At 63.8% G+C, this 230,686-nt stretch carries 212 protein-coding genes, 7 tRNA genes, 1 other RNA gene and 1 pseudogene (2 of these 221 only partly in view); 91 read left to right on the top strand and 130 right to left on the bottom strand.

All coding sequences use genetic code 11. The features are described from left to right. Positions 1-55, top strand: the 3' portion of a protein-coding gene (locus tag WDU96_RS06300; RefSeq protein WP_337337615.1) for an alpha/beta fold hydrolase. Its footprint begins 710 nt before the window's first position; the window shows 55 of its 765 coding nt (coding positions 711-765); its start codon lies beyond the left edge, outside the window; its stop codon occupies positions 53-55. A 62-nt stretch (positions 56-117) separates the two neighbouring features. Continuing rightward, on the top strand, positions 118-1,305 hold the full coding sequence (locus tag WDU96_RS06295; protein ID WP_337337614.1) for an acyl-CoA dehydrogenase family protein: 1,188 nt from the start codon (positions 118-120) through the stop codon (positions 1,303-1,305). A 7-nt stretch (positions 1,306-1,312) separates the two neighbouring features. On the opposite strand, the gene WDU96_RS06290 is transcribed toward WDU96_RS06295, so the two are convergent. Then, positions 1,313-1,615 carry a hypothetical protein gene (locus WDU96_RS06290; RefSeq protein ID WP_337337613.1) on the bottom strand — a complete coding sequence of 101 codons (303 nt, stop codon included), beginning with the start codon at positions 1,613-1,615 and terminating at the stop codon, positions 1,313-1,315. 52 nt (positions 1,616-1,667) lie between these two features. Between WDU96_RS06290 and WDU96_RS06285 the strand changes: the two genes are divergently transcribed. Genes WDU96_RS06285 through WDU96_RS06270 form a run of 4 tightly spaced genes read left to right on the top strand, consistent with a single transcriptional unit; the run spans position 1,668 to position 4,736 of the window. Next, positions 1,668-2,939, top strand: a complete 1,272-nt coding sequence (locus WDU96_RS06285; RefSeq protein WP_337337612.1) for a DUF445 domain-containing protein — start codon at positions 1,668-1,670, stop codon at positions 2,937-2,939. A gap of 53 nt (positions 2,940-2,992) precedes the next feature. Continuing rightward, positions 2,993-3,334, top strand: a complete 342-nt coding sequence (locus tag WDU96_RS06280) for a gamma-glutamylcyclotransferase family protein (RefSeq protein WP_337337611.1) — start codon at positions 2,993-2,995, stop codon at positions 3,332-3,334. A gap of 44 nt (positions 3,335-3,378) precedes the next feature. Then, on the top strand, positions 3,379-4,269 hold the full coding sequence (locus WDU96_RS06275; protein WP_337337610.1) for an agmatinase family protein: 891 nt from the start codon (positions 3,379-3,381) through the stop codon (positions 4,267-4,269). Continuing rightward, the gene (locus WDU96_RS06270) at positions 4,266-4,736 is read left to right on the top strand and encodes a SixA phosphatase family protein (protein WP_337337609.1); all 471 of its coding nucleotides are present in this window, start codon (positions 4,266-4,268) and stop codon (positions 4,734-4,736) included. The genes WDU96_RS06275 and WDU96_RS06270 overlap by 4 nt, the downstream gene beginning before the upstream one ends. Positions 4,737-4,896: 160 nt before the next feature. Here the strand turns inward: WDU96_RS06270 and hutI are convergent, their stop codons facing one another. From hutI to hutH, 3 genes are read right to left on the bottom strand one after another with little or no spacing between them, the layout of a single operon-like run. Then, a complete protein-coding gene (gene hutI / locus WDU96_RS06265; RefSeq protein ID WP_337337608.1) occupies positions 4,897-6,060 on the bottom strand; it encodes an imidazolonepropionase in 1,164 nt (387 codons plus the stop codon). Further along, positions 6,060-7,712 (bottom strand): urocanate hydratase, encoded by a 1,653-nt coding sequence (hutU, locus tag WDU96_RS06260; protein ID WP_337337607.1) that lies wholly within the window; start codon positions 7,710-7,712, stop codon positions 6,060-6,062. Before hutU ends, hutI begins: the two co-directional genes overlap by 1 nt. Next, positions 7,709-9,274: a histidine ammonia-lyase gene (gene hutH / locus WDU96_RS06255; RefSeq protein WP_337337606.1), complete on the bottom strand. Its 1,566-nt coding sequence runs from the start codon at positions 9,272-9,274 to the stop codon at positions 7,709-7,711. The genes hutU and hutH overlap by 4 nt, the downstream gene beginning before the upstream one ends. 61 nt (positions 9,275-9,335) lie before the next feature. Here hutH and WDU96_RS06250 point away from each other — a divergent pair, with 61 nt between their 5' ends. Beyond that, positions 9,336-10,100, top strand: coding sequence for an IclR family transcriptional regulator (locus tag WDU96_RS06250; protein WP_337337605.1), 765 nt, complete (start codon positions 9,336-9,338; stop codon positions 10,098-10,100). A gap of 3 nt (positions 10,101-10,103) precedes the next feature. Here WDU96_RS06250 and WDU96_RS06245 read toward each other — a convergent pair whose 3' ends face one another. Beyond that, positions 10,104-10,580 (bottom strand): YbaK/EbsC family protein, encoded by a 477-nt coding sequence (locus tag WDU96_RS06245; protein WP_337337604.1) that lies wholly within the window; start codon positions 10,578-10,580, stop codon positions 10,104-10,106. A 104-nt stretch (positions 10,581-10,684) separates the two neighbouring features. Between WDU96_RS06245 and WDU96_RS06240 the strand changes: the two genes are divergently transcribed. Further along, positions 10,685-12,577: a heavy metal translocating P-type ATPase gene (locus WDU96_RS06240; RefSeq protein WP_420063940.1), complete on the top strand. Its 1,893-nt coding sequence runs from the start codon at positions 10,685-10,687 to the stop codon at positions 12,575-12,577. Between the two features lie 18 nt (positions 12,578-12,595). Here WDU96_RS06240 and WDU96_RS06235 read toward each other — a convergent pair whose 3' ends face one another. From WDU96_RS06235 to WDU96_RS06220, 4 genes are all read right to left on the bottom strand, one after another. Then, positions 12,596-13,750, bottom strand: a complete 1,155-nt coding sequence (locus WDU96_RS06235; protein ID WP_337337603.1) for a bifunctional glycosyltransferase family 2/GtrA family protein — start codon at positions 13,748-13,750, stop codon at positions 12,596-12,598. 18 nt (positions 13,751-13,768) lie between these two features. Next, positions 13,769-14,767 carry a phosphodiester glycosidase family protein gene (locus WDU96_RS06230; RefSeq protein WP_337337602.1) on the bottom strand — a complete coding sequence of 333 codons (999 nt, stop codon included), beginning with the start codon at positions 14,765-14,767 and terminating at the stop codon, positions 13,769-13,771. A gap of 71 nt (positions 14,768-14,838) precedes the next feature. Next, positions 14,839-15,732, bottom strand: coding sequence for an LLM class flavin-dependent oxidoreductase (locus WDU96_RS06225; RefSeq protein WP_337337601.1), 894 nt, complete (start codon positions 15,730-15,732; stop codon positions 14,839-14,841). A 134-nt stretch (positions 15,733-15,866) separates the two neighbouring features. Further along, complete coding sequence (locus tag WDU96_RS06220) at positions 15,867-17,117, bottom strand: glutamyl-tRNA reductase (RefSeq protein ID WP_337337600.1); 1,251 nt, start codon at positions 17,115-17,117, stop codon at positions 15,867-15,869. Positions 17,118-17,129: 12 nt separating this feature from the next. On the opposite strand from WDU96_RS06220, the gene hemE reads away from it, so the two are divergent. The 6 genes from hemE to hemL are packed head-to-tail and all read left to right on the top strand — an operon-like array spanning position 17,130 to position 23,315. Further along, positions 17,130-18,188 carry a uroporphyrinogen decarboxylase gene (hemE, locus tag WDU96_RS06215; RefSeq protein WP_337337599.1) on the top strand — a complete coding sequence of 353 codons (1,059 nt, stop codon included), beginning with the start codon at positions 17,130-17,132 and terminating at the stop codon, positions 18,186-18,188. Further along, positions 18,181-19,410: a protoporphyrinogen/coproporphyrinogen oxidase gene (locus WDU96_RS06210; RefSeq protein ID WP_337337598.1), complete on the top strand. Its 1,230-nt coding sequence runs from the start codon at positions 18,181-18,183 to the stop codon at positions 19,408-19,410. Before hemE ends, WDU96_RS06210 begins: the two co-directional genes overlap by 8 nt. Positions 19,411-19,442: 32 nt before the next feature. After that, positions 19,443-20,132 carry a hydrogen peroxide-dependent heme synthase gene (gene hemQ / locus WDU96_RS06205; protein WP_337337597.1) on the top strand — a complete coding sequence of 230 codons (690 nt, stop codon included), beginning with the start codon at positions 19,443-19,445 and terminating at the stop codon, positions 20,130-20,132. Beyond that, positions 20,129-21,046, top strand: a complete 918-nt coding sequence (hemC, locus tag WDU96_RS06200) for a hydroxymethylbilane synthase (protein ID WP_337337596.1) — start codon at positions 20,129-20,131, stop codon at positions 21,044-21,046. The genes hemQ and hemC overlap by 4 nt, the downstream gene beginning before the upstream one ends. After that, complete coding sequence (gene hemB / locus WDU96_RS06195) at positions 21,043-22,008, top strand: porphobilinogen synthase (protein WP_337337595.1); 966 nt, start codon at positions 21,043-21,045, stop codon at positions 22,006-22,008. Before hemC ends, hemB begins: the two co-directional genes overlap by 4 nt. Then, positions 22,005-23,315: a glutamate-1-semialdehyde 2,1-aminomutase gene (gene hemL, locus WDU96_RS06190; RefSeq protein WP_337337594.1), complete on the top strand. Its 1,311-nt coding sequence runs from the start codon at positions 22,005-22,007 to the stop codon at positions 23,313-23,315. The genes hemB and hemL overlap by 4 nt, the downstream gene beginning before the upstream one ends. Before the next feature lie 58 nt (positions 23,316-23,373). On the opposite strand, the gene WDU96_RS06185 is transcribed toward hemL, so the two are convergent. From WDU96_RS06185 to galU, 4 genes are all read right to left on the bottom strand, one after another. Further along, a tRNA-Ala gene (locus WDU96_RS06185) sits at positions 23,374-23,449 on the bottom strand. A gap of 53 nt (positions 23,450-23,502) precedes the next feature. After that, positions 23,503-24,399 carry a large exoprotein gene (locus WDU96_RS06180; RefSeq protein WP_337337593.1) on the bottom strand — a complete coding sequence of 299 codons (897 nt, stop codon included), beginning with the start codon at positions 24,397-24,399 and terminating at the stop codon, positions 23,503-23,505. Positions 24,400-24,455: 56 nt separating this feature from the next. Then, complete coding sequence (locus WDU96_RS06175) at positions 24,456-25,085, bottom strand: GNAT family N-acetyltransferase (RefSeq protein WP_337337592.1); 630 nt, start codon at positions 25,083-25,085, stop codon at positions 24,456-24,458. A gap of 24 nt (positions 25,086-25,109) precedes the next feature. Then, the gene (gene galU, locus WDU96_RS06170; RefSeq protein ID WP_337337591.1) at positions 25,110-25,997 is read right to left on the bottom strand and encodes a UTP--glucose-1-phosphate uridylyltransferase GalU; all 888 of its coding nucleotides are present in this window, start codon (positions 25,995-25,997) and stop codon (positions 25,110-25,112) included. A gap of 97 nt (positions 25,998-26,094) precedes the next feature. On the opposite strand from galU, the gene WDU96_RS06165 reads away from it, so the two are divergent. The 3 genes from WDU96_RS06165 to mscL are packed head-to-tail and all read left to right on the top strand — an operon-like array spanning position 26,095 to position 27,468. Then, positions 26,095-26,691, top strand: a complete 597-nt coding sequence (locus WDU96_RS06165) for a 5-formyltetrahydrofolate cyclo-ligase (protein WP_337337590.1) — start codon at positions 26,095-26,097, stop codon at positions 26,689-26,691. A 16-nt stretch (positions 26,692-26,707) separates the two neighbouring features. Further along, positions 26,708-27,007, top strand: a complete 300-nt coding sequence (locus WDU96_RS06160; RefSeq protein ID WP_337337589.1) for an FmdB family zinc ribbon protein — start codon at positions 26,708-26,710, stop codon at positions 27,005-27,007. Positions 27,008-27,045: 38 nt separating this feature from the next. Then, positions 27,046-27,468, top strand: coding sequence for a large conductance mechanosensitive channel protein MscL (gene mscL / locus WDU96_RS06155; protein WP_337337588.1), 423 nt, complete (start codon positions 27,046-27,048; stop codon positions 27,466-27,468). 1 nt (position 27,469) lies between these two features. Here the strand turns inward: mscL and WDU96_RS06150 are convergent, their stop codons facing one another. Together WDU96_RS06150 and WDU96_RS06145 are read right to left on the bottom strand one after the other, a co-directional pair. Then, positions 27,470-27,670 carry a hypothetical protein gene (locus WDU96_RS06150; RefSeq protein WP_337337587.1) on the bottom strand — a complete coding sequence of 67 codons (201 nt, stop codon included), beginning with the start codon at positions 27,668-27,670 and terminating at the stop codon, positions 27,470-27,472. Next, a complete protein-coding gene (locus WDU96_RS06145) occupies positions 27,657-31,358 on the bottom strand; it encodes an AAA family ATPase (protein ID WP_337337586.1) in 3,702 nt (1,233 codons plus the stop codon). Before WDU96_RS06145 ends, WDU96_RS06150 begins: the two co-directional genes overlap by 14 nt. A gap of 191 nt (positions 31,359-31,549) precedes the next feature. Here WDU96_RS06145 and WDU96_RS06140 point away from each other — a divergent pair, with 191 nt between their 5' ends. The 8 genes from WDU96_RS06140 (at position 31,550) to WDU96_RS06105 (ending at position 35,378) form a co-directional block, all read left to right on the top strand. Then, the gene (locus WDU96_RS06140) at positions 31,550-32,083 is read left to right on the top strand and encodes a methylated-DNA--[protein]-cysteine S-methyltransferase (protein ID WP_337337585.1); all 534 of its coding nucleotides are present in this window, start codon (positions 31,550-31,552) and stop codon (positions 32,081-32,083) included. Between the two features lie 405 nt (positions 32,084-32,488). Further along, on the top strand, positions 32,489-33,298 hold the full coding sequence (locus WDU96_RS06135) for a LuxR C-terminal-related transcriptional regulator (RefSeq protein ID WP_337337584.1): 810 nt from the start codon (positions 32,489-32,491) through the stop codon (positions 33,296-33,298). Between the two features lie 191 nt (positions 33,299-33,489). Next, positions 33,490-33,768 (top strand): Fe-S cluster assembly protein HesB, encoded by a 279-nt coding sequence (locus WDU96_RS06130; RefSeq protein ID WP_337337583.1) that lies wholly within the window; start codon positions 33,490-33,492, stop codon positions 33,766-33,768. 150 nt (positions 33,769-33,918) lie between these two features. Continuing rightward, positions 33,919-34,242 carry a DUF7882 family protein gene (locus WDU96_RS06125; RefSeq protein WP_337337582.1) on the top strand — a complete coding sequence of 108 codons (324 nt, stop codon included), beginning with the start codon at positions 33,919-33,921 and terminating at the stop codon, positions 34,240-34,242. Beyond that, on the top strand, positions 34,239-34,505 hold the full coding sequence (locus WDU96_RS06120) for a hypothetical protein (RefSeq protein ID WP_337337581.1): 267 nt from the start codon (positions 34,239-34,241) through the stop codon (positions 34,503-34,505). The genes WDU96_RS06125 and WDU96_RS06120 overlap by 4 nt, the downstream gene beginning before the upstream one ends. 62 nt (positions 34,506-34,567) lie before the next feature. Continuing rightward, positions 34,568-34,861, top strand: a complete 294-nt coding sequence (locus WDU96_RS06115) for a hypothetical protein (protein ID WP_337337580.1) — start codon at positions 34,568-34,570, stop codon at positions 34,859-34,861. After that, entirely contained in the window at positions 34,858-35,022 is a 165-nt protein-coding gene (locus WDU96_RS06110) for a hypothetical protein (RefSeq protein ID WP_337337579.1), read from the top strand. The genes WDU96_RS06115 and WDU96_RS06110 overlap by 4 nt, the downstream gene beginning before the upstream one ends. 26 nt (positions 35,023-35,048) lie before the next feature. Next, the gene (locus tag WDU96_RS06105; RefSeq protein WP_337337578.1) at positions 35,049-35,378 is read left to right on the top strand and encodes a helix-turn-helix transcriptional regulator; all 330 of its coding nucleotides are present in this window, start codon (positions 35,049-35,051) and stop codon (positions 35,376-35,378) included. A 6-nt stretch (positions 35,379-35,384) separates the two neighbouring features. Here WDU96_RS06105 and budA read toward each other — a convergent pair whose 3' ends face one another. From budA to WDU96_RS06085, 4 genes are all read right to left on the bottom strand, one after another. Beyond that, the gene (budA, locus tag WDU96_RS06100; protein ID WP_337337577.1) at positions 35,385-36,101 is read right to left on the bottom strand and encodes an acetolactate decarboxylase; all 717 of its coding nucleotides are present in this window, start codon (positions 36,099-36,101) and stop codon (positions 35,385-35,387) included. Between the two features lie 47 nt (positions 36,102-36,148). Beyond that, a complete protein-coding gene (locus tag WDU96_RS06095; RefSeq protein ID WP_337337576.1) occupies positions 36,149-37,621 on the bottom strand; it encodes a DUF1254 domain-containing protein in 1,473 nt (490 codons plus the stop codon). Between the two features lie 71 nt (positions 37,622-37,692). Then, positions 37,693-37,935, bottom strand: a complete 243-nt coding sequence (locus tag WDU96_RS06090; RefSeq protein WP_337337575.1) for a toxin-antitoxin system YwqK family antitoxin — start codon at positions 37,933-37,935, stop codon at positions 37,693-37,695. Between the two features lie 83 nt (positions 37,936-38,018). Further along, positions 38,019-40,130: a glucose PTS transporter subunit IIA gene (locus WDU96_RS06085; protein WP_337337574.1), complete on the bottom strand. Its 2,112-nt coding sequence runs from the start codon at positions 40,128-40,130 to the stop codon at positions 38,019-38,021. A 284-nt stretch (positions 40,131-40,414) separates the two neighbouring features. Here WDU96_RS06085 and WDU96_RS06080 point away from each other — a divergent pair, with 284 nt between their 5' ends. Continuing rightward, on the top strand, positions 40,415-40,651 hold the full coding sequence (locus tag WDU96_RS06080) for a hypothetical protein (RefSeq protein WP_337337573.1): 237 nt from the start codon (positions 40,415-40,417) through the stop codon (positions 40,649-40,651). Positions 40,652-40,783: 132 nt separating this feature from the next. Here the strand turns inward: WDU96_RS06080 and WDU96_RS06075 are convergent, their stop codons facing one another. Both WDU96_RS06075 and WDU96_RS06070 read right to left on the bottom strand, forming a co-directional pair. After that, entirely contained in the window at positions 40,784-42,025 is a 1,242-nt protein-coding gene (locus WDU96_RS06075; RefSeq protein ID WP_337337572.1) for an ice-binding family protein, read from the bottom strand. A gap of 183 nt (positions 42,026-42,208) precedes the next feature. After that, positions 42,209-43,612, bottom strand: coding sequence for an HNH endonuclease signature motif containing protein (locus WDU96_RS06070; RefSeq protein WP_337337571.1), 1,404 nt, complete (start codon positions 43,610-43,612; stop codon positions 42,209-42,211). 436 nt (positions 43,613-44,048) lie between these two features. On the opposite strand from WDU96_RS06070, the gene WDU96_RS06065 reads away from it, so the two are divergent. The 4 genes from WDU96_RS06065 to WDU96_RS06050 are packed head-to-tail and all read left to right on the top strand — an operon-like array spanning position 44,049 to position 46,699. After that, entirely contained in the window at positions 44,049-44,528 is a 480-nt protein-coding gene (locus tag WDU96_RS06065) for a pyridoxal-dependent decarboxylase (protein WP_337337570.1), read from the top strand. 23 nt (positions 44,529-44,551) lie between these two features. After that, entirely contained in the window at positions 44,552-45,346 is a 795-nt protein-coding gene (locus tag WDU96_RS06060; RefSeq protein ID WP_337337569.1) for a pyridoxal phosphate-dependent decarboxylase family protein, read from the top strand. Further along, positions 45,346-46,461, top strand: a complete 1,116-nt coding sequence (locus tag WDU96_RS06055; RefSeq protein ID WP_337337568.1) for a hypothetical protein — start codon at positions 45,346-45,348, stop codon at positions 46,459-46,461. The genes WDU96_RS06060 and WDU96_RS06055 overlap by 1 nt, the downstream gene beginning before the upstream one ends. A gap of 46 nt (positions 46,462-46,507) precedes the next feature. Continuing rightward, the gene (locus WDU96_RS06050; RefSeq protein WP_337337567.1) at positions 46,508-46,699 is read left to right on the top strand and encodes a hypothetical protein; all 192 of its coding nucleotides are present in this window, start codon (positions 46,508-46,510) and stop codon (positions 46,697-46,699) included. Positions 46,700-47,243: 544 nt separating this feature from the next. On the opposite strand, the gene WDU96_RS06045 is transcribed toward WDU96_RS06050, so the two are convergent. From WDU96_RS06045 to WDU96_RS06010, 8 genes are all read right to left on the bottom strand, one after another. Continuing rightward, positions 47,244-48,470 (bottom strand): hypothetical protein, encoded by a 1,227-nt coding sequence (locus WDU96_RS06045; RefSeq protein ID WP_337337566.1) that lies wholly within the window; start codon positions 48,468-48,470, stop codon positions 47,244-47,246. Between the two features lie 847 nt (positions 48,471-49,317). Beyond that, entirely contained in the window at positions 49,318-50,829 is a 1,512-nt protein-coding gene (locus WDU96_RS06040; protein ID WP_337337565.1) for a hypothetical protein, read from the bottom strand. Further along, positions 50,829-51,335, bottom strand: coding sequence for a hypothetical protein (locus WDU96_RS06035; protein WP_337337564.1), 507 nt, complete (start codon positions 51,333-51,335; stop codon positions 50,829-50,831). Before WDU96_RS06035 ends, WDU96_RS06040 begins: the two co-directional genes overlap by 1 nt. Then, positions 51,299-51,433, bottom strand: a complete 135-nt coding sequence (locus WDU96_RS06030; protein ID WP_337337563.1) for a hypothetical protein — start codon at positions 51,431-51,433, stop codon at positions 51,299-51,301. Before WDU96_RS06030 ends, WDU96_RS06035 begins: the two co-directional genes overlap by 37 nt. Before the next feature lie 90 nt (positions 51,434-51,523). Beyond that, entirely contained in the window at positions 51,524-52,519 is a 996-nt protein-coding gene (locus WDU96_RS06025; protein WP_337337562.1) for a toll/interleukin-1 receptor domain-containing protein, read from the bottom strand. Between the two features lie 162 nt (positions 52,520-52,681). Further along, positions 52,682-53,062 (bottom strand): hypothetical protein, encoded by a 381-nt coding sequence (locus WDU96_RS06020; protein ID WP_337337561.1) that lies wholly within the window; start codon positions 53,060-53,062, stop codon positions 52,682-52,684. Between the two features lie 1,222 nt (positions 53,063-54,284). Beyond that, entirely contained in the window at positions 54,285-54,854 is a 570-nt protein-coding gene (locus WDU96_RS06015; protein WP_337337560.1) for a hypothetical protein, read from the bottom strand. Between the two features lie 239 nt (positions 54,855-55,093). Further along, positions 55,094-55,996 (bottom strand): AAA family ATPase, encoded by a 903-nt coding sequence (locus WDU96_RS06010; protein WP_337337666.1) that lies wholly within the window; start codon positions 55,994-55,996, stop codon positions 55,094-55,096. Positions 55,997-56,160: 164 nt separating this feature from the next. Between WDU96_RS06010 and WDU96_RS06005 the strand changes: the two genes are divergently transcribed. Together WDU96_RS06005 and WDU96_RS06000 are read left to right on the top strand one after the other, a co-directional pair. Then, positions 56,161-56,805, top strand: a complete 645-nt coding sequence (locus WDU96_RS06005) for a ScoMcrA-related endonuclease (protein WP_337337559.1) — start codon at positions 56,161-56,163, stop codon at positions 56,803-56,805. Between the two features lie 85 nt (positions 56,806-56,890). Next, entirely contained in the window at positions 56,891-58,033 is a 1,143-nt protein-coding gene (locus WDU96_RS06000) for a hypothetical protein (RefSeq protein WP_337337558.1), read from the top strand. Between the two features lie 1,992 nt (positions 58,034-60,025). Here WDU96_RS06000 and WDU96_RS05995 read toward each other — a convergent pair. Both WDU96_RS05995 and WDU96_RS05990 read right to left on the bottom strand, forming a co-directional pair. Continuing rightward, a complete protein-coding gene (locus tag WDU96_RS05995) occupies positions 60,026-60,619 on the bottom strand; it encodes an HNH endonuclease signature motif containing protein (protein WP_337337557.1) in 594 nt (197 codons plus the stop codon). 89 nt (positions 60,620-60,708) lie between these two features. Further along, entirely contained in the window at positions 60,709-61,026 is a 318-nt protein-coding gene (locus WDU96_RS05990) for a hypothetical protein (RefSeq protein ID WP_337337556.1), read from the bottom strand. Positions 61,027-61,130: 104 nt separating this feature from the next. Here WDU96_RS05990 and WDU96_RS05985 point away from each other — a divergent pair. Then, a pseudogene (locus tag WDU96_RS05985) lies at positions 61,131-62,105 on the top strand (IS110 family RNA-guided transposase); the annotation flags it as partial. Positions 62,106-62,189: 84 nt separating this feature from the next. Here the strand turns inward: WDU96_RS05985 and WDU96_RS05980 are convergent. From WDU96_RS05980 to WDU96_RS05960, 5 genes are all read right to left on the bottom strand, one after another. Beyond that, positions 62,190-65,231: a Z1 domain-containing protein gene (locus tag WDU96_RS05980; protein ID WP_337337555.1), complete on the bottom strand. Its 3,042-nt coding sequence runs from the start codon at positions 65,229-65,231 to the stop codon at positions 62,190-62,192. After that, entirely contained in the window at positions 65,228-66,097 is an 870-nt protein-coding gene (locus tag WDU96_RS05975; RefSeq protein ID WP_337337665.1) for a PD-(D/E)XK motif protein, read from the bottom strand. The genes WDU96_RS05980 and WDU96_RS05975 overlap by 4 nt, the downstream gene beginning before the upstream one ends. A gap of 94 nt (positions 66,098-66,191) precedes the next feature. Then, on the bottom strand, positions 66,192-67,721 hold the full coding sequence (locus WDU96_RS05970; protein ID WP_337337554.1) for an ATP-binding protein: 1,530 nt from the start codon (positions 67,719-67,721) through the stop codon (positions 66,192-66,194). Further along, a complete protein-coding gene (locus tag WDU96_RS05965; RefSeq protein WP_337337553.1) occupies positions 67,721-71,104 on the bottom strand; it encodes a Swt1 family HEPN domain-containing protein in 3,384 nt (1,127 codons plus the stop codon). Before WDU96_RS05965 ends, WDU96_RS05970 begins: the two co-directional genes overlap by 1 nt. Continuing rightward, on the bottom strand, positions 71,101-73,923 hold the full coding sequence (locus WDU96_RS05960) for a DUF1156 domain-containing protein (protein WP_337337552.1): 2,823 nt from the start codon (positions 73,921-73,923) through the stop codon (positions 71,101-71,103). The genes WDU96_RS05965 and WDU96_RS05960 overlap by 4 nt, the downstream gene beginning before the upstream one ends. 153 nt (positions 73,924-74,076) lie before the next feature. Here WDU96_RS05960 and WDU96_RS05955 point away from each other — a divergent pair, with 153 nt between their 5' ends. The 3 genes from WDU96_RS05955 (at position 74,077) to WDU96_RS05945 (ending at position 78,235) form a co-directional block, all read left to right on the top strand. After that, positions 74,077-76,686 carry a sigma-70 family RNA polymerase sigma factor gene (locus tag WDU96_RS05955; RefSeq protein WP_337337551.1) on the top strand — a complete coding sequence of 870 codons (2,610 nt, stop codon included), beginning with the start codon at positions 74,077-74,079 and terminating at the stop codon, positions 76,684-76,686. A gap of 72 nt (positions 76,687-76,758) precedes the next feature. Further along, entirely contained in the window at positions 76,759-77,850 is a 1,092-nt protein-coding gene (locus WDU96_RS05950; protein WP_337337550.1) for a DNA cytosine methyltransferase, read from the top strand. Between the two features lie 64 nt (positions 77,851-77,914). After that, a complete protein-coding gene (locus WDU96_RS05945; RefSeq protein WP_337337549.1) occupies positions 77,915-78,235 on the top strand; it encodes a hypothetical protein in 321 nt (106 codons plus the stop codon). A gap of 148 nt (positions 78,236-78,383) precedes the next feature. Here the strand turns inward: WDU96_RS05945 and WDU96_RS05940 are convergent. The 3 genes from WDU96_RS05940 to WDU96_RS05930 all read right to left on the bottom strand — a co-directional run bounded on the left by WDU96_RS05940 (position 78,384) and on the right by WDU96_RS05930 (position 79,569). Further along, positions 78,384-78,455: transfer RNA gene (locus WDU96_RS05940), tRNA-Arg, on the bottom strand. Positions 78,456-78,511: 56 nt separating this feature from the next. Further along, positions 78,512-78,883 (bottom strand): VOC family protein, encoded by a 372-nt coding sequence (locus WDU96_RS05935; protein WP_337337548.1) that lies wholly within the window; start codon positions 78,881-78,883, stop codon positions 78,512-78,514. A 128-nt stretch (positions 78,884-79,011) separates the two neighbouring features. Further along, positions 79,012-79,569, bottom strand: coding sequence for a hypothetical protein (locus WDU96_RS05930; RefSeq protein ID WP_337337547.1), 558 nt, complete (start codon positions 79,567-79,569; stop codon positions 79,012-79,014). Between the two features lie 341 nt (positions 79,570-79,910). Between WDU96_RS05930 and WDU96_RS05925 the strand changes: the two genes are divergently transcribed. Then, positions 79,911-80,192 (top strand): HesB/IscA family protein, encoded by a 282-nt coding sequence (locus WDU96_RS05925; protein WP_337337546.1) that lies wholly within the window; start codon positions 79,911-79,913, stop codon positions 80,190-80,192. Positions 80,193-80,259: 67 nt separating this feature from the next. On the opposite strand, the gene WDU96_RS05920 is transcribed toward WDU96_RS05925, so the two are convergent. The 4 genes from WDU96_RS05920 to WDU96_RS05905 all read right to left on the bottom strand — a co-directional run bounded on the left by WDU96_RS05920 (position 80,260) and on the right by WDU96_RS05905 (position 86,680). Next, positions 80,260-83,667, bottom strand: a complete 3,408-nt coding sequence (locus WDU96_RS05920; protein ID WP_337337545.1) for an error-prone DNA polymerase — start codon at positions 83,665-83,667, stop codon at positions 80,260-80,262. 21 nt (positions 83,668-83,688) lie between these two features. Then, positions 83,689-85,332: a DNA polymerase Y family protein gene (locus WDU96_RS05915; RefSeq protein ID WP_337337544.1), complete on the bottom strand. Its 1,644-nt coding sequence runs from the start codon at positions 85,330-85,332 to the stop codon at positions 83,689-83,691. After that, positions 85,283-86,008, bottom strand: coding sequence for a hypothetical protein (locus tag WDU96_RS05910; RefSeq protein WP_337337543.1), 726 nt, complete (start codon positions 86,006-86,008; stop codon positions 85,283-85,285). The genes WDU96_RS05915 and WDU96_RS05910 overlap by 50 nt, the downstream gene beginning before the upstream one ends. Positions 86,009-86,110: 102 nt before the next feature. Beyond that, complete coding sequence (locus tag WDU96_RS05905; RefSeq protein WP_337337542.1) at positions 86,111-86,680, bottom strand: cysteine hydrolase family protein; 570 nt, start codon at positions 86,678-86,680, stop codon at positions 86,111-86,113. A gap of 60 nt (positions 86,681-86,740) precedes the next feature. Here WDU96_RS05905 and WDU96_RS05900 point away from each other — a divergent pair, with 60 nt between their 5' ends. Beyond that, on the top strand, positions 86,741-87,070 hold the full coding sequence (locus tag WDU96_RS05900; protein WP_337337541.1) for a hypothetical protein: 330 nt from the start codon (positions 86,741-86,743) through the stop codon (positions 87,068-87,070). A gap of 7 nt (positions 87,071-87,077) precedes the next feature. Here WDU96_RS05900 and WDU96_RS05895 read toward each other — a convergent pair whose 3' ends face one another. The 3 genes from WDU96_RS05895 to WDU96_RS05885 form a co-directional block, all read right to left on the bottom strand. Then, entirely contained in the window at positions 87,078-87,575 is a 498-nt protein-coding gene (locus WDU96_RS05895) for an HNH endonuclease (protein ID WP_337337540.1), read from the bottom strand. Between the two features lie 335 nt (positions 87,576-87,910). Further along, positions 87,911-88,825, bottom strand: coding sequence for a M23 family metallopeptidase (locus tag WDU96_RS05890; RefSeq protein WP_337337539.1), 915 nt, complete (start codon positions 88,823-88,825; stop codon positions 87,911-87,913). 216 nt (positions 88,826-89,041) lie between these two features. Beyond that, complete coding sequence (locus tag WDU96_RS05885) at positions 89,042-89,737, bottom strand: iron-dependent transcriptional repressor DtxR (RefSeq protein WP_337337538.1); 696 nt, start codon at positions 89,735-89,737, stop codon at positions 89,042-89,044. Between the two features lie 135 nt (positions 89,738-89,872). Between WDU96_RS05885 and serC the strand changes: the two genes are divergently transcribed. Further along, the gene (gene serC, locus WDU96_RS05880; RefSeq protein WP_337337537.1) at positions 89,873-90,985 is read left to right on the top strand and encodes a phosphoserine transaminase; all 1,113 of its coding nucleotides are present in this window, start codon (positions 89,873-89,875) and stop codon (positions 90,983-90,985) included. Positions 90,986-91,006: 21 nt separating this feature from the next. On the opposite strand, the gene WDU96_RS05875 is transcribed toward serC, so the two are convergent. After that, positions 91,007-91,864 carry a DUF3027 domain-containing protein gene (locus WDU96_RS05875; protein ID WP_337337536.1) on the bottom strand — a complete coding sequence of 286 codons (858 nt, stop codon included), beginning with the start codon at positions 91,862-91,864 and terminating at the stop codon, positions 91,007-91,009. Beyond that, on the bottom strand, positions 91,848-92,231 hold the full coding sequence (locus WDU96_RS05870) for a cold-shock protein (RefSeq protein ID WP_337337535.1): 384 nt from the start codon (positions 92,229-92,231) through the stop codon (positions 91,848-91,850). The genes WDU96_RS05875 and WDU96_RS05870 overlap by 17 nt, the downstream gene beginning before the upstream one ends. A 110-nt stretch (positions 92,232-92,341) precedes the next feature. On the opposite strand from WDU96_RS05870, the gene WDU96_RS05865 reads away from it, so the two are divergent. From WDU96_RS05865 to WDU96_RS05840, 6 genes are all read left to right on the top strand, one after another. Continuing rightward, positions 92,342-92,608 (top strand): multidrug ABC transporter ATPase, encoded by a 267-nt coding sequence (locus WDU96_RS05865; protein ID WP_337337534.1) that lies wholly within the window; start codon positions 92,342-92,344, stop codon positions 92,606-92,608. Next, a complete protein-coding gene (locus WDU96_RS05860; protein ID WP_337337533.1) occupies positions 92,609-94,333 on the top strand; it encodes a helicase-associated domain-containing protein in 1,725 nt (574 codons plus the stop codon). A 61-nt stretch (positions 94,334-94,394) separates the two neighbouring features. Continuing rightward, positions 94,395-96,038: a DNA repair helicase XPB gene (locus tag WDU96_RS05855; RefSeq protein ID WP_337337532.1), complete on the top strand. Its 1,644-nt coding sequence runs from the start codon at positions 94,395-94,397 to the stop codon at positions 96,036-96,038. A gap of 75 nt (positions 96,039-96,113) precedes the next feature. Then, the gene (locus tag WDU96_RS05850) at positions 96,114-96,806 is read left to right on the top strand and encodes a response regulator transcription factor (RefSeq protein WP_337337531.1); all 693 of its coding nucleotides are present in this window, start codon (positions 96,114-96,116) and stop codon (positions 96,804-96,806) included. 29 nt (positions 96,807-96,835) lie between these two features. Beyond that, positions 96,836-98,620 carry a sensor histidine kinase gene (locus tag WDU96_RS05845; RefSeq protein ID WP_337337530.1) on the top strand — a complete coding sequence of 595 codons (1,785 nt, stop codon included), beginning with the start codon at positions 96,836-96,838 and terminating at the stop codon, positions 98,618-98,620. Positions 98,621-98,759: 139 nt separating this feature from the next. Continuing rightward, entirely contained in the window at positions 98,760-99,047 is a 288-nt protein-coding gene (locus WDU96_RS05840) for a WXG100 family type VII secretion target (RefSeq protein WP_337337529.1), read from the top strand. 91 nt (positions 99,048-99,138) lie between these two features. Here WDU96_RS05840 and groL read toward each other — a convergent pair whose 3' ends face one another. From groL to WDU96_RS05815, 5 genes are all read right to left on the bottom strand, one after another. Beyond that, positions 99,139-100,758: a chaperonin GroEL gene (gene groL / locus WDU96_RS05835; RefSeq protein WP_337337528.1), complete on the bottom strand. Its 1,620-nt coding sequence runs from the start codon at positions 100,756-100,758 to the stop codon at positions 99,139-99,141. Between the two features lie 173 nt (positions 100,759-100,931). After that, the gene (locus WDU96_RS05830; protein ID WP_337337527.1) at positions 100,932-101,132 is read right to left on the bottom strand and encodes a cold-shock protein; all 201 of its coding nucleotides are present in this window, start codon (positions 101,130-101,132) and stop codon (positions 100,932-100,934) included. Positions 101,133-101,295: 163 nt separating this feature from the next. Next, complete coding sequence (locus tag WDU96_RS05825; protein WP_337337526.1) at positions 101,296-101,871, bottom strand: LytR C-terminal domain-containing protein; 576 nt, start codon at positions 101,869-101,871, stop codon at positions 101,296-101,298. 9 nt (positions 101,872-101,880) lie between these two features. After that, positions 101,881-102,111, bottom strand: coding sequence for a DUF3263 domain-containing protein (locus tag WDU96_RS05820; protein ID WP_337337525.1), 231 nt, complete (start codon positions 102,109-102,111; stop codon positions 101,881-101,883). A 9-nt stretch (positions 102,112-102,120) separates the two neighbouring features. Beyond that, the gene (locus tag WDU96_RS05815; RefSeq protein ID WP_337337524.1) at positions 102,121-103,113 is read right to left on the bottom strand and encodes a DUF2332 domain-containing protein; all 993 of its coding nucleotides are present in this window, start codon (positions 103,111-103,113) and stop codon (positions 102,121-102,123) included. Between the two features lie 87 nt (positions 103,114-103,200). Between WDU96_RS05815 and msrB the strand changes: the two genes are divergently transcribed. Both msrB and WDU96_RS05805 read left to right on the top strand, forming a co-directional pair. Next, positions 103,201-103,605 (top strand): peptide-methionine (R)-S-oxide reductase MsrB, encoded by a 405-nt coding sequence (msrB, locus tag WDU96_RS05810; protein ID WP_337337523.1) that lies wholly within the window; start codon positions 103,201-103,203, stop codon positions 103,603-103,605. Then, complete coding sequence (locus WDU96_RS05805) at positions 103,605-104,198, top strand: nitroreductase family protein (RefSeq protein WP_337337522.1); 594 nt, start codon at positions 103,605-103,607, stop codon at positions 104,196-104,198. Before msrB ends, WDU96_RS05805 begins: the two co-directional genes overlap by 1 nt. 4 nt (positions 104,199-104,202) lie before the next feature. Here the strand turns inward: WDU96_RS05805 and WDU96_RS05800 are convergent, their stop codons facing one another. The 3 genes from WDU96_RS05800 to WDU96_RS05790 form a co-directional block, all read right to left on the bottom strand. Further along, positions 104,203-105,153, bottom strand: coding sequence for a DMT family transporter (locus WDU96_RS05800; protein ID WP_337337521.1), 951 nt, complete (start codon positions 105,151-105,153; stop codon positions 104,203-104,205). Between the two features lie 2 nt (positions 105,154-105,155). After that, a tRNA-Thr gene (locus tag WDU96_RS05795) sits at positions 105,156-105,228 on the bottom strand. Between the two features lie 41 nt (positions 105,229-105,269). Then, a complete protein-coding gene (locus tag WDU96_RS05790; RefSeq protein WP_337337520.1) occupies positions 105,270-106,232 on the bottom strand; it encodes a DsbA family protein in 963 nt (320 codons plus the stop codon). Positions 106,233-106,471: 239 nt separating this feature from the next. Between WDU96_RS05790 and WDU96_RS05785 the strand changes: the two genes are divergently transcribed. Both WDU96_RS05785 and WDU96_RS05780 read left to right on the top strand, forming a co-directional pair. After that, positions 106,472-107,575, top strand: coding sequence for an ABC transporter ATP-binding protein (locus WDU96_RS05785; RefSeq protein ID WP_337337519.1), 1,104 nt, complete (start codon positions 106,472-106,474; stop codon positions 107,573-107,575). A gap of 68 nt (positions 107,576-107,643) precedes the next feature. After that, positions 107,644-108,951 (top strand): DUF4032 domain-containing protein, encoded by a 1,308-nt coding sequence (locus WDU96_RS05780; protein ID WP_337337518.1) that lies wholly within the window; start codon positions 107,644-107,646, stop codon positions 108,949-108,951. A gap of 29 nt (positions 108,952-108,980) precedes the next feature. On the opposite strand, the gene WDU96_RS05775 is transcribed toward WDU96_RS05780, so the two are convergent. From WDU96_RS05775 to cysS, 3 genes are read right to left on the bottom strand one after another with little or no spacing between them, the layout of a single operon-like run. Beyond that, a complete protein-coding gene (locus WDU96_RS05775; protein ID WP_337337517.1) occupies positions 108,981-109,622 on the bottom strand; it encodes an NAD(P)-dependent oxidoreductase in 642 nt (213 codons plus the stop codon). A gap of 8 nt (positions 109,623-109,630) precedes the next feature. After that, complete coding sequence (rlmB, locus tag WDU96_RS05770; protein ID WP_337337516.1) at positions 109,631-110,620, bottom strand: 23S rRNA (guanosine(2251)-2'-O)-methyltransferase RlmB; 990 nt, start codon at positions 110,618-110,620, stop codon at positions 109,631-109,633. Beyond that, a complete protein-coding gene (gene cysS, locus WDU96_RS05765) occupies positions 110,613-112,010 on the bottom strand; it encodes a cysteine--tRNA ligase (protein ID WP_337337515.1) in 1,398 nt (465 codons plus the stop codon). Before cysS ends, rlmB begins: the two co-directional genes overlap by 8 nt. A gap of 63 nt (positions 112,011-112,073) precedes the next feature. On the opposite strand from cysS, the gene WDU96_RS05760 reads away from it, so the two are divergent. Then, positions 112,074-113,003 carry a DMT family transporter gene (locus WDU96_RS05760; RefSeq protein WP_420063933.1) on the top strand — a complete coding sequence of 310 codons (930 nt, stop codon included), beginning with the start codon at positions 112,074-112,076 and terminating at the stop codon, positions 113,001-113,003. A gap of 129 nt (positions 113,004-113,132) precedes the next feature. Here WDU96_RS05760 and ispD read toward each other — a convergent pair whose 3' ends face one another. Then, positions 113,133-114,338 carry a 2-C-methyl-D-erythritol 4-phosphate cytidylyltransferase gene (ispD, locus tag WDU96_RS05755; protein ID WP_337337513.1) on the bottom strand — a complete coding sequence of 402 codons (1,206 nt, stop codon included), beginning with the start codon at positions 114,336-114,338 and terminating at the stop codon, positions 113,133-113,135. A 9-nt stretch (positions 114,339-114,347) separates the two neighbouring features. After that, on the bottom strand, positions 114,348-114,830 hold the full coding sequence (locus WDU96_RS05750; RefSeq protein ID WP_337337512.1) for a CarD family transcriptional regulator: 483 nt from the start codon (positions 114,828-114,830) through the stop codon (positions 114,348-114,350). A 171-nt stretch (positions 114,831-115,001) separates the two neighbouring features. Here WDU96_RS05750 and WDU96_RS05745 point away from each other — a divergent pair, with 171 nt between their 5' ends. After that, positions 115,002-115,472, top strand: a complete 471-nt coding sequence (locus tag WDU96_RS05745) for a DNA modification methylase (RefSeq protein WP_337337511.1) — start codon at positions 115,002-115,004, stop codon at positions 115,470-115,472. 60 nt (positions 115,473-115,532) lie between these two features. Here WDU96_RS05745 and WDU96_RS05740 read toward each other — a convergent pair whose 3' ends face one another. Both WDU96_RS05740 and WDU96_RS05735 read right to left on the bottom strand, forming a co-directional pair. Then, positions 115,533-116,216 carry a response regulator transcription factor gene (locus WDU96_RS05740; protein ID WP_337337510.1) on the bottom strand — a complete coding sequence of 228 codons (684 nt, stop codon included), beginning with the start codon at positions 116,214-116,216 and terminating at the stop codon, positions 115,533-115,535. Beyond that, positions 116,213-117,439, bottom strand: coding sequence for a sensor histidine kinase (locus WDU96_RS05735; protein WP_337337509.1), 1,227 nt, complete (start codon positions 117,437-117,439; stop codon positions 116,213-116,215). The genes WDU96_RS05740 and WDU96_RS05735 overlap by 4 nt, the downstream gene beginning before the upstream one ends. A gap of 166 nt (positions 117,440-117,605) precedes the next feature. Between WDU96_RS05735 and phoU the strand changes: the two genes are divergently transcribed. Further along, positions 117,606-118,373 carry a phosphate signaling complex protein PhoU gene (gene phoU, locus WDU96_RS05730; protein WP_337337508.1) on the top strand — a complete coding sequence of 256 codons (768 nt, stop codon included), beginning with the start codon at positions 117,606-117,608 and terminating at the stop codon, positions 118,371-118,373. A 65-nt stretch (positions 118,374-118,438) separates the two neighbouring features. Here the strand turns inward: phoU and WDU96_RS05725 are convergent, their stop codons facing one another. From WDU96_RS05725 to WDU96_RS05705, 5 genes are all read right to left on the bottom strand, one after another. Further along, positions 118,439-119,185, bottom strand: coding sequence for a phosphoglyceromutase (locus WDU96_RS05725; RefSeq protein ID WP_337337507.1), 747 nt, complete (start codon positions 119,183-119,185; stop codon positions 118,439-118,441). Between the two features lie 81 nt (positions 119,186-119,266). Beyond that, a complete protein-coding gene (locus tag WDU96_RS05720; protein WP_337337506.1) occupies positions 119,267-120,364 on the bottom strand; it encodes an FUSC family protein in 1,098 nt (365 codons plus the stop codon). A gap of 36 nt (positions 120,365-120,400) precedes the next feature. Then, entirely contained in the window at positions 120,401-121,507 is a 1,107-nt protein-coding gene (gene ygfZ / locus WDU96_RS05715; protein ID WP_337337505.1) for a CAF17-like 4Fe-4S cluster assembly/insertion protein YgfZ, read from the bottom strand. Beyond that, positions 121,507-122,109 (bottom strand): heme-binding beta-barrel domain-containing protein, encoded by a 603-nt coding sequence (locus WDU96_RS05710; RefSeq protein ID WP_337337504.1) that lies wholly within the window; start codon positions 122,107-122,109, stop codon positions 121,507-121,509. The genes ygfZ and WDU96_RS05710 overlap by 1 nt, the downstream gene beginning before the upstream one ends. A gap of 127 nt (positions 122,110-122,236) precedes the next feature. Next, positions 122,237-122,527 (bottom strand): hypothetical protein, encoded by a 291-nt coding sequence (locus tag WDU96_RS05705; protein WP_337337503.1) that lies wholly within the window; start codon positions 122,525-122,527, stop codon positions 122,237-122,239. A 124-nt stretch (positions 122,528-122,651) separates the two neighbouring features. Here WDU96_RS05705 and WDU96_RS05700 point away from each other — a divergent pair, with 124 nt between their 5' ends. The 4 genes from WDU96_RS05700 to WDU96_RS05685 all read left to right on the top strand — a co-directional run bounded on the left by WDU96_RS05700 (position 122,652) and on the right by WDU96_RS05685 (position 127,094). Further along, entirely contained in the window at positions 122,652-123,350 is a 699-nt protein-coding gene (locus tag WDU96_RS05700; RefSeq protein ID WP_337337502.1) for a response regulator transcription factor, read from the top strand. A 65-nt stretch (positions 123,351-123,415) separates the two neighbouring features. Beyond that, complete coding sequence (locus tag WDU96_RS05695; RefSeq protein ID WP_337337501.1) at positions 123,416-125,584, top strand: RNA degradosome polyphosphate kinase; 2,169 nt, start codon at positions 123,416-123,418, stop codon at positions 125,582-125,584. Beyond that, complete coding sequence (locus WDU96_RS05690) at positions 125,581-126,519, top strand: NUDIX hydrolase (protein WP_337337500.1); 939 nt, start codon at positions 125,581-125,583, stop codon at positions 126,517-126,519. The genes WDU96_RS05695 and WDU96_RS05690 overlap by 4 nt, the downstream gene beginning before the upstream one ends. A gap of 5 nt (positions 126,520-126,524) precedes the next feature. Continuing rightward, the gene (locus tag WDU96_RS05685; RefSeq protein WP_337337499.1) at positions 126,525-127,094 is read left to right on the top strand and encodes a 4'-phosphopantetheinyl transferase family protein; all 570 of its coding nucleotides are present in this window, start codon (positions 126,525-126,527) and stop codon (positions 127,092-127,094) included. Here the strand turns inward: WDU96_RS05685 and WDU96_RS05680 are convergent. From WDU96_RS05680 to WDU96_RS05670, 3 genes are read right to left on the bottom strand one after another with little or no spacing between them, the layout of a single operon-like run. Next, entirely contained in the window at positions 127,048-128,352 is a 1,305-nt protein-coding gene (locus WDU96_RS05680; protein ID WP_337337498.1) for a M1 family metallopeptidase, read from the bottom strand. The two genes, WDU96_RS05685 and WDU96_RS05680, sit on opposite strands and share 47 nt — an antisense overlap. Then, on the bottom strand, positions 128,349-132,260 hold the full coding sequence (locus tag WDU96_RS05675) for a Pls/PosA family non-ribosomal peptide synthetase (protein WP_337337664.1): 3,912 nt from the start codon (positions 132,258-132,260) through the stop codon (positions 128,349-128,351). The genes WDU96_RS05680 and WDU96_RS05675 overlap by 4 nt, the downstream gene beginning before the upstream one ends. A 31-nt stretch (positions 132,261-132,291) precedes the next feature. Beyond that, positions 132,292-132,951: a hypothetical protein gene (locus WDU96_RS05670; RefSeq protein WP_337337497.1), complete on the bottom strand. Its 660-nt coding sequence runs from the start codon at positions 132,949-132,951 to the stop codon at positions 132,292-132,294. A 243-nt stretch (positions 132,952-133,194) separates the two neighbouring features. Here WDU96_RS05670 and WDU96_RS05665 point away from each other — a divergent pair, with 243 nt between their 5' ends. From WDU96_RS05665 to WDU96_RS05645, 5 genes are all read left to right on the top strand, one after another. Next, positions 133,195-134,295 carry a phosphate ABC transporter substrate-binding protein PstS gene (locus tag WDU96_RS05665; RefSeq protein ID WP_337337496.1) on the top strand — a complete coding sequence of 367 codons (1,101 nt, stop codon included), beginning with the start codon at positions 133,195-133,197 and terminating at the stop codon, positions 134,293-134,295. A gap of 134 nt (positions 134,296-134,429) precedes the next feature. After that, positions 134,430-135,392, top strand: coding sequence for a phosphate ABC transporter permease subunit PstC (pstC, locus tag WDU96_RS05660; protein WP_337337495.1), 963 nt, complete (start codon positions 134,430-134,432; stop codon positions 135,390-135,392). After that, complete coding sequence (gene pstA / locus WDU96_RS05655) at positions 135,392-136,480, top strand: phosphate ABC transporter permease PstA (protein ID WP_337337494.1); 1,089 nt, start codon at positions 135,392-135,394, stop codon at positions 136,478-136,480. The genes pstC and pstA overlap by 1 nt, the downstream gene beginning before the upstream one ends. A 33-nt stretch (positions 136,481-136,513) precedes the next feature. Beyond that, entirely contained in the window at positions 136,514-137,293 is a 780-nt protein-coding gene (gene pstB / locus WDU96_RS05650; RefSeq protein WP_337337493.1) for a phosphate ABC transporter ATP-binding protein PstB, read from the top strand. A 921-nt stretch (positions 137,294-138,214) separates the two neighbouring features. Next, a complete protein-coding gene (locus WDU96_RS05645) occupies positions 138,215-138,739 on the top strand; it encodes an endonuclease domain-containing protein (RefSeq protein ID WP_337337492.1) in 525 nt (174 codons plus the stop codon). A 712-nt stretch (positions 138,740-139,451) separates the two neighbouring features. On the opposite strand, the gene WDU96_RS05640 is transcribed toward WDU96_RS05645, so the two are convergent. The 4 genes from WDU96_RS05640 to sigK form a co-directional block, all read right to left on the bottom strand. Next, on the bottom strand, positions 139,452-140,339 hold the full coding sequence (locus tag WDU96_RS05640) for an aminodeoxychorismate lyase (RefSeq protein WP_337337491.1): 888 nt from the start codon (positions 140,337-140,339) through the stop codon (positions 139,452-139,454). A 195-nt stretch (positions 140,340-140,534) separates the two neighbouring features. After that, the gene (locus WDU96_RS05635; protein ID WP_337337490.1) at positions 140,535-141,173 is read right to left on the bottom strand and encodes a DNA-directed RNA polymerase subunit beta; all 639 of its coding nucleotides are present in this window, start codon (positions 141,171-141,173) and stop codon (positions 140,535-140,537) included. A 48-nt stretch (positions 141,174-141,221) separates the two neighbouring features. After that, positions 141,222-142,061: an anti-sigma factor gene (locus WDU96_RS05630; RefSeq protein ID WP_337337489.1), complete on the bottom strand. Its 840-nt coding sequence runs from the start codon at positions 142,059-142,061 to the stop codon at positions 141,222-141,224. Then, positions 142,058-142,660: an ECF RNA polymerase sigma factor SigK gene (gene sigK / locus WDU96_RS05625; RefSeq protein WP_337337663.1), complete on the bottom strand. Its 603-nt coding sequence runs from the start codon at positions 142,658-142,660 to the stop codon at positions 142,058-142,060. Before sigK ends, WDU96_RS05630 begins: the two co-directional genes overlap by 4 nt. 175 nt (positions 142,661-142,835) lie before the next feature. Between sigK and WDU96_RS05620 the strand changes: the two genes are divergently transcribed. From WDU96_RS05620 to WDU96_RS05610, 3 genes are all read left to right on the top strand, one after another. Further along, on the top strand, positions 142,836-143,501 hold the full coding sequence (locus WDU96_RS05620) for a fasciclin domain-containing protein (protein WP_337337488.1): 666 nt from the start codon (positions 142,836-142,838) through the stop codon (positions 143,499-143,501). Between the two features lie 113 nt (positions 143,502-143,614). Then, positions 143,615-143,690 (top strand) — tRNA-Lys (locus WDU96_RS05615). Between the two features lie 378 nt (positions 143,691-144,068). Next, complete coding sequence (locus WDU96_RS05610) at positions 144,069-145,430, top strand: esterase/lipase family protein (protein WP_337337487.1); 1,362 nt, start codon at positions 144,069-144,071, stop codon at positions 145,428-145,430. Between the two features lie 104 nt (positions 145,431-145,534). Here the strand turns inward: WDU96_RS05610 and WDU96_RS05605 are convergent, their stop codons facing one another. Both WDU96_RS05605 and WDU96_RS05600 read right to left on the bottom strand, forming a co-directional pair. Next, the gene (locus tag WDU96_RS05605) at positions 145,535-146,116 is read right to left on the bottom strand and encodes an isochorismatase family protein (RefSeq protein ID WP_337337486.1); all 582 of its coding nucleotides are present in this window, start codon (positions 146,114-146,116) and stop codon (positions 145,535-145,537) included. Beyond that, on the bottom strand, positions 146,113-148,407 hold the full coding sequence (locus WDU96_RS05600) for an MMPL family transporter (RefSeq protein ID WP_337337485.1): 2,295 nt from the start codon (positions 148,405-148,407) through the stop codon (positions 146,113-146,115). Before WDU96_RS05600 ends, WDU96_RS05605 begins: the two co-directional genes overlap by 4 nt. A 57-nt stretch (positions 148,408-148,464) precedes the next feature. Here WDU96_RS05600 and WDU96_RS05595 point away from each other — a divergent pair, with 57 nt between their 5' ends. Next, positions 148,465-149,418 (top strand): EamA/RhaT family transporter, encoded by a 954-nt coding sequence (locus WDU96_RS05595; RefSeq protein ID WP_337337484.1) that lies wholly within the window; start codon positions 148,465-148,467, stop codon positions 149,416-149,418. A gap of 14 nt (positions 149,419-149,432) precedes the next feature. Here WDU96_RS05595 and WDU96_RS05590 read toward each other — a convergent pair whose 3' ends face one another. The 11 genes from WDU96_RS05590 to WDU96_RS05540 form a co-directional block, all read right to left on the bottom strand. After that, positions 149,433-149,831 carry a hypothetical protein gene (locus tag WDU96_RS05590; protein WP_337337483.1) on the bottom strand — a complete coding sequence of 133 codons (399 nt, stop codon included), beginning with the start codon at positions 149,829-149,831 and terminating at the stop codon, positions 149,433-149,435. A gap of 62 nt (positions 149,832-149,893) precedes the next feature. Next, positions 149,894-149,966 (bottom strand) — tRNA-Thr (locus WDU96_RS05585). 73 nt (positions 149,967-150,039) lie between these two features. Next, entirely contained in the window at positions 150,040-151,590 is a 1,551-nt protein-coding gene (locus tag WDU96_RS05580) for an alpha/beta hydrolase (protein ID WP_337337662.1), read from the bottom strand. 5 nt (positions 151,591-151,595) lie between these two features. Beyond that, a complete protein-coding gene (locus tag WDU96_RS05575; protein WP_337337482.1) occupies positions 151,596-152,765 on the bottom strand; it encodes a DNA polymerase III subunit delta' in 1,170 nt (389 codons plus the stop codon). A gap of 10 nt (positions 152,766-152,775) precedes the next feature. Continuing rightward, complete coding sequence (gene tmk, locus WDU96_RS05570; protein ID WP_337337481.1) at positions 152,776-153,429, bottom strand: dTMP kinase; 654 nt, start codon at positions 153,427-153,429, stop codon at positions 152,776-152,778. Then, positions 153,426-156,338 (bottom strand): type I DNA topoisomerase, encoded by a 2,913-nt coding sequence (gene topA / locus WDU96_RS05565; protein ID WP_337337480.1) that lies wholly within the window; start codon positions 156,336-156,338, stop codon positions 153,426-153,428. The genes tmk and topA overlap by 4 nt, the downstream gene beginning before the upstream one ends. Positions 156,339-156,405: 67 nt before the next feature. Next, positions 156,406-156,723 carry an Rv3654c family TadE-like protein gene (locus WDU96_RS05560; protein ID WP_337337479.1) on the bottom strand — a complete coding sequence of 106 codons (318 nt, stop codon included), beginning with the start codon at positions 156,721-156,723 and terminating at the stop codon, positions 156,406-156,408. Continuing rightward, entirely contained in the window at positions 156,723-157,064 is a 342-nt protein-coding gene (locus WDU96_RS05555) for a TadE family type IV pilus minor pilin (RefSeq protein ID WP_337337478.1), read from the bottom strand. Before WDU96_RS05555 ends, WDU96_RS05560 begins: the two co-directional genes overlap by 1 nt. Continuing rightward, positions 157,061-157,267, bottom strand: a complete 207-nt coding sequence (locus tag WDU96_RS05550) for a DUF4244 domain-containing protein (RefSeq protein WP_337337477.1) — start codon at positions 157,265-157,267, stop codon at positions 157,061-157,063. Before WDU96_RS05550 ends, WDU96_RS05555 begins: the two co-directional genes overlap by 4 nt. A 37-nt stretch (positions 157,268-157,304) precedes the next feature. Continuing rightward, positions 157,305-158,198: a type II secretion system F family protein gene (locus tag WDU96_RS05545; RefSeq protein ID WP_337337476.1), complete on the bottom strand. Its 894-nt coding sequence runs from the start codon at positions 158,196-158,198 to the stop codon at positions 157,305-157,307. Beyond that, the gene (locus WDU96_RS05540; RefSeq protein ID WP_337337475.1) at positions 158,183-159,214 is read right to left on the bottom strand and encodes a TadA family conjugal transfer-associated ATPase; all 1,032 of its coding nucleotides are present in this window, start codon (positions 159,212-159,214) and stop codon (positions 158,183-158,185) included. Before WDU96_RS05540 ends, WDU96_RS05545 begins: the two co-directional genes overlap by 16 nt. 420 nt (positions 159,215-159,634) lie before the next feature. On the opposite strand from WDU96_RS05540, the gene acs reads away from it, so the two are divergent. Continuing rightward, positions 159,635-161,602 (top strand): acetate--CoA ligase, encoded by a 1,968-nt coding sequence (gene acs / locus WDU96_RS05535; protein ID WP_337337474.1) that lies wholly within the window; start codon positions 159,635-159,637, stop codon positions 161,600-161,602. Between the two features lie 67 nt (positions 161,603-161,669). On the opposite strand, the gene WDU96_RS05530 is transcribed toward acs, so the two are convergent. After that, positions 161,670-162,137 (bottom strand): RidA family protein, encoded by a 468-nt coding sequence (locus WDU96_RS05530; RefSeq protein WP_337337473.1) that lies wholly within the window; start codon positions 162,135-162,137, stop codon positions 161,670-161,672. Positions 162,138-162,142: 5 nt separating this feature from the next. Continuing rightward, positions 162,143-162,358 (bottom strand): Sp36 family protein, encoded by a 216-nt coding sequence (locus WDU96_RS05525; RefSeq protein ID WP_337337472.1) that lies wholly within the window; start codon positions 162,356-162,358, stop codon positions 162,143-162,145. 110 nt (positions 162,359-162,468) lie between these two features. Here WDU96_RS05525 and WDU96_RS05520 point away from each other — a divergent pair, with 110 nt between their 5' ends. The 4 genes from WDU96_RS05520 to WDU96_RS05505 all read left to right on the top strand — a co-directional run bounded on the left by WDU96_RS05520 (position 162,469) and on the right by WDU96_RS05505 (position 167,087). Next, the gene (locus tag WDU96_RS05520) at positions 162,469-165,183 is read left to right on the top strand and encodes a transglycosylase domain-containing protein (protein WP_337337471.1); all 2,715 of its coding nucleotides are present in this window, start codon (positions 162,469-162,471) and stop codon (positions 165,181-165,183) included. A 3-nt stretch (positions 165,184-165,186) separates the two neighbouring features. Beyond that, the gene (locus WDU96_RS05515) at positions 165,187-166,152 is read left to right on the top strand and encodes a metallophosphoesterase (RefSeq protein WP_337337470.1); all 966 of its coding nucleotides are present in this window, start codon (positions 165,187-165,189) and stop codon (positions 166,150-166,152) included. Between the two features lie 24 nt (positions 166,153-166,176). After that, a tRNA-Pro gene (locus WDU96_RS05510) sits at positions 166,177-166,250 on the top strand. A 63-nt stretch (positions 166,251-166,313) separates the two neighbouring features. Beyond that, positions 166,314-167,087 (top strand): HAD-IIB family hydrolase, encoded by a 774-nt coding sequence (locus WDU96_RS05505; RefSeq protein ID WP_337337469.1) that lies wholly within the window; start codon positions 166,314-166,316, stop codon positions 167,085-167,087. 64 nt (positions 167,088-167,151) lie between these two features. Here WDU96_RS05505 and WDU96_RS05500 read toward each other — a convergent pair whose 3' ends face one another. From WDU96_RS05500 to WDU96_RS05470, 7 genes are all read right to left on the bottom strand, one after another. Then, a complete protein-coding gene (locus WDU96_RS05500; RefSeq protein ID WP_337337468.1) occupies positions 167,152-168,435 on the bottom strand; it encodes an alpha-hydroxy acid oxidase in 1,284 nt (427 codons plus the stop codon). Between the two features lie 23 nt (positions 168,436-168,458). Beyond that, a complete protein-coding gene (locus tag WDU96_RS05495) occupies positions 168,459-169,169 on the bottom strand; it encodes a FadR/GntR family transcriptional regulator (RefSeq protein WP_337337467.1) in 711 nt (236 codons plus the stop codon). Between the two features lie 58 nt (positions 169,170-169,227). After that, positions 169,228-170,247, bottom strand: coding sequence for a UDP-glucose 4-epimerase GalE (galE, locus tag WDU96_RS05490; RefSeq protein WP_337337466.1), 1,020 nt, complete (start codon positions 170,245-170,247; stop codon positions 169,228-169,230). A gap of 13 nt (positions 170,248-170,260) precedes the next feature. After that, positions 170,261-170,914, bottom strand: a complete 654-nt coding sequence (locus tag WDU96_RS05485; protein ID WP_337337465.1) for a thymidine kinase — start codon at positions 170,912-170,914, stop codon at positions 170,261-170,263. A 60-nt stretch (positions 170,915-170,974) separates the two neighbouring features. Continuing rightward, positions 170,975-172,483, bottom strand: a complete 1,509-nt coding sequence (locus WDU96_RS05480; RefSeq protein ID WP_337337464.1) for a malate:quinone oxidoreductase — start codon at positions 172,481-172,483, stop codon at positions 170,975-170,977. 91 nt (positions 172,484-172,574) lie between these two features. After that, the gene (locus WDU96_RS05475) at positions 172,575-173,651 is read right to left on the bottom strand and encodes an aspartate-semialdehyde dehydrogenase (protein ID WP_337337463.1); all 1,077 of its coding nucleotides are present in this window, start codon (positions 173,649-173,651) and stop codon (positions 172,575-172,577) included. Positions 173,652-173,690: 39 nt separating this feature from the next. Next, entirely contained in the window at positions 173,691-174,977 is a 1,287-nt protein-coding gene (locus tag WDU96_RS05470; RefSeq protein WP_337337462.1) for an aspartate kinase, read from the bottom strand. A gap of 191 nt (positions 174,978-175,168) precedes the next feature. On the opposite strand from WDU96_RS05470, the gene WDU96_RS05465 reads away from it, so the two are divergent. Continuing rightward, positions 175,169-176,566 carry a threonine/serine exporter family protein gene (locus tag WDU96_RS05465; RefSeq protein WP_337337461.1) on the top strand — a complete coding sequence of 466 codons (1,398 nt, stop codon included), beginning with the start codon at positions 175,169-175,171 and terminating at the stop codon, positions 176,564-176,566. 7 nt (positions 176,567-176,573) lie between these two features. Here the strand turns inward: WDU96_RS05465 and recR are convergent, their stop codons facing one another. From recR to ffs, 7 genes are all read right to left on the bottom strand, one after another. Beyond that, positions 176,574-177,167, bottom strand: coding sequence for a recombination mediator RecR (gene recR, locus WDU96_RS05460; protein ID WP_337337460.1), 594 nt, complete (start codon positions 177,165-177,167; stop codon positions 176,574-176,576). A 3-nt stretch (positions 177,168-177,170) separates the two neighbouring features. Beyond that, positions 177,171-179,417, bottom strand: coding sequence for a DNA polymerase III subunit gamma and tau (locus WDU96_RS05455; protein ID WP_337337459.1), 2,247 nt, complete (start codon positions 179,415-179,417; stop codon positions 177,171-177,173). 66 nt (positions 179,418-179,483) lie between these two features. Then, positions 179,484-182,027 (bottom strand): glycoside hydrolase family 65 protein, encoded by a 2,544-nt coding sequence (locus tag WDU96_RS05450; RefSeq protein ID WP_337337458.1) that lies wholly within the window; start codon positions 182,025-182,027, stop codon positions 179,484-179,486. Continuing rightward, entirely contained in the window at positions 182,024-182,785 is a 762-nt protein-coding gene (locus WDU96_RS05445; protein WP_337337457.1) for an HAD family hydrolase, read from the bottom strand. The genes WDU96_RS05450 and WDU96_RS05445 overlap by 4 nt, the downstream gene beginning before the upstream one ends. Positions 182,786-182,873: 88 nt before the next feature. Beyond that, positions 182,874-184,103 carry an acetate/propionate family kinase gene (locus WDU96_RS05440; RefSeq protein WP_337337456.1) on the bottom strand — a complete coding sequence of 410 codons (1,230 nt, stop codon included), beginning with the start codon at positions 184,101-184,103 and terminating at the stop codon, positions 182,874-182,876. Beyond that, on the bottom strand, positions 184,100-186,238 hold the full coding sequence (gene pta, locus WDU96_RS05435) for a phosphate acetyltransferase (protein ID WP_337337455.1): 2,139 nt from the start codon (positions 186,236-186,238) through the stop codon (positions 184,100-184,102). Before pta ends, WDU96_RS05440 begins: the two co-directional genes overlap by 4 nt. Before the next feature lie 54 nt (positions 186,239-186,292). Continuing rightward, positions 186,293-186,389: signal recognition particle sRNA small type (gene ffs / locus WDU96_RS05430), an RNA gene on the bottom strand. 187 nt (positions 186,390-186,576) lie between these two features. Here ffs and WDU96_RS05425 point away from each other — a divergent pair. The 4 genes from WDU96_RS05425 (at position 186,577) to WDU96_RS05410 (ending at position 191,251) form a co-directional block, all read left to right on the top strand. Then, entirely contained in the window at positions 186,577-187,563 is a 987-nt protein-coding gene (locus tag WDU96_RS05425) for an AAA family ATPase (RefSeq protein ID WP_420063939.1), read from the top strand. A gap of 7 nt (positions 187,564-187,570) precedes the next feature. After that, positions 187,571-188,818, top strand: a complete 1,248-nt coding sequence (locus WDU96_RS05420) for a DUF58 domain-containing protein (protein WP_337337454.1) — start codon at positions 187,571-187,573, stop codon at positions 188,816-188,818. Next, positions 188,805-191,111: a transglutaminase TgpA family protein gene (locus tag WDU96_RS05415; protein ID WP_337337453.1), complete on the top strand. Its 2,307-nt coding sequence runs from the start codon at positions 188,805-188,807 to the stop codon at positions 191,109-191,111. Before WDU96_RS05420 ends, WDU96_RS05415 begins: the two co-directional genes overlap by 14 nt. Before the next feature lie 52 nt (positions 191,112-191,163). Then, positions 191,164-191,251, top strand: a tRNA-Ser gene (locus tag WDU96_RS05410). A 135-nt stretch (positions 191,252-191,386) separates the two neighbouring features. Here the strand turns inward: WDU96_RS05410 and WDU96_RS05405 are convergent. After that, entirely contained in the window at positions 191,387-192,880 is a 1,494-nt protein-coding gene (locus tag WDU96_RS05405) for an MFS transporter (protein WP_337337452.1), read from the bottom strand. Between the two features lie 99 nt (positions 192,881-192,979). Beyond that, positions 192,980-193,492, bottom strand: coding sequence for a GNAT family N-acetyltransferase (locus tag WDU96_RS05400; protein ID WP_337337451.1), 513 nt, complete (start codon positions 193,490-193,492; stop codon positions 192,980-192,982). A 103-nt stretch (positions 193,493-193,595) separates the two neighbouring features. Between WDU96_RS05400 and WDU96_RS05395 the strand changes: the two genes are divergently transcribed. Further along, positions 193,596-194,618, top strand: a complete 1,023-nt coding sequence (locus WDU96_RS05395; RefSeq protein ID WP_337337450.1) for an LLM class flavin-dependent oxidoreductase — start codon at positions 193,596-193,598, stop codon at positions 194,616-194,618. Positions 194,619-194,719: 101 nt separating this feature from the next. Here the strand turns inward: WDU96_RS05395 and WDU96_RS05390 are convergent, their stop codons facing one another. The 6 genes from WDU96_RS05390 to WDU96_RS05365 all read right to left on the bottom strand — a co-directional run bounded on the left by WDU96_RS05390 (position 194,720) and on the right by WDU96_RS05365 (position 199,161). Then, complete coding sequence (locus WDU96_RS05390) at positions 194,720-195,259, bottom strand: bifunctional nuclease family protein (RefSeq protein WP_337337449.1); 540 nt, start codon at positions 195,257-195,259, stop codon at positions 194,720-194,722. Between the two features lie 39 nt (positions 195,260-195,298). After that, a complete protein-coding gene (gene deoC / locus WDU96_RS05385; RefSeq protein WP_337337448.1) occupies positions 195,299-195,964 on the bottom strand; it encodes a deoxyribose-phosphate aldolase in 666 nt (221 codons plus the stop codon). A 154-nt stretch (positions 195,965-196,118) separates the two neighbouring features. Then, positions 196,119-196,319 carry a putative acetyltransferase gene (locus WDU96_RS05380; protein WP_337337447.1) on the bottom strand — a complete coding sequence of 67 codons (201 nt, stop codon included), beginning with the start codon at positions 196,317-196,319 and terminating at the stop codon, positions 196,119-196,121. A 7-nt stretch (positions 196,320-196,326) separates the two neighbouring features. Then, a complete protein-coding gene (locus WDU96_RS05375) occupies positions 196,327-197,799 on the bottom strand; it encodes an SDR family NAD(P)-dependent oxidoreductase (protein WP_337337660.1) in 1,473 nt (490 codons plus the stop codon). Between the two features lie 98 nt (positions 197,800-197,897). Further along, positions 197,898-198,608, bottom strand: a complete 711-nt coding sequence (locus WDU96_RS05370; protein ID WP_420063932.1) for an NUDIX hydrolase — start codon at positions 198,606-198,608, stop codon at positions 197,898-197,900. Positions 198,609-198,645: 37 nt separating this feature from the next. Beyond that, on the bottom strand, positions 198,646-199,161 hold the full coding sequence (locus tag WDU96_RS05365; RefSeq protein WP_337337446.1) for a pyridoxamine 5'-phosphate oxidase family protein: 516 nt from the start codon (positions 199,159-199,161) through the stop codon (positions 198,646-198,648). Positions 199,162-199,724: 563 nt separating this feature from the next. Between WDU96_RS05365 and WDU96_RS05360 the strand changes: the two genes are divergently transcribed. Further along, positions 199,725-199,928: a cold-shock protein gene (locus WDU96_RS05360; RefSeq protein ID WP_337337445.1), complete on the top strand. Its 204-nt coding sequence runs from the start codon at positions 199,725-199,727 to the stop codon at positions 199,926-199,928. A gap of 116 nt (positions 199,929-200,044) precedes the next feature. Here the strand turns inward: WDU96_RS05360 and WDU96_RS05355 are convergent, their stop codons facing one another. Both WDU96_RS05355 and WDU96_RS05350 read right to left on the bottom strand, forming a co-directional pair. Continuing rightward, positions 200,045-200,689, bottom strand: coding sequence for an SDR family oxidoreductase (locus WDU96_RS05355; RefSeq protein WP_337337444.1), 645 nt, complete (start codon positions 200,687-200,689; stop codon positions 200,045-200,047). 65 nt (positions 200,690-200,754) lie between these two features. Then, on the bottom strand, positions 200,755-201,318 hold the full coding sequence (locus tag WDU96_RS05350) for an NYN domain-containing protein (RefSeq protein WP_337337443.1): 564 nt from the start codon (positions 201,316-201,318) through the stop codon (positions 200,755-200,757). Between the two features lie 135 nt (positions 201,319-201,453). Between WDU96_RS05350 and WDU96_RS05345 the strand changes: the two genes are divergently transcribed. Next, positions 201,454-201,795, top strand: a complete 342-nt coding sequence (locus WDU96_RS05345) for an HNH endonuclease (RefSeq protein WP_337337442.1) — start codon at positions 201,454-201,456, stop codon at positions 201,793-201,795. A gap of 9 nt (positions 201,796-201,804) precedes the next feature. Here WDU96_RS05345 and WDU96_RS05340 read toward each other — a convergent pair whose 3' ends face one another. Then, entirely contained in the window at positions 201,805-203,226 is a 1,422-nt protein-coding gene (locus WDU96_RS05340) for an amidase (RefSeq protein WP_420063931.1), read from the bottom strand. An 80-nt stretch (positions 203,227-203,306) separates the two neighbouring features. Here WDU96_RS05340 and WDU96_RS05335 point away from each other — a divergent pair, with 80 nt between their 5' ends. After that, complete coding sequence (locus tag WDU96_RS05335; RefSeq protein WP_337337440.1) at positions 203,307-203,666, top strand: hypothetical protein; 360 nt, start codon at positions 203,307-203,309, stop codon at positions 203,664-203,666. A 37-nt stretch (positions 203,667-203,703) separates the two neighbouring features. On the opposite strand, the gene fdhD is transcribed toward WDU96_RS05335, so the two are convergent. Together fdhD and moaA are read right to left on the bottom strand one after the other, a co-directional pair. Next, on the bottom strand, positions 203,704-204,561 hold the full coding sequence (fdhD, locus tag WDU96_RS05330) for a formate dehydrogenase accessory sulfurtransferase FdhD (protein ID WP_337337439.1): 858 nt from the start codon (positions 204,559-204,561) through the stop codon (positions 203,704-203,706). Between the two features lie 3 nt (positions 204,562-204,564). Further along, on the bottom strand, positions 204,565-205,653 hold the full coding sequence (gene moaA, locus WDU96_RS05325) for a GTP 3',8-cyclase MoaA (protein WP_420063930.1): 1,089 nt from the start codon (positions 205,651-205,653) through the stop codon (positions 204,565-204,567). Between the two features lie 201 nt (positions 205,654-205,854). On the opposite strand from moaA, the gene WDU96_RS05320 reads away from it, so the two are divergent. Genes WDU96_RS05320 through cydC form a run of 4 tightly spaced genes read left to right on the top strand, consistent with a single transcriptional unit; the run spans position 205,855 to position 211,785 of the window. Continuing rightward, positions 205,855-207,300, top strand: a complete 1,446-nt coding sequence (locus tag WDU96_RS05320) for a cytochrome ubiquinol oxidase subunit I (RefSeq protein WP_337337438.1) — start codon at positions 205,855-205,857, stop codon at positions 207,298-207,300. Positions 207,301-207,309: 9 nt separating this feature from the next. Next, the gene (gene cydB, locus WDU96_RS05315; RefSeq protein ID WP_337337437.1) at positions 207,310-208,341 is read left to right on the top strand and encodes a cytochrome d ubiquinol oxidase subunit II; all 1,032 of its coding nucleotides are present in this window, start codon (positions 207,310-207,312) and stop codon (positions 208,339-208,341) included. Positions 208,342-208,384: 43 nt separating this feature from the next. Next, positions 208,385-210,091: a thiol reductant ABC exporter subunit CydD gene (cydD, locus tag WDU96_RS05310; RefSeq protein WP_337337436.1), complete on the top strand. Its 1,707-nt coding sequence runs from the start codon at positions 208,385-208,387 to the stop codon at positions 210,089-210,091. Next, the gene (gene cydC, locus WDU96_RS05305) at positions 210,088-211,785 is read left to right on the top strand and encodes a thiol reductant ABC exporter subunit CydC (protein ID WP_337337435.1); all 1,698 of its coding nucleotides are present in this window, start codon (positions 210,088-210,090) and stop codon (positions 211,783-211,785) included. The genes cydD and cydC overlap by 4 nt, the downstream gene beginning before the upstream one ends. On the opposite strand, the gene WDU96_RS05300 is transcribed toward cydC, so the two are convergent. Genes WDU96_RS05300 through WDU96_RS05280 form a run of 5 tightly spaced genes read right to left on the bottom strand, consistent with a single transcriptional unit; the run spans position 211,782 to position 215,463 of the window. Beyond that, positions 211,782-212,381, bottom strand: a complete 600-nt coding sequence (locus WDU96_RS05300) for a GNAT family N-acetyltransferase (protein ID WP_337337434.1) — start codon at positions 212,379-212,381, stop codon at positions 211,782-211,784. The genes cydC and WDU96_RS05300 overlap by 4 nt on opposite strands. Further along, the gene (locus WDU96_RS05295; RefSeq protein ID WP_337337433.1) at positions 212,350-213,489 is read right to left on the bottom strand and encodes a sulfate/molybdate ABC transporter ATP-binding protein; all 1,140 of its coding nucleotides are present in this window, start codon (positions 213,487-213,489) and stop codon (positions 212,350-212,352) included. The genes WDU96_RS05300 and WDU96_RS05295 overlap by 32 nt, the downstream gene beginning before the upstream one ends. Then, a complete protein-coding gene (locus WDU96_RS05290) occupies positions 213,486-214,283 on the bottom strand; it encodes an ABC transporter permease (RefSeq protein ID WP_337337432.1) in 798 nt (265 codons plus the stop codon). Before WDU96_RS05290 ends, WDU96_RS05295 begins: the two co-directional genes overlap by 4 nt. Further along, positions 214,280-215,068, bottom strand: a complete 789-nt coding sequence (gene modA, locus WDU96_RS05285) for a molybdate ABC transporter substrate-binding protein (protein WP_337337431.1) — start codon at positions 215,066-215,068, stop codon at positions 214,280-214,282. The genes WDU96_RS05290 and modA overlap by 4 nt, the downstream gene beginning before the upstream one ends. 2 nt (positions 215,069-215,070) lie before the next feature. Further along, complete coding sequence (locus WDU96_RS05280) at positions 215,071-215,463, bottom strand: TOBE domain-containing protein (RefSeq protein ID WP_337337430.1); 393 nt, start codon at positions 215,461-215,463, stop codon at positions 215,071-215,073. A gap of 99 nt (positions 215,464-215,562) precedes the next feature. Between WDU96_RS05280 and WDU96_RS05275 the strand changes: the two genes are divergently transcribed. Genes WDU96_RS05275 through WDU96_RS05250 form a run of 6 tightly spaced genes read left to right on the top strand, consistent with a single transcriptional unit; the run spans position 215,563 to position 219,517 of the window. Continuing rightward, entirely contained in the window at positions 215,563-216,666 is a 1,104-nt protein-coding gene (locus WDU96_RS05275; RefSeq protein ID WP_337337429.1) for a ThiF family adenylyltransferase, read from the top strand. After that, on the top strand, positions 216,663-217,907 hold the full coding sequence (locus WDU96_RS05270; protein ID WP_337337428.1) for a molybdopterin molybdotransferase MoeA: 1,245 nt from the start codon (positions 216,663-216,665) through the stop codon (positions 217,905-217,907). Before WDU96_RS05275 ends, WDU96_RS05270 begins: the two co-directional genes overlap by 4 nt. Further along, positions 217,904-218,377, top strand: a complete 474-nt coding sequence (gene moaC, locus WDU96_RS05265) for a cyclic pyranopterin monophosphate synthase MoaC (protein WP_337337427.1) — start codon at positions 217,904-217,906, stop codon at positions 218,375-218,377. Before WDU96_RS05270 ends, moaC begins: the two co-directional genes overlap by 4 nt. Beyond that, positions 218,374-219,006 carry a molybdenum cofactor guanylyltransferase gene (mobA, locus tag WDU96_RS05260; RefSeq protein WP_337337426.1) on the top strand — a complete coding sequence of 211 codons (633 nt, stop codon included), beginning with the start codon at positions 218,374-218,376 and terminating at the stop codon, positions 219,004-219,006. Before moaC ends, mobA begins: the two co-directional genes overlap by 4 nt. After that, on the top strand, positions 219,003-219,284 hold the full coding sequence (locus WDU96_RS05255) for a DUF6457 domain-containing protein (RefSeq protein WP_337337425.1): 282 nt from the start codon (positions 219,003-219,005) through the stop codon (positions 219,282-219,284). Before mobA ends, WDU96_RS05255 begins: the two co-directional genes overlap by 4 nt. Further along, on the top strand, positions 219,284-219,517 hold the full coding sequence (locus tag WDU96_RS05250) for a MoaD/ThiS family protein (protein ID WP_337337424.1): 234 nt from the start codon (positions 219,284-219,286) through the stop codon (positions 219,515-219,517). The genes WDU96_RS05255 and WDU96_RS05250 overlap by 1 nt, the downstream gene beginning before the upstream one ends. A gap of 15 nt (positions 219,518-219,532) precedes the next feature. Here WDU96_RS05250 and WDU96_RS05245 read toward each other — a convergent pair whose 3' ends face one another. The 7 genes from WDU96_RS05245 to WDU96_RS05215 form a co-directional block, all read right to left on the bottom strand. After that, positions 219,533-219,961, bottom strand: a complete 429-nt coding sequence (locus WDU96_RS05245) for a molybdenum cofactor biosynthesis protein MoaE (RefSeq protein ID WP_337337657.1) — start codon at positions 219,959-219,961, stop codon at positions 219,533-219,535. Further along, positions 219,958-220,434: a MogA/MoaB family molybdenum cofactor biosynthesis protein gene (locus WDU96_RS05240; protein WP_337337423.1), complete on the bottom strand. Its 477-nt coding sequence runs from the start codon at positions 220,432-220,434 to the stop codon at positions 219,958-219,960. The genes WDU96_RS05245 and WDU96_RS05240 overlap by 4 nt, the downstream gene beginning before the upstream one ends. 35 nt (positions 220,435-220,469) lie before the next feature. Further along, a complete protein-coding gene (locus WDU96_RS05235; RefSeq protein ID WP_337337422.1) occupies positions 220,470-222,014 on the bottom strand; it encodes an SDR family oxidoreductase in 1,545 nt (514 codons plus the stop codon). 97 nt (positions 222,015-222,111) lie between these two features. After that, positions 222,112-224,442, bottom strand: coding sequence for an FdhF/YdeP family oxidoreductase (locus tag WDU96_RS05230; protein WP_337337421.1), 2,331 nt, complete (start codon positions 224,440-224,442; stop codon positions 222,112-222,114). A gap of 18 nt (positions 224,443-224,460) precedes the next feature. Beyond that, positions 224,461-226,362, bottom strand: coding sequence for a helicase HerA-like domain-containing protein (locus WDU96_RS05225; RefSeq protein WP_337337420.1), 1,902 nt, complete (start codon positions 226,360-226,362; stop codon positions 224,461-224,463). A 9-nt stretch (positions 226,363-226,371) separates the two neighbouring features. Beyond that, positions 226,372-227,061: a phosphatase PAP2 family protein gene (locus tag WDU96_RS05220; protein WP_337337419.1), complete on the bottom strand. Its 690-nt coding sequence runs from the start codon at positions 227,059-227,061 to the stop codon at positions 226,372-226,374. Between the two features lie 27 nt (positions 227,062-227,088). Next, on the bottom strand, positions 227,089-228,435 hold the full coding sequence (locus WDU96_RS05215; protein WP_420063938.1) for a multidrug effflux MFS transporter: 1,347 nt from the start codon (positions 228,433-228,435) through the stop codon (positions 227,089-227,091). Positions 228,436-228,615: 180 nt separating this feature from the next. Between WDU96_RS05215 and WDU96_RS05210 the strand changes: the two genes are divergently transcribed. Continuing rightward, on the top strand, positions 228,616-229,335 hold the full coding sequence (locus WDU96_RS05210) for a DUF3105 domain-containing protein (protein ID WP_337337418.1): 720 nt from the start codon (positions 228,616-228,618) through the stop codon (positions 229,333-229,335). 10 nt (positions 229,336-229,345) lie between these two features. Next, positions 229,346-230,026, top strand: coding sequence for a DUF305 domain-containing protein (locus tag WDU96_RS05205; protein WP_337337417.1), 681 nt, complete (start codon positions 229,346-229,348; stop codon positions 230,024-230,026). Positions 230,027-230,083: 57 nt separating this feature from the next. Here WDU96_RS05205 and WDU96_RS05200 read toward each other — a convergent pair whose 3' ends face one another. Then, positions 230,084-230,686 carry the 3' portion of a carbohydrate ABC transporter permease gene (locus tag WDU96_RS05200; protein WP_337337416.1) on the bottom strand. The gene runs 372 nt beyond the window's last position, so the window shows 603 of its 975 coding nt (coding positions 373-975); its start codon lies off the right edge, out of view; its stop codon occupies positions 230,084-230,086.

Below are 230,686 nucleotides of genomic sequence, written 5' to 3'. Positions count from 1 at the left end.
CGACAACCCGGAAGCCACAATCGCGGCCCTGCACCTGGCACTTGGCGAGCGCTGACACGCGCGACGGCGTCTGCGTTCGCGCAAGTTTCCGCGCCGCCCGAGCCCCGGGAGGGCACAATGAGAAGGGTGAGCTCCGAATCTTTCGATCTGTCCGTATACCTGCCAGATGAGCTGCTCGAGCGCATGCGTCAACGGGCGGTCATCCACGATCGCGAGAACACCTTTCCCGAAGATGACCTCGCTGAGCTCAAAGCCGCCGGGTATCTTTCCCTGCTCTGCCCCACCGCACTCGGTGGCGCCGGGCTGAGCCTTGCCCAGGTCTCGCGACTTCAGCAACGACTCGCGGGCGCCGCGCCGGCGACCGCGCTCGCAATCAATATGCACCTGGTGTGGACGGGCGTGGCGAAAGTGCTGGCAGATCGCGGCATCAACACCCTGCAGTTCGTGCACGAAGGCGCCGTGGCCGGCGAGGTGTTCGGCTTCGGAATCAGCGAGGCAGGAAACGATCTGGTTCTGTTCGGCAGCAATACCGACGCCGCCCCGCACGCAGACGGTTCGTATTCTTTCTCGGGCACCAAGATCTTCACCTCGCTGTCTCCGGTGTGGACGCAGCTAGGCGTGCATGGGCTCGATACCTCTTCGCCCGACGGGCCACAGATGGTCTACGCGTTCCTCCCCCGCGCTGAAGAAGCCGCAGGACGCTTGGTTGTGCGCGACGATTGGAACACCCTCGGCATGCGCGGCACGCAGTCGCGCACCACAGAGCTTCACGGCGCCGTTGCGCCCGCCGATCGGGTGGTGCGCCGAATCGCCCCCGGACCCAACCCCGACGCGATCGTGTTCGGGATCTTCAGCGTGTTCGAGCTGTTCTTGGCATCGGTCTACACCGGCATCGCCCGGCGGGCGATCGATGTCGCCGTGACCACCGCGGGGCAGCGTCAATCGAAAAAGACCGGCAAGTCATACAGCCAAGACCCCGACATTCGGTGGCGCATCGCCGAAATGGCGCTCACCTACGACGCATTGCCACCGCAGATCGACGCTCTCTGCAATGACGTCGACGCGGCGGCAGATCATGGCCCGAAGTGGTTCTCGATGCTGAGCGGGGTGAAGCACCGCGCGGTCACCGCGGCGAAGGCAATCGTCGACGATGCGGTGCTCGTGGCCGGCGGCTCATCGTATTTTGCAACAGCGGAGCTGAGCCGCCTTTATCGAGATGTGCTCGCTGGGCTCTTTCACCCGTCAGATCCTGAGTCTGCACATTCGACAGTGGCCGCCGCGTGGCTCGGCCCGCTGGAACAGTAGCCCCGAATCACTTCTTAGCGAGTGCGTCCCAGTCGATTTCGATGCATTGCGGATCAGACACAGACACCCGCGCGGGCAGAACCGCCCCCACTTTGGGCCAGAAGTGTCGCGAGGTGACTACCTCGGTTGTGACGCGAGTCGCGGGAACACCCTCGGCCGAGGCAACCACGTCTAACTCGCAGGCTTGGTAGCGCGCGCGCCCGACCGGCTCTGACACCGAGACGACCAGCACGCTGCCCTTCACTGCGTCGGCCAGCGGATCGCGCACCAGCTTCTCGAGTTGGTGCGCCATCTCGTCGAACTCATCCATCTTTCGAGCCTAGCCCGGCGAACGCGACCGCTGCGCGTGCGAAGATGACGCAATGGCACGGACACCAACAGAACTCTTGAGCCCTGCCGACCAGCAGCGTCGGCGCTCCCTTTCGCGCATGAAGGCTGTCGCGCTGGGTGCACTGCTGTTCATGGCGCTCGTGTTCGTGTTCTCGTTCGCGTTCGAGCAAGATGTGCCAGCGCTGGCCTACGTTCGAGCGGCAGCCGAGGGCGGAATGGTGGGCGCACTCGCCGACTGGTTCGCGGTCACGGCACTGTTTCGGCATCCGCTCGGCATCCCGATTCCTCACACCGCGATCATCCCCAATCGAAAAGATGAGATCGGCCAGACGCTCGGCGACTTCGTCGAAACAGAGTTTCTGCGCGGCGATGTGGTGCGAGAGAAGCTCGAAAAAAGTGCGATCGCGGCCCGACTGGGCGAATGGCTCGCCGTTCCCGATCATGCCGGGCGCATCGCCGCCGAGGGGTCTGTGATGGCCTCCAGTGTGTTGCAGGCCCTGAGCGACGACGATGTGCAGGGCATCATCGAAGACCTCGCGCGCGAGCACCTCATCGATCCGGAATGGGGACCGCCGCTGGGCGATTGGCTGAGCAGAATTGTCACGGCAGATGCCCACCGAAGCGCCGTCGATCTTGGCTTCGACACCATCGCGACGTGGCTGGAGGCCAACCACACCTCGTTTACGGGCCTGTTCTCGCGTCGCCTTCCGGGCTGGGTGCCCTCACTTGCCCACCGATTCGTCGACGATGCCGTCTACAACGAGGCGATCAAATTCGTCGCGGCCGTGCAAGCTGATCCGCACCACCCGGCTCGGGTTGCCATCGATGGCTATCTCGCGCGACTCGCCGACAATCTGCAGCACGACCCGGCGACGATCGGTCGGCTCGAAGATGCCAAGGTTTCAGTCTTCGACAGCCCGCGCGTGCGCCAGCTTGCTGGCGAAGCCTGGAACACCGCTAAGACGGGCCTGCTCGCCTCGCTGGCAGACCCCAAGAGCGCCCTTCGTCAGCGTGCGGCAGCGGCGCTGAGCGAGATCGGCGAACGATTGACGACAGATGCTGCGCTGCAGCGTCGGGTCGATGTGTGGGTGATCGACGCGGCTGTCTTTTTGGTGGATCGCTATCGCCATGACATCGCCTCGATCATCACCGACACCGTGGAGCGGTGGGACGCAGAAGAGACCACCGAGAAGATCGAGCTGATGGTTGGGCGCGACCTGCAATACATCCGCCTGAACGGCACGATCGTGGGCGCGCTTGCGGGACTCGCCATCTACACGATCGCTCACGCCTTTTTCCGCTGACACATAAGAAAATCACCCGTGCACTCGGTGTGAATGGCGAGTAGCCTGGGCGCGTGGCCGCCGACCATCTTCTCTTCAGCTACGGGACGCTCTCGCATCCCGAGATTCAGCTTGACACTTTCGGCCGTCTGCTCAGGGGTGAGCCTGACGCCCTACCGGGCTACACGATGGACTACGCGCGAATCGACGACCATCGACTTGTCGACCTTTCAGGTCACTCGATTCACGCGGTGGTGCGGCCGACGGGCAACACTCTCGACAAGGTCGTCGGCAAAGCACTGCGACTCACCGAAGACGAGGTGGATGCCTGCGACGAATACGAAGTCGCGCTGTTTCGCCGCATTCAGGTGCGGCTGGCGAGCGGTCGCGAGGCGTGGGCCTACGTCGCGTCGTGACAGCAGAGCACAGCACCACACACCGGAACGGCAGCGTCGACAGCGTGACTCTTTCGCACGATGAACTCTGGCCGCGGGCGGGTAAGTGGGATCGCTTCGATGACGCCCCCGGCCCGTGGGACGCCGCGCTGTTGGGCGCTCCCGCGTTTCGAACGTCGCTTTCGCCGACGGGTGCACACGCCACGCCGGCGGCGGTGCGTGACGCACTGCGGCGCTACAGTGCGACTCTCATGGGCAACCGGCCGGTTGATCTGAACGACGTGCTGCGGATCACCGATGCCGGTGATGTGAGCTCGCCCGACGGTCCCGACGGCGAAGCTTCGCTTCGCGACCGGGTGCGAGAGCTTCGACGCAGCGCGGAACTGATCATCGCGCTCGGCGGCGACAACTCGATCACCTACGCGGTGGCCCAGGGCGCACAGGCGCAAGGGCTGATCACCCTTGATGCTCACTTCGATCTGCGCGACGGCGTGTCGAACGGTTCCCCCGTGCGGCGGCTCGTCGAAGACGGCCTCGACCCGCACCGCATCGCGCAGATCGGCATTGCCGACTTCGCCAACTCTGCCGCCTACGCGCGCCGCGCGGCCGACCTCGGCATCACAGTCATCACCCTCGACGAAGTGCGTCGAGAAGGCATCGACGCTGCGGTGGCGAAGGCGCTGGAGGTCGCAGGCGGCCGTGGCAGCATCCATCTCGATATCGACGTGGATGTGTGCGACCGCTCTGTTGCGCCGGGGTGCCCAGCATCGGTGCCCGGCGGGCTTGCCGCGTGGGAACTGCGCACGGCTGTGCGCGCGATCGCAAGCGATGCGCGCGTCGTCAGCGCCGACATCGTCGAAGTGGATGCGACGGCAGACACCCCAGACGCGCGCACGGTGCGGCTCGCCGCGCTATGTGTGCTCGAATTGCTCGCAGGAAAGGCAGCTCAAAAATGATCCAGCTCGCGCTCGTACGCCATGCCAAATCGGACTGGGGCAGCCCAGAACTCGATGACCACGACCGTCCGCTCAACGATCGTGGCCGCACTGATGCTCCTCGCATGGCGTCAAATTTCGCGCGGGAGCGCTTCACGCCCGATGTGATCCTGTCGAGCACGGCACTTCGAGCGCGGACGACTGCCGGTTTCTTCGCCGAGGAGCTGGGCATGAGCGTTGAGCTGCAAGAGCAGCTCTACGGCGCACCTGCCGCGCTGCTGCTCTCGGCCGCTGCAGACAGCGGCCACCGCTCCGTGATGGTCGTCGCACATGATCCGGGAATGAGCGAGCTCGCCGGCCAGCTGTCGGGAGAGCGCATTCAAGCCATGCCCACCTGCGCGGTCGCCACGTTCGCGTGGAATGAAGACGACTGGAGCGCGGTCGACGCCCTCGAGCCCGCGCATTGGTCGTTCAACACGCCGCGATAGCACTCGCGCAACACTCAGCGCTAACGCTCGCGCTGCACCCCGCCATAACGCTCGCGCTGCACCGCCGCGCCGCCGCACCCTGCCGGCGCACCGCACCGCACCCTGCCGCCGCACCCTGCCGCCGCACCCTGCCGGCGCACCGCACCGCACCGCACCGCGGCTAGAGCGCGATGCCACCTCGCCACACTCGCGACACCAGCGGTACGCCAGGGCGATAAGCCAGGTGCACTCGGGTGGGCGCGGCCAGAAGGACGATGTCTGCCCGCGCGCCCGGCGAGAGGTGCCCCACGTCGTCGCGCCGCAGTGCTCGGGCACCGCCCGCGGTCGCGGCCCATACCGCTTCCGCCGGCGTCATGCCCATCTCGCGCACGGCGAGCGCGATCATGAGCGGCATCGAACTTGTGAAACTCGAACCCGGGTTGCAGTCGCTCGCCAGGGCCACTGTGACGCCCGCGTCGATCAGTCGTCGCGCATCGGGGTAAGGCTGTCGCGTGGAGAATTCCACACCGGGAAGCAAGGTGGCCACCGTGTCGCTGCCGGCGAGAGCGGCGACATCGGCGTCAGAGAGATAGGTGCAGTGATCGACGGATGCTGCCGCGACCGATACCGCCAGTGAGACGCCGTCGCCGTGCCCCAGCTGATTGCCATGAACGCGCGCAAGCAGACCTTCGGCGATGCCTGCCTCGAGGATGCGCCGAGACTCATCGAGACTGAACGCGCCGCGCTCGCAGAACACATCAACCCAGCGCGAATGCGGGGCACACGCGCGCAACATCTCGCCGGTGACCAGATCAACATACTGTTCGCGTCGGTCGGCGTACTCCGCTGGCACGACGTGTGCGCCGAGAAATGTCACCTCGGGTGTGACCTCGGCGGCGATTCGTGCCATGCGCTCTTCGTCGGCAACCGTGAGGCCGTAGCCGGTCTTGATCTCGAACGTCGTCGTGCCCTGTGCATGCAATTCCGCCACCAGGGTCGCCAGCCGGGCGCGCAGTTCGTCATCGCTGGCCGCTCGCGTAGCCCCGACCGTGCGACGGATTCCGCCCGCGGCATACGGCGTGCCGGTCATGCGTGCTTCAAACTCGTCGGCGCGATCGCCGCCGAACACGAGGTGGGTGTGGCTGTCGACGAATCCGGGGATGACCGCACGCCCGGCAGCATCCACCACGTCTTCAGCTTCGGGAGCTTCAGCGGCAGCACCGATCCACGCGATGTCAGCGTCGTCGATGAGCACGGCAGCGTCGCTCAGGGTGCCACAGGCATCACTCGGCGTCGCGACGTTGGTTGTCAGCTCACCGATATTGGTGATCAGCGTGGTGGTCATCAGAGCATCGGCACGTTCAGCCCGCGTTCGCGCGCGACTTCGCACGCACGCTCGTAGCCGGCGTCAACGTGCCGCATGACTCCGGTGCCGGGGTCGTTCGTCAGCACCCGCTCGATCTTCTCGGCGGCGAGCGCTGTACCATCAGCGACCGTGACCTGCCCCGCGTGAATCGAGCGGCCGATGCCGACTCCCCCGCCGTGGTGAATTGACACCCAACTCGCACCGCTGGAGGTGTTGAGCAACGCGTTGAGCAACGGCCAGTCGGCGATGGCGTCTGAGCCGTCGGCCATCGCCTCGGTCTCGCGGTAGGGGCTCGCCACGGATCCAGCATCCAGGTGATCACGACCGATCACAATAGGCCCAGTCAGTTCGCCCGAAGCGACCATCTCGTTGAACTTCAGCCCCGCGAGGTGACGCTCTTTGTAGCCGAGCCAGCAGATGCGTGCGGGCAGACCTTCGAAGTGAACGGTGTCGGCTGCTTTTTCAAGCCACCGCACGAGTCCCGCGTTGTCGGGGAACAGCGCTTTGACCGCTTCGTCGGTCTTGCGGATGTCTTCGGGGTCGCCTGACAGGGCTACCCAGCGGAAGGGCCCCCGCCCCTCAGCGAACTGCGGCCGAATGTAGGCGGGCACGAAGCCAGGAAATGCGAACGCACGGTCGAAGCCGCCCAGCTGCGCTTCGGCACGAATCGAGTTGCCGTAGTCGAATACCTCGGCGCCCGCGTCTTGAAACCCCACCATCGCCGCGACGTGAGCGGCCATCGACTCACGAGCGTGACGAGTGAACCCCTCGGGGTCACGCTCGGCCTCGGCGTGCCACTGTTCGCGACTGATGCCCGCAGGCAGGTACGCGAGTGGGTCGTGAGCACTGGTCTGGTCGGTGACGACGTCGATCGGCACGCGACGACTCAGCAACTCGGGGAAGACCTCGGCAGCGTTGCCGACGACTCCGACAGAGAGCGCCTCGCCGGCATCTTTGGCGGCGAGGACGAGGGTGACCGCCTCATCGAGGTCGGCGGTGTAGCGGTCAAGGTAACCGTGGTCGACGCGTCGCTTCAGTCGTGACTCGTCGACGTCGACGATCAGCACCGCGCCGCCGTTGAGCGTGACGGCGAGTGGCTGCGCGCCGCCCATGCCGCCACAGCCCGCGGTGAGGGTGAGCGTCGAGGTGAGGTCTTCGCGTCCGAGCGCGCGAGCGACGGCGGCAAAGGTCTCGTAGGTTCCCTGCAGAATGCCTTGCGTGCCGATGTAGATCCACGACCCGGCGGTCATCTGGCCATACATCGTGAGGCCAAGCTCTTCGAGCTTGCGAAATTCGGGCCAGGTTGCCCAATCGCCCACGAGGTTCGAGTTGGCGATGAGCACTCGCGGGGCCCACTCGTGCGTGCGAAAGACCCCCACGGGCTTGCCCGACTGCACGAGCAGCGTCTCGTCGGGCTCCAACTCATCGAGGGTGCGCACGATCGCGTCGTACGCCTGCCAGCTTCGGGCTGCCTTGCCAGTGCCGCCGTAGACGACGAGCTCTTCTGGGTGCTCGGCGACCTCGGGATCGAGGTTGTTCATCAGCATGCGCTTGGCCGCCTCGGCGCCCCAGCTCTTGGCGGTGCGCTCCGAGCCACGGGCGGCGCGGATCGTGCGGGAGTCGGTGTTCATCGGTTCTCCTTGGAGTGAGCGGAAAGCGCGCCGTAGGCGACATCAGCGACAGCGCCCGAGAGAACAAGCCCGGCAACGGCTTCCATCTCTGGACTCAGAAAGCGGTCGGGGCCTGGGCCCGCGGCGACGGTGCGCACGAGATCACGCACGGCGCCGGTCGCCGGGCTGGGCTGCAGTGGCGAGCGCAGGTCGATCGCTCGCGCTGCGGTGAGCACCTCGACCGCGAGCACGCGTGACAGCCCGTCGATGCCACGGCGAAGCTTGCGCGCGGCGGCCCATCCCATCGATACGTGGTCTTCTTGCATCGCTGATGACGGGATCGAGTCCACCGAGGCGGGAGCCGCGAGGCGCTTGAGCTCCGAGACGATTCCGGCCGCGGCATATTGCGCGATCATGAGGCCCGAGTCGACTCCGACCTCGTGCGCGAGAAACGGCGGCAGACCGTGGCTGCGGGTGGGATCGAGCGCGCGATCGGTGCGCCGCTCTGAGATCGAGGCAACATCGGCCACCGCAATCGCAAGAAAGTCGAGCACGTATGCGACCGGCGCGCCGTGGAAGTTTCCGTTCGACTCAACGCGGCCGTCCGCGGTGATCACGGGGTTGTCAACCGCCGAGGCGAGTTCACGCGACGCAACCATCTCAGCGTGATCGGCGGTGTCGCGGGCGGCACCGTGCACCTGCGGCGAACACCGCAGCGAGTAGGCGTCTTGCACCCTGGTGCACGTGCCAGGGTCGCGGTGCGACGCCACAATGCCCGAGTCTGCCAGCAGGTCTCGCAGGTGAGAAGCCGACACCGATTGGCCGTACTGCGGGCGAAGCGCCTGCAGGTCTGCCGCGAACACCGCGTCGGTGCCCAGCTGGCTCTCGACAGACATCGCGGCAGCGACATCAGCTGTATCGAGCAGCACGCGCAGGTCGTGCAGGGCGAGCAGCAGCATCCCGAGCATTCCATCGGTGCCGTTGATCAGCGCGAGTCCCTCTTTTTCGCGGAGCACCAGCGGGGCGATTCCCGCCGCGGCAAGGGCAATGGATGCTGATACTTGCGCGCCGCTCGCGTCGCGCACCGGCCCCTCACCGAGTGCGGCAAGAGCGACATGTGACAGCGGCGCGAGGTCGCCCGAGCAGCCAAGCGAACCGTACTCGCGCACGATCGGTGTGACGCCAGCGTTGAGCATGGCGGCGTAGGTCTCAACGACCACGGGGCGCACTCCGGTGTGGCCGGTAGCGAGAGTTTGCAGGCGGAGCAGCTGGAGTGCCCGCACGACCTCTCGCTCTACCTCCTCACCGGTGCCAGCGGCATGCGAGCGAATCAGACTGGCCTGCAGCTGATGCCGGCGCTCGGGCGCGATGAAGGTGGTAGCCAGTGCGCCGAAGCCCGTAGAGATGCCGTAATGCGGCGCGGGGTCATCGGCCAGTTGCTCGACGAGCGTGCGACTGCTCGACACCCGAGCCATTGCGGCAGCGTCAAGGTCGACCTTCGCACCGTGGCGGGCCACCGCGACCACATCTTCGGCGCGCAGCGGCGACGCGCCTACAAGAACGAGATCGGTGTTGGCGGTCATAGCTCGATTCCACACCGGCGGGGTCGTGTTTTTCGGTGCCTCGTGGCATTCTGTGTCTGGGATGCCAGACAACACCGCTCACGTGCAAGTACCCGCCGCAGACCAGACGCTGCGGATACTCGGCATGCTCGCGAGGCAACGCGGTCCGGTCGCTGCCAGCATGATCGCCACGCAGCTCGAGATTGCGCGCTCCAGCGTCTATCACCTGCTCGCCACGCTAGAGGAGCACGGGTTCGTGGTTCATATTGCCTCCGAGCGGCGATGGGGTCTCGGCACGGCAGCGTTCGAGCTCGCCGGTGGCTACACACGCCAACAGCCACTGGCTCGGCTCGGCAGAACGCTCGTCGCTGCCCTCGCTGACCGCACGGGCGAGAGCGCTCACCTCGCGGTGATGACGGGACGGGATGTGCTCTACATCGTCGAAGAACGCGCCCCCCGAAGGCCAGCGCTCATCACCGATGTCGGAGTGCGCCTGCCCGCCCATCTGACGGCCACCGGTCGTGCCATGCTGGCAGCGTTGCCGCGCGAGCAAGTGCGGGCACTGTATCCCGACACCGCATCGTTCGCCGATCGCACCGGGCGGGGGCCGCGAACACCCCGCGAGCTTCGGGAACTGCTGCGCGCAACGCGTCGACAGGGCTACGCCACCGAAGACGGCGAAGTCACCCTCGGGCTACGTTCAATGGGGGTCGCTGTGTCCGACCACACCGCGTGGCCGATCGCGGCGATCGCCGTCACCTACCCAGACGACACCACGAAAGACACCACCGAGCTGGCGAGCATCATCGGCGCCTCGGCCGACGAGCTGAGTCGGCGCATTCGGTGAGGCTCAGGCGACGGTGGCGACGGTTCCACCGGTGAGAGCGACAAGCTCGTCGAACGTCAGGGGAAACAGTGTGTGCGGCGTGCCACCTGCCGCCCAGATCTGCGCGTGGTGAGCGAGATCTTCATCGACGATCGTCGTCAGCTGCGTGGGATGCCCGGTCGGCGCGACGCCGCCGATTGCTTGCCCCGTGGCATCCCTCACCTGCGCGGCGCTTGCCCGCTCGATCGACGTGCGCCCCAGCCTCTCAGCGAGCGCGACGGTGTCGACGCGGTGCGCACCGCTGGTCATCACCAGCAACGGCTCGCCGTCTGAGAAGAAGACGAGGCTGTTGGCGATGGCGCCCACGTCGATGTTGAGTGCTGCCGCCGCGGCTGCGGCCGTCGCCGCGGCGTCGGGAAGCATCACAATCTGACCGGTGATACCCGCGTCGGTGAGTCGATCGGCCACGATTTTGCTGCGTGCGGGAAGCTCGGCGGTCATGGCATCCAGCCTATTGGCGCTGGTGAACGAGGGTGACTCAGCACAGCCTCTCCTTGCTGGCGTGCACTGCCGCAGTGCGCGAAGCTGAGGGGGTGCGACAGCTCATGCGCGCTCTCACCCGCTATCCCGTCATCACGATGACGGCCATCGTCGCGGTCGTCGTGCTCGCTCTCGGCATCGCCGGACTGGCAGAGACGAGTCGCTGGTTCGCCACGATCTACGTTTCGCTGATCATCGTATGGACGCTCGTGGGCATGGTTCGCGACGTGCTGCGCGGCCACTTCGGCCTCGACGTGTTGGCCGTGATCGCGATGATCGCCACATTGGCCGTCGGCGAATACGTGGCATCGCTGATCATCGTGCTGATGCTGTCGGGCGGTGAAGCGCTCGAAGACTACGCCGCGCGCCGTGCGAAGAAAGAGCTGACCTCGCTGCTTGATCGGGCACCTCAGATCGCGCATATCGTCGACAGTGGAGGCGCCGTTGGTTCCGATGCAATCACCGATGTCGCCGCTGACGACGTGCAGGTGGGCGATGTGCTGCTGGTGCGGCCGTCAGAAGTGGTGCCAGCCGACGCCGTGCTGGTGACCGATTCAGCATCTTTCGACGAATCATCTTTGACCGGTGAAAGCATGCCGGTGACGCACATCGCCGGAGAAGAAGTGCTCTCGGGAGCCCTCAATGGATCGCAGGCTGTGCGTGTTCGCGCCATCCGCCGCAGCGCAGATAGCCAGTATCAGCAGATCGTCGCGCTCGTGCAGGAAGCGCAAGAATCTCGTGCCCCGGTCGTGCGTCTTGCCGACCGCTTCGCTATACCGTTCACCGCGGTGTCTCTGATCATCGCGGGCGCCGCATGGGCGATCTCGGGCGACGCGTCACGCTTCGCGGAGGTCTTGGTTCTCGCCACTCCGTGCCCCTTGCTCATCGCTGCCCCGGTTGCCTTCTTGGGAGGACTCTCTCGGGCTGCCAAAGCCGGCATCATCATCAAAAGCGGCGCGGTGATCGAACAGCTCGCGGGAGTGCGCTCGGCCGCGTTCGACAAAACCGGCACGTTGACCCAGGGGCGGCCGGCACTCGTCGCGGTGCACACGACCGACGAGTTCGACGACGATCATGTGCTGCAACTGGCTGCGTCTGCCGAGCAGTACTCGAGTCACGTGCTCGCAGAAGGCATCCGCAACGCCGCGAGCGCACGAGGACTCGCGCTGTCGACAGCTGCGAGCGCCAACGAGGTCGCGACGAACGGGGTGTCTGCGCTGATTGGCTCACGCACCGTGGTCGTCGGCAAACTGGCGTACATCACATCACTGGCGCCCGACACGCACACGGTTGATCTTGCCCCCGGCCAGGCGGCAGCCTATGTCGCAGTCGATGGCCGCTTCGCCGGTGCGCTCGTTCTTGCCGACGACCCGAGGCCCGAATCGCGCGCGGTGATCAGCTGGCTGCGTGGGCACGGGATCGAACGCGTCGCGATGCTCACCGGCGACGCTCGATCGACCGCCGATGCGGTGGCGCGTGAAGTCGGCATCACCGAGGTGCGCGCCGACCTGCTGCCAGGCGAGAAGGTGCGGTTGGCAACTCAGATGCAACCGCGGCCAGTGCTGATGGTGGGCGACGGGGTGAACGACGCTCCCGTGCTCGCCGCCGCAGATGTCGGCATTGCGATGGGTGCGAAGGGAGCGACCGCTGCGGGGGATGCAGCAGACGCGGTGATCCTCAAAGACTCGCTGGTGAAAGTCGCCGATGCCGTCGCGATCGGATCGCACACGCTGCGCGTTGCGTTCACTGCAATCTGGATTGGCATCGCCATCAGCATCGCGCTCATGCTCGTCGCGACGACCGGTGTCATTCCCGCTGTCGTCGGCGCCCTGGTGCAAGAGCTCGTCGATCTGGCCACCATTCTCTATGCGCTGCGCGCGCTCAGCGGTCCGACCAGCGGGCTGGACGAGCCTGCCCACAGCGATAGAGCACCCACTGCGTTGACGGCACGTCGCTAAGGCCCGCTGCTCTCGGTGTCAGCGCACATTCTGCAATGACGGCGCAGCGAGTTGTTCGGGAACTGTCGATGGTTGAGCGGTCTGTCGGTCCTGGCTCGTGGGTCGGGCATCCGATGGGCGCACGCTCATTTTGCCGCCGAAGACGAAACGGCGCTGCACGTGATAGCTGGTGATGAACAGCACCGTCTCGGTCATGATCTTCGCCGCGATCAGACTCATGCCCAGGTCGGTGAGTGCGCTCATCCACACGATGTTCGACGCGAGCAACGCGATCGCCAGAATCGCGTAGCGCACCGCGTGTCTTCCCGCCTGACGGCGCCCGCGCTGCGCGAAGACGAAGCGGCGGTTCACCCAGAAGTTCGCGCTCGCACTGAGCACTCGCGCCCCGACGATCGATACCGCGAGCCAGCTGCCAAGCCACGGCGACAGCACTGCGGCAAAGATCAGCAGCGCGACGGTATCAAGCGCGAATGCGATCAGCGACGAGCCAGCAAACAACAGCATCGGCAGAGTGACGCGCAGCGAATCGGCAATCGGCCGAAAATGGCTCGACTCGTTCTGCTCGAGGTACACCGTCTCGATGGCGATCTCGCGGGCGCGGTAGCCCGCCCCGCGGAGGCGCAGCAGCATCTCGGTCTCATATTCGAACCGGTCGCCGGGCACTTCGAGAAGCCACGGCAGCATGTCGCTGGGCAAGCCGCGAAGGCCGGTCTGCGTGTCGGATGCTGACCAGCCCGCCGCCACCCGGAACAGTCCGCGCGATACGTCGTTGCCCACGCGGCTGCGCAGCGGCACGTCGCCGACAAAGTCACGGCAGCCGAGCAGCAGGACGCTCTTGCCTGCGGCTCGGTCGGCACGCAGCTCGTCTGCGACGCGCAGGATGTCGGCAACCGTGTGCTGGCCGTCAGCGTCGGCGGTGATCACATCGTGGCCGGGCCACTGTTCGAGCACATCTCGAATGCCCGTCTTCATGGCCGCGCCCTTGCCCCGATTGTGCGAGTACTGCACCACGTGAGCACCGGCGCGGCGCACTTCGTCGAACACTGCGGCGAACGCCGCGCCGCTGCCGTCATCGACGACGAGCACGTCGAGCGTGACGTCGCTTTCGCGCAATCGCCGGGTGAGTGGCGCGAGGTGAGCACCGGGCTCGAACGCGGGAATGAGAACGATCATTGTCGTGCCGTCACTTTCTCAGTACGCGACATAGAGAATGTCGCTGGTCGCTCGTTCGCCGTCGTTTGAGGGCTGATTGATCACTTCGGAGTTGAAGTACATGGTTGAAGACCCGCCACCGTCGAGGTTGTAGGCGGTTTCTGCGCCGAGTTCAGTCATGATCTCGGCGAGCTCTGTGAGGGTTGCGCCGCGGCTGTAACCGGGGTCGCGTCCGTCGACGACGACGAACACATAGTGGTTGTCGTCAATCACGCCCACGGCAGTGCGCGGCTGCTCTCCCTGAATCGAGTGGTTACCGACATTGGTGTCGATCTCAACGTTCTCGATGCCGTCCACGACCTCGCCGTCTTCGACGATTGCGGGCCCGAACGACAGTGTGTTCCAGACGCCCGCGTCGAGCAGCTCCTGCGCGGTCGTAGTCGTTTCGTCATACACCTCGACGCGTCCGTCGGTATAGAACGCCAACCCGTCACGCGCGCCCTCATCACGGTATGCAACGCCGTTGCGCACCACGATTCCGGTGTCACGAAAGCCGTAGTAGTCGCCGTTGATCGCCAGCACGGCGTCGTGGTCAGCGGCGATCTCGCTGGTGGTTTCGATGATGTTCTCACCGAACTGGTCTTTAGCGAAGGCGGAGCGCAGCTGTGTGGCATCAGATACGACCACGTCGGCGACGTAGTAGGTCAGAGTGTCATCGCCCGAACCGGTCACGACCGTCGAGACCGTGATCTCAGAGTCGCCGTCGGTGTATGAGGTGTCGGTGAGCACCGCGGTTTCGCTGTCGCTGAGATCGGCGATCGCTTCGGTGTCTACCGTCGAGTTCTCGGCTTCGTATTCCGAGACATCTGCGATCTCAACGTGTTCGATGAGAAAACGATCGGCTGCCCATGCGACGGTGCCGCCCACGCTGAGCACAACGACCAGGCCGCCAGCGATGAGTGCGTTGCGCAACCGCGTGCGTCGCGGCGCGCGGCGCGGGCGCCGTGTGCTGTGAACGGCATCGGTTGAAGTATCCATGCTTCATGGATACGCATCGGCCCTATGCCGCTTCTCGCAGCAGCTTGTGGATTCTCAGTGAGCGCTGCAGTTCAGCGCATTGCGGGCAGTCGAGATGCCACCTCATCGAGCACTGCTCGATCGCCCGCGTAGAGACCGTGCGCACGGGGCCAATGCGCGACGACGTCGGTGAACCCGCGCTCAGCGGCTCGACCCACGGCATCTTCGAAGGCGGCGACGCTCGAGAGGCTGTAGCGGGGGTCGGAATCGAGCAGCAGCGTGCGCTGAATGCTCTGCGGGTCTCTATCCGCAGCGAGACACGCGTCGTCAAGGCGACGCGACAGGTCGCCCACGTGTGTCCACCACGCGTCATCGTCTTCGATCGTGCCCGCGGTCGTGACCCAGCCGTCACCGGCGCGCGCGGCGAACGCCAGCGCCCTCGGTCCTTCTGCGGCGAGGTGCAGGGGCATGCGGGGCAGCTGTGCGGGCGCGCCCACCATGCGCGCATCGACCGCGGAGTACCAGGTGCCCTCGCGCGAGATGCCCGAAGCCGGTGATTCGCTCTGCTCAAATCGCAGCAACTGGTCGAGCAGTTCGGTGAACTCGATGAAACGCGCGAGCCGATCGCGCGGCGTCAACTCCGCGCCGCCCAACACCCGAGCGTCAAATCCCGTGCCTCCCGAGCCCAGGCCGAGCAGAACGCGTCCACCGGCGATCTGGTCGACGGTGGCAATGTCTTTGGCAAACGGCACCGGATGCCGATAGTTCGGCGATGCGACGAATGTGCCCAGCTTGATGCGCTCGGTCACCATGGCTGCCGCCGTCAACGTGGGAATAGTCGCGTGCCAGCGCTCGCTGGCAAGCCCGCGCCATGAGAGGTGGTCGTACGTCCAGGCGTGGTCGAAGCCGTATTCTTCAGCACTGCGCCACAGCGCCGCCGCGGCTGGCCAGTCCTCCTGCGGGAGGATGCAGATTCCGAATCGCATTCTCGGAGTCTAGAGCCCCCTTCGAGCACGCAACATCGCCACCTAGCCACGAGTGGCCGGCTGAGCCAAGCAACCGACTGAGCCAAACGACCGGCTGAGCCAAGTGGCGGGCGACTCGCTCGGGGCGTTCGGGGTCAGCCCGCGTGATGCCAGACGGCGTCGTCGACGTCAGGCTCTTCGACGGTGCGCCCGTGGAGCACCTGAAGCGCCATGCGCACCTCTTCGAGGCGTCCTTCGACGGCGAGTTCGCGAATGCGCACCGATGGCGAGTGCAGCAGCACCCCGGCGAAGTGACGCAGCGCTGATTCGACCTCTTCGCTTGCGCCACGTTTGCGAGCGCGAGCGATTTCGGTGTCTAACACGCCCAGAACCTCTTGGCGCAGCGCCGTGATGGCGGGCCCCGCCAGTCGGTCAGCGGTGAACTCGTTGGCGGCATCTCCGACGATGGCGCGGGCGTCGTCGTGAGCGCGGAACTGCTCGAGCGGGGCGTGCAGGCGAATGGTCTCAAGGTCGAGCAGGTCAACACCGTCGACCTGACCGACTTCGGGGTCGACGTTGCGAGGCAGACCGAGGTCGATGACCAGCACGCGCCTGCCGGGCACGAACGCGTTTGCGTGCACCACGGCGTCTGTCGTGCACGTGATCACGATGTCGGCGAGCGCCGCCGCCTCGGCGAAGTCTTCACGCGGGGCGAGCGCATAGCGTGCGGCGAAGGCAGACGCTCGTCCGCTCGGCGAGAACACACCGATGTTGATCGCACCGCGTGCGCGCACGGCGTCGACCGTCACCGCCGCGTATTTTCCGGTGCCGACGACCAGCACGTTCGCCTGCGACCAGTCCGCGACTCGCGTCGAGGCCATTTCGAGCGCAAGACGCACCAACGAGCGGTGCTTGCCGCGCAAGCCGATGCGGTTTCTCACCCCGCGGCTGGTGTGCGTGGCTTTCTGGAACAGGCTTTCGAGTTCGCCGCTCGTGGTGCCCTCTTCGCGCGCGGCGTCGAGCGCGCGGCGCACCTGGCCAGAGATCTCGTCTTCGCCGACGACGATGGATTCGAGCCCGCTGGTCACGGCGAACAGGTGTGCGACGGCATCTGAGCCGTGGTGAACCTCAAGCGAGGCACGAAGGTGGTCAACCGGAATGTCGCTAGCGGTCGCCATCGCGTCAACAACCGACTCGACCGCGACGACGTCGGCGCCGGTGAGAGGTTCTTCAATGTCGAGGTACGCCTCGAACCGGTTGCACGTGGCGAGCACGACCGCGCCCGCGACAAAAAGCTCGTCGTCGACGAGCGCGCGAGTAGCTTGGGGCGCCCCGATTGAGAGACGTTCCAAAATGTCTAGGCTCGCGTTGCGATGATTCGCGGTAAGACAAAGGAGCACAAGCATAATGTTAACCCCGTGTCTCTTCATTCTTCCCATCCCGCCGTAGTTCGTCGCAATACTCCCCCGCCGTTGATTCGAGCGTTCCGGGGTGAACGCCCCGAGGTGACTCCGGTGTGGTTCATGCGCCAAGCTGGCCGATCTCTTCCGGAGTATCGGGAGCTGCGTGTCGGCACCGACATGCTCGATGCCTGTCTGACGCCCGAGCTTGCGAGCGAGATCACCCTGCAGCCGGTGCGCCGTCACGGGGTAGACGCCGGCATCTTCTTCAGCGACATCGTCATTCCGGTGCGCTTGGCCGGCGTGGGAGTGCAGATCGTTCCTGGCCGCGGACCCGTACTCGAGCACGCTGTTCGCAGCGCAGCCGACGTTGCGAATCTTCCTCCGCTTGATCCCGCCGCTCTGGATCCGATTCGCGAGGCGGTAGCACTCACGGTGGCCCAGCTGGGTGACACTCCGCTGATCGGCTTCGCTGGCGCGCCGTACACTCTCGCGTCGTACCTCGTCGAGGGCGGCCCCTCGAAAGAACAGCTCATCACGCGCTCGATGATGCACTCCGATCCCGACTCCTGGGCGGCGCTGCTGACCTGGTGTGCTGAGATCACGGGGGCTTTCCTGGCCGCTCAGATTGAAGCGGGCGCTTCGGCGGGGCAGCTCTTCGACTCGTGGGCAGGTTCGCTGAGCGTCGCAGACTACACCGAGCGCGTCGCCCCGTATTCGTCACTCGCACTCGAACCGGTGCGCGCCCTCGACGTGCCTCTCGTGCACTTCGGCGTCGGCACCGGCCCATTGCTGCCCGCGATGCACGCCGTCGGCGTCGACGTGATGGGAGTCGACTGGCGCGTTCCTCTCGACGACGCCTCGCGGCGCCTGGGCGGCGAGGTGCCGCTGCAGGGAAACATCGATCCGGCCCTGCTCACCGCACCATGGTCGGTGCTTGAGCCTCACGTGCGCGATGTGCTCGATCGCGGCCGCGCCGCCCCCGCACATGTCGTGAACCTCGGCCACGGCGTGCCGCCCGACACCGACCCGACCGTACTGACGCGCATTGTGGAGTTCGTTCACTCGTATGAGTGAGTTCTCGGTCGTCGGCGGTGGCATTGCGGGTCTGGTCACCGCCCGCCGACTGGCAGCGTCGGGCGCGAGCGTCACGCTGTTCGAAGCATCGGCTCGACTCGGCGGCACCGTGGCCGCGCACAACGTGGGCGGCATTCGGCTCGACGCAGGCGCGGAGAGCTTTGCGGTGCGAGGGGGCGCGGTCAGCGCACTCGCTCACGAGCTCGGACTCGCCGACGACATCGTGTCGCCCCGCCCGGGCCCGGCATGGCTGCAACGCGCGAATGACACCGCCGTTCCGCTTCCCGCGACGAGCCTGCTGGGCGTTCCCGGCGACGTGCTCGCCGCCGATGTGGTCTCGATCATCGGGATGGATGCTGCCACCCGCGCCGCCGCGCTCGATGGCACGCCTACACCCGCGGTTGCCACTGATATGACGCTCGGTCGGCTCGTCCGCGAGCGGATGGGCGATGATGTGCTGGCGGGTCTGGTGGCACCGGTCGTGAGGGGCGTGCACTCGATCCACCCCGATGACCTCCCCATCGATCGCGCACACCCACGACTGCGCGCAGCGCTCGCCGAGACCAATTCACTGGCCGCGGCAGTCACTCAGCTGCGCGCCGCCGCCCCGCCCGGGTCAGCGGTCGCGGGAATCCGCGGTGGCATCACTCGTCTGGTCTCGTCGCTCACCGACGACCTCACCGCGCGCGGCGTGCAGATCATGCTCAACCATCCGGTGACCGACATCTCGGCGCTGCCCGGCAGAGTGATCGTCGCTGCGCCGGGCTTCTCGGCCGCCGGCGTTGCAACGACAGGTGCGGCGGGTCGAGAGATCACGCTGATCACACTCGTCGTCGATCAGCCCGAACTCGATGCCGCACCGCGGGGCAGCGGCCTGCTCGTCGCCGACGGTGCTGCCGTATCAGCGAGAGCACTCACGCACGCGACAGCGAAATGGGAGTGGTTGCGCGAAGCTGCGGCCGGGCGCCACGTGCTGCGGCTCTCGTTCGACACTCCGCCCGTCGACGGAGCCGACACCGCGCGCCGAGATGCGGAGTCGCTGCTGGGCATTGCGCTTCCCGAGATCATCGACTCTGCGGTTGTCACCTGGACCCGCCCCGCACCGGCGTCAGCACTCGCTGGCACGCCCGTGGTGGGCGAAACCGTCGCGGGTTCTGGGCTTGCCGGAATCATCGCGCATGCGGAGCGCACTGCGACCGAGATCATTCCCGCCCGCGGTTAGCCAGATGCTCAAATAGCGGCGAGGATAGATGCATGAGCTACGCGTCTGACTCGGCTGTCGCCCCCGCAGCCACCGAAACCATCGGCTACACCCTCTGGGCAGTGTTTGCCCGAGATGGTGCGCAAGCAGCACTCGAGAATCACCTCGCTGCGGCCGTCGCCGAGGTCGAAGCAATGGGCATCACCGTGCGCGGCTGGTACGACGTGTCTGGCCTTCGTGCCGACGCCGACCTGATGGTGTGGCTGCACGGCGCAGAGCCCGAGGTCTTGCAGTCCGCGCTTCGCATTCTGCGACGGGCAGAGCCCCTCTCGTCACTGCTTCCGGTGTGGAACGCCATGGGCGTGCACCGTGATGCCGAATTCACCGCCAGCCATCTGCCCGCGTTCATGCGCGGCAAAGACCCCGAGGCGTGGGTCACCGTGTACCCGTTCGTGCGCTCGTACGACTGGTACATCCTGCCCGACGACGAGCGCCGGGCCATGCTCGCCGACCACGGTCGCAAAGGCTCGGAGTACCGCCAGGTGCTCGCCAACACGGTGGCATCCTTTGCGCTCGGCGACTACGAGTGGATTCTCGCCCTCGAGGCACCCGAACTCGTCGATCTGGTTGACCTGATGCGCCACCTGCGCCAGACCGAAGCGCGACGCCACGTGCGCGAAGAGGTGCCGTTCTTCACGGGCCGTCGCATCAGCATCCCTGAGATCAATGAGGTGCTCTCTTGAGTACCGCCCCATTGCGCATCGGCACTCGCGGCAGCGCGCTCGCGCTGACGCAGACCGGCATGGTCGCCGACGACCTCAGCACCGCAACCGGTGTGAAAACCGAACTGGTGACCATCACTACCGCGGGCGACCGATCGAAAGAGCCGCTGTCTCGCGCGGGCGGTGTCGGGCTGTTCACCGGCGCCTTGCGCGATGCTCTGCTTGCAGGCGAGTGCGACCTGATCGTGCACTCGCTGAAAGATCTGCCTACCGCCCCGCACGATCAGTTGACGATCGCCGCGATCACCTCGCGCGTTGATCCCCGCGATGCACTGTGCGCGCGCGACGGTCTCACGCTCGACACGCTGCCCCAGGGTGCGCGCGTCGGCACCGGCTCACCACGCCGGATGGCGCAGCTCAGAGCAAGGCGCCCCGACCTCGAAGTGATCGACATTCGCGGAAACGTCGATACCCGCCTCGGACGCGTCACCGAAGGCGATCTCGACGCCGTCGTGCTCGCCGCGGCGGGGCTGGAGCGTCTCGGTCGCAAAGACCTCATCACCGAATACCTCGATGCCGACGCGTGGCCGACCGCTCCCGGTCAGGGTGCGCTGGCAGTTGAGGTGCGAAACGGCGAAGAGCACCTCGTGACGGCTCTTGACCACGCCGAGACGCGCGCTGCTGTCGAAGCCGAGCGACACGTGCTCGCGGCCCTCGAAGCTGGCTGCTCGGCGCCCGTGGGTGCGCGCGCCGTCGTCGACGCGGGATTGCTGCTGCTCTCGGTCAGTGTGTACAGCCTCGACGGCACCACCGTGCTCACCTCATCGCACGGCGCCGTGTGGCCCGATGAATCAGCATCCATTGATGTTGCCGATGGCGTCGCCCGCGAACTTCTTGCCGCGGGCGCAGCCGAGCTGACGGGAGCATCGTCATGATCGAACGTCCTCGCCGTCTGCGCTCCAGCCCCGCGATGCGGCGGCTGGTGAGCGAAACCCGTTTGCACCCGGCAGACCTCGTGCTGCCGATGTTCGTGCGCGAGGGTGTCAGCGAGCCCGTCGCGATCTCGTCGATGCCCGGGGTCGTGCAGCACACCACCGAGTCGCTGCGCCCGGCAATCGCCGAAGCCGCCGCCGCTGGCGTGGGCGGAATCATGCTGTTCGGTGTTCCCGAGCACAAGGATGCCACCGGCTCTGGCGCGACCGATCCGAACGGCATTTTGAACGTCGCCACGAGAATTGCGGTCGCCGAAGCCGGTGATGCGCTTGTCGTGCAGACCGATCTTTGCCTCGACGAGTTCACCGATCACGGTCACTGCGGTGTGCTCGATGCGAGTGGCTATGTCGACAACGATGCCACCAATCAGCGCTACCGCGAGATGGCAGTCGCGCAGGCTGAGGCCGGTTCGCAGCTGCTCGGTCTGAGCGGAATGATGGACGGCCAAGTCGCTGAGGTTCGCGATGAATTGGATGCTGCGGGCTACGCGAATCTCGCCCTGCTCGGCTACGCCGCCAAATACGCCTCGGCCTTCTATGGCCCCTTCCGTGAGGCCGTGCAGTCGTCGCTTGAGGGCGACCGCCGCAGTTACCAGCTTGACCCCGCGAATCGCCGCGAGGGTCTGCGTGAGATCGATCTCGACGTGGCCGAAGGTGCTGACATCGTGATGGTCAAGCCCGCGATGAGCTATCTCGACGTGTTAGCCGACGCGGCAGCATCCAGCCCGGTGCCGGTGTGGGCCTATCAGGTCTCTGGCGAGTACGCGATGATCGAGGCCGCCGCTGCGAACGGCTGGATTGATCGCCGCCGCGCGATTGAAGAGTCGGTGGTGAGCATCCGCCGCGCGGGTGCCGACGCAGTGTTGACCTATTGGGCAGTTGAACTGGCGGGATGGATCCGATGAGCACCAACGCGACAGAATTCGATCGCGCTCGCGCGGCGATGCCGGGCGGGGTGAACTCCCCCGTACGAGCGTTCGGCTCGGTGGGAACAACGCCGCGTTTCTTCGTCTCGGCTTCGGGGCCTCGCGTCACCGATGTTGAAGGTCGCGACTATGTCGACCTGGTGGGCTCGTGGGGTCCGGCGATTCTCGGGCACGCGCACCCGGCTGTGGTGGAGGCAGTTCAAGATGCTGCGACCCGTGGCCTCGGTTTCGGGGCATCGACACCCGGTGAGACCGAGCTCGCTGAGATCGTCGAGGCGCGCATTGCACGTGACTGCATGCGCCCGATCGAAAAGCTTCGCCTGGTGTCGACCGGCACCGAGGCGACGATGACCGCGATTCGTCTGGCGCGCGGCGCCACAGGACGCGACCTGATCGTCAAGTTCGCCGGCCACTACCACGGTCACTCCGACGGCCTGCTGGCCGAGGCAGGGTCGGGAGTGGCAACACTCGCGATGCCAGGCTCTGCGGGCGTACCCGCACCTATCGCCGCTCAGACACTCGTCGTGCCTTACAACGACCTTGACGCGCTGCGTGAGGTGTTCGCGGCCCGCGGCGACGACATCGCCGCGATCATCGTCGAGGCAGCGCCGGCGAACATGGGCATTGTGCCGCCCGCGCTCGGTTTCAACGCGGCGATCGCCGACCTCGCGCACGAGAACGGGTCGCTGCTCATTCTCGACGAGGTGCTCACGGGCTTCCGTGTCGGCCCTGCCGGCTGGTACGGCATTGATCCGGTGTCATTCACCCCAGACCTCATCACCTTCGGCAAGGTGATCGGCGGCGGGCTGCCCCTGGCAGCTCTGGGTGGGTCGGCCGCGATCATGGATCTGCTCGCTCCGCTCGGCCCGGTGTACCAAGCGGGCACGCTCAGCGGCAATCCGCTCGCCGTGGCGGCGGGACTTGCGACGTTGCATCACCTCGACGCGGCCGCGTACGAACGAATCGACGCGGCATCTCACGCGATCGCCGATGCGGCAGCATCCGCCCTCGCGGCCGAAGGCGTCGCCCACGTCGTGCAGCGCTCAGGCAACCTGTTCTCGGTTCAGTTCACCGACACCGCACCAACTGACTATGAGACGGTGAAGGCACAAGACGCGTTCCGCTACCCGCCGTTCTTCCGCGCAATGCTGGAACAGGGCGTTTCGCTGCCGCCGTCGGTCTTCGAGGCGTGGTTCGTCTCAGCCGCTCACGACGACACCGCGATAAGCCAGATCATCGATGCGCTTCCGGCCGCCGCACGCGCCGCCGCCAGCGCCACAGCCTGACCAGCGCAGAGCGCCACTGAAACGAATAGCGCCTCCACGATGGGAGGCGCTATTCGTTTGGTGGACCTGAGGGGACTCGAACCCCTGACCCCCTCGATGCGAACGAGGTGCGCTACCAGCTGCGCCACAGGCCCTGAACCTCAAGAAGATTATCACGCTCGCGTGAGGCCCCGAGTCCGTTCAGACGCTATTGACCGGCCGCGCGCTTCGTCAGCAGATTACGCACGTGAGCCTCGATCTCGGCGTCATCGACGTAGCCCATGCGCGAGTACTCGCTCGGCGCCTGAGGTGGCTGAGCGGCGTGAGCGGCACGGGCGACGGCAATCGACGGCGGGCGCTGAGCCTCAGCTCGCTGACGAAGATCTTCTTCAAGCGCGGCCTGCTTCAACGCGGTGCGCGCAGCCGCGGCATCGAGCAACGATGCCGCCTGCGAACCCGCTGAAGCGGTCAGCGGCTTGGGCATGGTGCGCGGTGCCCACTGGCGCTGCGGAGCGGTCTCGAGCGCTACATCTTGCAATGCGACGGCGGGGCGGGCGGCAGCATCCATCGTTCGCGTCACTTGGCGAGCGCCCACGCGAGACATGCGTTGCAGCAAGAGCGCTGCCGTGCCCGCAATTGCGATACCCGCCCACAGCAGCAATTGCGACCCGGTCATGACGACCTGAACCGCTCCCCAGACGGCAACGCCGGTCGCCGCGAGGCTGATCGATGTCAAAGCGAGGCGAAACCGTCGACGCGCACGCGCTTGTCGTGCGCGGGGAGTTTGCGATGCGGCAATACGCTGAAGTCGAGCCTCTTCAAGATCGATCCTGGCTTGCTCCAGCGCCGATTGCTCGCGCTGCGCCGATGCCCGCTTGGCCAATCGCTGCTGAGCCGCCGCGGTGCGCGTGTTGAGTTCGAGGCGCACTTCTTCGGGAGTTTCGCTGGTCTCGGCGAGAATGCGCAGCGCCTGGTTCAGCCGAACAGCATTGCGCTCGGCCGCGTCGTACTGACGGCGACCGTACCAAGACGGCACCAGGTAAACGAGCCACAAGAGCACGGCGACGAGAACGATCACTCCGCCGCCTAATACCTGCCCGTCCATGATCTAAACCGTAAGCGACTGCACGGCGTAGTCGCGGCAACCTGGCGCGTGTCGTTTTAAGGCTGGACCAGGTCGGAGGGCGGAATGGATGCCACGTTGTGCGGCACCTCACCAGAAACCCATCGATTGAGCACGCCCTTCGGCACATCTTCGCGCACCAGCGCAAAACAGTAGTGGTCGCGCCAGTCACCGTTGATATGAATGAAGCGCCGCCGCAGCCCCTCGTAGCGGAAGCCGAGCTTGGCGACCACGCGCAGACTGGCCACGTTTTCCGGACGGATGCAGATCTCCATGCGGTGCAAGCGCATCTCGTTGAAGCAGATGTCGGTCGCCATCGCGACAGCGGCTGGCGTGATGCCCCTACCCGCGAATCGCTCGCTCACCCAATAGCCGATCGTGGCTGAGCTGAGCGAACCGCGAGCGATGCCCCAGACGTTCAACTGCCCCGCGATCTCGCCGTCATACTCCATGACGAAGGGAATGCCGGAACCGTCGCGATACTGCTGCAGCAGGCGCTTGACGCCAAGACGCATGTCGAACGACACTGCCCCGTCGGGATTGGTTGCCTCCCACGGGCGCAGCCACTGCCGGTTCGACAGCAACTCCTGCTGCAGCACACGGGCATCGCGTGAGCGGACCAGTCGAAGTGAGACCGGTCCGTGAGCGCGGGGTGCTGTCAGATCCACAACGACCCCTTCGACAGCGCGGCGCTAGAGCGTGGCCGCGAACTCCTTGAACCAGGGTCGCAGCTCGGGTCCGAGATCTTCACGATCTGACGCTAGCTGCACGATGGCTTTGATGTAGTCAACTCTATCGCCGGTGTCATAGCGACGACCGCCGAACACGACTCCGTACACTCCGGGGCCGTCGGGGTCTGCTGCCATCTCTTCGAGAGCATCGGTGAGCTGAATCTCGCCGCCCTTGCCCGGTTCGGTGTGCTCGAGAATGTCGAAGATCGATGCCGGCAATACGTAACGGCCGATGATCGCGAGGTTCGAGGGCGCATCTTCTTTTGCGGGCTTCTCGACGAGACCCTTGACCTTGACGAAGCCTTCGGTGTCGGTCGCGTCAACGTCGGCGGCACCGTAGAGGTGAATCGCGTCGGGGTCGACCTCCATCAGCGCGACGATGGCTGCACCGGTGCGCGCCTGCTGCTCGAGCATGGTGGTGAGAAGCACGTCACGCTCATCGATGAGGTCGTCGCCCAGAAGCACCGCGAACGGCGCGTCGCCAACGTGCGCCTTGGCACGCAGCACCGCATGGCCGAGCCCCTTGGGCTCACCCTGGCGGACGAAGTGAATGTCAGCCAGATCGCTCGAGTGCTGAACCTTCTGCAGCTTGGCGTGGTCGCCCTTCTTCTCAAGGGTGCGCTCAAGCTCGGGAACCGAGTCGAAGTGGTTGGAGAGGTTGTTCTTGTTGCGACCGATGATGATGAGAATGTCATCGATGCCGGCCTGCGTTGCCTCTTCCACCACGTATTGAATGGCGGGCTTGTCAACAACGGGAAGCATTTCTTTGGGCATCGCCTTGGTGGCGGGCAAGAAACGAGTTCCGAGGCCAGCTGCCGGAATAACGGCCTTGAAGCGCGGTGAAGTCATGAAGAACACTCTAACGATTTCAGAAGACATTCATGTTTCTTCTGCAACACTTCGGCACCTGATCGGCCGCTTCGCTGCAGCGTTTAGACTCGAGGGCATGTCTGATGCCATCGCCGATGCTAAGCGCGCACTGCGCGCCGAGCTGCGCGAGCGGCGCAATCTGCTTTCCGAAGCCGCACTAGAAACCGCCGGATCGGGAGTGCGCGAACAGCTGGATGCTCTTGTCGAGCAGCTCGATGTGCGCTCGATGTCGTGTTACCTGTCGATTCAGACCGAACCCGACACGCGCGAGTTCGTTGTCGAGGCGGTGCGCCGCGGCATCCGTGTGCTGTTGCCCGTCACGCGCGCCGACGGCTTGCTCGACTGGGCTGTCGCCACCGACGAGGGTGAGGTCGCTGAGGGGCTGTTCGGTCTTTCTGAACCGACCGGCGAGCTGCTCGGGCCGATTGCGGTGAACGACGTCGACCTGCTGGTGATTCCCGCGGCCGCGGTCGACGCATCGGGTATGCGCCTGGGCTGGGGCCGTGGCTACTTCGACAAGACGCTCGGCTCGATGGAGGGATGCCCTCCGGTGTATGCCGTCGTATTCGACACGGAAGTGCTCGACGAAGTGCCTCAAGACCTCCACGATCAGCCGGTGACCGGAGTCGTGACACCGACCCGCACCCTTACCCTCGCGCCCACAGCGCGCTAACCGCCCGAAAGAAGCCATGCCTACATACGCCTACGCCTGCAAAGAATGCGGCCACAAGTTCGACGCGGTGCAGTCTTTTGCCGACGCCACGCTTACCGAGTGCCCTGAGTGCGGCGGCGCACTGCGCAAGCAGTACGGTTCGATCGGTGTGACCTTCAACGGCTCCGGCTTTTACCGCACCGACTCGCGCGCGGGCACGAAGAGTGCAACCGATGCTGCTGCCAAGCCCGCGGCCACGCCGGCGAAGTCTGACTCGAAGCCCAGCACCGCAACGCCCAGCACCACTGCGTCTGCACCGGCAAGCGCCGCGAAGTGACACTCGACACAGCCGATTAAAGAAGCGAGACTTCACGCATGATCAAAGGATTCAAAGAGTTCATCACTCGCGGAAACGTGATTGACCTCGCCGTTGCCGTCGTTATCGGCGCAGCATTCACCGCGGTGGTCAACGCGATCGTCGCGAGTATTGTGACTCCGCTCATCGAGATCTTCTGGCAGCCCGACGAAGAAGGTGTTGCGGGCATCCAGGTGCCCGACCTGTACGGCGGAGAGGTCACCTTTCCCGTCGGCGACCTCATCAACGCCGCGATCAGCTTTCTCGCCGTCGCCGTCGTGGTCTATTTCGTCTTCGTGATGCCGATGAACAAGTTCAAAGAGCGTGCCGCTGCCAAGGCCGGGGTTGCTGAAGAAGAGGCGGCTGACGTTCCGACCGAGCAAGAGCTGCTCATTCAGATTCGCGATCTGCTCGCGAAGGATGACACATCAGCTAAGCCCTGATTCAGTAGTGCGGCGGAACGTCGCGGCGCAACTGATCGTCGTTGGCCCCCGACGGGCCGCTGGATGCTGCCCGGTCACCGGGCGCGTCGCTTGCGCTCTCGTCGGCGGGCACCGGCTCTGACGTGGTGCCAGGCGCGGGGCTCAGCTTCGCGCGACGAGAGCCCGGCACGCGGGTGATGTGCTGCCGGTCACTCGAAGGCATCGAAGGGCTGGGTGTCATTGTCTGCCCGTGCCGTTTCTGGTGCGACGCCGAGCAGCGCAGCGATGCGCGACGCCACGCTCGCCGGGTCGGTGTACAGGTCAAAGGAGTGCACGCGCACGTAGTGCCAGCCGAGGCGGCGCAGAATCTGCGGGCGCAGGCGCAGCGATTCACGCAGCGACTCCCCCACCGTCTCGGGGTCGCTCTCGACAACCACGGCTTTGCCTGCATGCTGGGCGACGAGCGGCAGCAGCCCGCGGTAGTCGACGTCAACCGCGAGGCCGAGACGACGAAGTTCTCGCGCGAGCGCCAGCGTGAGCGGGTCGGCGAGGTCTTCAAGGCGGGCGTGCCGCGATCGCGCAGCGATATTGCCGAGAATCGACATGAGCGTCGCTGCGCCGTGCTCGAGGCGTCCGTCATCGAACGCAGAAGGCCTGATCGACGAGACGATCACCATCGAGCGGCGGGCGCGCGTCATGCCCACAGTGAGCAGACGTTCGCCGTCGGGTGTCGACAGGTCGCCGAAGTCGCTCAGCACTCGACCGTGTTTGGTCAGCCCGAAGCCGAGCGAGAAGATGACACGGTCGCGGCTCTCTGCGACAGACTCTTCGAGGGTGAGAACGGCAAGCGGTTCGGCGGTCTCGCGCGATACGAAGTTGGCGACGTCGCTGCGCCCGGCGAATGCCTTTTCGACGGCGGCCCGCACCCGCTCGGCGTGGCGCCTGCTGGCGGTGACGACCATCAGCGACTCGTTGCCGCGGTTGATCGCGTGCTCGACCACAAGCGTGACGACTCGCGCTACTTCGGCGTTGGGGCTTTCGACTGCACCGCTGACGGGGTCGGGGGCACCCGTGCCGCCCTCGACGTAGTCGACGGTGAGGCTGCCACGGCCGAGGTATGACCCCGCCCACGGGTACGAGACCAGCTCGCCACCATAGAAGGCATCGTTGACCAATTCGGCCAGGTCTTCGCCGCCCGCGCGGTAGCTGCGCGTCAGCGTCTCAACCGGAAGCAGCTCAGCGAGCCGTTCGAACACGCTCACCGAGTCGAACGGGGTTGCCGGTTCGAGGTCGTCTTGAGCGGCTCCCGCGGCAACGCGGAACGGCGTGGGCTTCTGCGTGACGGGGTCACCGAAGACGACGATCTGCCCGGCACGCTTGAGCGCGGGGGTCGCTTCGGCCAGACACAGCGAGGTGGCATCAGCGATGAGCACGACGTCGAACTTCTCGGTGGCCGGCAGCGCAGGCACTTCGTAGGGCGAGGCCAGCCAAACCGGTGCAAGCGTGCGCAAGAGTGTGGGCGCCACGTCGTGAAGAACCGACGGTGTGGCGTTGCCCGCCTTCAGCGCGGATTTCAACGCGGATGCTTCGTGTGCCTGATCGACAATGCCGATGCGCCACTGGGTAGCGAGTTGGCTGGCGAGCATGTGGCCCGATGCTGCCGCGTGCGCTTCGTCAACGAGGCGGAAGTCGCGTTCGAGTCTGTCGACGACTGCGGTGTTGGCGCCGAGCAGAGCACGGTCGGTTCGCAGCAGGTGCTCCAGAGCGGACTGCCACCACGCGAACTCGAGCTCATCGGCAACGCGATCTTCGGGAACGTGCCGCACCGACAGTTCTTGCAGCAGCGGGCCAAGACCTAGCGCGGCAAGATCACTGCGCAGGGTGGCGCGCTCGACGAGGTTGTCGAAAACGTCTGATTCGGCGGCGAGCGCGGCGAGCGTTCGCACCAGTTCGGCGACCGGCAGTGCCGCCAAACGGTCTGAGCCGCTGCGGCCAACGATCGCGTCGAGCTCAGCCAGATCGGCGCCTACGCGCTGCCAGGCAACCTGGGTGTCGGCCAGACCGATGGGCACCTCGGGCACCACACCAGCATCCACATAGCGCTGCCATTCATTGCGCTGATGCTGAATGCGCACGAGCGCTTCGTGCATGTCGGGCACGTGCACTCCGGGGCGAATGTACTCGCGTGACAGGCGACGAAGGCGGCGACGATTCGTGCTGCTCATCGTGGGAGCATCGCGTCGCGGTCCGTGGGCCTGAATCAGTTCACCGAGAGGGCGCTCGAATACCGTGAGGCTGAACCGATCGAGCGAGTCACGAATGCCCTGCAGCAACGTCAGGTAGGCACCCATGTCTGCAACCGTGTCGAACGGCCGCATGTGGGTGCGGGCGATCAGGGCGTAGCCGCGTTCAAGCAGCGAGGGCACTTCACTGCGGTGCAGCTTTCCTGCCAGCGCGTGCGCGGCCCGTGCTTGCTCGGTGGTTTCGAACGTGACGCCGTACCAGGGCGAGTCGTTGGGTCCGAAGCGGAACTCACCCAGTCGAGCGGTCGCCGCCAACGTCTCTGCCGCAGCAGCGCGAGCGTTTGCGAGCCTTTCCAGCGTGTCGATCTCGAAGCGAGCGGGAGTCGACGGCGCAGTCGGGCGCTGGGCGAGCTGAGCGAGCGCCCGCAGAATGTCGAGAACAGACACGCCGAGGCTCGGATGCTGCGCCGTCACCGAGCCGCGATAGTCACGCAGCACTCCGCGCAGCCGCACGAGCGCGTCATCGATGTCGGCAACCTTTGGCGCCTGCGCCTTCTCGTTGCGACCGATCGCTCGGATCAGATCGCGCTGCAGATGCGCGGGCGAGACCGCCAGCCCGGGCAGACCGATGCCAGAAAGCCGGTGCCTGACTCCCTCGAGGGTAGAGCGTCGCGCGCTGACGACCAGCACGCGCTTGCCGTCGCGCACCAAGGCGCCCACGGCGTTGATGACCGTCTGCGTGCCGCCGGTGCCCGGCAGCGTGTGCACAGCCATCGACTGGCCGGCGATGATGCGACCCAGAACGCGCTCTTGCTCTGAATCGGCGTCAAGCAGCAGGGTGTCGGCTGCGGGCGGTCGTTCATCGAGCGGAGCGACGTCGGGCACGTCGCGCACCGTCGTGAGCATCTCGCGGTCGTCAGGGTGACCGGCGAGCGCGTTGAGAATCGGGTGGTCGAGGTCGCCCGCATCACGTGACATCGCTGCGGCGACGTCGACGAAGCACGAGACGAGCAGGCGCGGCGCTACGACGAAGCTGTGGATCGAGCGGGTAAGCGCTCGAATGTGGTCGATGACCGGCTGCGGCTTGAAGACTCCGTCGTCATACGCGAGCGCGGCGAGCGCGCCGCCATCGACGTCGATGCCGAAGTGCACGCGCATGGCGCGCACGAGTTCGGGGTTGACGAAGAACTTTCCCTGCAGGGTGAGCTCGAAGTCTGACAAGTGGCGCCGAATGGCGAGCGGGCGCAGCAGCACCGGCGCCGTGCACTTCATGCCGCCGATGTTCCACGAAGCGAGCCCCACACCCAGCCGCACAGATTCCAGGCCGCGGGTGGTGCGCAGCTCGACGTTCTTCGCCGTGATGCGCTCCGCGGCGAGGCGTGCGTTGCGCAGAGCTACTTCGTCGCGGAACAGCCCAGAAAGCAGTGTGGATCGCCCGGTGATGAACTGCGGAAGGCTGCCGGGGTGAGCCTTGGTGATCTCAATTGCGGAATCTTGCGTGTCAGAGAAGTGCAGCAGGGTCGAACGCCCACCGAGCTCGGCGGACTCATTGCGCAACCGGTCACGCTCAGACGCCGCGATATGCACAACGGTGGCGTCGGGGTCGGCAACGCCGAGGTCGCTTGGGGTCACCAAATGCCCGAGACCCGCGCTTTTTGCGCCGGTCACGACGCTCTCTTCTGCTCGCCACACACGAGCCAGACTAGGCGCGCCGCGCCGAACCTACTTGCAGTGAGGGCGAGTTTCGCGGTATTGGTGCCCCACGGGCATCCAATCCTCCCCAACGTCACTATTCGCCGCGTCGCCACCATTGCTGCCGCGGATCAGCCAGACAGCGCGGCACCCAGCAAGATGAACACATGACATCGCCCGAAACGCCCCGCTACCGCGTTCACCCCTCCCCCATCGGCGACATCATGATCGTGGAGCGCGAGGGCAGCCTCATGACCGTTCATCCCTTCGACGGCCCCGTCTACGCAGAGGTGGCGCGGCTGTCGATGTGGCTGCGGGCGGCGGTAGAGCAGCAGCATCCCGAGCGTGAGAATGATGTGATCAGCGAGACGATCACCCAACTCGAGCAGTACTTTGCTGGCGAGCGCGAGGCGTTTGAGCTGCCGCTTGATTGGAGCACGGTGCGGGGCTTCACCCGAGATGCCCTTGAGGCGGTGTGTGAGATTCCCTATGGCGAAACGGCTGGCTATGGCGAGGTGGCGATCGCCGCGGGCAGCCCTCGGGCCGCTCGAGCGGTGGGCACTGCGTGCGCACACACGCCGTTTTCGATAGTGGTTCCGGTGCATCGGGTGGTGCGCGCCGACGGTTCGCTGGGCGAGTACGGCGGCCACCCTGAAATCAAGAAGCACCTGATAGATCTCGAGCGGCGCACGAGCGAGTAGGCCGCTGGCGGGCCGCTGGAGACTGCAGCGGTGCGGGTGGTGTGCTTCACCCGCACCGTCGCCCCCGCCGTGGTGCGGTGGGCGACACACCCGCACCCACACCCGTTCCCGTGCATCCGCTCACCGTCGCGCCGGTATCTCGCTCCCTGCACCCGCTCACCGTCGCGCCCCGCACCCGCGCACCCGCGCACCCACGCACCCACGCACCCACGCACCGCTCACCGTCGCGCCACGCACCCACGCACCCACGCACCCCGCACCGCACCCGTGCTCGGTCTCCCGTTGACCCCGATGGTATGGTCGACGCTACGAAACCGGCACCGTTGCCGTCACCCCGAGAGCAGGTGGATCACGCTGTCTTCGATCGATACCACCCCTCATCTCGTCGCCCGCGCGGTAAGTGAGTTGGCACGCCGCACTCGCTTTCCGGTGGCGTTCGGCGGTCTCGAAACGGCGGGCGCTATTCACGTCACTGCGGTGCACGGGGCGCGCACCAACAGCCTCGAAGGTCTTGTGGTTCGCGCTGAACGCGGCTTGGGGGGCAAAGCGTTCGCTGAGCACCGTCCCCGCCTTGCTATGGACTACCGCTCCGCACGTTCGATCACCCACGACTACGACACGAACGTGCTCGGCGAAGGCATCGGCACGCTCTTCGCCGTGCCTGTGATGGTGCAGGGACGTGCGCGCGGAGTGCTGTACTGCGGGTCGTGGGGGCAGTCATCGGTCGGAGACATCGTCGCCACGCCCGCGCTCGACGTCGCTCACGAGCTGGCAACCGAGTTGCGCATCGGCGACGAAGTGCAACGCCGCCTCGGCGGCGTTCCTACCGCCAGCGCGGCTCACTCCCCCGGCGTCGAGATGTCGGCGTCAGTGCGAGAAGAGCTGCGGCACAGCTACGCCGAGCTGCGACGCATCGGCGCTTCGGTGGCCGACAGTGGTGTGCGCGCGCAACTCGCTCAGCTCGAGTCCCGCCTGGCTGCGCTCTCTGCGGAGGGCCCGATCGCCTCAACGGCCTCGACGGTACGACTGTCGCCGCGCGAAATCGATGTGCTCTCGTGCGTTGCAGTGGGTGCCACCAATGCTGAAATCGGCACCAGCTTGGGGCTGAAAGAGGCCACGGTGAAGTCGTACTTGCAGACAGCAATGTCGAAGTTGGATGCCACAACGCGCCACGCGGCGGTGGCGAACGCACGCATCGCGGGCATTCTGCCCTGAGGCTCTCGGGCGAACTTGAACCGCAGAACCTCAGAACCCCAGAACCTCAGAACCTCAGAACCTCAGAACCTCAGAACCTCAGAACCTCAGTATCGCGTGTGAGAACGCGCATATAACCACCGCAGGGTTGCATCCTTCGGCTTTTCTCGGAATCGTGGCGGGTCCGCAGTCCGCAACAGAAGGAGAAAGCCATGCTCACCCTTACCCCGACGGCGGCCGAGGCCGTAAAGAACATCGTGTCGCGTGTTCCCCAGATCGATGATGGCGGCGTTCGCATTCGTGACACGGGCGGCGAATCCGGTTTTGAACTGAGCGTCACGCCTACGCCTGAAACCGAAGACACCGTCGTCGTCACCGACGGCGCCCGCGTTTTTCTCGACTCGAAGGCCGCTGTTGCCTTGGATGATCGAGTGCTCGATGCTGAACTTGCCGGCGACGGTTCGGTGCGTTTCGCGCTCTCTGCCGCGTAGCACCCGCAGTTCTTCAGAAGGAGGGGTCCCGTTCGCGGGGCCCCTCTTTCGCGCCCGTTCGCGGGGCCCTTTTTCGCGCGCCGATAACCCCGCACGCTATCTCTGTCAAGTGGGTGTGATGCGTCTACGAGGACTGCGACGCTGGAACGCATGGGCAAGTTCATCTATGAAGGAAACCTGAAAGTCGACTTCGACGACCGCACGCTGGCGCACCTGCAGATGGTGATCGGCACCAAGCTGCGCAGAGGCGAGGCGTTTCACTTCACATGGAAAGACGACACCAGTCTCGGAAACGGCCGAACCTCGGTATGGATGCATGCGCAATCTTCTCTGGTCTACAAGTACTACGGCAGTCGGCGCCCGACACTGAACGCGCGGTGGGTTGACGCTCTCGCGTTCACCGCCAACTCGCCGACGGGCCTTTACCTCCTGCCTGAACCCAACGGCGATGAGACGACGGGGGCGGAATCATGAAAAGGATCGACATCGTCTATGGCGGCGAACGTTTCAGCATCGGCAACCGAGATATCGAGACGCTGAAGCAAGAGATCCGCTCGGGTCTGGCGACGGGTCATCACTGGCTGGTCGTAAACGACGGCGAAGGTGAGTTCCACAGTGCTTACCTCTCGATCAGCCCGGGTGTGCCCCTCGCGTTGATTCCCGTTCCCGACCACGAGCCAGAGGGCGAAACAGAAGCGTGGAATGGCCTGGGCACCGTGTCGGAAACTGACGTGTAACTTGCCGTTTGACTGCTGTCAACCCCCATACGGATATGTGACATGACCTGCACTATGTCCGTATGAAAACTCACTCGGTGCACCAACTTCGACTCGAACCGCTGGGTGAGGGCAGTTGGCGGCTCTGCGATCACTCACTTTCACCGAATGATCCAGGATGCTTGATCGCATACGTCGAGCAATTGCGCGAAGGGCCGTACGAAATCACCTGGGTGGCGTTCTCCCGGCACCGCGAGACCTATGACTCGGTCAACGATGTGCTGCGTGCGGCGAATGCGCTACTGAATGCATCGGGCAGCAGCGGGCCGAACAAGCCCGCACCGATCCCGCACCTGCCACCGCTCGTGGCGCGATGAGGCGCTCTGCGGGGAGTCTTGCTCCCGATGAACCTGACAGGCCCATCCGCGTCTCCATCGACGAAGAGTTCTGGGATGAAGCCGACGACTTCGAAGAAGCGCTGCTGCGCCAGATGATTCGAGCGGGCTATATCAATCGTCAGACACCAGGCGGCGGCTGACGCATGCGCTCGGGTAGCATCCGATCATGACCGCCGAGCATCCTGACCTCATGACCGTCGCCGACGTGGCTGTTCGATTCGGCGTCTCAGAGTCGACCGTGCGCGTCTGGCTCACCCACCGCGACGCTGGCGCCACGGGCGGAGTGCCGTCGGTGTTGCCCGCTCCCCTGGCGCGCGGTGTGGTGTGGATGGCCTCGGAGATCGAGGCGATCGCCCCCGTCGTCGAGGCGCGAAGCCGCAAGGGCGGGCGGCCACGCACCAAAGTTCAGCCCAAGAACGCATCGTCCGAAGACACCGGGCCCGACAACACCCGGCCCGAAGACACCGCACCCGAAGACACCGCGCGCACGGCGTGATCGGCGTCAGCCGGGGCTCTCGGTGACCCGCGTCTGCTCGTCAAGGTCGTCAGGGCTCAGCTGAGCGTTCTTGAAAGCATCCGTGAGCGGCAGACGCAGCTCGAGATCGGTGCCGCGACAGATCTCGACGGTGCCGTTCTCGATGGTGAAATCGATCACGTGCCCACCGTGCGTGTGCGCATCGTCGACGTAGTGCACGTGCCCGCCGGGCACGCTGATGCCGCGCTCATACAGCGGAGTGCGAAAACCGGCCACCGTGCCGGTGGTGTCGGCGAACGTCAGGGCGGGAACATCACGCACGGCTTCGCGCATTCCGACGTAGGGCTTGGTCTGCTTGACCACCGTGCGGGTTTGCACCATGGCGAATCGCCCGCGCACGCGCACGGCGAACAGGTAGTTCGCGGTTCCCACCGCCGACTCGATCATCGCAACGACTTCGTCCCTGGTCATCGTGTGATCGATCGACAGGGTGACCTCGGGCGCGAACCGGGTGATCACTGCGAACGGGGTGAGCTCGGCAGCATCCACTTCACCCACGGTGCCATCGGCCCGAAGTCGATAGCAGATGCCGTCGAGCACAAGCATTTCGCCATCGAGACCGTTGAAGGTGCCGAGCCCGAAATCGCCGTGTTCGAGCAGCTCGCCCACGGTGAGATCGCCGTCGTAGACGCCGTCGAGCAATGCGCTCAACAGACTCGCTTGAAAAACCTTGTGCCTGAGCATTGGTCACCCGTCGTTTCGTGTGACCAACACTCTAGGCAATCAGCGCATCAGATCTGTTCGATGTCGTTCGGAATCCAGCTCTTGTCGAACCATGATTCGAGCGGGCCGTAGAGACGAAGAATGCCGTACCAGCTCTTCGAAGGAATCGTCTGAATCCAGTTTCCGCCGTGCTCGCTGGGCTGCTCAGGGCCGAAGTACAGGTCGATCGAGCCGTCTTCGTTGTAGACGAGCTCATCGCGGTCTTTCTCGCTGCTGCGGCTGGGCAGCGCCTGGCCTGTCTGCAGTTCTGAACGCGTCTGCGGGTCGTAGGCGATGACCGACCAGAAGTCCTGTGCGGGAATGCCGGCGGGCAGGGTGAGTCGGTATGTCTTGTCTCCCTGCAGATAGTTGCCCGCGGAGTCGTGCTCCGACAGCGCGTACTGTGAGCCGACGCCGACCATCTCGAGGGCCATCGCGGGCGTGTTGAGCGTGGCCTGGTAGAAGAACAGCGTGCGGGCGTCCATGTTGCGCCCGCCGCGGCCGTCTTTGTCGAGCCAGCGGTAGTCGCCGCCGACGAAGCCGGTCTTCCACTTGCGATCTTCGTAGTAGTAGGCACGCGGGTCGCGGGTCTTGAAACAGATCGCACGGGCGGTCGCGTTTCCGACCGCGGCGGCCTCGCTGAGCAGACCGAGCATGCGCTCATCGGGTGCGAAGGGATGGTCTTTGTGGATGCCGATGGCGGCGAGCAGGCCGCGGGTTTCGGGGTCGATCAGTTCGATCGGCTCGCGCGTGATGACGTCAGCGACTTCTTCGTAGAACGAGCGATCGTTGGCGTGGATGGTGTTGAACGCCTTGCCCGAGATCGATAGGAACTGCATCTCGGGGCGCGCACCCTCCGCGTTGAGCGGGTAGATCTTGACGCCATCTTCGAACATCGCCTTCGCCGCGTCGGTCTTGCCGTCGACGAGAAAGCCGCGCAGTGCCAGCAGGTTGGTGTAGCTCCGCGAGTGCGACACGTGGTAGCCGTCGGGAATCTCGCCCTCGTAGCCGGGAGGAACGATCAGGTAGTTTCCGCCAGCGCCGCGGTCAGGACCGGGCTTGCCCATGTCGGTCACGAACCGGAACCATGCGTCGTTGACCGTGCCAGGGCCGCAGCCCGGCGGGATCTCGACGACGGTGGGGCCGTCACGGTGCAGGTCGAGCATCGCGAGCGCATACACCGTGTCGGTGTTGCCCGTCAGAAAGAGCGGGGTGGAATCGAGCAGCTGATCGGCGATACCGACCTTGTTCGCAGCGTCGAGCCCGAAATCAGTGAGGCCTGCCCGAAGCCCCTCGAGGGATGCTGCCGGAATGCTCTGCAAGAACACTTCGACGGCGCGCGCGAAGTCGAGCTGATCGAAGACCTTTGCGGCGGTCTCTTCACTGGGAAAACCGTCGGTGAACTCGAGAGTGCCGATGCGGGTTTCGACGCGGTCGGGCGTCATGATCTTGCTCGGGATCGGGGTGTTGTAGCCGGCAGGAACGTCTGCTGAGGTGCTCATGGTTTCACCGTAGCGGCGACGACGCTTCAGCTCCTCACATTGTTGGGGTGAAAGTGCTCTCGCGTGCGATCTCAGCCGGTGCGCTGCGTGACTTTGTAGACCTCGCCCTGCTGGTCGTAGGTCGTCCACTCTCCGACCGGCTCGCCGGCCTCGAAGTGGCCTGATCGCTTGATCGTGCCATCGAGGCGGTACCACTCCCAATAGCCGGCGGGCTGGCCGTTCTCTGTCTTGCCCTTCGACCAGCGCGTCACACCGTTGGCGTGGTATTTGATCGTGTAGCCGTCGATGATCTCGGTCTTCTTCGAATCGCTCACATGGTCATTCTCGCCGACAGGCGGGGCGGCAAGACTACGGGCGGCTGCGGCACGTGCCAGCATCCGCCCGCATCTCTTGCGTGTTACTTGGGATCAACGGTGATCAGCGACGCTTCGGGCTCGACGGTGCCTTCGGTGACCGGGGTGACCTCGCCGAAGTCGTCGGCGTTGAGCACGATGACGGGGGTGACCATCGAGTAGCCGGCCTTCTCGATGACCGATCGATCGAAGGTCACCAGCGGGGTGCCCAGTTCGATGCGGTCGCCGTTCTTCACCTTGACGTCGAACCCTTCGCCATTGAGGTTGACGGTGTCGATGCCCACGTGAATGAGCACTTCGAGCCCACCGTCAAGCACGAGGCCGAACGCGTGACCGGTGGGCTGGGCGGCAGCCACGGTTCCTGCTCCGGGCGAGTAGACGGTGTCGCCGGATGGCTCAATCGCAGCGCCCGGGCCCATCACGCCACCGGCGAAGACGGGGTCAGGAACCTCGGTGAGCGGCACGACACGACCCGCCAGCGGGGCGGCGATGTCGAGGGCCACGCGCTCAGCCACCGCGGTTGCCGTCGCGGTTGCCGGAGCGACTGTGGCTGCGGCGGCGGCTGGTGCAGCATCCGACGCGTCGATCACTCGGGGCTCAGCCGCCTCAACCGATGCGGGCGATACCTTCTCGGCCGCGGCTTCTGCCTCGGCAGCGTCGCGTGCTGCTTCGAACTCGGCCTGCTGCTCGGGGGTGCGGAAATTCGAGCCGATCACCAGGAACATCGATGTGAAGAACGCACCGAAGATCGCGATCGCGTAGAGGCCGATCGGGTTGAACGCTGGGATCGTGAGCAGCGAGGTGAACACGAATGCCTGCGTGGTGATGCCGTTTTCGAGGCCGAGCACGAGGCTGCCGACACCGATGATCAAACCGCCCACGAAGCATCCGACAAGAAGGCGTGGATAGATGCGCTTGAATCGCAGATGGATTCCGTACAGCGACGGTTCGGAGATTCCGCCGAGCAAACCGGCTGCGAGGGCGCCGGTGGAGGTCTGCCTCATCTGGTGGTCGCGGTGACGAATGGCGAGCACCAGCACGCCGGCGGTGGCCCCGAAGCAGGCGAAGTTCCATGCGCCCATGGGCCCCTGGATGAAGTCGTAGCCGAGGGTCTGGATGTTGAGCAGCATGACCGCGTTGATCGGCCAGTGCAGACCGAGCGGCACCATGAACGGGTACGCGAGCGGAATGACGATCGCGAAGATGAACGGCGAGAAGCTGTTGATCGCGGCGAGCAGGTTGGCGAGCGCGGCACCGGCGTAGACGCCGATCGGGCCGATGATGAACGCGGTCATCGGGATCATGACCAACATCGCCAGGAACGGCACGAAGATGAGCTGCAGGTTGGGGGTGATGATCTTGCGCAGGCCCTTGTAAACGAGGCCGAGCACCGCAGCCATGAGCAACGGTGGGAACACCTGCGAGCTGTAGTCGAAGACGGTCAGCGGAAATCCGAAGATGGGGACGATCGTCACGTCGACGCCGAATACGACTGTCGGCTCGACGCCTTCGCCGAGGGCGAGAAAGCCGGGAAGCATCAGCACGGCCATGATGGCGAAGCCGACCCAGGGGTCTGCGCCGATCTTCTTCGAGGCGTTGTAGGCCACCATCAGGGGCAAGAAGATGAACACACACTGCCACATGAGGTTGATGAAGGCCCACGACGGGTCGAGGGTCACGCCGGGGGCGTTCCAGTCGGGAATGACGTCGAGCGTGGCCATAAGGGCCATGAAGGTGATGAAGAACGAGGCGCCGAGCAGCGCGCCGAGCACCGGGCGGAACGAGTCTGAGAGAAACTCGAAGAACGAGTCGATCCAGGCGACTTTGCCTCGCACGCCCTTCGAGCGTTCGCGTTCTTTGATCGATGCGATGTCGTCTTCGCCGCCGCCGGATGGTGCTGCTCCCCCGTCGATGTCGGGCAGCGCTTTGATGTCGTTGTAGACGGACTGCACGGCGCCACCGATGACGACTTGAAAACGGTTGCCCGCCTGCGGCACCGCCCCCATCACCCCGGGAACCGCTTCGATCGCGTTCTGGTCGACTTTTCCTGCATCGACGAGCTGAAATCTGAGCCGTGTCGCGCAGTGGGTGAGGCTCTCGATATTGCTCGAGCCGCCGACGCCTTTGACGATGTCGGCTGCGGTGTTGTCTGCCATGTCGATCTCCTCCGATGGATCAGGTTCCCACCTGCGCGGTGACTGAAATGCAGAGCAATACCGCATCGATCGTGATCGTATCGCTCTGGCCGACGGAACTCTACGAAATGTTCGGCGAACAGGGATGTTCTCGCCCGAGGTGTGCGCCTAGGCCGGTTTGGCCGCGCGGTCAAGCCTGTTGTTGAACGATCAGAACAAGTGGATGCTGGTGTCTACCCACAAGCAGAGCTAGCCCCCAAGCAGATTTCGCGCCACGCAGATCCGCCCCAAGCAGAGGAGAACGCATGTCTACCGAGTCCAGCGACAACAAGACCGCCGCCGACGAAATGCCGGCCGACGAAGACCTGCAAGAGCCCAGCACTGCGAAGGAGCCCGGCGAGGAGCCCAAGGCTGACACTCCCAGCCAGCCCGAGCCCAGCCACCAGGCAGTCGGGATCGGGGTTGTGGGTGCGCCGCTCGTGGATCCCGAGGAGCCCGCCGACGACGTAAATCCCGAGGAACCAGTCGACGACGAGGGCTGACCCCGGCGTTGCCGTCGCGACTCACGTGGTGACGGGGTCTAAATCCGAAGAGCCAGCCGTCGCGGGCTGATCCCGGCGTTGCCGCTACCGCTCACGTGGTGACGGGCGCCCGGCCAGCCTCGCGGTGCAGATCTACTGGGCGGTCTTGCGTCGCGTCGCGGAGATCGTCATCGCAGCGCCAAGAAGAAGCAATGCGCCGGCAGCGAGCAGGCTGGGCTTCGGATCGAGGCCAGACTCGGCAAGCAAAGCCGCCGACGTGGAGGCCGCACTTGACGTAACCGCAGTCGACTCAGCCGCAGTTGACTCGGTGGCGGTCTCGTCGGTTGTACCGTTGCCTTCCGATGCGGTGCCCTCGTCTGAGCCATCGTCAGTAGGGGTCGGCGTTGCAGCGGCCGAGATCGCGACCGAGTATTCCGCGATGGCGTCTGGGGTGGCCCCGTTGCTGGCGGTGATCGTGAACACGAAGGTTCCCGGGGTCGTGGGGGTTCCCGAGATGACGCCGGTGGCCGAGTCCAGAGTGGTGCCGGTCGGAAGGGTTCCGCTGGAGCTGTAGGTCGGTGCAGGGGTGCCCGTGGCAGTGACCGTGTGCGAGTACGGTGTGCCGGTTTCGCCCGCGGCGGGTGCGCTAGAGGTGATCGCGGGGCTCGCGGTCTCGACCGGAGTGGTGGTGTCGCAGGTTTCGTCGACGCTGATCAGGTTGTCGTCGAGAGTGACAGCACCGGTGAGCGCGAGTAGGCGTCCGTCGATGGTTGCGCCGGTGTTGGCGGTGATCGAGGTGTAGGCAAGTACGGTGCCGACGAATGTGGCGCTAGTGCCGATTGTTGCTGAGCTGCCCACCTGCCAGAACACATTGCAGACGCTCGCTCCGCCGGTGACGGTGATCTCTGAATTGGATGCTGCGAGCAAGGTTGATGCCGCTTGAAAGATCCAGACCGATTCGGCGGTGCCTTCAAGAACGAGGGATCCGTTCAGGGAGATAGCGCCGCCGGAGTAGACGCCCGGTTCGAGTGATTTGCCGCTGAGTTCGTCAAGGCCAAGCGGTGTGGGGGTCTGACTTGCTGCGTTGTTGTATGCGACGAGGGCGTCGGATTGGGCCTGCGTTGCCACAGCGGTGGTTGCTTCGGTATCACCGTTGATGATGCCTGGCGGAAAGCCGGTGATCGACGTGCCTGGGCTCACGCCGAGGTTGCCGTTGATGACTGAGTCACCGGTATTGGTGACAGTTGAGGCGCCAAGAACACCGAATGGTGAGGCGGTGCCGAGGTCGAGCTCTGTGGCTTCGGCGTAAGCGGCAGTGCTCGGGACGAGAGCCACTGCGAATACTGCGGTAATAATGGCGGCGGAGAAACGGACTTTTGAGGATGCCTTGAACAAGGTCGATCCCTTCCTAATAGGAGGGGCATCCAAGGTCAACGTTTTTCAACAGCGTATGCGCCTAGGGCATGTCTATCACCGATTGGTCGTGACCGGCCCTTTTGTAACCTGATCGACGCACAAACTTGTCCGCACGCTGGTGTTCGGAAGGATTTTCGTCCGAGTGGAGCCTGGTAATCACCGTCAGAAAGGTGCGGGGTCGAATTCGGCATCGGTGGCGAAGTGCACGCCGCTGGAGGAATGGTCGGGATAGGTACGGCCAGTGGGACTGGTCCATTCCATGACTCCGCCCGGCTTTTGCACGACAGTCCACGGGGTGTGGTGTTTCAAGGTGTGGTGACGCCGGCACAAATGCGCAAGGTTCGAGACAGCGGTTTTTCCGCCGTGCGCCCAGTCGATGGTGTGGTCGATATCGCTGCGCGCGGTGGATTGTCGACATCCGGGGAATCGACAGTGTTGGTCACGAACCGCCAGGAGTCTGCGCATTTTCTTCGTTGGTTGGTATCGGTCAACGGCGAGAACCGCGGCGGAGATCGGATGGGTGAGTATTCGGTCCCATCCGGGTGCGTGTCTCGCGAGTTCGCGCGCGGTGTCTGGGTCGATTGGCCCGTGACCGGCAAGTGCGATCGAGTCGAACGGGTCATCGACGGGTGAATCCAACAGGGTGAGCACCGGAACCGTGACTTGCACGGTGGCTCGAATGCTGGCGAGCCCCGTGTCGCGGGTGCCGATGTGTGCAACAGGGTCGGAGGCGAGGAGCAGATCGGCCAGGAGGTCGGCGCGAATCGCGTCGAGGCTGCGACGAGCGTTGAGGAGCTCAGCCACGTGGGCGGTTGCGCGTTGCGCTTCGTCAGTAGCTGCGCGTTGCGCATCTTCCGCAGGGCCTTCGCGCTTCGCAGCGCGCGCCGCTTCACGTGCGTCGTTTATCGCCTGCGCGTCGGCATCCGACACCTCGCGTGCCATCTGGGTGAGACGATCATGGATGCCGTGGATGATGACCGCGGGGGCAGTCACGTGCAACTCGGCCATGCCGTCGTCAAGATCACGCACCTGCACGGCCCGAGAAGTCGCGGCCGCAACATGTCGTTCGCGGATCGTCTCGTTCAGAAACCACTGCGCACGCCGCTTCGCGACCGGTCGCAGTCGGGTCACGGTCTCGGCTTCGGCGTAGGGCAGAATGCTCGACTCGTACTCCGCGATCAGCTCGGGTTCGGTGATGCGGTCGCCTGCTTCAACGATCGCCTTCGCGTGGGCCAGCGAGATGCGCCCCGCGGCGAGCGCGCTGGTCGTCTCGGGAAACACCTCGACCATGCGCGCTGATTCACCGAGTTGCCGTTGCACGGTGCGGTCAGATACGCGTAATGCGGCAGCCAGTTCTGCCGCCACACTGCGGTGCGCGAAGTCTGCGTCAGATTGGGAGGCTTCAGCATCCGCCCACTCTTTTGCAATCGCCGCCGCCTCTGCGAGCGCACGAGCCTCACGTGCCTGCAACCCCGCAATCTGGCGTCGAATATCGACCACGTCACGCACCACCGAAGCAAGGCGCTCGGACGCTATCTCAGCGGGAGCAGTAGCGGTGCGGGACATACCTCAATGATGACAGGGGCCTCGGACATTTGTTCGAATGTCGGCAAGGCGAGTGTGGAGAAGGGTGGATGCTGCGCCCCAGCGCGCAGCGCTGACGCGTGCCAATGGCCAACCATTGCCAGACAATCACCACCCGTGATGGAGCGGCCTACCCATACTTCCACCGCACCGGGGCGACCTCATCGAGGAGGCAACGGCCGCAGGCTGTTGTCACGCCAGAGGGTACGGCTCCAGGGCATCTTTGGAGTCCTGCAACCGCTCGAGCCCCACCCCACCTGTGGCCGCTGTGGCCCCTGTGGCGGACGCGTTGCGCGTCGACGCGAGTGTCAGCGACCACGGCACATACCCCTCTCCCCAAACCGTGCGCGCTGTGCAAACACGGCCCCAACGGGCCTTTCCGCATGAGGTTCGGGTTCGGGCGTCCGAAACTGAGGTCATGAGCGATTTCCACTATCAGAGCGCTCTTGCCGCCGCGCACACCCACGCGTTGGAGTGGCTTGGCTCACTGCATACTCGACCGCTGCCTCCGCGCCTCGACGAGACGGCGATTGCGGCGTCGCTCGGCGAGATTCCGGGCGAGCCGGAAGACGTCTCGACGACGATCGACCTGCTCGCGGAGCGGATGGAGCCCGGGCTGACAGGAATGGGTTCGGGGCGGTTCTTCGGCTTCATCATCGGTGGGGTGCATCCCGCCGCGCTGGCTGCGGACTGGCTGGTCTCGGCATGGGATCAGAATGCGGCCATGGGCGCCGTCACCCCGGCCACGGCCGCCGCTGAGCGGACCGCCGGCCGATGGCTCCTCGACCTGCTCGGCCTGCCGGCTGGCTCTTCCGGAGGATTCGCGAGCGGCGCGACGATGGCGAACTTCGTCGGGTTCCCCGCCGCACGTGGCGAACTGCTGGGGCGGCTCGGATGAGACATGGACAGAGGGTTTGCTGGGTGATCGCGGGCGAAGAGGTGCATCTGTCGCCCGGAGCCGCACTGCGCTACGCGGGACTGCCGCAGCCCGAGCTCGTCGCGGCCGATGCTCAGAGCCGCATGATCCCGGCCGCCCTAGAAGCGGCGCTCGCCGCTGACCCGACGCGGCCGACGCTCGTGCTGCTGCAGGCTGGCGACATCCATTCCGGCGACAGCGACCCGTTTGCCGAGCTCATCCCGATCGCGCACCGCTACGGCGCGTGGGTGCACGTTGATGGAGCAATCGGACTCTGGCAGGCGGCGTCACCCTCACTACGGCATCTCGTAGCCGGGGTAGAACTTGCCGACTCGTGGACGACCGACGCCCACAAGACACTCAACGCGCCCTACGACTGCGGCCTGATCATCGTGCGGGACGAGCGGGCGCACCGCGCAGCGATGGCCATGCACGGGCCGCACATCGACGACTTCAACGACGGTCTCGGCCAGCCTTTCGACTTCGTGCCCGAGATGTCACGCCGCGCGCGAGGCGTGCCCGTCTGGGCTGTGCTGCGCTCCCTCGGCCGGCGAGGAGTTGCTGAGCTCGTTGACCAGATGGCCCTCCGCGCACGCGAGCTCGCCGTGCGCATCGCGGCGCTGCCGGGCGCGGTGACTTGCACGAGGATCGCTATCCGGGCGTCGCTTGCCAGATGCCCGTCTACGTGCGGTGCCGATCTGCCGGCGCAAGGGACGAGAGACGTGCTTGGCTCCGCAGCGCGCGCTGTCATGCCGGGCGTAGGCGCGCATGTCGCCCCCATGGCTTACGCTCGCGATTGATGCGTATTATTACGACTGCACCGAAGCCCGACCTATGGCGAGTGGCTTCTGAGCTCACGATCACCCCGACCGGGGACGACCTCGGCTCGCGTGCTGCGCGGCGGCTCGTGCGCCTTCGACGGCGGCGAAACTGGTGGTGGTTCGGAGGCGCGACGGTTGTCGCCTCCGCGGCGGGCGTTTTTGCCGCACTCCTCCAGCACCCCGTCGCGAGTTCAGCCCTCACCGTTCTAGCCGCACTCGGCGGCGCGATTGCCGCCGCTGCCGGGACTGCGCAGTTGCGCGCGGGAACCTACAGGCGGTTGACATCCCGAATGAGGCGAGGCGCCACCCCCGCGTGGTGGGTGTTTACTTCGCTTGCGTGGGCGGTGGTCCTGTCAGCGGGCGTGGCCGCAATCATCACCGTGACATCTGAGGCGTCATTTTCCTCGGTTGAATCCCTCGTGTCGACCAAACTGACGGCTTTCATGCTCGGCTTCGTGGGTATGTTGCTCAGCGCCGCGAGCTCGGCATCCGTGCCGCCATTGCTGTCTGCCTCTCCCAAACCGCGACCGTATCAAGCGCACTGGAGCCAGCTGACCTGGACCGCGTCACTACTCGCGGCGACGCTCAGCGCGATGTCGCTCGCTCTGTATCGCGGCCAAGACAGCTGGGTCTTTGAAGTGACGGTCACGATCGGATTCGCCTTCATCGCGGCCGTTCTCGCCTGGCATGCACGGGCGCTCCACAACCTCCGGTCTCAACGAGAACGACTGCTCGATGGCTTGGCTGCGGCCTACGAGCTCATGACGGACAGCGGCAATACGGACGCAGCCACAACCCGCGCGCTGCTCGCACTCCGCGCACTCACCGTTCCGGACCCGTTTCGCTCGCAGTCTCCGGCTGCCCCGCCTGCGGCAACCGGCTGGGAGATTGCGGAGGTTGTCAGCATCTTGTTGCATGCCTATGGATACGGCGACATGCCGGGATCGGTCACCAACAGAGCTCTACTAGCCGGCGAGCTCGGGCAGCCGTTTCGCGACGTGCTGGGCGCGGAGAACACAGAACTGCGAGTTGCAGGGTGTGATTTCATATCTCGGACGATCGAGTGGGCATCGCGGAACACTGCCACCGGCTAGCGCCGCTTGCCATGAACAGCCCGGTCAGGATCCTCAACCGGGCCCGGTGGGACGCGGGCCCGCTGGGGTGCTGTCTGCGCTGCAGAAGGCGATCGGTCCAGCTCCGGCCGCCGAGGCGATCGCTGGTCTAGGGGCCAGCGACGATGAGCTGGTGAGCAGAGCAGGCGTGCTTTTCTTCGCGGTGAGGTCAGTGGCCACGCTCGCGCGAGGCAGCCGTGAGCGCTCCGAATATGCGTGAGCTCTGGTGGCGGGCGAGCGACTGGCAAACTTCCGCGATATCGAACCCGGTGATGAAGGCCGCTCTGTGCGCGAGGAATCTATACTCCTCCCAGCCCGTCGCGGGCTATGCGTGGCTCGGAGTTGAGCCAAGGCGAGCTGCAATCAGTCGGTTTCGCGAGTTTTGGCGCGCTGAAGACGTTTATGCGTCTCAATTCGCTTAAGGAGGACGATGGCGCTCGCTGCCGCCGCTCTTGGGTCGACGGTAGTTGCTGCGCGCCATTGCCCGTCGGTGAGGAGGGGGCGGCTAAGGAGCCGCAGGTCGAGTGCGGCCCGAATTTCTCCAGGCTCGAGGTCGGCTATCCGCACACCATCAGGGAGACCGGGCACATACGATTCTTGAGTCCCCCGAACCATCCAGGTCGTTTTCCCGCGCCACTTCAACTTCGAGGGGGATTTACGCACCCTCTTGTCAGCACGAGATTGCGTGCCAGTGGAGGGGCTCACGCCCTTGACAACTGGGGTAGGCAAAGCGCGTGCCTCCAGATCTGTGCCACTCATGGCCGTCACTCTACTCCCGCTGGGCTGATAGCGCGCTTAGGCCCTGCGTTTCTCACATATCGGATATGGATCAGGCTGCGCAATATCCATGAGGTCCCGGCGCTTCCCAGTACGACCGTCATGAGACCCGTGACAACTATCCAGGCGACCGAGAGGCCTGCGGGCGTTAGAGCGCCCGCGAATACCGAAAGGGCGAGCGCGCACAGGGTCAAGAAGACCACCGCGGCATTGGTCACCCGAGCGACCAGCACCCCACCCCAAACCGCATCGTTGCGTCGCGCGGACATCGCCACCAGAGCAATGGGGAAGGTGAGCAAGATCTGAAGGAGTCCTTCACTAGCTCCCGTATTCGCGGGCGAGAGGCGCAGACACTGGTCGGCGGCGCTCCCTACCAAGCTGTCACAGGCCGCGAGTGCCGCGCTCACCTGAGCTGCAGCGATGATCCCAGTAACGACGAGTGTGGCCAGCGCGGCCGCGGTCGCAACCGCCATAGAGCCAGGTGTGCGCTCATAGTAGCCAGCCTCAAGTTTGGCATCGCGAGCGCCAGACGCGCCTCTCAGATAGAGGTGTGCATGCCGCTGCCCGCGGAGAATCGCGGAATCGGACTCGACAGCGTCGATCGCGGCGGGCTCAATTCGACGCCCGAGAACGTCGAGAAGCCGAAGCCGCGCCGCGTAGTACCCTGGAGGGCCAGCGATCTGCAGATGATAGCTCGCGGCGCGGGACGCGTTTGTGAGGTCGTGTGTGATCACACTCGCCGGCACTCCCGCAAATCGACGTATGGCATCGAGCAAGCGGAGACCGAGCGTGACGAGGCTCGCGGCATTAGTTATTTTCCCACCGCTGGTGTCTCCGCTCTCGGACAACGCGCCATCCGTCTCCAACGCAACAGACCCCGAACCGAAGAGCTCCGGGACTACGCGCCTCTCGACAGTCAGCCGGACGGACTTGGACTTACCACTTGAATGTCGTTCCAGTCGAACGCAGATCGGATAGTTCCACACGAGTTCGCCGATCAGACTGCAGAGTTCAAACATTCGCTGCTGGTTGGCGCCGCGCGAATCGAGAAGGAGGAAGTAGAGCAACTCTGCTTCCTCATTCATCCGGGCAGTCATTGCAGGGTCATCGGCGGGGCCATGATCGTTGGCTATAAGCCGCCAGACGCGAGCCGCGAGGCTTTCGACGTCATCTGGCGATCCGTACGCCAACGCTCCGAGCGGATTCGCGGCCATATACAGACGTTTGATGCAGCCCGCGAGATGCTTGAGAGTCTCCGCTCTATTCATCGACGAGACCCGAACTCCTGCGGAATCGATGAACGCTAAGCCACTTTCCAAACGGCCCTTTGCACTGAGAACCATCGGGATCGGCACGCTCCGTCCCCTGGGCAAGCCACGGGGGCTGATGAGGAATGTCGTCCGAATCTTTAGCGAACGCGTATATGCCTCGACGCTCTCTGTGATCCGCGCAAATCTTGCTTCAGGCTCAATCACCGCTCTCTGAAGCAGCTCGGCGTCACGTAGGGACGACCAGGCGTCTTTCGGTGACGTACCGGGTGCCGCTGGAACGAAAAGTCGGTTCGACGATTCTCGTTTGGCTTCCACAAGTCTCGCGATTCCATACGCGAAGCCGAGGGCGCAAACAATCGCGATGCAACACCACCACACGACGGATCGCGGCAAGTACGGGAATGGCCAGGATTCGCCAAGGATGCCGACGCGCCGCACCGCGGCTTCGAAGGGGTCTTTGACCAGCTCGATCACGACGACCGCTACAAGTGCCAAAGCAATGGAAAGAGCGACAAGTATCAGAACGGCCTTCCACCAGTCGCGCATCTAATCTCCCCAGTTTGTTGCCCAGACCTCGGAGACTACCGGAACCGACTGCCCTGGAAGTTCAAAAACTGATCGCTGCTCCCGACAGTCCGCTCGACCGACTCTTCACTGGGGATCCCCGAGGATCGCTTTGCGCGCAATGCGCGTGGTGAGCGTGCATTCTTGCGATGCAGCGCTTCGGCGAACGCAGATGTATTTGATTCGTCGGGAGGCTTGCAGTCGGGATTCCCGTCGCTGCTGGCACCTACTCGGGGGTGGAGGACTCCGGGTCGACCAACGTGCCGTTCTCCACGAGAGCCTCCACTGCGAGAAGCGGAATCGTAGGGTCTACCTCGGGTAGCTCATCCAGAGCGAGCGTCTCGAGCCGGGTTCGACCGTTGTCGTCCTCGTACCTCAGGAACTCCGCAATGCCTTCGCGAACGTCGTCAGGCACGTCGACCACGAGCGGGATGGTCGTCACAAGCAGGTCGGCCATACGCACTTTGCTCTGTGTCTTGCCGGTTCCCGACCGCTCGGGCAGATCAACCGTCACGCGCCCGGTGCGGGACCCCACGATCACCTGCGCCACCTCGGTGGAGCCGCCGAACGTTTCCGACACCCCGCGTAGCCGCTCCGTGCTGATCGCGCCCTCGTCGTTCTTGACACTGATGTGGTCAGGACCGGAGTGGATACTGACTTCCACCAAGTCCGTATCCTTCGCGCGGTCGATGAACGCGTCCACGGAAACCGCCGCCGCTTCCTCGTCTACGCCGCTGAGGTTCGTCTTCGCGCTCCCGATCACCGCGAACAGCTTCGGGGCTTCGAACGTGATGTGACGACCTCGCTTGCTCCAGCGGAAGCGCGCACCGGTTACGGCCTCGTCGAGCCCGAGCGGGTCCGGCTTGACGATGGTGGCTCGAGCGGAAATGACATCGAGGTTCGCTTGAATCAGGCTCTCGATGTTGGCCTCGGCATCTGCAAAGTCGAGGCTCTCCAAGTCCGCTATGGTGAGCCCGCGACCGACTCGTCGCCAGAAGTCGCGGTCATCGGTCCGCATGTACTTGACGAGGTAGCTCAGCGACTCGGTATTCAGCCGACCGGAGACGTCCGCCTTCCCGGGGAAGGTCGTGAGAGACCCCTCGCTCCCTTCCCACACCGCCTGTAGCACCCGGTTCATGCGCCACGCCTGCTGTCCCTGGAGTCGGTCGCTGATAGTCTCGACTGCCTCGGCGGTGCCGTCGGTATCAACCAGTGCAGCCGATGTGAACCCACGCTGGACTACATCAGCCAATTCGACTGCCTCATCGCCGACGAACGAGCCTCGACCACCCTGCGCGAGCGCGTTGCTCAGCATGTTGGCGGTCGAATCGGCCTTCTTGCGGTCGATCAGCTTCTCCAGCGCAGCGGCCTCGGTGAACATCGCGTCGCTGCCTGCGATCGCTTGCTCCACGTGAGGCTTTGCCTCGATGGATTCCGCCTCCGTGAGACCGAAGATTAACGGGTCTGTCGAGTCGATGAGAGCCACGTCTTCCACGAGTGCTTCGAGGTCGTAGGCCATCCGGAGATACACCCGGCGGCTCCTCGCGTCCGGCCAGGTCATGACGAAGTCGGGCGCGAACGTATGGTTGAAGTAATCGGTTCGCTTCACGCGAGCGGTCGAGTCGAGCGCCGTCAGTTCCTTGGCCACTGCGTCCTTGACGCGGAGGATGGACTCGCTGGGCGACGGGTCGAACAAGCCGTCGTGGATGAGGGCGGCGTAAGCGGACACGTCGGCCATCACTCCCCCTTCTTGGTCTCGTATGCCTCGATGACGCTCCGGTGCTCCTTCGAGATGACGAGTGTCTCCTGCTTGGTCGAGAGCACGACCAGCCACAGTCTGCTCGCCACTGCCGACACCACGTCCTCGTTCACCAGGGCGGCTGCTTTGGCCTCGTCGTCGGTCCCGAACACCCGCTCACGGTGCTTGAGGACGTGAGTTCGAACGTAGTCCGAGGTGGTCAGCTTCGGCCAGTCCGTGATGGAGTGGGGGCTCCATGCGATCCACATGAAGTGGTCCGCGCGAGAAGGCATCTTGTCGTATGCCACGTAGCACTGTGCGAGGAATTTCGAGTAGTGCTTCGGCAGGTCGCTCGGTTCGGCGTAGTTCTTCGACTCGGCAAAGAACTCGTGGCCGTCGTACTCGCCGTATTTAAGTGTGCCACCAAGGTCAAACGAGAAGTTCTGTCCGCCGTGCGGCCAGGCGAAGGTCAGCTTGGCGCGGCGGGAGGGTTGGGATTCACCCACTGCGCGTTGACGCGCGTGGTGGACTCCAGCCATCGCTTGGCGCGCTGGGCACCGTCAGCGCCCTTGGCCTGAGCCGACTCCCCTTCGATTCGGGTCATACTCCGTACATTAGCGAATTCTCATCATGCGTCCGCGCATCGCGACACGGCAGCCAATGCCGGGAGTGCGTTCCCACTGGAAACCGCCTCCTAGCCATCGACGTTCTCCGCGCGCGCTTCCGCCGCTGCGGCGGCGGCTTCATCAGCGGCGGCGTCCGCCTCCCAATCCTCCATGAGGAGTGCTTTACGTTGGCGATTCTCGCGTGCCATGGTGGCCGCCCGTCGGGAGTCGGCTGCCTCCTCGCGTGCTCGTTCGCGGAGGTGACGAATCGCACCCGGGTTCCCGGCAGCCACGTCCTCACGAAGCCGGTCGTTGTGAGCGAGCTGTCGAGCGGCCGCTCGGAACTCAACAGAGGAGTTGCGCTCGGTAGTCGGGTAAGCGTGACGAACGTCACCCGCCAAGCCTCGGATTGAGGACATGATGTCCGTGAACATCTCCGACACGTCCGGAGGTTCAGGCGTAGAGACCTCTTCGTCGCTAGCCGGTATCTCTGCAAGCTTCGCTTCCAGGTCTGACCACCACCTCTCGACGGCTCGTTCGAGATCCATGCTCGGGTTGGCCACGTCCGCGATGGACTTCATCAGCCCGACGATCCCGGCCTTGTCCGCGACAACACCGTTGAACTGTTTTAGCGGCTCCTCCAACGCAGACGGCGCGAATCCAAGGGTTACTGGCACAACCCGAGCGTCATCATTGATCCGCTTGGCTAGCGCTCCTGCTTCGAAGTTGAGCCACGGCGCTTTCATGTTCTCGGGTGTCACGCAGAGCACTCCGAAATCGGTGTCGGCGAGCCAAGAGTTGACCTCGTTGTTCCAGCGCTGCCCAGCGCGGATGTCCTCGGTCGAGCAGAAGCAGTCGACGCTCTGAATGACATCGTGAATCCACTCCCGAAGAGCTTCCGCGAGAAGCTTGCTTCGAGGACCTGACCAACTGATGAATACCTTCACAAGGGAGACCCTATCGGGCAAGGATCCCTCTTCCTGGCCTGCCGTGGGGTCATCCCTAACCTCGGGAGAGCCGGGGCGGCATTTGAGGGCACCTTTGCGCCACGAGGTCGCGGAAGGCGCGCGGAGCGCACTGGCCACGATGAAGCCCTCGGACCTGTGAAGGTATCCGAGGGCTCGTCGCTTTGTACCGGGGACCGCGAGGTTGCTCCGGCGTGTCGATCAGACTGTCTGCGGAGCACAGACGTTGAACACGCGGTCGAGCTTCCGCACCGCCTCGCCAGTGTCCGCGTTCGCCACCGGTCAGTTCGACGTCATGAGCGCATCGAAGCCCTCGCCGTCTGCGTTGAACAGCGCAATGAGACCCACGCCAGTCTCCCGGCCCTTGATCGTGTCCTTGATGACCTCGCGCCATGCGGCCTGCTCGTCGAACTGCGCCTGAGCATCCCGAGCGATGACCGAATTGGAGTGGCCGACCTCGACCAGTGCCTCGAACACCCGCTCATCGACGCCCTTGACCACCGATGCGGGGTCGTCCGACCGGAGAGCCTCGGGCAGAACCTCGGCGTTCGCGGCGATAGAGGCGAGGCGCTCCGCGCTTGCGCCGCGTATGACCTCCGCCAGCAGGCGGCCCGATTCGAGCAGCTTCTGCACGATACTCAGTTCGCGCGCCTGGACCGCCACAGCGTCAGCGGCACATGTTGGCCGAATTGGTGCGCTCCGGGTCGTGAAAATGCACTGCCTTCGCAGTGTCAGCGCGGTACTTCGCGACTGCGGCGACCAGCGCCTGCTTGTCGATTGTCCTGGTGCTTCTCGTTTCCCTGGACGGGCCCGTGGACGCCGGGTCAGAGGGTCTGACGGTTGGCAGACCGGCGTCTATAAACCGTTAGGCGGCGCTCCGAAGGGCGACGTCGAACTGGAACTCAGGAAGGGTGACGACAGTGCAAGATGCAAGCCCACTGAGCAGGGAGGAGGATTGGGATTCTTCTTGCAGAACGGGCGCGGGAGAACCGCGCGCGGCCAGTCCCTGAAGTACACGGCTACGTCAATCGGCGCTCAACGCGAACTGACGATCCGGCAGGTCGAGCTGGCTGAGCAAGCATCACGACATCAACGTGTCGTCGGGCAGGACACGAATGGTGACTGCGAGTCGCTCGGCTTCGTACTTCTTGCCCGTGTCGAAGAGCTTGGCGGATGACTCCAACCATTCAATTTGTTCGGAGAGCAGAGGATCGAGTTCTTGAGTTGAGCGGGAGCGCTGAGCGGCCACTAGTCGGAGTCCCTTCTGCGAGCGGTCGAGTGTTTTACTCCCGCGATTGGCGCTGCCGTCGTTTGCCGATTCTCGGAAGGTCCGATTTGACCAGGCAATTGGAGCATCGTCTCAAACGTTCGGTCCATGCAATGCGCGACCGTCCGCAAGCCGGTCGTCTCAGGTCTCACTTCCAGTCGTATTGCGCATCGAAAATTGGATGTGCACCGAGGCGCCTCTTGGTGGAGCGCTCAGGTTTAGCCCGAAGTACGTACGCACCGCCGGGAAACGACTCGGGGTTCTCGACCAGGTCAGGCGCGAAGGAGGTCGAATCGACTGTCCCGTCCCGGGGCCCATAGTGGAAGTAGTGCGCACACGTGTCAAGCGCCATCGCGATCCTCTCCGCTATCAGTCGCAATGCTTCTCGGAACGCAGCGAAGTTTTCATTGATGGTTACGAAACGAAGGTCTGGTCCGTCCTCCCGAGGCATCACCTGTTGCGCTGAGCTTGGTTGAAGAGATCGTCGATGTCAGATGAAAGCGACATACGGAAACTCTAGATCCACGCCTCGGAATCGTGGGGCACCAACGTCCGCAAATCGGCTCCGGGTGGCCGGCACCGAGTGCGGCGAACCAATTGGCGTACTTGCCGGTGGCGTTAGTTCAAGAAAAGGTGCTGCTTCAGCATCCCTAGTCCCTCTTCAACTGTGGTGGCCACACCTACCGACACGTCCTCGTGGTCAACAACGTCCCAAGTTCCCCTGGGCGTTCCAAGCAACCACCCCGCGTGAATACCGTTCGAAATCCACGTGACTTTTCGTCGCGTGTCCGGAATCTGCCGGTGAGCGCGTAGCCCGTCGAAATCGGTCCAGAAGGGCGAGCGGATGACGCGAGCCACCTCTGGACCGGGCACCGGGGAACTCTGCACAGCGGTTGCGACGGAGGCATCCGGCGCAGCGGGACGACTCGATTGTCTTTTCCATTCGGAACGAGGAGATGGAAGCGCACGGACGGAGAACACGACGGTTGCAACAAACAGCATCACCGCGAGGAGTGCAACGCCGATGATCGGCCATGTGGGGAGAAGAACCACGAAGATGTTCTGTCGCACAGCCTCTTGCTCGTGCGAGTGGTCGAACGTCGTGATCAGGGAAATGTAAAGCGTCCCCACACCCGCGGTCGCGACCCCGAGCAGCGAGGCGATCGTTGTGTGGGGTTGAAGGATCATTGCGCTACAGCGTACTGGCGCCAACCGACTCACGACCGAATGCCGGTCGTTCAACGGGCCCGGCGAGGAGTCCAGCGAGAGAGCGCGACGCCAGGCTCATGCCACGCCCGAAAAGCCCGACCGAGCTCCTGCCCGCTGAGTGCCCGCCAACCGAACGCCCCTACATGCCCGTCCCAAGCCCCGCACCCGCGCCGCCCGCCGCATCTCCGCTCGCGCCGCGCGCACGGCATCCTGCATCGTCAGCTCCGGAGTGCCGCGCTGCATCGACTCGGCGAGCCCCTCGCGGGCAGCATCATCCGTCGGCGCCACCACGATCGCAACGTTCTGCACCCGCCCGCGGGTGAGACCCACGTACAACCCAGCCGCATCCACATCCGGCCCGACCACCGACGCATCGGCGGTGTCGCACTGCACTCTACGCACGGCCGACGCATAGGCGAGCTGCAGGTGCTCGCGCGCGTACTCGGCAGACACTCGCCGCAGCTCTTCGCGTCGCTCACGGACACCAGATCGACGAACTCCTCGCGGATCCCGCGCACGATCCACTGCGCGCGATTCTCGACGCCCGTGAGCCGGTCGTTGCGGCGCGTCTGCACCGTGTCGCCGACGAAGATGCGCTGCTCCCCCATCCCCCACGCGACCACACCGGCATCCAGCTCACCGTGATCGACTCGCCGCTGCTGGATCGCGTCGTTGATGGCATCCGCCTCAGCGTTGGTGCCCGACACCAGCGCGACCCGCTGCCCACGCGCATGCCACTCAAAGTGTGCGTCGATCATCCGCTCACGCGCGGCATCGTGATGATCGACCCGCTCGACGTGACCGCGTTCCGCAAGCTCACCGGCAACCGCCAGCGCATGCTCGCGATCATGAGCCACGCGCGGACGCAGCGTGAGCGCCGCATACTCGGGATCGCGGAACCGATGCACCGTATCGAGCTCAACGGCGGCATTCGCGTGCCGAATCGCGGAACCCATCGCGCCAGCATGCCGGATGGGCAACGCCTGATGCGGGTTCCCAACGAACGCGAGCCCGACCCCCTGCTCGATCGCGAGACCGCAACACGTACTGCGTCGGGCCACACAATATGCGGTACCGGTGCTACGGTCGACTTCTCCCACGGGCAGGTGTGTCCACACCATCGCACCAACCTGATCCGCACCCCACCGGTAGCCGTGGTCGACGAGCAGCGCAGGAATGCTGAATGCCGCAGCCCCGACTCGCGCGGTGATGGTTGCGATTGGTCTCACAACACTCGCGGGAACGACAGGATGCGAATGACGGTGCTCACCGCTATCGTCCAGTCATGGTGTCCTACGCAGACCTTTCCGATCCGAACGCCATCGAAGCAGCGCTCGGAGAGTTCGATCGCCTTGGGCGGTGGGCCTTCCTCGACAAGTACGGTTTCGGTGAAGCACGGGAGTACTTCCTTGTGACCGATGACGGTCGGTACGACTCAAAGGCGATCTTCGCCGCTGCCTACGAGGTGCAGTACGGCGTCGCGGTCTCGAGCAGCGAGATCAGCGGAGGTAAGTCCGGCGCCGCACGACGCCTGCAGGAACTTGGATTCGTCGTAGAGGGGCTCGATGTCGAACGAGGGCGCCGAACCTTCGCCACTTTTGATGCAGCGCTGCACGAGTTTACGATCCCGTTCGAGAACCTTTCTGCGGTGCGTGAGCATCTCGCGCGATTCGAATTTCGAGAAGCGTACATCCCCCGCAGCGGAAGCTACATCGCAATGGTTCCCTTCGATGGCAGCCTGGTTCACTACATCAACAGCGGATCGATCTACTTCCGCAATATCGACGGAACCGGCGAACTCATCCCGCTCCCAACAAACCAGCTCGGGCGCAGTGGTTTCTCTCGCAACGCCTCCACCCGCAAGGCCGTCGACGTCTGTTCTGAGTGCTGGCTAGAACTTCCCGCAAGCGGAGTGCGCTCGAACCACTGACCATACGCATACCGGCGACGTGGCAAGTTGCTAGTGCACCCTCCGATACCATCCAAAGCGCACCCGTTTTTTCGAGCTAGGAAAGTTGGCCAGAGACTTGAACTTGCTGTCGGCGGTGATGCCCGGAATCCGAGAAGTGCGCACTCCGCTCGCGACCGGTGCGGTCTGGATCTTCGCCCTTTACCTGATCGCGGACGCCAACCGCACCGAACTCGCAGGCGCATACCCCATCGTTGGCAACTGGGCAGCGGCTGCGACCGCGATTCCTGCCGTCTACCTGCTCGGAGGGTTGGCATTCGCCTCTTACCTGGTTGGCATAGCAGCAACGCCGCTCTCGGAGCTTGTCGCAAACGCGGCACAGAAACTCGTGCTCGAATCGAATGTGCCGCTCGAAGGGGGAAAGTTCCGCCGCTGGGCAGGACGGCTTCGGCGGCGCGTCGATGCAAGCGAGGTTCGCGAGCCCGTGATGGACGCGATTGCCGAAGCATATCGACGAGGCGAATTGCCGGTGGACGCGGCCCTCCAGTATCCCGCCGAGGCAGTAATTGACCGTCTGGATCTGACTTCGCTTCAGCTCTGGCACGTTGCTCCTTCCCAGTATCAGGAATATGACCGGCTCAAGGCCGAGGCGGCATTCAGGGTAGGCGTGGCCCTGCCGCTCGCCTTTGCTGGATCCACCGCTGGCCTACTCGTAGGCGGACTGCTGGGATTTTCGATTGGCGCGATCGCTGTGCTCGGTGCGCTCGTTATGACTCTTCAGGCTCGCATTCTGGATCATCGGCGGAACGTGCTCATCGCGACCGTCGTTAGTCAGGGTGTCGTCCGCGACTCACTTCTGGAGTCAGTTGTGTCCGAACTCAGTCGCCTGAATCTTCCATTCGGAAAGGAGTACGCGAGCTTTCATCATGCGCTGGCGTTGGCGGTTGCATTCGACAAGGTTGGTGACTACGAGACCAGTGACGCTGCGGCGGCAGCCGCTGGGTGGGAGGCGCGGGAGTACGCGGAAATCACGTGGACTCGCGAAGAGTTGGAGCAGTGGCTGGGAACAGCTGCGCGAATGGCGGGAGAGATCTTGGACCTGGGAGACTCCGACGATCTCATTCGTCCGTTCGAGCGCGGGATCGATGCCGTTCTGCGCTGGTGGGACTCCTCGAAGGATCGCAGGGAGCAATTGCTTGAGGAGCGTGAAGCGCGCGTAGCGCGCGCTTCACTTGAATCTGCAACATAACTCGGGAGCTTCCATGCGCGTCGAGGGCAAAGGAATCGCGTAGCGATTCCGCGGCAGTTTGTTGAGCGCTCTGCTTAGCTTGATTCGAGCTCGCATAAGGAACGATCCCGGACCCTAGTGAGTGAGATTTGACTGAGTAGAGGAGCCCTTGTCTGGGAGGGCTGCGCGACATAATCGGCCTGTGCCCGTTGCGCGAAACGTAATCAACTGACCCGGCCGTCCTTTGTCGGCGCGTCAGAATGGTTACTCCGTGTGACACACTCAGCCCCCTCAATATCTTGCGCCCGTCGTCCGCTTCGATGCGGGTTGGTCCTTCACCCCTGTTCCTGCTGCGAGCGTGATCACGATGCCACCCCGTCACCTGACACGCCGCGTCCAAATGACTGCTTTCTCCGACCGCATCGCTTTCGGCCACTTTGCCAACAGCCCCTTCGTGATCGCTTTGCGCTGACCTAACGTAAGCGCCATCCTCGATCAACCCCACGCGAGTGATTCGAGATTGATCAACGAACACATCTACGCGGGAACTACTGATGGGTAGTCGCCCTAGTTTCGGAGGCTGCGGTCATGCCGACAGCATGTGGAAATGACCGAGTCCAAGCCGGCAGATGTCGTAACTAGAGCCTGACTGTCGAAGCAAGGAGCCAATCATCGCTCCACTAGTGCTTGTCAGCGGTACCCGCTTCAGTTCCCACAGGTCGCTCGCCTATTGACGCACATGGCGGGCAGGGGACTGCGGCGACAGGTGTACACCTCGCGCACGCCCGCCCCGACTAGGAGTGGGTTGCTGATCGGGTCGGGCAAGTCGATCGGCCGAACGCTCCGCGGCCTCTCGCGTACTCTCAGGGATGAGCGCATATAGCTCAGCCGCCCTACGGGGCTGGGTTACGAGCTCTTCCACCAGTGCGTTAATCGCGCCAAAGAACGGCTCCACGATCTCCACGGCGTCTCCTTCTAGGTAGAGCACAACGAGATCGTCCTCATCATCGTGGAGGGAATCATTGCCGACCACTCGAAGAGCGGTGCCAACGGGCCAGAGGGCGTCATTGATGCGACCCCTTCAGTGCGCCGATCCGATCCTGGAGATTTGTCCGCCCAGTTCCGCTTACTTCCTTGAGCAATGACTCCATCGCTGCGCGTGCAAGCCCTGCGGCGCGCGCCTCGATAGCGGCAGCACATCCGCAGCCTCCCCCGTAAAGCTTCGCGGCCTTCTGGGGCATGTCCAGGTGCGCGTCCGGGACATCAAGAGCAACGTGGGGTGGAGCAGATCGCCGTCGCGCCACACTGCGCAGCGCTGGCAAGATGCGCAGAGGGTCGCCGTCCATTGCGCCGAGACCCGCCATCTCGCCGCGGGCGCCCCTGGTGCCATTGCGCCAGTCTTCACTCGAAAGCGATCACCGCTTACTGCGAAGGCTTCAGGACCATCGAACACGAACACGAATCCATTGATCGACTCCACCTCGATCGCAGCCCGGCATGGCGGCTGAATGCACTGCAGTACGGGCAGTAAAAGCGATCCTCGTCGGTCATGAGCGTGATCCAAGTGTGGCCCGCGGACATACCCGCTCGCGGGGGTCGACCCACAGACTGCTCGGAATCACAACGTCGCCGCAGTCTGGAACACGATTGAGCGGGGGTCGATCCATGCCCGCCTTCGTCGGTCCGAGTGCGTACGCGGTACGTTCAAGCGATGACGCTGTTGGGCTCCCTCTCTGACAGAGTCGACTGATACTTCCTGGGGCAGTGCCGCGCACTATGCGGAGCAGTATGCCCTGAGTGACCAAAAGTACGCGCACCTACGCCGCTGATCGAGAGAAGGCGCGTGCGTTCGCCGAACAATGCCGTCGCCACGAGCATGACTACTCGGACACCGGTGATCTTTGCCGGCATCGGCGAGTCGCGTGAGATCAGCTCCGCACACGCCGGCAATCTGGGCTTGCAACGTGGGAACCGGCGCGTGCTGCCTAGAAGCTGAGCGGACCGCCCATGCCGCTATGAAAGCGAGACCGGGACAGGTGGCTCCACGACGGAGCGAGATTCGGCGACGCGCTGACGCATTGTCTCCGCCGTCATCTCAGCCGTGCGCATGAGATCGAGTATTGCCTGATGGTTCCGCCAGTGCATTTCCCAGAGTTCGGCACCGACAAGCGCTTCGAAGTCGACCTTCGTGGGTGTGCCCCAGCTTTCAAAGTCGCTAAGCCTGGCCATTCTCACTTCAATGTCAACCACACCTCTTGTCGTCGGTGAAAGTCGCGCGGAACTGAGCATCCAGTCTCGCCAGTGTCTATTGCCTTTGCTCTGGTTGCATTTCCCGCAGGCAGGGACGAGATTGTGAATCTCCGAGATATAGCCAGTGGGCTTTTGCGCGACCACGAGCGGACGGAAGTGGTCCCACTCCGTCGCGCCATCGCCGCAGTAGGCGCACACGACCGTATCCATCCCGAGAACCAGTAGCGCTTCTTCAATTTGGGCCTCAGTCGGCCAAATGACCGGAATGATGCCGTTCACAAATGAGTTCGTGATGCTCGAGCTGCGACCGGTGATGCGCACAGGCTTGGGCATCGCGAATTTTGCGTGAGTAGGCATGCGTGTGACGTTACTTGCTCGTGCTTCTACCTCTCGTTTCCCACTCGCAGAAGGTCACAACAGACCCACCGAGACCGAGAACCGTCGCCTCATTGATCGTGGCGAAACTCAGATCCCGATCCCATGTCCCACCATCGCCGCCGCGACCGTGTGCGCCATTGCCCCTCTCTTGCCGCCCGCCGCAACTCTGCCTCCGCCGCTTGCACAGCATCATCCTGCATGGTGTGTTCTGGCGTTCCCCGCAGCATCGACTCTGCGACGTTCACCCGCGCCGCATCGTCCGTGCGCGCGACGGTGATCGCGAGATTATGGATCCGCCAGCGTGTCAATCCGACGTCCAGCCCGGCAGCACCCACATCGGGACCGACCACCGATGCGTCGGCCGTTTCTCCCTGGATCGCGTGCACCGTCGAGGCCTAGGCCAGCTGCAAGTTCTCTAGTGCGTACTGTGCGGGTACACGCCGCAGCTCACCGCTGTCAGCAATCGAGACGATGTCGATGAAATGCTCAAGAAGGCGCCCTCGTCGGTTACCTCCCCGGGCTCGCGATGCGCCGAATCGCGGACCTGCACGCGGGCGAAGCGAAGACCGATGCTAGAGACGCCGCGATCATCGCGCAAGCCGCCCGCACCCTTCCCCACGCACTGCGAGGGATCCAACTCGCTGATGAGCAGGTCGCCGACCTCTCCATGCTCTGCGGCTTTGATGATGACCTCGTCGGACAGGTCACCGCCACCAACAACCGGATCCGCGGGCTCCTCACCCAGATCCACCCCGCGTTGGAGCGCACTCTCGGACCCCACCTCGACCACCCGGCCGTGCTGGACCTGCTCCAGCGCTACTCGTCGCCAGCAGCGATGAAAACGGCCGACACGACCCGTCTCGGCAACCGGCCGAGCAAACTCGCACCACGAATCGGCCGCCGCCTAGGCACTGAAATTCTCTAAGCCCTAAGCGAGCAGACCGTCGTCGTAGTCGGCACGAACGCTGCGTCTATGGTGCTTCCGCGCCTCGCGGAACAGCTAGCGGCGCTCCGTCGACAGCGGGCCGAGATCGCCATCGAGTTCGAATGACTGGTCGATGCTCACCCTCTTCAACCCGTCCTGACGAGCATGCCTGGAGTCGGCGCCAGGACTGCAGCACGACTCCTCACCGAGATCGCCGGCGAGGACTTCGCCACCGCCGGTCACCTCGCGGCCTACTGCGGCCTTGCTCCGGTCACAAGACGATCTGGAACCTCGATCCGCGGCGAACATCCCTCACGCCGCGGGAACAAAATCCTCAAACGAGCCCTGTTCCTCTCCGCATTCGCTGCACTCCGAGACCCCGTCTCACGCGCCTACTACGACCGCAAGCTCGCTCAAGGTAAACGACACAACCAAGCCCTCATCGCCCTAGCTCGACGCCGCTGCGATGTCCTCTACACAATGCTCAGAGACGGCACCCTCTACGAATCACGAGGCGCGACACCAGCGGTCGCGGCTTGACAAACGACATAGGCCCCCGACGCCGTCGCCGAGTCGATAATCGGGACGCTGCGGTCCTCGCCGTAGCGTCCTGACTCGGGTTGATCAGTCGCGGTCAACGATCGCGCTGTCGGCGCTATCCTCCCGACGGACCGTGAAGCCGATGCGACCTCTGGGAGCCGAGGCGTACGGCATCGCGAGAGACAACAGTGTCGCTACGCTCTCGCTCGGCACAGGCGTCGGCCAAGCACTTCTCTTAATGCGCACGGCGCTCGCGCGACCTTCGTCACGGGCTTCGTCGCTACTTACCTCCGGATCGTAGGCGAATGTTAGAAGCAGGGCTCCGCGTGTCACTGCCGAGAGGGATGCCGCGACAGGACCGGCTTCGACATCTCTGTCGGGCTTCTGGGCGATCACCTCGAGAGTTGCGCGATGACGCCGCTCACTTCCAGCGAACCCGGCGCGGTCCTTCCGGCGTCGGCGCTCGGCGATGGAAACGGTGACTCCATCGATCTCTCGCTGATAGCTCGAGTCCAATTCCGGCACGATCACCGCCCAATCCTTCACCGCGCCTTCGTTCGCCGCCTTCTGGATCATGCTTATGGTGGGTTTGAGCTGGTCCGGGGAAAAGAGCCGGAACTCGCCAAGCGCAGCAATGACCGCTTCGTTCGAAGCAATGGCGTATCGGCCTTCGAAAGCTGTACCAGCGATCCCGCGGAACTTCTGCGGCTCGGACAGACCTGCTAGCAGCGGCTTCACGGCCGCGAAGTGCTTGGCATTGCGGCTGCCATTCTCTCGATGGTCGTGCTGATTGAAGTCCTTGACGACACCACCGTCACCCTCGTACTTGAGAACGGCGTTGTACATCTTGTTCGCGCCTGTGGGCTTCAGCCATGGCAGCTGCTGAAAGACCAGCGGGGGCACGTGGATTGGACGCACGACAGGACGACCGTCCTCCTCGATCTCAGCGAATCGGTGAAGCTGGTCGCGAAACTCCTCCTCGTCCTCGATAATCGAGGTGAACGCGTCGTACAAGTCGTACGACTTTCCGCGCCCGTCGACGACGTTTCGGGCAATATATAGACGAACAAGGTCTCCGTAACCCGGACGGTAACCGAACCAACGGCCCATTTGCATCAGCGTGTCTGCTGCGGCGGCACGTCGGCGGTAGTACGAGATCGTCAGTCCCTCGACAGTGAACCCGCGGCTGAGTTTTGCACCGCCCACCATAATTCGCCAGTACGGGCGGGTCTGAAAGTCCATCGCGTTGTAGTCGCTGTCCTTCGTCCCGTTGACGACCACGACAGGATCGCTGTCAGCAGTGATCGCGTCGACTGCCGCCCCGACGAAGGGCTTGAGGTCGTCAAAACTTGTCGGCAGGGGATGGTCGGACCAGTTCCTTGCCTCGTTGACTGCGCGGAAGTCTGACTCGTAGAGATCGCGCAATCGTGAAAACGCCGACGGGTTCGTGTACGCCCCGGCCCGCCACACGCCACGGAAGCGGTCGGCGAGCTCAGACTGATCTGACGTCCGTACTGACTCGTGAACCAACATCGTGTGGTGGCGGAATGTGGCCCCTGCGCTGATCGACTCGCGCCATTTCTTTATCGCACCCGTCAGAACGAACGCGTCAAGTGCGCCGAGGATCTCGGCTTCCTCTGCCGCAGGGTCCTCGTCGCCGTCGGCGTACAGGTCGCGAACAAAAGCAGCTTCGTTCGATCGAGCCGGGTCGCCCTTGTCCACTTCGTCGAGTCCCCACAGGTCGTGGAAGTCGCGGCCGCCCATGTACTGCGACGAGGGCTGAAGGCTGACGAGGAAGTCTTTCGGGAACAGATCGACCGAGTCGTCGGGCGAGATGAACACATTCGCGAAGGGTGTTGCTGTATATCCGACGTACTGTGCACGCGGCAGCTCGATCAGTAGTTCAGCGATGAGTTTGTTGATGGCCGAGCGCTTCTTGGATTCGGCGGCGACTTCCTGCTTCGAACGCGGGTTGACCGTGTTGACGGATGCCTGGTCCGCCTCATCATCGATGATTAGCGCTGGAATCTCTTTGCCATCTGCTCGGATGTTCTTGAGATCGTGCAGGAGATTCTTCAGCGATGCCGTGTTCTTCTTCATGATCGCAATGCGGGCGTCGACCGAGTAAATGTTCTCCGGCGCGTAAACCGGTTTGCCCGTGTCCTGAAGCTCCCCGGTACGCCGAAAGTCGAGGGCATCCCGGCCGAGCCGCAGCTTCCGATAGTCCCGGTCGACGGTAGTCAGTCGCTTGATCGCTGGCACTTCAGGAAGCGAATGTATGTCCTGCCCATGCTGAAGAAACTTGCCCGAGTACCAGTCGGCATCTTGGGTGCCGATGTAGTCGATGTCTCGGATAGACGACGCATCGTCCCTGTCCGCGCCATCGAGAATGTTCTCCTCCCCCACGAGCTCCATGTCAAGACGGCGCTGAGTCTGGCCTCTCAGGAGCTCGATTGTGCCCGTGAGCACGATGATCAGCCTGTACCCAGCATCTATGGCCTTCGCGACGATGCCGGTAAAGTTCGCAGTCTTTCCACTTTGGACGTGTCCGACTACGAGGCCCTTCGTCTGATACCCCTTCGACGCGCTCGGGTCGGCGAGGCGTTGCACGATCTCAGTCGTGGACCGGTCGAGCGTCGCGAGGGCGTCGACGTCCCAGCCCTTGCCCTCTAGAACGCCGCGGTACGCACGCCAATAGAAGTCGTGTGCGGCGCGTCGCTCCTCGTCGTACCAAGGCGTCCAGTTCTTGGGGTCGACGATCATCGCATCCATCTGTGACGCACTGGGGAACTCTTTGTCGAGCACCTCGCGCAACTCATCCGATATTTCGAGCATCTCGTAGATTCGCTCACGCCGATTTGGAGTTCCGGGCCTGGTCTCCTGAATCCAGTCCGCGGCAGCGAGCGCATCCCACATCGCCAGGGCCATGTGCATTGCCCTGCGAGCCGGATCGTTGAGGTTGGCGACCGTAACAGCCGCGCTAATGTCGCTCTCGGTGACGCTGACCTCGGTTTTGCGCAACTCGCCCTGCACCCGCCAGAGCAGCTCCTCAGGCCCTGTGTCGCGCACCTGATTCAAAACCTTCTGGACGGCGGCGGTGACGGTCGGGTGGACAGAGGCGGTCATTCGGGGTCCTCGCAGAAGTCTTGAAGTGGAGCGCCGATCCCTGTGTAGTTGAGATCGGTGACGTTGACACGGTAAGTCACGCTGGCGACATGCGGCCGTTGGGGGACGACCTGGTCCAGGCGTCCGGAGGTGATGGCGGGGAAGTTTTCATCGACAAGGTACGCCCGCGGTGTGGAGCGTGGTTGATACCGCACTTTATAGAGGTCAGCATCCGTGTCGCGCCAGCCAAGCCCCTCGATCGCTGCGTCGAAGGTCCGGCGGGTCTGATCGAGCCGGGTGCGTGTGTCGGCGATGGCGGATGGCAATGTGAAGCCCTGCTCGGCCAGGCCGGCCCGAGTGAGCTGGATCGAGACGAGATAGAGCGGGCGACCCGGCTCTGGCTCAAGTTGGGTCTCAGAACCGATGACGTGGAGTCGCGACTCAGACTTCGTCGTCTTTACCTCGACGTCAAATTGTGCGAACGCAAAATCATGCTCCTCGGCGAGTGGGCCAAGCCATGCCGCGATGGCGGCTTCCTCGCCAAGTGAGTCAACCGCATGCGTCAGTACCAAAAGTTCGCCGAGCAGCCCGAGGACCTTCTCCTCGGTGAGCCGTGATCGTCCGGCGAGCAGATCCTTAAGGGAAGAAACGGCTTCTGACACCGCATGCCGGAATGACGCACCGGATTTGAGCTGATCCACAATCGATTCCAGAAGCACGTAGGCCTCGTAGTGCATCTCACGGGCATCGACGACGAGTCGGAACCACTCGGAGCTGTCGCGCTGGACACGCATGAGCGACAGCCGCTCAAACGCGGTGACTTCCGGTTGCGATCCAGCAGCCGGGGTGCGGAGCTCGATCTCGTCACGGCCGGGATCGATCTCCATCACCACTGGTGGGGCAGTGTGCAGCGTGAAGGCCGACTTCGCACCCAGCCGGAAGTAGTCTTCGACCGTTTTCGGGTCGAGGTGGCTCGGATTCTCATCCGCGTTCGTCGTCATCTCTCAGCTCCTTCTCCTGGCGCGCGGACTCTTCGCGAACCGCCGCAGTCAGCAATTGGTCCCAGGCTTGCAGCTCGGCCTTTTCGCGTGAGCCGAGATACGAGCCCTCGAAGTACCGCGAGTACAGCATGGTGAGCATCGTTTTGAGTAGCGGGGCGTCCTCGTTGTCGACACCGTCGACGCCTGTGATGAGTGCCCGGTATGTGCTGTTGAGCCATATCGTGCGATTCTCGAGGTCGACGTGGACCGGAGATTCGGTCGGGTCAATCCGCCATCGGATGTCGATGGGTGCGACGTCAACGCCTTCGACCGACTCATCAAACGCAGTACGCATCGCAGCACTCATGCCGCGACCGGGTCGCACCAGCTCCACCGGACGTTTCTCGTACTTTCGGCTCTCCCTGCGGCGGTCCTCTGCCGCGGTGAGGAATGCACGAAGCGATGCTCCGTCCGGCATCAGTCGAGCGTCGAGCAGCGCAGCCTTCGCGTCGGCATCGAGCTCGAGGCCAGCCTTCTCGGGGTTGATTGTCACGTGCCGTTCAAGCGGCCCATCAAGGTCGATTGCAATGCGAACGTACTCGAGCTCTGGACGGTCGACCGTGAGAGTGTTCCATCCGCCGACCTGCAGCAGTCGGTCGTTGCGGTAGAAGTAGAGCCCCTGCGCGAGACCACCGGGGCGTCCGCCGAGCCGGAACTCCGGCAGTCCTGCTTGTGACGCGGGCCACACATGGGCCTCAGCCGATCCTGCTACTCCGTCGATCGAGAAGGTGAGCGCTGCGGGGAACCTGTCATTTGGCAGCCTGAGATATGCGAACGGGTCGAGTGCGCTCACCACTCGTGGGGGTCCCGACTCTCCGAAATACTCGTCGAAGACATCGATGCTTATTGTGATCCGACCAGATCCTATGTGACGGTGAAACACCGTACCGAGGTGCGTGCGAAGTGCTGCCACGCGTTGATCGAGCCACTGCGAACGATCGCGCTGGTCGTGGCTGCTCAAGAACGTTCGCGGCCCTACCCACTCGATCACGGTGCCGTTCGACAGCGGAAAGTCGACGCGAATCCCCTGCAGAAAGCCCGCGACGTGGTCGCGGTCCAGGTCGCCGATTAAGGTCGGGTCGGTAGCGCCGATCGTGCGGCCAGCGGCAAGCGCACCATACTTGCGCGAATACACGTTCAGCGTGTCGGCTTGGCTCAGCGATGCGGCTTTGAGCCCTAGCCCGAAGTGTCCCTGATCGCTTTCGCCGTACGCTCGCTTGCGGGCGTACTCCATGGCGGAATCAATCTGGTCGCTATCCATTCCGCGACCGTCATCGATCACCTGCAGCCCAGTGACGCCGCCGCTCGTCTCCAGAAATCGGATGAGGACCCGTGAGGCACCGGCGTCAAGGCTATTGTCAACGAGGTCCGCGATCGCTGTCTCGAATGTGTGATGGCGTCCGACCGCTCTTGCGATCGACGGATCCGGCGCCGTTTGCCGAACCCGGGTGATGTGCGCGGCTTCACCCATCAGATGTCCTCGAACGCGTTCGGATACAACCCGAGCTGCGTCCCGTTCTCCTTGACGGTCCGCACGACCGAATCGGAAAACCCTTCCGACTTGCCTGCGTCGATATCTACACGAATCTCGAGAGTGTCAGGCTCAGCGCGCCGCAGGTGCTCGAGAAGCTCTTCCGCCAGCTGGATGGCCTGTGCGCGTAGGTCGCTGCCTGGCTTGAGCTCGATCGAACCGCGATAGCGGGCGTTCCTGATGACCAGCGGTGCGGGAGTGCTCGACACGCCACCCGCACTCCCGGATCCCGAGGCACCAACACCATAGCTTCCACCCTCGGTGGGCTGCGCGACATCCCGGCTGGCTTCCGCGACCTCTCGCGCACGCTGGGCCACCGCGATTCGCGGACTCACCAGCAGCATCGAGCCCGAGATCGCCGCTGGCGCCGAGTCTTCGATCGGCACGCGCAGCCCCACGAAGTCACCGGTCGCCTCGTCATAGCCGTCGGCGAGTGCGAAACCGAGCTGCTCCCAGGCCGGATCGGTCATGGCACCGGCGATCGCGTCGAGTAGCACCTTCTTGTCGCGGAGGCGAGCGAGGTAGGGATATCGCACGTGGTAGTCCCAGAGCTCATCCACACGGATCGAGCCGGCGTTCCACCGGCTGCGCAGATTGTTCTGAAGCTCGACACCGATCGACTGCATCGAGAAGCGGGTGATCACCGTGTCGGTCCTGTCGAAGCGATCACCGGCGGTCACGATGACCGAGTCGGTAGCACCGTCCGCCTTGATCTGTGACGTCGCCCACGGCGCCACCGGGTCGGGCTGGTGCGGATGGATTCCCCAGATCCACGTTTCGCGAATGCGCTGGTCGACGGTCGTGTTGAGTGCCGTGATCCTCCGGGACGCGGTCTCGACCTGTCCTTGCGTCAGATCGAGCACCTTGCGCTCGCTATGGATCGCCTCCCAGGCGAGGTATTGGCGTGACGCCTGCTCCAAGTCGCCCCACCGGGCTTGATCTGGCGCGAGCACCACAACGGTGTTCACTCCGTGCCGCGGCGCATTGCCGCGTGTGGCTGCCAGGTCGCGTGCGAATGCATGTGCTTTGGACTCATAGCTCTTGCCGTCGTGCGTGTGAGCGGGGCCTGCGATCACCAGCCGTACCTTGTCGGCTTCGACCAGCTCGCTCGAGTCGCCCGGTGCGAATACCACGTCGGCGAACACCGACGGGTTCTTCGTCTGCCGTCTGAGCCTGTCGACGATGAACTTGTCGATGTCTGCGGCAGAGTATGACTGCGCACGCTCGACGACGGTTCGGTTAAGCGATACCTGCAAGTCGAACCAGTGCCGCTCGCCCTCCGCGTAGAGGTAGGTCGCCCGCTCGCTCAGCAGCTGCAGTGCGCTTCCGAAGTTGCCGATGGTGTCGCCGGGCATTGCCACGCCGAGGAACATGCGCTTGCGCTCAATCCCTTTGTGGCTCGAGCGCAGTGTGGCGGCCGAACCGATGAAGGTCGCGCGAGCGATACGACGGGTCAGCGCCCTGTTGCCGAACAGCGGCTTCTCCTTGTCGATGAGGATCGCCGTGCCGTTGACCCCGTCGATGTCGCTCTCGACCACCGACTTCCAGCGATCGCCGTCGTCGAGATACCCGGTCAGCTCATCGCGGACCGCGGCCGAGTCGAGAGGGATCGACCCCGGCATAATGAGCGGCGAGTCGTCACGCGTCACGTGCAGCGCGTGCACGACGGCGCTCATCAGACGGAGAACGCCTCGGGTGCGCTGGAACTTTTCCAGGGTCGACCAGTCGCCATAGAGCCGGTCGAACAATTCGGGATGGATCGGGTATGCGTCGCGGATGCGCGACTCGTACGATTGCTCGCGTGTCTCAGCGGGAAGCTCGCCCACGCTCCTGCGGTAGTACTCGACGAAGGTCTTGGCCGTCGCGTCGATGCGACGCCGGGCCGCGGCGTCGGGTTCACGGAACAGCCGACGGCGCACGATTTCGAACGACTCGGTGCTGCTCGCGGGTGTCCACGGCTGAGCGATGCGAGTGACCACGTTCTGCAGACGCTCGAGTGCCGCGCGGCCGTGAGCGCCGCCGACTTCCAGATCGGAAGCGACCGGCGCGTCGTCGTCGCGACGGATGTCGGACGCCGGAATCGACACGAGAAGCAGGGCACCCGCTACCGACTTCACGGCTTCCGTCAACTGCTGCGCGAACGAGAACTGCGTCTCGAAGGTGCCGCCGACGAGGGAGTCCTGGCCGTAGAGCCCGCGCGCGTAGGCGACCCACTCGTCGATGAGGATCACTGCAGGTGCATGCGCGGCGATGACAGTTCTGATGGCCGCTCCGGGATTGGTGCCGGTCCGATCAGATTCGGCAACCTGGGCGTATGCGGTCGCGCCGCCGAGCTGCCAGGCAATCTCGCCCCAGATCGTGCGGATCTCGGTGCCGTCGGGCTTGGTCCACGATTGCCCGGGCGAAAGCTCGTTGCCGACCACGGCCACCCTCTTTACGGCGCGTTCGACGACGATCGGATCTGCATCGAGCTCGCGGATGGCGTCCTGAGCGCTCTGAGGGAAGTCCGTGAGCGAACGCCCGCTGAACAGATGCCACACCGCGAGCATCGAGTGCGTCTTGCCACCGCCGAACGCCGTCTGCAGGTTCACGACGGGCGCCGCGTTCATGTCGCCCGAGAGCCGGCGGACGGCGATCCCCAGCAGACTCTTGAGTCCCTCGGTGAGGTAAGTACGCTGGAAGAACTCGATCGGGTCGTTGTAGTCGACCGACGCCTCGAGTCCGGTCGCGACCTGGTGCAGGTCTGCCGCGAATTCGGCACGGGCGAAGTCATTGGCTGCGATGTCGGGATGCGGCTCCAGCACCTCGCGCCATGGTGTCATGTCGATCGATGCCAGCGCTGGCATTCCCGCGCCGACCTTCGTGTCGCGGCGGGTCTCGTCGGCGTACGCCGACCGCTGCACGTCGACGCGGGAACGACGGATGCTCTCGGCCTGTGCTACTGCGCCGATCGCCTTCAGGAGGCGCTCGATGGTGTCGAGCGCCCGGTACGCGTCGTCAGGGCTAAACGGTTTGCGGTGAGCCCACGCGTCGCGGACACCCCGGAGTTCGCTTGCCAAATTCTGCTCGGCGCGCGAGAGCTCGTCGTTGAACGCGTATCGGAGCGCACCGAGCGGTTCGGTGATCATCCGAAGCTGCACCTGAGGGTCGCTGGGCAAGTACTCCTTGCCAGCAACTCCGTCCTTCATCGCGAGCAGCAGAGTCCAGTCGGTGACTCCTTCTGGGAGCCGAGGCGCAAGCACGCGTGCGATGAACGGCTCGAGCGCGGCCGCAAGGATGTCGAGAGCCTTCCCAACTCGATCGATGTTCGAAACCATCGTCATGCCTCCAGATCGTCGAAGTCGAGAGTGGCCGCGGGCGTGGCGAGGGGGCGGTCGGCCGCGGATGCTGCAGCCGCACGGACTTCGGGCCATGAAGACCCGAGCGTGTTGAAGAGGATCCCCGCCTGGGTCAAGCCGCGCTTCTCGGCGATCGCGTACAGCAGGTATGCCAGTTCGTGCGCTGCGGTCATGTCGATGCCGCGTTCCTCGGCACCGGTGAGGATGCGTCCTGCGGCGTCGAGTCCCGACTCAGAGAGAGCGCGGGCAAGGTGGAGCACTACCTCCCAAAGCGAGATGCGATCGTCGGCGCGTGGGTCGTATGCGGCGGGGAGTTCGTCCGGGGCGAAGAGCTTGACTTTGCCGCCGCCGCTCGAGATCGCCCCGGAGCGCGCGAGCCCCGCGACGGACGCGTTCTTCGCGCTGGCGAGGGTCTCGGCGGCGCCGTACTGCGACACGTCGAACCCGTGGCTCTCGAACCACGCGACGCACCAGCGCGTATCATCGTCGAAGTCGCCCTCCTGCTGCGAGAGCACCTCGTCGAGCACACCGTTGATCGCGCGAAGGGCATCACGCACACTCATCGGCTCGCCCGACGGCTCGACCACCCGCGCGTACTTCGAGAAGGTTGCCATTCCCGGCCCAATCGCCGCCTGTGCCATGTCAACGGGCGCAATGCTCCCCTGCTGAAGGTTTCGGAGCGCCTCCGGGAGCGACGACTTCAGCTCCGCAAGGAACCCGCGACGATCGGTGACCGGCGCGTCCTCGGGCCGTGGCCGAAGCGCGAGCACGATCGAGGATGCGAGGGCGTTCGTACCGGAGGCGATCATGCGATTCCCTAGCTCGGACCTGACGGGCCAGGTGGCCGTGACCGTCCACCCAGCACGGACCATGCTTCCCAGGATTGTCTCCCACCCTGTGGATGCTGTACCGCCCACGTCGGTCTCAGCCTGCTTGAACGCGTAGTACACGGTGATCGGGTAATCGACACTCGCTGCTCCCCGCGCGCGTTCGAAAACGTGCTCGAAGCCGGTTTCGAAGAACTCGCGCGCGCCGTTCCTTCCGCCGTGCCGGTAGGGGTTTGCGACAAGCTCTTCGGCCTTGGGAACAAGCATGGTCGAGAACGTGGTTGACATGGACTCACGCAGCGATCGCCGGAGCCAAACATAGAAGTAGTCTGAGAGATCCGAGTAACCGATGTTGTCGTAATAGGGCGGATCGGTACTGAGAACGAGGCCCGAGTAGTTCCGCGTGCTCGCGTCCGCCTGTGACACGGAAGCCACGGGCCCACTACCTAGGGGCTCGATCGTCTCGGCCGTCCACGTCAGGGAATTGAGGAATGATCCGGTGTTCTCGCCGAGTGGCTCGACCTCGCAGTAGTCCCAACACATCGGGAGCGCCTGCCGCGCATAGGTAGAACTCGTCGACTCGCGCGACACGTACCAGTTCACGAGGGTCGAGTTCCGGTCGGTCATCTTACTGACGACGATGCCGAGGTAGGTGGCGACGGCGTCGGCGTAGGCTGCGGCATCCGTCCCTCCTGATTCGAGACGGTCGCCCTCGGGCATGCCGCTGGCGAGCGCGTCGTGAAGCACGCGCTCCCGCGCCTCGCCCACCAGGTCGCTGAACGTCGTGAGCGCCGTCAACTGCCGATTTGTGAACAGCGACGCGAACGTCGTGAGTCCGTATCGGACCACGTTGATACGCCCCGGCCAGTCGAAGAGCTCGCCAGCCGGGACATCGTTGGGTGCGGCGCTGGCCGCTGCTCGGTTCTGAGCAGCATCGGGCGGAAGATACGTACGGGACCGCACTCCTTCGGCAACAACAGCCATGAGTTGGGCGCCGAGCCCCAGATCACGGCTCTGCGACCGCACGTATTCGAGCGGCACGGCGTTCGTGCAGGCGACGCATCGCGCGCCAAGACGCCCAACTGTGCCATCCGTGTCCTTCGTCGGCGCAGATTTCAGGTCGTGCCCAATACTGAACTCCACCCGCCCGTTCACGACGGACGGAACGACGTACGCTTCCTTGCCCTTCTTCTTACCAAGCCACCACGAGCGCACGAGGGGCATCTCGATGCCGCACGCCGGGTTGGGGCAAATGACCGTGCGCGCCCAGATCCAGGCGATGACGTTCGCCTCGGTGCCGTCCAGAAGTGTCGCCTTCGGATAGAGATGTCCGATGCGGCGCTCTGCCTCATCACGCATCCATTCGCCATAGCGGCGAACGTCCTCTGCGAGCCCGGTCGCCTTCGGCCACGAGTTGCGCGTGCCCTCCGCTCCGGGAAAGACCGGGGCGCTGCCTGCGAACTTCGGCGGGATCTCGATCAGCGCCTTGTTGATGAGCACCGCCACGGGGTTGAGGTCGCTGGCGTGCGCCTCTAGCCCGAGCCTCTGCGCCTCGAGTGGGATGGTGCCGCCCCCGGCAAACGGATCGAGAATCGCCGGGGGGTTCCCGTCGGTGGACCTCTGGATCTCGGCCCGCACCTGGTCGAAGAGATCCTCGTCGCCGAGGTTGTCCCAGTCGACCATGCGCGTGATCAGGTCGAAGAGGCGCTGACGTTCGGCATCCACCCGCGCAGCAACGTGTGCATCAACGTCGCTGAGCCCGGCACCCACGGCTTCCGTGCGGAACTCGCCAGCGCGCTCGGACGGGTCGTCGACGAGCTGCGCGAAGAGCACCGCTCGAGCCGTGGCGAGCGGGCGACGGGCCCACCACAGGTGCAGCGTGGAGGGATGGCCGTGCCGGATCGACTTCTCGCGCGCGGACTGCGCGTTGATCGCTTCGAGCGGCAGCGCCACCTCAATTAGCTTCTTCTTAGCCACGACACTCCCCATGTGCTTCGGCCGCGTCATCGTCGTCTGGCATTCTCCGGTGCGGGTCCTTCCTTTCTACCCCACTGAACCGGTAGACCGCGCACCCCTCGCCCGACGTAGTCCGCGCGCACGATGTCGGACTGTTCCCCTAGGCTCCCGGGTATGACAGACCACATCGAAGTCGATGGGGCCGACCTGGGGGAAGACACTGTCATTCTCGAACCTGACGCGTCGATTCTTGGCGCCATAGGGCGAGGACATACTCTCACCTCCGCGTTGGCTGATCTGATCGACAACAGCATCGACGCCGGGGCTACACGCGTCAGCGTTCGCTTCGTGACCAAAAACGCTGCCGTCCGTGCGGTGCGCATCCGCGACGACGGCTGCGGAATGACGATCTCGCAGCTCGAGCGCGCCATGACTCTGGGAGGTGGAAGCGAGCATTCCGGCTCGGATCAGGGGTACTTCCGTGTCGGTCTGAAGGCGGCGTCGCTCAGCCAGGCCCGCATCTTGACCGTCTTCTCGACCACAGGGTTCTCGCCCGCGGCCGGAATGAGGCTCGATCGCGCACAGTCCGGTCCGCAGATCCGTGCGCAAGTGATCGACGCTGGCGCTGCAGCATCCGTTCTCCAGAAGCGTGGGCTCGACGCCGACTCCGGGACCGTCGTGGAATGGTCGGACCTTGAAAGCATCTCAGAGGCCTCGACCTATCATGCTCGTCGGAGTTGGTTCGAGGCGATGATCGTGCACCTCCGCGATGAGCTCGGATTGACCTTCCATCGGATGATCGCAGACGGACGGATCCGGATCGAGCTCGACGAACTTGACGAGGGCAGCAACGAGTCCGGAGCGCCCCGGCTAGTGAAGCCGATCGACCCATTCGCGTTCGAGCAATGGGGTGCAACGGACTACCCGAAGACTCTCGATGCCGAGGTGGCCGGAGGCGGCCGACTCACGTTGAGTTGCTACATGCTGCCGCCCGGCGTGGATGGGCCCAATGTCAAGATGCTGGGCCGGCCTCGCGGAACGTGGCAGGGGCTCTATGTCTACCGAAACGATCGCCTCCTACAGAGCGGCGGGTGGCTTCAACTCCATCCCGATGCCAGCGTCGAAACACAACTTGCTAGGGCAGTCCTCGAGCTCTCACCAGACGTCTTGGACGCCGTGGCGATGAACGCTGAGAAGCGCGGTGTCGTGCTCCGCCCGTCCGCTATGCAGGCGCTCGAGCGTGCGCGCACCGACGGCTTCTCGCTGAAGGCCTACTTCGACGATGCCCGGGAAGTCTGGCGACGGGGGCAGCAGCGGGAGCTTCGTGCGCAGCCGTTCGCGGCCGTGGGCGAAGGCGCGCCGAGTGGGTTGGAATCCCTCGTGCAGACAACGCTCGGCATCCGCGACGACGCCGTCGCGATTTCGTTCGGTTGGGTCGATCTCGCTCCGCGACAGCTGTACCAGTTCGAACCTGTAGCGGGGCTCGTGTGGCTCAACAGTGAATATCGGGCAGAGCTCGAGTCGGATCTGCCACGGCTGGAGCTCCTCAAGACGAGCATCTTCCTGCTGCTGGAGCCGCACGCTGGCAAGGAGCGTCTTGCAAGCCATACAAGGGAGCGACTGGATGTGGTGCACGCTGCGCTTGCATCGGTGGCGCTTCGGGGTCACAAGACAACTGTGAGGGGCGACACATCGCCCCATCGAGCGGAAGCTGCGGCGCCTGAGCCTGCCGACAGCGAGCCTGACCGAGGCAATGAGGATGACGAAGAGTTTGTGCTGGCCGAGTCAGTATTACTCCGCGGGCGAGATCCCTATCAAGCGCTCGCAGATCCTGCACTCGCCCTTGTCCACATCGATGACGATGTTCTAAAGGACTTTCTCCGGCGCATTCGCGACTATCCCCTTCTCTCCGCGCACGAAGAGGTCGAACTTGCCCGGAAGATCGAGGCAGGCGTACTTGCGCGCGACCGCATCGCCCGACTATCGCGCGAAGAACGCAATTCCCAGCTTGGACTTGATCTAGAGGGGCTCGCTCGCGATGGCGACCGCGCCATGGATCGAATGGTGGGGTCGAATCTGCGCCTGGTGTTGCACATCGCACGTGGATATCAACACCGAGGACTCGAGCTCGCCGATTTGATACAGGAAGGCGTGGCAGGAATCATTCACGCCGTGCGCAAGTTCGATCGCTTTCACGGCACGAAGTTTTCGACGTACGCCACTTGGTGGGTTCGCCAGGGCATCACACGTGCGCTCGCCGATCAGAGCCGAACGATTCGATTCCCAGCCCACATTGTTGAGAAGCTCCCTGCCCTGACGAAAGCGTGGGAAGCAACGACAGGCCCGACGACAGATCGAATAATCGCTGTCGCCGGGCTGCTTGGCGAATCTGTGCTGGCGATTCGAGCAATCATAAACAACCTTCGTGCGCCGATCTCTCTTGAGAGTGCGCGCCAGGCCGTAACTGTCGAGAACCGTGTGGAGTGGCTTCCCCTGTTCAACGAAGTGATCGACATCGAAGAGATGACCCCGCACGATGTCGTGACGCGCAAGATGTTCCATCGACAGATGGATTCACTACTCGACAGTCTGTCGGAGCGGGAGTCAGGTGTCATACGGATGCGTTTCGGGATAGGTGTCGTGGCACCTATGACCCTCGACGCCATCGGAGACAAGTACGGCGTCACCCGCGAACGTATTCGACAGATAGAGCGCGATGTCATGGAGAAGCTCAGGCATCCGGACCGTTCAAACTCGCTGCGCCCTTACCTGTGCGCAGAATAGGCGTGAAAGTGATTCCCCATCGCAGCGAGTACATAACCGCGAAAGCTGCGCGGCCGGCTAGGATAGGGTGCCGTGCCTCGTAAAATCCGTGTCCTGGACCTCTTCGCTGGCGCTGGCGGATTAACCGCAGGATTCCGTGAAGGCTCGAGTCGATTCGAGAGTATTGCTGCAGTCGAAATGGACCTTGCTGCAGCCGCGTCATACGAGGCGACGTTCGGCTCGGGGATCGTCTTCGCCGGACGGATCGAGGAATGGCTCGGCTCACAGCCCATGCCCGAGAAGATCGACGTTGTCGTGGGAGGGCCTCCTTGCCAGGGTTTCTCAACCCTAGGGAAGCAGGATGAGGAAGATCTTCGCAACGGACTCTGGCGTCAATACGCCGAGACACTTACGCGAGTGAAGCCGAGTTACTTCGTCGTTGAGAATGTCGCGGCCTTTGAGAAGTCGAAGCAATTCGGGCAGTTCATCGAAGCCACGGCGCCGGGCGGTTTTCTCGAGAACTATGCCTTCCAACACCGCGTGTTGAATGCGGCCGACTTCGGCGCCCCCCAGGCACGCAAGCGTGCGGTGCTGATCGGGCATCTCCGCACGCTACCCTTCCCTGGGTTCCCCAGGCCGACCCACGCACGACAGGCATCTGGCGACCACGAGCGCTACGCGTGGGTACAGGATGCCTTTCTCGGAATTCCAGGTGATCCTGACCGCGATCACCTTCTCGGCACGAAGTCGATCCAGTTCTCGGACAGAAAATTCGCAGGACCTTTCTCGACACGAGAGCTCCATTGGAGCCGCAACTACACCGAACTCTCGATTAGGCGCATGGAGGCGATTCCGGAGGGCGGGAATCGGTTCGATATAAGAGAAGCGGATCTTGCTCCCTGCTGGCGAAAGCACAAGACCGGTTCCGCAGACGTAATGGGACGTCTACACGCCGACCGTCCTTCTGTGACGATCCGCACCGAGTTCTTCAAGCCGGAGAAAGGACGCTACCTGCATCCGAGCAAGAACCGTGCGATCACACACTACGAGGCCGCGGTACTGCAGGGGTTTCCGGCAGACCACCTGTTCGTGGGTTCAAGGACCGCGATTGCACGCCAGATCGGGAATGCCGTCCCAATCCCCCTCGGCGCTGCGATCGGGCGGCAGCTTGCGAGCGTTCTCTAGGCGTCGAACAAAATGTAGCTTTGTGAGTCAGGCATCGAGCCGCTCCGGTCTATAGGCTGCTGATGTGGTGACACGAGATGAGTTCAGATACTTTGTGGTCGAGGCGCTGCGATCGCTCGGCGGATCGGGCTCCGTGCTCGAGGTGACGAAGCGGGTGTGGCAAGTACACGAACACGACCTCCGCGCGTCGGGTGACCTGTTCTACACCTGGCAGTACGACGTGCGTTGGGCAGCCCAGTACCTTCGAAACAACGGCTACATGAGGGCTGTAGATGGCGACCGCCGCGCGCCCTGGCAGCTTACTGAGCTCGGACGAACTGCGAATCTCGCCGAAATTTCCGTCAGTTCGAAGCTCAAAACAAAGCATCAGCACCCAGGCCTTTGACGGCACTTCAGCATGGGTTTTGGATCATTTGGCTGCTTGCTCCGATCATCAGCAACCCCAATGACCGGACGCGTCGCAGTGCTCGAACGCGAGCGTCCGCTAAGCGCAGCAAGAGAAGAAATTCCTGGCCAGAGGTAAAAAACGACGGTGCCCCTGGAGGGACTCGAACCCCCAACCGTTTCCTTAGGACGGAACTGCTCTTCCATTGAGCTACAGAGGCTGGCGGCACCCAGTCTATCCGCACCTCCCCGGCGGGCTACACGCGACCGGCGAGCACTAGCGGTGCTGGTCTACGAGAATCTGATTGCCATCCGGGTCAACGATCACGAAACTCGCCGGACCCGAATCGGGGGCGTCAATCGTGCTCTCGAACGCAACATCACGCTCGGCGAGCGTCTTCTGTAGCTCGCGGATGTCGGTGAACGAATCGACCTCGTTGCCGGCAGCATCCCACCCAGGATTGAAAGTCAGAATGTTCTTGGGAAACATGCCTTGAAACAGCCCGATCGTCGCGTTGCCGTTGTGCAGCACCAGCCAGTTCTGCGACTGATCGCCACCGACTTGCTCGAACCCGAGCTTCTCGTAGAACGCTCGTGATGCTGCGATGTCTTGCACGGCCAGGCTGACCGAGAACTTGCCGAGATCCATGTTGTCTCCTCTGTGCCACAGCCAGACTGCTAGCCACGGGCGAGCGCGTCAACCTCAGCCTCGAAAGACCCACGCACACAAAACCGTCCCCCGCGTAGAACACGCGGGGGACGGAAATACTCAGCAGGTCACCAGAGCCAGGTCTTGTCTCCGACGATCTCGCGCCACTTCGGAGCGAGGCTGAAGAGCTGACCGTAAACACCGAAGAACACGATTGCCATGACGGTGATGTCGGTGATGTGGCTGTCCATGATCGGGTTGGTGGCCCCGGTAAGAGTCAGCGGGAACTCGGCGAGGTACATGAAGAACAACATCGCGGCACCAGCGATCGTGCCGATGCGAACGCCGATTCCGAGCATGAGCGCGACGCCGACGCCGAGCAGGCCAGCCATGAAGATCACGTTGACAACCGGGTTGCCAGCGATAGCGGCGAAGACGCTCGCAAGGGGGCTCTCAGTTGCGCCGGACAGGTAGCCCAACGTGGGGTTTCCTCCGTTGATCCATGCGCGCTCGGCGGGCGTTGCGAAGCCCAGCCCGAATGCCTTGTCAATGAAGGCCCAGAAGAAGTAGAACCCCATCAGAATGCGGGCGACCGCGATGGCGATCGCGAGGCCAGTGCGGCTCGCGACCGGAGCGTCAGTAGCAGTTGCACCGGGCAGGACGGGGGCGGCAGTAGGGGCGGACATGATGTCGACCTTTCTTCTTAGGTTGCGTCGGATCCGGTGTGGCTGTCGCCTTCGGATAACCCCAGTTTCCTCCTAACTGAAAGAAACCTGCGAAAAGTCCGTGCGAATCCCCAATGTGGTCTGACCACACGCCCCGAGATTTGTTCACACCCTACGAACGCCGGATTTCTCGCTCCCTAGCGCCGCCTCGCACGGCCCCGAGGCGTGCTCCACCGCCGCCGAAACCACTGCCTGAACCTCCGCGTTACGTGTGAGTGGCGGCCAATGGCGTGTCAGAGTGTGCGATCGCCGCAGATTCTCGGCATCGTTGCCTGTTCCCGATCCACGGAAGGAGAGCACCAATGCTCACACTCACCGAGAACGCCACCACCGCCGTAAAGAACCTCCTCGCTCAGATCCCGGTCGACACGGCTGGACTGCGCATCAGCGAGGCCACCACACCCGACGAAGGCTTCGCCCTGAACCTGGCGGACGCCCCCGAAGCAGGCGATACCGTCGTCGAAGACTCGGGCGCCCGTGTGTTCGTCGACACCGTCGCGAACGTTCAGCTCGATGACCGCGTGCTCGACGCACGCGTCGACGAGAACGGCGGCGTGGGCTTCGCGCTCGCTCAGCAACGCTGAGCAACACCGCGACGAAAGTTTTGCGTAGCGCCCCGAGGCCGATCACGGCTTCGGGGCGCTGCCGCGTTCAGCGGAAGTCCCGCGACTGGTGCTTCACACCCACCCGCAGGTCTTCGAACCGGTCAGCCAGCAGATTTGTGACGCCCTCGACCGACCGCTCGAGAATTCCCCTCACGATCAGCGCCGGCGAATCGCGCACCACCCGCCGATAGCGATTCCACACCCCGGTCGAACAGATCACGTTGACTAGGCCGTGCTCGTCTTCGAGATTCAAGAACGTGACACCCGCGGCTGTCGCTGGCCGCTGCCGGTGCGTGACGAGACCCGCCACCTCGACGCGCCGCCCCGTCTCATGTGAACGCAATCCTTGCGAGGTGATCACACCGCGCGCATCGAGCCCCGAGCGGTAGTGCGTGAGCGGGTGATCATCCGTCGAGATGCCGGTCGCCCACAGATCCGCCGACAGCTGCTCATAACTGGTCTGATCGGCAAACAGCGGCGGTTGCACCGACACCAGCGAATCAGGCAGAAACTGCGCGCGATCCTGCGCGGCGGCACCCGCCAACCAGATCGCCTCACGACGAGTGAGCCCCAGACACTCGAACGCTCCCGCGGTGGCGAGCGCTTCGATCTGCGCCTCGGTCACATCGGTGCGCCGCACCAGATCGCGCAGGTCGACGAAGTCGCCCTCTGCCTCGCGCGACGCGACGATGCGTTCGGCAACCTTCGCGCCGATCCCCTTCACCGCGGCGAGCCCCAGTCGCACCGCGAAGTTGCCGTCGCGGCGATGCGCGACATATTCATCTGGCGCATTGATGTCGAACAGACCGACCGGGGGTTGCAGTCGCTGCGCACACGCATCCAAGCCCGTGGGCTCTTGCACCGCGAGCGCATTGTCGTCCAGCCCCTCGAGCACCGGCTCCACCCCCGAGCGCAGCAGATCGGGCCGACGCACCTCCACGCCGTGACGGCGAGCGTCGGCCACGAGCGACGCGGGCGAATAGAAACCCATGGGCTGGGCGCGCAGCAGCCCGGCGAGAAACGCTCCCGGGTAGTGCAGCTTGATCCACGACGAGGCATAGACCAGCAGCGCGAACGACAGCGAGTGCGACTCGGCGAAACCGAAGTTCGCGAACGCCTGAATCTTGGCGTAGATCGCGTCGGCTGCCTCACCTACCAAACCGTGACCCGCCATGCCCTCATACAGCTTGATCTTCAACGAGTCGATGCGCTCTACCCCACGCTTCGAGCCCATTGCGCGGCGCAACAGATCAGCATCCTCACCCGTCAGCCCACCAATCGCCATGCCCATCTGCATGAGTTGCTCTTGAAACACCGGAATGCCCAGGGTGCGCTCGAGCACTGGCTTCAGCTTCGGGTGCGCATAGGTCACCTCTTCAAGACCCAGCTTGCGCTTCACAAACGGATGCACTGCCCCGCCCTGAATGGGCCCGGGGCGAATCAGCGCGATCTCGATTACCAGGTCGTAGAAGCGACGCGGCTGCAGCCGGGGCAACAACCCCATCTGCGCGCGCGACTCGACCTGAAACACCCCGATCGAATCGGCACGGCAGAGCATGTCGTACACAGCGGCTTCTTCTTTCGGCAGGGTCGACAGCTCCCACCGCTCCCCCGTGGCGGCGTGGATCATGTCGAAGCAGTACTGCAGTGCAGCCAGCATGCCGAGCCCCAACAGGTCGAACTTCACCAGACCCATCCAGGCGGCATCGTCTTTGTCCCACTGAATGACCGTGCGGTTGTCCATGCGGGCGTGCTCGATCGGCACCACCTCGCCCACGGGACGATCGGTGAGCACCATGCCTCCCGAGTGGATGCCGAGGTGTCGCGGTGCCTTCAGCAGCTCACTCGCGAACTCGATCACCTGGGCGGGGATGTTGTGCGAGGGCGAGGGCTCAAGAGCCGCCCCCCATCCTTCGATCTGCTTCGACCAGGCATCTTGCTGGCCCGGCGAATGGCCGAGCGCTTTCGCCATATCGCGCACCGCATTCTTGGGCCGGTACTGAATCACGTTCGACACCTGCGCCGCGCGTTTGCGCCCGTACGTCTGGTACACCCACTGGATGATCTCTTCGCGGCGATCAGAGTCGAAGTCAACATCGATATCGGGCTCTTCTTCACGCAACGACGACAGAAACCGCTCGAACGGCAACTCGTAAGCGATGGCATCGACGGCGGTGATGTCGAGTAGATAGCAGATGGCACTGTTGGCGGCAGAGCCACGCCCCTGGCAGAGGATGCCGCGCCGCCTGGCCTCTTGCACGATGCCGTGCACGATCAAGAAGTACCCGGGAAAGTCCTTCATCTCGATCACACCGAGCTCTTTGTCGATGCGGGCTCGGTTGTCTTCGGTGAGGTCGGGGTATTTGCGTGGCACTGCCTCCCACACCAAATGTCGTAGCCAGCTCATCGGCGTGTGCCCGGCGGGCACATCGAGTTTCGGCAGCGCAGGTTTGGCGCGCCGAAGCGGAAACGCCAGCTCATCGGCGAGCGCGACAGTGCGCACCACGGCATCGGGATGCCGCACAAACCGCTCGGCCATTTCGGCACCAGACCGCAAATGTGCGCTCGCGTGTGCGGGCAACCAGCCATCGAGTTCGTCGAGCCCACGGTTGGCGCGCACCGCGGCCACCGCAGCCGCAAGCAGCTGCCGCTCGGGAACGGCGTAGTGCACGTTGTTGGTGGCCACCGTGGGCAGACCGCGCGCTCGCGCGAGCGAGACCAGCATGTCGTTGTGTCGGGTGTCGAGCGGACTGCCGTGGTCGATGAGCTCGACGTAGACCCCCTCAGGCCCGAACAACGCCACCAGCTCATCGAGCTCGCGCGCAGCGGCATCGATGCCCTCATCGGCGAGCGCGCGCCGCACCGCGCCCTTGCGGCATCCGGTGAGCACCGCCCAGTGATCACGCCCCTGCGACGACAGCTCATCGAGATTGTAGAGCGGCCTGCCCTTCTCTTCACCCTGCAGCTGCCCGTGCGTGATGGCCTTGGCAAGCCGGTGATAGCCCTCTTCGCCGCGTGCCAGCACCAGCAGATGCGAGCCCACCGGGTCGGCTTCGCCCTTCTGCGGTGCCGGAAGCCCCAACGACAGTTCGGCGCCGAACACGGTGTTCAACTGCAGTGATTCGGCTGCCTCGGCGAACCGCACAATGCCATAGAACCCGTCGTGATCGGTGATCGCCAATGCGTGCAGCCCGAGCCGTTCCGCTTCTTCGGCGAGGTCTTCGGGTGACGATGCCCCGTCGAGAAACGAGAACGACGAGTGCGCGTGCAACTCGGCGTAGGGCACCGTGTCTTCTGGGCGCTCAATCGTCGGCGGCACGTAGGGCCCGCGCTTGCGCGACCACGCCGGACTGTCTCCGCCATCGGCGCCCGCGGGTGCGCCCCCTGGCCGCTGCCGATCGCTGAGCAGCCGCTCCATCTCTGACCACGAAACCGCGGGGTTGTTGAAGCCCATCAGCGCCACCCACCTAGAACGTCAGTCATAGCGAGCCTCGGCCGTCCACGAACCGCGGTCGCACACGAGCAGCCAACCGGTGCCGTCAGCATCCACCACCTGAAAGCGATGCGCGCGGCGGGTGCGTGCGGCATCCCACCCTCGCTCCACCACCGGCCACGGCCCTGCCCACTCGGCGATCGCACGCTTGCGCCCGGCCTCGACAAACAGTCCGGGCACCGCCGACATGTTGCCGCGCTCATCAACCTCAACAAGGTAGCCGCCCAGCGATGTCACCTCGACCGCGCGCGACTCAGGAAACACCGTCGCCGGCAGCGGATCGGGCAGGCTGCCCGGCCACGGTCTGGCGCGCTCTTTGGTCACCACCGCGCGATCGCCCCAGGGCACCAGCACCTGACGCTCTGCCAGCCAACGCCCGCCGCCGACCGCGGGGGTCAGCACCCCGCGGTGACCCAGCATCGCCTGCACGCGCGACAGGGCATGATGCACGCGTTCTTCTGGGCCGGTGCCGAAGATGGCGGGGCGATGGTGCGAGGCAGCATCCACTGCTTCAGGAGAGATGCGCACGAGCGCCACCCCACTGCGCAGCCTGCCCTCGTCTTCACCCAGTTGCCAGCGCACCCGGTCAACGACGGCGGCCGCGTCAAACGATGCCGGGTGCAGCCACACCCGTTCGCTGCGCTCACCCCGGTCACCCAGAAGCTCCACTCGCAGCTCAGTGCACACCAGATCTGCTGCACCGATGCCCGCGATGAACTCTTCTGCTGCGATGCGCATGCCGAACGCCACCTGTTCGGCGATCTCAAGCGGTGGTTCGAAAGCTACTTCGCGGTGCAGCTCGGGCGGAGGTGTGCGGGGTTCGATGGCGCGTGAGTCGCTTCCCCCTGCCAGCGCGTGCAGCCGAAGACCACGGTCGCCGAACCGCTCGCGCACTCGTTCCTCGCTCATCGCCGCGAACTGCCCCAGCGTGTGCACGCCCAGCCGATCGAGCAGCCCGACCAGGTCGGTGCCCGTCGCCGTCGCACCCCGCGTGGCACGCGGCGCCGCACTCAGCTCAGACATGCCACCGAGCACCCGCACCGGCAACGGCGCCAAGAACTGCGCAGACTCGCCCGTCAACACGGTGCAGGTGGGCTCTGCCGGCCGGGTGAGCCGTGCCGCCTGCTCTGCGGTGAAGGGTCCATCGGCGATGCCGGCACGCACGCCCACGAGCCCGCGCTCGCGCAGCGCTTCTTGCAGCACCTTCGCCGCCTCTGCCTCACCGCCGTAATAGCGCGCGGGCCCCCGCACGCGCAGCGCGCACATGCCGGGGCGAATGATCTGCACCCCTGGCGCCTGCTCTTCGATGCTCGACACCACCGGCGAGAACGCTCGCTGATCGCGCGCCGCATCGCTGGCGACCACCACAAGCCGCGGGCACCGTGCTTGCGCATCGCGCCTGCGCTGCCCACGCTTCACACCGTCAGCCCGCGCCGCCGCGGAGCACGCGACCACGAGGTTGTTCTCGACGACCGCGATCGGGCGTTCGAGGTTCATCGGCTCTGGTCCATCGAGGGCTAGAGCCGTCACCGGCCAATCCGGAAACCACAGCACCAGGGTGCGCACCGCAGCCACCTCAACCCACCGCCCGAATCGGCGCGGGCGCCATATCGCGCGCTCGGTCATGCCACGACGAGACGGTCGCGGCTTCAGGTGCCGACACGATCGTGCCATCGAGGTTCGGCAGCAGCATGGTGCGCCGCCGAGGCACCGGCCACCGTTTGCTCGATGACGTGACCGTCAGCGTGCGCGTTGCGAGATAGCCGTGGCCCTTGCCCAGGCCTTCCCACCGCGCCTCGCTCACCGCCAGCGTTGCCTCTGCCTGCGGCCAGGGCCCCTGCACGAGCATGACTCCCCCGCGATCGCGCAGTCTCGCGCTCAATCGTGAGATCTCGGCGTTCCCTGCCCTCGAGAGCGGACGCACCGCCACCACGGGCAGCACCTCAGCCAGTGTCGCCGCAACCGCAATCCACCGTTTGCCGGGCTCAGGCACCAGCACCAGCCGCTCCAGCTCGACGCCTAGCCGCTCTGCCGCCTCGATGCCCACCTCGGGCATGCCGATGATCCCGCACCACGAACCGTCTTGAGACGGCCGCGCAAGCAGCCCGAACAGCAGCGATGTGGCACCACTCAGCGAATAGACGCCACCGGGCATCAGCCCGCCGCCGGGAAGAAGCTCTGACAGCACCGGATGCACCGGCAACACCGGAGCATCCAGTTTTCGACCCTGCACACGCTCAAGCTGGGCGCGCAGAGACGCAAGATCTGCCTTCTCTGCACGTTCGCGCATGATCGCCGCCATTCAGTGATGATAGAACAGATGTTCTAAACTATCCACGTTCATGACAACGCTAAAGCCACCCTCCGACATCAAAAGCCGAAGAAAAAGAAGCTATGTTCTAGGTTACGCTGACCTCGCGAGCACATCGGCAGTGGTCGCGATGCGCGCAAACCCGCCACCCTGCAGAGTTACCGCGGTCGACGCCATCAGCTCATCCGCCGTGCGGGTGACAACGCCCAGCCCAGGAATGTTCTCACTGAGATCGAAGGTGCGCGTCGCATCCAACACCGCCGTCACGTCATAGCCGAGATTGCCCGCCATGCGCGCGGTCGTCTCCACACACATATTGGTTTGGATGCCACACACCACCAGCTCGCTGATGCCGCGCGCGCTCAACCACTCGTGCAGATCGGGGTCGCCATAAAACGCCGAGTTCACGTTCTTCGTGACGAAGAGCGCAGGATCGACAGCGGCCACACCCGACACCAGCGCATTGCCGGGCGATTCGGGATGCAGCGGCGACTCTGCCGAGCGGGAATCGTGGCGGACCACCACGATCTCTTCACCCGAGCTCTGCCACGCCTTCACGAGCGCCTCGACGTTCGCCTCGCACGAAGGGTTCGTCGTCGTGCCCCAGAACGACAGGTCGTCAAAAGCGCGCTGCATGTCAATCACGATGAGTGCTCGGGTCATGTATCCATCACACCACGCAGCGCCGACGCCGATACCGACGCCGACTAAAATGGCAGGAAGATGCCTGATGCCCGCAGTTCTGAAACGCCGTTCTCGGGCAACGCCGCAGAGTATCTGTCTGCCGATCTCGTCGCGCGCCGGTTCAATCCCCTCGTGCGCGCTGCGCGCTACGTCGCCGCGTTCGCACTCTCTGCCTTCGGCTTCGGCGGCGAAAGCGCGCTTCCCGGTTTCGAACTCATTGTCATCAGACTCGACACGGGCGCCGAAGTGCTGCGTATTGCGGTAGGACAGTTCGAAGAAGCCACCCACGTGCTCGCCAATGTGCGCGACGATCTCTCGCGCCTGACGGTAGAGCAGTTCGTGCGCGAATGGCGTCACATCGACGCGTGAGTGGCAACTAGGCCGCGAGCTCCAAGTAGGGCTCCCAGCTGGGGTCGGTGCGGTCAGTGCCGCGCACCGTCCACTGCGTGCCCCGCGGCGGGCGAGGAATGATGCGCAGCGACCAGTTCATCTCTTGCGGTGTGCGATCGCCCTTGACGTTGTTGCAGCGCAGGCAGCACGCGACCAGGTTCTCCCAGGTGTCTGCTCCCCCGCGTGAGCGCGGCAGCACGTGGTCGATGGTCGAGGCCGACTTGCTGCAGTACGCACAGCGCTGACTGTCGCGGCGCAGCACACCACGTCTGGTCACCGGGATGTTTCGTGCCCCGGGCACGCGCACATATCTGGTCAGAATGATCACCGCGGGGCGGTCATACGCCTGCTGCGTCCCCTTGATCGGATTGTCATCGACGTGCTCGATAACAGCAGCCTTCTCGTTCATCACGAGCACAATGGCCCGTTTGAACGACACAACAGCAAGGGGCTCATAGCCCGCGTTCAGCACCAGAGTGCGCATTCATCTTCCTCTCGAACGGCCGAGACGGCTTCTCGGCTCTTTCGACATGCAGACGTTCTCCTCATGCGCAGGGGTACAAAAAAGGCGCTGTCTTATAGACAGCGCCAGTGATCCACGGTCAACCCGTGGCAGTCGATCGTACGATGCCGAAGAACAAGACGGCCGAGCGCATCCATGGTTCGGATGCGTGGTGTCGTGCTCATCGGCTTCCCTTCGCGTGTATTGAGCGTCGGGTTCAGGGTAACCCACGTGTGCGAACAGCAGGCGAATGCGACCCTAAGGAATGCGAAAGGCGTGTCGCAGCAGATGCTGTGACACGCCTTTCGTGAAAAGAACTAGCTGGCGTTTGCCTGCAACCACGCCCACGGGTCGACAACCGAACCACCGATGTGCACCTCGAAGTGCAGGTGGTTCGCGGTCGAGCTTCCGGTGCTTCCCACGAGGCCGATGAGCTGACCGGCAGAGACGGTCTGACCTGACGAGACCTGACGGCTGCCATACGTCATGTGACCGTAGAGGGTCGACACGGTCTGGCCGTTGATCACGTGGTCGATGGTGACAGCGACGCCGTAGCCACCGAAGCTTTCTTGCGAGACACGCACGACGCCATCTGCGGCGGCGTAGAGCGGCTCACCCGCATTGGCCAGCAGGTCAACGCCCTGGTGGTAGCCGGAGTCCCACAGGCCGCGGCCCTGGGTGAAGTTGATGATGGGCCAGCGCACTTCGCCGCTGCCCGGCGAAACCATCGTGACGTCGACAGCAGGCGTCTCGGTCGAAACGCTGGTCGTTGTTGCCGCTACACGGGCACGTGCGGCTGCAGCGGCCTCGGCTGCGGCCTTGGCTGCGGCGGCTTCTTCTTCCGCCTTCTTCTCGGCGATCTCTTCTTCAGTGGTCGCTGAGTAGCTGTCGCGAGCCAGGTCGTTGCCAGACACATCAGAGGCGACGACGAGCGACTGCGCGTCTTCGACAGCCATCTGCTGCACGGTGACGGCCTCTGCATCGGGGCGCACAGCGGCAAATGCGGGCAGTGCGACCGTCGCGACGAGGCCACCGACCATCGACAGAACGACGAGACTGCGAAGCGGCTTCGCGATGCGTCCGCTCGCGGCAGCGGAGGGACGAGTGCGTGGTTTAGCGGGGATTACTGCCTGCGAGCGCACAGCAATACTGCGACGGGAGCGCGTGCTTCGTCGGGTCAGCGATGCATCCTGCTCTTGCTCGCCCGCAGGCGATTCGTTCTGGTCAGCCAAATTATCCTCCGGCGCCTCTACGCCGGAGCGCTGACTCGTCGGCAATCCGTGTCGGGGCACGATCTGCGGTTGCACCGTACGAACGACGAGCCAGGGAGGCAATTCGTGCGGGGTCCTATGGCGGGCTTCTCACCTGGTGGACTCTAAGAGGCTACCCGAAGGTAACGAATATGTCACGCTCAGCTGATTTCTCGCGTCGCGTTCCCAGCAATTGTGCTATTCAGCGACCAAAAAGACGTGTGAGGCAAGCTCGATCGGAAGCTCAAGACCCTCGGCGTTGCCGTCCATCTCGACCAGCACATAGCCCTCGTTGTAGCGGAAGCTGCCGTGCGCCCCGGGCATCACGCCGGCCGATTTGAGCTGCTGCAGAAGCTCGGGATCAACCTGGGCTGGTTCGGCGAGACGACGCACGGTACCGGTGATCGGGCCGCCCACCGCGTTCATCTGGCGCACCAGACCCACAACGCCCTGCTCAAAGGTGGCCGAGGGCACATCGCCCAGCTGGTCGAGGCCGGGAATCGGGTTGCCGTAGGGCGATTCGGTCGGGTGGCCCAGCAGCTCGACGAGACGGCGCTCGACCTGCTCGCTCATCACGTGCTCCCAGCGGCACGCCTCGTCGTGCACGTACGCCCAGTCCAAGCCGATGACGTCAGAGAGCAGCCGTTCGGCCAGCCGGTGCTTGCGCATCACATCAACGGCTTTCTGCCGGCCCGCGTCAGTGAGCTGCAGACTGCGGTCATCTGAGACGACGACGAGCCCATCACGTTCCATGCGACCAACGGTCTGCGAAACAGTGGGGCCCGAGTGACCGAGGCGCTCTGAGATGCGTGCGCGCAGCGGGGTGATGTTCTCTTCTTCAAGCTCGAGAATCGTGCGCAAGTACATCTCGGTGGTGTCGATGAGATCTGTCATGTTGCGGGGTCCTCGCCTGTCGAAAGGGGCACCCCAAGACTATCGAATCCCACCGACATGGGATTGCCTGCCACTTAGGCGTCACACTCGCCACACGAACAGCAACGGCACTCCCCTCTTGCCTAGACTTAGCCCATGCCCCAGGTTGAGTTGCCCCGTGAACTGCTGCCCACCGATGGACGATTCGGTTGCGGCCCTTCGAAAGTGCGCGCCGCGCAGCTCGAAGCGCTCGCGATCCGCGGCGCGACGCTGTTCGGCACCTCGCATCGCCAGGCGCCCATCAAGAACCTCGTCGGCTCGACGCGTGAAGGCCTTGCCGAGCTGTTTCGAATTCCCGAGGGATACGAGATCATCCTCGGCAATGGTGGTTCGACGGCGTTCTGGGATGCTGCTGCCTTCGGCCTGATCAACTCCCGCGCGCAGAACCTCGTTTCGGGAGAGTTCGGTGCAAAGTTCGCCGCGGCAGCCGGCGCCCCGTGGCTCGAGGCGCCCGATGTGCGCAAAGCCGAGCCCGGCAGCCGCGCTTCGGCCGAGGTCGTCGCGGGCGTAGACGTATACGCATGGCCGCACAACGAAACCTCCACCGGCGTCGCTTCTCCGGTCACCCGCGTGAACGGCGATGAGGGCGCGCTGACCGTCATCGACGCCACAAGCGCCGCGGGCGGCATCGACTTCGACGTCAGCGAAGCTGACGTCTACTACTTCGCCCCGCAGAAGAACCTGGGCTCAGACGGTGGCCTCTGGTACGCAGCCGTGTCGCCCGCCGCCCTTGAGCGCATCGAGCAGATCGCCGCATCGGGTCGATACATTCCCGAGTTTTTGAGCCTCAAGAACGCGGTCGACAACTCGCGCCTCAACCAGACGCTGAACACCCCTGCCGTGTCAACGCTCTTCCTGCTCGATGAGCAGGTGCGCTGGATTCTCGACAACGGCGGCCTCTCGTGGGCCGCTGCGCGCACCGCAGAGTCGTCGCAGGCGCTCTACACCTGGGCGGAGCAGTCGAGCGTCGCAACGCCGTTCGTGGCGAACCCGGCTGATCGCTCGCCCGTCGTGGTCACGATAGATTTCGATGAGTCAGTGGATGCTGCGGCGATCGCCAAGACGCTGCGCGCCAACGGCATCGTCGACACCGAGCCCTACCGCAAGCTCGGACGCAACCAGCTGCGCGTCGCCACCTTCGTGTCGATCGAGCCAGAAGACGTGCGCAAGCTGATCAGCAGCATCGACTACATCATCGAGCGCTTCTAGCCAGCGCGAACGGCAGTCGCCTCAGTCTTCGTCAGAAGCTGAGGCGACTTCTTCGTTGTCGTCTGACGCTGAGTCGTCTTCGGAGTCGGACTCGGACTCGTCTTCGTCTTCGTCTTCGTCTTCGTCGGACTCGTCTTCGTCTTCGTCTTCGTCGGACTCGGAGTCGTCGTCCGAATCGTCGTCATCAGACTCATCGTCTTCGTCGTCGGAGTCTTCGTCGTCGGAGTCGTCGTCATCGGACTCGTCGTCTTCGTCGTCATCAGACTCGGAGTCGTCTTCGTCCGAGTCGTCTTCGTCCGACTCGTCGTCAGCAGACTCGTCGTCGGAGTCTTCGTCTTCAGCGTCGACGGCGTCTTCGTCGAGTTCGTCGATGTCGACACCGTCAAGATCGCCCGCGTGAAGAATCGGCGAACCGTCGTTGTCGAAGTCGGCAGCATCCAAATCGTCGAGGTCATCATCGAGGTCCGAATCTTCGGACTCGTCGAGGCCATCGGCGTCATCGCCGGTGGGCGCTTCTTCGGCGAGCGCTTCTTGAGCGGCGTGGTATTCCGCCAGACGCACTGCCCACGGCACCCACTCGGGCGCCACCAGCGCGCCGTCGCTCGGCAGAAGTTCCACCTCGAGCACGGTCGGCTCGGCGCCTTCGACGCGCGCAAGACTGACCGTCCACAACCAGCCCGGGTACCCGGGCATGCGGTTGTGGAAGCGCAGGGAAACAACACCGTCTGCTTCGACGCGGTAGTCGGCGGGCTCGCCGATGGTAGACGCCGCGGTGATCTCGCTGAGTGCAGCGATCGCGAGATCGTGAGCGGTCAGCAGCGCCTGATCAGGTTCGATGGGCTCTGCTGGCGTGGGCTCAGACTCAGGCGTCAAGTTCATCCGCGACCTTGCGCAGCACTGCTACGACGGTTTTGGCGTGGCTGCCGCTGGGGTAGCGGCCGTGGCGCAGGTCGCCGCCGATCTTGTCGAGCAGCTTCACCAGGTCTTCAACGATGACCGCCATGTCGTCAGCGGGCTTGCGTGATCGCTTCGACATGCTCACCGGAGCCTCGATCACGCGAACCGAAAGTGCCTGCAAACCGCGCTTGCCATCGGCGACGCCGAACTCAAGTCGCGTGCCGGGCTTAGGCGCCGCGGCACCTGCGGGAAGGGCGGTGGCGTGCAGGAAGACGTCCTGGCCATCATCGGTGGCGATGAAGCCGAACCCCTTCTCCTCGTCGTAGAACCTAACCTTGCCGGTGGGCATGGAAACCTCGCTGTAGCTGTTGCCCACGAGTAGCGGGCATGACGGATTGCGGGATCAACGGATCCCCCTACAAGACTAAGGCACGCACGGCGCGCGGTAGGCTATTGCGGATGAGCGAGCGCACCCCTGAGAACGATGTTCCGATCCGAAAGGTAGATCGGATCCTGGCATTCATGTCGCTGGGCCTCATCGTGTTGTCGATCCTGTCGTTTCTCGCGGTGATCATCGGAAGTTCCGCGGGCGCGAACATGTCGACGCCGCTGTGGAATGCCGTCGGCATCGTCGTGATCGTCGCGCCCATCATTGCGTTCGTGCTGTTGCTGACGGTGCTCATCTCGAGCTTCGTGCGGAGGGCTCGGGCGAACCGAGGCGACTAGATGGTTTCTGACGAGCGAGGTCTCGCGACGTGGCTAGCCGCCCGCGACGACGCTCAGCTCGCCCAGACACTCGCCGCCCGCGAAGTTGCCGCGCACGCCTCGTGGGATAACTTTTTCGACGCCGCAGAGGCGTTGCTCGATGCCGCGGCGGTTGATCGTGCGCTGACGAGCCTGCACCGAAACGCGCTGTCTCACCTTGCCCATGGCGATGACCCCGACTCAACGCCGCATCTTGAGCTGCTCGCGCTCGTCGATGACACCGGCACCCCATACGCCGCAGTGACCGCCCGTGTAGAAGCGCTGGCGGCCACGCAGCCCGACGCGTTTCGCCACATCACGCCGGCAGATTCGTTCACCCCCACCGACGCACAGCAGACGGCCGCAGCAGCCGAGCGCGCCTTTGAGGCGACAGGCTCGCTGGCTGACGTGCTGCTGGCATGCCTGCACTCCCCCATCACTCGCACGGGTGCGGGCAGCGTCAGCGCTGCCGACCGAAAGCGACTGCTCGATTCCGGAGCAATCCGCTCACAGGAAGACCTCGACGACATCCTGATCGCCGCCGCGGCCGGTGGGCTCGCCCACGCTCACGATCGCGTGTGGACGGTGACAACCCGCGGCGAAGAGTGGCTTGAAGCCACCACCATTAGCCGCTGGTCTGACATTGCCGTGGGCATTCGCGCATCTCTGCCCGCGGGCCTGCGCACCGCGGGCGGCGGGTTCGCCGACTTCGCAGACTGGCCGGCGCTGCATCCGCTCGATACTGATTGGCCCGCGCGCGCCGCACAGTACCGGCGTATCGCTGAGCGGTGGGGATTTGTGGATGCCTCTGGCGCCGTTCCCACGTGGACGACCGCACTGCGCGAAGGCCGGCCGCTCGACCCCGATGAGTTGGCACAGCACCTGGTGGCTGAGATCGACCAGGTGTATCTGCAGGCAGATCTCACCGCGATTGCGCCCGGCCCGCTGCATCCTGCCCTTGATCTTCGACTGCGCTCGATCGCCGAACGCGAATCGCGTGCTCAGGCCTCGACCTACCGCTTCACCGTCGACTCGCTCGGTGCGGGGATGACCGAAGGCGAGACGGCGGCATCGATTCGGCAGTTTCTGACGCAACTGTCGCTCACCGGCATTCCGCAGCCCCTCGACTATCTGATTGAGAGCACGGCTGGTCGTCACGGACTGGTGCGCGTGCGCGACGATAACGCGAGCGAGCGCACCAGGATCGAAAGCACCGACCGCGCAATACTCGAGACGATCGCCGTCGATCAAGCGCTGCGCCCCCTGGGCTTGCTGCCAGACGCTGACGCACTCAGCTCGCGGGTCGCCCGCGATGCGGTGTATTGGTCGCTGGCCGACGCGCGCTACCCCGTCGTCGCCGTGAACAGCGAGGGAAACCCCGAACCCGTGCGCCGACGCTCGGTGGGTGCTCCCGCTGAACCCGCAACCGCACCCCTTGACGTCTATGCCCGCCTCATCGAAACGCTGCGCAACGGCCACGGCACCGAGGGCGAAGCCGGATGGCTGGAACGAGAACTCGAACAGGCCGTGCGACTGCGCGGCGAAATCGAGGTGACGGTGCGCATGCCCGACGGATCGGAGCGCACACTCACCCTCGAAGCCACAGGTCTCGGCGGTGGCCGGCTGCGTGGCCGCGACCGCGCCGCAGACATCGAGCGCACCCTGCCGGTTTCGAGCATCGCCAACGTCGTTCCGCTGACTCGTTGACAACCTCGACAGTCGGCCTCGGCGACCGGCATGCCACTCAGTACCGGTAGACTGACCCGTTATGGCTGATGGCCCCCTGATCGTTCAAAGCGACCGCACTGTTCTGCTCGAAGTCGCGCATGCCGACGCTGAAAGCGCCCGCCACGAGCTGGCGATCTTCGCTGAGCTCGAACGCGCCCCCGAGCACATCCACACCTACCGTGTCACCCGGTTGGGACTGTGGAATGCGCGTGCCGCAGGCCACGACGCCGAAGACATGATGGCCACGCTTGAGAAGTGGTCGAAGTTTCCGGTGCCACCCTCGGTGTCGATTGACATCCGCGAAACCGTGGGCCGCTACGGGCGCCTCGTCATCGAGCGAAACGATGATGGCGAGCTCGTGCTGAAGTCCACCGACTCTGCTGTGCTGGCAGAAGTGTCGCGCAACAAGCGCATCGGGCCGCTGCTGATCGGTCACCCCACCCCCGACACCTACATCGTCGACGCGTGGGCGCGCGGGCAGATCAAACAGGAACTGCTCAAGATCGGCTGGCCCGCAGAAGACCTCGCCGGCTACACCCCCGGCACGCCCCACCCGATCGAACTCGACGAAGACGGCTGGACGCTGCGCCCCTACCAGCGCCACGCGGTCGACATCTTCGCCGAGGGCGGCTCTGGAGTCGTCGTGCTCCCCTGCGGCGCCGGCAAGACGCTCGTGGGCGCCGCGGCGATGGCCGAGACCAAGACCACCACGTTGATCCTCGTCACCAACACTGTCAGCGCGCGCCAGTGGCGCGATGAGCTGATCAAGCGCACGTCGCTCACCGCCGAGGAGATCGGCGAGTACTCGGGTCAGTCCAAAGAGGTGAAGCCGGTCACGATCGCGACCTACCAGATCCTCACCGCCAAGCGAAAAGGTCAGTACGCTCACCTCGCACTGCTCGATGCGCTCGATTGGGGACTCATCGTCTACGACGAAGTGCACCTGCTGCCCGCCCCCGTCTTCAAGCTCACCGCTGATCTGCAGGCACGGCGTCGCCTGGGACTCACCGCCACGCTCGTGCGCGAAGACGGCCGCGAAGGCGACGTGTTCAGCCTGATCGGTCCCAAGCGCTTCGACGCACCGTGGAAGGAGATCGAAGCGCAGGGCTTCATCTCGCCCGCCGTCTGCTACGAGGTGCGCGTCGACCTGCCCGCAGATGACCGGCTGGAATACGCTGCCGCTGCCGACGACGAGCGCTACCGGCTGGCGGCTACCGCTCCCGCAAAAATCGATGTCGTGAAGAACCTCGTCGAGCGTCACAAAGATGAGCGCATACTGGTGATCGGCCAGTATCTCGACCAGATCGAGGTTCTTGCCGAGGCGCTCAACGCCCCGAAGATCACCGGCGCCACTCCGATCGACGAACGCGAAGAGCTGTATCAGGCCTTCCGCGTCGGTGAGATCTCGCTGCTGGTCGTCTCGAAGGTCGCGAACTTCTCAATCGACCTGCCAGAAGCATCCGTGGCGATTCAAGTCTCGGGCTCTTTCGGCTCGCGTCAAGAAGAGGCTCAGCGGCTCGGCCGCCTGCTGCGACCCAAGCAGACGAGCAAGACCGCAAGCTTCTACACGCTCATCGCACGCGACACGGTCGATCAGGATTTCGCTCAGAATCGCCAGCGTTTCTTGGCCGAGCAGGGGTACGCCTACACGATTCTCGATGCCGATCGGGTGGATGCTGCCTAGCAGCATCCATCAACTTCTCAAGGCTTTCCGCACGATATCCAGGCGCTCCATCAATAACATCGCCATAATGAAGGCATGACTGCACCGCGAATCCTCGTAGTTGATGACGAGCCGAACATCCGCGACCTGCTCATGACGAGCCTCAAGTTCGCGGGCTACCAGGTCAGGGTCGTCGCAAATGGCGCCCAGACCATCTCGGCTGTCTTGGAGGAAGAGCCCGACCTCATCGTGCTCGACGTCATGCTGCCCGACATGAATGGCTTCAGTGTCACCAAGCGCCTTCGCGGTGCGGGATACACCGCGCCGATCCTGTTTCTGACGGCAAAGGACGAAGTCGAAGACAAGATCGCCGGCCTCAACGCGGGCGGTGACGACTATGTGACCAAGCCGTTCAGCCTCGACGAGATCGTGGCACGCATTCAGGCGATTCTGCGCCGCACCATGCAGGCCGACGAAGAGTCGATCATTCGCGCCGGCGAGCTCACCATGGATCAAGACACCCACGACGTGCGTGTCGGCGAGGTGTCAATCGACCTCAGCCCCACCGAGTTCAAGCTGCTGCGCTACCTGATGCTCAACCCGAACCGCGTGCTGTCGAAGGCTCAGATTCTTGACCACGTGTGGGAGTACGACTTCAACGGCGACGCAGGAATCGTCGAAAGCTACATCTCTTACCTGCGCCGCAAGATCGATCCGCACTCGTCCGAAGCCCTCATTCAGACCAAGCGTGGCTTCGGCTACATGCTGAAAGCGGGCAAACCCGCCTGATCCGGCGGATTAGTTGAGCGGTGTCCGCTGTGAGCAATAAACCCGATGCGGTCACCCACTGGTGGCGTGGCATCAGCCTGCGCGCGAAGGTCACCGGCGTCACCGTCATGCTGCTGGCTGTGGGGCTGTTTGCCGCCGGCATCGGCACCATGGCGTTTCTTCGCACCACCCTGATCGCAAGCGTCGACACGCAGGTGGCCGCGCTCGCGCGCACCGACGTGGGCACACCGCTGATGAACTTCGACGTCGACGCGAACGGCAACTTTCAGGCGTCAACGAAGGCTCAGGCACCCGCCACCGATTACTTCGTCGCCGTCTATGAGCCCGACGACGGGCTGCTCGAAGCGACCGCCGGCGGCCGCGGGGCGCCGCCGCCGGATTTTCCGGACACCTATCCGCTCGACAGGGCGATCTCGAATGAGCTTCGCATCGTCAGCCTGCTCTCAGAAGATGGTGAGGCCGAGTACCGCGCGACCGTCACGCTGCAGCCCTACGGCAACGGCTCGCTGTACTACACGCAGATGGTGGCGGTGCCTCTCGCAACCGTGAACCGCACGATCGCATCGTTCTTGGGCATTTACAGTGTGCTCGCGCTCATGATAATCATCGGCGGCGCTCTGCTCACTCGATTCTTGGTGACCCTCACGTTCCGCAGCCTCGGCGAAGTCGAATCCACCGCCGAGGCCATTGCCGCCGGTGACTTCAGCCAGCGAATGACGCACGTCGAATCGACCACCACAGAAGTCGGGCGTCTCAAGACCGCGATCAACGCCATGTTGGGAAGAGTGGATGCTGCGATTTCGCAGCGCGACTCGACGGTGCAGCAGATGCGCCGCTTCATCGGCGATGCGAGCCATGAGCTGCGCACCCCTCTGGTCACCGTGCGCGGCTACGCCGAGCTCTACCGCATGGGCGCGGTGCACGGCGAAGAAGAGGTCGCCAAGTCGATGGACCGCATTGAGAAAGAAGCGGTGCGCATGGGGCTGCTCGTCGAAGACCTGCTCGCGCTTGCCCGTCTCGACGAGCGACGAGATGTCGTGATCGCGCCGGTTGACCTGCGCCCGATCGCACGTGACGCTGCCCTCGATGTGCGCGCCGCATCGCCGCAGCGCCCGGTGACGGTGGTCGACACCACGCTTGAGACCGCTGCCATTGCGGTGGTGCACACCACAACCGACCCCACTCCCACGCGTTCGACTCGTACCGGCACGAGCCGCTCGTCGAAGAACGCGGGCGGTTCATCGGCACGCGGAGCATCGTTCTCGCTGCTCAGGCGCAAGCCGAAGCCGGTTGCGGCGGTGCCCGCAGCTAGCGAGAGCGATTCGCACGCGCCTTCTGCCGCTATGACCGAGCCGATCGTCACCGCGTCTGCTTCCCGCCTCGAGCCCATTGTTGAGGGAGATGAGAACCGCATTCGCCAGGTGGTGACGAACCTGCTGGGCAACGCGCGTCGATTCTCAGCCACAGACTCTCCCATCGAGCTGCGCGTTGGCGTCAACCCCCTCGCCCGCACCGGCTGGGTTGAGATCATCGACCACGGTGACGGCATTCCCGACCAGATCAAAGACAAGATCTTCCAGCGCTTCTGGCGCGCTGACACCTCGCGCGCTCGCGAGACCGGTGGCACGGGGCTCGGGCTGTCGATTGTCTCGTCGATCGTGGATGCCCTTCACGGCACGGTGGGTGTCTCTGACACGGAGGGCGGCGGCGCGACCTTCCGCGTGGAGTTCCCCCTGGTGCAAAAGCGCGATGTCGCTGAGCACCTGCTGCTTGAAACGCAGCCCATCGAACGACCCTCAACCACGAACGACTGAGCACTCCTCCACACGCAACGCCTGGGAGCGCTTGTGCACACTCGCTCCCCCGCTGAGGCCGGATGTGCCCGCGTCGCCATAGCTTGGTTCGCACGCAGGCCAGGCGCTCCCGCCGGCCGAAAGGTTCAGAGGAGGACCCATGGCCGTATTCTCCGTCGACAGCGACGCTGTTCTCGCCACCACCGCCGCCGTGCGGGGCACCGTTGACCGGCTGAGCGCCGAGTCAAACGCGATGCTCGCCCAACTCACCCAGTTGCAATCCACGTGGACAGGTTCCGCTTCGGTGGCATTTCACGGCGTCGTCGAACAGTGGCGGGCCACTCAGCGGCAGGTAGAAGAGTCGCTCGCGAGCATCAACGCGTCGCTCGCCGCCGCAGGCAGGCAATACGCCGACGCTGAGATGGCAACCACCAGCCTGTTTCGTTGATCTGAGTCGGTGGGGCACCCGATCATCCGCCGATTTACAGAGAAAGGCCCCCGACACCTTTGAGGTGTCGGGGGCCTTTCTCGTAGTTGACTTAGAAGTCCATGCCACCCGTGGGGTCGCCTGCCGGAGCAGCGACCTTCTCGGGCTTGTCGGCGACAACGGCCTCGGTGGTGAGGAAGAGACCAGCGATCGATGCTGCGTTCTGCAGCGCCGAGCGCGTTACCTTCACCGGGTCGTTGATGCCAGCAGCGAGCATGTCGACGTATTCGCCGGTCGCAGCGTTCAGGCCGTGACCCGAAGGCAGGTTGCGAACCTTCTCAGCGACGACACCGGGCTCAAGGCCTGCGTTCAGCGCGATCTGCTTGAGCGGAGCGTCGATAGCGACCCGCACGATGTTCGCGCCGGTTGCCTCGTCACCCTCGAGCTGAAGGCCCTCGAATGCGGTCTTGCCAGCCTGGATGAGTGCAACGCCACCACCGGCGATGATGCCCTCTTCGACGGCTGCCTTCGCGTTGCGCACAGCATCTTCGATGCGGTGCTTGCGCTCCTTGAGCTCGACCTCGGTTGCGGCACCAGCCTTGATGACTGCAACGCCACCAGCTAGCTTCGCGAGGCGCTCCTGGAGCTTCTCGCGGTCGTAGTCGCTGTCGGTGTTGTCGATCTCACGACGGATCTGTGTAACGCGGCCTTCGATCTGCTCCGCGTCACCCGAACCTTCGATGATGGTCGTCTCGTCCTTGGTGATGATGACCTTGCGGGCACGACCAAGCAGGTCGAGGGTGGCGTTCTCAAGCTTGAGTCCGACCTCCTCGGTGATGACCTGTCCACCGGTGAGGATGGCGATGTCCTGCAGCTGCGCCTTGCGACGGTCGCCGAAGCCAGGAGCCTTGACGGCAACCGACTTGAAGATGCCGCGGATCTTGTTGAGCACGAGAGTCGCGAGTGCTTCGCCCTCGACGTCCTCAGCGATGATCAAGAGTTCCTTGCCATCCTGGATGACCTTGTCGACGATCGGAAGAAGATCCTTGATGTTCGAGATCTTCTGGTTCGCGATCAGGATGTAGGGGTCTTCGAAGACCGCTTCCTGACGCTCCGGGTCGGTGACGAAGTACGGGTTCAGGTAGCCCTTGTCGAAGCGCATACCCTCGGTGAGCTCGAGCTCGGTGCCGAAGGTGTTGGACTCCTCAACGGTGACCACGCCTTCCTTGCCGACCTTGTCGATCGCCTCGGCGATCAGGGCGCCGATCTCAGCGTCGCCGGCCGAGATGGACGCGGTGGCAGCGATCTCCTCCTTGGTCTCAACCTCCTTGGCGTCGGCGAGAAGCTGAGCGGTGATGGCCTGAACGGCCTTCTCGATGCCCTTCTTGAGCGAGATCGGGTCTGCGCCGGCTGCGACGTTGCGCAGACCTTCGCGAACGAGCGCCTGCGCCAGAACGGTAGCGGTGGTGGTGCCGTCGCCAGCGACGTCGTCAGTCTTCTTGGCGACCTCCTTGACGAGCTCGGCACCAATCTTCTCGAACGGGTCGTCCAGTTCGATCTCCTTGGCGATGGACACGCCATCGTTGGTGATCGTGGGGGCGCCCCACTTCTTTTCAAGCACGACGTTGCGACCGCGCGGGCCGAGCGTCACCTTGACGGCGTCGGCCAGAATGTTGAGGCCGCGCTCGAGGCCACGGCGGGCCTCCTCGTCGAAAGCGATGATCTTTGCCATGTGTGTGTCGTCCCTCCCGGACGTTGGGCTTGCATTATTGGCACTCTACGAATGCGAGTGCTAAGCCATTCTGGCACTCGACCCCATCGAGTGCAAGCCACGCACGCGGTGTGGTGACACACAGAAACGCCGATACCTTTCGGTACCGGCGTTTCTCAAGTCATTGCCGCTCGTCAGATGACGCGAACCGTCTCAGCTTGGGGGCCCTTCTGGCCAGAACCGACGGTGAACTCCACGGCTTGGCCCTCTTCGAGCACGCGGAAGCCGCTCATATCGATATTCGAGTAGTGAACGAAAACGTCCTGCCCGTCGGAGACGGTGATGAACCCGAATCCTTTTTCAGCGTTGAACCATTTGACGGTGCCCTGAGCCATGCGATCTCCTGTGTGTGGTGCGACAAGAATCATCGTATGGAGCGTTGCGCAGCGACGAACGCCAGATCGGCATCTGTTGACACGCGCGCACCAAAGTATTTACGCGGGCGAAACACATCAGCATTTGCTGGCGAAACGCGTCGCCGCGCTTCGAGTGCGCCGACTAGGGCGTGGGCGTGGGCGTTGCGGTACCGACTGAGGCGCGGTCCACACCGATCACGATCGTGAGTTGCTGCTCGTCTGCTGTCGCGGGTTGATATACGTCGGTCTGCGCCACCTCGGCACCACCGATGACATTCGCCAGACCCAAAGCCGCCGCTTCGTCTTCGTCGTTCAGGTAGTAGACCGTCGTCTCAGCGAAGTCTTCTGAACCTGCTTCACTCGCGGTGACCATCTCATCGGCCCAACCCGCGGCAACGACGACATCTTTCAACTGGGTCGCAAGCCCGCTCTCGGGCGTGGCGTTCAAGATCACCACGTCGAATGACGTATCGACGACCGCTTCCACATCGGGTGTGGGTTCAACGGTCGCTGCCGGCTCGGGGGCGCCCAGCTCGATCCGGCCAGAGGCAATCAGTGTGGCGAAGATGCCGACGGTGATCAGCACGATGGTGGCAAGCGCCGCCCACAGCAGAACGACCCACCCGCGCATATGCGGGTTTTCGGCGCGGTGCGCACCAATACGCCCTGACTCAGGGAGGTCGTCGAAGCGATCCTTCGGCACAGACGTTTTCGGCACCAGAGAATGTTACCTGCCCACGTTATGAAGCCGACTATCGCGCTGTCTGCGCAGTCGCTTCACCAGCATCGGGTCGAATTCCTGCGCGGGCACGGTATCGATGAGTCGTCCGAGCAACTGATAGTAGCGAGCGGGCGAGAGGGCAAGCTCCGCTCGAATCGCCTCTTCTTTCGCTCCGACATGGCGACGCCACTCTCGCTCGAATTCGAGAATGGCGCGTTCACGGTCGGTCAGGGGCACCCGATAACGCTAACGCGCAGCATCCACCTCGCCTGCCCGCCACTCCACGTAGCCGCCAAGGGGATCAACATTTGCCATCGCTTCACCATTGAGCGAGAGAACGAACCGGTCCCAAGACTCGTCTAAGGTGGCACCGGCGAGCTGCGCGAGAAGTCGGGGCGGGTCGATGCTGATCCATTCAGCATCCATCGAACGAATCGTCTCGACAAGCCGCTCGCGGTCTGCGTGGGCAATATGCGGCAGCACTCCGGGCGTCGTCACCACGAGCATGGCATGTTGCGGCGCCGAGGCTGCGGCCGCCCGCAGCACGGCAGCGTCTGTCGCATCGCCCGCGTCGATTACGAGTGCCTCTCGTGCTGCGATATCGAGCGCGCCTGAGACCCTCTCGGATCGACCGATCTCTCCCGGCCAGACGAGCGCTGAGAGAAAGCGGCGGTCATCGGCGCACGAGGCGTCGAGCGGCTGCAGATCGATGCCGCGGCGCCAGACGATCTCTGGCATTCGCAGCGCTGGTCGGCCAACGAGCTCGCAGTCGAGCACCACCGTTGAAGCGGCCGCGCGAGGATCAAGCTGTGTGCCGCCGCCGTAGCGATAGGAATAGCGGTCAGGCACTAGACACAGCCCGGCGCTCGCACCGATCTCAAGCAACGCGATGGGCCCGGCAATAAGGCTCAGCGCGGGCATCAACGCCGCACAGCGCAACGGCTCATTGGTCTGCAGACTGCGCTGAGAGGCCTCGGCGACAACCGCTTCGGCGTGCTCTTGCAACCACCGTGACCACTCGGTGAACGTTGTCTCTGGTGCACCGAGCATGCGGCAAACGGCGAATACCAGCGGTGGCTGACGGCGCGTGGGCGGCAGGCGTGCAATGGTGCGAGCAGCCGCACCACCTGCCGCGACCCCCATCGCCCACTCTTCATACAGCGCCGAGCGGCCGGGGGCCTCATCGCGGGCGAAGCGGCCGTACCGCGCCATGACGACTTGTTCCGCAGACTCATGCACTCCCCCATTCTCGTGGCGAATGCACAGCACTCACGGAACATACGCGCACACCGTGCGGTTGAATGGACGAAGACCCAAGGAGGACTCATGAACTACGCCGTCAACAAGACCGACGCCGAGTGGCGCGCCGAACTCACCGACGAGCAGTACGCGGTGCTGCGCAAAGCGGGGACAGAGCGCGCGTGGACGGGCGAGCTGCTCGACGAAAGCCGCTCTGGTTTCTACACTTGCGCTGCGTGCGATGCTGAACTGTTCAAGAGCGGCACCAAGTTCGACTCCCACTGCGGGTGGCCGAGCTTCTACGAATCTGTGCGCCCCGAGGCCGTCGAACTGCTCGAAGACAACGCCCACGGCATGCAGCGCACCGAAGTGCGTTGTGCGAATTGCGGCTCACACCTCGGGCACGTGTTTCCCGACGGATTCGGCACCCCGACGGGTGACCGCTATTGCATGAACTCGCTGTCGCTGAACTTCACCCCGGAAGCCTCTTAGTGAGCGAGCCCGAGCGGGTGGCCCCGGCGCTCGAAGCGGTTCGCGCTCGTCGCTCGTGGTCGAAAGTCACCGAACAAGCGCCCGCCCGCGCCGAGCTCGAGATCCTGGTGAGCGCAGCGGGCCGCGTCGCGGACCACTCCTCGATGCGACCGTGGCGACTGATCGAGCTGCGCGGCGCCGACCGCGATCGGCTCGGCAAAGCCATTAACAAAGCCGAGGGACGCAAAGGGGCCTCAACCAAGCCGTTGCGAGCGCCTCTGCTGATCGCTGTCGTGGCCACCTACCGCAAAAGCGAAAAGGTTCCGCGGTGGGAGCAAGAGGCCGTCGCCTCGGGCGTCGCCCACATGCTGAGCCTGTTGCTCGACGAAGCTGGCTGGGGCGTGCTGTGGCGCACCGGTCACTACACCCGCTCGAAGGCCGTTGCCAAGTTGCACGGGCTCGAGGCGAACGAAGAACTTCTCGGCTGGCTGTACGTCGGCGGCAAGCCACCGCGCGCTCGCATCGGACGTCGCAAGCCGATTGAAGCCCGCAAGCATCTCTCGCGTCTGCCGAAACCGAAGTCGAAGACGAAGCCCAAGCCCAAGAAGTCGTGAGGCTTCAGGGTCGTCGCAGCCGCCACGGCGCAGCTGCGACGGCTACCGACAGCAGCGCTATCGCGACGATCACTATCTGAGTGAGCAATGGCGGGCTGGACGCTGTCGGCCAGATGGCGTCGAGGATGACCGCGGTGACAAGCAGCCCGACCACCGAGCCGAGCCCGAGCAGCAGCACACCCGTGTGCTGCACCAGCGCCGCAGACAAGAAGATGTAGACGACGCCGAGGGCGCCCCCGGCGTAGATCCATGCTTCAGCAGGAAGCGCCTCGGGCATGCCGACGATCGCGACGTCGATCACTGCCGCGACGGCAAGAAACGTTGTGCCGCCGGCAAAGTTGACCAGTGTCGCCGTCAGCGGGGTGCCCACCTGCTGACGCAGGCGGCCGTTGGTGGCTTGCTGCCATGCAATGCCCGCACCGGCAAAGAACGGCAGAATCAGCATCCACACTGGAATGCCCTGCACGGTGTCGCCGACGAACACCGACCCGACGGCGACCAGAGCGATTGCCGCTCCGATCACGCGCGGCATTGTCACCGCGACAACCCCGCCAGGTCCGTAGCCGGTGCGGTCCAAGACGAGACCGTTCACGGTTTGCCCGGCCACCATTCCCACGGTGAACAGGCCTACCCCAATGATGCCCACCGACAGGCCCTGGGTGGCCACGGCGAATGCTCCCGCGGCGCCGCCCAGCAGCATCCACCAGGGGATCGTCGCTGCGCGCACTCCGTCAACCAGACGGCGCACTCCCCCGCGCCCGGCGGGGAACAGTGCGCTCAGCACGATCAGAATGACAAACCCCGAGCCGAAGGAAATGAACGCGGCGACAAAGCCGTCGTCTAAGGCGACACCGAGTTGCCCGTTCACTCGCGCTTGCATCGCGGTGAGAGCGCCCACACTGATTGCACCGCAAATCGCCACCCAAGCGGGCAAGATCCGCGGATTCTTCCTCATTGAGCCGACTACGGGACTTGAACCCGTAACCCCCATATTACAAGTATGGTGCGCTACCAATTGCGCCAAGTCGGCAGAAAGACCATCTTACCGATTCGCGGGGATGGTCCTGCGCATTACGAGCTCGGTGTCGGCGTTGGAGTCGGAGTCGGCGCCTCTTCGTAGTAGGTGTCACTCGCGATCGTCAGCACGAATTGCGCGAACTCTTTAGGGTCGGTGAGCTCTCCCATGTACGGCTCGCCGTTGACAAGCACCATGGGCGTTCCGGTGAGCGCGAGACCGTCAGTATCGGGAATCTCTTGAAGGGCACGCTCGGTGGCGTCCTTCGCCCAGGCGGAATAGTCCTGGTCTTCGATGCAGGCGCGCACAACTTTGGGGTTCTCTGCGCCGGTTGCGATCGCGAGCGCTGCAAGATCGCCGTCGACCATTCCGTCGGAATCCATCTCGGGCTGCTGCGCGAGCAGGGCGTTCGTAAACGCAAAGAACGAATCGGGAGCATAGGTGCCCACGCAAGCGGCTGCGCCAGCCGCACGCTGAGAGTACTTGGTGCCGTTCGACTTCGACGTCAGCATGGCGACCGGGTAGTACGTCACGGTCGCGGCTTCTTCAGTCACCCAGTTCGAGAGTTGCTGAACGTTCGCAAGCTGAAAGTCGCGAGCCCCCGATGCGAGGTAGTCGACGTACACCCGCACCTCGATCGCCGGCAGATCCACGGCGGTTTCGGATGCCTCTGGCGTAGCCGTCGCGTCAGCATCGTCGGTTTCAGCGTCGTCGGGCTCAGCGTCGTCAGCCACACCGTCGTCGGCAGAGGCGAGGCCAATGCCTTGCACGCCGGTAACGGCAAAGCCGTCGTTCGTCGCGTTGGCGGGCTTGAGCGTCGGCTTGGATGCTTCAGAAGACACCGTCATCGTGATCGCCATCGCCCCGGCCACCACGACAGCGATCGCGGCGACCGCAATCGACGACGCGCGAATCAAGCGCGAGCGGGACTGGCGCGCACGAACCTGCTGCGCCTTTTCGCGCACCGCGTCGCGGCGTTCGCTCGGTGCGGAAGCGTTCGGTGTCTCGTCGCTCGACATGGAACCTCTCGGTGCTGACGTGGCAGAAAATGGCGTGGACTCCGGGGGAAGACCGTTGACGATGCTATCCAGGCAGTCTGGGAAATGACCAGACAGAGGCTCCACTTATGCCGTGCCACAGGGAGCTTTGCGAACACCATGGCATACTAGGTGAGCGCCCAATGATGGGCGTGTGGGAGTTCCCACATCCATCACTACGGATCGTCCGGCACGTACCTGCCGGTGAAGGAGAAGAAAACATGGCGACAGTCACGTTCGATAACGCCTCGCGCGTCTACCCCGGCGGCACCCGCGCCGCTGTCGACAAGCTGAACCTTGAGGTTGCAGACGGCGAGTTCCTCGTGCTCGTTGGCCCCTCGGGTTGCGGTAAGTCCACGTCTTTGCGCATGCTCGCTGGCCTCGAAGAGGTCAACTCGGGCCGCATCATGATCGGCGATCGCGACGTGACCGACGTTCCCCCGAAAGACCGCGACATCGCGATGGTCTTCCAGAACTACGCGCTGTACCCGCACATGACGGTTGCCGAGAACATGGGCTTCGCGCTCAAGATCGCAGGCGTCAACAAAGACGAGCGTGCCGCTCGCGTGCTCGAAGCCGCGAAGCTGCTCGACCTTGAGGACTACCTCACTCGCAAGCCGAAGGCACTCTCGGGTGGTCAGCGTCAGCGTGTTGCCATGGGTCGCGCAATCGTTCGCCAGCCGCAGGTGTTCCTCATGGACGAGCCGCTGTCGAACCTTGACGCCAAGCTCCGTGTGCAGACCCGTACCCAGATCGCCTCGCTTCAGCGTCGCCTCGGGGTCACCACGGTCTACGTCACGCACGACCAGACCGAGGCACTGACCATGGGTGACCGCATCGCGGTGCTCAAGGACGGTCTGCTGCAGCAGGTTGGATCGCCGCGCGACCTCTACGAGAAGCCCAACAACGTGTTCGTCGCTGGCTTCATCGGCTCGCCCGCAATGAACCTGTTCACCTCGAACCTTGCTGAGGGTGGCGTTGAATTCGGCACCGAGGTCGTTCCGCTCGACCGCGACACTGTCGGCCGCGCACACGGCAGCCAGGTCACCATCGGTGTTCGCCCCGAAGACATCGTCGTGGGCCCCGCCGACGGCAAGGGTCTCTCGGTGACCGTCGACCTCGTTGAAGAACTTGGTGCCGACGGCTACCTCTACGGTCACGCTGATATCGGTGGCACACGCACCGACCTCGTCGCTCGTGTCGACGGCCGCAACCACCCCAACGCGGGCGAGACGGTTACCCTCGCGGCGACCGCAGGTCACGTTCACGCGTTCGACGCTGAGACCGGCGAGCGTCTCAACGACAAGGCAATCGCTTCGGCGTAAGTATCGCCATCAGCAACGGCGCGGCGGGATCACTCCCACCGCGCCGTTGCTCATTTCAGGGAGAGTGAATGTCTGAGGCATTGAGCATTACGGCAAGCAGAGTTGATCCTGCGCTGCTGGAGTTGCCCTGGTCGACCCCACTGGCCGATTGGCCATCCAGCCATATCGTCTTTCTCCCCAAGGGGATTTCGCGGCACCTGGTGAGGTTCGCAAATCTGTCGGGTCGTGTGGTTGCAATCAAAGAGACCACCGAAGCGATGGCACGCCGCGAGTACGACATGCTCGGCAACCTCGATCGCCTTGACGTTCCCTGCGTGAACCGCATTGCCGTGATCGCTGGACGCACCGACGCGTCAGGACAGCCGCTGCCTGCGGCGCTGGTCACCGAGCACCTCAAGTTCTCACTCCCCTACCGCGCCCTGTTCACGCAGATCTTGCGTCCCGACACTGCGACACGTCTCGTCGACGCCCTGGCAGCGCTGCTCGTGCATCTGCACAACATCGGATTCTTCTGGGGCGATGTCTCGCTGTCGAACACCCTGTTTCGCCGCGACGCGGGTGCGTTCGCGGCCTATCTGGTGGATGCTGAGACCGGCGAACTTCATGAGAGCGGTTTGACGCGCGGGCAGCGAGCCCATGACCTCGACGTGGCGCGCACGAACATCGCCGGCGAGATCATGGACCTCGAAGCCGGTGGACGACTCGAAGGAGGCGTCGACGCGATCTCGATCGCCGACGGCATCATGTCTTCGTATCACGCGCTCTGGGCGGCGCTCACCGACAAAGAGACGTTCCGTGCCGATGAGTCATGGCGACTCACCGAGCGGGTACGCCGTCTCAACGATCTGGGCTTCGACATCGGCGAGATGTCGATCGAAACCAAGTCCGACGGCACGAAGGTGTCGATCCAGCCGAAGGTGGTCGATGCCGGGCACCATCAGCGTCGCCTCATCCGGCTCACCGGTCTCGACGTCGAAGAGAACCAGGCACGCAGACTGCTGAACGACCTCGACGAGTTTCGCGCGCGCAGCTCGCGCTTCTCTGAAGACGAAGAGATGGCCGCACACGAGTGGATCACTCGGGTGTTCGAGCCGGTGGTGAAGTCGATCCCATGGGATCTGCGCTCCAAACTCGAACCCGCTGAGGTGTTCCACCAGGTGCTCGAACACCGCTGGTACGTGTCACAGCGCAGCGGGCGATCGGTGCCGCTCGCCGAAGTGCTCTCGAGCTATATCGACGACGTGCTGCGTCACCGCCGCGACGAAGCCACGCTGATGTCGCCATTGACCGAAACACTGTCGCTGCCGATCATCACCGACACGCACGCCATCATCGACGAAGACGACGATGGCGTCGACTGGCGCGACCTGGTCTAGCTCGGCCGCCGCTGACTACGCCAGGCGTCTCAATATCCGACAGAGAAGCGCTCGCGGGAGTGCTTCGGCTGCTCGACCTCGTCGATCACAGCAACTGCAAGGTCGGCGCCCGAGATGAACGACTCTCCGGCGGCATCCGTCACGATCACATCGCCGCCGTCGCGGTAGCTTCCCGTGCGCTCTCCGGGATTCCACGGGCCGAATCCCCCGGCGGGGTGCACATAGAACCAATCGCGACTGGCGGGGCCTGCCTGCAAGTCGTCGAGCACGCCGATGGCTTCAAGGGCCTCGGGCTTGTACTCGTCGCTGAATGACTCTTGGTCAACCAGGCGCTCACCGCCAGCGGCGATGAGGCTGCCGCCCGCTCCGCCGATCACTCCGAGACGAACCTCGCTGGGCAGCTCAGCGGCCAACTCGGCGAGGTTCACCCGCAGCCGCCCGAGCATGGCTCCGCGGGCCGCTACGGCAGAGATGACCACGTCGACGCCTTCGAGTTCGCTGACAAGCCACGGCACATCGAGCAGCGTGCCCTCGATGTACGTAGCGCCGGCCACGCGCTCAGACGGCAGCGAACGCGCCACCGACACCGCGGTATGACCTCGGCTCACCGCTTCGGCCACAATGTGACTGCCCGCGTAGCCGGTTCCTCCGAGAACTGCGATACGTGCCATGCCGTGCCCTACTTCTCGAGCTCCGCACGCATCGTCGACACCTGGTACAGGGCAACAGATGCGGCGATCCCGGCGTTCAGCGACTCGGCGCCCGAGATCGGAATCGAAACGATCTGGTCGCAGGTTTCGGTGACCAGGCGCGAAAGACCCTTGCCCTCCGAGCCAACGACGATCACAACGGGCCGATCGGCGAGCCCTAGTACGGGCAGCGAGACATCGCCGCCGCCGTCAAGGCCGAGAATGAACACGCCCTGCTTCTTGAACTCTTTGAGCGTCGTCGTCAGGTTCGGTGCGAGAGCAACCGGCGTGCGGGCGGCGGCACCCGCACTGGTCTTCCATGCGGCAGAGTTCACGCTCGCCGAACGGCGCTGCGGCACAATCACACCGTGCCCGCCGAAAGCAGCCGTCGAGCGAATGATCGCACCGAGGTTTCGCGGGTCTGTGATGCCATCGAGAGCGACGAGCAGGGGAACCTGGTCTTCATCGATGATCTGCTCGAGCAGATCTTGCGGATGCGCGTACTCGTAGGGCGGCACCTTGAGCGCGACTCCCTGGTGTACGCCGTCGAACCCGGCCATGCGGTCAAGCTCGGGGCGGGTCACCTCGAGCACCGGGATGCCGCGGTTCGTCGCAATCGAAAGCATCTCTTTGACGCGGTCATCCATCTCGACGCGCTGCGCGATGTAGAACGCGCTCGCGGGAATCTTGGCGCGAAGAGCTTCGAGCACTGAGTTGCGACCGGTCACCGTTTCGGTGTCGTCGTCTTTCTTCGCCGAGCGCTGACGCGAGCCCGTCTGACCGGAGGGCTTTGGCTTGCCGCCAGCCGCCACGTAGCGATCAGCAGCAGCCTTGCGCTTGCCAGCGGGGTGCCATGCCCGGTCTTCTGCCTTGGGCGTCGGCCCGCGACCTTCGAGCGAACGCTTGTTCTTCCCGCCCGTGCCCTTGGTGGGGCCCTTCTTGCTGCCCTTGCTTGCGCCGGGGCGTCCTTGCTTAGCCATCGAGACTCCAATGTGTTCCGTTTGCGCTGTCTTCCAGCGAGATTCCTGCCGCGGCGATCGCATCACGGATGCGATCAGCCCCAGCCCAGTCTTTGTTCGCTCGCGCTTGTGCGCGTTGCGTGATCATCGTTTGCACGAGGGTGTCAAGCGCCGTCGCCTCGGCCGTGCTGTTCGTCGTGGCCCACTCAGCACTCAACGGGTCGAGGCCGAGAATCTGCAGCATCTCGCGCACCTGCACAGCCGCAACGTGAGCGGCGTCAGCGTCGCCTGAATCGAAAGCCGAGTTGCCTGCGCGCACGGTCTCATGCACGACTGCGAGCGCCTGTGGCACGCTCAGGTCGTCGTCCATCGCCACCGCAAAAGCTTCGGGTAGCGCTGGCGCGGCGCGGTCATCGAGCGACGCGACTCGACTCGCACGTTCGAGGAATGTGCGCAGTCGCTCGAGCGCAGCATCCGCTTCTTCAAAGGTCTTGTCTGAGATGTCGAGGCTCGAACGGTAGTGGGCAGCGGCAAGCGCGTATCGCACCACGAGCGGATCGTGGGATGCGAGCAGATCGCCCGCAAGCACGAAGTTGAACAGCGACTTCGACATCTTCTGCCCGTCGACGGTGACAAGACCGTTGTGAACCCAATAGCGAGCGAACGCATCGCCGGCCGCCGTGGATTGAGCCAGCTCGTTCTCGTGGTGCGGAAAGCGCAAGTCAAGACCGCCGCCGTGAATGTCGAACTCGTCACCGAGGTAGCGTCGCGCCATCGCCGAGCACTCAATATGCCAGCCGGGCCGGCCGCTGCCCCAGGGCGAGCTCCAGACCGCCGATGCAGGCTCTTCGGGCTTGCTGCTCTTCCACAGCGCGAAGTCCTGCGGATTGCGTTTGCCTCGCGCATCGGCATCGCTGGCCGTCTCCATCGCGTCGAGCGATTGTCGCGTGAGTTCGCCGTAGGCGGGCCACGAACGCACGTCGAAATACACGTCACCCGCCACCGCATAAGCGTGCCCGGCGTCGATCAGTCGCTGAATGAGCTCGTGCATCTGAGCGATCGATCCCGTGGCTCGCGGCTCGTAGGTCGGCGCTTGAATGCCGATCGTCTCGTAGGCGCGAGTGAACTCACGTTCCATGCGGTAGGCCAGCGCCCACCACGGCTCGCTGTCGGTCGCGTTGGCCAACACCTTGTCATCGATGTCGGTTACGTTGCGCACGAACGTTACTCGCGCATAGCGATGGGCCAGCCAACGACGCAGGATGTCGAAGCTCAGCGCGCCGCGCAGATGACCGATGTGGGGACCCGACTGCACCGTCGGCCCGCATGCATAGATCGTGATGTTTTCGGGGTCGATGGGTACGAAATCGCGCAATGCCTGCGCCTTGGTGTCATAGAGCCGTACCGTCACCGCACCAGCCTACCCGCGGGTCCTGTGTCAACACCCGGAGCGACCAGCCGGTAGAACTGTATGGTGCCCTACGTTCTCGCCGTTCTTGCCGCCGCTGTGCTGTTCGGCACCACCGGCACAGCGCAAGCGCTCGGGCCTGACAGCGCCACCCCCCTCGCGCTGGGCGTCATGCGCATGGTGTTCGGCGGAACCGGCCTTGCACTGATCGCGTTCACTCTCGCAGCACGAATGTCGAAGAGACGAATGGATGCTGCGCCGCGCCCGCGGCTTGGCGCTCGGCCGCTCTCACTGATGCTGCTGACCGGTGTGTGTCTTGCGCTGTACCAACCACTGTTCTTTCTGGGCACCGAACGCAATGGCGTCGCTATCGGCACCGTGATTGCGTTGGGCTCGGCACCGATTCTTGCCGGATTGCTCGAGTGGGCGCTCACCAGGCGCATGCCGTCGTTCACGTGGGTCTCGGCCACCCTGCTCGCGACTGTCGGTGTGGTGATGCTCGGCGTCGGGGGCGAATCGGGCAACGTCAGCACCGACCCGATCGGTCTCGCCAGCTCGGTGGGCGCGGGCGCCTGCTTCGCCGTGATCGCGAACGCACAGCGCACGCTGCTTGACTCGGGATGGGACCCTTTCACGGTCGTCGGGGCGATGGGAGCAAGCTCTGCGGCGCTGTCGGCGCTGTGTGTGCCGTTCGTTGATCTGGAGTGGTTGGGCACGCCGAGCGGCCTGTTCATGGCGCTCTGGGTGGGGCTGGCCGCGATCTCTGTCGCCTATGTGCTCTTCACGTGGGGGCTGAGCGGCTTGACCGCTGCCACGGCCGCGACGCTGACGCTCGGTGAGCCCCTCACCGCAACGGTTCTCGGCATCACTGTGCTGGGAGAGCAGCTGTCGCCGCTCGCGATCATGGGGCTCGTGATTCTCACCGCCGGCTTGGCGCTGCTGGCGTGGGGTTCTCGCAAGCAGCGAGACCCGGTTCCATTCGCCGTCGAGGGGTAAGCGTCGATGAACCTCCAGATTTGCCCCAGACCTCGACGCCGACGACACCAGAGCTCTGGTGCGTCCTCGCGGGTATCTGCGGACTGAAACTCGAAGTCCCCTACTCCGCGTTCATGGTGCGAAGCCTGTTTACGCCGGAACGATGAGTGCGACGGCGAACGCTGAAACACCTTCGCCCTGGCCTGTGAAACCGAGACCATCAGTGGTGGTTGCGGTGACGGAGACAGGTGCGCCGCCGAGCGCAGCCGACAGCACCGCTTGCGCCTCCAGCCGGCGTGACGAAAACCGCGGGCGATTCGCTTGCACCTGCACCGAGACGTTGCCGATCCGCCAGCCCGCTTCAGCGAGCAGCGCGCGGGTGCGGCTCAGAAACGCTTCAGCATGGGCGCCGGCATATTCGGGGTAGTCGGTGCCGAAATGCGTGCCGATGTCGCCGAGTGCCGCTGCGGCGAGAAGCGCATCGACGATCGCGTGCGCAACGGCGTCGCCGTCGGAGTGACCAGAGAGCGCTCGCTCGCCGGGCCACTCCAGGCCAGCAAGCCAGAGGTCGCCGTCGCCGCCGAAGGCGTGCACGTCTGTGCCCACACCAACTCGCGGCATGGCGGCCGCCCTGTTTGCGGCCGGATCGGATTGTTCAGTGACCGACGGCGTGACGAGGCTCTGAGCGCGTTCCAGATCGTCCCGTGTGGTGATCTTGAACGAGCGCGCATCGCCGTCGACCACGGCTACGCGGTGGCCAGCTTCGGCCACGAGTGCGGCGTCATCGGTGAACTCGGCGGTCGCCGAGCGGTAGGCAGCATCAAGCACCTCGCGGCGGAACCCTTGCGGTGTCTGCGCGGCCGCCAATCGCGAACGATCCACGTGTGCGGTGATCGTGGAACCGTCGACACGCTTGATGGTGTCGACGACCGGCAACACCGGGATCGCTGCCGGTGCTCCCGCCTCGATCTCGGCGATCACACGTTCAAATACAGCCGGGGGCGTAAGCGCCCTGGCCGCATCGTGCACGAGCACGATCTCGATATCAGCCCGCAGCGCCGCGAGGCCCGCCGCGACAGACGCCTGTCTCGTCGGTCCGCCCACCACAACGGATGCGAAGTCGGCTTTGTCGCCTGAAACCGCCAAGGCTTCGGTGAGAGCATCACCAGAGCGCGATTCGGGCGCGACAATCACGACCTGAGCATCTGGGACGGCGAAGACGCCATGAAGACAGTGCCAGAGAATACTGTGGCTGTCGATGCCGACAAACGCTTTGGGAGCACCAGCTCCCAAGCGCGTGCCAGAACCGGCAGCGACGACGATGACAGCGACGCGCGGTACGGGTGTAATGCTCACCCGAGAAATCTAGCTTGCGAGAACCTCGTCGAGCAGAACACTGGCTTTTTCTTCGTCAGTCTTCTCTGCAAGAGCGAGCTCTGAGATGAGAATCTGCTTCGCCTTGGCGAGCATTCGCTTCTCACCCGCGGAGAGTCCGCGGTCTTGATCGCGGCGCCACAGGTCGCGTACGACCTCGCTGACCTTGATGACATCGCCCGAAGCGAGCTTTTCAAGGTTTGCCTTGTACCGACGCGACCAGTTGGTCGGTTCTTCAGTGAACGGCGCACGCAGCACTTCGAAAACCTGGTCAAGGCCTTCTTTGCCAATGACATCGCGAACGCCGACCAAATCGACATTCTCTGCAGGAACTTCAATAATCAGGTCACCCTGGGTGACGTTGAGCTTCAGATATTTCTTCGTCTCACCACGGATGATCCGGTCTTTGACCTCGATGATCGTTGCTGCACCGTGGTGGGGGTAAACGACCGTCTCGCCAACCTCAAAAAGCATGGAGTTATGTCCCTTCGGCAACCTCCAGGATAACACAGGCAACATACGCTAAGGTACGCCGCCTATCCGCTGGCGCCCCGTTGCGCGCCGCGAGATGCCACGCCGACACCACGGGCGATACGCGGAGACCATAGAATGCAAGAGTCGTTGTCACCTGCACTTGGAGGATCCGTGAAATCGCGCCTCATCGCGTCGCTCGCCCTAGGCGCTGCCCTCGTTGTCACCACAACGGGCTGCAGCATGATCGCTCCGCAGGCGACCACCATCCAATACGCCGCCGCAGAGGGCGTGAATGTTCCGGACTCAGGACCGATCGAAGTGCGAAACGCCTTCATCGTCGCGACCGATGACGGCTCTGAGGGAAACTTCATCGCCGCGCTGATCAACGACACCGATCTGTCGCACACGCTGAGCATTCAGGTGGGCGAAGGCTCATCGAAGATCACCGAAACCGTGCGCGTTCCGGCGCGCACCACCTTGAGTCTCGGCGCCGACGAGGAGCCGCTGCTGCTCACCGATCTCGACGCTGTTCCTGGCACCGTCATTCTGGGGTACTTCGAATCAGACGGCACCGGAAGCCCAATCGTCGACATTCCCGTTCTTGACGGAGAGCTCGACTACCTCGCACCTCTGGTTCCGTAGCGAACAGCCCAAACGACAATCGCGCCCCGTGATGATCACGGGGCGCGATTCGTTTTGCGTTCAGTCTTCGAAACGGTAGCCCAGACCGCGAACGGTCACGAGCTTGGTCGGCACCGCGGGGTCTGCTTCAATTCGTGAGCGAATGCGCTTGATGTGCACATCGAGCGTCTTGGTGTCACCGAAGTAGTCACTGCCCCACACTCGGTCAATCAGCTGACCGCGCGTGAGCACACGGCCCGAGTTGCGCATCAGCACCTCAAGGAGCTCGAATTCCTTCAGCGGCATGCTGATCTCTTCGCCCGCGACCGTCACCGAGTGCCGGTCGATATCGAGCACCACACGACCGCCATCAAGCACCCGGTCTTCTAGGTCGGAGTCAGGCACTGCAAGACGACGCAGAACCGCGCGCATGCGCGCCAGCAGCTCGCGCGCCGAATAGGGCTTGGTCATGTAGTCATCGGCACCGAGCTCAAGACCCACCACGATGTCTACCTCGGAGTCTTTGGCGGTAAGCATGATGATCGGCACCGCCGAGGTCGTGCGGATCTGCCGGCACACCTCGGTTCCGGGCATGCCGGGCAGCATCAGATCGAGCAGCACGATGTCTGCGCCGTCTGCGCTGTACGCGGCCAGGGCCGCCGGGCCGTCTTCCGCGATCTCGACTTCATATCCCTCACGTCGCAGCAGGTAGGCGAGCGGGTCTGAGAGGTCTGGTTCGTCCTCGACGATTAAGACGCGAGTCATTTAGGGTCTCCATCCTTGGAACGAGCTGTGGCCTCGCCAAGCTTTTGTTTCTTTGGCTTCTTCTTTTTCTTACGCTGTTTGCCTGGAGCCTCGTGAACGGGCGCGGCGATCTGAGGCAGGCGAATCGTGAACGTCGAGCCGCGTCCTGGGCGAGACCAAAGCGTGACCTCACCGCCGTGCAGCTGAATGGCGTGCTTGACAATCGCCAAGCCCAGACCGCTGCCTCCCGTTCGTCGCGCGCGAGCAGGGTCGGCGCGGTAAAAGCGCTCGAACACCCGCGCTTGATCTCCCTCGGCGATACCAATGCCACGATCGGTGACTGCGATTTCGACAACGCTCTCGTTCACCCGAATGCCCACACCCACGTTGGTGTCGCGCGCTGAGTAGACGATCGCGTTGGAAATCAGGTTGCCGACCGCCTCGCTGAGGATCTGTGCGTCGCCGCGCACGTAGAGCCCTCGCTCGCCGCCTCGTGCGATTGTGATGCTGGCAGCATCGGCCTGCAGTGCGTGAGCCTCGATGGCGCCCGCGACAACCTCGTCGATGGAGACGTCACGCTGAGCGTTGATGACGTCGCCCGATTGCAGGCGAGACAGACTCATGATGCGCGCCGTGAGGTTTGACAACCGACCGGCCTCGGCGAGCAGTCGCTCAGCGAAGATTCGAACCTGGGGCGGATCGTCAGCGGCAGACTCAATCGCTTCCGCGAGCAAGCTCACCGCCCCAACGGGGGTTTTCAACTCGTGGCTGGTGTTTGCGACGAAGTCGCGCCGCATCTGCTCCACGCGCTCGTGTTCAGTGATGTCTCGCATAACCAGCAGAGTCAGCCGGGTCGAGATGCGCGTGGCTCGAACGACGACGAGTCGGGGCTCGGCGGGCAATGCCCCTTTGCGAATTCGCAACGTCTCGGTCGTGGCCGCGTCGACAGTGCGAACCTCACGAACCACTTGCCGCAACTGATCGTTCGCGAGAGTCTCATCTTCTTCGAGCCCAAACGGCAGGGCCGGCCGAGACGCCGCCACGATTCGCATTGAAGAATCGACGACTACTGCCGCGTCGTCCATGGCGTGCAAGACGGCAGACACGCCTTCGGGAACGTCCACTGAAACAGCGGCGTGAGCTCGGTCTCGGGCGCGGAGTGATGCGACAATGACGGCTGCCACAGATCCGCCGATGAAGATTCCCGCAAGAAGCGCGACCAACGCCAGTTGCGTTACGTTCATTCTCACAGCGTATGGTGCCCAGAGGTGCCTGCACGCGCAAACGCCCCGGGACCGAAGTGACCGGGCTAGTATTCACCGCGGTAGCACCATTCGTTAACCTTCGCTCGCGACAATCACCAATGTCGCGCGGGCGGATGCCTGCCAAAGATCATGAGAGGTGCATCAGATGCGCGAAGTATTCCATCAGTCACTCGAAGACGTCCAAGACCGGATCGTCGAGATTTCAGAGATGGTGACGGTTGCCATCGACAAGGCGACCCGGGCCTTCGGCACCAGCGACGTCGCCCTCGCTGAAGAAGTGATCGAAGCCGACGCAATCATCGACGAGAAGGCAATCGCGCTCGACGAGCTCGCCATCGAGATTCTTGCGCGTCAGCAGCCGGTCGCACGCGACCTTCGCGTCGTGGTGAGCGCGTTGCGCACAAGCGCATCGCTTGAGCGTATGGGTGACATCGCCGAGCACATTGCGCAGCTCACGCGCATGCGCTTCCCCGAACGCGCCATTCCGAAGGGCCTCAAGGGAACCTTCCGCAAGATGGGCGAGTATGACGTCGATGTCGCCCGGGCGCTCACCGAACTCTTGCGCACACAGGACTTGGCTCTCGTCGAGAAGCTGCGCGATGCAGACGACAAGCTGGATGAATTGCACGCGTCGGTGTTCGAGAAGGTGTTGAGCGACAGCTGGCGAGGCGAAGCCGCCGCGACCGTCGACGCAACCTTGGCGAGCCGCTACCACGAGCGTTTCGCCGATCACGCGGTTTCGGTAGCCAAAAAGGTCGCCTACCTCGCCACCGGCGATTGGGTCGTCACGACCGACACGATCGGCATCGTCGTTGCGTCCAGCACGCCCGAGACCGATGCAGACTCGGCCGATGTTCTCGAAGTGGGCGACGTCGTCGAGGTCACCGACATCGACACAACTACCCAGCGCTAGCAGCTACATAAACGAAGAGAGCGGATGCCCCGGGGCATCCGCTCTCTTCGTTTATGTGACGGGGCCTATTTGCCCTGGTTGGCCACGGCTGCAGCGCCCGCGGCAGCGGCCTCGGGGTCGAGGTACTCGCCCGGCCCCAGCGGATTGAGGTCTTCGTCTAGTCGGTAGACGAGCGGAATTCCGGTCGGGATGTTCAGCTCTGCAATGTCGTCGTCGCTGATGCCATCAAGGTGCTTCACCAAGCCACGCAGCGAGTTGCCGTGGGCAGTCACCATCACGGTCTTTCCCGCTTTGAGGTCGGGGACGATGTCGCTCGACCAGTAAGGCAGCAGTCTGTCAATCACGAGCTTGAGCGATTCCGTGTGCGGAACCTCGCCGTCGATACCCGTGTAGCGAGGATCGTTCACCTGGCTGAACTCTGACTCGACGTCGAGCTCGGGCGGTGGCACGTCAAACGAGCGGCGCCACAGCATGAACTGCTCCTGGCCGAACTCTTCAAGTGTTTGCGCTTTGTCTTTGCCCTGGAGCGCACCGTAGTGGCGCTCGTTCAGACGCCAGGAGCGCTTGACTGGAATCCACAGTCGGTCGGCGGTATCGAGTGCGAGGTTGGCGGTTTGAATCGCGCGACTCAGCAGCGAGGTGTGCAGGACGTCAGGCAGAATTCCAGCTGCGGCAAGCAGTTCGCCGCCGCGGGCGGCTTCAGCCTTGCCCTTCTCAGTAAGACGGACGTCGACCCAACCGGTGAAGAGGTTGAGTTCGTTCCACTCGCTCTGGCCGTGGCGGAGGAGGATCAGGGTATGCGGGGCGGTCATGCGCCCAATGATATCGGCGCTTGGGCTACATCCGCAGTTCTGTGAAGCGTCGAGCCGCATCTGCGCTGAACAAACATCGCGTCACAGCCGCGGCACAGCCGCGCGCGCGTCGCTCGGGCTTACGCCGGCCGCGACTAACAGGTCGACCACAATCGGTCGAAGGGACGCGATGAGGTTCTGATCTCCCAGCGGTGCGTCGGGAGCGAGCTCGCGCGGGTCAAGGTGCGCAGCCACGGCAAGCAGCTGTGCGCGTGCGGTGGGTTCAACTGAGATATCGGTCAGCGAAGCGCTGACGACAGCCGCGCCCCGAAAAATGTCATTCACCAGATCGGCGGCCAGCGGCCGAGCCAGAGCGTCGTCTGACAGATAGACCGCACGGCGCGCCACCACCCGCAGTGATCTCACGACGAGATCCAACGAGGTATGAATGCGAGCCTGTCGTTCAAGTTCGAATCGGCGCCGCCGCGTGAACGGTGAGATCCGCGAGATCGCCAGACCCGATTCGAGCGACTCTCCCCAGTTCTGCATCACAGGCTGCAGCGCGCGAGCTTTCTCCAGAGCGCGGGCAGCCCGCATACGGTCGCCCCGTCGCAGTGCCTGGCTGAGGGTGGCTGCAGCATCCTGAACTGCCGCGAATGCCGCTGCACCGTCGCGCAGTGTCGCGCGCAACGGATTGCGTGGAATGAGCGAGGTCACGACGATCGCGGCGATTCCGCCGATCACACCGTCTAGCAGACGCACGAAAGGCACGCCGACGGGCAACGCCATGACGATAATCGCCTGAATGGCAGCCGCGATCGCGAAGCTGGCCTTCGACGAGATGAAGCGCGCCACGATGAGCGCCACCCCTACCGAGAGCGCAAGCTGCCAGATTCCGGATCCGGCAAGAATCAACAGCAGCTCCGCGACGAGAATGCCCACCAGCATTCCCACAATCGTCTCAACCACCCGAATCGGGCGTGCATCGCGCACCAAACCGAGGCTCGACACGGTCACCGTGGCCGCCAACAGCGGAGTGGGATGCCCGAGGATGTCGGCAGCAAACCAGTAGGCAAAAGAAGCTGCGACGACGATCTGGACGATTGCGATGGCCGAGTCACGTACGCGCCGCAACCCCGGCCGCGGGTCGAAGCGTGAATACCAGCGGATGGGAATTGCCGTCGTCTGCGGATCAGCCATCTATGCTGCCTGACGGCGACGGAGCAGCCATCTCGATCACGTGGCGCGAGTACGCCGCGAGAGGCGCGGCATGCGCGGCACACCCGCCGTAGCTCCCGCCTCGGGCGGCACAATGATCTCTTGCGCGGCAGCGATCACACCGTCGTCGGTCTGCGCAAGAAGAACTTCTTCGATCGGCGTCGTACGTTTGACCAGGGCCAGAGCGATGGGTCCGTCTTCGTAGTGCAGCGCCACCGAGGTGATCGATCCCACCACGGTTTCGCCCTTCAGCACGTCTGCGCCCACGGCCGGCAAGGTGCTGCCGCTGCCATCGAGTTGCAGAGCGACGAGGCGACGAGGCGGGTGGCCGAGGTTGTGAACCTTCGCCACAGTCTCTTGCCCGCGGTAGCAGCCTTTGCTCAAGTGCACCGCGGTGCGCAACCAGTCCACTTCGTGCGGAAGGGTGCGTTCGTCGGTTTCTCTCGACCAGCGCGGCCGCCAGGCAGCCACGCGAAGGGCATCTACCGCCGCAAGACCCGAGATCGCAATGTCGCCTGCTGCAGCAGCAGCGGCGACTCGCTTCGCCTCGCCGTGGGTTGCGATCACTTCGACCCAGTCTCGGGCGGATCCAGGATGCGGCTCAGCCACCGCGTAGGCCCAACCACCCACTGAGACGGCAGGCCAGGGGTCAACCCAGACCAGCGGCACGCCAGCAGGCTCGGCAGCGGTGACGAGTTTCGCTCCCGACCGTGAGGCGCCAAAGACTGAGTACTCTTCGCTCGCGTCGCGAACCTCGACCCGCAGCCGGAACCGCATGCGGGTGAGCCACGTTGCCAGCGCCTGCGCACCGTCTTTCTCCACAATGAGCCACGCTGTGGCACCGTCGTCGATTACCGATGCTGCGTGCTCAATGTGACCGTGTGGGTCAAGAACGAGCAGTTCGGTGCTCGCGCCGGGCGCGAGCGCATTCAACGCTTGCGAGGTGAGCGAATCGAGCCACGACAGTCGGTCTTCGCCCGTTACCGCCAGCACACTGCGATCGGCGAGGGGTGCAATCGAGGTGCCGCGAGCGAGTGAGCGTTGCTCGCTGAGTGGATTGCCCAGATGAACAAGTCCGCGGTCGTCGGTCACCGCGCCTGCGAGGGTGCGGAATGCAGCATCCATCACTCAAGCCGCGCAAGCCGCGCGGAGGCATGGGAGCTGAGCTCTTTTCCAAGAGCGGCGATATCCCAGGCCCACAGCAGGTGAGCGTCTACGAGGCCATACATCCGCGTTGCCGCACCATATGGTTTCGCACCAACCGGGCGCACAATCGCGTCGGTTGCGATGTCGACACGCGGGCCTGCGATCTGGCCGAGATACAACTCGCTCACGCCATTGGAATGCACCAGCGAGACTTCGATATCGAACGCTCCCGCATCGTTGCGGAGCTTCTCGATATCGTCGACTGTGCGCGCGAGCGGCGGCCCCTGCGGGCTCAGCAGCGCGGGACCAGGGTCAGAAACTTCTGCAGCAAGCGCCAAGCGCCAATAACCCACTTCAGAGACCAGCGAAGTGCGCACGTCATCATCACCGTGCAGCCAGGCTGACGCGGAGTAGTTCAGAAAACCGCCGCCATCGTGGCTGAAGCTCACGCGGTGAGTGAACTCGCCCGCGAAATGGTGGTTCTCAGTCTCGTAGTCAATGACACCGGTGCCTTCCCAGACGCCGATCAGCCACGAGAGCGGAGCCAGCTCGGCAGGAAGGTCGGTAGGAAGATCGAGCATCGCTCTAGCGCTGGCCGCGATACAGGTTCTTCAGCACGACGATCGAAACGAAGGCGATCGCAAGTGATGCGAGGCCGAGAAGTCCGACGAAGAACAATTCGAGCGCAACGAGATCCATGTGACCACCCTATCTGGGAACGACTTCTGCGAGCGCGAATCCCAAGCTGATCACTCCGAGAACCAATAGCGATCCGACCATGCTGGCTGCCACTCGAAGAATGAAGCCGTCAGCGCGGCCGATCATGAGCTGCACGACAAACGAGAGCATCAGGCACCCGCCGAGCGCCACTGCGAGCCACGCAGCGCGCCAATCCGCTCCTACAAAGATGCCGATGAAAACGCCCGCGATCGCTGCCGCGATCCACACGACCGCGATGGAGCCGAGAGATTGTCGCTGAGCGAGTTCTGGTTGGGACACATCTCTATTGTGGCGCACGACCGCTGGGCGTGCACGAATCGCTCCGAGTAGCGCTGCGCACGAACACTCGTCGTCACGCTCTACACTGGAGCACGGCGCGAGACCGCGCGGGAAAGGCATTCCTTTGGCACAGCTCCTGGTTTTGAGCTCTACTCACGGCGGCAGTCCGGTGTTGCCGTCGCTGGAGTTGCTGAGCCATCGTGTGCGCCAAATCCCGGCTGAACCAGCCCAGCTCGTCAACGCCCCGAGCTCAGACATCATCTTCGTTGACGCCCGCGTTGATCTCGTCGGAGCAAAGTCGCTCTGCAAGATTTTGAACACCACAGGCCTGGATGCTCCTCTTCTGCTGGTTGTCACCGAGGGCGGGCTCACCGCTGTTTCCCCTGACTGGGGCGTGGATGACGTTATTCTCGTCACCGCCGGACCGGCTGAAGTCGACGCGCGAATTCGCCTCGCCATCGGTCGGCAGTCGGCTGAACAGGTCTCGACGCGCATTCAGACCTCGGGAATCACGATCGACGAATCTTCGTACTCTGCGAAGGTTCACGGCAAGCCGTTGGATCTCACGTACAAGGAGTTTCAGCTGCTTCACTTCTTCGCCACCCATCCGTCGCGGGTATTCACTCGCGAACAACTGCTCAGCGAAGTGTGGGGCTACGACTATTTCGGCGGTACCCGAACCGTTGATGTGCATGTGCGTCGACTGCGCGCCAAGCTCGGCGATCTCGAGCAGCTGATCGGAACCGTGAGAAACGTCGGATACCGCTTCAACGTCTACGAAGACGACCAGGTTCCCACGCCCCGCGAGCGCTCAGAAGCCTAGATTTTGCAACTCTCGGCCCGTGGTTCGTTCACGTGCACGTCACCTGCGACTGCAATGATGAGTGGATGATCGAAAATGAGCCACTCGACGCTGGACTCGGCGGCGGAGACGACGACGACGACTTCGACGTAACTGAGGAGTTTGACGCCCAACTTCCCGAGCAGCGCTACCTTGACCGTGAGCTCAGCTGGCTCGCATTCAACCAGCGCGTGCTCGAGCTGGCTGAAGACCCCGCGGTGCCTGCGCTCGAACGCGCGAACTTCCTCGCGATCTTCGCGAGCAACCTCGACGAGTTCTTTATGGTGCGGGTCGCGGGCCTGAAGCGACGCATTCTCACCGGCTTGGCCGTCCCGACCAACGTCGGCCGCGCTCCCGCAGACGCTCTGGCCGACATCTCGACCGAAGCGCACCGGCTGCAGGTGCGCCACGCAGAGGCGTGGATGAACGACGTGCGTCCCGCACTCGCTGAAGCTGGAATCGAGCTGGTGAAGTACGACTCGCTCAGCGACGACGACAAGTCAACGATCTACGACTACTTTCACGCCCAGGTCTTCCCTGTCTTGATGCCATTGGCTGTGGACCCCGCCCACCCGTTCCCGTACATCTCGGGTCTGTCACTGAACCTTGCCATCCGTATTCGCAATGCGCGCACCGGCCGTCAGGAGTTTGCACGACTCAAGGTTCCCGCGATGCTTCCGCGCTTCGTGCCGTTGCCGTCACTCGACGGCCGACTGCGCTACATGTCGATGGAAGACGTCATCTCCAACCATCTCGACGACTTGTTCCCGGGAATGGAAGTGCTCGATCACCACGCATTCCGCTTGACCCGCAACGAAGACGTCGTCATCGAAGAAGACGAGTCTGAGAACCTGATTCAGGCGCTCGAGGCCGAGCTGCTGCGTCGTCGGTTCGGTCCGCCGATCCGCCTTGAGATCACCGACGACATGGACGACGTCACGCTGGATCTTCTGCTCAAGGAACTTGAGATCACGGCGCAAGAGGTTTATCGCCTCACCGGACCTCTCGACCTTCGGGGGCTTTTCGACCTGGGGCGCATTGACCGACCCGACCTGCGCTACAAGCCTCATGTGCCCACGACGCATATGGCCTTCCAGCCCGGCGACAACAATGAGCGGCCCGATATCTTCGCCGCTATTCGCAAGAATGATGTGCTCGTGCATCACCCGTACGAGTCATTCGCAACGAGCGTGCAGGCGTTTCTGGAGCACGCGGCCAAAGACCCCCACGTGCTGGCTATCAAGCAGACGCTCTACCGCACCTCGGGCGACAGCCCGATCGTTGAAGCTCTGATCAACGCCGCTGAGGCGGGCAAACAGGTGCTCGCCCTCGTCGAGATCAAGGCGAGGTTCGACGAAGCAGCGAACATCGTGTGGGCACGCAAGCTTGAGAAAGCTGGCGTGCACGTCGTGTACGGGCTCGTGGGCCTCAAGACCCACTGCAAGCTCGCCCACGTCATTCGCGAAGAGAACGGCGTTCTTCGCAGCTACAGCCACATCGGCACGGGCAACTACAACCCCAAGACCAGCCGCATCTACGAAGATTTCGGGCTGTTCACCGCCGATGATCAGGTCGGTCGCGACCTCACGCGATTGTTCAACGAGCTGAGCGGCTACGCCATCGAGAAGAAGTTCAAGCGCCTTCTCGTCGCGCCGTTGCACCTGCGCAAAGGCCTGCTGCGACTCATCGACAAAGAGCGCCTCAACGCGCTCGAGGGCAAAAAAGCCCGCGTGCGCATCAAGGTCAACTCCATGGTCGATGAGCAGATCATCGATGCCCTCTACCGCGCGAGCCAAGCCGGCGTCTCGGTGGAGGTGTGGGTGCGTGGCATCTGCTCGCTGCGGCCTGGCGTTGCGGGCATGAGCGAGAACATCATCGTGCGCAGCATCTTGGGTCGATACCTCGAGCACTCTCGCATCTTCTCGTTCGAAAACGACGGTGATCCGATTACCTATATCGGCAGCGCCGACATGATGCACCGAAACCTCGACCGTCGCGTTGAGGCGCTCGTCAAAGTCGTTGCTCCCCCACATCTGAAAGAACTCCACGACCTCTTCGATCTGGCGATGAGCGACAGCACCAGTTCATGGCATCTTGGTGCTGACGGCGAATGGGTGCGACACTCTTTGGATGCTGAAGGCAAGGCGCTCGTCGACATTCAGGATCGAACCATGACCAACGTGCAGCGGCGACGCCGCGCACGGGCGGTGCGATGACCGACACAGCGGTATACGCTGCGGGCGGGGTGGTATGGCGGCTTGTCGACGGCAAGCTTTATGTGCTGCTCATTCACCGCACCAAGTACCGCGACGTCACTCTGCCGAAGGGCAAGGTCGACCCCGGTGAGATGCTCGCCGAGACCGCCGTGCGCGAAATATTCGAAGAGACCGGCATTCGCGTCGCGCTCGGCGTTCCGATCGGCGTGTCGCGATACCACCTGCCCAGCAAACGGCTCAAAATCGTGCACTACTGGGCGACCGAAGCCACCGAAGCTGCGGTGCGCGCCTCGGAGTTCGTGCCTAACCGAGAGATCGCTGCGATTGAGTGGGTCAGTTCGAAGAAAGCGCTCGGCCGCCTGAGCTACCCCGTCGACGTTGAGATCCTCGAGAACTTCCTTCACCTTGTCGATGACGGAGTGCTCGAGACGTTTCCGCTCATCGTGCTGCGTCACGGGCATGCATTGTCGCGGAGCGACTGGGATGGCGAGGACTCTGATCGCCCTCTCGATGCGCGCGGCAAGAGCGAGGCAAAGACGATCGTCGGCCCGTTGCTGGCCTTTGGCGCTGACAAGATCGTCACCAGCAACGCCGTGCGCTGCGCGAAGACCGTCGCCCCACTGGCGAAGTCGCTCGATCGCAAGGCTGAGAAGACTGAGCTCATCAGCCAAGATGCACGGGGACGCGGCAAGGCCGATGTGAGAACCGTGATCGGTGATCGGGTACGCGCTCGCACGCCCGCAGTGATCTGCAGCCACCGCCCCGTGCTGCCCGAGATTCTGAGCGAGATCGCGCTGGCGACAGCAACCCTTCCGGGCTCGTATCTGTCGAGCGCGGCCACGCTGGATCCGGCAGCTTTCTCTGTGGTGCATATTTCGGCGCGCAATCCCGGCTCGGGCATTATCGCGATCGAAACTCACTCGCCGAAGAAGTAGCTCGGATGCCGCCGCCCGGAGCATTGCAACTCCGCTGGAAGCGCGTACCGCCGACGAAGACGCGCCGCGATGTCGCATGGTCGCTCATTCGCGAGCTCGTCGGGGGCGGCATCCTGATCTCGAATCCGTGCGCGCACTGCGGCCGACCTCATGGCGCCGTTCAGCTGTCCGCGCCCGGCATGCACGCCAGCGTGTCATATGCCGGCGACTACGCCGTTGTCGCGGTGGCGACCGGCCCGTTCGCCGGCTTCGCGATCGACGCGGAATTGGGCGAGAGCGCGGTGCGTGACGACGCGGGACTCGCGGGCGTATTGCGCAGGGGTGCCGCCGCAACGATTCGCGAATGGGTGCGGGTCGAGGCAGCGCTCAAGGCGGATGGGCGTGGCCTGCGAGTAGACCCGACCAGAGTCTTGGTCGAAGCACTCTCACCGCACCAGTGGCGTGCGCACGTGCCCGATGGCGCGCCGATCAGCGGCTGGGATGTTGACGACGGCCCCGATGGGGTGGTGCTGTCAGCGGCCTACGCTTTCAGCGCGGCAATGCCGGAAGCGCCAGCTGTTCCAGCCACGGTGTGAGCAACGCGTTCGCCGACTCCCCGAGCGTGGCGCTCACGTGACTCCTGAAGTCTGCCGTCGACACGGATTGTTCGGCGCGGGTGGCCACCCACGCACGCAGCATCGTGAAGAAAGCCTGGTCGCCGACAGCAAGCCGCAGTGCGTGCAAGGTCACCGCACCTCGCTTATAGACGCGATCGTCAAACATGAGCTCTGGACCAGGATCCACCAGCACGATGTCTTGCGCTGAGCCCGCGAGCTTTCCGTAGTAGTGACGAACTTTCGAGCGCACCGACGGACCGCCCGAGGCTTCGGACCACAGCCACTCCGCGTAGCAGGCGAAGCCCTCGTTGAGCCAGATGTCGCGCCAGTGCTCGACGCCGACGCTGTTGCCGAACCATTGGTGGGCAAGTTCGTGGGCGACGAGACGCTCACTGACACTGTCGAGGTGATTTGAACCGAACACGGCCATGCCCTGAGCCTCGAGAGGGATCTCCAGTTCGTCGGCCGTCACCACCAGCGTGCATGCGTCCTGCGGGTAGGCGCCGAACATCTCGGTGAAGACCGAGAGCATGCGCGGAACCGGAGAAAATGCGCTGTCTACAGCCAAGCGCAGCGCGGGCGGGTTCACTATGGTGACGTTCGCCGGAGTGTCGGTGGCTGCGCGGGGCATGGCGCGCGTCTCATAGCGGCCGAAATGCAGGGCAGTGAGGTAGGTGGCTGTCGGCACTTTCGACGTGAAAGTGTGAGCCACCATCTGACCGCGGCGCGCTGTGCTTACCGGAACCCCGGTAGCCACCGCGGTATAGCCCGCATCGGTGGCGACCGTGATCGTGTATCGCGCGCGGTCGTCGGGCCGATCGTTGCAGGGAAACCAGGTGCCCGCGCCGACGGGTTGTGAGGCGACCAGCGCGCCATCTTCAAGCTCTTCAAACCCGAGCGCACCCCAGCGTGTGCGTCGAGGAGCCGGTGAGCCGCCGTAGGTAATGTCGACAGAGAACCGCTCCCCCGGTTGCATCTGACGAGGCAACGTGACGCGCAACTTTCGCGGACCTTGCTTGTAGGCCGTTCGACGGTCGCCGTCCGCACGAACCTTGGTCGCGCGTAAACCGATCAGATCGAGAGAGATCGATGACGTGGCCGTGGCAGCCACGGCGTTGATAATCGCCCGCGCGTCGAGCCGATTCGTTCGTACCCGGTAGGTGACATCCAGTTCGTAGGACTCCACGTCGTACGAGCGATCACCGCTGCTCGGGGTGTACGTGTCAGCGTCAGTCACGATGTCGACTGGTACGAACGCACCTTGACCGCGCGCCACGGTCCGATTGGGTTTCCGCTCCATCGAGAACCGACCGGCACAGTCTCACCGCGCATCACGAGCGACGCCGGGCCGACTGTCGCATTCGCACCCACCGTTGCCCCCGGAAGAACCACGCTGTGCGGCCCTAGGGTTGCGCCTTGCTCAAGTTCCACAGAATCCATACTCATGATTCGATCATGGAAAAGGTGTGTCTGCACAACGCAGCCGCGGTTCACTGTTGATCCGTCGCCGAGCGTGACCAGGTCAGGCTCCGGAAGCCAGTAGCTTTCACACCAGACGCCGCGCCCAATCTTCGAGCCCAGCGTGCGCAACCAGACGGCGAGCGCGGGAGTTCCCGACGCCGCGCGTGCAAACCACGGCGCCGCGACCATCTCGGTGAACGTGTCTGACACCTCGGTGCGCCACACAAAGCTCGACCACAGCGGCTGCTCACCAGCGCGGATCACGCCGACAATCAGCCATTTGGCGAGCGTCGAGACGCCCGCCGCGACCGCACCGGCAATCAGCATCACGATTCCCGACAGCAGAATGGTCCACACCGCGCCAACGCTCTGCCACAGGGCAGCGAGAGCGAAGATCACGAGCAGTCCTAGCGCGCACGTCACGATGACGGGCACGATGCGCCCGAGTTCCCACAGCGCCCGCGCGATGCGCAAGCCTGCGGTCGGACGGTAGGTGCGGCTCTGGTCGCCCTCGGCGTTGAGCCTGCGCAAGCGCACCGCCGGTGAGCCAAGCCACGATGAGCCCGGCTTGGCTTTGGCGGGCGCAGCCGAGAGCACGGCAACGAGACCGTCGCGTGGCACACGGTGCCCCGGCGCGGCCATACCCGAGTTGCCGAGGAAGGCGCGCTTGCCGATGCGAACCGGGCCGAGGCGCAGCCAGCCGCCCCTCAGCTCGTACGAGCCGACCATGGTGTCATCGGCGAGGAACGCTCCATCGTCGATGCGCGTCATCGAGGGTATGAGCAGAACGGTGGATGCTTCAACGCTTCGCCCGACACGCGCGCCGAGCATTCGCAGCCACACCGGCGTGAACAGGCTCGAATACAACGGGAAGAGAACGCCGCGCGCCGAATCGAGCAGGCGTTCAATCGTCCACGCTTGCCAGCCGACACGGCTTCGCACGGGATGCATGCCAGCGTGAAGACCAATCGAGAGCAACCGGACCGCGATCACAACTGCACCGGCGAACACCACGCCCACGGTCAGTACAGCGGGAACGAGCCAGATGAAGGCCGCTCCGAGCGCTGACGACAGATCGGGGGACCCCTGGATGCCCAGTGCAAGCACCACGGCCCCCACAGCGAACGAGAACAACGGGAGCATCGCGAGGGCCAGCGATGATGCCGCATAGGCCCACAACCATCGCCGAGGAGCGGGCGCGCGCTCGGTAGGCCACTCGGAGTTGACCCCGCCGACGCGAACGGCCGGTGAACCGGCCCACGACTGGTCGGCGCGCACGCGCCCGAAGACGGCGGATCCCGGTGCCACTTCGGCGCGCTGGCCGATGCGGGTACCTGGAGCGAGCGTGCTGCGGGCTCCGATGGTTGCATTCGCACCGATGCGCACCTGTCCGATGCGCACGACGTCGCCGTCAATCCACGTGCCGGTGAGATCCACCTCCGGCTCCACCGCGGCACCATCACCGATCTCGAGCATGCCGGTGATCGGCGGCAGCGTGTGCATGTCGACGCCCTTGCCGATCTTCGCGCCGAGGGCACGGGCGTAAGAAAGCACCCAAGGGGCTCCTGCCAGCCCGACCGCGTCAATCTGATCGGCAATCTGCTCGGCGAGCCAAAGTCGAAGATGAACCGAACCGCCGCGCGGATAGTCGCCGGGGCGAACGCCCGCGAGAAGGATGCGAGCACTCAGCGCTGCGATGCCCATTCGTCCGAAGGGAGTCGCGAATACGAGCAAGCCGAGCAGCAGAGCCCACCAATCCACGGATGGCAACGCCTCGAAGCCCGGGAACAGGTGCAGTATCGCACTGGCTGTCAGCAAATAGAGCAGCCATCGCACGCCGGAAAGGATAAACAGGGGAACGCCCAAGAGGGTTTGCACCCACTGGGTCGAGCGCGGCGTCGGCAACGGCTTGCGATACTCGCCGGAAACTTCTTCGGCCAGCGGGCCCAGCGCTTTGGCCATCGTGCTCAACCGTGGCACGTCGTAGACGTCGGCGACTGAGAACTCGGGAACCCTCGCACGAATGCGCGACACAAGCTGCGCCGCCGCGAGTGACCCGCCACCGAGGTCGAAGAAGTCTGCCGTGCGACTGGGCACGGCAAGCCCGAGCACCGTCTGCCATTGCTCCGCGAGCCACGCCTCGGTCGGCGACAGTCCTTCGATGGGCGAATCTACGCCGGGCAACGGCCACGGAAGCGCGGCGCGGTCTACTTTGCCCGAGGTGCGCACCGGCAACTCGTCGACGATTGCCAACAGCGGCACTATCGCCGCGGGCAGCTTCTCAGAGAGCAGGGCACGCGCGTGCGAAGTGTCGAAGGCGGTGCCGACCTCATTGGCGACGAGGTAGCCCACCAGCACGGGAACACCCGCGCCAGTGGTGCGCACGGCTGCGGCCGCGGCGGTGACGCCGGGAAGATCCTGCAAGGCGTTCTCGACCTCACCGAGTTCGATGCGACGGCCGCCGACTTTCACCTGGTCATCGGCGCGGCCGACGAAAAGCAGTCCTTCGGCCTCGTAGCGAACAAGGTCACCCGAACGGTAGGCGCGATCCCAGCCCAACGCTGGCATGGGCGCGTACTTTTCCGCGTCCTTCGCGGGATCGAGGTAACGCGCCAGTCCTACGCCGCCGATGATGAGCTCACCGGTCTCGCCCTCTGCGACCCGGCGCCCCTCAGCATCCACCACCGCCAACACCCAGCCGTTGAGCGGCAGACCAATGCGCACGGGCCCAGCGTCGAGCGGTGCGGCACACGCCACGACCGTCGCTTCGGTCGGTCCGTAGGTGTTCCACACCTCGCGGCCGTCAGCCGCAAGCCTCGCGGCAAGCTCTGGGGGGCAGGCTTCGCCGCCGAAGATCAACAGGCGAACGTTCTCAATCGCGTCTTCGGGCCACATCGCTGCGAGCGTGGGAACCGTCGATACCACCGTGATGCCTTGGCGAATCAGCCACGGTGCAAGATCAGCGCCAGATCGAACCAGCGACCGTGGCGCCGGCACCAGGCAGGCGCCGTGACGCCATGCGAGCCACATCTCTTCGCACGACGCGTCGAAGGCAACCGAGAGCCCCGCGAGCACGCGATCCTGCGGGCCAAGAGGTTCTGAGTGCAAGAACAGCTGTGCTTCAGCGTCGACGAAAGCGGCAGCCGAACGATGCGAGACCGCGACGCCCTTGGGCACTCCGGTCGAGCCGGAAGTGAAGATGATCCAGGCATCGTCAGTGAGCTCGGGCGGCGGCACCGTGACGATAGCGTGGGTGCTTGGATGAGCGGCAGCGTCGTCGAACAGTGACGACCCGGCGGCAGGCTCGGAAGCCTTCGAGGGCGTGTAGACACCCGGGTCATTGATGATGCCGACAACGTCTGCCTCACCGAAGACAAGGCGAGCACGCTCGTCGGGGTCATCGACGTCGACCGGCACATACGCGGCGCCGGCGGCGAGCACGGCCAGAATCGAGACGTAGAGCTCCTTCGAGCCGGACGCCACACGCACGCCGACCCGATCTCCGCGACGCACCCCCGCTTCGTGCAGTGCTGCTGCGGTTTGACCGACGCGGGCCATCAGCTCACGGTAGCTCAGCGCTCCCGAACCGTCGTCAATTGCAGATGCTTCGGGATGCAGCGTGGTCGTCTCTCGAAGAATGTCAACGAGCGTGCGTTCCGGCGGGGTGCGCGGTGAACCGTCCAGCTCGCGCTGAGCGTTTCCCTCGCTGACCGCCTCAGGAAAGGAGTTCAACGAGCTGCGCCTTCGACAGGCGTGAGTATCCAGTCTTTCCCTCGTCGCGCGCACGTTGGCGCAGAGCGACAACGGTGAGAGCGTTCAGGTCAGTCGATTCGGCCTCATCAGCCGACTCGACCTGATCTGCGCTGGAGGACTCATCCGTTGCCGCGGGCTCCGCCGGAGCCGGTGCTTCGTCGGGCGTGGTGCCCAGTTCAGCATCCAAGTTCGATTGAGCGTCGGCAGACTCTTTCTCGGCCCGAGCGGCGGCCTTCTCTGCCTTAGCCGCTTGCTTCTTCAACGTCTTCGCCTCGCGCGCTTGTTCGGCTGCTGCCTCAGCACCCTGCCGAGCCTCTTCGGCAGCGCGATCAGCCTTGGCGCGCAGACGCACCTTCTTCTCTGCCTTCTCCAGCGCGCGCGCAGTCGCCTTGACCAGCGCATCCGTCGCACGCGAGGCACGCTTCGCGACCTTGGCGGGGTGCTTGCGAACCGCTTTCTTCGATACGTCGGAGGCTTCGCGCGCATCTTCTACGAGGTCGCGCAATTGCTTGGCCGACTTCTTCGGCAACTGCTTCGCTACCTTCTTGCCCTGTTTGGCCGCTTCCGCAGCCTCATCGATCGCTTCGAGCGCCTTGCGCTCGGCCTTCGTTGTCTTCGCCATGGCCACAGACCATACAGCCCGAAGGTAAACAGAACGCGTAGATGTTGCTTTCGAAGGCAAAACACTGCCCCGCTTCGACGCGAAAACCGCGCAGATGTCGGTGCGCCGTTCACTTTCCGTTTACCAACGACCCCCACTCTCTTAAGGGTTCACGCCTACGTTTCAGTGCGTGCCCCGCACCGGGCATTTCCCGAAGCCCGAATTCTCGGGCATCTTATCCCTGACACGTGAAGGATTCACACAGTGAAGATCTCCCGCATCGCCCAGGTGGGCGCTGTAGCTGCCATTGCAGCTCTTACCCTTGCTGGCTGCGCCGCTAACGAAGACACCTCGTCGGACAGCACCGACGACTCAATGGGTCTCTCCGGCACGCTTTCGGCTACCGGAGCCTCGTCGCAGACCGCCGCCCAGGAAGCATGGGTTGCCTCCTTCCAGACCGCGAACCCCGACGTGACTGTCAACTACGAGCCCACCGGTTCAGGCACCGGCCGCGAGAACTTCATCGCGGGCGCCAGCAACTTCATCGGCTCTGACCGTGCATTCAACGACGAAGAGATCGCCGCAGGCGGCTTCGGCGCATGCGCAGAAGACGGCGCCGCGGGCATCGTCGAGCTGCCGCTTTACATCTCGCCCGTCGCAGTAGCGTTCAACGTCGAGGGCGTCGACAGCCTCAACATGTCGGCAGACGTCATTGCCGGCGTCTTCGCTGGCACGATCACCAACTGGAACGACGACGCAATCGCGGCAGAGAACGACGGAGTCGAACTTCCCGACCTCGCCATCTCGCCCGTGCACCGCTCGGATGACTCGGGCACCACCGAGACCTTCACCTCATACCTCGAGGCTGCTGCCCCGAGCGTCTGGGAGTGGGAAGCAGACGGCGAGTGGCCGCTTGACTCGGGCGAAGCCGCTCAGGGCACTTCCGGTGTTGTGGCCGCTACCACCGGTGGAAACGGCACCATCACGTACGCAGACGCATCGCAGGTCGGAGACCTCGGCACCGTATCGGTCGGCGTCGGTGGCGAATTCGTTCCTTACTCGGCTGAGGCCGCCGCGATGATCGTTGACTCGGCACCGCAGGTCGAGGGCCGCGGCGAGGGAGACCTCGCGCTCGAGGTGGACTACTCCACCGAAGAGGCTGGTGTCTACCCGATCGCTCTCGTGAGCTACCTCATCGGTTGCATCGAGTACGAAGATGCAAACACGGCAGAGCTCGTGACGTCGTACTTCAGCTACATCGCTAGCCCCGAGGGCCAGGACGACGCGGCAGCGAACGCTGGCTCGGCTCCGATCTCTGACGAGCTGCGCACCGAGGTTGAGGCGGCGATCGCGCTGATCGGCTGAGACTTCACTCTCTGACACCTTGCCCCGCTCGCAGTCACCAGACCACGAGCGGGGCAAGGTTCAGCAGGGGAACGGGACCACCTGATACCCGAGCTTCTGCTGAGCCTTACACGCCCGACACAAAGGACACATGAATGGCGACTACGACTGACACCGTCAGGCCCGTGGCAAGCAAACGCAAAGTGCCACGGCGACCGGGTGACCTCGCGTTCTCCGGCACCGCGCTGGCTGCCGGAATCACGATCCTGGTCGTTTTGGCCGCGGTGGCGATCTTCCTCGCTATTGAGAGCATCCCTGCTTTCACCGGTGAGCCCACCGAGAACCCGATCCTCAAGGGCGAGTCTTTCTGGGCCTATGTCGCCCCACTCGTGTTCGGAACGATCTGGGCATCGATGCTGGCGCTGTTGATGGCCGCTCCCCTCGCTATCGGCATTGCGCTGTTCATCTCGCACTACGCGCCAACGCGGATCGCTTCGTTCCTTGGCTACATCATCGACCTGCTCGCCGCGGTGCCTTCGGTGGTCTTCGGCCTGTGGGGTGGCGTCACATTCGCCGGGATGGTGCAGCCGTTCTACGCATGGCTCAACGAGTACTTCTCGTGGATCCCTCTCTTCAGCGGGCAGGTTTCGGCCACTGGACGAACGATCCTCACCGCAGCCATGGTGTTGGCGATCATGGTGCTGCCGATCATGACGGCAATCTGCCGTGAGGTCTTCCTTCAGACTCCAAAACTGCACGAAGAGGCAGCGCTCGCGCTCGGCGCCACTCGCTGGGAGATGATCCGCATGGCCGTGCTCCCGTTCGCCCGTGGCGGCATGGTGTCGTCTGCGATGCTCGCGCTCGGCCGTGCACTCGGCGAGACGATGGCGGTCACTATGGTGCTGTCGGTTTCTGGCGTGATCACATTCGAGTTGCTCACCGCAACGAACCCCACCACGATTCCCGCGAACATCGCGCTCTCGTTCCCTGAGGCATATGGCGACGGCGTGAGTGTGCTCATCGCCACCGGCTTGGTCTTGTTCGTTCTCACCTTCGCCGTCAACGCACTGGCGCGTTGGATTGTCAGCCGCCGTTCGGAATTCTCGGGAGCCAACTGATGTCGACTACCACATCCCCCCCGGCGAGGGTCAACGCCCTCACCAGCGGCAAGCTGCCCCGCTCCGCGCCTTGGTTCATGCTGGCCGGCTCCATGGTCATCACGTTCATCGTGTTCGCGGTGCTGAACCTCGGTCAGCCGATCGGCAACTTCAACATCGTCGCCGCGGTGTTTCTCGGTGCCGTGCTGTTCGTCATCACGATCGGATTGGTCTCTCGCACGGTTGAAGGTGGACGCAAAGCGGCCGACCGTGTCGTCACCGCCGTCGTGTCGGCAGCGTTCATCGTCGCGCTTCTCCCCCTGATCTCGCTGCTCTACACAGTGGTCTCTGAGGGTCTCGCACGTTTCGACATCGACTTCTTCACGATGAGCATGCGCAACGTTGTGGGTGCGGGTGGTGGCGCGGTTCACGCGATCTACGGAACGCTGCTCATCACTGCGGCAACCACACTGATTTCAGTGCCTATCGGTCTGATGACCTCGATCTACCTCGTCGAGTACGCACGTGGCGGCCGGCTCGCCAGATCGATCACCTTCTTCGTCGATGTGATGACGGGCATTCCCTCGATCGTTGCGGGTCTATTCGCCTACTCCGCATTCGCGCTGTTCTTCGGCCCCGGCATCTCGATGGGAATCATGGGCGCTATCGCGCTCAGCGTGTTGATGATTCCAGTCGTCGTGCGCTCATCCGAAGAAATGCTGCGACTCGTGCCCAACGAGCTGCGTGAAGCCGCGTACGCCCTCGGTGTGCCGAAGTGGCTCACCATCGTCAAGGTCGTGCTTCCGACATCGATCGCCGGTATCACCACCGGCGTGATGCTGGCTATCGCCCGCGTCATCGGCGAAACTGCCCCGCTGCTCGTCACCGCCGGATACACCCAGAGCCTCAACCTCAACCTGTTTGAGGGCGACATGATGACTCTGCCGGTGTACGTGTACAACCAGTACGCAAACCAGGGCACCAGCCCTGACGACGCCGTCGCCCGAGCCTGGGCAGGCGCGCTCACCCTCATCCTCATCGTCATGGTGTTGAACCTCGCGGCCCGTATGATCGCGAAGATCTTCTCGCCCAAGACCGGCCGCCGCTAGCCCGCGCTGGCGCAATCCATAGAAAGAGCCCTTGTGTCTAAGAGCATTGAAGTCAACGACCTCAACGTCTACTACGGTGACTTCCTCGCCGTAGAGGGAGTGTCGCTGTCGATCGAGCCGCGCTCGGTCACCGCATTCATTGGCCCCTCCGGCTGCGGAAAGTCCACCTTCCTTCGCACGCTTAACCGCATGCACGAAGTCATCCCCGGCGCCTACGTCGAGGGGGAAGTTCTTCTCGACGGAGATGACCTGTATGGCCCTGGCGTTGACCCGGTAGCCGTGCGCCGTGACGTCGGTATGGTATTCCAGCGCCCGAACCCGTTCCCGACGATGTCGATTCGTGACAACGTCTTGGCCGGGGTGAAGCTCAACAACAAGCGCATGTCGAAGTCGAACGCCGACTCGCTGGTAGAGGAGTCGCTGCGCGGCGCCAACCTCTGGAACGAGGTCAAGGACCGCCTCGACCGTCCGGGCTCAGGCCTCTCCGGCGGTCAGCAGCAGCGTCTGTGCATCGCACGCGCGATCGCCGTGTCACCCGACGTGCTGCTGATGGACGAGCCGTGCTCGGCGCTCGACCCGATTTCGACTTACGCGATCGAAGAGCTGATCGGCGAGCTGAAGAACGACTACACGATCGTGATCGTGACGCACAACATGCAGCAGGCGTCGCGTGTCTCGGACCGCACCGCCTTCTTCAACATCGCTGGCACCGGAAAGCCCGGCAAGCTCATCGAGTACAACGACACCAAGTCGATCTTCACGACGCCAGAGGTTCAAGCAACCGAGGACTACGTTTCGGGTCGCTTCGGCTGATCCCGACTGCTTCCGCTTCAACCGGTCGTTGCCTTCGGGCAGCGGCCGGTTTTGGCGTTTCCGGGTGGTCGGCGGCGGGGCGGCCCGGCGTGCCGGGCACGCGAGGCGGTGGTTGCGGGGCCGGTGGTGCTGCGGTGCTGCGGGGTAGCGGGGCTGCGGGGCAGCGGCTGCGGGGCTGGTGCGGCTGCGGTTGCGAGGCCGGTGGGGCTGCGGGGCAACGAGGCAGCAGGGCAAGCGGGGCCGGTGGGGACGCGAAGCTGCGGGGCAACGAGGCAGCAGGGCAACCGAGCAACCGGGCAGCGGGGCAGCGGGGCAGCGGCTGCGGGGCAGCGGCTGCGGGGCAACGGGGCAACGGGGCAACGGGGCCACGCGAAACGGCCGGGCATTTCGACGACACGCCGCCACGCGGCATCCCACAGCGCTTTTCTCACCATTTTTCCGGCCGTTTCGACCACGGGTCTGCAGTTCTCGGCTGCACGAGGAACAGCCCCGTGGCGAGTTGTCTTGGCTGCGAGACCCGCGCGTCAACCCTGCGCCCCTGTCCTCCCCCACGCCTTGCTGCGTTTGGCTTTCGACAACCCCGGCGAGACTGTTCGTCGCGCGGCGGCCAGAGCACAGAGTGTTCTCATCTGCGAACGGACTCCTGCCATATTGAGGTCTGCACAGTTGCGAGAATTTGCCGGTACCCGCGCGCGGGCTTCGCTGCTCATTCGCGACGGCGAATGGCACCGTCTTCGTCACGGGTTGTACGCGTCGATGGGAGTGTGCGAACCAACGCGCACAGCTGCCGACCACGGCGGCGCATTGGCCTGCGTGTCCGCGGCGCGGCACCTCGGGCTCTGGGTGTTGCCTGACCTGACCGAAACTCACGTATGGCTGCCAAGTGGGGGTCGGGTTCACCACAGCGGCTGCCTCTGCGTCGTGCACTTCGACGAAGTGGCCGCTGAAGCCTTCAACCCGCCGTCAACACCACGGATGCTGCGGCAGATTCTGCGATGCCAGGGCGTGGAGTCATTTTTCGCCTGCCTCGAATCCGCTCTTCGGCAGCATCGCATCAGCGCTGCGGAGATTGAGTGGCTTCGCATCCACACAAATGCTGCGGGGCGCGAGGCTATCGCTTTCGCTCGAAAGGATGCCGATAGCGGCATTGAGTCGCTGTTTCGCTGGCGGCTGCGCACGTTGGGACTGCCGATCACCCCACAGGTGCGCATCGGCGGCGTGGGGATCGTCGACTTCGTCATCGGTGACCGCTTGATTGTCGAGCTCGACGGAAAAGCGAACCACGGGGATGGACCATTGCGCCACAAAGATCTTGTCCGCGACGCCGCCGCCGCGAGTCGAGACTATGTGACGCTGAGGTTCGACTTCGCGCAGGTGATCTACGACTGGGGCACTGTCGAAGCGGCAGTAGTCGCGCAGGTAAGTGCTGGGCGGCACCTCGACTAACTCGCACACGCGGCACGGAGCACCAAACGGCCGGGCATTCCGCCGACACGCCGCTACGCAGCATCCCTCACCGCCGATTACGGCAATCCCCCGGCCGTTTCGCGAGCAACACGACGCACACGACGCACGGCGCCCGGCACACGGCGCCCGGCACACGGCACACGGCACACGGCGCCCGGCACACGGCGCCCGGCGCCCGGCACACGGCACCCGGCGCAAGGCACGCGGCGCGCGGCAAGCGGCACCAAACGGCCGGGCATTCCGCCGACACGCCGCTGCGCAGCATCCCGCACCGCCGTTTACGGCAATCCCCCGGCCGTTTCGTGAGCAACACGACTCCCGCGGCGCCCGCGGCACGCGGCACGCGGGACCAGCGCGCGGCGCAAGGCACACGACACGGGGCTCGGCCCCGCGGCACCACCCACGCGGCACCACCCCACGCGGGACCAGCCCGCGGCGCAAGGCACACGACACGCGGCTCGCGCCCGCGGCACCACCCACGCGACACGCAGCACCAAACGGCCGGGCATTCCGCCGACACGCCGCTACGCAGCATCCCACATCGCCGTTTACGGCAATCCCCCGGCCGTTTCGCGAGCAACCCGTCGCGGCGAGCAACACGTTTCGCGAGCAACACGTTTCGGCGCACCGCGGCGAGCAACGCGACCGCCACCGCTCCCCGACGCACGGTCGGTGTCAGCACGGTCGCGCGCTAGTCGCGTGGGCTGAGCAGGTATTCGTTGATGGATGCTGTGAGCTCCCGATCGACCGGAACATCTTTGCCGTCGATCGACGTGATCGGCGCGGCAAGCCGAACGCTCGAGAGCAGCCAGGCAGCATCCGCTCTGGCCATGAGCGATACCGGAACGACCTCGTAGCCAGTGTGCAAGCCCTGCGCTTCGAGGTGCTCGAACAGGCTCAGCTGAGTAGTGCCGTGCAGTATTCCGCCATTGGGCGCGGGCGTCACGAAGCGTCCGTCGACACGCAACACGAGCGATGCGGTCGGCGCTTCGAGCACGAAGCCATCCGAGGTCACGAAGATCGCGTCGTCAGCGCCGCGGCGCTTGGCTTCGCGCAGCGCTGCCATGTTCACCGCGTACGAGAGCGTTTTCGCCCCGAGCAGCAGCCAGGGAGCGCGGCTCGGCACATCGAGCCCATAGCCGCGGTCCAGCGTCACGACACGAACCCCGTGCGCACGCGCCAGGGCGAAGTCCGGTGCCGAGCCTGAGGTAACCCACGCGGTGGGCGCAGGGCCATGCTCAACGCCGCGGCTCAGGATGAGCTTGATGACTCCCTCTCCCCTGCGCGGCGTGTGTTCAGCGGCCGTGGTGACCGCTTGACGCCATTGCTCACGATGCGGTGCCGGCAGGTCGCAGATCTTCGCGGAGTGCGCGAGCCGGTCAAGATGCGCGTCTACCTCTTGCGGATGACCGTCGACCACGCCCACCGATTCGAAGATGCCGTCGCCGCGCTGCGTGCTGAGCTCTCCGACGCTCAGAGCTGGAGCCGCGGGGTCGATGACCGTGAAGGTGTCAGCAAAAACGGTTTGAGAGCTGTCGGATGCCGCGGGCTCAATCACCAGCGCAAAGTGCCAAGTCATGCCCTGAGCCTACGCCGCGAGTACGCGTCGCAGAGCGGTTAGGGGCGCCTGGGAATGAAACTCATGGACGCACTTGTTACACTGTTTCAGCCGGGCCGCAGTAACCCCGGGCTCCAAATTTTGCCGCTTAGAGCGGCCTCGCGCCGAGAGGCGTTTCTGCGGCCCGGTACTTCTTTGCCTGCCGCAGGTGATGGTTCAATTCAGCGACTCACGCCGCCACAGCGCCGCACATGCCGCGAGGTCGCCCGCGTACGTCGACAGCCGCAACGCGCGAGTGGTGAACCCAGAGGAGCGCTCGGGCTCGGTCGATTCGTAGTCGTCGGCGAGATGGGTGGAGCCGGCAGCCTCGACCCTGCAGAATGCGGCGGCACGCTCGAGGGCGACGGCGAAATCTCCCTGGAACAGCCCGCGCAGAATCGTGTTGATCAGCACCACGAGTTCTGCCGGTCCCGCGGGCGCCGGCGCACCCGCTACCACCGAATCCACAGAATCCAACGCGTGCCGTCCTCGCTCGTAAAGCAGCGCGGCGGACTGCGGGTCATCGTGGATCATCAGCTGCAACAGGTACAACCGCCACAGCGCTCCCGGCAGTGACTTCGCGGGAGAACGTGACCACAATTCTGCAACGTCATCGATTCCATGCTCACCGGTGAAGGCGATCAACCGGTCGACAACCGCATCGTCAGGTTCCGCCCTGACTCTGGCCACGAGGGCATGCGCGGTTGAATGAGCAACCCGCGATACCTCTGCCGGGTCCTCTGCGGCGAACAGCCGATCGAACGTCTCGGCAGGGCGTTTGACCGGTTTGTGAAAGCCGCGGGAGTCATCAGTCATCCGCTACAGATTACCGCCCAGCGGTGCGTCGGGCGCCAGCCTCGCCAATCAGGCTGTGGCGATGACGATGATCGGATCAGTGGTGGGCTCGCCCGTGGGCGAACCGCCTTCTTCTTCGATGGTGACCGCAATGACATCGCCCGGCTGCATTGTGCCCTCAAACTGCGCGGTCGCCGAGTTGTCGCTGCTCGCGTCGAAGGTTCCGGCGGCAATCGGCGGCTCATCGCCGCGAATGAACCACAGCTCGAACGCCTGGTCTTCTGAAATCGACGGCAGCCCGTCAGAGACGAGCACGACTTCACCCACCGACTCCGACCAGTGCACGGTGGCCATGCCGCCATCGGCGACATCGACCGAGGCCTGCTGAGCGTCGGGAGCATCTTCAATCTGCTCCAAAGCGACCACGGCTGGCGACGGTCCAATCATCTCGCCGATCGTCGCCGCACCCAGTCCGAGTGCGACGAGGAACACCAGCGATGCAGCGAGCCCGAACAATCCCCGCGTCCAGTTGCGACGTTCAATAGCCTGGATCGTTGTGGTCGTAGGCGTGGGTTCGACGAACACGGTGTCGACGTCAGCATCCACTTCTCCTGACGACTGCTCTTCCGCGGTCGCGGCTGACGGCATGCCCTCTTGCAGAGCCACGCCAGCGTCGACATCGTGTTGCGGTGTGACCGCGATCTGTGCAAGCAGCGATGCTCGAATGCTTGCCGGCGGAGTTGCTTCAGCGCCCCCTGCCAGCTCAGCGACGGTCTCAACGTCATCGTTGACCAGCTTTTCCCATTCAGGATGCTGCGCACGGGCGTCATTGAAGATCTGCGCATCTTCGGGCGACAGCGCGCCTAAGGCGTAGCCCGCTGCAAGTTCAGCGAATTCGTTCTCGTTCATGCCGTCACCCCCATTTCAGTTCGTAGTCGCGATAGTCCATCGCGCATTCGTGTCTTGATCGTGCCGAGTGGCGCACCGACGAGCGCTGAAATCTCGCTCTGGCTGTAGCCACCGAAGTAGGCGAGTGTGATCGCCTCGCGTTGTGGGTCAGGAAGTGTCGCCAATGCGGTCGTCACTTTCTCCCCCTCAATACGCAGTTCAACCTGCTCAGATACTCCGTCGTGAGCTACGTCAAGATCGCGCACTCCGACCCGCACATCACGGTCACTGCTCGCTTGCGACGAGCGCACCCGGTCTACGGCCCTTCTATGAGCGATCGTGAGAACCCACGATCTTCCTTGACCCTTATTCGGAACGAACTTGGAAGCGGATTGCCACACCTCGAGAAAAACCTCTTGCAGCACTTCTTCGCTCTGCGAGCGATCCACGAGAACACGAAGGATGAGGCCGAAGACGCGCGAAGACAACATGTCGTACACGCGCGCGAACGCAGTCTGGTCTCCGGCTGCAACCTGCTGCAGCAACTCACCTATGTGGTCGACAGAATCGGCGCCGTCCTCCGGCACGTCGACACCATCAATAACCATGAGTACCAGCATGCCGTACGACGCGTGAATCCCCTGTTTTTGAGAGGTGCGAAACACCGACTTGACATTTTTCCAATCCGATTGCGCCGCTCCTCCGAATGCCTATTTGTAACCGCCCAAGCGGATGCAAGCCCCCACCGGGCACCTGTAGATCACGGTCCACTCGGACCCCACAGAGGAGGAACTCATGTCACGCATCACCAAGAAGCGCGTCTCAGCAGGACTCGCACTCGCCCTTGCCGCATCGTTCGCACTGAGCGCATGTTCAGGAGCATCCACGGAAACCGAGTCGGATGAGCCCGACACCACGATGAGCGAAGAAGCCGAAGAGCCCATGGCTGAAGAGTCCATGGACATGGACCCCGCCGCGTACCTGGTCGGCTCGGGCTGTGCTGACTATGCAGCTGCGGTTCCGGACGGCGATGGATCGGTCGCCGGCATGGCTGAAGACCCGGTAGCGGTCGCAGCATCCAACAACCCGCTCCTCACCACTCTCACCGCAGCCGTCAGCGGCGGCCTCAACCCCGACGTCGACCTGGTTGACACGCTCAACGGCGACGAGTTCACCGTCTTCGCACCCGTCGATGAGGCATTCGCGGCTATTGACGCAGACACCATCGAGGCGCTGAAGACCGACTCCGAGACGCTGACCGCGATCCTGACCTACCACGTGATCCCCGGTCAGATCCTTCCGGAAGACCTTCCTGGAACCCACACCACCGTGCAGGGAACTGATGTTGAGGTCACCGGCAGCGGCGACGACCTGATGGTCAACGGCGCAACCGTCATCTGCGGTGGCGTTCAGACCGCGAACGCAACCGTCTACCTGCTTGACACGGTGCTTCTCCCGTAATTCAGGGCACCCAATTTCGGGCGGTGGGGCCGCCGTCTCCGTGTAATGCGGAGACGGCGGCCCCTCCCTATGTGCACGGGCACTACTCATCTCAAAGTAGGCTTGTACTGCAAGGGCCTCTAGCTCAGTCGGTAGAGCATCGGACTTTTAATCCGTTGGTCGTGGGTTCGAGCCCCACGGGGCCCACCAAAACCGCGATACTCCAGTGGAGTGTCGCGGTGTTTCACGCTTAGCTGTCAATAGTCGGACACGTCTGATCAGGCATTCTCGCGCGCTGCGCCGCGAGTCGTGCGGTCGAGACGCCGAGATTTCTGTTGAAGCTCGCGACGCAGATATGATGTATAGGGGGAGCACAGTGCACCGCACTCCTAGCTGTGTCCGCAACGCGAACGTTGCTGTGCGCCATACCCCGCAAATTGACGGGGAGATCGCGGACATGTACAGCGCAACCAACAGCACGTTGGATGTATCTGCGCGCCTTGTTGCCGCGTGTCGCGTTCTCTTTGACCATCTACGGCCGCAGCTCGCTGGTCGCTCGCACGCTACCGCGCTCCAAATCATTCGACAATGTTGAAGCTCGGTGGCGCAGTCCGGCACGTGTGGTCAACACTGCTCGCTGTGTCAATGCCCCTCACCGCGCTCTTGGGCGGCGCGGGCGCTGATGCCCCGTCGGTCACCGACAGTGCGAGTGCAGTCAGCATCGCCCATCACGCCACGTCAGCGGATTGCTTCACCGATATCGACGAGCTCGACCTCGTTGGCGGCATCGGCTTCGACGAGCAGCGCGCCGGCACGGACGTGCCCCTCGGCAAACCCGTCGTGCTCGTACACGGCTGGGCAGACAGCGGAGCGGTCTTCGAACAAGACGTGGAATGGGTCGGCACAGATCTCACAACCGCCGTAAGCGCCGCCGAGGAGGCGTCAATCGTCGAGCGGTTGAGCCAGCTCGATGGGGTGAGCCTGTTCTCGTTCGACTACAGCGAGCAATCTGCGCAGTGGGTCACGGGGCAGAGCGGAATCGATCTGATGCGAGCGATCGACTGCCTCTACACCCTGTCTCAACAATCGGTCACGGTAGTCGCTCATTCGATGGGTGGGCTGGCGTTGCGCTTTGCGCTGGACGGGCAAACCGAGCGTGGAGCGATGATCGATCAGGTCATCACTCTCGGTACGCCGAACACCGGATCTGACGTGGCCGCCACTTTGGCCACTCCGCTGGAAACGTTCATGGATGTGCTGCGCCAGCCCACGAGCAACGTCTTGCTCTGGATGGGCGTGAAGACAATCGACTCCTGCATCGATGCCAACTACATAGATTCCTGGGACACCTGCGGGTGGCAGTCAGATGTCTTGCGACCAGCGATCGGGATGTTTGGCCAAGCGGGCAAAGCGCTGCGCACGAACTCAAGCGAACTCGCGGAGCTCGCACCCTGGCCATCGAATGTCGAGGTAACAGCAGTCGCGGTCGAGCAGGAACTTGATCTGACCAGTCTGCTGCCTTCAAGCATCGCTGCCTCTCTGCCCGTAGCCGCTATCTCTGCCGCCAGCGGGATCAACGTGCTGTCGATGGGCGATCAGCTCGTCTCTGTTGCGTCGGCTATCGACCAAGCGACCGATAGCCGCGTGTTTCGTTGCGGCGAGCCCGTCGATATCGATGAGCTCGTGCCGGTGCTCTTTTCGAATCCGTGCTTCCACGGAACGATGACGAGGAACCTGCAAGTCGTGAACTTCGTGGTGTCAACGGTTGATGCGAGCGACAGGCTTGCGAGCGAGAACATTGCCTCGATGGGCTACACCGTTGGCGTCGAGGCGGTCGCGACAGCGAATCGTCTTCGGTCGGTGAGCACCTTCATGGCTGAACCGAACCTTGCCGTGAGCGCGATGAGCGTCGCTGATCCCGGCGCGGCCTTGCTGTCCGTGACGGGTTAGGAACTGGCACGCCGCACAGGGCACACGGCACACGGCACACGGCACACGGCACACGGCACACGGCACACGGCACACGGCACACGGGCCAGCGTGAGCCTGCCTGGCTAGTGCCTGCTCGACTCAGCGAGCTCTGCGCCCGCGTGGGCGAGCTCCGCAAGCGCGGCTTCGCTCGGTTCGGGCGCGACCCCTGCAATCAGGTCCGTGAAAATGCGCACATGACGCCCATGCGAAATCGCGTCAGCCGCTGAGGCACGCACGCAGTGATCAGTGGCCAGACCCGCGACGTCGACCGACAGCACGCCGTGTTGATCAAGCAGCGCTGTCACCGAGAGTCCCTCGTCTGTGGTGCCTTCGAACAGCGAGTACGCGGGAACGCCCTGCCCCTTCTTGACGTGGTGGGTGACCGATGTGGGGTCGAACTCGGGGTCGTACTCGGCCCCGAGTGACTCCGCTACACAGTGCAATGGCCACGTGTCAACGAAGTCAGGACTCTCGCTGATGTGACCGCCGTTGTCGCTGTCGGGGTCATGCCAGTCTCGCGACGCGATGACCAGCGCGTACTCCCCGGCGTGCGCTTCGAGGTAGGTGCTGATCCGTCGCGCGACAGCGTCGCCGCCGGTGACGGCCAGCGCACCGCCCTCGGTGAAGTCGTTTTGAACATCGACAATGAACAGTGCTCGACTCATGATTCGAGGGTACGCCGATACTCGTCGCGTGTCAGGGTGTGACCATCGGCCGCGATCAGACCAGGGTCGGTAGATGCCGGCACCGTCGCCTGCGGCTCCTGCGTTTCGACGCCATGACGCCACAGCTTCGAGGGCCACCAGATTGCGCGTCCGATGTCGTACGACAGAGCCGGCACGAGGAATGAGCGGACCACGAAGGTGTCGAGCAGCACCCCGAACGCGACGATGAATGCCAACTGGGCGAGGAACAGGATGGGGATAACTCCCAGCGCTGCGAACGTGGCTGCCAGCACCAGTCCGGCCGAGGTGATGACACCTCCTGTCGCGACCAGACCACGCAGAATGCCGCGCCTGGTGCCGTGCACCAGCGATTCTTCTCGCACTCGAGACATCAGGAAGATGTTGTAGTCCACACCCAGCGCGACAAGGAACACGAAGCCGTAGAGCGGAACGGCTGGGTCGCCACCAGGGAAGTTGAAGACGTTGTTGAACACCAGCGCACTCACGCCCAGTGCGGTGCCGAACGAAAGGATGACGGTGCCGATCAAGATCACCGGCGCGAGGATCGAGCGCAGCAAGAGCATGAGGATGAGCAAGATCACGACGAGAATGACCGGGATGATGAGGGTGCGGTCACGGATCGAGGTGTCGTTGCTGTCGATGTCGGTGGCTGTTTCGCCGCCCACAACTGCCGTGCTGGCGCCGAGTTGCGCGTCAAGGTCAGTGCGCAATTCGCGCACGGTGTCTTCGGCTTCAAGCGAGTCAGAAGCATCAGTCAATGTGCCAGTGACAAGCACGTCTCCGTCAGCGACAGTCGGCGCGGGCGCGTCCGTTCCGGGAGGGCCGACGGCAGTGAACACTGCTTCGCCGTCTTCGACGCTCACCTGAACAGAACCGGTTGGCGAATCTTCGCTCGACAGAGCGACCGATTCGACGCCAGCGGACTCCTCCATGATCTGCACGGTCTCGACGATGTCGCTCTCGGGAACCACCACATAGACGGGGCTGCCTGATCCGGCTGGAAAGTGCTCAGCGAGCGCGTCTTGACCGTCACGCGCCTGGCTTTCTCCGAGCACGAGGTCGCTAGATGGCACGCCATCCGCCTGGAGCTGTGTAACGCCGAGGGCGCCACCCACGAGCACGATCGTGCAGACGATCCACACCGCGCGAGCGTGGCGGGCGACAAACCGCGCCTGACGCGGCCACAGGCCCTTCACGGGCTGCGTGAGGTCGTCGGGGATCTCAGCGACACCGTGCTTGGGAATGAACGGCCAGAAGGCGACCCGGCCGAACAGCGCCAGGAGAGCGGGCAGGAAGGTCAGCGCCGAGAGCATCGAGAACGCGATTCCGATGGAGGCAATGGGACCCAGCGCGCGGTTGGTCGCGAGGTCGGAGAGCAACAAGCACAACAGTCCGGCGATAACCGTTCCGCCCGAGGCCAGGATGGGTTCGAACGAGCCACGCCATGCCTGCGTGGTTGCCGCCCAGCGTCGCTCACCGCGAGCAATCGACTCTCGGAAGCGAGCAACGTAGAGCAGGGCGTAGTCGGTGGCCGCACCAATCACAAGAATGAACAGAATTCCCTGCACCTGACCGTTGAGCACGACCACGCCGGCGTAGGCCAGCCACCACACCGTGAGCAACGCCACGCAGAGCGCGAACAACGAAGTCATCAGCACCAGGATCGGCAGCAATGGCGAGCGGTAGACGATGATCAGAATGACGAAGACCGCGAGGAGTGCGACACCCAGCAGCAGCCCGTCAATGCCCAGGAATGCGGCACTGAGGTCAGCGGTGAAGCCGGCAGGCCCGGTTACCCAGCCCTCCAGGTCTGTCGACAGCTCTTGTTCGAGCAACTCGCGCATTTCTACCACGATGTCGCCGACGTCGCCATCGGCGTCGATCGGCACGAATATCTGCACGGCCTGACCGTCGTCTGAGACGATGGGCGGCGATACCCCGTCGACCACTCCGCCAAGATCAGCGATGTCGTCCGCGAGCGTCTGCATCTCTGCCAGTTGCTCGTCGGTGAGTTCACTATCGCTTGCGACCACCACGAGCGCCGGAATGCTGTCATCGCCGAGAAAATCCGGGAGCCGCTCGTTGACCTGAGTCGCGTCAGCACTCTCGGGCAGGAACGAGGATCGATCGTTCGATGACACCTCATCGACCTTGCCGAAGTACATGCCGCCCACGGATCCACCGACCAACCACACGAGCACGAGAAGTGCGGGAATTGCCACTCGAAGCCATCGGGTGGGTTGCTTGCTCGCGTGATGTGGCGTTTGCATAGTCGCTAGCTTATCTAGCGAATTACGTGCGCGCGACCACACCTATGCTGAGACTCGATGTTTTCTGCCGCTCTTGCCCTGTTTGGCGCACTTTTTTACGGATCCGCCGATTTTCTGGGCGGGCTCGCCGCTCGTCGTCTTCGATCGATCGTCGTGACGGCGATTGCCGCAGCATCCGGGCTCGCTGCTTTTGCGGTCGTGCAAATCTTCATCGATGGCGTGTGGACCGCAGCCGACGTCGGATGGGGCGTGGCGGCCGGAATCGTCGGCGTTGTCGCACTGATGCTGTTATATGCATGCCTGGCTATCGGCCCGATGAGCATTCTGTCGCCGCTGACAGCGGTGGTCTCCGCCATTGCGCCGATGCTGTTCGGCCTCTTCGCCAAAGGCGAAACGCTATCTGTGCTGGGCTATCTCGGGCTCGTGGTCGCCCTCGTCGCTGTCGTGCTGGTCGGTTTCATTCCGGGCGAAAATACCGTGCGACCGTCAGTTCGCGGAGTCGTGATGGCGGTGGGTTCTGGGCTTGCTATCGGCGGTTTCTTGATCATCATCGATCAGACGAGTCCTGAGAGCGGGCTCATTCCGCTCATCGTCGGACGCGGTACCAACACAATCATCACCGGCATCATCATCGCGAGCTTCGTCGTGATCGCGGTGCGCCGGGGCAAGAGCGCGTCTAGCGCATTGGAAGCCAGCGGCTTTGCTGTCGGCGGCACCCCTAGCGGACACGTCGATCTGGAGCACGCCACCGGCCCGATTGCTCTTGGGATCACACGACGCAACGCGGTCGTGCTCGCCGTGGGGTGCGGAGTGCTCGACGCCACCGCAAACGCCCTCATTCTGCTGGGGTTGCGCGTGGGTGACCTCACCGTGGTCTCGGCGCTTACCGCGCTGTACCCCGCCGGAACCATCCTGCTGGCTGCCGTCGTACTGCGCGAGCGAGTCGCGGCGGTGCAGTGGGTTGGACTCACGCTCGCACTGACTGCCGGCGGCATGCTCGCGCTCGCCTAGTGCGCGGACGGGACTCACCCTCGCACGAAGAGAACAATCCCAGAAGCGACGAGCGCCGCCACCCCGAAGCCGAGCAGCCCTAGAGCCAGCAGCAGCACCCCACGCACGATAGGCGAGCCCTGAGTGAGTCGTATCTGCCCAGTCGTGCCGCGTCGGTAGAACACATCGGCTTCGTCTTTTCCCGCCAGAGCATGATCGATATCGGGCGACAGCTGCGCAGAGCCCACTCCCCCGTCAGCATCGAACCATCGCGCGATTCGACCACCAGGTGAGTCTTCGATCAATGCGCGCACCGGCAACCACGTGCCATCAGCGAGATACAGGCCCAGCGTAATCACGGCAAGCACGGCGCCAAGCCCAAACCCTGCCCAACCGAATATCTCAAGTACAGCATCGAGAGCACGATCCGGCACTGCGATACCACCGTTCTGCGGATATGAAGGAAGGCCCGCACAAGGCGGGCCTTCGGCATCTGAGCCACCTGAGAGAATCGAACTCTCGACCTATTCATTACGAGTGAATCGCTCTGCCATCTGAGCTAAGGCGGCGAACATCACCGAAGCGATGCACGATCATCAATCCTACAGGCTGCGGTGACGCTGCGCGAACTGGCAATTGCCTTCACTCGCAGCGGAGCCCGTCTTCAGGCGGCGTGCCATCGATGAGGTAGGTCTCGACCGCTGCGTCTACGCAGGCGTTGCCCTTGTTATAGCCGGAGTGCCCCTCGCCGACACGCGTGACCAGCACTCCCGACGACAGCTGTTCAGCGAGCGATACCGACCACTCGTAAGGGGTTGCCGGGTCGTTAGTTGTTCCCACCACAACGATGGGGTCAGCACCCTCAGCGGCGATGGGTTCGCGCACACCTGACGGCGGATAGGGCCACTCGTCGCATCCATCAGGTCCGCTCCAATAGGGAGCAACAGTCGGCGCTTCAGCCTCGAGAAGCGCCTGTGAAGCGGCCTCATCCTCGGGCGTGGAGTCGTTGGGATAGTCCAGGCAGTTGTAAGCGCTGAACGCTTCGGTCTGATTGTCCAGATACACGCCGCCGGAGCGGTTGTAGTAGAAATCAGCCAAAGTGAACGCCAGCTCAGGGTCGCCGGCGAGGGTGTCGGTCAGCGCAGCCGTCAAGTATGGCCAGCTGTCTTCGGAATACAGCGCCGCGATAATCGCTGTCAGCAGGGTGTCGGCTCCCAGCATCCGCCCGTCCGCGCCTTGTTGGGGGAATCGATCGGCTCCCGCCAACAGCGTGCCGAGGTCAGCCATGCCTTGGTCGACGGTGCCGCGGAACGGACAGTCGCTGCCGTCGATGCAGTCCGCCATGTATGCGCGCAGGGCCGACTCGAATCCGACGCCCTGCGTGGTGCCTACCTCAAGCCCCGAAACTGAGGGGTCAATAGCGGCATCGAGCACGAGCCGCCCCACGCGTTCCGGGAACAGTTTGGCGTACGTGGCACCCAAGAACGTGCCGTACGAGTAGCCGAGATAGTACAACTCGCTGTCGCCGAGAACGCCACGCAGCAGGTCCATATCGCGGGCTGATTGGTCGGTTGTGATGTAGGGCAGGATGCCATCGCTGTTCGCCTCGCATGCCGCGGCGAATTCTGCGCTGCTTGCGAGCAGCTCGTCATTCCATGCGTCGGAGCCGCGCGAGTTCTCGGGAATGTCAAAGAGGTAGGAGTCCATGTCAGCGGGGTCTGTGAAGCACGTCACCGCCGTGGATGCTCCTACTCCGCGCGGGTCGAAACCAATCACGTCAAAGTTCTCTCGCACGTCTTCACCCACGGCGTAGCTGATCGAATCGCGGATGAATCCAAGGCCACTCGCGCCCGGGCCGCCCGGGTTGGTGAGCAGCGACCCGATCGCGTCGCCGCCGGTCGCGCGACTGCGAATGATCGCCAACTCGATCTCACCGAGACCGGGATTCTGCCAGTCGAGCGGCGCGGTGACGATCGCGCACTCCATTGCCGATTCGCAGGACTCCCACTCGAGAGTCTGCTCGTAGAACGGCAACAGCTCGTCAGCGATCCCGTCGCTTTCAGGCGCTGGACTCGCCGATGACCGCGGTTGCTCCGCCGGGATCTGCGCGTAGAGGCACCCCGAGAGGGCGAGCGAGGCGGCCAGCACCCCGGCAACAATGGCGGCGATTCGCCGCGAAGTTCGAGCAACCATCGCGGTCACGGGATCCTTCCGTTCGAGACGGTGACGAGCATGCTTTCGAGCGCCAGCAGCGGCGCGGCGTTCTGCTCGATGTTGCGCCGAGTTTCGGCTATACGGTCGACGATCACCAGAGTGCGCTCGGGATGCCAGGCTGCCGCTATCGCACGCAGGTCTGGCTCGATTTCAAGGTTGATCAGTTCGCCGTCGTTGCCGAACTGAATCATCAGCACGTCGCGGTACATCGACTCAAGATCGGTGAGCACGCGGTCGATGCCATCGCGAAGGCTGCGCGTGCCGCGTCGCTTCTGATCATCTTGCAGCGCCGAGACCTGTGACCGCACCGCGGGCGGCACTGCCTGCCCTTCGACGATGCCGAGGGTTCGCAGCAGAGCGGCGCGCTCTTCTTCGTCGCGTTCAGCCGTCAGCGCCTTCGCGTCTTCAGTCGCCGCCTGCACAATTCGACCAGCGACTTCAACGGCGTCACCGACGCTGCGCACACGCAACACCGCACGCAGCGTCTCGTCACGTCTCGCTCGCGACGCATCGTCTGTCGCCAAGCGTTGCGCCATGCCGATGTGACGCTGGGCGTGCCGAGCAGACTGCTCTGCCACCGCATAGTCGATGCCGGAGCGCTCGGTGATCAATTGGGCGACATCGGCCACATCGGGCTCGCGAAGGCGCACGGTGCGCACCCGCGAGCGGATTGTGGGAAGCAAGTCGGCGTCGCTCGGAGCACACAGCACCCAGACGGTGCGCTCGGGCGGTTCTTCGAGTGCTTTCAACAACACATTGGAGGTGCGCTCTGCCATGCGATCAGCATCTTCCATGACAATCACGCGATAGCGGCCAAGCGAGGGAGAAAAGTAGGAACGCTCGACGAGCGCTCTCGCATCTTTGATCGAGATGATCACGCCCTCAGTGCGCAGCGCCGCAAGATCGGGATGCGCGCCGGCGAGCACCTGCCGCATTGCGTGTGTGTCGCCTGGCTCTGCGATCAACGCCGCAGCGAAAGCGTAGGCGAGCGTGGAGCGTCCAGATCCTGGCGGCCCGGTGATGAGCCACGCGTGGGTCATGGAGTTGGGGTCGGATGCTGCCGCTTGCAGCGCCGCCACCGCGGCATCTTGACCCCATACGTTGCCCCAGGGCAGCGCGTTCAGGTCGACCTCGGCCGATGCCGTCGCATCCATACGGATCAGCCTAATGCGAGGTGCTGACGTCACCGATGAGCGTGCTCACTCGATGCCGAACGACGGCAGCCAGCTCGCTTGCTGGCAGGGCGGCATCCAACACCAGAAACCGCTCAGGCTCGGCCTCGGCGAGCGCGAGGAATGCCGCCCGCACACGCGTGTGAAAGTCGAGATCCTCAGCTTCGAGGCGGTCGAACGGTTTGTCATCTGCATCGAGCCGCTTGCGCGCGTGCGCCGGGTCAAGGTCGAGAAGCACAGTGACGTCGGGGAGGGCGCCGTCCGCGGCCCAGAGCGAGAGGTCGCGCACCTCGTTCGAATCGAGCACGCGCCCGGCTCCCTGATAGGCGACGGATGAGTCGAGATAGCGATCTTGGATCACCACGTCGCCCCGTGAAAGCGCAGGCCGCACCAAGGTTTCAATGTGGTGTGCGCGGTCGGCGGCGTACAGCAGCGCTTCCGCGCGGGGTGCCACGTCACCTCGGTGGTGCAGAACGATGTTGCGAATCAGGTTGCCGACTTCAGTGCCACCGGGTTCACGAGTTCGCACTACGTTTCGACCTTGCGACTGCAGCCAGTCTTCGAGAAGGGTCGACTGCGTGGTCTTTCCCGCGCCGTCGCCACCTTCGATGGTGATCCACAATCCCTCGGACGCGCGAGAGGTCACTTTGCCTCCGGTGCCTTCTTTGCTGGCGCTCGCTTCGCCGGCGTCTTTGTGGCGGCAGACTTAGCCGCAGCGGTCTTTGTGGCAGTCGTTTTTGCGGCAGTCGTTTTTGCGGCAGTCGTTTTTGCAGCAGTCGTTTTTGCAGCAGTCGTTTTCGATGCGGCACTCTTCGCGGCAGTTGTCTTTGTGGCGGCTGCTTTTGTGGTGGTTGCCTTCTTCGCAGGCGCTTTCTTTGCTGGCGCCTTGCGTGCTGTTGCGCGCTTCGGTGCGGGGCCCTTCGCGCGCTTGTCGGCAAGCATTTGCACGGCGATCTCGTAGGTGATGTCGTCGGGGGTCTGGCCCCGAGGAATGGTCACGTTGGTCACGCCGTCAGTGACATACGGCCCGAAACGACCGTCTTTCACCTTGATCGGCTTTTCGCTGACGGGATCGGCTTCGAACTCTTTCAGCGCACTGGCTGCGGCGCGGGCACCGTATTTCGGTTGCGCGTACACCGCGAGCGCCTCTTCGAGGGTGATGTCGAAGAGCTGTTGCTCATTCTGCAGGGTGCGCGAATCAGTGCCCTTCTTCAGATAAGGGCCGTAGCGACCGTTCTGGGCTGTGATCGGCGTTTCGGTCTCGGGATCGATGCCGACCGTGCGGGGCAGATCGAGCAAACGAAGTGCGGTCTCAAGATCAACGGTGTCCACCGACATCGACTTGAACAGCGACGCCGTGCGCGGCTTCGGAGCGGCAGGCTTTTTGGCACCGCGCTTGGGCTTTTCAACCGGAGCTGCCTCAACGACTTCGCCGGTTGCCTCGTCGACAGACTCTTCGGCAGCCGGGTCTACTTCTTGCACGTAGGGGCCGAACCGGCCATCCTTTACGACAACGAGCTTCTGGGTCTCGGGGTTCTCGCCCAGCACTCGATCGCCTGCGACGGGAGCATCGATGAGCTCTTGGGCCTTGGCCGGAGTGAGCTCATCGGGTGCGAGGTCTTCCGGAATGTTGATTCGTCGCGGCTCACCCTCTGGGTCGTCGGCGTTGGGAATCTCCAGATACGCGCCATACTTGCCGAACCGAAGAGTCGCCACACCGCCAATCGGTGTCGAGTTGAGTGCTCGAGCGTCAATCTCGCCGAGATTCTCGACAATATTTCGCAACCCGACATGGTCTTCCGACCCGAAGTAGAAGTCCTTCAACCAGTCAACACGTTGCTGTTCGCCTCGTGCGATCGCATCGAGATCGTCTTCGAGCGCTGCGGTGAAGTCGTAGTCGACGAGGTCAGCGAAGTGCTCCTCGAGCAGCCGAATCACGCTGAACGCGAGCCACGTCGGAATCAGTGCCTGACCCCGTTTGGTGACGTAGCCGCGGTTCAGAATGACGTCGATAATGCTCGCGAAGGTCGATGGGCGACCGATGCCCTTTTCTTCGAGCGCCTTGACGAGACTCGCTTCGGTGTATCGAGGCTTCGGGCTGGTTGAGTGCCCCTTGGGCTCAACATCGCTGAGCTGCAGTACATCGCCGGCGACGACAGCAGGCAACGACTGTTCTTCGTTCTTGTCGTCGTCACTGCGCTTTTCGTCGCGGCCTTCTTCATACGCTTCGAGAAAGCCTTTGAAGGTGTACACGGTGCCCGATGCGGTGAACTCGGCGCGCTTGCCAGCTGCCTCAGCCTCGAGAGTGATCGTCGTGGTTTCATACTTCGCATCAGACATCTGGCTAGCCATGGTGCGCTTCCAGATCAGGTCGTAGACGCGCAGCTCATCGCGGTCAAGCTCACCCGAAACCGAAGACGGAGTGCGGAAGGTGTCGCCAGAGGGGCGGATCGCTTCGTGCGCCTCCTGCGCGTTCTTTGACTTGCTGCGGTAGACCCGCGGCGTCGCCGGTACGGCCTTGTCGCCGTAAAGAGCGACGGCCTGCTCTCGTGCCGCTTCAACCGCCTGCTTTGACAGCGCGGTTGAGTCGGTTCGCATATAGGTGATGAAGCCTTTTTCATACAAGCGCTGTGCCACGCTCATGGCGTGCTTCGCGCTCATCGAGAGCTTGCGACCGGCTTCTTGCTGAAGGGTGGATGTGGTGAACGGAGCTCGAGGACTGCGCGTGCCCGGCTTTGCTTCTACGCCCGAGACCGTCGCCGTACCGGTGCTCTCGATGGCGGCGGCGAGTTCGCGAGCCGCTGCTTCGTCGAGAACCAGAACGGCCTTCTTGAGCACGCCCATGTCGTCGAAGTCGGTGCCGCGGGCCAAGGGCGCGCCATCGACGCGCACCAACCGTGCACCAAACGAGTCAGCCGCTTTCGCGGCCACGGTATCGATGCCCCAATACGACGCTGATACGAAAGCCATGCGTTCGCGTTCGCGCTCAACAACCATGCGAGTCGCAGCTGACTGCACGCGGCCCGCAGAAGTGCCCTGCTGAACCTTGAACCACAGCACGGGGCTGACGTCCCAGCCGTAGAGTCGGTCAAGAATACGGCGCGTCTCTTGAGCATCCACCAGAGCAAGATCAAGCTCGCGGGTGTTCTGCACCGCTGCTTCAATTGCGTCCTTGGTGATCTCGTGGAACACCATCCGTTTGACCGGCACCTTGGGCTTCAGCGTTTCAAGCAGGTGCCATGCGATGGCTTCGCCCTCGCGGTCTTCATCAGTCGCGAGCAGGAGCTCGTCGGCGCCTTTCAGCGCGCGCTTCAACTCGGTAACGGTCTTCTTGCCGCGGTCGCTCTCGACGTAGTACGGATCGAATCCGTTGTCGACGTCGATCGAGTATTTGCCATAGGCCTGCTTTTTTTCCGCAGGGATACTCTTCTTGTCCGCGAGATCTCGAATGTGTCCAACCGAGCTGAGAACTTCATAGCCGTCGCCGAGATAACCCTGGATCGACTTCATCTTGGTGGGTGACTCAACGATGACGAGCTTCTTGCCTTCTGCCAACGGGGGCGTCCTTCCTTCGTCGCAAACCATACACGTCAGAACCGGACGTGATCTTTGTGCGCGACGCTCAGCGTGGCGGACCAGCCCGCGCAGATGCTGCGGCGGGCAGGCCAGCAAACGTGGTTGCCACGGTCACCGTGGCAACCAGTCCACTGAGCTGACAGTGTGAAACTTGCACCCCGAGCGCCTGCGCCACTTGGGCTGCACGCTCACACGGAAGACCGGTCGCCGCGCCCGAAGCAGCATCGGCGGCGGCGAGCGCTGCCGAGTCAGCCGCGGCGGCGAGCCGTTGTGAAACGACGTGAGCAGACCCTGCTGTCACCAGCGCTACTGAGAGTGTTGCGGTCAATGCCACGACCCCCGCAGCCGCCACTGCGCCAGCCATCACCATCCGCCTTCAAGCGCACAGCCGGTAGCGGTGAGCTCAATGAACAGCGCCGGTGCTGTCGCGTTCACACAGACGAGTCCATCACCACGATGATCGACGCCGCCCGTCGCTGCTGCGGCAGACAGTGCAGCGTCTATGCGTTGTGTGCTTTCGCCGCGCGCGGCCAATCGCGCGGCATCGGCAGTGGCGTCTTGCAGTCGAACCTGGCGCGCGCAGACGTTGAGTGCTCCCGCGGCCAACATGATGACGACGACGATCGCTGGCAGTGAGACCGCGAACTCAGCCGTCACCGCGCCGCGATCCGCGAAACGGCGACCGCCGAGTCCGCGGGAGATCACTGAACGCTCAATGCACGGCGCACCAGATCGGTCAAGATTCCGCGCACCTCGTCGCTTCGCATGATCACCACGAGAAGCCCGGCGAACGCCACGGCGGCCATTGTCGCGATCGCGTACTCCGCGGTCGCCGCGCCGGCGTCGTTTGCCAGCGGGTCGTCGAAGAGCCGTTCAGCGCGGCGGCGGGTGAGGGTAGGGATTGTCATGGGTGTTCTCCAATCGATGGGGTGAGAGTGGGCACGTTCAAAGTTGGATGCTGACGCTCGACAGCACGCCGAGCAGCATGGGCGCAACGCCCAGAAGCAGAAAGGCTGGCAGAGTGCACACACCGAGGGGCAGAAGCAATCTCGTCGATAGACGCGCGGCACGAAGGCGCCCCTCGGTTCGAGCACGATGACGGGCAAGCACCGCCGACGCGCGAAGCAGTTCGAGCGCAGGGACGCCGGCGGTGCGCGAGAGAGCAAGCAGCGAATCGGTGTCATCGTCGATCGCAAACCCCGCTTCGCTGACAAGCGATCGTGCGCGTTCAATTGCTACGCCCCCGCTCAGGGCGATAGCGACCAGTTCGGCGCCGAGCCCGGGCAGCGCAACGTCAGCGGCAGCCGCTCTCGCGAGAGTCGAAGTCCACCGACGTGCCACCAGCACGAGAACGATTCCTCCCACCAGACATGCAACACCGATGGGATTGGTGAACAAGACACCGACGGTGTCAACGCCGAGTGCGAATCCGAGTCCGATTGCGACGAGGGGAAGCCAGCCCATGAGCCTGGCAGTGCCCGCAGGCTCAGCGAGGACCACCCGCACCTCATCAGCGACATCACGGGTATCGCGCATCGCAACCGCGATATTGCGCAGACTCTGCGCAAGGGGCGCACCCACCGTAGCTGCGATTGACCAGGCGACAGACACTTCACGCCACGACTGCTGGCCGGTGCTCGCGCCGATGCCCGTGATTGCGTCGACGAGCTTCTCGCCCTGCTCGCAGGCGTGCGCGACTCTCAGCGCCTCCTGCTGGCCCACAGACGCCAGGTACTCCCACGCCCGCACCGGCGGCAAGCCTGCTTCGAGCAGCACCGCCAGGTGCAGGATGACTTCAGCCGAGTCGGCCGCGGCGTCGCCGTTCACTCGTCTGCCCATGGCACCTTCTCAATTGCGAGACGGCCCGACGCGGCGAGCACCGGGCGTCCGATGCCTTCGACGCGGCGCTGCCCGTCGTCGGCCCGACGAACGTGAATCACGCAAGCAATCGCACTCGTCACCTGGCGGGCCAGCGAGACGTCGTCGAGACCCGCGAGAGCGCCGAGGGCTTCGAGCCGCGCGCTGACGTCGTCAAGGCTGTTGGCATGCACCGTGCCTGCCCCACCGTCATGGCCGGTGTTCAGGGCCGAAAGCAACTCCCGAATCTCGGGCCCTCTGCACTCTCCGACCACGAGTCGGTCTGGACGCATGCGCAGGGCTTCTCGCACCAGTTGAGCCATCGCGACCCCACCCGCACCCTCGAGGTTCGCCTGCCGAGATTCCAGTCGGAGATGGTGCGGATGACTGAGGCGCAATTCGGCAACATCTTCAATGGTGATGATGCGCTCTGTCGCGGGCACCGCGGAGAGCATCGCCCCCAGCAGGGTCGTTTTTCCTGCTCCCGCAGCCCCGGTTATCAGCACGTTCTCGCGGCGATCGACCAACCGGTCCAAGCGCCCTCGGAGCGCTTGCGAGAACATTCCCGATTGCTGCAGGTCTGCGAGGCTCGGTCGGTCTAGCCGTGGAATACGTATCGACAGTGCCGTACCTCCGACGCAGATCGGCGGCAGCACCGCGTGCACGCGGATGCCATCGCCGAGCCGAACGTCAACGCAGGGGTGCGCATCGTCTATATGACGATCGCCCAACGCGATCAGGTCTACCGCGAGGGCACGAACTTCTTGTTCCGTGGCACGCCAGCCATCGACCGCGCACGGTCCCGCGCCTTTGTCGACGAACAGGCGTTGGTCTGGATTGATGAAGACGTCGGTGGTGTTCGGGTCGTCGAGAAATTCGGCCAATGGTTGCATTGCTGGCGGCAGGGCTGCCGGCTTGCGCGCGGCAACGGGCGACGAAACGATCGACTCGCCGCCAGGGATGGCCGTTCGCGGACGAACGACAAACGCTTCAGGCATGCAGCGACGCTATGACTCAGAGGGGCGCCGGTCGGGGTCTGCCGTCTGAAGGGTGGGCTGCGTTGCACCAGCAGTTGGTGGGGAGGAACCGCAGCGGAAGGGCCCGAGAACCGTGCGAGAAAACGGGGGCGGCATCCCAATGGGGGGGAATGGGATGCCGCCGCGCGCAGCGTCACTAGTCGGGGGTGAGGTGGACGCTGCGAAGCACGAATCAAAGTTCGGGCGATGATGAGCCTAGGCGACAACAGGGTTCGCGGCCAATAAATCGCTTGCGTCGCGTGGCGATATGTCGGGTTGAATTCCAGATTCATACGCTCCCTACTATCGGAGGTAGTCACAACGCCCACCCGAATGTAGATTTCACACAAGCTCACCGGCACTCCGGTACTTCACTTACAGCCCGCAAAGGAGCGCGCTCACATGAGTAGCCAGATTGACCACCTTCTGAATGAGAATCGCAAGTTCGCGCCCTCGGAATCTTTCGCTGCCAACGCCATCGGCACGGTCGGGCTCTATGAGCACGCTCGCGCCGACCGCGAGGCGTTCTGGGCGCAGCAAGCCCGAGACTTGCACTGGCACAAGCCGTTCACCGAGGTTCTGGACTGGTCCACCCCCCCTTTTGCAAAGTGGTTCGACGACGGAGAACTCAATGTCGCCTACAACTGCCTCGACCGACACGTAGAAGCCGGAAACGGCGACCGTGTCGCGTTGCTCTGGGAGGGCGAGCCCGGCGATGAACGTCGCATCACATATGCAGAACTCACCGACGAGGTGAAGCGCCTCGCGAACGTGCTCACCGGTCTCGGTATCGGCCAGGGTGACCGGGTGGCGATCTACCTGCCGATGATTCCCGAGGCGGTTGCCTCGATGCTGGCGGTTGCTCGCCTCGGGGCGATTCACTCGGTCGTCTTTGGCGGATTCTCTGCCGACAGCCTGCGCTCGCGCATCGACGATGCCGGAGCGAAACTGGTCATCACCGCAGACGGCGGCTATCGCAAGGGCAAAGTCTCGGCGCTGAAGCCGGCTGTCGATATGGCGCTCGCCGACCGCAACGGTTCCGGCGCTCAAGAGAGCGTCGAACACGTTCTCGTCGTCAAACGGGGCGAGAACGACGTCGATTGGACTGAAGGGCGCGACCTCTGGTGGCACGACGTCGTGCCCGCAGCATCCAAAGATCACGAAGCTCAGGCATTTCCGGCGGAGAACCCGCTGTTCATCCTCTACACCTCGGGAACCACGGGTAAGCCCAAGGGAATTCTGCATACGTCTGGCGGCTACCTCACCCAGGCGACGTTTACCAACAAGGTCGTTCATGACCTGCACCCCGAAACCGACGTGTACTGGTGCACAGCCGATATCGGGTGGGTGACCGGCCACAGCTACGTGACCTATGGCCCGCTGGCCAACGGCGCCACACAGGTCTTGTTCGAAGGCACTCCCGACTCGCCGCACCCCGGTCGCTGGTGGGAGCTGGTCGAGAAGTACGGCGTGACCATTCTGTACACCGCGCCGACCGCAATCCGCTCGTTCATGAAGCTCGGTCGCGCCATTCCCAACAAGTTCGATCTGTCGTCGCTGCGTCTGCTCGGTTCGGTCGGCGAACCCATCAACCCCGAAGCATGGATGTGGTACCGGGAGATCATCGGCAACAATCTGGCACCGATCGTCGACACATGGTGGCAGACAGAAACCGGCGCCATCATGATCTCGGCGCTGCCGGGGGTCACCGAGACGAAACCGGGTAGCGCTCAGGTTCCCGTGCCCGGCATCAGCATTGACGTGGTGAACGAAGACGGCAGCCACGTCGGCAATGGCAACGGCGGCTTGCTCGTCGTCACCGAGCCGTGGCCGGCAATGCTGCGCGGAATCTGGGGCGACCCCGAACGCTTCGTTGAGACGTACTGGGAGAAATTCCACGCGCAGGGCTTCTATTTCGCTGGTGACGGCGCGCGCCTCGATGACGACGGCGATGTGTGGTTTCTCGGGCGCGTCGACGATGTCATGAACGTGTCGGGCCACCGGCTTTCGACCACCGAGATCGAGTCGGCAATCGTGGGGCACGATGCGACCGCAGAAGCCGCGGTCGTGGGAGCCTCCGACGAGACCACCGGCCAGGCGGTCGTGGCGTTCGTCATCATCAAGCAGTCATACCTGGATGCGCATACTCCCGAGGGACTGGGCCATTCGATTCGCAGCTGGGTGGGAGAGCAGATCGGGCCTATCGCTCGCCCTCGCGACGTGTACATCGTGAACGAGCTGCCGAAGACGCGTTCGGGAAAGATCATGCGACGACTGTTGCGCGATGTCGCCGAAGGACGCGAGGTCGGAGACACGACCACGCTCGCCGACACCGCGGTCATGAGCGTCATCTCGGCTCAGGTGAAGTAGCCGCCCACAAACAAGAAAGAGGGATGCTGCAGCGCGATACGCGTCGCAGCATCCCTCTTATCGTCGATCACACGCGAGTGAAGATGACCTCAACCTCAACCGGCGAATCAAGCGGCAGTACCGGCACACCCACAGCCGACCGAGCGTGCACACCGGCGTCACCGAAGATCTCAGCGAGAATCTCGCTCGCACCGTTTATGACGCCCGGCTGGCCGGTGAACTCCGGATCCGATGAGACGAAACCCACCACCTTGAGCACGCCCGAGAGCTCGTTCACGCCTCCCACAACGGCGGCCGCGGCCGCGATGGCGTTCAGCGCACACTGGCGGGCGTAGCTCTTCGCGTCTGCCGGCGACACGTGGTCATCGCCCTCACCAACCTTCCCCGTCGCAGGAAGCGCACCCGCAACCATTGGAAGCTGGCCCGAGGTGAACACCAGATCATCGTGGACCTTGGCGGGGATGTACGCGGCTACGGGAGGCACGACATTCGGGATCTCGATACCGAGCTCAGCCAGTCGTTCAGAAACGCTCACCGACATCAGCTCCCGCCGAACTGCTTTGCAGCCTCTGCTGCCGCACCAAGCCCAGCGTTGGCCTCACCGCCGCCGGTCGGACGTTTGAAGTAGGCCACCAGCCCACCTTCGGGACCAGGCACCACCTGCACCAGCTCCCACCCTTGCTTTCCCCAGTTATTGAGAATGGCGGCGGTGTTGTGAATGAGTAGGGGTGTTGTGAGGTATTCCCACGTCGTCATTGCGACTCCTGTCGAAGACTTTGAATATCAGGCCGGTAAACGCTGGGAATTAGCCCGTGAGCGCTTGCCGGTAAAGGGATCGCCCAGGGTTCTCCCCTACGATCAAGCCTATGCCTGGAACCAAACGGACAGCTAGCGGCGTGCTCGGGGGCCTTGCCGGAATCATCGGCCTGAGCGCCGTAGCCGGAATTCTCATCAGCGCGACAGTGACCCCTGCCATCGCGCTGTCTGGCAACGCCGCATCGAGCGCCATCACCCTCTTCGACAATCTCCCCAGTGTGCTGGAGATCGACGAGCTGATGCTGCCGACGACGATCTATGCGAAGGACTCCGAGGGCAACGACAAGGTGCTCACGCAGTTCTACGACCAGAACCGCTCCCCCGTCGAGTACGACGAGGTGGCGCCCGCGATGTATGACGCAGTGCTCTCGAGTGAAGACCCCCGCTACTACCAGCACGGCGGCGTCGACCTCATCGGCACCAGCCGCGCGCTGCTCAGCAACATCCAGGGCGGCGGCGAGACCCAGGGTGGATCGACGATCAGCCAGCAGTACGTGAAGAACATTCTCGTGCAGCGGTGTGAGGCAGACGCCAACGACCAGGCACGCACAGAGCTCAACGCTGCGGCCGAAGCAGCGGCGGAAGAGAGCGGCGAGGACGTCGTCGCACCCACGGGCGACGAATTGATCGCCAAGAGCGAAGAGATCAAGATCAACTGCTGGAGCGAGGCGACCACCGCCGCGGGCAGCGACGGCATCGAGCGCAAGCTCCAGGAGATGCGCTACGCCATCGCTTTGGAACAGAAGTACTCGAAGAACGAGATTCTTCTGGGATACCTGAACATCGCGAACTTCGGTGGCACCACCTACGGCATCGATGCCGCCGCCAAGTACTACTTCGGCGTCTCGGCAGCCGACCTCGATTACGCACAGGCGGCCACCCTCGCCGGTATGGTGCAGAACCCCAACACGTACCGCATCGACATGAAGGGCGGCACGATCACCAACTCTGAGGGTGTCGCGCTGAACTCCGAAGAAGACGGCTACGCTCTGACGAAGCAGCGTCAGCAGTACGTGCTCGACCGCATGCTCGAAGACGGCAAGATCACCCAGGAGCAACACGACGAGGCCTACGAGGCACCGATCGTGCCCAACATCACCACACCCAAAACCGGCTGCACCGCCGCGACGGGAGCCGAGTACTTCTGCCAGTACGTGCGCTATGTGATCGAAGCGGATCCCGCCTTCGGCGAGACTGACGAAGAACGCACCGAACTGCTGCGTCGCGGTGGACTCAACGTGTACACGACGCTCGACTGGGAGCTTCAGAACGCCGCGCAGCAGAGCGTCTCAACATGGACTCCCACGTCGCTCGACAACACCAAGTTCGGCGCTGTGGCAACCAACGTTGAGCCGAGCACCGGGCGCATTTTGAGCATCGCTCAGAACACCAAGTTCAGCGAGTCGATCACCGACGACCCGAGCTACTCGTCTATCGTCTACGCTGGCGACACGGAATTCGGTGGCTCGGCGGGCTTCAGCGTCGGTTCAACGTTCAAGATCTTCACGCTCATCGACTGGCTCGAGCAGGGCCGTTCCGTCAACGAGGTGCTGAACGGACAAGTGCGCGAAATCGACAGTCTGACGAACTCGTGCGGCGGCGACTGGGTCAACTTCAGTGGCGACACCATCTTGAACTTCAACAAGCAGTCCGGCTACGTGGGCACCCCGATGAGCTTCACGCGGGATTCTCTCAACTCAGGTTTCTTCGCGATGGCAGAGCAGCTTGACCTCTGCGACATCAAGAACGACGCAACCAAGATGGGTGTGACGCTGGGCAACGGCAACGAAGTGAAGGTCGATACTCAATTCTCGATCATCGGCTCGAACGCCGTTTCACCGATCGCAATGGCAAGCGCCTACGGCACCGTCGCGAACAACGGCATCTACTGCGAACCGCGCGCGATCGACAAGGTGACCGATTCCAACGGCAACGATGTCGCCCTCCCCGAGCGCACCTGTGAGCAGGTACTCGACCCCGCGGTCGCGGCAACCGCCGCCTATGCGCTTGAAGGCGTAATGGCATACGGCGGAACCGGTGCTAGCGGCAACCCGTTTGACGGCACAGCGATGCTTGGCAAGACAGGCACCCACGAGAACCTGCAGACCTGGCTGGTCTCTTCGTCGACCGCAGTTGCGACGGCGGTCTGGGTGGGCAACGCCGATGGAAAAGCGGATGTGTTCAACGCCTGGTACGACGGCTACCAACTCTCGCAAGCGCGCTACCTGATAACGAAGGACGTCGCCAGCGTCGCGAATCGTCTCTACCCCGGTTCTGCCTTCCCGGCACCCGATAGCAACCTGACACGTACCGTGTACACGACTTTGCCCAGTGTGGTCGGCATGTCGATCGATGAAGCTACGAGCACCTTGAAAGCTGCCGGCTTCACGGTTCGCGTCGGCGGAGAAGTTGACTCTTCTGAGGCCGAGGGCCTCGTCGCAGAACAGAGTCCGGGTGCTGGTCGCGTAGCCGGTGGTTCCGTTGTGACCATCAGCCCGAGCAACGGGCAGGGCGCCACCGTGCCGAATGTCAGCGGATCCGTCTCGAATGCAGAATCCGCGCTGCGCGCAGCCGGCTTCGGGCGTATCAGCTCGTCGTGTTCCGAAGACGAGAATGCCAGCGGCGAGTCGGTAACGGGCACGTCGCCCGCCGCTGGCGAAGCGGTGACGAAGAACACGAGCATCACGATCAACTACGTCTCGCCTGATTGCGATGGCGGTGGCGGTGGCGGCAACGACGATGATGACGACGACGACAATGGCTAAGCCGTGAGCTCTACCCGTGCCGCCCTCACCGCGCTTGGCGCAGTGGGGGCGGTCGGCGCAGGCGCCGCGGTGTGGGGCATCGGTATCGAACGGTATCTGTTCACCGTGCGCGAGCACGAGATTCGGGTGCTCCCGCACGGCGAGTCACCGATCCGCGTGCTGCATCTGTCTGACGCCCATATGGCACCGTGGCAACACCGCAAGCAGCAGTGGATCTCTCGTCTGGCTGATTTGAAGCCCGATCTGATCGTCAACACGGGCGACAACCTGGGCCATTCCGAAGGTCTGCGCGGCATCCGAACCGCCTTCGCTACGATGCGGGGAATTCCGGGCGTCTACGTGCACGGATCGAACGACCATGCCGCACCGTCACCGCGCAACCCGTTCAAGTACTTCACGGGACCATCAAAAGTGACCGTGGCCGAAGAACCCCTCGACACCGGCGCGCTCGACGCCTACTTCACCGATGAGCTCGGGTGGTTCCCGCTCAACAACGCCGCACACACGATCACGGTCAACGGCACTGCCATCGATACTTTCGGTATCAGCGACGCTCACCGCGGTTGGGACCGCCTCGACCTGCTTCCCGACGCGATCGATGAGATGCGCAGAAACTCGGCGGCGACAGTGACCCTTGGCGTCACCCACGCGCCGTACCGCAAGGTGCTAGACGCATTCACCGAACTCGGCGCGGATGCGCTGTTCGCCGGCCACACGCATGGCGGGCAGGTGCGTCTGCCCGGCTACGGCGCCCTCGTCGCCAACTGCGACATCCCGCTCGATCAAGCACGCGGCCTCAGCACCTGGTCTCACGACGGCCGTGCGGTCCCTCTCAACGTAAGCGCGGGACTGGGCCACTCGATCTTTGCGCCCGTCCGATTCGCCTGCCGGCCAGAAGCATCCCTCATCACGCTCTTGCCGCAGGTGAGCGCACCTGATCCTGCCGCCGGTTCGGCGCAGGCCACGTGATCGGGTAGACTCGCAGGGTTGCCACGGGGTGTGGCGCAGCTTGGTAGCGCGCTTCGTTCGGGACGAAGAGGCCGCAGGTTCAAATCCTGTCACCCCGACACAACTACAGGGCCCTACCGCGAGGTGGGGCCCTTTATTTTCCCCGACACGCAGGAGTTCTGATGACCGCCGGCACCACCCCTCGCCTCGTCGCCTTCGATCTGGACGACACCCTTGCGCCATCCAAGAGCGCCATTGACCCGCGCATCGGCGCTCAGCTGATCGCACTCGCCGAACGCGTGGAGGTCGCCATCATCTCGGGTGGGCATCTCGCACAGTTCACTGCCCAGGTGGTCGACATGCTTCCGAACACAACGCCGGCGGTTCTCGCGCACATCCACCTGCTTCCCACGTGCGGCACGCAGTATTACCTGCTGAACGAGTCCGGAATCCACACCGTCTACGCCCACTCACTGACCGACGATGAGAAGTCGCGCGCCCTCGCCGCGGTGGAACGCGAAGCCCGTCGACTGGGGCTGTGGGCAGAAGAGACGTGGGGCGCCATTCTTGAAGACCGCGGCTCGCAGATCACCTTCTCGGCGCTGGGACAGAAAGCTCCGCTCGAAGCCAAGACAGCGTGGGATCCCACCGGCGAGAAGAAGAACACTCTGCGCGCGGCCGTCGCTGCCGCCATCCCTGACCTCGAAGTTCGCTCTGGCGGCTCAACCTCTGTCGACATCACGCATCGGGGAATCGACAAGGCCTACGGCATGAACCAGCTGTCTGAAGCAACAGGCATTCCGCTCGACGAGATGCTGTTTATCGGCGACCGTCTCGATCCGGACGGCAACGACTACCCGGTGCTCGCGATGGGCGTTCCCTGTCACGCGGTCGAAGGTTGGGAAGACACCGCCACATACCTCGACGAGTTGCTTCCGACGCTGCCCACCCGCTGAGACCACCACGCCCTGTGCCGCCTCGAAGAGAGACGGCGCAGGGCGCGATGGCGTTCAGCAGCGGTTAGACCTTCTTCGCCGCGGCTGTCGCGCGGGGCGTGCGGCGCGCTGCGGGCTTGCTCACCGGCGCGAGACGCTGCAGCTGCGTCACGTGCTTGGGTTCAAGCTCGTCGAGTGACGCCACACCGAGCAAACGCATCGTGCGCTCAATCTCGCTGCGCAGAATGCCGATGGTGCGGTCGACGCCCTGGCGGCCACCAGCCATCAGACCATAGAGGTACGCGCGGCCGATCAGAGTGAATTTCGCGCCAAGGGCGATGGATGCCACGATGTCGGCACCGTTCATGATGCCGGTATCCACCATGACTGTTGCGTCCTTGCCGACTTCTCGCACGACCTGGGGCAGCAAGTGGAACGGGATCGGTGCGCGGTCGAGCTGGCGCCCGCCGTGGTTCGACAGAATGATTCCGTCGACGCCGGCGTCGATGAGTCGCTTGGAGTCTTCGACGTTCTGCACGCCCTTGACGACGAGCTTGCCGGGCCACATGTCACGGATGACCGCGAGGTCGTCATAGCTGATGGTCGGATCCATCGCGGAGTCAAGCAGCTCGCCGACGGTGCCGCCGGTGGTGCTGAGCGATGCGAACTCGAGCGATGGCGTGGTGAGGAAGTCAATCCACCACCACGGACGCGGAATCGCATTGATGATGGTGCCCAAAGTCAGTTGCGGCGGAATCGAGAATCCGTTGCGCTTGTCACGAAGTCGCGCTCCAGCCACCGGCGTGTCGACGGTGAACTGCAGTGTGTCGAAACCTGCTTCAGCTGCACGGCGCACCAAGCCATAGGAGATCTCTCGGTCACGCATCACGTAGAGCTGAAACCAGTTGCGCCCGTCTGGGTTCGCTGCCTTCACATCTTCGATCGAAGTCGTGCCGAGCGTCGAGAGGGTGAACGGGATTCCTGCTGCGGCAGCAGCGCCGGCACCAGCGATCTCGCCCTCGGTCTGCATGAGCCGCGTGAATCCCGTCGGCGCAATTCCGAACGGAAGAGCGCTGCGGCCCCCCAAGATTTCTACTGAGGTGTCTACATCGGGAGCAGGGCGAAGAATGCCGGGGTGAAACTCGATGTCTTCGAACGCCTGGCGAGCGCGAGCGAGCGAGAGCTCACCTTCGGCGGCGCCATCGGTGTAGTCGAACGCTGCCTTGGGCGTGCGTCGCTTGGCGATGCTGCGAAGGTCGGCGATCGTCAACGCCGAATCGAGCCGGCGTTTGCGGCCATCGAGTTCGGGTTTTTTGAACTGCATGAGTTCGAGCAGCTCTTTGGGGTTGGGGACTTGCCGGGTGACCATGTGGTGCCTTTCGATGCGAGGATTCACTGCACGTCGCGGGCTAGACCCGCGTGCGCGTAGTAGCCGGTGATGTGATCGTGGATGAGAGTGACGGCACGATCGGAGTCGTGGGTGTCGATGGCGTCAAGAATGGCGTGGTGTTCTTCGCGCAAGCGGCGCGCGGTCGCATCCCAGTCGGAGATCGCGGCTGCTCCCGCCTGAACGTATGACTCGATCGCTTCGCGCAGTCCCGCCATCACGGCGGCGATGACGACGTTTCCGGATGCTTCGGCGAGCGCGAGGTGCAGCTGGGCGTCGAGCACGAGAAACTCGGCAGCGGTGAGCGTCTCGCTGTCCATCGCAGCGACAACGGCATGCACGGGGGCAGTATCAGCCTCTGCGCTCGTGGCCAAAGCGCGTGCAACCGCAGATTCCAGCACAAGTCGTGTCTGCACAACGTCGTCGAGGGGAAACCCCTGTGCTGCTACTTGCAGCCTGAGAAGCGCAGCCATGCCGCCCCGCGGAGTGGCGATGATGATCGCGCCCGAAGACGGGCCTGAGCCGGTGCCGGTGCGTATGAGCCCCATGACTTCGAGCACGCGCAGCGCCTCACGCACGCTCGAACGTCCGATGCCGAGAGAGGTCGACAGTTCGCGCTCAGGGGGCAGATGATCACCCGGCGAGAGCCGGCCTTCGAGCAGATCCGACTCGATCTTCTCGAGAACGACCTGCCACGCGCGCACAGTGGTGGGCACACAGACTCCTTCGTAATGGTCTGACCACACTAGCGGGTGGTCAGACCACACTCAAGTTCTATGCGCCGGCGTAGCCGTTCGGGTTCTGCGACTGCCAGTTCCAATAGTCACGGCACGCGTCGTCTATGCCGAGTTTGGCCACCCAGCCGAAATCGCTCTTCGCCTTCGCCGGGTCGCAATAGGTCGCCGCCACATCACCCGGGCGCCGATCGAGAATGACCTGGGGAAGTTCGCGCCCCACAGCCTTCTCAAACGCAGCCACCAGCTCTTTCACGCTCACAGGCGTGCCCGTGCCGAGGTTGTACACGCAGTAGCCGGCAGCGGCTTGCTCGAGCGCGACGACGTGGCCCTCGGCCAGATCCACGACATGGATGTAGTCGCGAAGCCCGGTGCCGTCGGGGGTGTCATAGTCATCGCCGAAGATTCCCACGCGCTCAAGAGAGCCCACCGCCACTCGCGAGACGAAGGGCATGAGGTTGTTCGGAATGCCGGCGGGGTCTTCGCCGATCAAGCCGCTCGGGTGAGCGCCGACAGGGTTGAAGTAACGCAGCACCGTGAAGTTCACATCAGGGTTGACTCTGGCCACGTCTTCGATGACCACCTCGTTCATGCGCTTCGACTTGCTGTAGGGGTTGGACAGGTCGACACTCGTCGTTGATTCCTCGGTGAAAGGGAGGTCTGCCGGGTCTGAGTAGACGGTGCCGGTGCTCGAGAAGACAAATGACCGAATTCCTCGGCTGAGCCCGACGCGCAGCAACGCGTAGGTAGTGTCCAAGTTGTTCGAGTAGTAGTCCAGCGGCTTCTGCGTTGACTCCCCCACGGCTTTGAACGCCGCAAGGTGAATGATCGCGTCAAACGGGCCGTAGTCGTCAAACGCTGCCGCCACGACGTCGTCGTCCGCGGCGTCGCCGACAATCAGCGGCACGTTCTTGCCGCTGATTGCTTCGACGCGCTCGGCTGCCACAGCATGGGTGCCCGAGAGGTCGTCAAGCAGCACCGCTTCGTGGCCGTTGCTCAGAAGAGAAATCGCCGTGTGAGTGCCGATGTAACCGGCGCCGCCGGCAAGAAGAACGCGCATGCTCCCAGCCTAGTCAGCCGAGACGCCCGCCGGATTCTCGCAGATAGCAGTCCGCGCACATCGACTCGTACGTCACGCGCTCAGCCGTCAACTCGTCGATCGCTACCTGATCGCCGTCGAAGACGAAACGCCCGCCGACAAGCCGAGCATTGAAGAGCGCTTTGCTTCCGCAACGACAGATGGTCTTCAGCTCTTCGAGGCTGTGCGCCAGTTCGAGCAGTCGTCGCGAACCAGGGAACGCTTGGGTTTGAAAGTCGGTGCGAATACCGTACGCCAGCACCGGAACGCCGTCTAAAACCACGATCCGCAGCAGGTCATCCACCTGATCGCGCGTCAGGAACTGCGCTTCATCGACGAGAAAGCAGGCGACATCGGCTTGCGCGGCTTGATCGGCTTCTTCTGGAATCAGGGCTTCTGCAGCGGCACGGCGAGCGCGTGCTCGGTGCTCATTGAACAGCGCTCGCAAATCGTCATCGGGGCGAATCAGAAAGTCCACCGTGCGCTTCACACCCAGTCGACTGTCGATCTGGTCAGCGCCTTTAGTGTCGATCTCGGGCTTCGCCAGCAACACATGCTGGCCGCGCTCTTCATAGTTGTACGCGGCCTGAAGAAGCGATGTTGACTTGCCGGAGTTCATCGCTCCGTAGCGGAAGTACAGTTTGGCCACCCGCAGAGTCTACGGAACCGCCGGAGCGCTTGTGTCAGCGACCGCGGCAATCTGCCAAACCTAGGCGGTGAGCGAAAGCGTGTCTGCGGTCTCGCCAAGCACCTTCTTGGCAACAGCGGGCTGCGGGTTGAGCGACTCGCCAAAGTTAGGAATGAGCTCACGCAAGCGAGGCTCCCACTCGTCGATCCGGTCGGGGAAGCACGTGTTCAACAGGTTCAGCATGATCGACACCGCCGTTGACGCGCCCGGAGACGCGCCGAGCAGACCAGCGATAGAGCCATCGGCCCCGGTGATGACCTCGGTACCGAATTGCAGCACGCCGCCCTTGTCTTTGTCCTTCTTCATGACCTGCGCGCGCTGGCCCGCTTGAAGAAGCTCCCAGTCGTCATCCTTGGCCGTGGGCACGAAGGTGCGGAGGCTATCGACCTTGGCTTTGTGGTTTTTGACGAGCTCGCTCATGAGATAGGTGATCAGGCTCGGATTGTCGATGGCGACTTTCAGCATGGGCCACAGGTTGCCGGGGCGCACCTGGGTGACGATGTCGAACATCGAACCGTTCTTCAAGAACTTCGGGCTGAACGTGGCGAATGGTCCGAACAGCAACGAAGTCTCACCGTCAACTACGCGCGTGTCGAGGTGAGGAACCGACATCGGCGGAGCGCCGACTGATGCCTGCGAGTACACCTTGGCTTGGTGTTGCGCGACGATCTCAGGGTTCGATGTTTTGAGCCACTGCCCACCGATCGGGAACACTCCGTAGCCTGAGATCTCAGGGATGCCCGAGCTCTGCAGCAGCTTGATCGCCCAGCCACCGGCGCCGACGAACACGAATCGTGCATTCGTTTTTCCGGGCGTACGGCCCAGCGAGTTGCGCCAGTGAATGTCCCAGGTGCCGTCCTTCAGACGCTTGAGCTTTCGCACCTCGCGATTGGTGACAACGTCGGCCCCCTTCGCCTGAAGGTGAGTGAAGAGTTGGCGGGTGAGTGCGCCGAAGTCAACGTCGGTTCCCGCCGGAACGCGGGTGGCGGCGAATGGCTCATCGGTCTTGCGGCGCTTCTGCATCAGCAAGGGTGCCCACTGGTTGATGACGCGTGAATCTTCGGAGTATTCGATTCCGGCGAACAGCGGCTCCTTCTTGAGCGCCTCGTAGCGCTTCTTGAGGTAGGCCACATCTTTCTCACCGCGAACGAACGTCATGTGAGGGGTCGAGTTGATGAACGTCGTGGGCGCGTCGAGCACACCTTCGTCGACGAGCGTCGACCACAGCTGGCGACTCAGCTGAAACTGCTCGTTGATCGAGATCGCCTTTGCCGCGTCAACGGAACCGTCTTTGCCTGCGGGCATGTAGTTGAGCTCGCACAGGGCAGCGTGACCGGTGCCCGCGTTGTTCCAGGCGTTCGAACTTTCGAGCGCGACATCGTGCAGACGTTCGTAGACGGCGATCTTCCAGTCTGGCTGGAGTTCAGCGAGGAGTGTTCCCAGGGTGGCGCTCATGATTCCGCCACCAATGAGAACGACATCCACCGTCTCGTCACGCCCGTGGGTGCTGTTCACAGGAGATTCGGTCACCGAACAATTCTAGGCGCGCTCAGAACACCCGCTGACCGCAAGACGCGCTCAGAAGGCGAAAGGTTGTCGATTCTTATTCGACAGCCGAACTTCAGACCGCAGCCGGAGCCGACAAGTTCGCCGCGACGAGCTCGGCGATCTGCACGGCGTTCAACGCGGCGCCCTTGCGCAGATTGTCGTTGGAGATGAACACTACGAGGCCCTTGCCTTCGGGCGCGGACTGGTCTGCGCGAACACGACCCACGAAACTCGGGTCTTTGCCCGCTGCCTGCAATGGCGTCGGCACCTCATCAAGAACAACACCCGGGGCTTGTGCGAGCACCTCGCGCGCGCGATCCGGCGTGATGTCTCGATCAAACTCGGCATGAATCGAAAGCGAGTGGCCGGTGAAGACAGGCACGCGTACGCACGTTCCTGCGACGAGCAGATCGGGAAGCTCAAGAATCTTGCGGCTCTCGTTGCGCAGTTTCTTCTCTTCGTCTGTCTCGTTGAGCCCGTCGTCGACGAGGTTTCCGGCGAGCGGGATCACGTCGAACGCGATGGGTGCCACGTACTTCTCTGGCTCAGGAAAGTCGACCGCCGACCCGTTGCGCACGAGGTCAAGCGTGTGTCCCTGAGCGAGCACGCCCTCTACCTGTCCGAGGAGCTCTTGAGCGCCGGCAAGGCCGGACCCCGACACTGCCTGGTAGGTGGAGACGATGAGACGAGTGAGACCCGCTTCAACGTGCAGCGGCTTGAGCACCGGCATCGCAGCCATGGTGGTGCAGTTGGGGTTCGCGATGATCCCCTTGGGCGGGTTCACAATTGCGTGCGGGTTGACCTCGCTGACCACGAGCGGCACGTCGGGGTCCATGCGCCATGCGCTGGAGTTGTCGATGACCGTTGCACCTGCGGCAGCGAAACGAGGAGCGTGGGCACGACTGCCTGTCGCCCCCGCGCTGAAAAGCGCAACGTCGATACCCGCTGGGTCGGCGCTCGCAACGTCTTCGATGATGATCGTTTCGCCCGCAAACTCAACCGCTGTACCCGCAGAGCGGGAGGTTGCGAACAACCGAAGCTCACGAATGGGAAAGCTGCGCTCAGCCAGAATCTCGAGCATGACCGTCCCGACCTGGCCGGTGGCGCCGACGATGGCGACCGAGATTCCTGATTCAGAGATGCGGGTCATGATGTTCCCTTGCGAGTATCGATGTGCGAAAGGCTGATTCTACCGGCCGGTGCCGGCATGCACGACGACGTCGACGTCGCCGTCGAGTCCGTAAGCCGTGTGCACGAGCCGGGCCGCTTCGGCGAGGTCGTCACCGCGCAACACGACTGAAATGCGGATCTCCGAGGTCGAGATCATCTCGATGTTGATCCCCGACACGCTCAGCGCTTCGAACAGCGTTGCTGACACGCCGGAGTGAGTGCGCATTCCTGCACCGACAACCGACAACTTTCCGATCTGGTCGTCGTGCACCAAACTCGCGAAACCGACTTCATCTTGCTCGGCGGCGAGGGCCTTCATGGCTGTCGCCGAGTCGGACTTCGGCAGGGTGAACGAGATGTCGGTGCGCCCGCTGGTTGACACCGACACGTTCTGGACGATCATGTCGACGTTCGCACCAGACTTGGCGACGATCTTGAAGATCTCAGCGGCCTTGCCCGGCACATCGGGAACTCCGATGACCGTGATCTTGGCCTGACTCATATCGGTCGCAACTCCCGCGACAACTGGCTCTTCCATCTTTTCTCCCTCTACGCCATCGGGAAGCGACATTCCCTCGCCGAGCACGTATGTGCCGGTGCTTGAACTGAATGTGGAACGGGCGTGAATGAGCACGCCGTGACGACGGGCGTATTCAACGGCCCTGATGTAAAGAACTTTCGCACCGTTCGCGGCGAGTTCGAGCATTTCTTCTGCAGAAACGACGCCGAGCTTTCGCGCCTTCGCGACCACTCGCGGGTCAGCAGTGAAGATGCCGTCGACGTCGCTGTAGATCTCGCAGACATCTGCATTGAGAGCCGCGGCAAGAGCCACCGCGGTGGTGTCGGATCCGCCCCGGCCGAGCGTCGTGATGTCGCGAGTATCGCGGTTGAACCCCTGAAAGCCGGCGACGATGACGATCGCTCCTTCGTCAAGGGCTTCGCGCAGGCGAACCGGCGTGACGTCGACGATGCGCGCTGCGCCGTGCGTGGCATCCGTGATCATTCCGGCTTGACTGCCGGTGAACGAGCGCGCCTCGAAACCCATCGAGTGAATAGCCATCGCCAACAGCGCCATCGAGATGCGCTCGCCGCTCGACAGCAGCATGTCGAGTTCACGCGGCGCTGGCATGGGGGCAACCTGTGACGCGAGATCGAGAAGCTCGTCGGTGGTGTCACCCATCGCGCTGACGGCAACGACCACATCGTGTCCGGCCCTGCGTGCATCGACAATGCGCTTGGCAACTCGTTTGATGCTCACAGCATCGGCGACAGAGGAACCGCCATATTTCTGGACGATCAGGGCCACGTTGAAACTCCTGGAGGTGCCGATCGGCACGCGTGGTGGGGATTGAGGAGAGCGATCGGATGCCGCGTCTCAGCATCCATCCTATTCAGGCCCTCATGCACACTCGTTCATGTGACATTTGTGGGCGCGCGAGCAGGACGCTCAGATACGATCGAGGGCGAGTTCCAAGACAACGAAAGTGAGCGGTAGCGATGCCTCCACAGCGCCGCAAGCTTTTCAGCTCGCTCGGCGGTCTCGTGCATACGAATGTCGCCTCGACGTCGCTTACCGAGGCTCTTCCCGTTGTCGATGAAACGCTCGCCGTTCGCATTCTCGATCTCGCCATCCGCATCGGCGAGACGATGCTGGTCTCGGGCGCACCCGCGAGCGAGGTGACCCTGACCATCATTCGGGTGTCGGCGGTCTACGGACTAGACCCGGTGCACGTTGACGTCACCTACAACTCGATCACCGTCGCCCACCATCAGTCGGGCGCGACGCGACCGATCACCCTGATGCGGGTCGTCAAAGGCGCGGTCACCGACCACGACAAGCTGCAGCGTCTACAGGCGCTGCTTGCCGACATCACCACCGGCCTCACCCTTGATCAGGCGATTGAACGCTATCGCCAGATCCGTCGCACACCGTTTCTCTACCGGCCGGCAATTGTCGTCGCCACGCAGGCGCTTCTCGCCGTGGGCGTCGCCGTCATGTTCGGTGGAAACTGGCTCGTCATGGTGCTGGCTTTCATCGCGGCCGGGGCTGCCGCGCTCACCCAGCTCGGGCTCGCCCGACTGCGTGTGCCACACTTCTTCAGTCAGATCGCCGGCGCGTTCGTGCTCACCATGGTGGCGGCTGTCGCCCAGCTGTTGCGTCTCACAGGTTGGGCCGATGCTGACATGGTGCGCCCGTCGATCATCGTGGCCTCAGGCGTCGTGCTCATGCTCGCGGGCCTCACCGTCGTTGGCGCGGCTCAGGACGCCATTGACGGGTTCGCGCTCACCGCAACCGGACGCATCCTTGAGCTCATGACGCAGACCTTGGGTGTGGTGCTGGGAATTCTGGTGGGTTTGCAGACAGCGCGTGTGATCGGGCTCGGCATGGATGCTCCCAATGACGCACTCCCCCTTGGTCCGATCCCGCTACAGTTTGCCGGCGCCGCAGTGATCGCAGTTTCCGTTGCGGTGTTCAACGGCGCGCGCTCACGAATCATCGTGGTCAGCGCAGTCTTGAGCTTGATTGCATGGCTCGGCTATCTCGCGTCAAGTGCGATCGGCTTTGACGCCGCGACGGCCGCGGGGATTGGCGCATTCGCCGGCAGCGTGGTCGGCATCATGGTGGCCTATCGCTTGCACGTGCCGTCGGTCGCCATCACTACCGCTGCCATCCTGCCGCTGGTGCCCGGTGCCGCGGTTTTTCGCGGTTTGCTGACAATCGTCGAAGCAAATGCGACCCCAGAGCTGATTCTGACCGGATTCGGCATTCTTGTCGGAGCCGCGGTGGTGGGCATCGCACTCGCCGTTGGCGCTTCGCTGGGTATCTATGTTGGCCAGCCGCTACGAGGCACCCTCGCCAGCGTCACCCGCCCGCGCACGCGAACGCGCCGGTAGAGCGTCGTCACATCGAGCGACGGCCCTCAAAAGCGCGGCCAAGCGTCACTTCATCGGCGTACTCCAGGTCGCCGCCGACAGGAAGGCCGGAAGCAAGGCGGGTCACACTGATCTCGAGCGAGTGCAGCAGGCGGCTGAGGTACGTCGCCGTCGCTTCGCCTTCGAGGTTCGGATTCGTCGCAAGAATCACTTCTTGCACAGTGCCGTCGGCGAGGCGCTGCATCAATTGCGTGACGCGCAGATCATCAGGGCCGATGCCAGCAATCGGGCTGATTGCTCCGCCGAGCACGTGGTACAGGCCTCGGAACTCGCGGGTGCGTTCGATCGCCGACACGTCTTTCGCGTCTTCGACCACGCAGATCAGGGTGTTGTTGCGCCGAGGGTCGCGGCAGATGGAGCAGTGATCTTGCTCAGAGACATTGCCGCAGATGTCGCAGAAGCGCACTTTGTCGCGCACTTCGCTCAGCAGCAGTGCCAGGTGCGACACATCGAAGTTCGGGGACTGCAGAATGTGAAACGTGATGCGCTGCGCTGACTTCGGCCCGATCCCGGGAAGCCTGCCGAACTCATCGATGAGGTCTTGAACGATGCCTTCGTACATGGGCTAGTTGAACCTCGTCGGGGACTCGTATGGCTCTTCGCGGACAAACGTCGCGCCGAGCACCTGCCTTACAACGGCCTCGCCGTAGCGCTGAACCCCGTCGACGCGTGAAGTCACCGTGGGTGCAAGCGGAGGTGCGACAACGGGAGGAATCGGCACCTCGGCGGTGTGGTCGGTGTCAAGGTCATCGTCGTCGTCGCGCGGTGGCGCAGCGTCGAGATCGCGCGCAGGCAGCACGCGGCCTTCGGGCGGAGCGATCGTGGTGACGGGCGCCGATGCGGAACCGGTCGGGGCGTCTTCGGGTTCGTCGTCGACTGCGAACTGCGCTGGCGGCTCTGCGAACGCAGCGGGGCCAGGGTCGGGAGGCGGAGCGTCTGCATCCGAGGGGATCGAAGCAACCGCCCACTCGGTCACCGGCGCGGCGGCGCTGGGCGCCGAACGCGGGGCGGCCGAGGCGCGCTGCGAGCTAGAAGAGGGACGAGATGCGGCTGTCTGCGACGATGACGCGGGTTGCGAAGGTCTCGAAGCCTGCCCGCTGGGCGCGGCGTCGGACGGACCAGACGGCGTGGCAGACGGATTCGGTTTCTCCGGCGCTGGGCGCTGGTCGGGTGCGTGCTTCGCGAGGTACTTCACGCGCAGACCGACGACGCCGATAATCGCCTGACGAAGGTCTTCGCTGGGGCCCTTGCCGGCGTTCAGTTTTCGGAACTTGTCGATGTCGCCCGGGCTGCTGAAGGTGAGCGTGAGCACATCGTCGGCGAGGTCGGCGACGTTGGCATTCGCAACGAGCAACCAGGAGGTGCGGCTGATGCCTTCGAGCACACCCATGATCTGCGTCCACGACGCGCGCATACGCTCGAGGTTCACCGGACCAGCCGGCACAGGTGCGGTCGCAGCGGGTGACGGCGCGTTGAGGGCGGGTTCCGCTGCCGGGCGCGAAGCGGGTGCAGAAGGATGAGACGGCGACGAGGGTGCGACTGGTTCTGCTGCTGCCGGCTGTGCCGGCTGGCCTACCGGGGCGGGCGCTGTCGGCGCAGCGGTAACGGGTGCTGCTGGCGGCGTGTTCTGGGCTGCGCCGCTCACGTTCTGGGCGGCGCCGCCAGCTGACGCTGCGGGCGCCTGCGCTCCAGCAGCAGCCCGCGCGAGAACCCGTGCGACCATCAGCTCGAGCTGCAACCGCGGCGATGTCGCGCCGGTCATGTCGTCGAGAGTGCCAATGACCAGATCGGCTGTCTGCGACAGCCGTGCTGCGCCAAACGCGTCGGCCTGCCGTTGCATGCGAACAAGATCCTCGGCTGACATCCCGCGCAATACCGCGGCTGCCCCTTGCCCTGTCGCGGCTACGACAATCAGATCGCGCAGACGTTCGAGAAGGTCGTCGACGAATCGGCGTGGATCTTGACCTGTCTGCACGACTCGGTCGACTGCTGCGAATGCTGCTGCGGCGTCACGAGCGGCGAATGCGTCGACCACTTCGTCGAGCAGCTCCGCGTGGGTGTATCCGAGCAATGCAACGGCGCGCTCATACCTGACCGTCACCGAACCTGATTCTTCAGACGGATCGGAGCCTGCAATCAGCTGGTCGAGCAATGAGAGCGTGTCTCGCGGTGAGCCGCCGCCGGCGCGAACGACGAGTGGCAATACCCCCGCTTCGACCCCAACCGCCTCGGTCTGGCACATCTGTTCGACGTAGTCGAGCATCGCGGCCGGAGGCACAAGGCGGAACGGGTAGTGGTGGGTGCGTGAGCGGATCGTGCCGATGACCTTCTCGGGCTCGGTCGTCGCGAAGATGAACTTGACGTGGTCGGGCGGCTCTTCGACAAGCTTCAGCAGTGCGTTGAAGCCCTGGGGCGTGACCATATGCGCTTCGTCGAGGATGAAGATCTTGAAACGGTCCCTCGCGGGGGCGAACACCGCTCGCTCGCGCAAGTCACGCGCGTCATCGACGCCGTTGTGCGAAGCTGCGTCAATCTCTACGACGTCGAGCGAACCGCTACCCCCGCGACCGAGTTCGGCGCAGCTGTCGCACTCTCCGCACGGCGTATCGGTCGGGCCCTTCGCGCAGTTCAAGCAGCGCGCAAGAATGCGTGCCGAGGTGGTCTTGCCGCAACCGCGTGGCCCCGAAAAAAGGTAGGCGTGGCCCACGCGATCGCCGCGCAGCGCGGTCATCAACGGGTCGGTCACCTGTGACTGACCGATCATCTCGCCAAACGCTTCAGGGCGGTAGCGGCGGTACAGAGCTGTGGTCACGGCACCAGCCTACGGCGTGGCACCGACACGGTGACTGCTACGCCGCTTTCTGGTAGCCGCAATCGATCACGCGTCAGCGCCACGCTCGATATCTGCGGGCGCTCCGATGACCGGCATCGAGGTGGTTACCGTCGGCACCGAAGCTGAAAGCAGCGACCCGTCTTCGCGACGTTGATTGGCGAAGTCACCCAAAGATGGCTTGCCCTCGATCACCGGACCCTGGTCGTCAAGCGCCACGCGAACGGTCTCGCCGGCGCCCACCACGTATCCCGTGCCGCGGACGCTGAACGAGACAGGTGGGCCGTCATCCGCGGCGACAGCGATCTCATCGCGCGTGATGCTCACCTCGAGCCTGGTGCCGCCCCAGTGCAAAGGGAAGGTGAGCGACGGCCACGCCTCAGGAAGACGCGGATCAAACGACAGTTCCCCGAAATGATCCCGCATGCCGCCGAAGCCAGAAACCAGTGCAGTCCACACGCCGCCAGCGGATGCGACGTGCACGCCGTCGGAAGCGTTGTTGTGAAGGTCGGCGAGGTCGACAAAAAGCGACTCGCGGAAGTACTCCAAAGCGAGGTCTTGGTACCCGACCTCTGCGGCCAGAATCGCCTGCACGACTGCCGACAGCGTCGAGTCCCCCGTGGTTAGTGCGTCGTAGTACTCGAAGTCGGCGAGCTTCTCTTCGGGGGTGAAGTGATTGCCCTGCAGAAACAGCGCGAGAACAACGTCAGCTTGCTTCAGCACTTGGTACCGGTAGATGACCAACGGGTGATAGTGCAACAGCAGCGGGTGTTTGTCGGCGGGAGTGTTCTCAAGATCCCAGATCTCGCGTTCGAGGAACACCTGATCTTGGGGATGGATGCCGAGGCTTGGGCTGAAGGGAATGTGCATCGCCTCCGCGGCGCGATCCCAGGCCGCGGGCTCATCTTCGCCCAGGTCGAGTCGGTCCACCATTCGGCGATAGACCTCGCCATCAACCTCGGCCATCTCGCGAATCGTGCGTGCGGCGAAACGAAGGTTGAACCGCGCCATCACGTTCGTGAACAGATTGTCGTTCACGACCGTGGTGTACTCGTCTGGCCCGGTGACACCGTGAATATGGAACGTGTCGCCCTCACTGCGCGCCTCACCGATGCGTCGGTTCTCGCCCGTGCTCGAGCGCCAAAAACCCAGGGTCGCCCACAGACGTGCTGTTTCAACGGCGATATCGACACCCTCGCGGTGCAAGAAGTCTTCATCGCCGGTGGCGCGCACGTATTTCGCCAGCGCAAAGCTCACGTCGGCGTTGATGTGATACTGCGCCGTGCCGGCCGCGTAGTATGCGGACGCTTCTTCGCCGCTGATGGTGCGCCAGGGAAAGAGCGCGCCGGCTTCGTTGAGCTGATATGCGCGGCGACGTGCCGCGGGAAGCATGAGATAGCGCATGCGCAGGGCGTTGCGTGCCCACACGGGGGTTGTGTATGCGAGAAAGGGCAGCACGTAGATCTCGGTATCCCAGAAATAGTGCCCTGAATAGCCCGAACCGGTCACCCCTTTCGCAGGCACACCTTGACCGTCAGCTCGCGCTGCCGCCTGCGCGAGCTGGAACAGGCACCAGCGTGTGGCCTGCTGCAACTCATCATCTCCGCCGATCTGCACGTCAGAGCGGTGCCAGAAGCCATCGAGCCAAGCGCGCTGCCGCGCGAATTGCGGTTCGATCCCTTCGGAAAGCACACGATCAACCGAGCGGCGACAGCGATCAACGAGTTCGCGGGCGGGCACGCCGCGGGAGGTGTGATAGCTCACGATCTTGGTGACGCGCACCGGCACCCCAGCCTTCGCGCGCACGCGGAAGACATTCTTGGCGATGTCGGATTCGATCAACCGGCGCGCCGAGAACTCGTTCTCTGTTTCGATGACATGATCCGCGACGACCGCGATCGTCATGCCAGATTCCGAGACCCGATATGACAATGCTGAACGCTCACCGTCCTGCCAGTACTCCTGGGGTTGCAGCACCCGTTCGCTGATGCGCTCGGCCTTGCGCGGGTCGAACCCAGCCTTCTTGGGAGCTTTGGGCGTGCCACCGTAGACGTCTTCACCGTCTTGGCGATTGAGCAGCTGACAGCTCACCGTGACGGGGGCATCTGCGTTGAGCACGGTCACGTCGACCGACATGATCACCAGGTGCTTCTCTTCGAACGACACCATCCGCTCGAAGTCGATGCGCACATCCTTGCCTGATGGCGTCGTCCAGCGGATGTTGCGGCGCAATACCCCGTCACGCATGTCGAGAGAACGTTCGTACTCCCGCACGTCGGCCAGGTCGAGCGAGAGCGGCTCGTCATCGACGTAGACGCGCATCACCTTTGCATCGGGGGCATTGATGATCGTCTGTCCGACCTCGGCGAAACCATATGCCTGCTCGGCATGCCGAATCGGGAACGTTTCGTGAAATCCGTTCACGAAGGTGCCGTACTCGTGACCGTGGCGCCCTTCCGGATGGTTTCCACGAAGTCCGAGGTAGCCGTTGCCCGTGGCAAACAGCGTTTCGGTGACACCCGAGCTGTCGAGGTCGAATGATGACTCGACGAGTCGCCACGGGTCTACCGGAAAGCGGTCGCGGTTGATCATGCAGTCGGCTCCTCATCGGCCACGTTCGGTTCCACAAACTCGCCAAGGTCGTTCACGACGATGTCGGCTCCAGCGCCAAACAGCGCTTCGGCGCCGGCGCCGCGATCAACCGCCACCACCAGGCCGAACTTGCCCGCAGCAGCGGACTCGACGCCGCTCAGCGCGTCTTCGACGGCGACGCTTCGGGCCGGGTCTACGCCCATCATGCGTGCGGCTTCGACGAACACGTCAGGAGCGGGCTTTGACGACAGATTGTCACGTTCCGCAATGACGCCGTCCATCACGACGGGAAAACGGTCTCGAATTCCGGCGACGGTGAGTACTTCTTGGGCATTCTTCGAACTCGAAACCACCGAGATGGGCACCCCTGCAGCATCCAACAAATCCATCAGCGCGAGCGATCCGGGATACGGCGCGATCCCTTCCTCACGCAAGACCGCTTCGAAGTATGTGTTCTTTCGATTCCCGATGCCGCACACAGTATTAGCCGCTGGCTCGTCATCGGGGTGCCCCCATGGCACTTCGATGTCGCGCGACCTCAGCAAGCTCGCGACACCGTCATATCGCTTCTTGCCGTCGAGATAGTCGAAGTAGTCGCGTTCGGTGTAGGCGGGGTCGACATCCCACTCGGTGAAGAGTTGTGTGAACATCGTCTGCCACGCGTGCATGTGCACTTCGGCCGTGGGAGTGAGCACCCCGTCAAGGTCGAAAAGTACGGCGTCGTAGTCAGTCAGGTCGGGCAGTGCATTCGCGGTCACGAAGCCTCCAGCGATGTGTGGATGTCGGACATCGGCTCGCCTTCGCGCCGTCGTGCCAGCGTAGCGCGGCCCGGGCGCGCGGCGTCAATCATGATCTCGCCACGCTCAGCGTCTGGCGAGCAATCTCCAGCTCTTCATCGGTAGGTACCACCAGAACCGTTACGGGCGAAGCATCCGTCGAGATCACACGGATGCCACGCTCGGACGAAAGATTGCGTTCGCTATCGATCTCGATCCCTGCAAAGCCGAGAGTCTCAAGCGCACTCGCTCTGACCAGCGGCGCGTTCTCGCCCACGCCCGCGGTGAACGAGATGACATCGACGCCGCCCAACTGCGCGAGGTAGGCCCCCGCGTAGGCACGCAGCCGGTGAACATAGACCTCGTAGGCGAGCAGCGCATGCTTGTCACCGTCTTCGATCGCCGCTTTCAGATCGCGGTGGTCTGACATGCCTGCCATGCCCATCAGCCCACTGCGCTTGTTCAGCAGTTGATCGAGCTCGTCAATTGTCATGCCTTCGCGCCGAGCCAGATGAAGCAGCACCGCTGGATCAAGATCACCCGAGCGGGTTCCCATCACCAGCCCCTCCAACGGGGTCAGCCCCATCGAGGTCTCCACTGAGCGTCCACGGTCGATCGCCGCTGCCGAGGCCCCGTTGCCGAGGTGAAAGACGATCTGGCGCAACTCGCTGTTGGGGCGGCCGAGGAATGCGGCGGCCGCCTCGCTCACGAATTTGTGCGACGTGCCGTGGAATCCGTAGCGGCGGATGCGATGCGCCTCGGCGAGCTTGCGATCGATGGCGTAGGTGTACGCCGCCGGAGGCAGAGTCTGGTGGAACGCGGTATCGAACACCGCGACATGAGGCACGTCGGCGAACGTTTCGCGGGCCGCGACGATGCCGGCGAGGTTTGCCGGGTTGTGCAACGGAGCAAGCACCGACAGCTCAGAAATGTTGATCTCTACGAGGGGCGTGATGAGCGTCGGTTCGAAAAAGCGCGCTCCCCCATGCACGACACGATGTCCAACCGCAATCGGCGGGTGGTCTGCGAGAGCGGGCCCGTTCGCTGTGAAGGCGTCGATCATCACTTGGAAGCCGGCTGTGTGATCGGCGATTGGCATCTCTTGCACGTAGGAAGCGTCGAGCACCGCAGGAGCGTTCTCGCCGAGCGCGGCGGCGGGATAGACGGTGTGTTTAGCCCTGCCGATGTCTTCGCCGATGCGCTCCACCAGTCCCGAGGCGAGCGTCGCCTCGGTCTCCATGTCGATGAGCTGGTACTTGAACGACGACGAGCCGCTGTTGACCACGAGCACAGGAATCACGTGGGGCTCACTTCTTGCGCCTGGATCGCGGTGATCGCAATCGTGTTCACGATGTCAGACACAAGCGCTCCTCGCGACAGATCGTTGATCGGTTTGTTGAGACCCTGCAGCACCGGCCCCATCGCGACGGCGCCCGCCGAACGCTGCACCGCTTTGTAGGTGTTGTTGCCGGTGTTGAGGTCGGGAAAGATGAAGACCGTGGCACGACCGGCTACCTGCGACGTGGGCATCTTGGCCGCGGCAACGGCTGCATCGGCAGCAGCGTCGTACTGAATCGGTCCTTCCACCAACAGCTCGGGCTGGCGTTCACGCACCAGCGCCGTCGCTTCGCGTACCTTCTCAACGTCGGCGCCGGTGCCTGACTCCCCCGTGGAGTACGAGAGCATCGCCACTCGCACATCGATTCCGAACTGGCTCGCCGTCGCAGCCGATGAGATCGCAATATCGGCGAGCTGGCCGCTCGTGGGGTCGGGAATCACCGCGCAGTCGCCGTACACGAGCACGCGGTCGGCGAGCGCCATCAAGAAGACGCTTGACACCACCGATACGCCCGGCTTCGTCTTGATGATCTCGAACGCGGGGCGGATTGTGTGGGCTGTCGTGTGTGCGGCGCCTGACACCATCCCGTCGGCGAGACCGAGGTGAACCATCAGAGTTCCGAAGTACGACACGTCAGTGACTGTGTCAGCGGCCCGCTCCACCGTCATGCCCTTGTGCGCACGAAGCTTCGCGTACTCCTCAGCGAACTTGTGCACGTAGACGGCATCAAACGGCGAGAGTATCTCAGCGCCCTTCAGATCGAGCCCGAGCTCAAGTGCCCGCGCGCGCACTTCGATCGGTTCACCGAGAATCACGAGGTCGGCGATGTCGCGCTTGAGTACGGTCGCTGCCGCGCGCAAGACGCGGTCATCGGATCCTTCTGGCAGCACGATCTTGCGACGCTGCGAACGCGCGCGCTCAATAAGTTGAAACTCGAACATCAGCGGCGTTACGACGGTCGCTTCGGCGAGGCCGAACGCGCGCCGCAGTTCTTCAGTGTCAACGTTCTGTTCGAACAGCGCCAGCGCGGTGTCGTAGCGGCTACGCGAGTCGGCGGCCAGGCGCCCACGAGTGGACATGATGCGCAAGGTCGTTTCGTACGTGCCGTAGTCGGTCGTGATGATCGGCAAGCTCGAGCCCAGCCCGTCGAGAAGCTGCATTACGGGCTCAGGCACCTCGAATCCACCGTTGAGCACGATGCCCGCGAGCGAAGGGAAAGTTCCAGAAGCGTTCGCGAGCAGCGCCGCGAGCAGCACTTCGGTGCGGTCTGCGGGAATAACGACGACAGCGCCGTCAAAGAGGCGCGGCAACACGTTCACCATCGACATGCCCGCGACCACGACCCCGAGCGCCTCGCGCGTCAGCAATGTGGGGTCGCCCGAGAGCAACTCGCCTTCCACCGCGCGTTGCACGCCCCGCATCGACGGCGACACCAGAATGCGGTCTTCGGGAATCGTCCAAATCGGCACGGCCTCCGAACGCCCGAATGCTGAGGCCCCGATCGCCTGGTTGATCGCCGACACCGTGGCATCCATCTGCTCGGGGTCTGCGCGATTGGCGACAACGGCGAAGAGCTCTGCGCGACCATGTGCGAGCTCTGCCAGCGCAAGTGAGGCGATCTGGCCCATTTCCGCCGCCGTGCGCGGAATGCTCGAACCGAGTTGCTCGGGCTGACCCTGCGCGGCACGCCCTCCGAGCACAAGAACGACGGGAGCACCCAGGTTCGCCGCGATACGGGCGTTGAAGGCGAGCTCGGCGGGGCTTCCCACGTCGGTGTAGTCGCTGCCCACGATGACTACCGCATCGCACTGCGCCTGCACAGCTTTGTAGCGTTCCACGATCGTCGCGAGCGCCGCTTCGGGATCGGCGCGCACATCGTCGTAGGTGACCCCGACGCACTCCTCGTACGCGAGGTCGACGCCGTCGTGACCGAGCAGCATCTCGAGCACATAGTCGCGCTCGAGCGTGGAACGCGCAATCGCTCGAAACACCCCCACCTTCGGCGTCGCCGCGCTAAGCGCGTCGAGAACCCCCAAGGCAACGGTCGACTTTCCCGAATGACCTTCGGCTGACGTGATGAAGATGCTCTGCGCCACGGGCACCAGCCTAGAGGCTGTGATCAACGCAAATCGCGGATATGCCTGCAGAAAAAGTAAGACTCTCCGCGAACCCGGCAGAGCCTGGTTACCCTTGCTACGTTTCCGTCCTGGGGGAGTTGGCCTGGATGCCGCCTCGCGGAGAGCTGCCACAAGTCTAACCCGAGTGCGGGCGCCGTCAGCACGCGGCGCAAGTTAGAGCGCTGTTAATCCCACCCGGCCCGCGCGCTCGAGGTGATTGTTACGATTGCATAAAGGGCGATGGGGCCCGAATGACCGTCACCCGAGGCGGCACAAGGGAGGTCACGGTGGTTGACACCACGATGACGAGCACCGCAATGGATCTATCCGGCGACATGAACCCCAGTCGGTTTTCGGATGCTGCGGCCGCCATTGCCGCATCGGTGAGCACCGTCATCGACGGCAAGCCCGACGCGGTGCGAAGCGCATTGGTCTGTCTGCTGGCGGAAGGACATTTACTCGTCGAAGACGTGCCAGGCGTCGGCAAGACGATGCTCGCCCGCGCACTGGCGGCATCGGTCGATGCAACAGTGCGGCGCATTCAGTTCACCCCCGATCTGCTGCCCGGCGATGTAACGGGTGTCAGCGTGTTCAATCCGGTCGAACGCGAATTCGAGTTCAAACGCGGCGCGATATTCGCCAACATCGTGATCGCTGACGAGATCAACCGCTCGTCGCCCAAGACCCAGTCGGCGTTGCTCGAGGCGATGGAAGAAGTTCAGGTCACCGTCGATGGACACACCCACAATCTGCCCAAGCCGTTCTTGGTCGTCGCCACTCAGAATCCCCTCGAGATGGAAGGCACCTACGCACTGCCTGAGGCCCAGCGCGACCGATTCATGATGCGCGTTTCTATGGGCTACCCCGATCAGAAATCGGAGCAGCTCATGCTGCGCCAGCGCGATGCGGTGAACCCGCTCACCACTCTCGCTCCCGTGGTGACGTCAGCGCAGGTCAGCACTCTCATCACCTGGGCGCGTTCGGTGCATGTCTCGCCCGCGGTCGAGGAGTACGCCGTATCGCTCGCCCACGCCACCCGGCATCATTCCGATCTACGACTGGGGGCAAGCCCTCGAGCAACACTCCAGCTCGTGCGGGCGGCCAAAGTATGGGCAGCGCTCGACGGTCGCCACTTTGTGATTCCAGACGATATTGCGGCGTTGCTCGTTCCGGTCTTCGCTCACCGGCTCATACCCACCCGCGCTGCGGGCGCAGGACGCGCCCGAGGCAGCACCGATGCTGTGACTGTGATCCTCGAACGGATCGCGGCAAGCACACGAGTGCCCATCGCGCCGAGGCAGTGACGCTCACATGGTTCGCTGGTGGCCGCTGACAGCGCGGGGTACGGGCGCGCTTGCACTTTCGGGCGTGTGCTTTGCGCTCGCACACGAGCTCGGCGTCACTGAGCTGCTCTACTTCGGTGTGCTGTTGCTCGCTGTGGTGCTCGCGAGCCTCGCGGCGGTGTCTCTCACTCGACGTACCGACACTGTGGTCAGAACGATTAGTCCCGAAGTCGCGCAGGTGGGCGAAGCGACCGTTGTCACGACTCGTGTGGGGGTACGCACGGCCGTACCCACGCCGCCTGGCACCTGGCATGACACCCTGCCGAAGGGTCTGAGCGGCACCGCCGACGGCGTGCTCCCGGCGATTAGTTCGGCCTTTCGCAACGGCGAGCGCACGGTTGAAGTTACGTATGAGGTGACTGGTGAGGTTCGGGGAACCCGTTCTATCGGCCCGTTCTTCATCAGAACAAGCGACCCGTTCGGGCTTGCCGTGCGTCGCACGCGCTTCGACACTCGCACTTCTGTCACGGTCGCTCCCGCCTTGGTCGATGTGTCTGCGCTCAATCACTTCACCGGAGAATCCGGCGGGTTGGTGCACAGCGAAACCACCCAACTCGGCCAGGGCGCCGACAACCTCGTAGCGCGCCCGTATGCCTCTGGTGATTCCATGCGACGAATCCACTGGCGGGCAACAGCGCACCGCGACACCCTCATGGTGCGCCAAGAAGAGCAGGAGTCCACGCCCGAGGCCACTGTCGTGCTCGATCGAAGCGGCGAACGGTGGGGACGCCAGGCCCGCTACGCACCAGGGGGCGACGATGCCTTTGAAGCTGCCGTCTCAGCATGCGTTTCCGTCGTGGCTCGGCTCGTGCGCGACGGGTACACCGCCGAGGTGATCGACAGTGACGGCACCGTCTTGATAGAGCGAATCGACGGCGGTGATGTGAGTGAGCTCGACGAGATGCTCACGCAGTTCGCCGACGTGACCGCTCGTCGCGGCGATGACCTGCCTGACCTTGCCCGGCTGTTCACGGGGTCGGCGACGGGTCCGGTCGTTGTCATCACCGGGCAGTTGTCCTCGGCGGATGCTGATGCTCTCGCTCCCGCCGTGCACCACTCCAGCCTGCCCGTCTTGTTCGCTGTCGCCCCCGATGCCCAAGCCCTGGCATCAGCATCCGAAAGCGGCTGGCACGTCGGGCGGATAGACGTTGAGGGCGATTTCGCCGATGCGTGGCGTGAGGCGACAGGGCATGGAGCCAGCCATGTCGTGGCGTAACGCAGCCGCGTCGAGCGTGACGCCAGAGGTTGCCGAGATGCGAGTGTCTCGGCGTGGCGCCCGCACGCTCACGATCGCGGTCTACGCGGCGCTCACGGCCGCTCTGCTGCCCGTATTGAACGTGGTGGAACCGAGCGGGTGGCTGTTCGGCGCGCTCGCGCTTGCCGCTGTCATCTTGATGGCCGGATACTTCGCCCGCCGCGCGCGCCTGCCCGCGATCGCGGTCTCACTGATTGAGATCGTTCTTTGGGCATTGTTCATGACCGGCGCCTTTTTCGGCAGCACTGCCCTGTTCTGGGTGGTGCCGACGCCCGCGACGATCGACGCGTTGCCCACGGTATTGGCCGCAGCTCAAGACGAGATCATCCAGGGAGCAGCGCCCCTGGAGCCCTCCATCGCGGTGTCCGTTCTCATTGTCGGCGCGATGGGGCTGTTGGCGATCATCATCGACCACGTTGTGATCACCGCACGCATGCCGTTGCTTGCGTCTGTCGGCTTGATCGCTGTTTCGCTTATTCCCGCGATCGTCGTCAGCGATGAGGCCGACGTCATGTCGTTCATCTATCTGGCCGCGGCGATCCTCTTTCTGCTCCGCGCCGAGACGCGATCACGCGAGAAGCCCGCCGAACAGCAGGCCGAGCGGACGGCGGGCGTGCCCGCGACAGCGATGGGAATCGCCGCGATCGCCGTGGTCGTCGCAGTAGCGGCATCTCCCCTTCTTCCTGAACCGACTGTGCGCGTGGGCTCGCAATTCGGTGCGGGCCCGGGCATCGACGCTTCACTGTCACTGGGCGATGATCTGCGCCAGCCAGATCCGATTGAAGTCATTCGGTACCAATCGAATGCTTCATCGCCCCCGTACTTGAGAGCCACGACGCTGTCACAGTTCGACGGCGCCGTCTGGGAACCCGATCCGTTGCGAACGGTGCCGCTGGAGAGTTCATCGGGGTTGGTCGAACTGAACGTTGATGAAGATGTGCTCATCACCCCCGCCGAGACCTCAGTGTCTGTGGTGAACCTCGCCTCGTACTGGTTGCCGATCCCGTGGGCGGCGACAGCGGTGTCCGGGCTCGAGGGGTCGTGGTCTGCGGTGCCGGCGAATCGCACGGTGGTCTCACAGTCGGCGACTACTCAAGGCCAGCAATATGAGGTTTCTTCACTCGCAGCGCGCCCGACTCGCGAGCAGATTCGATCAATGGATGCTGCGCCAAGCCCGCGTATCGATGACGCCACCGTCGCTCTTCCCGACGACCTCCCGCCCATCATCGGAGAACTCGCTGCTGAGGTCACCGAGGGCACCACCAACGACTACGACGCGCTCATCGCACTGCAGCGCTGGTTCCGTGGCGGTGAGTTTCGGTATTCCCTCGAAGCTCCCGTCGAAGATGGCTTCGATGGAAGCGGCGCCGATGCCGTGGCGGAGTTTCTCGAGGTTCGTGAGGGCTACTGCGTTCACTTCGCCGCCGCATTCACGATGATGGCTCGCACTCTCGATATGCCGACACGTATTGTCGTGGGCTACCTGCCGGGCAACGTCACCGGCGAGGTCGAAGACGGCGAGCCGGTGTATTCGGTGATGAGTGACACCCTGCATTCCTGGCCCGAAGTGTATTTCGAAGGCGTCGGATGGGTCGGCTTCGAGCCGACAGCCGGCCTCGGCACGCCCACCGCCTTCGCCCCGGAATCGTTCACCCCGGGTGCTGCCGATAATTCGCTGACCGCGCAGCCCGAAGAGCGGCCGACCGCAACGTCGACGCCGGGAGCAGATCTGCAGGATCTGAATGTTCCTTTGGATGGCGCCAGCGGAGTCATTCGCGACGCGGAGACGAACTTCTATCCGGTGTTGGGCGCAGTCGTGTTCATTCTCGCTGCGCTGACGGCGCCCGCCATTATTCGCGCGGCGAGGCAACGGTCGCTCATTCGTTCAGCCAATGATGGCGATGCACTGGCCGCATGGGCGATCGTGCAGAACGCGGCGATCGATCTCGGCATCTCGGTTCCCGGTGCTGAAACGCCCCGAGCGTTCGCGAACCGCCTGGTGAGCGACCACGAAGCGTCGAGCGACGCGATGCAGACTCTTGTCTACGCGATCGAGCATGCGAGCTATTCCGGAACGATCGGCCGCAACTACGGTTTGACCGATGCTGCGGCTGCCGCGGCGGTCGAAGCGAGCGCTTCATTGTTCGCTCACGTTGCGGCCTCGAGGCGTGTTCTTGCCGTCGTCGTGCCGCGTTCTTTGCTTGTGCGACCGGGCAGTGTGTACGCGGGGGCAACCGGTCTTCGTCAGGAGTGACAGTCGGCCAGCGCAGACAAGGTAGGATTGTCTGCGGCCCTCACGGGCTGCTGGAGGATTCGCCTAGTGGCCTATGGCGCACGCTTGGAAAGCGTGTTGAGTGAAAGCTCTCAGGGGTTCGAATCCCCTATCCTCCGCCATGTGATGTCTCGCGACATGTGTCTCATATGTCGCGAGACATCTGTCATTTCTGGGGCCATCTGCCGGGGTCTTCTTCGTTGGCCTGCCCACACCTCGCGCCGCCCGGCAGCATCCCCATCGCCAGCTTCTTTTATCTATGCGGCGCGCGGGGCGGGAGCGGCCGGGAGCACTTCGATGACCGCGCCGGTATCGACTTGTTCAAGGCTCATGCCGACGGTGTTGATGCGGAACTTCCATGTGATCACGGCCCCGAGCAGCGATGTCGCGACAAGCACGGTCAGCAGCACGCCCTGGCCCCACACGTCGAGCAGGGTGGGAAACAGAAAGGCAGTCAGCACGGCGCCCACTTTTCCCGCGGATGCCGCGAACCCTGCGCCTTTTCCCCGCACACGCGTCGGGAAGACTTCTCCGGCGAGCACATACGTCATCGTGTTCGGGCCGAGGTTGGTCGAGAAGTTGAAGATCATGAAGCCCGCGAAGATCGCAAACGTCGGGTTCTCAAAGAACACCGACGACGCGGCGATCGCTAGGCCGATGCCGCAGCCGATGAAACCAACGACTTGAAGCCGGATGCGTCCGACTCGGTCGACCAGAAAGAGTGCCACTGCAAGACCGACGAGCAAGAAGGTGTCGATGATGAACGCGCCCTCGGCGCCCTGCAGGTCGCTCGCGATCACGCCAGATACGGTGTCGTCGAGACCCGTGGTGTCGGTGCCGAGCGTGGTCGCGATAACGATCGGGGTGAAAATGCCGATGCCGTAGGTGCCGAGGTCTTGCAGAAACCAAGGCACGCTGGTCAGGATCGTCGCGCGACGCAACGGACGCTTGAACAGCGTCTTTATGCTCGACTGAGACGCTTTCTGGTCAGCCTTCACCGCGTCAGCTACCGGCGCCTCACGCGTAATGCGCAAGTCGCCCGCCTTGTGGTCTCCGAAACAGAGTGCGGCAAGCACCGCTTCGGCTTCGTCGTAGCGGCCCTTCGACGCCAGCCAATGCGGGCTCTGGGCGGTGAAGATGCGCGCGATCGTGACGACGAACGCGGGAATGATCACAAGGGCGAACATGATGCGCCAGTCGGAGAGCTCTTCGCGTTGGCTGAGCACCAGCATTCCCACACCGGTGCCGGCAACCGCTCCGACCGCTTGGAAGCCGAACGCCGCGAGCACTCTGCGGCCGCGAATCTTGGTCGGAAGCGTCTCAGAGATCATCAAGTGCGCGACCGGATAGTCGGAGCCAAGAGCCAGGCCAGTGCCGAGCAGAAATAGCAGGAAGATCGGCAACGAATTGCTGAATGATACGCCAACGAGGCACGCGGTGAGCAGGCCCATCTCCCATAGGAAAAGCGGGCGCCGGCCCACCTTGTCAGCGAGCCCGCCCAGAGCAGAAGCACCGATCAGAATGCCCAGCAGGGGCATGGCCGTGACCAGTCCGATCTGCGCGGTAGACAACGAATATTGCGCGGCGATCAGCGGCGTTGCCACACCGACGAGAAAGACGATCATGCCTTCGAAGAACTTGCCGGCAGCGGCCAAGAACCACGTGCGCTGTTGCAACGCGGTGAGTCCGGCCTGCCCCGTCTCGTCAATGTGTTCCGAAACAGTGCGAGTCACGGGTGCAGTTACAGCCATCAGCGTCTCCTAGATCCCAGGCATCGAGTGGATCCAGGTTGCGGCATCAGTGTTAACAGCGGGCGAACGGCAACTCGCGCGGCAACAGCCGCAGGCATCTCAGTCGCTGCCCGCGAGGGCGCTGCGGCGCTCGACCAACACGGTGTCGCGCCACGTACCAGCGAACGGTCCCGAACCTGCTCGCGCGATCCGTTCCCTCGTACCGACGACCCGGAACCCGAGTGATTCGTGCAACCGCTGGCTCGCGGTGTTGTCAGCAAAAACGCTCGCCTGGATTGTCCAGATGCCTTCGCTTTCACACGCGGCGATGAACGCCATCAGCAGCAACCGGCCAACTCCGCGGCCTCGAGCATCAGGACTGACATAGACCGAGTGTTCGACGACTCCGCTATACGCTGGCCTGGACGACACCCGCGATCCTGCCACCCACCCAGCGATGGTCCCGCCGTCATCGACAGCGACGAATCGCGCAATAGACAGCTTTCCCGCGTCGAACGAATCCCAGCTCGGGGTCGAGGTCTCGAACGTTGCGAGGCCGTCATCGATCCCTGCGGCGTAGATCATCTCTACCGCAGGCCAATCAGCCGCATCCAATGTGCGCACCTGCATCATCGAGCCGGCCTCCTTCTTGTCAGGTCGGTTCCACGATATCGGGGGCACCGATACGTAATGCATTCATGGGAATGGATGCCGCTGGCGTACCGTTGCATCCACTATGCAAAGCTTCGGCACTCTCTCATTCGGACACTACGGCCCTCTCGGCGGCGGCCGCATCCTGACCGCTGGCGACTCGATGAAACAGGCCATCGACCTGGCGCAGGGCATGGACGAGCTTGGCGCGAACGGTGTCTACTTTCGGGTTCACCATTTCGCTCGCCAACAGGCCGCCCCCTTGCCGTTGCTCGCCGCGATCGCGGCTACGACGAAGCGCATCGAGATCGGCACGGGCGTAATCGACATGCACTACGAGAACCCGCTCTATCTCGCCGAAGAAGCCGCCGCGGTGGATCTGATCAGCGACGGACGACTCGCACTCGGTGTCAGCCGCGGCTCACCCGAGTCGGTCGTACGCGGCTACGAAGCGTTCGGCTACACCGGCGCGAACGACCCGCGCGGGGCTGACATCGCTCGCGAGCACTTCTCTACCTTCCTCCGCGCGGTCGAGGGCGAGGGCATGGCAGAGCGCGACCCGCACTCCCCCTTTGGTGGTGGAACCGGACCGCAGCGAATCGAACCGTATTCCCCCGGTCTGCGTTCCCGAATCTGGTGGGGTGCTGGCAACAGCGAGACCGCCGAGTGGGCTGGGCGAACCGGCGTCAACCTGATGTCGTCGACGCTGCTCACCGAGTCTGGCGATGTGCCGTTCGACGAGCTGCAGGCGAGACAGATCGACGTCTTCCGCAACGCGTGGCGCGACGCCGGACATGCCGGAACACCCCGGGTCTCGGTCAGCCGTTCGATCTTTCCCATCACAACTGCCGAAGAAGACATGTACTTCGGCGGCCGACAGGATGGTGACCAGGTCGGCGTAATCGACGGCATGCGCTCAACATTCGGCAAGACATACGCGGCAGCCCCCGATGTGCTCGTCGAGCAGCTGCTCGGCGACGCCGCAATTCAGAGCGCCGATACCCTCATGCTGACGATCCCAAGCCAGCTGGGCGTCGAGTTCAACCTTCGCATTGTGGAGTCTTTTGCCAAGCACGTCGCCCCTTCGCTGGGGTGGAAGCCTCAGTGATGTGACGCCGGCTGGCAGCGAGCTCAGCGTTGACGGTGCTCAAGCGCATCGAGGGTGCGCTTGAGCTGATCGCTGTCCGCTGAGGCCGACCCCGAGGACAATCAGCCGCGAAAATCGTCGGGATCGACGTTCTCCAAGAAGCGCTTGAACTCATCGACGCGTTCTTCGGCGACAACAGGATCGACGACCTCGGGATCAACTGCGCCGTGTGCAACTTCTTCGTCGTCGGTCACCTCGTCGACGATGCCTGCCTGAAGAATCACCTCGTCTGCGACCCAGAGCTCAGCGCCGACGCGCGAGGCGAGCGCGATCGCATCAGACGGTCGCGCATCAATGCGATGGGTGCCGCCACCGGCGTTGAGAACGATCTCGGCGTAGTACGTGCCCTCGGTGATACGCGTGATCTCGATTCGCTGCACGATCGCATCGAGGCTGGCCAGCATTGAGCGCATCAGATCGTGCGCAAACGGCCGCGGGGTTTCGGCGCCTTCCACCGCGACGAGAATCGACGTTGCCTCTTGTGCCCCTATCCAAATGGGCAGAATCTGACCTTCACCCGGCAGCTCATCGATCGGCTTGAGCAATATGACATGCTGTCCTGCCGGATCGAGGGCAATACCGGCCACACGCACCTGAACCATCAACACTCCCTCCGCGGTAGCGGTCGGTGTGAAGCCAGGCTAGTAGGTGCCGACCGCTTCGCGGTCTTCGAGAATGGCGCGAGTGCTCGACAGCCCCAAACGTGTGGCACCTGCCGCGATCATGGCCTCAGCGTCAGAACGCGTGCGAATCCCGCCGGACGCCTTCACTTCGAGCCGGTCGCCGACCGTCTGCTTCATCAGCGATACGGCGTGAAGCGACGCGCCACCCGCCGGGTGAAATCCGGTCGACGTCTTGACGAAGTCGGCCCCGGCTGCCTCGGCCGCGCGGCAGCTCGCAACGATCGCTTCGTCCGATAGCGCAGCCGACTCGATGATCACCTTGAGAACCACGGGCTTGGGTGCAGCCTCGCGCACCGCGCGGATGTCGGCCTCGACGGCGTCGTAGCGCCCTTCGATCGCCGCGCCAAGATCAATCACCATGTCGATCTCGTCGGCGTGGTTGAGCGCCGCAAGCCGGGCCTCTGCCGCTTTGATCTCGCTGTGGTGTTTTCCGCTGGGAAAACCAACCACAACGGCAAGCTTCAACTCTTCGGGTAGCTCAACCGGAAGCACCGAGGGTGACAGGCAAACGCTGTAAGCGCCCAGCTCTGCGGCTTGAGAGATTGCTGCTTCGACATCTGCCGTCGTGGCGGCGGGAGCGAGCAAGGTGTGGTCTACGTACGTGGCCAGATCGGCAATAGTCATGAAGTGTCTCCTTGGCGCATATCAGGCGGCGAGCCCGCGGGAGCGGACTGACAAACCGGTGCTGACGACGACGATGGCGACAACGAGGCCGATTTCGCGCTCAGTTCGGCCACCGTCGAGTCTAGTGGGCACGCCTGGACACGAGCCGAACCTGCTATGGCCGACGTGGTGGCGCGGGCGGAACTTCTTTGGCAGCGATCACTGCGCCGCGCGGAATCGTCGCTATGCCGTGCTTGCCGTCGACCACGAGCGTCTGTTCGTCTGCGCTCAGCAACTCACCCAGAGCATCGGTGGCCTGCCCCGTCGGCAAGATATAGCGCACGACGACACGAGCACCGGGTGACGGCAGGTTCACGGCAGCGTCACCACTGCCCGCGTTCGTAGTCCTTCAGGAAGACACCGAACAGATCTTCACCGTCTTCACCACGCACGATGGGGTCGTACACCCGCGCCGCACCGTCGACCAGGTCGAGCGGAGCATGAAATCCTTCTTCAGCCAAGCGCACCTTGGTCGGGTGGGGTCGCTCGTCGGTGATCCATCCGGTATCGACGCTCGTCATCAGAATTTGGTCGCTTTCGAACATCTCCCGCGCGCTCGTGCGCGTCAGCATGTTGACCGCGGCCTTCGCCATGTTGGTGTGAGGATGCCCCGGTCCTTTGTAGCCCCGGTTGAAGACGCCCTCCATCGCACTGACATTCACGATGTACTTGCGGCGCGCAGGGCTTGCGACCATTGCAGGCCGAAGCTTGGAGATCAGCAAGAACGGCGCGGTCGTATTGGCAAGCTGCACCTCAAGCATCTCGAGCGGGTCGACTTCTTCGACACGCTGAGTCCACGAGTTGATCCCGTGCAGATCGGGAATGAGGCCGCCAGCGTCGATTGCCGTGCCTGCGTTGAGGCGCTCAAGCGAGCTGGATCCGGCTGCCATCGCCTGCTCGGTGAGCTCATCGGCTCGCGACGCTGCCGCGGCGAGCACCGGGTGCGCAGCAACCGAACGCTCGAGAGCCTGCGGGTGCTGGTCGTTGGTGTGCCCGAAGGTCACCAGCTCCGGAAGGGGGCCGTCAGGCAGTGGCGAGAGTTCCGCATCGACCAGGGGCTGATACGCACCGGGCGAGCGCCGCACGGTTTGCGTAGCGTTGTTGATCAGAATGTCGAGGGGCCCTGCCGCAGCAACGTCTTCGGCGAGACCGATCACCTGCGCTGGATCCCGCAGATCGATGCCTACGACCTTGAGACGGTGCAGCCAGTCTGCCGAATCGGGAAGGCTCGAAAAGCGACGCACAGCGTCGCGTGGGAAGCGAGTAGTGATCGTCGTGTGCGCGCCATCTCGCAACAGGCGCAGCGCAATGTACATTCCGATCTTGGCGCGTCCGCCGGTGAGCAGAGCGCGCCGATCGGTCAGATCGGTACGAGCGTCGCGCTTGCGGTGGCTGAGGGCCGCACACTCCGGGCAGAGCTGATGATAGAAAGCGTCCACCACGGTGTAGGGCTTCTTGCAGATGTAGCAGCCGCGCGCTTTGATCAGCGTTCCCGCCGTGGGCGCAGTCGTGGCGGTGCTGATCGGGATGCCGCGAGTCTCATCGTCGATGCGGTCGGGTGCTCCCGTAGCCGTCGCAGCCACAACGGCACGATCAGCGTCAGCAACCATGGCTCGAAGCTCTCGACGCCGTTCCCGCTTCACCGCCTTGAACATCGCGGCCGTGGCGCGGCGCACCGTGATGTAGTCGGGATGCGCTTCGTTCATCTGCGCCATGTTCTCAAGCACACGAAGTGTCGTCGCGAGATCGTCGGCATCGATGCCTGCACCGAGATCAGTGCTGGCACCGAGATTGATGCCCGCTTCCAGATCGTCGGGCAGAGACTCAGCAGGGTCGGTCGGCGAAGAAGGCACACACAAGTGTATTGCGACGAATGCTGAAGGTGCGGTGACCGTCAGCCCACAGGCGGCTCAAACGGAAGCACGCGAGCAGCATCCCACTGCTCAGTCCAGCCGAGGGACTCAAAGACCGCGTCGAGCAACATGGCGGTGAAGCCCCACACGAGGTGCTCATCGCCGGCGTGTCTCGTGATGAAGCCTGGCCCACGCCACTCGTGACCGTCGCGCCGCAAGACGGTCGTTCCTCGGTTGGCGGGATTGAGCAGGTCTGCCACCGGCACGCGAAAGACGTGTGAAGACTCGGCCTCATCGACGACACCGACCGCCGTCGGGTGTCGCCACCATCCGATCACCGGCGTCACCATGTGGCGCGAGAAAGCGAGCGGCACCTCGGGCAACTCGCCGAGCACCTCGACGCCTGCCGGGTCTAGCCCGGTCTCTTCCCTCGCTTCTCGAAGGGCCGCCGCCACGACCGAGTCGTCCTCCGGGTCGACTCGGCCTCCGGGGAACGCAACTTGTCCGGCGTGTGAACGCAGCGTGGACGCTCGCGCCAACAACAACACGTCTAGATCTTGCGAGACGGCAGCGTCTTGCGCGTCATGTCTGCTCGGCAATGAATCGAGCACACCGAACAAGATGAGAACAGCGGCTTTGCGTGACGCGGCAGCCGCAGGCATCCCCTCAAAAGCGTCGAAGCTGTGCTCGGCGTTGTTGACGAGAGCGATTAACGCATCGCGGGCGTTCAGCGCGCGCTGGCCGGCAGACATCTTTTCAGGCTACGCCGCTCAGCGACTCGGCGCTGAATCAGCAGCTGATTCGGCCGTGCCGCATCGTGTCGTCAGGTACTTCCTTCGTGACGAGCGACTTGAGCATGCCCGCTGCCATCACGACCTTGCCGTGGGCTGGCTCCCAGAACTCTGTCTCGACGGGCGTCACGCGAAGCAACGCGATGTCTGGGGTGTCGAGCCCATTCTCGAACCAGATGTCAAGTGACTGCGTATAGAGCTCCTCCATCTTGGTGCGGTCGTGCACGATGCGAGCGCGTCCGCCGATCGACACGAATCGCATGCCCTTCGCGTCGCAGTACGACAGTCCAACATCGCTGTCTGCGTCAACTTCGTCGGCCTTCTTGCTGTCGTCTGCGGTGAAGAACCAGATGTCGCCGTTCTCATCCATCTGACGCGTACTCATTGGACGACTCACCAGCGTGCCCCCAACGTCGATGGTGGTAAGCATGGTGAAGTCGATGTCTTCGACGAGCTCTTTCACTCGTGCGGATGCGTCAGTTGCCGAAAGCTCAGTCATTTGCGTCTCTGTCATTCACCCAGGTTTTCACCAGCGCAATGACCACGCGAGGGGCTTGACAGCGGTCGATGACCGCTCTACTCGGCGTTCGTGCTATGCTGATGGTCGCCCATTCGGGTACGCGTCACATTCCTCAATGCCTCACTGTGGAGTAGCAGACAGCCTGACGCCCGGATCGTCACCATGACATCCGCCTCAAACCTTCGACTTCCGCGCACGAGCGTCTGTATCGCCGCGCATCACCTGAAAGCTGCATGACCCTCGTAATTCCCACCATCTCGTCATCACGGCCGTCGCTCAATTGGCGACAAGCTGATAACGATGTTTTCGTCGCAACCGCTGCAGGCGAGTACGCTGGCTTTGTCGGCATTACTCCGCTCGGATACGAAGCGCATGGCGCGCAAGGCGAAGATCTCGGTATACACGGCACAAGTGAACTCGCCCATGCAGTGGTTGCGGCATCCGCAGCCCCGATAACACCCCTCGCGGATATTCCGCGTCTCATACGCCCGCTCCGCACACGTCGGCGCGGCACTCCCGGTCGCTCACGCGGCCCACAAAGTAAAAGGAAAGACACGATGGCCACTGGCACCGTGAAATGGTTCAACTCCGAAAAAGGCTTCGGCTTCATCGCTCCTGACGATGGCGGCGCCGACCTGTTCGCGCACTTCACCGCGATCACGGGCGACGGATACAAGGAGCTCCGCGAAGACCAGAAGGTCGAATTCGAAGCGGAGCGTGGCCCCAAGGGCATGCAGGCCGCTAACATTCGCCCGCTCTGATTTCATCCGTTGGCCGGGGTTGCCTAAGCTCCCCGGCCAACGAATGGGCTTTCCTGCCCAGATTTTTAGCGTGCTCTCCTCTGAACGCATCTCACTCTTGTGAGCGGCGACTCAGATCAACGAGCCACGGCCTCACTGATTGCTGTAGCGCCCTCGTTGAATCGGATCGTTCGTCTGATCGTCGAATCGTCCGCCAACACGGCCGCAATGACTGAAGCCACATCGCCGCGCGACACCTTCGATGGCGCATCAGCGTCCACCTCGATCTGACCTGTCGGCTCGTCGAGCGTCAGCGTGCTCGGTGCGACGATAGTCCAGTCGAGCCCGCTCGCGCGCAGGTGCTCATCTGCGGCAGCCTTCGCTTCTGCATACGCGAAGAACGAGTTGTCACGCGGAACACCGTGATCTGCTCCGGCGCCGAAGTACGACACCATCACATACCGCGACACGCCCGCGGCTACTGCCGCGTCGATCGTGCGTATTGCCGCGTCGCGGTCTACGGCATAGGTGGTTTCGGCACTGGCACCACCCGCGCCGGCCGACCACACAACCGCTTCATTTCCGCTGATCACGTTGCTCAACTGATCAGTGTCAAGCATCTGGACGTCGGCTACGAGCGGCGTAGCTCCCGCAGCCGCGACGTCTGACTCGTGATCCGGGTTGCGAATCACCGCCGTCACGTGGTCACCACGCCCGGTCAACAGCGGTTCGAGCAACAGCGCAATCTTGCCGTGCCCACCAATTAACAGAACTCGAGACATCTCACACTCCAATCGGGTCGCTCCGAGCCTACGTTCGTTTGGGCTGTGGAAGACCTCGGCGCAATTCAGCGCAAAAAGGTGTATGGGTCGTACTCTTCAATCGGGATGACCCGCACCCGCGGAAGCGGGGCGTCAAAGACTTCGGCGTCAAATTCAAGATCGAATTTCTCTAGGCCAGCGATCGCCCCGAAGCCGATGTTGCGAAACTCGGCGAACGCGAGCAAGCCCACGCGACGCTCTGAGTCGATCAGCGCCTCGATATCTTCGAGAAAGTCGCCGTCATGGCTGACCAGAATGACATCTTCATGCCGGTGGCGCAGCGCCTGCAGAGTGCGCTGAATCGCGATGTCGACAACTTTCTCGTCGGGAGCTCCCGAAAGCGGAACTACTCGATAGTCCATCGCCTTGAGCGCTTGAACGAAAGACATCGGAATGCCGCTGGACGCGTTGAGAAAGAACAGTCCCTGCGCATCTTGGCGCCAGGTTCGTCGGGCGAAAGCGATCAAACGGTCCCAGCGTGGGCGCTCGTCAGGTTGCGGTCGTCGACCGAGAATCGATGAGCCCAGTGTGGCGTCGATGTTCTCGCCGTCGACCAGCACCCAGGTGATGCGTTCATCGTGTTCGCTCACTGGTTCCTCTCGATCTGCCGCGACTCGCGACCTGCAATGATCCTACGGGCACACCATGCTCCTGCTCTCGCAGCGCCGTGCAGGCAGACCGCGCGTCACCTGCTCGAGGTGAGTGCTCGAAGATACGCTGGCCACATGGCCGCCCCCAATTCGCGCCGCGCTCGTGCGCAGCGGCGACGCGTGAAACGTGTCGCGACTTCAGGCAGCGATCTGACCGATGCTCAGTGGGCTGCGATCTCTGAGGCCTGGGCGCAGTGCGCGTACTGCGGCAAAGCAGACGGCCCGTTTCAACGTGATTGCGTGTTGCCGATATCTCGCGGCGGCCGCTACACGCTCGACAATGTCGTGCCCGCGTGCCGGTCGTGCAATGCAAGCAAGTCCAACGACGAAGTCACCGCGTGGCTCCGTCGCAAACGGCTCGATGAGCCCGCGTTCCTGCTGCGATACCGCCAGGTGGTGCTCGAACTCAGCGGCTGAGTGCGCCCATCAGGCCGTCCCGGGCCAGACGCACGCCATCTCGATGTCTCGGGCCGCACGCAATGCCAATTCGTCACCGTTCATCGGGCCAATCACCTGCACACCGGTGGGAAGAGACACAGCATCCAGCCCAGTGGGTACAGCGACAGCTGGCAACCCGAGAAAATTTGCGGCAAGAGTGAGCCACAGCGACCGCCAGGCATCCATTGCCTGTGGCTGACCTCCCAGGTCAAAATCCACGGCAGGAATACCCGAGGCGAGCACCGGGCCCAGGATCAGTGGGATGTGTTGCTGCAGTTGGCGCCACTCGGCCGCCACTACCACCCGCTGCGCCCATGCGTCGGCATACTCGCGCGCTGTCTCGTAGGGCCGTGCTGCGGCCGTGCTGTCGCGCATGAACGCGGTGGCCGCTTCTCCCAACGGCACTGCGAGATCGGCAGGATCGAGGGTGAAGAGCATGTCGGTGCAGGCGAGCCGTCGCCACAAAGTCGCTGCTTGTTCCAGGCGCGGCAGGTCGATCTCGACGACGTCCCACCCTGCGGCGCCCAATGCGTCAACGGCCTTGTCGATGGATGCTGCCACTCCCGGCTCGACGGGCCACCCTGCCGCTCCATTGACGACACCGACACGACGCGGCGCGCTATCGGGGTCGAGCGCAACCGCATCGACCGAGACGCCATCACGTGGATCCGACCCGAGCAGCACCTGGAACGCCAACTCAAGATCAGCAACATTCCGAGCGATGGGCCCATTCACTGAGAACTGTTGCAACGTCATGGCGACACCTTCGCCGCGAACGGCCGAGCGAGGCACTCTGCCGTGAGACGGCCGCACGGCGCAGACGCCTACGGCATGGGCGGGAATGCGCAGTGAACCGCCGAAATCGTTGCCGAGGCCGATGCTCGACATTCCCGTTGCGACCGCCGCTGCGTCGCCGCCGCTTGAGCCGCCCGCGGTGCGGTGCCGGTTCCATGGGTTGAGCGTTCGGCCGAAGAGTTCGTTGTCGGTATCCCATCGCATTCCGAAGTCGGACATGTTCCCGCGCCCTACGGGAACCGCGCCCGCGGCGCGCATGCGCGAAACGATCACCGCATCTTCGGGTGGGATGTTCTCCATCGCCCCGCGCCAGCCGTTTGTGGTGGGCGACCAGGTCAGGTCGATGTTCTCTTTCACCGTGAATGGCACCCCCGCGAGTGGGCCCGGGTCAAGGCCCGCCGATACGGCTTCGTCAACCTCTCGCGCTGCCGCGAGTGAACGGTCGGCAAAAGTCGCGGTGACGGCGTTGATCGAATCATTGATCGCAGCGATGCGAGACAGATGGGTCTGCATGACCTCGACCGCGCTCAGCTGCGCTGTACGCACGGCAACGGCGATCTCTTGCGCTGTGCGCTGCATTTGCACGGGTTCGCGGCTTTCGGCGGGGCTCACCATCCGAGGCTAGTGCGTGCCGTATTGGTCGGCATCACGCTCGTGGGCTGAGTTGTGCCGCGTGACCTACTAAAGTTCTGCGTATGGCTTCAGAACAGCAGGAACACCATGGCGGCGCGCTGAGCGGAAACGGCAGCCCAGGACTGTGGGGGGCGCTGTTCGGTCTGATCATCGCTGCATTCATCGCGATTCCCCTCTCGGCAGCATTCTCGTTCGCTACGCACCCTCAGACTCAGCAGCTATTCGGGGGGCGGCTGAGCGAGGCGACCCAGGGCGGCTACGTCGCTTTCTGGTGGATTGTCGCGATCTTCTTGGCGGCGCTGCCGTTCTTGGTCGGCTTCGCCGTGGCCAAGATGTCGGGAAAAACGCTTGCCATCGTGGGCGCGATCGTCGCTCTCTTCGTGATCACAGTGCTCGTAATGGGTCAGCTCTTCGTCTTCTAAGACGCATCCCCCAAAGACTGGCTAGTCGACGGGCTGATCAGTCCGCCAGGATCCGTTCTGCGTGCGAGTAGACGTTCATCGTCGTGCCACGCACGAAGCCAGCCAGAGTAAGACCTGATGCTGTCGCCAGCTCGGCGGCGAGGGTTGAAGGCGCTGATACGGCCGAGAGAATCGGAATGCCGGCCATCACCGCCTTCTGCACCAGCTCGAAACTCGCTCGCCCCGATACCTGCAACACGACCCCTGTAAGCGGCAAGCGGTCATTCAACAGTGCCCAGCCGATGACCTTGTCGACCGCGTTGTGTCGGCCGACGTCTTCGCGCACCACGTACCGCTCGCCCGATACCGCGTCGTACAACCCTGCGGCGTGAAGGCCGCCGGTGCGCGCAAACGCGACCTGGTCTTCACGCAGACGATCGGGAAGCGCGGCAAGGGCGTCGGCCGAAACAGTCACACGATCCAGCGAGGGGTCGAACTTCGATGCCGTCTCGATCGCGTCAATGGAGGCCTTGCCACACACTCCGCATGAACTCGTGGTGTAGAAATTGCGCGCGAGCTCTGGGGCTGGAAGCGTGACGTCAGGGGCGAGCGCTACGTCGAGCACGTTGTACGTATTTCCCTCTTCGGTGCCGCTGAGCGCGCCGCCGGGGGTGCCAGCGCCACCACAATGGATGGCGTTGCGAAACTGGCCGCGCTGCGAGATCACACCCTCTGACACCAAAAATCCGCCGGCGAGCTCAACGTCGTGGCCGGGCGTGCGCATCGTGACCGCGAGCGGTTTGCCCATCACTCGAACCTCAAGTGGCTCCTCGACGGCGAGGTCGTCGGCTCGCTTGCGCGATCCCGACCCCAGGGTGATCTTGACGACCGGTCGGCGCGCGGTGATGCGGCCCATTGTTCAGCCGCCGATCGCGTTCATGCCACGAGCGGGCTGCAGGAACGAGGGATCGTTGATGGCATGGCCGGGAAGCTTGCCGCGCACGCAGGCGCGAAGCATCCGATCGACTGCGACCTCACGACTCTGGCTCGACTCGCGATCGGTCGCCCGCAGGATCGGGAGCAGGTCATACTCCGTCTCTGAAAAGAGACAATTGCGCAGCTGCCCGTCAGCAGTCAGCCGCAACCGGTCACAGTCCCCACAGAACGGCGCCGTGACCGAGGCGATGACGCCCACCGTGTGGTCGGTGTCATCGAGCGTCCACCGCTCGGCTGGCGCACCACCGCGCCCGGGAATCGGGGTCAGCGTCCACCGACTGGCGAGGGTCTCCAAGATCTCTTCACGCGTGACCATGCGCGTGCGATCCCACGTGTGGCCTGCATCGAGCGGCATTTGCTCGATGAAGCGCATCTGCGCGTTGTGGGCTACCGCGAACTCGACGAGTTGAACCAGTTCGTCGTCGTTGACATCGCGCATGGCGACAGCATTGATCTTCAGCGGGCGAAGAGCAGACGCTGCCGCAGCTTCAATTCCCGCGAGGACGTCATCGAGACGGTCACGCCGGGTGAGCTCGTGGAACCTCTCGGGGCGAATGGTGTCGAGCGAGATGTTCAAGCGATTCAGGCCCGCATCGATCAGACCAGGCAGCTTCTCGGGCAGGCCGATGCCGTTGGTCGTCATAGCGATTTCGACAGGTCTTGCGTCAGGCCCCCGAATCTCGCCGAGTCGCCGTACGACCTCGACGATGTCGGTTCGAAGCAGGGGCTCTCCGCCCGTCAGCCGAAAGGTGGTGATGCCGTTCGCTGCAGCAATCGTCGCGATCTGCACGATCTCGTCGAGGGTCAAGATGCTCGTGCGAGCCAGCCATTCATTGCCCTGTTCTGGCATGCAGTAGGTGCACCGTAGCGAGCACCGATCCGTGAGCGAAATTCGCAGGTCTCGATGCACGCGGCCAAAGGTGTCAACGAGCGGATCGCCAGGCGAAGCCGACGAGGCGTCGCCTTCGGTGGGATCTGAACGAATGCCGATCGTCACCGGCACCGCGCTCACGCGCGAACCCCCGCTGCAACGACCCCGACCATACCTTGAGCCTAATCGCCGCAAAGTCAGTGGGGGCCATGTGCTCCCGGTGCGAGGCCGGGCGCGGTTGCCAGCCGGTTCGCGAGATTTCTTCTGCGGGACTACCGTCCCACTGCGAGAGCCTGATATGGTGTGGTCAGACCACATCGTTTGAGCGATCGGAGCGCCTCCGTGGACCTGCTGGATCCCCTGTTACTGGCCCGCTGGCAATTCGGGCTCACGACGCTCTATCACTTTCTGTTCGTTCCGCTCACGCTCGGGATGGCATTGACAGTTGCGATCTTTCAGACCGTCTGGTTTCGCACTGGGAACGTGAAATGGCTGCATTTGACGCAGTTCTTCGGCAAGATCTTCCTGATCAACTTCGCAATGGGAGTTGTTACCGGCATCGTGCAGGAGTTCCAGTTCGGCATGAACTGGTCGTCATACTCCCGATTCGTTGGCGACGTGTTCGGGGCGCCGCTCGCCTTCGAAGGGCTGATGGCCTTCTTCTTTGAAGCGACCTTCATCGGGCTGTGGATCTTCGGGTGGGACAAGCTGCCCAAGGGCCTGCACCTGGCTAGCATCTGGATTGCCACTATCGGCGCGTGGTTCTCGGCGTATTTCATCCTCGCCGCGAACGCCTTCATGCAGAATCCTGTGGGATACCAGATGGCGCAAGACGGTGGCCGAGCCGAGATGACCGACTTCTTTGCCGTGCTGACCAATCCGGTCGCGCTCGCCGCGCTGCCCCACACCCTTTTCGCCGCCTTCATGATGACGATGGGGGTCATCATCTCGATCTCTGCGTGGCACCTCGTGCGCGGGCAGAACATCGAGATGATGCGTTCGTCGTTGCGTTACGGCCTGTGGGGCATGATCATCGCGTTCGGCGGTACCGCGCTCTCTGGCGACCAGCTCGGTCTGGTGATGGTGGCGACGCAGCCGATGAAGATGGCTGCGGCTGAAGCCCTCTATGACACCGCCTGTGGCGCCGACGCGTCGTTCTCGATCTTCACGCTGGGAACGCCCGATGGTACGAGCGAACTGTTCTCGATTCGCATCCCGTTCTTGCTGTCGTTCCTTTCCACACACACTCTCGACGGCTGCGTCGAGGGCATCAACGACTTGAACATGCAGTACACGACCGAGCTGTTCCCCCAGTTCGCAGACCAGGTCGACGGCAACTTCGCCCCGATCCTGTGGGTCACATACTGGTCGTTTCGCTGGATGATCGGCCTCGGCGCTATCGCCGCTCTCACTGCCGTCGTCGGATTGTGGCTCACTCGCAAGAAGGCAAAGCGCGAGGTGCCTACGTGGGCATGGCGACTGGCCATCTGGGCATGGCCGGCGTCGCTCGTAGCAATTCTCGTCGGTTGGGTGTTCACCGAAATGGGTCGACAGCCGTGGATCGTGTTCGGTCTGATGCTCACCGAAGACGGAGTGTCGCCGAGCGTGCCCGGCTGGACCGTACTCATCTCGCTCATCTCGTTTACGGCGATCTACGCCATCCTCGCAGTCGTCGAAGTTGGTCTCATCATGAAGACCACTCACGCCGGGCCAGCACCGCTGCCCGGTCCCGACGACCCCGATCCGCGTGAGCGGTCGGTCGAAGACACCCCCACGACGGTCTACTAGGAGAGCGCCATGGATCTCGCATACATCTGGTTCTTCATTGTCGGATTCCTTTTCGTCGGCTACTTCGTTCTCGATGGCTTCGACTTCGGCGTCGGAATGTCGTTGCCCTTCCTCGGCAAGAACGACGTCTCACGCCGTCAGGTCATCAACACGATCGGTCCGGTCTGGGATCTGAATGAAACATGGGTCATTGTCGCCGGCGCTTGCCTGTTCGCGGCGTTCCCGGAGTGGTACGCGACCCTGTTCAGCGGGTTTTACCTAGCGCTGCTGCTGATTCTGCTCGCGCTGATCTTGCGAGGCGTCTCGTTCGAGTACCGCCACCAGCGCGACAGTGTGAAGTGGCGTAAGCGCTTCGACACGATGATCGTGGTCGGCTCAGCCGTTCCCGCACTGCTGTGGGGCGTCGCTTTCGCCAACATCGTGCAGGGTGTTCCGATCGACGCAAGCCACGAGTTCACCGGGTCTTTCCTGACACTGCTCAACCCGTACGGCCTGCTGGGGGGCCTCACGACCCTGTTGCTGTTCTTCACCCATGGCGTGTATTTCGTGGCGCTGAAGACCGATGGGCAGGTGCATGCAGATGCACGCGTGCTCGCGCGCCGTTCGGGCATGCTGACCGTCGTGGTCGCGGCCGCATTCTTGATCTGGACGATCTTCATCGCCGCCGAACACGGTGCTCCGTTTTTGGTTCTGGTCATCGCGGGCGCCGCTATCGCCGCCGTCGCGCTGATCATGTCGCTCATCTTCAATATGCGAGATCGCGAAGGGTGGGCGTTCGGCTTCGGCGCGCTCACCATCGTCGCAGCCGTGCTCACCCTCTGGTTCGCGTTGTTCCCGAACGTGATGCCTTCCTCGACCGACCCGGCCTTCAGCCTGACGATCGAGAACGCTTCGAGCACCGACTACACGCTCACGATCATGACTTGGGCGGCGGTGATCTTCCTGCCGCTTGTGCTTCTCTATCAGGGCTGGACGTATTGGATCTTCCGCAAGCGAGTGACCCGGTCGCACATCGAAAAAGCGGCAGCCGTGACCCATTGAGCTCACAAGCACACGAGGGCCGCAGCGGTAGAGTCAGAGGGTTGTGAATCAAGAGTCGGATGCTGAAGCGCCCCCGCGCACACGGGGCGCACCCGTCGATCCGCGTCTGTTGCGCTATGCGAGTGCGTCACGAGCGTTCTTCGCGGCGATCGCCATCATCGCGCTGCTGCAAACAGCATTGATCGTGGCCTTCGCGTGGCTTCTCACGCGGGCGATCGTCACCGCGATCGATGGCGAACCGGTGCAGTCACTGGCACCGACGCTCGCTCTGCTCGCGGCTGTCGTTGCGGCGCGCTCGCTGTTGCTGTGGGCACGTGAATCAATCGCGGCGCGCGCAGCATCCAGAGTGCAAACACAGCTGCGCTCTGCGCTGGTGAAGGCGGTAGGAGAACTGGGCCCCGGTTGGCTGGGACCGCGCAACTCCACCGAGTTGGCGGTGACAGCGGGGCGGGGCCTCGACGCACTCGAGGCCTACTTCGGTCGCTACCTGCCACAGCTGGTGCAAACCGCCATCGCCACTCCCGTGCTCATCATCGTGATGTGGTGGTCGGATTGGATCTCGGGCTTGACCGTGGTGCTGACCCTTCCGCTCATCCCGATCTTCATGGTGCTGATCGGTCTTGCCACTCAGAAGGTGCAGCGACAGCAGTGGAAGACGCTGCAGCACCTTGCCTCGCGATTCGCTGACACCGTGCAGGGCCTGGCAACGCTCAAGATCTTCGGTCGACAGCATCGCGCGGTGGCCTCAATCGAGCGTGTTACCAATGACTACCGTCGCGAAACCATGCGCGTTCTTCGCGTGTCGTTTCTGTCGGGGTTCGCGCTCGAGTTCTTGGCGAGCATCTCGGTGGCGATTATCGCCGTGTCGATCGGCTTTCGCCTGATTGACGGAGCAATGCTGCTCACCGTCGGGCTCTTCGTGCTTCTTCTCGCTCCCGAGGCCTACCTGCCGCTTCGGCAAGTCGGCGTGCAGTTTCATGCCGCGGCCGAGGGCGTCGCAGCCACTGATGATGTGTTCGAAGTCTTGGATGCTGCCCGCAGCCGTCCATCGTCCGAGGCTCAGCCATCACGCGAGCGATCGCGTGTGCGGCCGGCGCCCACCGCAAGTCTGCGCGTGGCGAGCCTGCAAGTCTCCTACGGCGACCGTGTTCTGCCGCCGGTGACATTCACCGCGAGACCCGGCTCTGTCACTCTTTTCGAGGGCGCCAGCGGAGCGGGAAAGTCAAGCATCTTCGCTGCGCTGCGCGGCGTGGCGGCTTTCAGCGGAAGCGCGCATCTCGGCGACACCGACATTGGCGCCCTGTCACCGTCGGAATGGCTGGCGTGGGCAGGTCAACAAGCGGGTCTGCTTGCTGGCACAGTGCGCGAGAACGTCGCCCTCGGCGACCCGGCCATCGACGAAGCGATGGTGACAGGTGCGCTTGCCCTCGCGTGTGCCGATGAGGTTCACCCTGACGTGGAGCTTGGTGTGCAGGGAGCGGGGCTGTCGGGGGGCCAAGCGCACCGAATTGCGGTGGCTCGCGCGTTCTACCGACACCTGCGCGGGTTCGCCGATGTCATCGCCCTAGACGAACCCAGCGCTGCGCTTGACTTCGAGACCGAGAACAGACTCTGGACCTCGGTGCGAACGCTCGCCGATCGCGGGGCAGTCGTGCTGCTGATCTCTCATCGTTCGACAGCGCGGACGGTTGCTGATCAGACTGTGAGCCTGGCTTCATCTTCCATCACCCCAATGCAGGTGCGCTCATGACGCAGGTCACGCCCCGGTCTGACCGGCACACCGCTGCTGGCGTGCTGCGCGGCGCGATGCCCCCGGCGCGCCGTTTCTGGTGGTCGCTGGCTGCGGGGTTCGCCTCAGAGGCTTCGGCGGTGGCTCTGCTCGCCGTCAGCGCGTGGCTCATCGTTCGGGCGAGTGAACAGCCGCCCGTACTGTATCTGTCGGCCGCAGTGGTTGGGGTGCGCTTCTTCGCGCTTTCGCGTGCGAGCTTCCGATATCTCGAACGTTTGACCGGCCACGACGCGGCCTTGCGTCAGCTCGCCACGACCCGCGCTTCGCTGGTTCGCCGGTTGATCCCGCTCGCGCCGGCCGGCCTTGCCCGATCGGGCCGCGGCTCGGTGTTGGGCGCCCTCGTCGATGACGTCGATGAGCTGCAGAATCTTCCACTGCGTGTCGTGCAGCCGCTGGTGTCATCTGCCGCTGTCGCTGCAGCCGCTGTGGTGCTCGTCGCCTTCGTCTGGTGGCCGGCGGCGCTGACGTTGCTGGCATGTCTCATCGTGGCGGGGTCCGTGGCGGCGCTGTGGGGCTGGGCATCAGGCGCGCGCAGCGAACGATCGATTGCGCCGCTACGCGCGCGCTTGGCTGACGCCGTGACGGATCATCTCAGCAGCCTCGACGTGCTCATGGCATTCGGCGCCGAGGAGCGAAGCCGCGATCGCATCATTGACGCAGATCGTGCCCTAGGTCGCGCCGTGGTGCGCCGCGCTGCGGCACAGGCGGGCACGACAGCGATCGTCTCGCTGATGGCGGGTGCCGCGTCGATTGCCGCTGTGCTCGTCGCGGTTCCGGGCATCGCGTCAGGGAGCCTCACCGGCCCGTCACTGGCGGTGGCAGTGTTGATACCGATGGCAGTGTTCGAAGTGTTCACCGCCGTACCCATGGCAGCCTCAGCATGGCGACAGGTTCGCGCCTCGGCGGAGCGGATTGCCGACTCGGTGCCGACTGAGCTGCCACGAGAGATGGTGAACGACCATGTCATGCCGACGAGCGACGTGCCCGAGGTCGGCGACGGGGTGCACCTGCGCGGCGCCACGGTTTCGTGGCCTGGGGCGAGCGAGCCGTCACTGCGCAGCATCGATCTGGACGTTCGCCCCGGCGAACGGCTGTTGGTCGTCGGGTCGAGCGGCGCCGGAAAGTCCACCCTCGCGCACACTCTGGTGCGTTTTCTCGAGACCGAAGGCAGCTACGACATCGGTTCGAAGCCAGTCGCTGATCTTGCAAGCGATGATGTGCGTCTCGCTGTTGGCCTCTGCGAACAGCGTCCGATGCTCTTCGACGAAGATATTCGCCAGAATCTGATTTTTGCCAGACCGCGCGCGACCGATAAAGAACTCATCGCGACGATGGAACGCGTCGGGCTTGGCACTTGGCTCAGCGAGCGGGGTGGTCTTGACGCGCGAGTCGGCGAGCGCGGCTCGCTGGTGTCTGGCGGCCAAGCCCAACGCATCGCGCTGGCTCGGGCGTTGTTGCGCGGCTTTCCGATCCTCGTGCTCGACGAGCCCACCGCGGGAGTCGACGCTGATGCGTCAGATGCACTGCTCACCGATCTGCTGACGGCTGTCGGTGATGACCAGGCCGTGGTGCTCATCTCGCATGTGGGCGTGCCATCTGGTCTGGTCGACCGCGTGGTGCGTCTTGAGCAGGGCCGTCTCGTGTCTGCTGGCTAGTGCAAGTGCATTCCGAACGCCTGTACGCCCGCGTGTGATGCGAGCGGGGTAAAGCCGAGGCGCTCGTAGAACGCCAGCGCGCCAAGATTGTCAGCCGACGCTACCAGGTGCAAACCTGATACTTCGCGCGAGCGCAGCTCTGCACACAGCGCCTCAACCAGCTTGCGGCCCCACCCCTGCCCCTGCAGTTCGGGCAGCAGATCGATGTGCAAATGCGCCGGATAGTCGTCTCCGTACGGCTCGGCACCGCCACGACGGCTGTAGGCATAGATTAATGTGCCGTCCTGACGGGTGGTCTCTTTCATCGGCCGAGGCCACCGACCGCTGAATTGCGGCCACCATGACGTGGCGAACCAATCTTCAAAGCTTCGCGTGTTCGTCGCACACACCACATATCCCGCTACTCGCCCGTCGTCGGTCTCAACGACCATAGCCAGTTCGGGGTGCTGCGCGACATATGGCAGCACGAATACTTCTGCCCAGATCTCGTCGTCGTCGAAGACGCCGGTCGCGTCGGCTCCAGCATCGGCGGTCCTGAGACAGATATCGGCGAGAGCCGGTTCATCACCCGGGCGAAACGGTCGAATCTGTGTCATCCGGTGAGTCTAGAGGTGTGCTGAAACGAATGTCGGCGGGATCGATGCGAAGTCGAACCGGCAAACCGGGTGCGATACCGAGTCCGGCAACGCGGTCAGCTGACAGATCGACGATCACTTCAGGCTCCGCGGTGCGCACCCGCACCCCCGCCGGTGTTTGCTCAAGCCGCGTGACTCGTGTGATCCATTCGCCATCATCTGCTTCCACACGATCGGGCAGGCGCAAGGCGCCGGTCCACGTCGTCGCTTCCATTGCCTCCAGCTGCACCTTGGCGGGACTGAAAATGGCGGTGCTCGCACGTGGGGACTGATCATTGCCTCGTTCAATGCGCAACGGGCCGCTCTTCCACACGCCATCGCTCACCGTTCCCGGCACACGGTTGAGTCCCGCTACCGCAGCGGTGAAACGAGTTGCGGGCTCGGCGAGCACTTCGCGCACCCGCCCCTGTTGGGTCACCCTGCCCGCTTCGAGAACGATGAGACTGGTGGCCAGCGATACGGCGTCGACTGCGTCGTGTGTCGCGACGATCGCGGTGGCGCGGGTTGCGGTGAGCTGTTCGTGCAAGAGCGCCCGCACATCCCCTGCCGTCTCAGTATCGAGCGAGGTCAGTGGCTCATCCAGCAGCAGCACCGAGGGCGAAGTGGCGAGCGCCCGCGCGAGCGCGACCCGCTGCTGCTGCCCGCCCGACAATGCCGCCGGGCGGCGCTCCCCCATCCCTGCCAGGCCGACACGCCAAAGCCACTCGTCAGCCGAGGTGTCGGCGGTAGCAGCGGGCACGCCGCGCACCCGCAGCCCGAAGGCGATATTCATGTGCGCGCTGAGGTGGGGAAATAGTCGCGGCTCCTGGCTGAGCAGCACTACGCGACGCTCAGGAGGGGCAACATGCGTTCGGCGGTGGGGCGCAGCATCCAACACCCGATCACCGACTTTGATCTCACCTTCGCTCAGCCGAGTGAGTCCGGCGAGCGCGCTCAGCAGAGTTGATTTTCCGGCGCCACTCGGGCCCATCAGAGCCACCACCTCGCCCGCCACTGCGCTCAGCGACGCGTCAAGCGTGAACCCAGCTCGCTGAACTACAACCCGCGCACAAAGCGCCTCGCCCGTCATCGCTGCGCCTCCGGTCGCCAGGCTCGCACGAGCAACAGCACAGTGATCGCGGTGATGAGCAGCAACAGCGAGAGCGCGACAGCAGTGCCTTGGGTGACACCCGCCCCGTTGAAGGCTGTGTAGATCGCGAGCGGCATCGTCTGGGTGACGCCCGGAGCATTGCCCGCGAACAGCGCGGTCGCACCGAACTCACCCACCGCGCGCGCGAAGCACAACACCACGCCGGAAATGAGCCCTGGCGCGGCGAGCGGCAGTGTGATGCGTCGGAGGATAGTCCAGCGCCCTGCCCCGAGCGCCGCAGCGACCTGCTCGTAGCCCACACCGGTCGCACGCAGCGAGCCTTCAAGTGCCAAAACCAGAAAGGGCAAGGCGACGAACGCCTGGGCGATCACGACCGCCCCAGTTGTGAACGGGATCTGGATTCCCCAATCGCCAAGAAGCCCACCCAACCAGCTTGTTCGGCCAAACAGGAACAGCAGCGCCACGCCGCCGACCATCGGCGGCAGCACGAGGGGAACGGTGACGAGCGCGCGCAGTAGCGCGGCGGTGCGAGAGCCGCTCCTGGCGATCACCAGTGCCAGGGGCACTCCGAAGAGCACACACAGTGCGGTCGCGATCAGCCCGGTGATGAGCGAGAGACCGAGTGCTGACAGCGCCTCGGGTGAGCTGATGTCGCCCCACAGCGTCGACCACTCCACGCGTCCGACGAGAGCGACAAGCGGCAGCACGAGAAGCGCGAGCCCGACAACCGCCGGAACCGCAAGAATGCGGGGAACGAAACCGTTGCGGTTCATGGTGTTGCGAACCCCCACGATTGCAGCACAGCCTGGCCATCGTCGCTCAGCACGAAGTCGATGAATGCCTGAGCGATCTGGGGATCAGCAGCATCGACGAGAGTCGCAATCGGATAGTGATTGACGACGCTAGCCGCGCCCTCTGGCACAATCACTTCGATGTCATCACGCCCCAACACATCAGTCGCGTAGACAAGCCCCGCGTCTGCTTCGCCCGCAGCGACCTTGGTGAGCACAGCGGTGACGTTCTGCTCCAGACTGGCCGCCACCACGTGCACGTCACCATAGCCAAGCAGCGTCTGCGCGGCCGAGCCGCAGGGCACCTCAGGTGCGCAGAGCACCACCGCCAGGTCTGGATCCGCGAGATCTGCAATGCTCGTCACCTCGCCCGGGTTCGTCGATGGAACGGCGATCACCAGCGTGTTCGAGGCGAAGAGCTGAGCGCTATCAGCCAACGATTCGTCGATCACCCTGGCCATATTCTGCTCATCGGCAGAGGCGAACACGTCGGCCGGGGCACCCTCAATCAGCTGCGTGGCCAGCACACTTGACCCGTCATACGAGATTGGGCGCACATCGACCGCGGGATGCTGCTGTTCGAACTCACTCGCCAAGTCGTTGAACGCAGCGCCCAGCGACGCAGCAGCGAAGATGGTGAGTTGCCCTTGCAACTCGGTGCCCGAGTAATCTGCCGAGGCTCCGTCACCGCTCGCGCAGCCAACGAGCGCAAGCCCGATCGCCCCCGCAATGATCGCTGCTGAATGCCGACGAAGTCGCTTCGGCACCGTCAGCTCCGCGGCGATTCGATGATCACGTTGGTCGCTTTGACGACCGCTACCGATAGCGAGCCAACTTCCAGCGCGAGGTCATCAACGGCTTCAGCTGAGAGCAGCGAGACGATCCGCTGGGATCCCGCTTGAATGTCGACCTGAGCCATCACGCCGTCACGTTGAATGCGCGTCACGATGCCCACGAATCGGTTGCGCGCGCTCGAGAGCACATCGGTGGGATCGCTCGGCGCCTTCGCGAGCTCTACCGCGTGCGCGGCCAAGTCCTCGCCCGCGATCTCAGCAGGCGATGCTCCCGTCGTCGCGAGTGTTCCGGCATCAACCCATCGGCGCAGCGTATCGTCGCTCACTCCGAGAAGGCGCGCGGCTTCGGCGATCTTATAGGCGGGCACACTGCACAATATCACCGCATATGCGGCAGTGGGGCGGGCGTTTTCTCCGCACTTGCGTTCGTTGGCGCCGTCACTTCGTCTGAGGTTTACCCTGGGGACATGCCTCTTGCTCCTCTGGTTTCTCCCGTCAACATGCTCGATGACGATGAGGCTGCGCGCACGGCTCGCCACGCGATTCTCGCCGGATTCGGTGACGTCGCACAACGCCGACTCGCTGCCGCCCACGTCGCGGTGGTCGGCGCGGGGGGCATCGGATCGCCCGTGGTGCTCGCCCTTGCCGCGGCCGGCATTGGGGAGCTCACCATCATCGACGACGACGACGTCGAAGCATCGAATCTGCAACGCCAGATCATGCATCGTCGAAGCGACATCGGGCATCCGAAGGTCGACTCCGCGAGGCGGGTTGCGAAAGATCTCTCACCGACGATTGTGCACACCGTCAAACAGCGGCTTACCACAGAGAATGCCTCGACGATGCTTGCGGGCGCACACGTGGTGATCGACGGCACCGACACCTTCGAGACGCGCGAGGTCGTCGCCTTCGCGTGCGAATCGCTCGGCACCCCTCTCGTCTGGGGAGTCGTGCAGGAGTTTTACGCACAGGCCACGGTCTTCTGGTCATCACCGCCAACGGGAACGCCCGCGGTGCTGTTGCGCGACCTCTACCCGCCAGAGTCGGTAGGTACCGTGCCGACCTGCTCCGAAGTAGGCGTCTTGGGGTCGCTCTGCATGCAGGTCGGTGCGCTCCTTGCCACTGAAGCGATCAAGCTGATCACCGGCACAGGCGAACCGCTCCTGGGTCGCGTGCTCATCATCGACGCTCTTCGCGGTCGAACCGACGAAGTGCCGCTGCGACCCTCAACCGCGGCACCGGCCAGGCCTGCAGCCTCTCCCCCGTCGGTGATTCGCCTGACAGCCGTCGAGGCGCTTGCAGCTCAGCAGGCCGGTGCCACGATCATCGACGTGCGCGAGCCCAGCGAAACCTCGTCGGGGGTCATCGCCGGCTCCGCCCTCATACCGCTGCAGCAGCTATTGCAGAACCCCTCGCTCGCAGGCACAGAGTCGATTGTCGTTGTCTGCAAGGGCGGCATGCGTGCAGAACAAGCCGCTCGCGCCTTGATCGCCGCCGGTCGCTCAGCGAGTGTGCTCGACGGCGGCATGGATGCATGGTCTGGCGCAGCACGCGAGGTCGTTGTCGCATGAGAGACGTTCACGACGATCTGATCGAGATTGCCGATCACCTCGCAACGGTGCTCGACGCCGTGCGAGTGGTTGAAGCTGAGTCCGTTGACGTCGCCGACGCCTGCGGCCGCACCTTGGCAGCGCCAGTTCTCGCGGCCGTGGACATTCCGGTGTTCGACAACTCTGCGATGGACGGCTTCGCCGTGCGCTATGACGACGTGGCCAGCGCGTCGACTGACTCTCCGGTGTCGTTGAGCGTCGTCGCCGACCTTCCGGCGGGTACCGCACTTGATCCGCCGCTGGCACCGGGTGAGGCCGCGCGCATCATGACTGGCTCCCCCCTGCCGAGCGACGCAACCGCGGTCGTGCCGTTCGAAGACACTCTGGGCGGGCTCGACGATTCGCTCGGTCAGATCACCGTGTTGCACGGCCCGCAAGCGGTGGGCGCACATACACGGCGGCGTGGTGGTGACGCCGAAGTGGGAGATGAAATTCTCACTCCCGGCATCGTGCTCGGCCCCCTTCAACTGGGCGCTGCCGCAGCAGCGGGCGTGGCGACAGTCACCGTTGCGCGACGCCCTCGCGTTGCTGTCGTGTCAACCGGCAGCGAGCTCGTGCCGCCCGGGCAGCCGCTGCTGCACGGGCAGATTCCCGAATCGAACAGCGCCCTACTCGCCGCGCTTGTGGTTGAAGCGGGCGGCGAAGTCGTGCTGCGCACCACGGTGACAGATGAGGGCGACGGTCCGCTGCAGGCCATTGCCCAAAGCGAAGCCCTCGGCGCCGACGTCGTCGTGTTCACCGGCGGGGTAAGCGCGGGCGCCTACGAAGTGGTCAAGAACACGCTTGGCGAGCAGATGACGTTCAGCAAGGTGCGCATGCAACCGGGCAAGCCGCAGGCGTTCGGCACCTCGCCGCAGGGAACGCTGCTGTTCGGGTTGCCGGGCAATCCCGTCAGTGCCGCAGTGTCGTTCGAAGTGTTCGTGCGCCCGGCAATCTCAGCCATGATGGGCAGATTGTCTCTCACTCGCAACGTGATCACGCTTCCGGCGGCATCGGCATGGCGAACGCCGCCCGCGCGGGCACAGTTCTTGCCGGTCACGATCGATCGCTCAGATCCGAATGCCTGGAGAGCAGTGCCCGCCACGAGCGGCGGGTCTCATCTCGCTGGTGGACTCGGGCGCGCCGAAGCCTACGCGTTCGTTGCGGCCGACGTATCAGCAGTGAACGCGGGCGACCTGGTCGATGTCATGCTTTTGTCATGACCTTTACTCATCTGGATGCTGCGGGCCACGCTCGCATGGTCGATGTCACCGAAAAACAGCCGACCGTTCGTGCTGCGACCGCACGTGGCTTCGTGCGTTGCGCCCCCGAGGTGGTCGCCGCGTTGCGCGACGGGAGCGTTCCGAAAGGCGATGTGCTCGCGGTCGCCCGAATCAGCGGCATTCAAGCGGCAAAGCGCACCCCCGAACTGCTGCCACTTGCGCACGTGATCGGGGTTCACGGCGCGACTGTGGACGTCACTATCGAAGACGACGGGGTGTCTGTGGAAGCCACGGTTCGCACCGCCGACCGGACGGGCGTCGAGATGGAAGCTCTCACTGCGGTAGCCGTCGCCGGGCTGGCTATCGTCGACATGGTGAAGGCGCTCGATAAGGCCACCTCGATCGAGAATGTTCGCATTACACACAAGACCGGCGGCAAGAGCGGCGACTGGGTTCGCCCAGGCGAATGACGGCGGCACCCGCGCTGGGAGCCATCTTGCTCGCGGGCGGCCGGGCAACGCGCGTGGATGGAGCCAGCAAGCCGCTGTTCGAGGTCGGCGGTGAAACGCTCTTGCGCGCAACGTGTGCTGCGGTTCTCGAAGCGGGTGCGCGGCAGATCGTTGTCGCTGGCGACGTTCTAGACGACGCCCTCGAGGTTCGGTGGGTTCGCGAGGATCCCCCGTTCGGCGGACCGGCAGCTGGCGCAGTCGCAGCCGTCGAGTCGTGGTCTGATGAAACAGCCCCCACTTGGGTCTTTCTGCTCGCGTGTGACCTGCCCGAGGTTCAGGCCGCCGTCGCACGACTGAGCGAAGCGCTGCCACTGCTGCCGGACGAATCAGACGGTGCGTGCCTTGCCGACGAGACGTCAAGGCCGCAATGGCTGATCGGAATCTACCGCACACGCTCGTTGCGCCGCGCAGCATCTGCCCTTCCTGATCGAGGACAGCACGCAACCGTGCGTTCCCTCATCGATGATCTTGCGATCACCGTACTGCGCGCCCCCGCAGCCCTGACCGAAGACGTGGATACGTGGGAAGATCTTGCAAAGGCGCGTGAACGTGTCGGCCATCCAACCAACCCGCGTGAGGAGACACAATGAGCGAGCCGCCCCGCACACTCCCACCCGAGGCGCTGAACGAGTGGGCCGCCGCGCTGTGCACGCAGTTCGGCTTAGCGCCCGAAGACGTACCGATCCCGCTGATTCTCGATCTCGCAAGAGACGTCGCCGTCGGCGTTGCACGCCCGGCGGCACCGTTCAGTGCGTTCGTCGCTGGTCTCGTCGCCGGTCGCGAGGGCGGCAGCCCCGCTGACGTTCAAGCCGCAGCCGACGCGATCACCGCCTTGGCACGCACCTGGAAGACGGAGGAGACTGCCTGATGGCTCGCGTTCGATACTTCGCCGCTGCCGAAGAGCTTGCTGGTGTCAGTGAAGAGTCTCGCTCGGAGCCGACCCTGGCCGCATTGCGCGCCGCTCTCGCCTCCGAGCGCCCGGGGCTGGGCAGCATCCTTCCCCGATGCGCCGTTCTTGTCGGCGGTGCACGAGTCGACGATGAGATCGCGCTCGCTGACGACGACCTCGTCGACGTGCTGCCGCCCTTCGCCGGCGGCTGACAGCCTGCTCTCGCGTCAGCCGCCCAGACCCTTCCAAGCGGTTGTACCGTCGCTCTCGACCTGGCGCTTCCACACTGGCAGATCTGTTTTGATCGCCTCGATGACCTTGCGGCACACCTCGAAGGCCTCGCCCCGGTGCGACGACGCCACGGCGATCACCACGGCGGCGTCGCCGACACTCAGCCGACCCACTCGGTGACTGACCGCGACGAACGCACCCGTCTGAGCGATCGCATCGTCGGCGATACGGCGCAGCGTCGCTTCAGCATCGGGGTGGGAGCTGTATTCGAGCGCAACCACGGCGGTGGCAGCCTCGGGATCATGATTTCTCACTCGACCCACGAAAGTGGTCTCGGCGCCCGCGCTGACGTCTGCAACGGCGTCGAGGTGTACCTGCAGGTCAAGCGGCGATTCTGAGATGGATGCAAGCCGAACGCCCATCAGTGATCTCCCCCGCTCAGCTGGTCGGCAACGTGTGCTGCCACCGACAGGATCACCGGCATGCCCGAGCGCACTGCCGCACTCGATCCTGGCAGGTTGACGATGAGGGTGGCGCCCGCAGCACCCGCGAGGCCGCGCGACAACATGGCCGCAGGCTTCTGGGTCACCCCAAGACGACGCAGTTCTTCAGCAATGCCCGGAACTTCACGCTCGATGACGCGCGCCGTTCCTTCAGGAGTCTGATCTCGCGGCGACAAGCCAGTGCCACCGGTGGTCACGATGAGTGCGGCGCCTGTCGCCACGATGGATCGAAGCGTCTGCTCAACGCTGTCGGCGCCGTCAGGGACCACGACAGCGTCATCACAGTCAAATCCGCCCTCGCGCAATGCGGCAACCGCCGCCGGACCGCTGGTGTCGGCGCGCTCCCCTCGTGAAGACCGATCAGAGACCGTCACCACGGCCGCGCGCAAACTCATTCCTCCAGAGTAGGTCTCTGCCACAGGGCTCGGCCTCATTCCGCGTTTTCGGCTGACGAGGCCTCGGCTGCGGCGGTGATGCGATTGGCCATTCCCTTGAAGATGAACCCGTGAAACGGCAGCACTGCGAGCCAGTAGAGCCGGCCGGCGAGACCGTCGGGAAAGAACACCGCGCGCTGGTGGTAGGCAGAGCCTTCGGGCGAAGCAGTTGCTCGCAACTCGAGCCATGCCAAACCTGGCACCTTCATCTCGGCTCGCAAGCGCAGAAACTCCCCCGGTTCTATCGCCTCGACGCGCCAGAAGTCGAGCGCGTCGCCCACAGCGAGGCGGGCGCGGCTTCGCCGACCGCGAGCCAGGCCGATCCCACCGACCAGGCGGTCCATCCAGCCCCTCACCGCCCACAGCACTGGTGAGGAATACCACCCGTTATCACCGCCGATGCCCTCGATCACGCGCCATAGCTCCTCGGAGGATGCCGACGTTGTCACCCGCTGCTCGTCGACGAAAACGACTCGCCCCGCCCAATCGGGATCGCTCGGCAGCGGGTCGCTAGGCACCCCCAGCACTTCGCCGTCTTGCCAGCTCGTTTCAACCGTGTCGTCGTTCACACGACCCAGCGCAAGACCTACCGCTTGGCGATAGGGCGTCAGCCCGTCTGCCGGCCGCGGAATGAGGTCGTCTACATCGTGATCCTTCATCACGCATTCGTTCTGCAGCGACGCGACCAATGGCCGCGCGATCGATCGAGGAATCGGTGTGACAAGGTTCACCCAGTGAGAAGCAAGCCCGGGTGTGAACACCGGCAGTGACGCGATCGGTCGCTGTTTCAACCCGGCCTCGACGGCATAGCCGTTCATCATCTGGCCGTAGCGCAAGACATCCGGGCCGCCGACGTCAACGGCACGATTCACATCTGTCGGCACCCGCGCAGCGCCCAGCAGATAGTGCAGCACGTCACGCACAGCGATCGGCTGAATGTGGTTGCGCACCCAGCGCGGCGCCGGCATATAGGGCAGCACATCGGTGAGATGGCGCACCATCTCGAACGATGCTGATCCCGAGCCGATCACGACGCCCGCCTGCAAAACCAGAGTTGGCACGCCACTGGAGAGAAAGACCTCGCCGACAGCGACTCGCGAACGCAGGTGCGGCGACAGGTCGACCCCGGCGGGGTGGAGTCCGCCAAGATAGACGATTCGAGAGACGGATGCGTCGGCGGCCGCCCGCGCAACGGTGCGCGCGGCAGTCAGATCCGCATCTTCGAAGCCGCTACCCGCTGCCATGGAATGCACGAGATAGAACAGCACGTCGACATCACTCGCCGCCTCGCGCATCGCCTCGGTCTCTTCGGCTGATCCTTCGACGATCTCCACCTCGTTGCCCCACGAGAATGAGGCAGCGCGGTTGGCGTCGCGGGCGAGTACGCGAACACGGTATCCGGCGGCGAGCAGCCGCGGAACCAGCCGACCGCCGATGTACCCGGTAGCCCCGAGTACTAGTGCTCTCGGCGCGTCGCCGTCGTGGCGCGGCATGGCACGCAGCGGTTCTTCGCGGCCAGTCGGTGATGTCAGTTCACTCATGCCTCATGTTAAGCACCGATTCGCGGCCGCAGGCCATGGATGATGCGAATGGGAACAGTGCGCTACCCTGCAGCCTGGCGCGCACGACTTGGTGCGTTCAGCCTCGACGCTCCAGTCTGATCAGCACCGACTTCGACGTGGGTGTGCCACTCACGTCGGCGATCGAGTCAAGCGGCACCAGCACGTTCGTCTCGGGGTAGTACGCGGCGGCGTTGCCGCGAGGGGTGGAGTAGGCCACGATGCGGAACTCGTCAGCGCGACGCTCTTGCACTGCGCCGTCGGGCGCAGTCCACTCAGACACCAGATCGACGATGTCTCCGTCCGAAAAACCGAGTTTCGCGATGTCGTGCATGTTCACCATCACCACTCTGCGCCCACCGTGGATGCCTCGATAGCGATCGTCTTTGCCATAGATCGTGGTGTTGTACTGATCATGTGAGCGCAGAGTCTGAAGCAGCAGACGGCCGGGTGGAATCACCGGATACTGCAGCGCATTCGCGGTGAAACGAGCCTTGCCGTCGATTGTTGCGAAGCGCCGCTCGTCGCGCGGAGCATTCGGCAAGAAGAATGTGCGCCCCTTGTCGATTCGCGTCTCATAGTCTTCGAAGCCGGGAATGACGCGGGCGATGTGCTCCCGCACCCGCGCATAGTCGCCTTCGAGCGACCCCCAGTCGGCGCGCGGAGCATTGGTCCGCCGAGTGTTCGCCGTCGATTGATCTTCGAACACATGCGAGCAGATGCGCGCCACGATGGCGACCTCGCTCAGCAGTTGCTCCGACGGCGGTGCCAGTCGACCGCGCGACGAATGAACCGCGCCCATCGAGTCCTCCACTGACACGCGTTGATCGCGCCCGCCGCGTTGGTCTCGGTCTGTTCGACCGAGGGTGGGCAGAATAATCGCACGCTTGCCGACCACTGCGTGCGAGCGATTGAGTTTGGTTGACACCTGCACGGTCAGATCAACGGAACGCATCGCAGCCTCGGTCACACCCGTATCAGGCGTTGCGCTGACGAAGTTGCCGCCCATACCCATGAAAAAGCGCACCTTGCCATCGCGCATCGCGCGGATGGCCTCGACTGTGTCGAAGCCATGCTTGCGAGGAGCCTCAAATCCGAACTCCCGATCGAGCGAGTCGAGAAACGCTTCTGAAGGCTTCTCGTAGATGCCCATGGTGCGATCACCCTGCACATTGGAGTGTCCCCGCACGGGGCACACTCCGGCGCCTGATCGCCCGATGTTTCCCTGCAGCAGCAGCACGTTCACGACATCACGCAGGGTGGGCACGGAGTGCTTGTGCTGGGTGAGGCCCATTGCCCAGCACACGATGGTCGCCGTTGACGTGCGTACGATGTCGCCGAGTCTGCGCAACGTCTCTTGTTGCAGGCCCGTCGCCGCGACAAGTTCGCTCCACTCAGCATCCATCATCAAACGTCGGTAGGCATCGAAACCGCTGGTGTGAGCATTGATGAACTCGTGGTCAAGAACCCCGCCCTGTTCTGCTTCGCACTCAAGCAGATGCTTGCCGATCGCTTGAAAAAGGGCCTGATCGCCGCCGAGGCGAATCTGCAAGAACCCGTCGGCGAGCGCGGTGCCTCCGAACGCTACGCCGCGAACAGTCTGCGGGTTCTCGAAGCGCATGAGCCCCGCCTCAGGCAGCGGGTTAACCGCGATGATCGTCGCTCCGCGCTGCTTCGCCTTTTCAAGGGCGCTGAGCATTCGCGGATGATTCGTGCCGGGGTTCTGCCCCGCAACGATCAGCAGATCGGCATTGTGAATGTCGTCGATCGATACTGTTCCCTTGCCAATGCCGATCGTCTCGGTCAGTGCGGAGCCCGACGATTCGTGACACATGTTCGAGCAGTCGGGAAGATTGTTCGTGCCAAGACCTCGAACGAGAAGCTGGTAGAGGAATGCTGCCTCGTTCGAGGTGCGCCCCGAGGTGTAGAACACCGCGTCATTCGGGTCTTTGAGAGCGCTCAGCGCATCGCCGATCTCACGCAGCGCGTCGTCCCATGCGATGGGGCGATAGTGAGTCGAGCCTTCATCGAGCACCATCGGATGGGTGATTCGGCCCTGCTGGCCCAGCCACCAGTCATCGTGAGAGTCAAGTTCTGCCACCGAGTGCTCGGCAAAGAATGCCGGATCGACTCTCCGCAGAGTGGCTTCCTCGGCGACGGCCTTCACGCCATTCTCACAAAACTCTGCAAGATGGCGCTTGTCTTCTTCAGGCCACGCGCAGCCCGGGCAATCGAAGCCGTCCTTCTGGTTCACCTTGAGCAGGGTCTGGATGCTGCGCCCCATACCCATCTGCTCATTGGCGATCTTCAGGGCATGCAGCACCGCCGGCACACCGACTGCGACCTTCTTGGCAGCGGTAGTGCGCACCTTCGTTTCGTCGATGTCACTCGTGGGCGGTTTCGTCGACATATGCCAAGGCTAGAGGGTTCACCGTCGCCCGGTGCCGAAGATCCCGCGGATCACTCCGTTCAGGATCGTCTGCGTGGATTGCGACCCCAGTACTTGCTCGATTGGCGACTTCTGAGGACTGCGCGCCGTTCGTGACGAAGTACTCTTCAACAGGCGTTCGTACTCTCGCTGGGCTTTCTTGTCAGCCGCTGCTTGAGCCTTATCGATGGCTGCTTGTTGCTTGGCGAACTCGGCGTCTACCTTTGCCTTCTCTGCGGCAGCCTCGGCTTCTGCGACCGCAGCATCAGCCGCCGCCATTTTTGCACTGAGGATCTCGCGCGCCGACTCCCGGTCGATAGCGGTACCGTACTTCGCCAGCAGTGAAGACGCCTCGACAGTGGCGACTATCGCTGACTCGGGCGTAGGAGACATCAGACCCTGCGGTGCCCGCAATCTTGTCCACGCAACCGGAGTGGGAGCACCCTTCTCGCTCATCACGGTGACGATCGCTTCGCCGGTGCCCAACTCTTGCAGCACACGCTCGAGGTCGTAGCCCGATTTCGGGTACGTGCCCACAGAGGCTCGCAAGGCCTTGGCATCGTCTGGGGTGAACGCACGCAGCGCGTGCTGCACCCGCGAGCCCAACTGCCCAAGCACATCCGGGGGGACGTCTTTGGGAGTCTGCGTGACAAAAAAGACCCCCACGCCCTTCGACCGAATCAATCGCACGGTCTGCACGATCGCCGCGGTGAAGTCTTTGGATGCGTCTCGGAACAGCAAGTGCGCTTCGTCGAAGAAGAAGACGAGCTTCGGCTTCTCGACATCACCGACTTCGGGCAACGTCTCGAATAGCTCGGCGAGCAGGTACATCAAGAACGTCGAGAACAGGGCAGGTTTGTCAATGATGCCGGGAACTTCGAGCAGGCTGATGATTCCACGACCGTCACTCGCGGTGCGCAGAAAATCCATCACGTCGAACTCGGGCTCGCCGAAGAAGACGTCTGCTCCGTCATCGGCAAATGTGATCAGCTCACGCAAGATGACGCCGACCGTGGCAGACGAGAGCCCGCCCAGCTTCTTCAACTCGGCCTTTCCTTCGTCGCCGGTGAGGTATGTGAGCACCGCGCGCAGATCCGACAGGTCGACGAGCGCGAGTCCGTGCTCGTCGGCATAGTGAAAGACCAGTCCCAGACTTGACTCCTGAGTGTCGTTGAGCCCGAGCACCTTACTCAACAGCAACGGCCCGAACCCCGAAACAGTCGCGCGCACCGGCACGCCGGTGCCCACACCGCCCAGTGCAAAGTACTCGGTGTGAGATGCTTCCGCTTGCCATTGCTGGCCGATCGCTTCAGTGCGGGCGAGAAGTTTCTCGCTCGGCACACCCGGTGTTGCGACGCCAGAAAGGTCGCCCTTGATGTCAGCTGCGAATACAGGCACGCCGCGTGCGGCAAGTTGTTCTGCGAGTCCTTGCAGGGTGCGCGTCTTGCCAGTGCCCGTCGCACCAGCAATCAGGCCGTGGCGGTTCATCATGCTGAGCGGAATGCGCACCTGCGCTTCGGCCACCGCCTCCCCGTTCACCAGTGCACCGAGATCAAGCGTGACGGCGTCGAACGTATAGCCGGTGGCTATGGCTGCTACCTCGGCGTCGTCGAGCGGCCCTGCCGTTGACGATGACGGCGGCGAAACAGCCACGACAGGTGTCGGTGCGGGCGCTGCCGACGCTGCGGTTGCGGCTTCATCGCCTGCGTTTTCACCGACTGCGGTTTCGGCTGCCGTGTTCGGCGCGCCCGCGGCGCGCGCCCGCGCTGCGGCGGCTTCTGCCTCGGCGAGCGCTGCCCGCGCGTGCGCGGCCTTCAGCTCGGCCTCTGCTGCTGCGGCGTTGGCTCGCAACAGTGCTAGTTCGGCTTGGGCTGCTTCAGATTCCGGAGTGGCGCTGCTCATGCGCTCAGCCTATGCGCGGCCCGTCAACGCCGTTGCGGTGCGCGCCCGGTCTTCAACAGCGAGCCTTGCCACGAACAGTGCCGCAACGATCAGTGCGGCACCCCCGCCCACGCACGCGCCACCGAGGGTGTCGCTGAGCCAATGTGCATGAACGTAGGTGCGGCTCAGTGCCATCAATGCCACCCACGCCGTTCCCACGATGAAGACCCACAAACGCGGAAAGATCACCAAGAAGGCCACCGACATCGTGGCGGCGTTCGCGACGTGTCCAGAGGGAAACGAACCGTGGTCCGACAGCACGATGATCTCTTCGGGCCGAATTCGACCGAACAGGTGCTTGAGGATCTGCACCAAGCCGGCTGAGAAGATGAGCGCCACCAGCAGGTAGAACGCTGCCCAACGGTGCCCTGCGACGAGCAACGCAAGTGCCGAACCGACGGGAACGACGAGCACTCCGAACCAGCCACCACCGACGAAATTCATGAACAGCGAGAAGCCGAGCATGAACGACGATTCCCAACTCACCACCAGGGTGTTCCACCACAAGTCGATAGCGAACGGCTCATCACCCAGAGAGAACGCCCACGCACCCAGCGCCGCTGCGGTGACCACGAGCACCAGTCCTGCCAGCACCAGCCAGAGTCGAGTGGCGTTTAGCTGCCGTCTGGCTTCGGGTTCTGTGAACGTCTCGTCGGTCATCGCCCTATTGTGCACAGGTTTCGCACGCTACGGCGCAAGGCGCTCCACCGTGCGCGGTCGAACGATAAACCACAGCGAGAGCACGGCGATCACTGCGCAGCCGACCATGACCGATGCCATGGTCGTGGCGGTGATGCCCGAGCCAACGGCAATCCAGCCCACGATTGGTGAGACGAGGCCCGCCACGCCGAAGTTCGCTGCGCCGACGATCGATTGCGCCGTTCCCGCTGCTTTGCCATGGCGGTCGAGTGCGAGCACCTGCGCGCAGGGGAACGTGAAGCCACAGCTTGTCATGAAGAAGAACAGCGGAATCATGGTGCCCCAGATGCCGAGGCCCAGGGAGTCGGCCAGGATGATGGCGGTGCCCGTGAGCGCGAGGGCTGCGGTCGAGAACGCCAGCACCCACTGAGGGCCGAAGCGCGCGGCCAGGCGAGATCCGATCTGCACACCAACCACGACACCGACGGAGTTGATCGCGAAAAGCACCCCATACTGCTGCGCGTCGAACGCGTACTCCTGCTGGAAGAGGAATGGCGAGGCTGAGAGGTAGGAGAACAGGCCGCTGAATGTCATCGCGCCGATGATGAGCACGCCAATGAACACGCGATCGGTGAAGACGCTTCTATAGCGCTGCCAGACCGTGGTTGAGCCCATCTCGTGACGTCGCTCGCGCGGCAGTGTCTCGGGAATGAACAGGGCGGCTGAGATCAACATCACGGTGCTGTAGACAGCCAGCACGAGAAAGATTCCCCGCCACGGCATGACAAGCAACAGCGCCGACCCCAGCAGCGGAGCAAGAACCGGCGCCACGCCCGTTACCAGTGCCATACGCGAGAGCATGACGACCAGACGTTTGCCCCCGAAAAGGTCGCGAATCACCGCCGCCGCGACCACACCGCCCGCGGCAGCGCCGGCTCCCATAAGCACTCGGGCGACGGTGAGCAGCTCAAGCGTCGGGGCAAGGGCGGCGGCGACACTTGCCACCACGTGAAGGGCGGTCACCGCGATCAGTGGGATGCGGCGCCCGACCTTGTCGCTGAGAGGACCGACCACCAGCTGACCCAACGCGAAGCCGATCATGGTGCCTGTCAGCGTGAGCTGGATGGCGGCCGCGGTGGTCTGAAAATCCTCTTCCAGCACGGGAAACGCTGGCAGATACAGATCGATTGTGAACGGGCCTAGTGCTGTGAGCGCGCCGAGCAGAATGATGTAGAGAACCCGGCGCCGAGTCGAGATCGAGTCTCCGGGATGCAGCACGATTGGCGCAGTAGCCGGGTTGTGCCCGAGGGCGCGGATCGCGTCGGTGTGCATCGCGGGCGCTCGCCGACCGTCGAGGGGTGCTGCTTGAGTGGGAATAGACGCGGTGTCGAGCAAAGAGAATCTACGTTTCAAAAGGAGAGGAGGAAAAATGGAGGTCGAATCGATTCGACACCTCCATCGTATCGGACGACCAACTTCGCCCTTCCCAGCTGGCACCATGTTTGGGGCGCATAGGATGACCCTGTCCCGACCCCGCCCGCACGACCCGACGGGCCCAACGAGCCGAGATCGCCCATGAGTTCGAAGTCCCCATCGTCGCCTGACAAACGTCAAAGCGGCAACCCCGCAAAGCAGGCCGACATCAATCTGTCCGTCAAGCAGCAACGCGAGGCAAAACGCCAAGAGAAGCTCGCGGAGTATCAGCGCCAAATGGCCAAGCGCAAGCGAAGCAAGCTGGTCTGGTGGATTGTCGGCGCAGCGGCCGCGATTGCTGTCGTCGCCCTCGTGGCAGCATCCGTCGTGTTCGCGCCTGACCCCCCTAAGAGCTACGACGCGGGCAGTGAGGGCGTTGAGATCGTGGGCGTCGAGGAATTCGCCCACACCACCACGCATGTGGAGGGCACCGTGGAGTACGATCAGTCGCCACCCGCCGGCGGGGAACACAACGCGATCTGGTTGAACTGCGGCGTGTACAGCGAGCCCGTGCCCAATGAGAACGCGGTGCACTCGATGGAGCACGGAGCCGTCTGGGTGACCTACGATCCCGACACCATCTCGGGTGAAGATCTCGAGACTCTCAAGGCGGAGCTCCCCTCGTCGTACGCCATTCTGTCTCCATACCCCGGCATCGATTCGCCGATTGCGCTCTCGAGCTGGAACCACCAGCTGAAGGTCGACTCGGTCGACGACGAGCGCATCGGCGAGTTCTTCGAGGAGTACTGGCGCAGTCAGAACGTGCCCGAGCCCACCGCGGTGTGCACGGGCGCACTCGACGCACCCGGCAAAGAAAGCTAGAGAGCTACGGGTGAACGTGCACGACACCTCACCGCCAGCGCCGCGCTGGCGATGGTGGATGGTCGCGCTCGCGGTGCTCGGCGTCATGAGTCTGGCCTTCGCCATCGGCCGATTCTCTACTTTCAGCGCAAGTAGTGTTGGCGCGTACCCCACCTCGTCGTCCGCTGAAGCAGGCTTCTCGCGCGACATGCAGGTGCACCACGCACAAGCCATCGAGATGGCCATGGAGATCTACCGCAAGACTGACGACGATGAACTGCGAATTCTCGCCTACGACATCGCAACTGGCCAAGCCGGGCAACGCGGTGAGATGTTCGACTGGTTGGTGCAGTGGGGGTTGCCGCAGGCTGGTGGGCCGATGATGGCGTGGATGGCGACCTCAGAAGCTGGCCACGACCATGGGGTACCCGCCGACGAGTCACTCACGGACGCCGAGGCGGAGGCAGCGATGGGTATGGCGTCGAGCGCAGAGCTCAGCGCGCTCTCGGCCGCTACCGGTCACGATGCTGACTGCTTGTTTCTCGAGTTGATGATTCGACACCACGAAGGCGCCATCCCCATGGCCGATGCGGTGGTGGAGCTTGGTTCCGACGCCCGCGTGCTCGAAGTCGCTGGTGCGATCATCGCTGGTCAAAGTGCCGAGATTGACGCCATGGAGTCCATCCAGGCCCGGATCGGCTGCTCAAGCTAGTTCACCGAGAGCAGCGCGGCACGCCCACGCCCGCGCACCACGCTGCCTCAGTGAATGTCACCCCTTGGTAGAGCCCGCGAGAAGGCCGCGCACGAAGTATCGCTGCAGCGAGAAGAAGACGATCAGCGGAACGACAATCGATACGAACGCACCCGCTGTGAGCAGTTGCCACTCGTTGCCTCGCGTACCAGTGATCTCGGCGAGCAGTTTCGTGATCGGCGCGACCGGGCCGTCGGCGAAGATCAGTGCCACCAGCAGGTCATTCCACACCCACAGGAACTGGAAAATCGCGAACGATGCGATCGCCGGCATGGTGAGCGGCAGTACGATGCGATAGAAGATCTGACCACGTGTGGCACCATCGACCCGAGCTGCTTCGATGATGTCGGCGGGAATCTGCGACATGAAGTTGTGCAGCAGATAGATGGCCAGCGGCAGCGCGAACATCGAGTGCGCAATCCACACCTGCGCGTAGCCGCCTGAGACACCCAGCGGCCCGGTGATCTGCACGCCCAGAATGTTGATTCCGCGCGAGAACGAGCTCAGTAGCGGGATCAATGCCATCTGAATCGGCACAATCTGAAGTGCGAACACGAAGATGAACAGCCAGTCGCGACCCTTGAAATCGATCCACGAGAACGCGTAGGCCGCGAAACAAGC

Origin of the sequence: Microbacterium marmarense (assembly GCF_037204165.1) — a bacterium.
Lineage (GTDB): Bacteria > Actinomycetota > Actinomycetes > Actinomycetales > Microbacteriaceae > Microbacterium > Microbacterium marmarense.
Note: the sequence above shows the minus strand (reverse complement) of the source record. Positions and strands in the feature narration are given on the sequence as shown.

What these genes read in the sequence shown, in the direction of transcription:
- WDU96_RS06295 (WP_337337614.1), top strand. Translation starts at nt 118, where the DNA reads ATGAGAAGGGTGAGCTCCGAATCTTTCGATCTGTCCGTATACCTGCCA.
- WDU96_RS06290 (WP_337337613.1), bottom strand. Translation starts at nt 1,615, where the DNA reads ATGGATGAGTTCGACGAGATGGCGCACCAACTCGAGAAGCTGGTGCGC.
- WDU96_RS06285 (WP_337337612.1), top strand. Translation starts at nt 1,668, where the DNA reads ATGGCACGGACACCAACAGAACTCTTGAGCCCTGCCGACCAGCAGCGT.
- WDU96_RS06270 (WP_337337609.1), top strand. Translation starts at nt 4,266, where the DNA reads ATGATCCAGCTCGCGCTCGTACGCCATGCCAAATCGGACTGGGGCAGC.
- hutI (WP_337337608.1), bottom strand. Translation starts at nt 6,060, where the DNA reads ATGACCACCACGCTGATCACCAATATCGGTGAGCTGACAACCAACGTC.
- hutU (WP_337337607.1), bottom strand. Translation starts at nt 7,712, where the DNA reads ATGAACACCGACTCCCGCACGATCCGCGCCGCCCGTGGCTCGGAGCGC.
- hutH (WP_337337606.1), bottom strand. Translation starts at nt 9,274, where the DNA reads ATGACCGCCAACACCGATCTCGTTCTTGTAGGCGCGTCGCCGCTGCGC.
- WDU96_RS06250 (WP_337337605.1), top strand. Translation starts at nt 9,336, where the DNA reads ATGCCAGACAACACCGCTCACGTGCAAGTACCCGCCGCAGACCAGACG.
- WDU96_RS06245 (WP_337337604.1), bottom strand. Translation starts at nt 10,580, where the DNA reads ATGACCGCCGAGCTTCCCGCACGCAGCAAAATCGTGGCCGATCGACTC.
- WDU96_RS06240 (WP_420063940.1), top strand. Translation starts at nt 10,685, where the DNA reads ATGCGCGCTCTCACCCGCTATCCCGTCATCACGATGACGGCCATCGTC.
- WDU96_RS06235 (WP_337337603.1), bottom strand. Translation starts at nt 13,750, where the DNA reads ATGATCGTTCTCATTCCCGCGTTCGAGCCCGGTGCTCACCTCGCGCCA.
- WDU96_RS06230 (WP_337337602.1), bottom strand. Translation starts at nt 14,767, where the DNA reads ATGGATACTTCAACCGATGCCGTTCACAGCACACGGCGCCCGCGCCGC.
- WDU96_RS06225 (WP_337337601.1), bottom strand. Translation starts at nt 15,732, where the DNA reads ATGCGATTCGGAATCTGCATCCTCCCGCAGGAGGACTGGCCAGCCGCG.
- WDU96_RS06220 (WP_337337600.1), bottom strand. Translation starts at nt 17,117, where the DNA reads ATGCTTGTGCTCCTTTGTCTTACCGCGAATCATCGCAACGCGAGCCTA.
- WDU96_RS06210 (WP_337337598.1), top strand. Translation starts at nt 18,181, where the DNA reads ATGAGTGAGTTCTCGGTCGTCGGCGGTGGCATTGCGGGTCTGGTCACC.
- hemQ (WP_337337597.1), top strand. Translation starts at nt 19,443, where the DNA reads ATGAGCTACGCGTCTGACTCGGCTGTCGCCCCCGCAGCCACCGAAACC.
- hemB (WP_337337595.1), top strand. Translation starts at nt 21,043, where the DNA reads ATGATCGAACGTCCTCGCCGTCTGCGCTCCAGCCCCGCGATGCGGCGG.
- hemL (WP_337337594.1), top strand. Translation starts at nt 22,005, where the DNA reads ATGAGCACCAACGCGACAGAATTCGATCGCGCTCGCGCGGCGATGCCG.
- WDU96_RS06180 (WP_337337593.1), bottom strand. Translation starts at nt 24,399, where the DNA reads ATGGACGGGCAGGTATTAGGCGGCGGAGTGATCGTTCTCGTCGCCGTG.
- galU (WP_337337591.1), bottom strand. Translation starts at nt 25,997, where the DNA reads ATGACTTCACCGCGCTTCAAGGCCGTTATTCCGGCAGCTGGCCTCGGA.
- WDU96_RS06165 (WP_337337590.1), top strand. Translation starts at nt 26,095, where the DNA reads ATGTCTGATGCCATCGCCGATGCTAAGCGCGCACTGCGCGCCGAGCTG.
- WDU96_RS06160 (WP_337337589.1), top strand. Translation starts at nt 26,708, where the DNA reads ATGCCTACATACGCCTACGCCTGCAAAGAATGCGGCCACAAGTTCGAC.
- mscL (WP_337337588.1), top strand. Translation starts at nt 27,046, where the DNA reads ATGATCAAAGGATTCAAAGAGTTCATCACTCGCGGAAACGTGATTGAC.
- WDU96_RS06150 (WP_337337587.1), bottom strand. Translation starts at nt 27,670, where the DNA reads ATGCCTTCGAGTGACCGGCAGCACATCACCCGCGTGCCGGGCTCTCGT.
- WDU96_RS06140 (WP_337337585.1), top strand. Translation starts at nt 31,550, where the DNA reads ATGACATCGCCCGAAACGCCCCGCTACCGCGTTCACCCCTCCCCCATC.
- WDU96_RS06130 (WP_337337583.1), top strand. Translation starts at nt 33,490, where the DNA reads ATGCTCACCCTTACCCCGACGGCGGCCGAGGCCGTAAAGAACATCGTG.
- WDU96_RS06125 (WP_337337582.1), top strand. Translation starts at nt 33,919, where the DNA reads ATGGGCAAGTTCATCTATGAAGGAAACCTGAAAGTCGACTTCGACGAC.
- WDU96_RS06120 (WP_337337581.1), top strand. Translation starts at nt 34,239, where the DNA reads ATGAAAAGGATCGACATCGTCTATGGCGGCGAACGTTTCAGCATCGGC.
- WDU96_RS06115 (WP_337337580.1), top strand. Translation starts at nt 34,568, where the DNA reads ATGAAAACTCACTCGGTGCACCAACTTCGACTCGAACCGCTGGGTGAG.
- WDU96_RS06110 (WP_337337579.1), top strand. Translation starts at nt 34,858, where the DNA reads ATGAGGCGCTCTGCGGGGAGTCTTGCTCCCGATGAACCTGACAGGCCC.
- WDU96_RS06105 (WP_337337578.1), top strand. Translation starts at nt 35,049, where the DNA reads ATGACCGCCGAGCATCCTGACCTCATGACCGTCGCCGACGTGGCTGTT.
- budA (WP_337337577.1), bottom strand. Translation starts at nt 36,101, where the DNA reads ATGCTCAGGCACAAGGTTTTTCAAGCGAGTCTGTTGAGCGCATTGCTC.
- WDU96_RS06095 (WP_337337576.1), bottom strand. Translation starts at nt 37,621, where the DNA reads ATGAGCACCTCAGCAGACGTTCCTGCCGGCTACAACACCCCGATCCCG.
- WDU96_RS06085 (WP_337337574.1), bottom strand. Translation starts at nt 40,130, where the DNA reads ATGGCAGACAACACCGCAGCCGACATCGTCAAAGGCGTCGGCGGCTCG.
- WDU96_RS06080 (WP_337337573.1), top strand. Translation starts at nt 40,415, where the DNA reads ATGTCTACCGAGTCCAGCGACAACAAGACCGCCGCCGACGAAATGCCG.
- WDU96_RS06070 (WP_337337571.1), bottom strand. Translation starts at nt 43,612, where the DNA reads ATGTCCCGCACCGCTACTGCTCCCGCTGAGATAGCGTCCGAGCGCCTT.
- WDU96_RS06065 (WP_337337570.1), top strand. Translation starts at nt 44,049, where the DNA reads ATGAGCGATTTCCACTATCAGAGCGCTCTTGCCGCCGCGCACACCCAC.
- WDU96_RS06055 (WP_337337568.1), top strand. Translation starts at nt 45,346, where the DNA reads ATGCGTATTATTACGACTGCACCGAAGCCCGACCTATGGCGAGTGGCT.
- WDU96_RS06045 (WP_337337566.1), bottom strand. Translation starts at nt 48,470, where the DNA reads ATGGCCGCGAATCCGCTCGGAGCGTTGGCGTACGGATCGCCAGATGAC.
- WDU96_RS06040 (WP_337337565.1), bottom strand. Translation starts at nt 50,829, where the DNA reads ATGGCCGACGTGTCCGCTTACGCCGCCCTCATCCACGACGGCTTGTTC.
- WDU96_RS06030 (WP_337337563.1), bottom strand. Translation starts at nt 51,433, where the DNA reads ATGACCCGAATCGAAGGGGAGTCGGCTCAGGCCAAGGGCGCTGACGGT.
- WDU96_RS06015 (WP_337337560.1), bottom strand. Translation starts at nt 54,854, where the DNA reads ATGATCCTTCAACCCCACACAACGATCGCCTCGCTGCTCGGGGTCGCG.
- WDU96_RS06010 (WP_337337666.1), bottom strand. Translation starts at nt 55,996, where the DNA reads ATGGTGTGGACACACCTGCCCGTGGGAGAAGTCGACCGTAGCACCGGT.
- WDU96_RS06005 (WP_337337559.1), top strand. Translation starts at nt 56,161, where the DNA reads ATGGTGTCCTACGCAGACCTTTCCGATCCGAACGCCATCGAAGCAGCG.
- WDU96_RS05995 (WP_337337557.1), bottom strand. Translation starts at nt 60,619, where the DNA reads ATGCCTACTCACGCAAAATTCGCGATGCCCAAGCCTGTGCGCATCACC.
- WDU96_RS05980 (WP_337337555.1), bottom strand. Translation starts at nt 65,231, where the DNA reads ATGACCGCCTCTGTCCACCCGACCGTCACCGCCGCCGTCCAGAAGGTT.
- WDU96_RS05975 (WP_337337665.1), bottom strand. Translation starts at nt 66,097, where the DNA reads ATGGAGATCGATCCCGGCCGTGACGAGATCGAGCTCCGCACCCCGGCT.
- WDU96_RS05970 (WP_337337554.1), bottom strand. Translation starts at nt 67,721, where the DNA reads ATGGGTGAAGCCGCGCACATCACCCGGGTTCGGCAAACGGCGCCGGAT.
- WDU96_RS05965 (WP_337337553.1), bottom strand. Translation starts at nt 71,104, where the DNA reads ATGACGATGGTTTCGAACATCGATCGAGTTGGGAAGGCTCTCGACATC.
- WDU96_RS05955 (WP_337337551.1), top strand. Translation starts at nt 74,077, where the DNA reads ATGACAGACCACATCGAAGTCGATGGGGCCGACCTGGGGGAAGACACT.
- WDU96_RS05935 (WP_337337548.1), bottom strand. Translation starts at nt 78,883, where the DNA reads ATGGATCTCGGCAAGTTCTCGGTCAGCCTGGCCGTGCAAGACATCGCA.
- WDU96_RS05930 (WP_337337547.1), bottom strand. Translation starts at nt 79,569, where the DNA reads ATGTCCGCCCCTACTGCCGCCCCCGTCCTGCCCGGTGCAACTGCTACT.
- WDU96_RS05925 (WP_337337546.1), top strand. Translation starts at nt 79,911, where the DNA reads ATGCTCACACTCACCGAGAACGCCACCACCGCCGTAAAGAACCTCCTC.
- WDU96_RS05920 (WP_337337545.1), bottom strand. Translation starts at nt 83,667, where the DNA reads ATGGGCTTCAACAACCCCGCGGTTTCGTGGTCAGAGATGGAGCGGCTG.
- WDU96_RS05915 (WP_337337544.1), bottom strand. Translation starts at nt 85,332, where the DNA reads ATGACCGAGCGCGCGATATGGCGCCCGCGCCGATTCGGGCGGTGGGTT.
- WDU96_RS05910 (WP_337337543.1), bottom strand. Translation starts at nt 86,008, where the DNA reads ATGGCGGCGATCATGCGCGAACGTGCAGAGAAGGCAGATCTTGCGTCT.
- WDU96_RS05905 (WP_337337542.1), bottom strand. Translation starts at nt 86,680, where the DNA reads ATGACCCGAGCACTCATCGTGATTGACATGCAGCGCGCTTTTGACGAC.
- WDU96_RS05900 (WP_337337541.1), top strand. Translation starts at nt 86,741, where the DNA reads ATGCCTGATGCCCGCAGTTCTGAAACGCCGTTCTCGGGCAACGCCGCA.
- WDU96_RS05895 (WP_337337540.1), bottom strand. Translation starts at nt 87,575, where the DNA reads ATGCGCACTCTGGTGCTGAACGCGGGCTATGAGCCCCTTGCTGTTGTG.
- WDU96_RS05885 (WP_337337538.1), bottom strand. Translation starts at nt 89,737, where the DNA reads ATGACAGATCTCATCGACACCACCGAGATGTACTTGCGCACGATTCTC.
- serC (WP_337337537.1), top strand. Translation starts at nt 89,873, where the DNA reads ATGCCCCAGGTTGAGTTGCCCCGTGAACTGCTGCCCACCGATGGACGA.
- WDU96_RS05875 (WP_337337536.1), bottom strand. Translation starts at nt 91,864, where the DNA reads ATGAACTTGACGCCTGAGTCTGAGCCCACGCCAGCAGAGCCCATCGAA.
- WDU96_RS05870 (WP_337337535.1), bottom strand. Translation starts at nt 92,231, where the DNA reads ATGCCCACCGGCAAGGTTAGGTTCTACGACGAGGAGAAGGGGTTCGGC.
- WDU96_RS05865 (WP_337337534.1), top strand. Translation starts at nt 92,342, where the DNA reads ATGAGCGAGCGCACCCCTGAGAACGATGTTCCGATCCGAAAGGTAGAT.
- WDU96_RS05860 (WP_337337533.1), top strand. Translation starts at nt 92,609, where the DNA reads ATGGTTTCTGACGAGCGAGGTCTCGCGACGTGGCTAGCCGCCCGCGAC.
- WDU96_RS05855 (WP_337337532.1), top strand. Translation starts at nt 94,395, where the DNA reads ATGGCTGATGGCCCCCTGATCGTTCAAAGCGACCGCACTGTTCTGCTC.
- WDU96_RS05850 (WP_337337531.1), top strand. Translation starts at nt 96,114, where the DNA reads ATGACTGCACCGCGAATCCTCGTAGTTGATGACGAGCCGAACATCCGC.
- WDU96_RS05840 (WP_337337529.1), top strand. Translation starts at nt 98,760, where the DNA reads ATGGCCGTATTCTCCGTCGACAGCGACGCTGTTCTCGCCACCACCGCC.
- groL (WP_337337528.1), bottom strand. Translation starts at nt 100,758, where the DNA reads ATGGCAAAGATCATCGCTTTCGACGAGGAGGCCCGCCGTGGCCTCGAG.
- WDU96_RS05830 (WP_337337527.1), bottom strand. Translation starts at nt 101,132, where the DNA reads ATGGCTCAGGGCACCGTCAAATGGTTCAACGCTGAAAAAGGATTCGGG.
- msrB (WP_337337523.1), top strand. Translation starts at nt 103,201, where the DNA reads ATGAACTACGCCGTCAACAAGACCGACGCCGAGTGGCGCGCCGAACTC.
- WDU96_RS05800 (WP_337337521.1), bottom strand. Translation starts at nt 105,153, where the DNA reads ATGAGGAAGAATCCGCGGATCTTGCCCGCTTGGGTGGCGATTTGCGGT.
- WDU96_RS05790 (WP_337337520.1), bottom strand. Translation starts at nt 106,232, where the DNA reads ATGTCGAGCGACGAGACACCGAACGCTTCCGCACCGAGCGAACGCCGC.
- WDU96_RS05785 (WP_337337519.1), top strand. Translation starts at nt 106,472, where the DNA reads ATGGCGACAGTCACGTTCGATAACGCCTCGCGCGTCTACCCCGGCGGC.
- WDU96_RS05780 (WP_337337518.1), top strand. Translation starts at nt 107,644, where the DNA reads ATGTCTGAGGCATTGAGCATTACGGCAAGCAGAGTTGATCCTGCGCTG.
- WDU96_RS05775 (WP_337337517.1), bottom strand. Translation starts at nt 109,622, where the DNA reads ATGGCACGTATCGCAGTTCTCGGAGGAACCGGCTACGCGGGCAGTCAC.
- rlmB (WP_337337516.1), bottom strand. Translation starts at nt 110,620, where the DNA reads ATGGCTAAGCAAGGACGCCCCGGCGCAAGCAAGGGCAGCAAGAAGGGC.
- WDU96_RS05750 (WP_337337512.1), bottom strand. Translation starts at nt 114,830, where the DNA reads ATGCTTTTTGAGGTTGGCGAGACGGTCGTTTACCCCCACCACGGTGCA.
- WDU96_RS05740 (WP_337337510.1), bottom strand. Translation starts at nt 116,216, where the DNA reads ATGACTCGCGTCTTAATCGTCGAGGACGAACCAGACCTCTCAGACCCG.
- WDU96_RS05735 (WP_337337509.1), bottom strand. Translation starts at nt 117,439, where the DNA reads ATGAACGTAACGCAACTGGCGTTGGTCGCGCTTCTTGCGGGAATCTTC.
- phoU (WP_337337508.1), top strand. Translation starts at nt 117,606, where the DNA reads ATGCGCGAAGTATTCCATCAGTCACTCGAAGACGTCCAAGACCGGATC.
- WDU96_RS05725 (WP_337337507.1), bottom strand. Translation starts at nt 119,185, where the DNA reads ATGACCGCCCCGCATACCCTGATCCTCCTCCGCCACGGCCAGAGCGAG.
- WDU96_RS05720 (WP_337337506.1), bottom strand. Translation starts at nt 120,364, where the DNA reads ATGGCTGATCCGCAGACGACGGCAATTCCCATCCGCTGGTATTCACGC.
- ygfZ (WP_337337505.1), bottom strand. Translation starts at nt 121,507, where the DNA reads ATGGATGCTGCATTCCGCACCCTCGCAGGCGCGGTGACCGACGACCGC.
- WDU96_RS05710 (WP_337337504.1), bottom strand. Translation starts at nt 122,109, where the DNA reads ATGCTCGATCTTCCTACCGACCTTCCTGCCGAGCTGGCTCCGCTCTCG.
- WDU96_RS05695 (WP_337337501.1), top strand. Translation starts at nt 123,416, where the DNA reads ATGATCGAAAATGAGCCACTCGACGCTGGACTCGGCGGCGGAGACGAC.
- WDU96_RS05690 (WP_337337500.1), top strand. Translation starts at nt 125,581, where the DNA reads ATGACCGACACAGCGGTATACGCTGCGGGCGGGGTGGTATGGCGGCTT.
- WDU96_RS05685 (WP_337337499.1), top strand. Translation starts at nt 126,525, where the DNA reads ATGCCGCCGCCCGGAGCATTGCAACTCCGCTGGAAGCGCGTACCGCCG.
- WDU96_RS05670 (WP_337337497.1), bottom strand. Translation starts at nt 132,951, where the DNA reads ATGGCGAAGACAACGAAGGCCGAGCGCAAGGCGCTCGAAGCGATCGAT.
- pstC (WP_337337495.1), top strand. Translation starts at nt 134,430, where the DNA reads ATGGCGACTACGACTGACACCGTCAGGCCCGTGGCAAGCAAACGCAAA.
- pstA (WP_337337494.1), top strand. Translation starts at nt 135,392, where the DNA reads ATGTCGACTACCACATCCCCCCCGGCGAGGGTCAACGCCCTCACCAGC.
- WDU96_RS05640 (WP_337337491.1), bottom strand. Translation starts at nt 140,339, where the DNA reads ATGACTTGGCACTTTGCGCTGGTGATTGAGCCCGCGGCATCCGACAGC.
- WDU96_RS05635 (WP_337337490.1), bottom strand. Translation starts at nt 141,173, where the DNA reads ATGACTGATGACTCCCGCGGCTTTCACAAACCGGTCAAACGCCCTGCC.
- WDU96_RS05630 (WP_337337489.1), bottom strand. Translation starts at nt 142,061, where the DNA reads ATGAACGAGAACGAATTCGCTGAACTTGCAGCGGGCTACGCCTTAGGC.
- sigK (WP_337337663.1), bottom strand. Translation starts at nt 142,660, where the DNA reads ATGCTGGTACTCATGGTTATTGATGGTGTCGACGTGCCGGAGGACGGC.
- WDU96_RS05620 (WP_337337488.1), top strand. Translation starts at nt 142,836, where the DNA reads ATGTCACGCATCACCAAGAAGCGCGTCTCAGCAGGACTCGCACTCGCC.
- WDU96_RS05610 (WP_337337487.1), top strand. Translation starts at nt 144,069, where the DNA reads ATGTTGAAGCTCGGTGGCGCAGTCCGGCACGTGTGGTCAACACTGCTC.
- WDU96_RS05605 (WP_337337486.1), bottom strand. Translation starts at nt 146,116, where the DNA reads ATGAGTCGAGCACTGTTCATTGTCGATGTTCAAAACGACTTCACCGAG.
- WDU96_RS05600 (WP_337337485.1), bottom strand. Translation starts at nt 148,407, where the DNA reads ATGCAAACGCCACATCACGCGAGCAAGCAACCCACCCGATGGCTTCGA.
- WDU96_RS05595 (WP_337337484.1), top strand. Translation starts at nt 148,465, where the DNA reads ATGTTTTCTGCCGCTCTTGCCCTGTTTGGCGCACTTTTTTACGGATCC.
- WDU96_RS05580 (WP_337337662.1), bottom strand. Translation starts at nt 151,590, where the DNA reads ATGGTTGCTCGAACTTCGCGGCGAATCGCCGCCATTGTTGCCGGGGTG.
- WDU96_RS05575 (WP_337337482.1), bottom strand. Translation starts at nt 152,765, where the DNA reads ATGGATGCGACGGCATCGGCCGAGGTCGACCTGAACGCGCTGCCCTGG.
- WDU96_RS05560 (WP_337337479.1), bottom strand. Translation starts at nt 156,723, where the DNA reads ATGGCTGGCGCAGTGGCGGCTGCGGGGGTCGTGGCATTGACCGCAACA.
- WDU96_RS05550 (WP_337337477.1), bottom strand. Translation starts at nt 157,267, where the DNA reads ATGACAATCCCTACCCTCACCCGCCGCCGCGCTGAACGGCTCTTCGAC.
- WDU96_RS05545 (WP_337337476.1), bottom strand. Translation starts at nt 158,198, where the DNA reads ATGGGCAGACGAGTGAACGGCGACGCCGCGGCCGACTCGGCTGAAGTC.
- WDU96_RS05540 (WP_337337475.1), bottom strand. Translation starts at nt 159,214, where the DNA reads ATGCCTGAAGCGTTTGTCGTTCGTCCGCGAACGGCCATCCCTGGCGGC.
- acs (WP_337337474.1), top strand. Translation starts at nt 159,635, where the DNA reads ATGAGTAGCCAGATTGACCACCTTCTGAATGAGAATCGCAAGTTCGCG.
- WDU96_RS05525 (WP_337337472.1), bottom strand. Translation starts at nt 162,358, where the DNA reads ATGACGACGTGGGAATACCTCACAACACCCCTACTCATTCACAACACC.
- WDU96_RS05520 (WP_337337471.1), top strand. Translation starts at nt 162,469, where the DNA reads ATGCCTGGAACCAAACGGACAGCTAGCGGCGTGCTCGGGGGCCTTGCC.
- WDU96_RS05505 (WP_337337469.1), top strand. Translation starts at nt 166,314, where the DNA reads ATGACCGCCGGCACCACCCCTCGCCTCGTCGCCTTCGATCTGGACGAC.
- WDU96_RS05500 (WP_337337468.1), bottom strand. Translation starts at nt 168,435, where the DNA reads ATGGTCACCCGGCAAGTCCCCAACCCCAAAGAGCTGCTCGAACTCATG.
- galE (WP_337337466.1), bottom strand. Translation starts at nt 170,247, where the DNA reads ATGCGCGTTCTTCTTGCCGGCGGCGCCGGTTACATCGGCACTCACACG.
- WDU96_RS05475 (WP_337337463.1), bottom strand. Translation starts at nt 173,651, where the DNA reads ATGACCCGCATCTCTGAATCAGGAATCTCGGTCGCCATCGTCGGCGCC.
- WDU96_RS05465 (WP_337337461.1), top strand. Translation starts at nt 175,169, where the DNA reads ATGCCTCCACAGCGCCGCAAGCTTTTCAGCTCGCTCGGCGGTCTCGTG.
- recR (WP_337337460.1), bottom strand. Translation starts at nt 177,167, where the DNA reads ATGTACGAAGGCATCGTTCAAGACCTCATCGATGAGTTCGGCAGGCTT.
- WDU96_RS05450 (WP_337337458.1), bottom strand. Translation starts at nt 182,027, where the DNA reads ATGATCAACCGCGACCGCTTTCCGGTAGACCCGTGGCGACTCGTCGAG.
- WDU96_RS05425 (WP_420063939.1), top strand. Translation starts at nt 186,577, where the DNA reads ATGGATCTATCCGGCGACATGAACCCCAGTCGGTTTTCGGATGCTGCG.
- WDU96_RS05420 (WP_337337454.1), top strand. Translation starts at nt 187,571, where the DNA reads ATGGTTCGCTGGTGGCCGCTGACAGCGCGGGGTACGGGCGCGCTTGCA.
- WDU96_RS05415 (WP_337337453.1), top strand. Translation starts at nt 188,805, where the DNA reads ATGTCGTGGCGTAACGCAGCCGCGTCGAGCGTGACGCCAGAGGTTGCC.
- WDU96_RS05405 (WP_337337452.1), bottom strand. Translation starts at nt 192,880, where the DNA reads ATGGCTGTAACTGCACCCGTGACTCGCACTGTTTCGGAACACATTGAC.
- WDU96_RS05400 (WP_337337451.1), bottom strand. Translation starts at nt 193,492, where the DNA reads ATGATGCAGGTGCGCACATTGGATGCGGCTGATTGGCCTGCGGTAGAG.
- WDU96_RS05395 (WP_337337450.1), top strand. Translation starts at nt 193,596, where the DNA reads ATGCAAAGCTTCGGCACTCTCTCATTCGGACACTACGGCCCTCTCGGC.
- WDU96_RS05390 (WP_337337449.1), bottom strand. Translation starts at nt 195,259, where the DNA reads ATGGTTCAGGTGCGTGTGGCCGGTATTGCCCTCGATCCGGCAGGACAG.
- deoC (WP_337337448.1), bottom strand. Translation starts at nt 195,964, where the DNA reads ATGACTATTGCCGATCTGGCCACGTACGTAGACCACACCTTGCTCGCT.
- WDU96_RS05370 (WP_420063932.1), bottom strand. Translation starts at nt 198,608, where the DNA reads ATGTCTGCCGGCCAGCGCGCGCTGAACGCCCGCGATGCGTTAATCGCT.
- WDU96_RS05365 (WP_337337446.1), bottom strand. Translation starts at nt 199,161, where the DNA reads ATGACAGAGACGCAAATGACTGAGCTTTCGGCAACTGACGCATCCGCA.
- WDU96_RS05360 (WP_337337445.1), top strand. Translation starts at nt 199,725, where the DNA reads ATGGCCACTGGCACCGTGAAATGGTTCAACTCCGAAAAAGGCTTCGGC.
- WDU96_RS05355 (WP_337337444.1), bottom strand. Translation starts at nt 200,689, where the DNA reads ATGTCTCGAGTTCTGTTAATTGGTGGGCACGGCAAGATTGCGCTGTTG.
- WDU96_RS05345 (WP_337337442.1), top strand. Translation starts at nt 201,454, where the DNA reads ATGGCCGCCCCCAATTCGCGCCGCGCTCGTGCGCAGCGGCGACGCGTG.
- WDU96_RS05340 (WP_420063931.1), bottom strand. Translation starts at nt 203,226, where the DNA reads ATGGTGAGCCCCGCCGAAAGCCGCGAACCCGTGCAAATGCAGCGCACA.
- WDU96_RS05335 (WP_337337440.1), top strand. Translation starts at nt 203,307, where the DNA reads ATGGCTTCAGAACAGCAGGAACACCATGGCGGCGCGCTGAGCGGAAAC.
- fdhD (WP_337337439.1), bottom strand. Translation starts at nt 204,561, where the DNA reads ATGGGCCGCATCACCGCGCGCCGACCGGTCGTCAAGATCACCCTGGGG.
- cydB (WP_337337437.1), top strand. Translation starts at nt 207,310, where the DNA reads ATGGATCTCGCATACATCTGGTTCTTCATTGTCGGATTCCTTTTCGTC.
- cydC (WP_337337435.1), top strand. Translation starts at nt 210,088, where the DNA reads ATGACGCAGGTCACGCCCCGGTCTGACCGGCACACCGCTGCTGGCGTG.
- WDU96_RS05300 (WP_337337434.1), bottom strand. Translation starts at nt 212,381, where the DNA reads ATGACACAGATTCGACCGTTTCGCCCGGGTGATGAACCGGCTCTCGCC.
- WDU96_RS05295 (WP_337337433.1), bottom strand. Translation starts at nt 213,489, where the DNA reads ATGACGGGCGAGGCGCTTTGTGCGCGGGTTGTAGTTCAGCGAGCTGGG.
- WDU96_RS05290 (WP_337337432.1), bottom strand. Translation starts at nt 214,283, where the DNA reads ATGAACCGCAACGGTTTCGTTCCCCGCATTCTTGCGGTTCCGGCGGTT.
- WDU96_RS05275 (WP_337337429.1), top strand. Translation starts at nt 215,563, where the DNA reads ATGCCTCTTGCTCCTCTGGTTTCTCCCGTCAACATGCTCGATGACGAT.
- WDU96_RS05270 (WP_337337428.1), top strand. Translation starts at nt 216,663, where the DNA reads ATGAGAGACGTTCACGACGATCTGATCGAGATTGCCGATCACCTCGCA.
- moaC (WP_337337427.1), top strand. Translation starts at nt 217,904, where the DNA reads ATGACCTTTACTCATCTGGATGCTGCGGGCCACGCTCGCATGGTCGAT.
- mobA (WP_337337426.1), top strand. Translation starts at nt 218,374, where the DNA reads ATGACGGCGGCACCCGCGCTGGGAGCCATCTTGCTCGCGGGCGGCCGG.
- WDU96_RS05255 (WP_337337425.1), top strand. Translation starts at nt 219,003, where the DNA reads ATGAGCGAGCCGCCCCGCACACTCCCACCCGAGGCGCTGAACGAGTGG.
- WDU96_RS05250 (WP_337337424.1), top strand. Translation starts at nt 219,284, where the DNA reads ATGGCTCGCGTTCGATACTTCGCCGCTGCCGAAGAGCTTGCTGGTGTC.
- WDU96_RS05240 (WP_337337423.1), bottom strand. Translation starts at nt 220,434, where the DNA reads ATGAGTTTGCGCGCGGCCGTGGTGACGGTCTCTGATCGGTCTTCACGA.
- WDU96_RS05235 (WP_337337422.1), bottom strand. Translation starts at nt 222,014, where the DNA reads ATGAGTGAACTGACATCACCGACTGGCCGCGAAGAACCGCTGCGTGCC.
- WDU96_RS05230 (WP_337337421.1), bottom strand. Translation starts at nt 224,442, where the DNA reads ATGTCGACGAAACCGCCCACGAGTGACATCGACGAAACGAAGGTGCGC.
- WDU96_RS05225 (WP_337337420.1), bottom strand. Translation starts at nt 226,362, where the DNA reads ATGAGCAGCGCCACTCCGGAATCTGAAGCAGCCCAAGCCGAACTAGCA.
- WDU96_RS05220 (WP_337337419.1), bottom strand. Translation starts at nt 227,061, where the DNA reads ATGACCGACGAGACGTTCACAGAACCCGAAGCCAGACGGCAGCTAAAC.
- WDU96_RS05210 (WP_337337418.1), top strand. Translation starts at nt 228,616, where the DNA reads ATGAGTTCGAAGTCCCCATCGTCGCCTGACAAACGTCAAAGCGGCAAC.